Source organism: Citrobacter sp. CK199 (assembly GCF_030333285.1).
GTDB classification, from domain to species: domain Bacteria; phylum Pseudomonadota; class Gammaproteobacteria; order Enterobacterales; family Enterobacteriaceae; genus Citrobacter_B; species Citrobacter_B koseri.
Window position 1 is genome coordinate 288,358 of the sequence record NZ_JAOWGF010000024.1, and the last position, 230,686, is coordinate 519,043.

Annotated in this window: 204 protein-coding genes, 1 pseudogene and 1 riboswitch (1 of these 206 cut by a window edge); of the genes and pseudogenes, 96 read left to right on the plus strand and 109 right to left on the minus strand. The window is 54.4% G+C overall.

Annotation, left to right across the window (positions count from 1 at the left end):
- The 3 genes from ntrB to nasR form a co-directional block, all read right to left on the minus strand.
- On the minus strand, positions 1–129 hold the 5' end (the start) of the coding sequence (gene ntrB / locus OGX75_RS05480; RefSeq protein WP_286451289.1) for a nitrate ABC transporter permease. 753 nt of this gene lie to the left of the window's left edge; 129 of the gene's 882 nt are visible here — the first part of the coding sequence; it begins with the start codon at positions 127–129; its stop codon lies off the left edge, out of view.
- Position 130: 1 nt separating this feature from the next.
- Positions 131–1,390: a CmpA/NrtA family ABC transporter substrate-binding protein gene (locus OGX75_RS05485; RefSeq protein ID WP_286451288.1), complete on the minus strand. Its 1,260-nt coding sequence runs from the start codon at positions 1,388–1,390 to the stop codon at positions 131–133.
- A gap of 240 nt (positions 1,391–1,630) precedes the next feature.
- Positions 1,631–2,827 (minus strand): nitrate regulatory protein NasR, encoded by a 1,197-nt coding sequence (gene nasR / locus OGX75_RS05490; RefSeq protein ID WP_286451287.1) that lies wholly within the window; start codon positions 2,825–2,827, stop codon positions 1,631–1,633.
- A 73-nt stretch (positions 2,828–2,900) separates the two neighbouring features.
- On the opposite strand from nasR, the gene OGX75_RS05495 reads away from it, so the two are divergent.
- The 3 genes from OGX75_RS05495 to OGX75_RS05505 all read left to right on the plus strand — a co-directional run bounded on the left by OGX75_RS05495 (position 2,901) and on the right by OGX75_RS05505 (position 5,655).
- The gene (locus OGX75_RS05495; RefSeq protein ID WP_049010651.1) at positions 2,901–3,254 is read left to right on the plus strand and encodes a DsrE/DsrF/TusD sulfur relay family protein; all 354 of its coding nucleotides are present in this window, start codon (positions 2,901–2,903) and stop codon (positions 3,252–3,254) included.
- Positions 3,255–3,414: 160 nt separating this feature from the next.
- Positions 3,415–5,199 carry a methyl-accepting chemotaxis protein gene (locus OGX75_RS05500; RefSeq protein WP_049010650.1) on the plus strand — a complete coding sequence of 595 codons (1,785 nt, stop codon included), beginning with the start codon at positions 3,415–3,417 and terminating at the stop codon, positions 5,197–5,199.
- A 210-nt stretch (positions 5,200–5,409) separates the two neighbouring features.
- Positions 5,410–5,655: a DUF1883 domain-containing protein gene (locus OGX75_RS05505; protein WP_012132167.1), complete on the plus strand. Its 246-nt coding sequence runs from the start codon at positions 5,410–5,412 to the stop codon at positions 5,653–5,655.
- 30 nt (positions 5,656–5,685) lie between these two features.
- On the opposite strand, the gene OGX75_RS05510 is transcribed toward OGX75_RS05505, so the two are convergent.
- On the minus strand, positions 5,686–6,381 hold the full coding sequence (locus OGX75_RS05510; RefSeq protein ID WP_286451286.1) for a gamma-glutamylcyclotransferase: 696 nt from the start codon (positions 6,379–6,381) through the stop codon (positions 5,686–5,688).
- A gap of 168 nt (positions 6,382–6,549) precedes the next feature.
- Positions 6,550–6,780 carry a putative cation transport regulator ChaB gene (chaB, locus tag OGX75_RS05515; RefSeq protein WP_286450679.1) on the minus strand — a complete coding sequence of 77 codons (231 nt, stop codon included), beginning with the start codon at positions 6,778–6,780 and terminating at the stop codon, positions 6,550–6,552.
- Positions 6,781–7,051: 271 nt separating this feature from the next.
- Here chaB and chaA point away from each other — a divergent pair, with 271 nt between their 5' ends.
- Positions 7,052–8,152, plus strand: coding sequence for a sodium-potassium/proton antiporter ChaA (gene chaA / locus OGX75_RS05520; RefSeq protein ID WP_012132163.1), 1,101 nt, complete (start codon positions 7,052–7,054; stop codon positions 8,150–8,152).
- A 105-nt stretch (positions 8,153–8,257) separates the two neighbouring features.
- Here the strand turns inward: chaA and kdsA are convergent, their stop codons facing one another.
- Genes kdsA through hemA form a run of 6 tightly spaced genes read right to left on the minus strand, consistent with a single transcriptional unit; the run spans position 8,258 to position 13,562 of the window.
- A complete protein-coding gene (gene kdsA / locus OGX75_RS05525; protein WP_012132162.1) occupies positions 8,258–9,112 on the minus strand; it encodes a 3-deoxy-8-phosphooctulonate synthase in 855 nt (284 codons plus the stop codon).
- 35 nt (positions 9,113–9,147) lie between these two features.
- Complete coding sequence (sirB1, locus tag OGX75_RS05530) at positions 9,148–9,957, minus strand: invasion regulator SirB1 (RefSeq protein ID WP_012132161.1); 810 nt, start codon at positions 9,955–9,957, stop codon at positions 9,148–9,150.
- A 3-nt stretch (positions 9,958–9,960) separates the two neighbouring features.
- A complete protein-coding gene (gene sirB2, locus OGX75_RS05535) occupies positions 9,961–10,353 on the minus strand; it encodes an invasion regulator SirB2 (RefSeq protein ID WP_047463430.1) in 393 nt (130 codons plus the stop codon).
- Positions 10,350–11,183 (minus strand): peptide chain release factor N(5)-glutamine methyltransferase, encoded by an 834-nt coding sequence (prmC, locus tag OGX75_RS05540; RefSeq protein WP_286451285.1) that lies wholly within the window; start codon positions 11,181–11,183, stop codon positions 10,350–10,352. Before prmC ends, sirB2 begins: the two co-directional genes overlap by 4 nt.
- Positions 11,183–12,265, minus strand: a complete 1,083-nt coding sequence (gene prfA / locus OGX75_RS05545; protein WP_047463426.1) for a peptide chain release factor 1 — start codon at positions 12,263–12,265, stop codon at positions 11,183–11,185. Before prfA ends, prmC begins: the two co-directional genes overlap by 1 nt.
- 40 nt (positions 12,266–12,305) lie before the next feature.
- Positions 12,306–13,562 (minus strand): glutamyl-tRNA reductase, encoded by a 1,257-nt coding sequence (hemA, locus tag OGX75_RS05550; RefSeq protein ID WP_012132157.1) that lies wholly within the window; start codon positions 13,560–13,562, stop codon positions 12,306–12,308.
- Between the two features lie 262 nt (positions 13,563–13,824).
- Between hemA and lolB the strand changes: the two genes are divergently transcribed.
- From lolB to OGX75_RS05610, 12 genes are all read left to right on the plus strand, one after another.
- On the plus strand, positions 13,825–14,448 hold the full coding sequence (gene lolB / locus OGX75_RS05555) for a lipoprotein insertase outer membrane protein LolB (RefSeq protein WP_047463422.1): 624 nt from the start codon (positions 13,825–13,827) through the stop codon (positions 14,446–14,448).
- A complete protein-coding gene (ispE, locus tag OGX75_RS05560; protein WP_012132155.1) occupies positions 14,445–15,296 on the plus strand; it encodes a 4-(cytidine 5'-diphospho)-2-C-methyl-D-erythritol kinase in 852 nt (283 codons plus the stop codon). The genes lolB and ispE overlap by 4 nt, the downstream gene beginning before the upstream one ends.
- A gap of 150 nt (positions 15,297–15,446) precedes the next feature.
- Positions 15,447–16,394: a ribose-phosphate diphosphokinase gene (gene prs / locus OGX75_RS05565; RefSeq protein ID WP_001518537.1), complete on the plus strand. Its 948-nt coding sequence runs from the start codon at positions 15,447–15,449 to the stop codon at positions 16,392–16,394.
- A gap of 124 nt (positions 16,395–16,518) precedes the next feature.
- Entirely contained in the window at positions 16,519–18,198 is a 1,680-nt protein-coding gene (dauA, locus tag OGX75_RS05570; protein ID WP_115181580.1) for a C4-dicarboxylic acid transporter DauA, read from the plus strand.
- A 113-nt stretch (positions 18,199–18,311) separates the two neighbouring features.
- Complete coding sequence (locus OGX75_RS05575) at positions 18,312–18,872, plus strand: GNAT family N-acetyltransferase (RefSeq protein WP_199972014.1); 561 nt, start codon at positions 18,312–18,314, stop codon at positions 18,870–18,872.
- 200 nt (positions 18,873–19,072) lie between these two features.
- A riboswitch (cobalamin riboswitch) is annotated at positions 19,073–19,298 on the plus strand.
- A gap of 199 nt (positions 19,299–19,497) precedes the next feature.
- Positions 19,498–20,547: an ABC transporter substrate-binding protein gene (locus OGX75_RS05580; protein ID WP_024130290.1), complete on the plus strand. Its 1,050-nt coding sequence runs from the start codon at positions 19,498–19,500 to the stop codon at positions 20,545–20,547.
- A gap of 66 nt (positions 20,548–20,613) precedes the next feature.
- On the plus strand, positions 20,614–21,678 hold the full coding sequence (locus OGX75_RS05585; protein WP_047463417.1) for a FecCD family ABC transporter permease: 1,065 nt from the start codon (positions 20,614–20,616) through the stop codon (positions 21,676–21,678).
- Positions 21,675–22,496, plus strand: a complete 822-nt coding sequence (locus tag OGX75_RS05590; RefSeq protein ID WP_286451284.1) for an ABC transporter ATP-binding protein — start codon at positions 21,675–21,677, stop codon at positions 22,494–22,496. Before OGX75_RS05585 ends, OGX75_RS05590 begins: the two co-directional genes overlap by 4 nt.
- Before the next feature lie 18 nt (positions 22,497–22,514).
- Complete coding sequence (locus OGX75_RS05595) at positions 22,515–22,955, plus strand: pseudoazurin (protein ID WP_286451283.1); 441 nt, start codon at positions 22,515–22,517, stop codon at positions 22,953–22,955.
- A gap of 32 nt (positions 22,956–22,987) precedes the next feature.
- Positions 22,988–23,539: a ubiquinol-cytochrome c reductase iron-sulfur subunit gene (petA, locus tag OGX75_RS05600; RefSeq protein WP_286451282.1), complete on the plus strand. Its 552-nt coding sequence runs from the start codon at positions 22,988–22,990 to the stop codon at positions 23,537–23,539.
- Position 23,540: 1 nt separating this feature from the next.
- The gene (locus OGX75_RS05605) at positions 23,541–24,713 is read left to right on the plus strand and encodes a cytochrome b (protein WP_286451281.1); all 1,173 of its coding nucleotides are present in this window, start codon (positions 23,541–23,543) and stop codon (positions 24,711–24,713) included.
- A 5-nt stretch (positions 24,714–24,718) separates the two neighbouring features.
- Positions 24,719–25,537, plus strand: a complete 819-nt coding sequence (locus OGX75_RS05610; protein ID WP_286451280.1) for a cytochrome c1 — start codon at positions 24,719–24,721, stop codon at positions 25,535–25,537.
- A gap of 51 nt (positions 25,538–25,588) precedes the next feature.
- On the opposite strand, the gene ychH is transcribed toward OGX75_RS05610, so the two are convergent.
- Entirely contained in the window at positions 25,589–25,867 is a 279-nt protein-coding gene (ychH, locus tag OGX75_RS05615; protein ID WP_012132144.1) for a stress-induced protein YchH, read from the minus strand.
- A gap of 275 nt (positions 25,868–26,142) precedes the next feature.
- Here ychH and pth point away from each other — a divergent pair, with 275 nt between their 5' ends.
- Together pth and ychF are read left to right on the plus strand one after the other, a co-directional pair.
- Positions 26,143–26,727: an aminoacyl-tRNA hydrolase gene (gene pth / locus OGX75_RS05620; protein ID WP_012132143.1), complete on the plus strand. Its 585-nt coding sequence runs from the start codon at positions 26,143–26,145 to the stop codon at positions 26,725–26,727.
- Between the two features lie 116 nt (positions 26,728–26,843).
- Entirely contained in the window at positions 26,844–27,935 is a 1,092-nt protein-coding gene (gene ychF, locus OGX75_RS05625; RefSeq protein ID WP_012132142.1) for a redox-regulated ATPase YchF, read from the plus strand.
- A gap of 266 nt (positions 27,936–28,201) precedes the next feature.
- Here ychF and OGX75_RS05630 read toward each other — a convergent pair whose 3' ends face one another.
- From OGX75_RS05630 to ybtP, 5 genes are all read right to left on the minus strand, one after another.
- Positions 28,202–29,182, minus strand: a complete 981-nt coding sequence (locus OGX75_RS05630) for a Shedu immune nuclease family protein (protein WP_286451279.1) — start codon at positions 29,180–29,182, stop codon at positions 28,202–28,204.
- A 334-nt stretch (positions 29,183–29,516) separates the two neighbouring features.
- Complete coding sequence (gene ybtS / locus OGX75_RS05635; protein ID WP_286451278.1) at positions 29,517–30,833, minus strand: yersiniabactin biosynthesis salicylate synthase Irp9/YbtS; 1,317 nt, start codon at positions 30,831–30,833, stop codon at positions 29,517–29,519.
- A 27-nt stretch (positions 30,834–30,860) separates the two neighbouring features.
- Positions 30,861–32,141, minus strand: coding sequence for a yersiniabactin-associated zinc MFS transporter YbtX (gene ybtX, locus OGX75_RS05640; protein ID WP_200075768.1), 1,281 nt, complete (start codon positions 32,139–32,141; stop codon positions 30,861–30,863).
- Positions 32,134–33,936 (minus strand): yersiniabactin ABC transporter ATP-binding/permease protein YbtQ, encoded by a 1,803-nt coding sequence (gene ybtQ, locus OGX75_RS05645; protein ID WP_286451277.1) that lies wholly within the window; start codon positions 33,934–33,936, stop codon positions 32,134–32,136. Before ybtQ ends, ybtX begins: the two co-directional genes overlap by 8 nt.
- Positions 33,923–35,635 (minus strand): yersiniabactin ABC transporter ATP-binding/permease protein YbtP, encoded by a 1,713-nt coding sequence (gene ybtP / locus OGX75_RS05650; RefSeq protein WP_286451345.1) that lies wholly within the window; start codon positions 35,633–35,635, stop codon positions 33,923–33,925. Before ybtP ends, ybtQ begins: the two co-directional genes overlap by 14 nt.
- A 457-nt stretch (positions 35,636–36,092) precedes the next feature.
- Here ybtP and ybtA point away from each other — a divergent pair, with 457 nt between their 5' ends.
- The 9 genes from ybtA to OGX75_RS05695 all read left to right on the plus strand — a co-directional run bounded on the left by ybtA (position 36,093) and on the right by OGX75_RS05695 (position 61,152).
- Entirely contained in the window at positions 36,093–37,052 is a 960-nt protein-coding gene (ybtA, locus tag OGX75_RS05655) for a yersiniabactin transcriptional regulator YbtA (RefSeq protein ID WP_047051938.1), read from the plus strand.
- Between the two features lie 190 nt (positions 37,053–37,242).
- Positions 37,243–43,350, plus strand: a complete 6,108-nt coding sequence (gene irp2 / locus OGX75_RS05660) for a yersiniabactin non-ribosomal peptide synthetase HMWP2 (protein ID WP_286451276.1) — start codon at positions 37,243–37,245, stop codon at positions 43,348–43,350.
- A gap of 87 nt (positions 43,351–43,437) precedes the next feature.
- Positions 43,438–52,929, plus strand: coding sequence for a yersiniabactin polyketide synthase HMWP1 (irp1, locus tag OGX75_RS05665; protein ID WP_286451274.1), 9,492 nt, complete (start codon positions 43,438–43,440; stop codon positions 52,927–52,929).
- Positions 52,926–54,026 carry a yersiniabactin biosynthesis oxidoreductase YbtU gene (gene ybtU / locus OGX75_RS05670; protein WP_286451273.1) on the plus strand — a complete coding sequence of 367 codons (1,101 nt, stop codon included), beginning with the start codon at positions 52,926–52,928 and terminating at the stop codon, positions 54,024–54,026. The genes irp1 and ybtU overlap by 4 nt, the downstream gene beginning before the upstream one ends.
- Positions 54,023–54,826: a yersiniabactin biosynthesis thioesterase YbtT gene (gene ybtT, locus OGX75_RS05675; protein ID WP_104868587.1), complete on the plus strand. Its 804-nt coding sequence runs from the start codon at positions 54,023–54,025 to the stop codon at positions 54,824–54,826. The genes ybtU and ybtT overlap by 4 nt, the downstream gene beginning before the upstream one ends.
- Before the next feature lie 3 nt (positions 54,827–54,829).
- Positions 54,830–56,407 carry a yersiniabactin biosynthesis salycil-AMP ligase YbtE gene (ybtE, locus tag OGX75_RS05680; protein ID WP_115609250.1) on the plus strand — a complete coding sequence of 526 codons (1,578 nt, stop codon included), beginning with the start codon at positions 54,830–54,832 and terminating at the stop codon, positions 56,405–56,407.
- A gap of 130 nt (positions 56,408–56,537) precedes the next feature.
- Positions 56,538–58,559 carry a siderophore yersiniabactin receptor FyuA gene (gene fyuA / locus OGX75_RS05685; RefSeq protein WP_000784549.1) on the plus strand — a complete coding sequence of 674 codons (2,022 nt, stop codon included), beginning with the start codon at positions 56,538–56,540 and terminating at the stop codon, positions 58,557–58,559.
- Between the two features lie 398 nt (positions 58,560–58,957).
- Positions 58,958–60,073 carry a zinc-binding dehydrogenase gene (locus OGX75_RS05690; protein WP_286451272.1) on the plus strand — a complete coding sequence of 372 codons (1,116 nt, stop codon included), beginning with the start codon at positions 58,958–58,960 and terminating at the stop codon, positions 60,071–60,073.
- Positions 60,074–60,138: 65 nt separating this feature from the next.
- Complete coding sequence (locus OGX75_RS05695) at positions 60,139–61,152, plus strand: zinc-dependent alcohol dehydrogenase family protein (protein ID WP_115626752.1); 1,014 nt, start codon at positions 60,139–60,141, stop codon at positions 61,150–61,152.
- A 124-nt stretch (positions 61,153–61,276) separates the two neighbouring features.
- On the opposite strand, the gene OGX75_RS05700 is transcribed toward OGX75_RS05695, so the two are convergent.
- The 4 genes from OGX75_RS05700 to OGX75_RS05715 all read right to left on the minus strand — a co-directional run bounded on the left by OGX75_RS05700 (position 61,277) and on the right by OGX75_RS05715 (position 65,356).
- Positions 61,277–62,653: an NAD-dependent succinate-semialdehyde dehydrogenase gene (locus OGX75_RS05700; RefSeq protein WP_049008987.1), complete on the minus strand. Its 1,377-nt coding sequence runs from the start codon at positions 62,651–62,653 to the stop codon at positions 61,277–61,279.
- A gap of 136 nt (positions 62,654–62,789) precedes the next feature.
- The gene (locus OGX75_RS05705; protein WP_104868583.1) at positions 62,790–63,200 is read right to left on the minus strand and encodes a GFA family protein; all 411 of its coding nucleotides are present in this window, start codon (positions 63,198–63,200) and stop codon (positions 62,790–62,792) included.
- 98 nt (positions 63,201–63,298) lie between these two features.
- Entirely contained in the window at positions 63,299–64,333 is a 1,035-nt protein-coding gene (locus tag OGX75_RS05710) for a LacI family DNA-binding transcriptional regulator (protein ID WP_275375138.1), read from the minus strand.
- A 231-nt stretch (positions 64,334–64,564) separates the two neighbouring features.
- A complete protein-coding gene (locus OGX75_RS05715; RefSeq protein ID WP_110494168.1) occupies positions 64,565–65,356 on the minus strand; it encodes a PhzF family phenazine biosynthesis protein in 792 nt (263 codons plus the stop codon).
- A gap of 248 nt (positions 65,357–65,604) precedes the next feature.
- On the opposite strand from OGX75_RS05715, the gene OGX75_RS05720 reads away from it, so the two are divergent.
- Both OGX75_RS05720 and OGX75_RS05725 read left to right on the plus strand, forming a co-directional pair.
- Complete coding sequence (locus OGX75_RS05720) at positions 65,605–66,558, plus strand: NAD-dependent epimerase/dehydratase family protein (RefSeq protein WP_286451271.1); 954 nt, start codon at positions 65,605–65,607, stop codon at positions 66,556–66,558.
- A 56-nt stretch (positions 66,559–66,614) separates the two neighbouring features.
- Complete coding sequence (locus OGX75_RS05725) at positions 66,615–67,592, plus strand: NAD(P)H-quinone oxidoreductase (RefSeq protein ID WP_286451270.1); 978 nt, start codon at positions 66,615–66,617, stop codon at positions 67,590–67,592.
- A 40-nt stretch (positions 67,593–67,632) separates the two neighbouring features.
- On the opposite strand, the gene OGX75_RS05730 is transcribed toward OGX75_RS05725, so the two are convergent.
- Positions 67,633–68,712 carry a saccharopine dehydrogenase family protein gene (locus OGX75_RS05730; RefSeq protein ID WP_230032076.1) on the minus strand — a complete coding sequence of 360 codons (1,080 nt, stop codon included), beginning with the start codon at positions 68,710–68,712 and terminating at the stop codon, positions 67,633–67,635.
- 326 nt (positions 68,713–69,038) lie between these two features.
- Here OGX75_RS05730 and OGX75_RS05735 point away from each other — a divergent pair, with 326 nt between their 5' ends.
- Positions 69,039–69,956, plus strand: coding sequence for a bestrophin family protein (locus tag OGX75_RS05735; RefSeq protein WP_024130281.1), 918 nt, complete (start codon positions 69,039–69,041; stop codon positions 69,954–69,956).
- 12 nt (positions 69,957–69,968) lie between these two features.
- Here the strand turns inward: OGX75_RS05735 and moaA are convergent, their stop codons facing one another.
- From moaA to OGX75_RS05755, 4 genes are all read right to left on the minus strand, one after another.
- Positions 69,969–70,955, minus strand: coding sequence for a GTP 3',8-cyclase MoaA (gene moaA / locus OGX75_RS05740; protein ID WP_286451268.1), 987 nt, complete (start codon positions 70,953–70,955; stop codon positions 69,969–69,971).
- Between the two features lie 73 nt (positions 70,956–71,028).
- Complete coding sequence (locus OGX75_RS05745) at positions 71,029–71,202, minus strand: DUF2474 domain-containing protein (protein ID WP_072271878.1); 174 nt, start codon at positions 71,200–71,202, stop codon at positions 71,029–71,031.
- The gene (cydB, locus tag OGX75_RS05750; RefSeq protein WP_286451267.1) at positions 71,202–72,212 is read right to left on the minus strand and encodes a cytochrome d ubiquinol oxidase subunit II; all 1,011 of its coding nucleotides are present in this window, start codon (positions 72,210–72,212) and stop codon (positions 71,202–71,204) included. Before cydB ends, OGX75_RS05745 begins: the two co-directional genes overlap by 1 nt.
- Before the next feature lies 1 nt (position 72,213).
- Positions 72,214–73,620: a cytochrome ubiquinol oxidase subunit I gene (locus tag OGX75_RS05755; protein ID WP_047463330.1), complete on the minus strand. Its 1,407-nt coding sequence runs from the start codon at positions 73,618–73,620 to the stop codon at positions 72,214–72,216.
- 561 nt (positions 73,621–74,181) lie between these two features.
- On the opposite strand from OGX75_RS05755, the gene OGX75_RS05760 reads away from it, so the two are divergent.
- Entirely contained in the window at positions 74,182–76,470 is a 2,289-nt protein-coding gene (locus OGX75_RS05760; RefSeq protein ID WP_200030104.1) for an FdhF/YdeP family oxidoreductase, read from the plus strand.
- Between the two features lie 201 nt (positions 76,471–76,671).
- The gene (locus OGX75_RS05765) at positions 76,672–77,574 is read left to right on the plus strand and encodes a LysR family transcriptional regulator (protein ID WP_199976318.1); all 903 of its coding nucleotides are present in this window, start codon (positions 76,672–76,674) and stop codon (positions 77,572–77,574) included.
- A gap of 31 nt (positions 77,575–77,605) precedes the next feature.
- Here the strand turns inward: OGX75_RS05765 and OGX75_RS05770 are convergent, their stop codons facing one another.
- The 6 genes from OGX75_RS05770 to OGX75_RS05795 are packed head-to-tail and all read right to left on the minus strand — an operon-like array spanning position 77,606 to position 83,549.
- Entirely contained in the window at positions 77,606–78,259 is a 654-nt protein-coding gene (locus OGX75_RS05770; protein WP_199975927.1) for a helix-turn-helix transcriptional regulator, read from the minus strand.
- A gap of 23 nt (positions 78,260–78,282) precedes the next feature.
- Positions 78,283–78,801, minus strand: a complete 519-nt coding sequence (locus tag OGX75_RS05775) for a fimbrial protein (protein ID WP_049008900.1) — start codon at positions 78,799–78,801, stop codon at positions 78,283–78,285.
- Between the two features lie 14 nt (positions 78,802–78,815).
- Positions 78,816–79,748 (minus strand): fimbrial protein, encoded by a 933-nt coding sequence (locus OGX75_RS05780; RefSeq protein WP_200090687.1) that lies wholly within the window; start codon positions 79,746–79,748, stop codon positions 78,816–78,818.
- A 29-nt stretch (positions 79,749–79,777) separates the two neighbouring features.
- Positions 79,778–82,264, minus strand: coding sequence for a fimbria/pilus outer membrane usher protein (locus tag OGX75_RS05785; RefSeq protein WP_286451266.1), 2,487 nt, complete (start codon positions 82,262–82,264; stop codon positions 79,778–79,780).
- Positions 82,265–82,289: 25 nt separating this feature from the next.
- Positions 82,290–82,967 (minus strand): fimbrial biogenesis chaperone, encoded by a 678-nt coding sequence (locus tag OGX75_RS05790; RefSeq protein ID WP_047463318.1) that lies wholly within the window; start codon positions 82,965–82,967, stop codon positions 82,290–82,292.
- 51 nt (positions 82,968–83,018) lie between these two features.
- On the minus strand, positions 83,019–83,549 hold the full coding sequence (locus OGX75_RS05795; RefSeq protein WP_024130278.1) for a fimbrial protein: 531 nt from the start codon (positions 83,547–83,549) through the stop codon (positions 83,019–83,021).
- Between the two features lie 377 nt (positions 83,550–83,926).
- On the opposite strand from OGX75_RS05795, the gene OGX75_RS05800 reads away from it, so the two are divergent.
- The 12 genes from OGX75_RS05800 to OGX75_RS05855 all read left to right on the plus strand — a co-directional run bounded on the left by OGX75_RS05800 (position 83,927) and on the right by OGX75_RS05855 (position 97,244).
- A complete protein-coding gene (locus OGX75_RS05800; protein WP_024130277.1) occupies positions 83,927–84,589 on the plus strand; it encodes a winged helix-turn-helix transcriptional regulator in 663 nt (220 codons plus the stop codon).
- A gap of 72 nt (positions 84,590–84,661) precedes the next feature.
- Positions 84,662–85,294, plus strand: coding sequence for a winged helix-turn-helix transcriptional regulator (locus OGX75_RS05805; protein ID WP_012132105.1), 633 nt, complete (start codon positions 84,662–84,664; stop codon positions 85,292–85,294).
- Positions 85,295–85,536: 242 nt separating this feature from the next.
- Positions 85,537–86,607 (plus strand): dihydroxyacetone kinase subunit DhaK, encoded by a 1,071-nt coding sequence (gene dhaK / locus OGX75_RS05810; protein WP_047463312.1) that lies wholly within the window; start codon positions 85,537–85,539, stop codon positions 86,605–86,607.
- Between the two features lie 11 nt (positions 86,608–86,618).
- Positions 86,619–87,251, plus strand: a complete 633-nt coding sequence (gene dhaL, locus OGX75_RS05815; protein ID WP_012132103.1) for a dihydroxyacetone kinase subunit DhaL — start codon at positions 86,619–86,621, stop codon at positions 87,249–87,251.
- Between the two features lie 10 nt (positions 87,252–87,261).
- Positions 87,262–88,695 carry a dihydroxyacetone kinase phosphoryl donor subunit DhaM gene (gene dhaM, locus OGX75_RS05820; RefSeq protein WP_286451265.1) on the plus strand — a complete coding sequence of 478 codons (1,434 nt, stop codon included), beginning with the start codon at positions 87,262–87,264 and terminating at the stop codon, positions 88,693–88,695.
- Between the two features lie 199 nt (positions 88,696–88,894).
- Positions 88,895–90,607, plus strand: coding sequence for an alpha,alpha-trehalase (locus tag OGX75_RS05825; protein WP_115609235.1), 1,713 nt, complete (start codon positions 88,895–88,897; stop codon positions 90,605–90,607).
- Between the two features lie 203 nt (positions 90,608–90,810).
- Positions 90,811–91,833 (plus strand): ABC transporter substrate-binding protein, encoded by a 1,023-nt coding sequence (locus OGX75_RS05830; RefSeq protein WP_286451264.1) that lies wholly within the window; start codon positions 90,811–90,813, stop codon positions 91,831–91,833.
- Between the two features lie 26 nt (positions 91,834–91,859).
- A complete protein-coding gene (locus tag OGX75_RS05835; RefSeq protein ID WP_370906253.1) occupies positions 91,860–92,819 on the plus strand; it encodes a FecCD family ABC transporter permease in 960 nt (319 codons plus the stop codon).
- Complete coding sequence (locus OGX75_RS05840; RefSeq protein ID WP_012132098.1) at positions 92,816–93,574, plus strand: ABC transporter ATP-binding protein; 759 nt, start codon at positions 92,816–92,818, stop codon at positions 93,572–93,574. Before OGX75_RS05835 ends, OGX75_RS05840 begins: the two co-directional genes overlap by 4 nt.
- Before the next feature lie 9 nt (positions 93,575–93,583).
- Positions 93,584–94,396 (plus strand): class I SAM-dependent methyltransferase, encoded by an 813-nt coding sequence (locus OGX75_RS05845; protein WP_012132097.1) that lies wholly within the window; start codon positions 93,584–93,586, stop codon positions 94,394–94,396.
- Complete coding sequence (modD, locus tag OGX75_RS05850) at positions 94,393–95,250, plus strand: ModD protein (RefSeq protein WP_286451263.1); 858 nt, start codon at positions 94,393–94,395, stop codon at positions 95,248–95,250. Before OGX75_RS05845 ends, modD begins: the two co-directional genes overlap by 4 nt.
- A gap of 23 nt (positions 95,251–95,273) precedes the next feature.
- Complete coding sequence (locus OGX75_RS05855; RefSeq protein WP_012132095.1) at positions 95,274–97,244, plus strand: TonB-dependent receptor plug domain-containing protein; 1,971 nt, start codon at positions 95,274–95,276, stop codon at positions 97,242–97,244.
- A 55-nt stretch (positions 97,245–97,299) separates the two neighbouring features.
- Here the strand turns inward: OGX75_RS05855 and OGX75_RS05860 are convergent, their stop codons facing one another.
- Positions 97,300–99,414 carry a TonB-dependent siderophore receptor gene (locus OGX75_RS05860; protein WP_012132094.1) on the minus strand — a complete coding sequence of 705 codons (2,115 nt, stop codon included), beginning with the start codon at positions 99,412–99,414 and terminating at the stop codon, positions 97,300–97,302.
- Between the two features lie 276 nt (positions 99,415–99,690).
- Positions 99,691–99,945: a GlsB/YeaQ/YmgE family stress response membrane protein gene (locus tag OGX75_RS05865; RefSeq protein ID WP_012132092.1), complete on the minus strand. Its 255-nt coding sequence runs from the start codon at positions 99,943–99,945 to the stop codon at positions 99,691–99,693.
- Between the two features lie 203 nt (positions 99,946–100,148).
- Here OGX75_RS05865 and ycgR point away from each other — a divergent pair, with 203 nt between their 5' ends.
- The gene (gene ycgR / locus OGX75_RS05870; protein WP_286451262.1) at positions 100,149–100,883 is read left to right on the plus strand and encodes a flagellar brake protein YcgR; all 735 of its coding nucleotides are present in this window, start codon (positions 100,149–100,151) and stop codon (positions 100,881–100,883) included.
- Positions 100,884–100,895: 12 nt separating this feature from the next.
- On the opposite strand, the gene emtA is transcribed toward ycgR, so the two are convergent.
- Entirely contained in the window at positions 100,896–101,507 is a 612-nt protein-coding gene (gene emtA, locus OGX75_RS05875) for a membrane-bound lytic murein transglycosylase EmtA (protein WP_012132090.1), read from the minus strand.
- A 100-nt stretch (positions 101,508–101,607) separates the two neighbouring features.
- Here emtA and ldcA point away from each other — a divergent pair, with 100 nt between their 5' ends.
- Both ldcA and OGX75_RS05885 read left to right on the plus strand, forming a co-directional pair.
- Positions 101,608–102,522, plus strand: coding sequence for a muramoyltetrapeptide carboxypeptidase (gene ldcA, locus OGX75_RS05880; protein WP_115625609.1), 915 nt, complete (start codon positions 101,608–101,610; stop codon positions 102,520–102,522).
- Positions 102,523–102,618: 96 nt separating this feature from the next.
- Positions 102,619–104,352 carry a potassium/proton antiporter gene (locus OGX75_RS05885; protein WP_047463283.1) on the plus strand — a complete coding sequence of 578 codons (1,734 nt, stop codon included), beginning with the start codon at positions 102,619–102,621 and terminating at the stop codon, positions 104,350–104,352.
- Here OGX75_RS05885 and OGX75_RS21260 read toward each other — a convergent pair.
- The 3 genes and pseudogenes from OGX75_RS21260 to OGX75_RS05895 form a co-directional block, all read right to left on the minus strand.
- A pseudogene (locus tag OGX75_RS21260) lies at positions 104,293–104,430 on the minus strand (hypothetical protein); the annotation flags it as partial. The gene OGX75_RS05885 and the pseudogene OGX75_RS21260 sit on opposite strands and share 60 nt — an antisense overlap.
- A 28-nt stretch (positions 104,431–104,458) precedes the next feature.
- The gene (dadX, locus tag OGX75_RS05890) at positions 104,459–105,529 is read right to left on the minus strand and encodes a catabolic alanine racemase DadX (protein ID WP_012132086.1); all 1,071 of its coding nucleotides are present in this window, start codon (positions 105,527–105,529) and stop codon (positions 104,459–104,461) included.
- 12 nt (positions 105,530–105,541) lie between these two features.
- Positions 105,542–106,840, minus strand: coding sequence for a D-amino acid dehydrogenase (locus tag OGX75_RS05895; protein ID WP_012132085.1), 1,299 nt, complete (start codon positions 106,838–106,840; stop codon positions 105,542–105,544).
- Between the two features lie 322 nt (positions 106,841–107,162).
- Here OGX75_RS05895 and OGX75_RS05900 point away from each other — a divergent pair, with 322 nt between their 5' ends.
- Positions 107,163–108,695 carry a SpoVR family protein gene (locus OGX75_RS05900; RefSeq protein ID WP_024130273.1) on the plus strand — a complete coding sequence of 511 codons (1,533 nt, stop codon included), beginning with the start codon at positions 107,163–107,165 and terminating at the stop codon, positions 108,693–108,695.
- Positions 108,696–108,893: 198 nt separating this feature from the next.
- On the opposite strand, the gene fadR is transcribed toward OGX75_RS05900, so the two are convergent.
- Positions 108,894–109,613 carry a fatty acid metabolism transcriptional regulator FadR gene (gene fadR, locus OGX75_RS05905; RefSeq protein WP_024130272.1) on the minus strand — a complete coding sequence of 240 codons (720 nt, stop codon included), beginning with the start codon at positions 109,611–109,613 and terminating at the stop codon, positions 108,894–108,896.
- Positions 109,614–109,835: 222 nt separating this feature from the next.
- On the opposite strand from fadR, the gene nhaB reads away from it, so the two are divergent.
- From nhaB to OGX75_RS05920, 3 genes are all read left to right on the plus strand, one after another.
- Positions 109,836–111,380: a Na(+)/H(+) antiporter NhaB gene (nhaB, locus tag OGX75_RS05910; protein ID WP_286451261.1), complete on the plus strand. Its 1,545-nt coding sequence runs from the start codon at positions 109,836–109,838 to the stop codon at positions 111,378–111,380.
- A 141-nt stretch (positions 111,381–111,521) separates the two neighbouring features.
- Positions 111,522–112,052, plus strand: coding sequence for a disulfide bond formation protein DsbB (gene dsbB / locus OGX75_RS05915; RefSeq protein ID WP_024130271.1), 531 nt, complete (start codon positions 111,522–111,524; stop codon positions 112,050–112,052).
- 109 nt (positions 112,053–112,161) lie between these two features.
- A complete protein-coding gene (locus tag OGX75_RS05920; RefSeq protein WP_047463267.1) occupies positions 112,162–112,503 on the plus strand; it encodes a TehB family protein in 342 nt (113 codons plus the stop codon).
- A 26-nt stretch (positions 112,504–112,529) separates the two neighbouring features.
- Here OGX75_RS05920 and ycgN read toward each other — a convergent pair whose 3' ends face one another.
- From ycgN to OGX75_RS05935, 3 genes are all read right to left on the minus strand, one after another.
- On the minus strand, positions 112,530–112,976 hold the full coding sequence (ycgN, locus tag OGX75_RS05925) for a cysteine cluster protein YcgN (RefSeq protein WP_047464034.1): 447 nt from the start codon (positions 112,974–112,976) through the stop codon (positions 112,530–112,532).
- A 92-nt stretch (positions 112,977–113,068) separates the two neighbouring features.
- Positions 113,069–113,728, minus strand: a complete 660-nt coding sequence (locus OGX75_RS05930) for a fumarylacetoacetate hydrolase family protein (RefSeq protein ID WP_012132076.1) — start codon at positions 113,726–113,728, stop codon at positions 113,069–113,071.
- Between the two features lie 70 nt (positions 113,729–113,798).
- Positions 113,799–114,092 carry a YcgL domain-containing protein gene (locus OGX75_RS05935; RefSeq protein ID WP_024130270.1) on the minus strand — a complete coding sequence of 98 codons (294 nt, stop codon included), beginning with the start codon at positions 114,090–114,092 and terminating at the stop codon, positions 113,799–113,801.
- Positions 114,093–114,217: 125 nt separating this feature from the next.
- On the opposite strand from OGX75_RS05935, the gene minC reads away from it, so the two are divergent.
- The 3 genes from minC to minE are packed head-to-tail and all read left to right on the plus strand — an operon-like array spanning position 114,218 to position 116,031.
- A complete protein-coding gene (gene minC / locus OGX75_RS05940; protein WP_024130269.1) occupies positions 114,218–114,925 on the plus strand; it encodes a septum site-determining protein MinC in 708 nt (235 codons plus the stop codon).
- Between the two features lie 23 nt (positions 114,926–114,948).
- A complete protein-coding gene (gene minD, locus OGX75_RS05945; RefSeq protein ID WP_047463261.1) occupies positions 114,949–115,761 on the plus strand; it encodes a septum site-determining protein MinD in 813 nt (270 codons plus the stop codon).
- A gap of 3 nt (positions 115,762–115,764) precedes the next feature.
- Positions 115,765–116,031: a cell division topological specificity factor MinE gene (gene minE, locus OGX75_RS05950; RefSeq protein WP_003859937.1), complete on the plus strand. Its 267-nt coding sequence runs from the start codon at positions 115,765–115,767 to the stop codon at positions 116,029–116,031.
- An 88-nt stretch (positions 116,032–116,119) separates the two neighbouring features.
- Here the strand turns inward: minE and OGX75_RS05955 are convergent, their stop codons facing one another.
- Positions 116,120–117,037 carry a LysR substrate-binding domain-containing protein gene (locus OGX75_RS05955; protein WP_286451260.1) on the minus strand — a complete coding sequence of 306 codons (918 nt, stop codon included), beginning with the start codon at positions 117,035–117,037 and terminating at the stop codon, positions 116,120–116,122.
- A 103-nt stretch (positions 117,038–117,140) separates the two neighbouring features.
- Between OGX75_RS05955 and OGX75_RS05960 the strand changes: the two genes are divergently transcribed.
- A complete protein-coding gene (locus OGX75_RS05960; protein ID WP_012132071.1) occupies positions 117,141–118,223 on the plus strand; it encodes a tartrate dehydrogenase in 1,083 nt (360 codons plus the stop codon).
- 33 nt (positions 118,224–118,256) lie between these two features.
- On the opposite strand, the gene rnd is transcribed toward OGX75_RS05960, so the two are convergent.
- The 5 genes from rnd to yoaA form a co-directional block, all read right to left on the minus strand.
- Positions 118,257–119,384, minus strand: coding sequence for a ribonuclease D (rnd, locus tag OGX75_RS05965; protein WP_130028869.1), 1,128 nt, complete (start codon positions 119,382–119,384; stop codon positions 118,257–118,259).
- A 69-nt stretch (positions 119,385–119,453) separates the two neighbouring features.
- Entirely contained in the window at positions 119,454–121,139 is a 1,686-nt protein-coding gene (gene fadD, locus OGX75_RS05970; RefSeq protein WP_024130268.1) for a long-chain-fatty-acid--CoA ligase FadD, read from the minus strand.
- A gap of 204 nt (positions 121,140–121,343) precedes the next feature.
- On the minus strand, positions 121,344–121,925 hold the full coding sequence (locus OGX75_RS05975; RefSeq protein WP_047463245.1) for a Slp family lipoprotein: 582 nt from the start codon (positions 121,923–121,925) through the stop codon (positions 121,344–121,346).
- Positions 121,926–122,024: 99 nt separating this feature from the next.
- A complete protein-coding gene (tsaB, locus tag OGX75_RS05980; RefSeq protein ID WP_286451259.1) occupies positions 122,025–122,720 on the minus strand; it encodes a tRNA (adenosine(37)-N6)-threonylcarbamoyltransferase complex dimerization subunit type 1 TsaB in 696 nt (231 codons plus the stop codon).
- 57 nt (positions 122,721–122,777) lie between these two features.
- Positions 122,778–124,688, minus strand: coding sequence for a DNA repair helicase YoaA (gene yoaA, locus OGX75_RS05985; protein WP_012132066.1), 1,911 nt, complete (start codon positions 124,686–124,688; stop codon positions 122,778–122,780).
- Positions 124,689–124,817: 129 nt separating this feature from the next.
- On the opposite strand from yoaA, the gene OGX75_RS05990 reads away from it, so the two are divergent.
- Positions 124,818–125,162, plus strand: a complete 345-nt coding sequence (locus OGX75_RS05990; RefSeq protein ID WP_012132064.1) for a RidA family protein — start codon at positions 124,818–124,820, stop codon at positions 125,160–125,162.
- A gap of 7 nt (positions 125,163–125,169) precedes the next feature.
- On the opposite strand, the gene OGX75_RS05995 is transcribed toward OGX75_RS05990, so the two are convergent.
- Positions 125,170–125,349, minus strand: coding sequence for a YoaH family protein (locus OGX75_RS05995; protein ID WP_012132063.1), 180 nt, complete (start codon positions 125,347–125,349; stop codon positions 125,170–125,172).
- A gap of 72 nt (positions 125,350–125,421) precedes the next feature.
- Between OGX75_RS05995 and pabB the strand changes: the two genes are divergently transcribed.
- The 4 genes from pabB (at position 125,422) to pdeD (ending at position 130,652) form a co-directional block, all read left to right on the plus strand.
- Complete coding sequence (gene pabB / locus OGX75_RS06000; RefSeq protein ID WP_115614253.1) at positions 125,422–126,783, plus strand: aminodeoxychorismate synthase component 1; 1,362 nt, start codon at positions 125,422–125,424, stop codon at positions 126,781–126,783.
- A 3-nt stretch (positions 126,784–126,786) separates the two neighbouring features.
- Positions 126,787–127,365: a CoA pyrophosphatase gene (locus tag OGX75_RS06005; protein ID WP_286451258.1), complete on the plus strand. Its 579-nt coding sequence runs from the start codon at positions 126,787–126,789 to the stop codon at positions 127,363–127,365.
- A gap of 184 nt (positions 127,366–127,549) precedes the next feature.
- The gene (gene sdaA, locus OGX75_RS06010) at positions 127,550–128,914 is read left to right on the plus strand and encodes an L-serine ammonia-lyase (protein ID WP_024130267.1); all 1,365 of its coding nucleotides are present in this window, start codon (positions 127,550–127,552) and stop codon (positions 128,912–128,914) included.
- Between the two features lie 139 nt (positions 128,915–129,053).
- Positions 129,054–130,652, plus strand: coding sequence for a cyclic di-3',5'-guanosine monophosphate phosphodiesterase PdeD (gene pdeD / locus OGX75_RS06015; RefSeq protein ID WP_110494143.1), 1,599 nt, complete (start codon positions 129,054–129,056; stop codon positions 130,650–130,652).
- Between the two features lie 26 nt (positions 130,653–130,678).
- Here pdeD and yoaE read toward each other — a convergent pair whose 3' ends face one another.
- Both yoaE and OGX75_RS21265 read right to left on the minus strand, forming a co-directional pair.
- Positions 130,679–132,238: a CNNM family cation transport protein YoaE gene (yoaE, locus tag OGX75_RS06020; RefSeq protein WP_047463233.1), complete on the minus strand. Its 1,560-nt coding sequence runs from the start codon at positions 132,236–132,238 to the stop codon at positions 130,679–130,681.
- Complete coding sequence (locus OGX75_RS21265; RefSeq protein WP_502873183.1) at positions 132,226–132,531, minus strand: protein YoaL; 306 nt, start codon at positions 132,529–132,531, stop codon at positions 132,226–132,228. Before OGX75_RS21265 ends, yoaE begins: the two co-directional genes overlap by 13 nt.
- 150 nt (positions 132,532–132,681) lie before the next feature.
- Between OGX75_RS21265 and manX the strand changes: the two genes are divergently transcribed.
- From manX to mntP, 5 genes are all read left to right on the plus strand, one after another.
- Positions 132,682–133,647, plus strand: coding sequence for a PTS mannose transporter subunit IIAB (manX, locus tag OGX75_RS06025; RefSeq protein WP_047463231.1), 966 nt, complete (start codon positions 132,682–132,684; stop codon positions 133,645–133,647).
- A 58-nt stretch (positions 133,648–133,705) separates the two neighbouring features.
- On the plus strand, positions 133,706–134,506 hold the full coding sequence (gene manY, locus OGX75_RS06030) for a PTS mannose transporter subunit IIC (protein ID WP_012132054.1): 801 nt from the start codon (positions 133,706–133,708) through the stop codon (positions 134,504–134,506).
- A gap of 12 nt (positions 134,507–134,518) precedes the next feature.
- Positions 134,519–135,370: a PTS mannose transporter subunit IID gene (manZ, locus tag OGX75_RS06035; protein ID WP_012132053.1), complete on the plus strand. Its 852-nt coding sequence runs from the start codon at positions 134,519–134,521 to the stop codon at positions 135,368–135,370.
- Between the two features lie 55 nt (positions 135,371–135,425).
- Positions 135,426–135,884, plus strand: coding sequence for a DUF986 family protein (locus tag OGX75_RS06040; protein ID WP_112002005.1), 459 nt, complete (start codon positions 135,426–135,428; stop codon positions 135,882–135,884).
- A 421-nt stretch (positions 135,885–136,305) separates the two neighbouring features.
- A complete protein-coding gene (gene mntP, locus OGX75_RS06045; protein WP_012132050.1) occupies positions 136,306–136,872 on the plus strand; it encodes a manganese efflux pump MntP in 567 nt (188 codons plus the stop codon).
- On the opposite strand, the gene rlmA is transcribed toward mntP, so the two are convergent.
- From rlmA to mgrB, 6 genes are all read right to left on the minus strand, one after another.
- Positions 136,869–137,678: a 23S rRNA (guanine(745)-N(1))-methyltransferase gene (rlmA, locus tag OGX75_RS06050; RefSeq protein ID WP_114847800.1), complete on the minus strand. Its 810-nt coding sequence runs from the start codon at positions 137,676–137,678 to the stop codon at positions 136,869–136,871. The genes mntP and rlmA overlap by 4 nt on opposite strands.
- 63 nt (positions 137,679–137,741) lie before the next feature.
- A complete protein-coding gene (gene ftsI2 / locus OGX75_RS06055; RefSeq protein WP_286451257.1) occupies positions 137,742–139,487 on the minus strand; it encodes a peptidoglycan DD-transpeptidase FtsI2/PBP3(PARA) in 1,746 nt (581 codons plus the stop codon).
- 219 nt (positions 139,488–139,706) lie between these two features.
- Positions 139,707–139,916: a transcription antiterminator/RNA stability regulator CspE gene (gene cspE, locus OGX75_RS06060; protein ID WP_001062678.1), complete on the minus strand. Its 210-nt coding sequence runs from the start codon at positions 139,914–139,916 to the stop codon at positions 139,707–139,709.
- 12 nt (positions 139,917–139,928) lie between these two features.
- Positions 139,929–140,072 (minus strand): DUF2627 domain-containing protein, encoded by a 144-nt coding sequence (locus OGX75_RS06065; protein WP_001537930.1) that lies wholly within the window; start codon positions 140,070–140,072, stop codon positions 139,929–139,931.
- A gap of 663 nt (positions 140,073–140,735) precedes the next feature.
- Positions 140,736–141,023 (minus strand): YebO family protein, encoded by a 288-nt coding sequence (locus OGX75_RS06070; RefSeq protein WP_012132046.1) that lies wholly within the window; start codon positions 141,021–141,023, stop codon positions 140,736–140,738.
- A gap of 74 nt (positions 141,024–141,097) precedes the next feature.
- A complete protein-coding gene (gene mgrB, locus OGX75_RS06075) occupies positions 141,098–141,241 on the minus strand; it encodes a PhoP/PhoQ regulatory lipoprotein MgrB (RefSeq protein ID WP_024130265.1) in 144 nt (47 codons plus the stop codon).
- Between the two features lie 158 nt (positions 141,242–141,399).
- Between mgrB and OGX75_RS06080 the strand changes: the two genes are divergently transcribed.
- Positions 141,400–141,639 carry a YobH family protein gene (locus OGX75_RS06080; RefSeq protein ID WP_024130264.1) on the plus strand — a complete coding sequence of 80 codons (240 nt, stop codon included), beginning with the start codon at positions 141,400–141,402 and terminating at the stop codon, positions 141,637–141,639.
- 170 nt (positions 141,640–141,809) lie between these two features.
- Here OGX75_RS06080 and kdgR read toward each other — a convergent pair whose 3' ends face one another.
- A complete protein-coding gene (gene kdgR / locus OGX75_RS06085; RefSeq protein ID WP_012132042.1) occupies positions 141,810–142,601 on the minus strand; it encodes a DNA-binding transcriptional regulator KdgR in 792 nt (263 codons plus the stop codon).
- A gap of 177 nt (positions 142,602–142,778) precedes the next feature.
- Between kdgR and OGX75_RS06090 the strand changes: the two genes are divergently transcribed.
- A complete protein-coding gene (locus OGX75_RS06090; RefSeq protein ID WP_047463223.1) occupies positions 142,779–144,152 on the plus strand; it encodes an MFS transporter in 1,374 nt (457 codons plus the stop codon).
- 50 nt (positions 144,153–144,202) lie between these two features.
- Here OGX75_RS06090 and htpX read toward each other — a convergent pair whose 3' ends face one another.
- From htpX to msrC, 4 genes are all read right to left on the minus strand, one after another.
- Positions 144,203–145,084: a protease HtpX gene (gene htpX, locus OGX75_RS06095; protein ID WP_012132039.1), complete on the minus strand. Its 882-nt coding sequence runs from the start codon at positions 145,082–145,084 to the stop codon at positions 144,203–144,205.
- Between the two features lie 191 nt (positions 145,085–145,275).
- On the minus strand, positions 145,276–147,324 hold the full coding sequence (gene prc / locus OGX75_RS06100) for a carboxy terminal-processing peptidase (protein ID WP_012132038.1): 2,049 nt from the start codon (positions 147,322–147,324) through the stop codon (positions 145,276–145,278).
- Positions 147,325–147,343: 19 nt separating this feature from the next.
- On the minus strand, positions 147,344–148,030 hold the full coding sequence (gene proQ / locus OGX75_RS06105) for an RNA chaperone ProQ (RefSeq protein ID WP_012132037.1): 687 nt from the start codon (positions 148,028–148,030) through the stop codon (positions 147,344–147,346).
- 97 nt (positions 148,031–148,127) lie between these two features.
- Entirely contained in the window at positions 148,128–148,625 is a 498-nt protein-coding gene (gene msrC / locus OGX75_RS06110; RefSeq protein WP_012132036.1) for a free L-methionine (R)-S-oxide reductase MsrC, read from the minus strand.
- Positions 148,626–148,754: 129 nt separating this feature from the next.
- Here msrC and yebS point away from each other — a divergent pair, with 129 nt between their 5' ends.
- The 5 genes from yebS (at position 148,755) to OGX75_RS06135 (ending at position 154,803) form a co-directional block, all read left to right on the plus strand.
- Complete coding sequence (gene yebS / locus OGX75_RS06115) at positions 148,755–150,038, plus strand: membrane integrity lipid transport subunit YebS (protein ID WP_024130263.1); 1,284 nt, start codon at positions 148,755–148,757, stop codon at positions 150,036–150,038.
- Positions 150,007–152,640, plus strand: coding sequence for a PqiB family protein (locus tag OGX75_RS06120; protein WP_101744126.1), 2,634 nt, complete (start codon positions 150,007–150,009; stop codon positions 152,638–152,640). Before yebS ends, OGX75_RS06120 begins: the two co-directional genes overlap by 32 nt.
- A 76-nt stretch (positions 152,641–152,716) precedes the next feature.
- Positions 152,717–154,156: a 16S rRNA (cytosine(1407)-C(5))-methyltransferase RsmF gene (gene rsmF / locus OGX75_RS06125; protein ID WP_012132033.1), complete on the plus strand. Its 1,440-nt coding sequence runs from the start codon at positions 152,717–152,719 to the stop codon at positions 154,154–154,156.
- 116 nt (positions 154,157–154,272) lie between these two features.
- Positions 154,273–154,509 carry a YebV family protein gene (locus tag OGX75_RS06130; RefSeq protein ID WP_024130262.1) on the plus strand — a complete coding sequence of 79 codons (237 nt, stop codon included), beginning with the start codon at positions 154,273–154,275 and terminating at the stop codon, positions 154,507–154,509.
- 102 nt (positions 154,510–154,611) lie between these two features.
- A complete protein-coding gene (locus tag OGX75_RS06135; RefSeq protein ID WP_012132031.1) occupies positions 154,612–154,803 on the plus strand; it encodes a YdfD/YebW family protein in 192 nt (63 codons plus the stop codon).
- Here the strand turns inward: OGX75_RS06135 and pphA are convergent, their stop codons facing one another.
- On the minus strand, positions 154,804–155,466 hold the full coding sequence (pphA, locus tag OGX75_RS06140) for a protein-serine/threonine phosphatase (RefSeq protein WP_024130261.1): 663 nt from the start codon (positions 155,464–155,466) through the stop codon (positions 154,804–154,806). It lies immediately after the preceding gene.
- 246 nt (positions 155,467–155,712) lie between these two features.
- Here pphA and OGX75_RS06145 point away from each other — a divergent pair, with 246 nt between their 5' ends.
- Together OGX75_RS06145 and OGX75_RS06150 are read left to right on the plus strand one after the other, a co-directional pair.
- Positions 155,713–157,800 carry a TonB-dependent receptor gene (locus tag OGX75_RS06145; RefSeq protein ID WP_071259049.1) on the plus strand — a complete coding sequence of 696 codons (2,088 nt, stop codon included), beginning with the start codon at positions 155,713–155,715 and terminating at the stop codon, positions 157,798–157,800.
- Between the two features lie 368 nt (positions 157,801–158,168).
- Positions 158,169–158,360: a YlcI/YnfO family protein gene (locus OGX75_RS06150; protein ID WP_012132027.1), complete on the plus strand. Its 192-nt coding sequence runs from the start codon at positions 158,169–158,171 to the stop codon at positions 158,358–158,360.
- A 666-nt stretch (positions 158,361–159,026) separates the two neighbouring features.
- Here the strand turns inward: OGX75_RS06150 and OGX75_RS06155 are convergent.
- Genes OGX75_RS06155 through yobA form a run of 3 tightly spaced genes read right to left on the minus strand, consistent with a single transcriptional unit; the run spans position 159,027 to position 160,631 of the window.
- Positions 159,027–159,365, minus strand: a complete 339-nt coding sequence (locus OGX75_RS06155; RefSeq protein WP_012132024.1) for a YebY family protein — start codon at positions 159,363–159,365, stop codon at positions 159,027–159,029.
- Between the two features lie 16 nt (positions 159,366–159,381).
- Positions 159,382–160,257, minus strand: coding sequence for a copper homeostasis membrane protein CopD (gene copD / locus OGX75_RS06160; protein WP_286451344.1), 876 nt, complete (start codon positions 160,255–160,257; stop codon positions 159,382–159,384).
- Entirely contained in the window at positions 160,257–160,631 is a 375-nt protein-coding gene (gene yobA / locus OGX75_RS06165) for a CopC domain-containing protein YobA (RefSeq protein WP_153257657.1), read from the minus strand. Before yobA ends, copD begins: the two co-directional genes overlap by 1 nt.
- A 140-nt stretch (positions 160,632–160,771) precedes the next feature.
- Between yobA and OGX75_RS06170 the strand changes: the two genes are divergently transcribed.
- From OGX75_RS06170 to exoX, 3 genes are all read left to right on the plus strand, one after another.
- Positions 160,772–161,002, plus strand: coding sequence for a DNA polymerase III subunit theta (locus tag OGX75_RS06170; protein WP_024130259.1), 231 nt, complete (start codon positions 160,772–160,774; stop codon positions 161,000–161,002).
- Positions 161,003–161,107: 105 nt separating this feature from the next.
- Positions 161,108–161,764 (plus strand): carbon-nitrogen hydrolase family protein, encoded by a 657-nt coding sequence (locus tag OGX75_RS06175; RefSeq protein ID WP_024130258.1) that lies wholly within the window; start codon positions 161,108–161,110, stop codon positions 161,762–161,764.
- A gap of 23 nt (positions 161,765–161,787) precedes the next feature.
- Positions 161,788–162,450 (plus strand): exodeoxyribonuclease X, encoded by a 663-nt coding sequence (exoX, locus tag OGX75_RS06180; protein WP_012132019.1) that lies wholly within the window; start codon positions 161,788–161,790, stop codon positions 162,448–162,450.
- Here exoX and ptrB read toward each other — a convergent pair.
- The 4 genes from ptrB to yebG all read right to left on the minus strand — a co-directional run bounded on the left by ptrB (position 162,432) and on the right by yebG (position 166,116).
- The gene (gene ptrB / locus OGX75_RS06185) at positions 162,432–164,507 is read right to left on the minus strand and encodes an oligopeptidase B (protein ID WP_286451256.1); all 2,076 of its coding nucleotides are present in this window, start codon (positions 164,505–164,507) and stop codon (positions 162,432–162,434) included. The two genes, exoX and ptrB, sit on opposite strands and share 19 nt — an antisense overlap.
- Positions 164,508–164,594: 87 nt before the next feature.
- Positions 164,595–165,254, minus strand: coding sequence for a tellurite resistance TerB family protein (locus OGX75_RS06190; protein ID WP_058669276.1), 660 nt, complete (start codon positions 165,252–165,254; stop codon positions 164,595–164,597).
- A gap of 93 nt (positions 165,255–165,347) precedes the next feature.
- Positions 165,348–165,704, minus strand: a complete 357-nt coding sequence (gene yebF / locus OGX75_RS06195; protein ID WP_047463192.1) for a protein YebF — start codon at positions 165,702–165,704, stop codon at positions 165,348–165,350.
- Positions 165,705–165,825: 121 nt separating this feature from the next.
- A complete protein-coding gene (yebG, locus tag OGX75_RS06200; RefSeq protein WP_058669278.1) occupies positions 165,826–166,116 on the minus strand; it encodes a DNA damage-inducible protein YebG in 291 nt (96 codons plus the stop codon).
- Positions 166,117–166,248: 132 nt separating this feature from the next.
- Here yebG and purT point away from each other — a divergent pair, with 132 nt between their 5' ends.
- Positions 166,249–167,427 (plus strand): formate-dependent phosphoribosylglycinamide formyltransferase, encoded by a 1,179-nt coding sequence (gene purT, locus OGX75_RS06205; protein ID WP_047463189.1) that lies wholly within the window; start codon positions 166,249–166,251, stop codon positions 167,425–167,427.
- 87 nt (positions 167,428–167,514) lie between these two features.
- Here the strand turns inward: purT and kdgA are convergent, their stop codons facing one another.
- From kdgA to zwf, 3 genes are all read right to left on the minus strand, one after another.
- Positions 167,515–168,156 (minus strand): bifunctional 4-hydroxy-2-oxoglutarate aldolase/2-dehydro-3-deoxy-phosphogluconate aldolase, encoded by a 642-nt coding sequence (kdgA, locus tag OGX75_RS06210; protein ID WP_012132013.1) that lies wholly within the window; start codon positions 168,154–168,156, stop codon positions 167,515–167,517.
- A gap of 37 nt (positions 168,157–168,193) precedes the next feature.
- On the minus strand, positions 168,194–170,005 hold the full coding sequence (gene edd, locus OGX75_RS06215) for a phosphogluconate dehydratase (protein WP_049008840.1): 1,812 nt from the start codon (positions 170,003–170,005) through the stop codon (positions 168,194–168,196).
- A gap of 233 nt (positions 170,006–170,238) precedes the next feature.
- Positions 170,239–171,714 carry a glucose-6-phosphate dehydrogenase gene (gene zwf, locus OGX75_RS06220; protein ID WP_012132010.1) on the minus strand — a complete coding sequence of 492 codons (1,476 nt, stop codon included), beginning with the start codon at positions 171,712–171,714 and terminating at the stop codon, positions 170,239–170,241.
- Positions 171,715–172,071: 357 nt separating this feature from the next.
- On the opposite strand from zwf, the gene hexR reads away from it, so the two are divergent.
- Both hexR and pyk read left to right on the plus strand, forming a co-directional pair.
- Entirely contained in the window at positions 172,072–172,941 is an 870-nt protein-coding gene (hexR, locus tag OGX75_RS06225; protein WP_012132008.1) for a DNA-binding transcriptional regulator HexR, read from the plus strand.
- A gap of 123 nt (positions 172,942–173,064) precedes the next feature.
- A complete protein-coding gene (gene pyk, locus OGX75_RS06230) occupies positions 173,065–174,507 on the plus strand; it encodes a pyruvate kinase (RefSeq protein ID WP_012132007.1) in 1,443 nt (480 codons plus the stop codon).
- An 84-nt stretch (positions 174,508–174,591) separates the two neighbouring features.
- Here pyk and lpxM read toward each other — a convergent pair whose 3' ends face one another.
- From lpxM to znuA, 3 genes are all read right to left on the minus strand, one after another.
- Positions 174,592–175,563: a lauroyl-Kdo(2)-lipid IV(A) myristoyltransferase gene (lpxM, locus tag OGX75_RS06235; protein WP_047464025.1), complete on the minus strand. Its 972-nt coding sequence runs from the start codon at positions 175,561–175,563 to the stop codon at positions 174,592–174,594.
- A 119-nt stretch (positions 175,564–175,682) separates the two neighbouring features.
- Positions 175,683–177,002, minus strand: coding sequence for a murein DD-endopeptidase MepM (mepM, locus tag OGX75_RS06240; protein WP_049008838.1), 1,320 nt, complete (start codon positions 177,000–177,002; stop codon positions 175,683–175,685).
- Positions 177,003–177,017: 15 nt separating this feature from the next.
- Entirely contained in the window at positions 177,018–177,962 is a 945-nt protein-coding gene (gene znuA / locus OGX75_RS06245; RefSeq protein WP_060937470.1) for a zinc ABC transporter substrate-binding protein ZnuA, read from the minus strand.
- Positions 177,963–178,040: 78 nt separating this feature from the next.
- Between znuA and znuC the strand changes: the two genes are divergently transcribed.
- Together znuC and znuB are read left to right on the plus strand one after the other, a co-directional pair.
- Complete coding sequence (gene znuC, locus OGX75_RS06250; protein WP_012132002.1) at positions 178,041–178,796, plus strand: zinc ABC transporter ATP-binding protein ZnuC; 756 nt, start codon at positions 178,041–178,043, stop codon at positions 178,794–178,796.
- The gene (gene znuB, locus OGX75_RS06255; RefSeq protein ID WP_012132001.1) at positions 178,793–179,578 is read left to right on the plus strand and encodes a zinc ABC transporter permease subunit ZnuB; all 786 of its coding nucleotides are present in this window, start codon (positions 178,793–178,795) and stop codon (positions 179,576–179,578) included. Before znuC ends, znuB begins: the two co-directional genes overlap by 4 nt.
- Before the next feature lie 93 nt (positions 179,579–179,671).
- Here the strand turns inward: znuB and ruvB are convergent, their stop codons facing one another.
- From ruvB to aspS, 6 genes are all read right to left on the minus strand, one after another.
- Positions 179,672–180,682, minus strand: coding sequence for a Holliday junction branch migration DNA helicase RuvB (gene ruvB / locus OGX75_RS06260; RefSeq protein ID WP_012131998.1), 1,011 nt, complete (start codon positions 180,680–180,682; stop codon positions 179,672–179,674).
- An 8-nt stretch (positions 180,683–180,690) separates the two neighbouring features.
- Positions 180,691–181,302 carry a Holliday junction branch migration protein RuvA gene (gene ruvA / locus OGX75_RS06265; RefSeq protein WP_012131997.1) on the minus strand — a complete coding sequence of 204 codons (612 nt, stop codon included), beginning with the start codon at positions 181,300–181,302 and terminating at the stop codon, positions 180,691–180,693.
- 80 nt (positions 181,303–181,382) lie between these two features.
- Complete coding sequence (gene ruvC / locus OGX75_RS06270) at positions 181,383–181,904, minus strand: crossover junction endodeoxyribonuclease RuvC (RefSeq protein WP_012131995.1); 522 nt, start codon at positions 181,902–181,904, stop codon at positions 181,383–181,385.
- A 37-nt stretch (positions 181,905–181,941) separates the two neighbouring features.
- Positions 181,942–182,682 (minus strand): YebC/PmpR family DNA-binding transcriptional regulator, encoded by a 741-nt coding sequence (locus OGX75_RS06275; RefSeq protein WP_012131994.1) that lies wholly within the window; start codon positions 182,680–182,682, stop codon positions 181,942–181,944.
- Positions 182,683–182,710: 28 nt separating this feature from the next.
- Positions 182,711–183,154: a dihydroneopterin triphosphate diphosphatase gene (gene nudB, locus OGX75_RS06280; RefSeq protein WP_012131993.1), complete on the minus strand. Its 444-nt coding sequence runs from the start codon at positions 183,152–183,154 to the stop codon at positions 182,711–182,713.
- Position 183,155: 1 nt separating this feature from the next.
- Positions 183,156–184,928 carry an aspartate--tRNA ligase gene (aspS, locus tag OGX75_RS06285; protein WP_114847792.1) on the minus strand — a complete coding sequence of 591 codons (1,773 nt, stop codon included), beginning with the start codon at positions 184,926–184,928 and terminating at the stop codon, positions 183,156–183,158.
- A 265-nt stretch (positions 184,929–185,193) separates the two neighbouring features.
- Between aspS and OGX75_RS06290 the strand changes: the two genes are divergently transcribed.
- The 5 genes from OGX75_RS06290 to cmoB are packed head-to-tail and all read left to right on the plus strand — an operon-like array spanning position 185,194 to position 188,771.
- On the plus strand, positions 185,194–185,760 hold the full coding sequence (locus OGX75_RS06290; RefSeq protein WP_114847791.1) for a hydrolase: 567 nt from the start codon (positions 185,194–185,196) through the stop codon (positions 185,758–185,760).
- Positions 185,757–186,575: a DUF72 domain-containing protein gene (locus tag OGX75_RS06295; protein WP_114847790.1), complete on the plus strand. Its 819-nt coding sequence runs from the start codon at positions 185,757–185,759 to the stop codon at positions 186,573–186,575. The genes OGX75_RS06290 and OGX75_RS06295 overlap by 4 nt, the downstream gene beginning before the upstream one ends.
- A 51-nt stretch (positions 186,576–186,626) precedes the next feature.
- Positions 186,627–187,022 carry an MAPEG family protein gene (locus OGX75_RS06300; RefSeq protein WP_012131989.1) on the plus strand — a complete coding sequence of 132 codons (396 nt, stop codon included), beginning with the start codon at positions 186,627–186,629 and terminating at the stop codon, positions 187,020–187,022.
- A 40-nt stretch (positions 187,023–187,062) separates the two neighbouring features.
- Entirely contained in the window at positions 187,063–187,806 is a 744-nt protein-coding gene (gene cmoA / locus OGX75_RS06305; RefSeq protein ID WP_049010371.1) for a carboxy-S-adenosyl-L-methionine synthase CmoA, read from the plus strand.
- Entirely contained in the window at positions 187,803–188,771 is a 969-nt protein-coding gene (cmoB, locus tag OGX75_RS06310) for a tRNA 5-methoxyuridine(34)/uridine 5-oxyacetic acid(34) synthase CmoB (protein WP_049010369.1), read from the plus strand. The genes cmoA and cmoB overlap by 4 nt, the downstream gene beginning before the upstream one ends.
- 165 nt (positions 188,772–188,936) lie before the next feature.
- Here the strand turns inward: cmoB and cutC are convergent, their stop codons facing one another.
- On the minus strand, positions 188,937–189,683 hold the full coding sequence (gene cutC, locus OGX75_RS06315) for a copper homeostasis protein CutC (protein ID WP_012131985.1): 747 nt from the start codon (positions 189,681–189,683) through the stop codon (positions 188,937–188,939).
- 33 nt (positions 189,684–189,716) lie between these two features.
- Entirely contained in the window at positions 189,717–190,286 is a 570-nt protein-coding gene (locus OGX75_RS06320; protein WP_071258724.1) for a VOC family protein, read from the minus strand.
- 238 nt (positions 190,287–190,524) lie between these two features.
- Here OGX75_RS06320 and argS point away from each other — a divergent pair, with 238 nt between their 5' ends.
- Positions 190,525–192,258 (plus strand): arginine--tRNA ligase, encoded by a 1,734-nt coding sequence (gene argS, locus OGX75_RS06325; RefSeq protein ID WP_114847789.1) that lies wholly within the window; start codon positions 190,525–190,527, stop codon positions 192,256–192,258.
- A gap of 285 nt (positions 192,259–192,543) precedes the next feature.
- Positions 192,544–194,385, plus strand: a complete 1,842-nt coding sequence (mrdA2, locus tag OGX75_RS06330) for a peptidoglycan DD-transpeptidase MrdA2 (protein WP_286451255.1) — start codon at positions 192,544–192,546, stop codon at positions 194,383–194,385.
- Between the two features lie 95 nt (positions 194,386–194,480).
- Here mrdA2 and bglB read toward each other — a convergent pair whose 3' ends face one another.
- The 5 genes from bglB to flhB form a co-directional block, all read right to left on the minus strand.
- Positions 194,481–195,620 carry a beta-galactosidase BglB gene (gene bglB, locus OGX75_RS06335; RefSeq protein ID WP_286451254.1) on the minus strand — a complete coding sequence of 380 codons (1,140 nt, stop codon included), beginning with the start codon at positions 195,618–195,620 and terminating at the stop codon, positions 194,481–194,483.
- Positions 195,621–195,624: 4 nt separating this feature from the next.
- Positions 195,625–197,208: an MFS transporter gene (locus OGX75_RS06340; RefSeq protein WP_219936943.1), complete on the minus strand. Its 1,584-nt coding sequence runs from the start codon at positions 197,206–197,208 to the stop codon at positions 195,625–195,627.
- 261 nt (positions 197,209–197,469) lie between these two features.
- A complete protein-coding gene (gene flhE / locus OGX75_RS06345; protein ID WP_012131977.1) occupies positions 197,470–197,862 on the minus strand; it encodes a flagellar protein FlhE in 393 nt (130 codons plus the stop codon).
- Entirely contained in the window at positions 197,862–199,940 is a 2,079-nt protein-coding gene (gene flhA / locus OGX75_RS06350) for a flagellar biosynthesis protein FlhA (protein WP_012131976.1), read from the minus strand. Before flhA ends, flhE begins: the two co-directional genes overlap by 1 nt.
- Positions 199,933–201,084, minus strand: a complete 1,152-nt coding sequence (flhB, locus tag OGX75_RS06355; RefSeq protein ID WP_012131975.1) for a flagellar biosynthesis protein FlhB — start codon at positions 201,082–201,084, stop codon at positions 199,933–199,935. The genes flhA and flhB overlap by 8 nt, the downstream gene beginning before the upstream one ends.
- Positions 201,085–201,594: 510 nt before the next feature.
- Here flhB and OGX75_RS06360 point away from each other — a divergent pair.
- From OGX75_RS06360 to OGX75_RS06375, 4 genes are all read left to right on the plus strand, one after another.
- Positions 201,595–202,170 carry a fimbrial protein gene (locus OGX75_RS06360; RefSeq protein ID WP_012131973.1) on the plus strand — a complete coding sequence of 192 codons (576 nt, stop codon included), beginning with the start codon at positions 201,595–201,597 and terminating at the stop codon, positions 202,168–202,170.
- Between the two features lie 149 nt (positions 202,171–202,319).
- Positions 202,320–203,012 carry a fimbrial biogenesis chaperone gene (locus tag OGX75_RS06365; RefSeq protein WP_012131972.1) on the plus strand — a complete coding sequence of 231 codons (693 nt, stop codon included), beginning with the start codon at positions 202,320–202,322 and terminating at the stop codon, positions 203,010–203,012.
- 8 nt (positions 203,013–203,020) lie between these two features.
- A complete protein-coding gene (locus OGX75_RS06370; RefSeq protein ID WP_233594281.1) occupies positions 203,021–205,564 on the plus strand; it encodes a fimbria/pilus outer membrane usher protein in 2,544 nt (847 codons plus the stop codon).
- Positions 205,554–206,711, plus strand: coding sequence for a fimbrial protein (locus OGX75_RS06375; RefSeq protein WP_071258739.1), 1,158 nt, complete (start codon positions 205,554–205,556; stop codon positions 206,709–206,711). The genes OGX75_RS06370 and OGX75_RS06375 overlap by 11 nt, the downstream gene beginning before the upstream one ends.
- 44 nt (positions 206,712–206,755) lie before the next feature.
- Here OGX75_RS06375 and cheZ read toward each other — a convergent pair whose 3' ends face one another.
- Genes cheZ through tar form a run of 6 tightly spaced genes read right to left on the minus strand, consistent with a single transcriptional unit; the run spans position 206,756 to position 213,051 of the window.
- Complete coding sequence (gene cheZ, locus OGX75_RS06380) at positions 206,756–207,400, minus strand: protein phosphatase CheZ (protein WP_012131968.1); 645 nt, start codon at positions 207,398–207,400, stop codon at positions 206,756–206,758.
- A gap of 10 nt (positions 207,401–207,410) precedes the next feature.
- Complete coding sequence (gene cheY / locus OGX75_RS06385; RefSeq protein WP_012131967.1) at positions 207,411–207,800, minus strand: chemotaxis response regulator CheY; 390 nt, start codon at positions 207,798–207,800, stop codon at positions 207,411–207,413.
- A gap of 16 nt (positions 207,801–207,816) precedes the next feature.
- A complete protein-coding gene (gene cheB / locus OGX75_RS06390) occupies positions 207,817–208,866 on the minus strand; it encodes a protein-glutamate methylesterase/protein glutamine deamidase (RefSeq protein WP_275166006.1) in 1,050 nt (349 codons plus the stop codon).
- Positions 208,863–209,729, minus strand: coding sequence for a protein-glutamate O-methyltransferase CheR (gene cheR / locus OGX75_RS06395; protein WP_047463139.1), 867 nt, complete (start codon positions 209,727–209,729; stop codon positions 208,863–208,865). The genes cheB and cheR overlap by 4 nt, the downstream gene beginning before the upstream one ends.
- Positions 209,730–209,748: 19 nt before the next feature.
- Positions 209,749–211,350 (minus strand): methyl-accepting chemotaxis protein IV, encoded by a 1,602-nt coding sequence (gene tap, locus OGX75_RS06400; protein ID WP_048902383.1) that lies wholly within the window; start codon positions 211,348–211,350, stop codon positions 209,749–209,751.
- A 42-nt stretch (positions 211,351–211,392) separates the two neighbouring features.
- Positions 211,393–213,051 carry a methyl-accepting chemotaxis protein II gene (gene tar / locus OGX75_RS06405; RefSeq protein ID WP_110494121.1) on the minus strand — a complete coding sequence of 553 codons (1,659 nt, stop codon included), beginning with the start codon at positions 213,049–213,051 and terminating at the stop codon, positions 211,393–211,395.
- A 404-nt stretch (positions 213,052–213,455) separates the two neighbouring features.
- On the opposite strand from tar, the gene OGX75_RS06410 reads away from it, so the two are divergent.
- Positions 213,456–214,724, plus strand: a complete 1,269-nt coding sequence (locus tag OGX75_RS06410; RefSeq protein ID WP_047463133.1) for a dicarboxylate/amino acid:cation symporter — start codon at positions 213,456–213,458, stop codon at positions 214,722–214,724.
- 158 nt (positions 214,725–214,882) lie between these two features.
- Here the strand turns inward: OGX75_RS06410 and cheW are convergent, their stop codons facing one another.
- From cheW to flhD, 6 genes are all read right to left on the minus strand, one after another.
- Positions 214,883–215,386 carry a chemotaxis protein CheW gene (gene cheW / locus OGX75_RS06415; RefSeq protein WP_024130249.1) on the minus strand — a complete coding sequence of 168 codons (504 nt, stop codon included), beginning with the start codon at positions 215,384–215,386 and terminating at the stop codon, positions 214,883–214,885.
- Between the two features lie 21 nt (positions 215,387–215,407).
- The gene (gene cheA, locus OGX75_RS06420) at positions 215,408–217,441 is read right to left on the minus strand and encodes a chemotaxis protein CheA (protein ID WP_286451253.1); all 2,034 of its coding nucleotides are present in this window, start codon (positions 217,439–217,441) and stop codon (positions 215,408–215,410) included.
- A gap of 4 nt (positions 217,442–217,445) precedes the next feature.
- Positions 217,446–218,372: a flagellar motor protein MotB gene (motB, locus tag OGX75_RS06425; RefSeq protein WP_012131957.1), complete on the minus strand. Its 927-nt coding sequence runs from the start codon at positions 218,370–218,372 to the stop codon at positions 217,446–217,448.
- Positions 218,369–219,259 carry a flagellar motor stator protein MotA gene (motA, locus tag OGX75_RS06430; protein ID WP_049010960.1) on the minus strand — a complete coding sequence of 297 codons (891 nt, stop codon included), beginning with the start codon at positions 219,257–219,259 and terminating at the stop codon, positions 218,369–218,371. The genes motB and motA overlap by 4 nt, the downstream gene beginning before the upstream one ends.
- 124 nt (positions 219,260–219,383) lie before the next feature.
- The gene (flhC, locus tag OGX75_RS06435; RefSeq protein WP_024130246.1) at positions 219,384–219,962 is read right to left on the minus strand and encodes a flagellar transcriptional regulator FlhC; all 579 of its coding nucleotides are present in this window, start codon (positions 219,960–219,962) and stop codon (positions 219,384–219,386) included.
- 2 nt (positions 219,963–219,964) lie between these two features.
- On the minus strand, positions 219,965–220,315 hold the full coding sequence (gene flhD / locus OGX75_RS06440; protein ID WP_024130245.1) for a flagellar transcriptional regulator FlhD: 351 nt from the start codon (positions 220,313–220,315) through the stop codon (positions 219,965–219,967).
- A gap of 793 nt (positions 220,316–221,108) precedes the next feature.
- Here flhD and uspC point away from each other — a divergent pair.
- Positions 221,109–221,537, plus strand: coding sequence for a universal stress protein UspC (gene uspC, locus OGX75_RS06445; RefSeq protein ID WP_012131952.1), 429 nt, complete (start codon positions 221,109–221,111; stop codon positions 221,535–221,537).
- 6 nt (positions 221,538–221,543) lie between these two features.
- On the opposite strand, the gene otsA is transcribed toward uspC, so the two are convergent.
- From otsA to OGX75_RS06475, 6 genes are all read right to left on the minus strand, one after another.
- On the minus strand, positions 221,544–222,965 hold the full coding sequence (otsA, locus tag OGX75_RS06450) for an alpha,alpha-trehalose-phosphate synthase (RefSeq protein ID WP_114847783.1): 1,422 nt from the start codon (positions 222,963–222,965) through the stop codon (positions 221,544–221,546).
- Entirely contained in the window at positions 222,940–223,743 is an 804-nt protein-coding gene (gene otsB, locus OGX75_RS06455; protein WP_058669454.1) for a trehalose-phosphatase, read from the minus strand. The genes otsA and otsB overlap by 26 nt, the downstream gene beginning before the upstream one ends.
- A gap of 165 nt (positions 223,744–223,908) precedes the next feature.
- Positions 223,909–224,895, minus strand: coding sequence for an arabinose ABC transporter permease AraH (gene araH / locus OGX75_RS06460; RefSeq protein ID WP_024130242.1), 987 nt, complete (start codon positions 224,893–224,895; stop codon positions 223,909–223,911).
- Between the two features lie 15 nt (positions 224,896–224,910).
- Positions 224,911–226,425, minus strand: a complete 1,515-nt coding sequence (araG, locus tag OGX75_RS06465; RefSeq protein WP_286451252.1) for an L-arabinose ABC transporter ATP-binding protein AraG — start codon at positions 226,423–226,425, stop codon at positions 224,911–224,913.
- 114 nt (positions 226,426–226,539) lie between these two features.
- Entirely contained in the window at positions 226,540–227,529 is a 990-nt protein-coding gene (araF, locus tag OGX75_RS06470) for an arabinose ABC transporter substrate-binding protein AraF (protein WP_112001987.1), read from the minus strand.
- A gap of 318 nt (positions 227,530–227,847) precedes the next feature.
- Positions 227,848–228,405, minus strand: a complete 558-nt coding sequence (locus OGX75_RS06475; protein WP_047463114.1) for a DJ-1 family glyoxalase III — start codon at positions 228,403–228,405, stop codon at positions 227,848–227,850.
- Positions 228,406–228,891: 486 nt separating this feature from the next.
- Between OGX75_RS06475 and OGX75_RS06480 the strand changes: the two genes are divergently transcribed.
- The gene (locus OGX75_RS06480) at positions 228,892–229,395 is read left to right on the plus strand and encodes a non-heme ferritin-like protein (RefSeq protein ID WP_012131943.1); all 504 of its coding nucleotides are present in this window, start codon (positions 228,892–228,894) and stop codon (positions 229,393–229,395) included.
- Positions 229,396–229,457: 62 nt separating this feature from the next.
- Here OGX75_RS06480 and yecJ read toward each other — a convergent pair whose 3' ends face one another.
- Positions 229,458–229,709, minus strand: a complete 252-nt coding sequence (yecJ, locus tag OGX75_RS06485; RefSeq protein WP_012131942.1) for a DUF2766 family protein YecJ — start codon at positions 229,707–229,709, stop codon at positions 229,458–229,460.
- A 111-nt stretch (positions 229,710–229,820) separates the two neighbouring features.
- Positions 229,821–230,459: an RpiB/LacA/LacB family sugar-phosphate isomerase gene (locus OGX75_RS06490; RefSeq protein ID WP_012131941.1), complete on the minus strand. Its 639-nt coding sequence runs from the start codon at positions 230,457–230,459 to the stop codon at positions 229,821–229,823.
- Between the last annotated feature and the right edge of the window lie 227 nt (positions 230,460–230,686).

Below are 230,686 nucleotides of genomic sequence, written 5' to 3' on the forward strand. Positions count from 1 at the left end.
CTGCGCCAGCGTTCGCATCAGATGCGACAACGGCGGATTACGCCTGCGCACCGTAACGGGCGGCAGCGTAATCACTTCACCGGCGGCGGGTTCAGGGATGCGTCTTTGCGCGTTTTGTACTGTTTTCATGTCAGGCCCCTTGATGATGGAGAGTGAAACTGTTGGCGTAACGTTCGGGGTCCCGCCCGGTCCATACGGAACCATCCATGAGGGTGCTGGTGCGTAACAGCTGAGAAGGCGGCGTGATGCCGCCTACCGCTGCGGCGGCGTCCCGCCAGATGTCCGTGCGGTTAATCCGGGCGGCGATGGCGTTATAATCCGGCGCGTCCTTGAGCAGCCCCCAGCGACGGAACTGCGTCAGGAACCACATCCCGTCGGAATGCCACGGAAAACTCACTTCCGCATCGTGATAAAAACGAATGGCGTGCGCGTCCTGCCAGCGATGCCCTGCGCCGTTGTCGTACTCGCCCAACATACGTCCGGTCAGGTACTGCTCTTTAGTGTTGAGCCAGGCGCGACGGGCCAGTATTTGTGCGGTTTCGCGTCGGTTTTCCACTGAGGCGTCGATCCAGCGCGCCGCCTCCAGTACCGCGCTGACCAGCGCTCTGGCGGTGTTTGGATGCTGTTCGACCCAGTCACGGCGCGTTCCCAGGATTTTTTCCGGGTGATCGGGCCAGATGGCCTGCGACGTCGTGGCGGTAAAACCAATGCGATCATTAATCGCACGGGCATTCCACGGTTCACCGACGCAAAAACCCACCATGTTGCCAATACGCATGTTCATCACCATTTGCGGCGGCGGCACGACGACCATTCGGACATCAGAGAACGGGTTAATCCCCGCACTGGCCAGCCAGTAATAGAGCCACATCGCATGCGTTCCGGTCGGAAATGTATGCGCAAAGGTGTAAGTGCCGGGCGCTTGTCCGGCGATCATGTTTTTCAATCCGCCAGCGTCGGTAATGCCTTTCTCCTGGAGCGCCGTCGACAGCGTGATTGCCTGCCCGTTCTGATTTAGCGTCATCAGGTTCGCCATCGGCTGCGGCTTACTGGCGATACCAAGCTCAAGACCATAGAGCAGGCCATACAGCACATGCGCCGCGTCCAGTTCGCCGGAAACGAGTTTGTCGCGCACCGCCGCCCAACTGGCCTCTTTGGTCGGCACGAGGGTAATGCCGTATTTCTTATCAAACCCTTTCAACGCGGCGATGATCAGCGGCGCGCTGTCGGTGAGCGGAATAAAGCCGACTCTGACAATTTCAAGTTCGGGTTTGTCCGATCCTGCCGCCCACACGGACTGCATCAAACCGGGCACCAGCAGCGCCCCGCCCATCGCGGCCCCTGCCTGCAATAATCGACGTCGCGTCAATGAAACAGACCTGTCACCCATACATGCTCCCCATTGCAAAAAAAAAGCGCCCGGCAATGCCGAAGCATTGCAGGACGCCTTTATCCCAAACGCGCGCAAACCGTCGTTGGTTTGCCGCTAAACTGTTTTCAGAACTCTTTTACCATTTCAGTCCTGCAATTCAGATGCCAACATCAACATGCCCCTATTCCGCCGCTTTTCAGGCGGTACGCGAACGCGCTTGCACCCGAATCTGGCACGCGATGCCCAGCCGTTGTGCAGCTACCCTTTGGTTGTCACCTGCCAGAGCGATTTCACCGTGAGCAGCGCACGCGCGATGTCCACCATCCGCTGGTTCTTGTCCATCGCCATTTTGCGCAGCGACTGCCAGGCCTGCTCTTCAGACAGATTCTGGTGATGCATCAGCACATATTTGGCCTTATCAATAACCTTTCGCTCCTCCAGCGCATCCTGTAGCGACGCCAGTTGCCCGCTGAGCTGCTCCAGCTCCCGCGCCTGTTGCCGCACAACCAGCAGCAACTGCTTATCCCGGCGCAATGAGAACGTATCGTCGGTGGCATCATCCAGCCAGCTGGCGAGCGGCAACGTTGTCTCATCCTGCGCCAGACGACGCTCCACCGCAGACATTAACTCGGCGATCAGCATCTCCTCGATACTGCGCAGTTGCTCCAGCCGTTGCGTCTGGAGCGTGAACCAGCGTAAAGCGCTTTCGCCCTTATCGGGCGCAGGCTGGCGCGTACAGGCCAGGCGGCGCCACTGTTCGATAGCGGCTTCCGCTTCGCACTGCTGGCGAAATGCGTGAACCACCGTCGGAGACGCCAGCGATATAAAGGTGTCAAAGCAGAGCTGCTGTCCGTCAATGCGATCCACCAGCTCCTGTCGCATCTCGTGGCTGAACGCCCCTTGCGTAAACCCTATCGCCCCCAGCGCCCGCTCCTGCCCCACCAGCTCCTTACCCTGCATAAAGCTGTACAGCGCGACCATCCCTCCGGCGATGTGGGGATGGTCGATGTTGTCGTTAAGCTGCGGCACAATGCTTAGCAGGTGGCGCAGCGTGCGGCTGTACTGATCCATCGCCTGTGGCGCATCGCTATGCCGTCCACTGACCGCTTCGCGCAGCTGCGGCAACTGCTCCAGACACCAGACAGCCCCGGCGATGCGATGACAGAGCGCGCTGTTCGCCATCGGCCTCATCTCCTGCAACAGGGACTGCAACCGGGCGTGTTCTTCGTCCACCAGCGCGCGGCTGGCGCGTATCTCCGGCCCATAAAGTTGCCCTGCGGAACACAACCAGATGTTGGATGCGCCGCGTTCGCACTGTAGCATATGCACCAGATAGCTAATCCGGGACACCAGCTTCCCTGACTGCGCCAGTTGGCGAAGCTGCGTATTCTCAAGCTGGCGCGCATAATGAAACCATTGGGTGGCGCCGGGGCGGCTTTCCATATTCGTCATCATCGTTGCTCTCCCGGGTAACAGGTCTACCCGTACTACAAGCAATATCCATGCCCCCCTGACAACAGGAGTCAAAATGCAAAAGATAGTGATCGTCGCAAACGGTGCGGCATACGGTAGCGAAGCGTTATTTAACAGCCTGCGTCTGGCCATTGCGCTACGTGAACAGGCCGGCGACCTCGATCTGCGTTTATTTTTAATGTCGGATGCCGTCACCGCAGGATTACGCGGACAGAAGCCTGCGGAAGGTTACAATATCCAGCAAATGCTGGAGATCCTGACCGCGCAGAACGTCCCGGTGAAACTGTGTAAAACCTGTACCGACGGGCGGGGAATCACCACATTGCCGCTCATTGACGGCGTGGAAGTCGGTACGCTGGTCGAACTGGCCCAGTGGACGCTGGCGGCGGATAAAGTTCTGACCTTCTGATCCCCGGCGCGGGAATTGCCCCTGGTTTCCGCGCACCTTCATTAGCGCTTAACGCGCGTTTAGCCCTGCTGATACTATTTTCTTATGGACGCGGTTGCAGCCTCAAGATTCGCCGCCCGGTAGCCGATAGGATTTCCAATACCACACTGAAGGAAATACTATGTTCAGCTCAATTCGCGCCCGTATTATTGCGGCGACAACGGGATGTCTGGTTGTCGCCCTCCTCCTTAACACGCTGATTAACCTTCAGGTAACGCGTCTCGATAACCGACAAGCGCAGCAGGATACGCTCACCAGTACCAGCGCCAGCCACAGTCTGGCGATTGCCGACTGGGTTAGCAGCAAAATGAATATGATTTCCTCGTTGCAGCAGGCGGCGCTAACCGACGATCCGGTGCCGGTATTTCGTCAAATGGCGCTGGGCGGCGGCTTTACGAATATCTATGTCGGGTATGCCAGCAAAACAGCAAAATTCTCCGACCCGGCAGGCATACCGCCAGATTTTGATCCGACGTCACGTCCCTGGTATCAACAGGTTGTCAGCGCTGACGCCGCCGTCGTTACGGCCCCCTATGTTGATGCCGGAACCGGCAAGCTGGTGGTAACGTTCGCCGTTCCGGTGAAAGAGAACGGCGAACTGAAAGCGGTGGTCGCCGGTGATGTCGCGATGGATGCCGTCGTGGCGAATGTACACGGTATTCAACCGACGCCCGCCAGCAGCGGTATGTTGCTCGACCAAAACGGAACGCTCATCGCCGCCAACGATCCGGCGCTGACGATGAAACCTTTCGCGCAGGTCGTCAGCGGCGTGGATTTCAATCAGGTAAAAAGCGGACACCCTGTTCAGGCGCTGATCGGCGAGAGCAGTAAAACGCTGCTGGCGACGCCGGTGCAAGGAACCCACTGGTGGCTGGTCGTGGCGTTAGACGAAAAAGAGGCGACCTCCGGCATGCTGGCGCTGCTGAAGGCGTCCACCCTGTCTCTGCTGCTGTTGGTTCTCGCGGGCGGCGCAGTGATGCACCTTCTGGTGGCTCGCCTGATGAAGCGTCTGTCCACGATCCGCGACGCGATGCATGCCATTGCCAACGGGACGAACGATTTGTCTCAACGTTTGCCGGACAGCGGCACGGACGAAGTCGCGCAAATCGCCAGGGCGTTTAACGGTTTTAGCGATAAGCTGTCCGTGGTAATGGTACAGCTACGCGATGCCAGTGCCTCGGTGAAAATGGCCGCGCAGGAGATTGCCGCCGGTAACCGCGACCTTTCAGGCCGTACCGAGCAGGCCGCCTCCAGCCTGCGTGAAACCGCCAGCGCCGTTGAGCAAATCACCGCATCGGTCGCCCAGTCCACGGAATCTGCCGCCGAAGCCAACGATCAGGCGCAAAAAGCCTCACAGGCCGCCACGCGCGGCGGCGACGTGGTCTCGCAGGCAATCACGACAATGCAATCCATTGAAGGGGCATCGGCGAAAATCGGCGATATCACCAGCGTGATCGACGGCATTGCGTTCCAGACCAATATCCTGGCGCTGAATGCTTCGGTCGAAGCCGCCCGGGCGGGAGAGCAAGGCCGCGGGTTTGCCGTTGTCGCGGGTGAAGTGCGCAACCTTGCCAGCCGCAGCGCGCAGGCGGCAAAAGAGATTAAATCGCTGATCGACTCCACAACCACCAGCGTCGCGACAGGTTCACGTTATGTTCATCTGGCCGGAGAAAGTATGCAGGAGATCCTGTCCAGCATCGGCCATGTCTCCGGCATCATGCATGAAATCAGCATCGCCACCAGTGAGCAGATGAAAGGCATTCAGGAAATAAATCACTCCGTGAACCACCTTGATCGCATGGTGCAACAGAACGCTGAACTGGTGGTGCAGTCTGCCGCTGCCGCAGGCGCCTTGCAGAGCCAGGCAGGCGAGCTGGCTGAAACTGCCGGGCATTTCCGAATTTAATCTTATAAGGGCGTGTTTTTGTCGAAAGTTACCACGCCCTTTCAATGATTTTCAGGTATTTTGTCATTTTTGTTTAATGGTTATGCCATTTTTTGATCAAAATCAGCATCCGTGAGCTCACCCTTTGGTGTTATGCAGTGAGTGAAATGTGAACAACATCACGCAGCACTTCCGCAAGGGAGTACGTTGTTTTCAAGAACGGGGTGAAAAATGGCATTAGTGAAAGCAAGTTTGAAATTGTTTGGTGGGGATACGGTGATAGTGCGTTGTTCTGAACGCTGCCACATCCATTTAATGAGCGAGAAAAAACACGTCAAAGACACGCAGACCGATATTTTAAGCGTGCAGAACCGTGATAATGCCTGGCTGACCGTACCGTACACCGGTGTCTGGAACGTGCTGATCGACAGCCACAGCCAGTCACTGGAACACTCCATCAGTTATATCGCAGCCTGATGTTTTTGCCCCTGGATTCAGGGGCAACGCTCAGGCAAATCCGGGGTTGAATCCCCTTTCCGGCTGATTCTCGCCTACCAAGCCTCTGACTTTCGCCACCAGATCGTTCAGGCAATCGTCCCGCATCCCCAGTCTGGCAAGCTCCTGTTCCAGCGAGAACAGATATTGCGCGTTGGTGCCCAACGGCCCACTGGCGGCAGCAATCAGCGGCGCGATAATCTGAGCGCGAGTATCCGACTCATACAGCGGGTGTCGCGGGTCCATAATAAACACCAGCGCATTGACCGTCCGGCCATCATCCAGCGCCAGCTGGCACCAGGTGGGAAGATAGCAGCCGGTAATCATTTCCCGCTTCCACAGTAGCGTCAGCTCCTGCTCCAGCGCGTTCTCCGGCAGTTTATAAGCCACGCCAGTAGTTCGCCCGCCCTCTTTCAGCGCCAGCATCCGTCCGGGCTGACACGCCGTTCCACGCCCTGCCGTCAGACGCAGACAAAACGCCCGGTGCCAGCCGACCAGCGTACCGGTACAGGACTCGTCAAATTCTAACGCCGGATTCCACATCAACGATCCATAACCGAAGATCCACACCGGTCCATCATCGGGCCTACAGGCAAGCGTCGCCGCCAGTGAAGCGGCCCGTTGTTCTGCTGACCAAAGTAGTGATTCTTCAATAGCGCCAAACGCCGTTTTACAATCGGCATTCAGTAAAAAATCACGCGTTAACACCTTACACCTCCGCCACTGCAAACTTCCCTGCAACACTTTTTTGACGCCTTCCGGGCATTTTAACTGCTCATTTTGAAACCACTAACAGGACAATATGCAATTCAATCGCCGCTTGCAAGGCAACAGACGCTCAACGCGCATCATTTGCCTGGCCTGGCACGAAGACGATCAGCGCTTTTTATGCCACTTATCATCGCCCCCTTTTTGGTAATCATTTTTGACGGCAGCCCAGGCAACCTTATGCGCGGTCTCCTCCCGGCTGGCGTCGTCACGTCTGTCCGTTTTATCTTTATATTGTTCCCAGGCGCTATTAAACGCCTCTTTATAGATATCCTGCGCGTGCGCAGGCAGCACATTCTGCACGCTTTCCGGCAAATCGCTTTTCGTTTTATAAGGCATTGCTGACTCCTCTTTTTGCTGTAAACCTTTAGTGTGGTCAACAATGTTTTGTCTCGCCAGTCGGGTGCTATTTTACTTTTTATTTGTCACTAACCCACTGTTATTCATATACTCTCTAAACAAGACGTACTTTTTTATTCACTCTGCGGGGAAAAATAGCCCATGCCGTAAAATTACGTAAAAACACAATGATGAAGCCGCGATTTCTGTTATTTTTTACAATCTTTAATACATTTATAATTAAAAACACCTGCGGAGATGGAGAATCATAATGACACACGCACATGAGGCGGTGAAAACCCGCCACAAGGAGACCTCGCTTATTTTCCCGGTTCTGGCACTGGTGGTGCTGTTCTTATGGGGAAGCAGTCAGTCACTACCAGTGGTCATCGGTATTAATATACTTGCCCTTATTGGTATTTTAAGCAGCGCTTTCAGCGTTGTCCGCCATGCGGATGTATTAGCGCACCGACTCGGCGAACCCTACGGTTCCCTGATCTTAAGTCTTTCTGTCGTTATTCTGGAAGTGAGTTTAATTTCCGCATTGATGGCCACCGGCGACGCCGCGCCAACGCTGATGCGCGACACGCTCTATTCAATCATCATGATTGTAACTGGCGGACTGGTCGGTTTTTCTCTGCTGCTTGGCGGTCGTAAATTCGCCACGCAATATATGAACCTGTTTGGCATTAAACAGTATTTAATTGCCCTGTTTCCGCTGGCGATTATCGTACTGGTCTTCCCTATGGCGCTGCCAGGGGCGAATTTTACTACGGCTCAGGCGCTGTTAGTGGCGCTTATTTCCGCCGCGATGTACGGCGTTTTCCTGCTGATTCAGACAAAAACGCACCAGAGTTTATTCGTTTACGAGCATGAAGATGAAAGTGATGACGATGACCCGCACCACGGCAAACCGTCCGCGCACAGCAACATCTGGCACGCTGTATGGCTGATCGTACATCTGATTGCCGTTATCGCCGTGACGAAAATGAACGCCAATCCTCTGGAGACACTGTTAACCGAACTGAATGCGCCAGTGGCATTTACCGGTTTCCTCGTGGCCTTGCTGATCCTCTCCCCTGAAGGGCTGGGCGCGCTGAAAGCGGTGTTGAATAACCAGGTACAGCGAGCCATGAACCTGTTCTTTGGTTCGGTACTGGCAACCATCTCCCTGACCGTACCGGTGGTGACGCTGATTGCATGGGCCACCGGAAATGACCTGCTCTTCGGTTTGGGCGCCCCGGAGATGGTGGTAATGGTGGCCTCGCTGGTGCTGTGCCACATTTCCTTCTCGACCGGGCGAACCAATGTGTTGAACGGCGCGGCGCATCTGGCTCTGTTTATCGCTTACCTGATGACCATTTTTGCCTGACGGACAAAAAAGCCCGGTAGCGTTTACGCTTACCGGGCTTACGAAACCGCGTTTATTGTAGGCCGGATACGGCGTCAGACGCCATCCGGCACACATCATTCCCGCTTAGTGTTCGGTATCCAGCTCACCGAAGCTTTTCACCAGATCGTCAATCGCTTTAATTTGCTTCAGGAACGGTTCCAGCTTCGCTAACGGCAGCGCGGACGGACCATCACATTTCGCATGCTCCGGGTCCGGGTGCGCTTCAATGAACAGACCGGCCAGGCCTACCGCCATACCGGCGCGCGCCAGTTCGGTAACCTGCGCGCGACGACCGCCAGACGCGGCGCCAAACGGGTCGCGGCACTGCAACGCATGGGTGACGTCGAAAATAACAGGCGAGTTACCGGAAACTTTCTTCATCACGCTAAAGCCCAGCATATCAACAACCAGGTTGTCGTAGCCGAAGTTCGCACCGCGATCGCACAGGATCACTTTATCGTTGCCGCCTTCGTGGAATTTGTCCACGATATTGCCCATCTGACCAGGGCTGACGAACTGCGGTTTTTTCACGTTAATGACCGCGCCGGTTTTTGCCATCGCTTCCACCAGGTCGGTCTGGCGAGCGAGGAATGCCGGAAGCTGAATGACATCCACCACGTCAGCGACAGGCTGCGCCTGACTGGCTTCATGAACGTCGGTGATCACTTTCACACCAAACGTTTGTTTCAGTTCCTGGAAAATCTTCATCCCTTCTTCCAGACCCGGGCCACGGTAAGAGTGAATAGAGGAACGGTTGGCTTTATCAAAAGAGGCTTTGAACACATAAGGAATACCCAGCTTCTGGGTCACGGTTACGTAGTGTTCACAGATACGCATCGCCAGATCGCGTGATTCCAGCACGTTCATACCGCCAAACAGCACGAATGGCAGGTCATTTGCCACGTTGATGTCGCCAATGCTAACCACTTTTTGTTTCATAAGATCGCCTTAACCATGGGTAAAATGTCGATTAATTAATGCAAAACAATTTGCTTGTGCGCAATGGTATTAATCTGCGCACGAATCATTTCGCTGATCGGGTCTTCTGGACACTGTTCAACAAAATAACTTAAATCCGTCAACGCAACATGTTCACACTCCAGTTGCGCATAAATCAGACCCCGGTCGCGGATCTCGTAAGGGTCTTCCGGGTTAAATTGCAGTAACGCTTCGCTGGCGCGCAACGCCAGTTCCATTTGCCGCTCTTCCATCAAGGAAGATTTCAGCGTATCCAGCAATTTGCGAATGACCTCAGCGTTATCCGCCTCATCCAGATCTTCGTTAAACAGTTCAGCGACCGGGCTAATATTGCCCTTCAGCCAGACTTCCAGCGTATGCTCATCGAGCGTTTCGCCGTTAAATGGGTTGATCAGCCACATTTCCCCCTCCAGCGATTCAATACGCAGAATCAACTGGGTCGGGAAAATGACCGGCACCAATGGGAGACCCAGCCGGTGAGCCAGCCACAATAAGATTGCGCCTAACGATACCGCGCTCCCCTGGCGGTTTTTCAGAACCTGATCGAGCCATAATGCATCAGAAAGACGATAGACGCCGTGGGTATCTCTGAACCCCCACTCGCCATAAAAAAGTGCCAGCAATTTTTCCAGTTGCTCATCCTGAGACAGGAGCTGGCTAATTTCTTCATGCGCCAGACTGGCCAGACGTTCCAGTTCGTCATAGACCGCTTGCGTCGGAAAATCCAGGCGGATCGATTCCGATGCCAGGATCATCCCATCGCACAGTGGCGCTTTATTAAATTCGAAATCAGCTAACGACCTCATGACTTACCCCAGTAACGGTATTTTTGTGGTGGCGAGTTTAATGATGATGTACAGCACCACCAGCGCCAGCGGGAAGGCGATAACGCGCGCCTGCTGACTGCGCGCCTGACGATAATCAAGCGCAATAAAACCCAAAACGATGTAGATGATAACGCCAAACAACTTCTCAGTCAGCCATGTCCCCTGTTCGGTGAATGGCAGGATGTGCGTTTTTATGATTAACCCCGCTCCGCTAAGCAGCAAAACGGTATCAATAATCGGCGGGACAACCCGCGTCCAACGTGCGGATGCCAGCGCATGGCGGGTATAGCGCCACCAGAAACGCAGCACGAACAGGCTAACGGAAAGCGTAACGCTGGTCAGATGGACGCCCAGCAGCAGCGTAAATGTATTCATGGCGCGATCCGCCCAAGCGTGATTCGTTCGTTGTCGCCATAATCACGGCAGGTCTCAACCTGAACGTACCCCGCCTGCGTCAACGCGGTTCTGACCGCCGCCCCTTGCTGCCAGCCGTGCTCCAGCAACAGATACCCCCCCGGCGCCAGCGCATGGCGCGCCTGCGCGATAATGTACGTGATATCCGCCATGCCGTTATCGTCTGCGACCAGCGCCGACAGCGGTTCAAAACGCACATCGCCCTGCGCGAGATGGGGATCATGAGCATCAATATACGGAGGGTTGCTGACGATCATGTCAAATTGCTGCCCCGGTAACGCCGCAAACCAGTCGCTTTGCAGTATGCGAACATTGTGAATCGCCAGATGTTGCGCATTACGGCCAGCCAGCGCCACGGCGTCTGGCATACGGTCTACCGCCGTGACCTCGCAGTCCGGTCGCTCTGTCGCCAGCGCCAGCGCAATCGCGCCGGTTCCGGTGCCGAGGTCGAGAATCCGACACGGCGAATCAGGCAGACGCGCCAGCGCCTGCTCGACCAGACATTCGGTGTCCGGGCGCGGAATCAGCGTAGCGGGCGAGACAAACAGCGGCAGTGACCAGAACTCGCGCATGCCAGTCAGGTGTGCAACCGGTTCGCCGCGCTGACGACGCGCCAGCAACTGCGCCAGTTGCTCACACTGCGTGTCGGTCAGTGCCGTTTCGCCAAATGCCAGAATAAAGGTGCGCCCCTTACCGGTAACGTGACCCAGCAAAATCTCGGCATCACGTCGGGGGCTTTCACTCTCCTGTAAGCGGCTTATCGCCTCACGCAACCAGTGCTGGTAATCCATTATTCCTGCTCGGACAACGCCGCCAGTTGGTCGGCCTGATGTTCCTGAACAATCGGCTCAATGAGCATGTCCAGTTTCCCCTCCATCACCTCATCCAGACGGTAGAGGGTCAGGTTAATACGATGATCCGTCACGCGACCCTGCGGGAAGTTATAGGTACGGTTGCGATCGCTGCGGTCGCCGCTACCTAACAGGTTACGCCGGGTTGAGGCTTCAGCCTGCTGACGCTTCGCCGTTTCTGCGGCATGGATGCGCGCCCCAAGCACCGACAGCGCCTTCGCTTTGTTTTTATGCTGTGAACGTTCGTCCTGGCACTCCACCACGATACCGGTCGGCAAGTGCGTAATACGAATTGCGGAGTCGGTGGTGTTAACGTGCTGACCGCCCGCGCCCGAAGAGCGGAAGGTGTCGATACGTAAATCAGCCGGGTTAATATCCGGCAGTTCGGCCTCCGGCAGTTCCGGCATAACGGCGACGGTACAGGCGGACGTGTGGATACGCCCCTGCGATTCGGTCGCCGGGACGCGCTGAACGCGATGGCCGCCGGACTCAAACTTGAGTCGCCCGTAAACGCCATCGCCGCTGATTTTGGCGATGATCTCTTTATAGCCGCCATGCTCGCCTTCACTGGCGCTCATGATCTCTACCCGCCAGCGACGCGCTTCAGCGTAACGGCTGTACATGCGGAACAGATCGCCTGCGAACAGCGCGGCTTCATCGCCGCCCGTTCCGGCGCGCACTTCGAGGAAAGCGTTACGTTCGTCATCGGGATCTTTTGGCAGCAGCAGAACCTGCAACTGTTGCTCCAGTTGTTCACCTTTTTCTTTGGCTTCGCGCAGTTCATCCTGCGCCATCTCGCGCATTTCAGGATCGTCGAGCATCATCTGTGCCGTTTCGATATCATCCTGAACCTGTTGCCAGTCCGTAAAACAGCGAGAAACATCGCTTAATTGCGCATACTCACGCGACAGCGCGCGAAAGCGTTCCTGGTCTGCGATGGTTCCCGCATCACCCAACAGCGCCTGAACTTCTTCATGGCGTTCGTGCAGGGCTTCCAGTTTGGCAACGATAGAAGGCTTCATAGGCGTAAATGCACCCTGTAAAAAATAGATTGGTGTGCTGCTACTCCAGCCCGAGGCTGTCGCGCAGAATATTCAGGCGTTCGTCATCCCCGTCACGGGCGGCCTGTTGAAGAGATTTAGTTGGCGCATGGATCAGGCGGTTGGTCAGTTTCCATGCCAGATCCTGCAAAATGGCTTGCGCGTCGCCGCCCTGTTCAAGGGCTGCCAGCGCTTTAACTGTCAGTTCATCGCGTACATGCTCTGATTGACTACGGTATTCGCGGATGGTCTCGCTGGCGCTTTGCGAGCGCAGCCAGGCCATAAATTCGCTGGCTTCCTGCGCGACAATCGTTTCGGCCTCCACTGCCGCCGCTTTACGCTGCGCCAGGTTATGCGAAATGATGCTTTGCAGGTCATCAACGCTGTACAGATAGGCATTCGCCAGTTTCCCGACTTCCGGCTCCACGTCGCGCGGCACGGCAATGTCCACCAACAGCATCGGCTGGTTACGACGGCTTTTTAACGCGCGCTCCACCATCCCTTTGCCGATAATCGGCAGCGGACTGGCGGTTGAGCTGATAATAATATCGGCTTCCCGCAGACGTTCGTCGATGTCGCTCAACGAAATAACCTCAGCTCCCACTTCATCCGCCAGCACTTGCGCGCGTTCGCGGGTGCGGTTGGCGATGATCATTTTCTGTACTTTATGTTCACGCAGATGGCGCGCGACCAGTTCAATGGTTTCACCCGCCCCGACCAGCAACACCGTCACCGTGGAGAGGGATTCGAAAATCTGACGCGCCAGCGTACAGGCGGCAAAAGCAACGGACACGGCGCTGGCGCCGATGTCTGTTTCGGTGCGTACGCGTTTGGCGACGGAAAACGATTTCTGGAACATGCGTTCCAGCGCGCTGGCATGCAGATGACCTTTTTGCGAATCCGCAAACGCTTTTTTCACCTGACCGAGAATTTGCGGTTCGCCCAGCACCAGCGAGTCCAGCCCGCTGGCGACGCGCATCAGGTGGCTGACGGCGTCGTTGTCCTGGTGCCAGTAGAGGCTATTGCGCAGGTCGTCTTCATTGAGATTATGGTAATCACATAACCAACGAATCAGCGCCTCTTGCAGGTTATCCTGTTCTTCAACGCTGAGGTACAGCTCCGTACGGTTGCACGTCGACAACACCACGCCGCCCTGCACCATCGGCTGCGCAAGCAGGCTGTCCAACGCCTGATCGAGCGTATCTGGCGAAAACGTTACGCGTTCTCGCAGCGATACAGGTGCCGTTTTATGGTTAATACCGAGCGCTAAAAGGGTCATGTGTGCGGGAATAGTACCAGCGTTGATAAGGTTAGACTGGGTGCATCATACAGGATGCTCGTGGTCAATAAAAGAGACAGCCTCCTTTTGGAGTAATAGCTTACTGTTTAAATTAAGATAACGTGAACGTAGACGATGTACCCGGTCAGCGCTAGCATTAAGGGTTATAACTGCAACCAACCGACGGGTTCAGTTTGTCGGCCTGATAAGCATAGCGCCATCAGGCAATTATCGCACCGTATTACAAGGATTCGTCATCACTATGACCCTGCCTGATTTTCGCCTGATCCGCCTGCTCCCGCTGGCTAGCCTGGTCCTCACCGCCTGTACGATCAATGCGCCGAAAGGTCCTGGCAAAAGTCCCGACTCCCCTCAGTGGCGTCAGCATCAGCAGGACGTGCGCAAGTTGAATCAGTATCAGACGCGTGGCGCGTTTGCTTATATCTCCGACGATCAGAAAGTGTATGCCCGCTTCTTCTGGCAGCAAACCGGTCAGGATCGCTACCGTCTGCTGTTGACCAATCCGCTGGGCAGTACCGAACTGGAGCTGAACGCCCAGCCGGGCAATGTGCAACTGGTCGATAATAAAGGGCAGCGTTACACCGCCGACGACGCCGAAGAGATGATCGGCAAGCTGACCGGGATGCCCATTCCGCTTAACAGCTTACGCCAGTGGATTCTCGGTCTGCCGGGCGACGCCACCGATTACACCCTCGACGACCAGTACCGCCTGAGCGAAGTGAACTACCGCCAGGACGGTAAAAACTGGAAAGTGGTATACAGCGGATACGACAGTAAAACGCAGCCCGCCATGCCGGCAAATATGGAACTCTCTGACGGCGGTCAGCGCATCAAACTGAAGATGGATAACTGGATTGTAAAATGATGACCCACTGGCCATCTCCGGCAAAACTGAATCTGTTTTTATACATCACCGGACAGCGTGCGGACGGTTATCACACATTGCAAACGCTGTTCCAGTTTCTTGATTACGGCGACACGATCGGCATTACGCCGCGCGGCGACGGCGAAATTCATCTTTTGACGCCTGTCGAGGGCGTCGAAAATGACGACAATCTGATCGTCCGCGCGGCGCGGTTGCTGATGAAGACAGCGTCCGCCCACGGGCGTTTGCCCGCAGGCAGCGGCGCGGATATCAGCATCGAGAAACGTTTGCCCATGGGCGGCGGTCTGGGTGGCGGCTCGTCCAATGCGGCGACCGTTCTGGTGGCGCTGAATCATCTCTGGCAGTGCGGATTATCGGTCGATGAACTGGCGGAAACAGGCTTAACGCTGGGCGCAGACGTCCCGGTGTTTGTCCGTGGACATGCGGCCTTCGCCGAGGGCGTGGGTGAAATCCTGACGCCGGTAGACCCGCCGGAGAAGTGGTATCTGGTTGCCCACCCTGGAGTAAGCATCCCCACGCCGGTTATTTTCAAGGACCCCGAATTACCGCGCAACACGCCAAAAAGGTCAATAGAAACGTTATTAAAATGTGAATTCGGCAATGATTGCGAGGTTATCGCAAGAAAACGTTTTCGCGAGGTTGATGCGGCGCTTTCCTGGCTGTTAGAATACGCGCCGTCGCGCCTGACTGGTACAGGGGCCTGTGTCTTTGCTGAATTCGATACAGAATCCGCTGCTCGTCAGGTGCTTAAGCAAGCCCCGGAATGGCTCAATGCGTTTGTGGCGAAGGGTGTCAACCTCTCTCCATTGCAAAAAGCCATGCTTTAAGCCGGGCAAGCTGAGTTTCGGTGACAACGTCACCCTGTTCCAGACGTTGCATCGCGCTCTTTAATACACCGCCTGGATAGGATATTGCCTGGCCCGCACAGTTTTCGGCAGATTCTATCCACCAATGGACGCATGCCTGAGGTTCTTCTCGTGCCTGATATGAAGCTTTTTGCTGGTAACGCCACCCCGGAACTAGCACAACGTATTGCCAACCGCCTGTACACTTCTCTCGGCGACGCCGCTGTAGGTCGCTTTAGCGACGGCGAAGTCAGCGTACAAATTAACGAAAATGTACGCGGTGGTGATATTTTCATCATCCAGTCCACTTGTGCCCCTACTAACGACAACCTGATGGAATTGGTTGTTATGGTCGATGCGCTGCGCCGTGCTTCCGCAGGCCGTATCACCGCCGTTATCCCTTACTTTGGCTATGCGCGTCAGGACCGTCGTGTACGTTCCGCTCGTGTACCGATTACCGCAAAAGTCGTCGCTGACTTCCTGTCCAGCGTTGGCGTTGACCGCGTTCTCACCGTTGACCTGCATGCTGAACAGATCCAGGGCTTCTTTGACGTTCCGGTTGATAACGTATTCGGTAGCCCAATTCTGTTAGAAGATATGCTGCAACTGAACCTGGATAACCCGATTGTGGTTTCTCCAGATATCGGTGGCGTTGTGCGTGCCCGCGCTATCGCTAAGCTGCTGAACGATACCGATATGGCGATCATCGACAAACGCCGTCCGCGCGCTAACGTTTCTCAGGTGATGCACATCATCGGTGACGTTGCCGGTCGTGACTGCGTACTGGTTGATGATATGATCGATACCGGTGGTACGCTGTGCAAAGCAGCAGAAGCACTGAAAGAACGTGGTGCCAAACGCGTATTCGCCTACGCGACTCACCCGATTTTCTCAGGCAATGCGGCAAACAACCTGCGCAATTCGGTGATTGATGAAGTCGTTGTCTGTGACACCATTCCACTGACCGACGAAATTAAAGCACTGCCGAACGTGCGCACGTTGACACTGTCGGGTATGCTGGCCGAAGCGATTCGTCGTATCAGCAACGAAGAATCCATTTCAGCTATGTTCGAACATTAATCGAACCCGGCTAAAAAACCCGCTGCGGCGGGTTTTTTTGTCTGTAACTCTTATTTGTATGACCAATGCCTCCTTCACCTGCCATTTAGTTGACAGATGATGCGCTCATGGATGAAACATTATTGTGAACAGAATATTTTCCTCACATGTGATGCCTTTCCGCGCCCTCATCGACGCTTGCTGGAAAGAAAAATATACCGCCTCACGGTTCACCCGTGATGTGATTGCCGGGGTAACCGTCGGGATCATCGCTATCCCGCTGGCGATGGCGCTGGCAATTGGCAGTGGTGTTGCACCGCAGTACGGTCTTTATACGTCCGCTGTGGCGGGGATTGTTATTGCCTTAACCGGCGGGTCGCGCTTCAGCGTCTCCGGCCCGACCGCCGCATTTGTCGTTATTCTCTACCCGGTATCGCAACAATTCGGGCTGGCAGGTCTGCTGGTCGCCACCCTCATGTCCGGGGTGTTCCTGATCCTCTTCGGCCTCGCGCGTTTTGGCCGTCTGATCGAATACATTCCCGTATCGGTCACGTTAGGTTTTACATCAGGGATCGGCATCACCATCGGGACAATGCAGATTAAAGATTTTCTCGGTCTGCAAATGGCCCATGTGCCGGAGCATTACCTACAAAAAGTCGGGGCGCTGGTTATGGCGTTGCCGACCATTAATCCGGGCGATGCCGCTATTGGCGTGGTGACGCTCGGTATGCTGATGTTCTGGCCGCGTCTGGGGATTCGTCTGCCGGGCCATCTTCCGGCGCTGCTGGCGGGCTGCGCCGTTATGGCCGTGGTTAATCTGCTGGGTGGCCATGTGGCGACGATTGGTTCACAGTTCCACTATGTGCTGGCCGATGGTTCGCAGGGCAACGGCATTCCTCAGTTGCTGCCGCAGCTGGTGTTGCCGTGGAATCTCCCGGATTCAGATTTCACGCTAAGCTGGGATTCATTGCGGGCGTTATTGCCAGCCGCTTTCTCGATGGCGATGCTGGGGGCGATTGAATCCCTGCTGTGCGCGGTCGTGCTCGACGGCATGACGGGCACCAAACACAAAGCAAACAGCGAACTGATCGGCCAGGGACTGGGGAATATCGTGGCGCCGTTCTTTGGCGGGATCACCGCGACGGCGGCGATCGCCCGTTCTGCGGCAAACGTGCGCGCAGGCGCGACCTCGCCCATTTCCGCCGTTATCCACGCAATTCTGGTCATCCTCGCCCTCCTCGCGCTGGCTCCCCTGCTGTCATGGCTGCCGCTTTCCGCCATGGCCGCGCTGCTGCTGATGGTTGCGTGGAACATGAGTGAAGCCCATAAGGTGGTCGATTTACTGCGACATGCGCCCAAAGATGACATCATCGTGATGATGATGTGTATGTCGCTGACGGTGCTTTTCGATATGGTGATTGCGATCAGCGTCGGGATTGTCCTGGCTTCCCTGCTGTTTATGCGCCGTATTGCCCGTATGACGCGCCTCGCGGCGGTAAACATCACGGTTCCCGATGATGTGCTGGTATTACGCGTTATCGGGCCGCTCTTTTTCGCCGCCGCGGAAGGGTTATTTACCGACCTCGAATCACGCATTGAGGGTAAACGCATCGTGGTGCTGAAGTGGGACGCCGTTCCGGTGCTGGATGCCGGTGGTCTGGACGCCTTCCAGCGCTTTGTGAAGCGTTTGCCGGAAGGCTGTGAACTGCGTGTCAGTAACGTGGAATTCCAGCCGCTGCGTACCATGGCCCGCGCCGGTATCAAACCCATTCCGGGTCGTCTGGCATTCTTCCCGAACAAAGATGCCGCGCTGGCGGATATCTAATCCCGACTGCCGGTCTGTATCTCAACAGACCGGCAAGTTTTCTTATTGAAAACTGGTTTTCTGCGTCTGGCTTGTTATTATCGTTTTCCTGATATTTGTTAGCGATAACCGATATGAAACCAACCTCTCCGTTTGTTTTTCGTGAAATAACGCGGGACGATATTCCTGCCGTACAGTCCTTTATTATTCGGCATCTTAATCTTTATTTTAATGCCGGAAGAGCATTACCCACTGCGAGTGACGACGTATTCGACCTCCAGGGAAATTATCTTGAGCGGGAAAGAAACCAATTGTTCGGCGTCTGGAATGAACAACAGCAGATAATTGGGACGCTGGCGATATGTCAGTACGATGACAGAATAGAGATGTTGCACGGTCGTTATAATTTACCGGAGACAGCTGAGATTTGTCGCTGCTATGTCGATCAGCATTATCGCAGGCAAGGTATTGGCAGCCAACTGGTCTCGCTGGCTGAACAATTTTGCGAGCAGCAACACTATAAAATATTATATTTGCACACCCATCATTTTTTACCCGGCGGGTATCAATTCTGGCGGCGAAATCTGTTTAACGTCTTCATGGATGTGGGCGACGAGTGGCAGATCGTGCATATGGAAAAACCGTGTAAATATATTGTTACCAGCGACAGCATTGATAACATTCACTGTTTATAATAACGCCTTCTTTCTTATCGCGATTAATTGATCAACGTCAATCAATTCTCATTTGCCTTTCCATTATTACTTGCGGTTGCAATAATCACCACTCCAACAAAAACACAACCGTTTGAATTTAAATTAATTAATATAAAAATCGCCATAAAGTATGATGTTTTTGCTATTTTTTCATACGGTTGACGAGGTTATTGATTGCCGATACAGTCGCCAGTGACAGTATTCATAACACAGCCGTTGTTTTGAAAGGAATATGGTGCGGATTATTTTAATCTCATTCCATAGCTGCCCCCGCAACTGTAGGCGGATACCGAATATCTGTGTGTGGTTATTGTAACCACCGGTCACTGTAAAGATTTGCTTTATGGGAAGGCCGATATTCTGATTACCGCGAGCCAGGAGACCTGCTGTCAGGGTTGTACACATTGAGTGGACGGGATGGTCCATGGGATGATTTATTTGGCATAAATACCATTATGAATTGATGAGCCTATTCCTGCTGAGATTTTGCATTCTCATAATTTCATCATTCAATGTCATCTATCGTCATGTACCTGTCCCGATATATGGAACCAAATAAACCATGACCAGACGTTCAGATTCTGGCATGTACAGGACGATAACAATGTACGCAGACTTTACTTTACCTCATAAAAAATACCTTCTGGCTGTGGCTGGCGCAGCGTTATTATTCACATCAGGATTGACTCATGCAGCAAAAACAGTCTATCCGTTGACGATTAAAAACTGCGGCCGTGATATTACCTTCAATAAAGCCCCGGAACGCGTTGCCACGGTCGGGCAAAACAGCACTGAAATTCTTTATTCCCTGGGACTGGCCGAGCGCGTTGTCGGCACATCGCTGTGGTTCGGCCCCGTCCCGGATGCTTACAAAGCGGCAAATGAAAAAGTGGCCGTGATTGCGCAGAACATCCCCAGCTTTGAAGGCATTATTGCCAAAAAACCGGATTTGGTCGCCAGTCAGTTTGAATGGCAAATTGGGCCTGCCGGAACCGTCGCCTCTTACGAGCAGTTTAGCGAGTTGAACGTGCCGGTATATACCGCGCCTGCGGACTGCGCTAAAGACAACGAAGACGGTGGCGACGGTGTACGTAAAGGCATGTTTGATATTGCTATGGTTTATCAGGAAGTCTCCGATCTGGCGAAAATTTTTGACGTGCAGGACAAAGGCGATGAATTGATCGCCAGTCTGAAGGCCCGTGAAGCTGCCGCCAAAGACAAAATTGCCGGAATGGATAAAAACGTCTCCGCCGTATTCTGGTTTTCCAGCGCCGATCTGCAACTGGACCCCTATGTGGCCGGGAAATTTGGCCCTGCCGCATGGATCGCCCAGACGCTGGGGGTGAAAAATGTGATTGATTCTGCTGAAGAGTGGCCAACCGTTGGCTGGGAAACCATCGCGAAAGCCAGCCCGTCCGTCATTGTTCTCGGTGAAATGAGCCGTCGTCGTTTCCCGGCAGATGACTGGCAGGTCAAACTGGAATATCTCAAGTCCGACCCCGTGACTAAACTCATCCCCGCCGTGAAGGAGAACCATCTGCCGGTGGTGGATGTGCAAACAATGAACGCCGGCATCAGAACGATAGATGGCGTCGAGAAACTCGCAGATGCGTTGGTTGAATACGGTCTGGCACATCCGAAAACGGCTCAATAATCTTTATGTCGCGCTATGTCTTACCGGGCATAGCGCGCCTCTGGTATTCAGAATTGCAGGTAGATGATGAGCGAAACTCGCAGGACGCGTCGCGCTGTCGGCCAGTTAACGATAAGAATCGGGGGACACGCCCTTTGGGTCAGCGTGCTGATGTGCTGCGTTCTATTGGCGGGGATCTCCATTGGCGAGACGTTTATCCCCTGGCAGCATGTTATCCATACGCTTTCTAACCAGTTCTTTGATACGCGCTATGCCGTTGATGCGCTGGATGCGGGCATTATCTGGAACTATCGCCTGACGCGGGCGTTGGTTTCTGCCTGTTGTGGCGCGTGTCTGGCGGTTTCCGGCGTCGTATTGCAGTCATTGCTACGAAACGCGCTGGCAGAGCCTTATCTACTGGGGATCTCTGCCGGCGCCTCGACCGGCGCTGTTCTGATCGCCTTAACAGGGCTTGGCGCTGGGATCGTCAGCATGTCGCTCGGGGCTTTTATTGGGGCGTTAACGGCTTTTCTTTTCGTGGCGTTACTGGCGATCGCCGCCGGGGGGAGACAGGGAAGCGCCACCACGCAAATCATCCTGGCCGGGATCGCCAGTTCACAGCTATTTAATGCCCTCACCTCACTTATCATCACTCGCTCAGCGAATGCGGAACAGGCCCGTGGGATTATGTTCTGGCTGCTGGGCAATCTGAGCGGCGTTCGCTGGCCAGATGTCGTTTTGGCCGTCCCTACCGCGCTGGTCGGTGTGGCGTTATGTTTTTGTTACGCCCGTCATCTGGATGCGTTTTCGTTTGGCGCAGAGTCCGCAGCGTCACTTGGCATCCCGGTAAAACGCACGCGCGGAGTCCTGATTGCCGCCGTTACCGGGATGACGGCAATTATGGTCTCCATTGTCGGGGCGATTGGTTTTGTCGGCCTGGTGATCCCCCATGCCGCCCGCCTGCTGGTGGGTAATCAACACCATCGATTGCTGCCAATCAGCGCCATGATCGGCGCCATTTTTCTCATTATCGCCGACGTAATCTCCAGAACATTACTTCCCGGGCAGGTGTTACCCATCGGGGTGATTACGGCGCTTGTAGGCGCACCTGCGTTTTCCATCATTTTGATCAGAGGAAACCAGACAAAATGACGGTAAATTCTGCTCTCACCGCTCCACGCTATCCTTCTGCAACAGTCCGAAGCCTGGTGCAGGCGCAGCAACTGCACTGGGAAGTAAAAGGCAAAGCCATCGTCAGCGACGTCTCTTTTCACGTCGCGCCCGGTGAGTTTGTCGGCATTATCGGCCCCAATGGCTCAGGCAAAACATCACTGATCTCATTGCTTGCCGGTTTACTGAAACCCTCGTCAGGTAGCGTAACGCTGGAGAATAAAAATATCCGCCATTACTCGCGCCGCCATTTAGCGCAAAAAGTGGCGCTGGTGGAACAACAAGCGGAAACCAGTGAACGTCTCACCGCATTGCAGGCTGTCTCTCTGGGGCGTACCCCGTGGTTGAGTCTGCTCTCGCCCTGGTCTAAACAAGATGACGATATTGTCCAGACCATGCTGGAGAAGGTAGATCTACAGCGCGTACAAAATCGCTGCTGGCATACCTTTTCTGGCGGGGAAAAACAGCGTCTGCATATCGCCCGGGCCCTGGCGCAGCAACCGAAAGTGCTGCTGATGGATGAACCCACGAACCATCTCGACATTCAACATCAGATAGGCCTGCTTAATCTGGTGAAACACCAGAAGCTCACCGTCATTGCGGCTCTGCACGACCTGAACCATGCCGCCATGTTCTGCGACCGCATTCTCGTAATGAAAGCGGGTCAACTGGCGATGCAGGGCAGCCCTGCAACCATTTTTACGCCTGAAAACCTCAGCCAGTGGTTTGGCATTAATGCCATCGTTGAGCAGGCGCCGGATGGATTGAGCTGCTTCATCCGCTACCAACGACCGGAATAAACACCTAAGGGAGAACCCATGAAATTGATTAAGCAAAGCCTGAGCATGTTATGTCTGTTAGCGCTGACCACCACGACTTTCGCTCAGACCCACGAAGTGCTGATGAAAAACAGAGGCGCGGGCGGCCCGATGGTATATGAACCTGATTATCTGGCGATTCAGCCAGGCGACACCGTGAAGTTTATTCGCAAGCATAAGAGCCATAACGCTGCGTCAATCGCAGAGCTTTCGCCAGCAGGCTACCTCGGATTTGTCGGCAAGATTGATGAGGAAATTGAGGTCAAGTACGACAAACCAGGATTTTACGGTATTAAATGCACCCCGCATTACGCGCAAGGGATGGTGATGCTCATTAAAGTGGGTGATGCAACCCTGCCTGACAGCTATCGAACCTTTAAGGCGCCGGGGATCGCGGATAAGCGTTTCCAGGACATTTATACACGCATTGAGAAACAGTAATCCAGATACGCGAAAATGGTGAGGGGCGCACGGTGGCGGATAAAAAACAGAGCAATGAAGACGTTCAGGTACAGCGGCGAGAATGCCTGTGTAAACTCACAAAATTTGTCGGGGCTGCGGGTATCACCGCCGCCGTCTGGCCGCTCATCACCGCACTGGGGCCGGATGATAAAACCGTAGCAGAAAACGAACCGGTCGATGTCTCTCTCGCCGGAGTTGCCGTCGGCCAGACGGTGAAAAGAGTCTGGCAGGGAAAACTTATCCTTATTCATCACCGTACCCCGGAGGAAATTCGCTCAGCGCAGCAGGCGGATGTCCATCATTTTATCGATCCGCAGGCTGACGGCGAACGTATCAAGACAGAGTATCCGCAGTGGCTGGTCATTCAAGGTTACTGCCCCCACGCAGGCTGTGTGCCCAATGCCAAACCCGGTGGACAAGGCTGGGTATGTCCTTGTCATGGCTCGGAGTTTGACACTTCAGGGCGCGTCACGCGGGGGCCCGCTACGGCGAATCTCGCAATCCCCGATTACGCGTTTCATCCCGATGGCCTGACGGTGCGTATTGGCGCGAAGGAAGTCTGAAATGGCGGCAGAACATCTATCCATACCCCGACGAGAGCGAGTGTGGCGTATTCCCTTCCCTCGTACGGTCGCAGGCGTCTGGGTTTTTGCCGTCGGGATCATTCTGCTGGTGATGCTCGGAGTACAAATCCTTTCTGGTCTCGTTCTGGCGATGTTTTATGTACCCACGGAAGGGTTGGCCTTTGATTCAATCATTCATATTATGCGATCCGTGAGACACGGCGAACTGGTGCACAACGCGCATTCTATTGGCGCATCGCTATTTTTCTTCGCCTGTTACCTGCACATCTTCCGCGCCATGTATTACAACGTGTACCGAAAGCCTTATCTCAAAATGTGGATGATAAGCGTGACGTTATACGTGTTACTGATGATCACCGCATTTCTGGGATATAGCCTGATTTGGGGGCAAAAAAGCTACTGGGCCACCACCGTTATTACCGGATTCACTCGTGCGATCCCGTGGGTGGGAGATACGTTGTATTCGTTTTTAGTCGGCGGGTATGCTCCAGGAACACCCACATTAGGCCGGTTTTATGTGCTTCATTTTATTATCCCCTTCGTCATTGTCGGGGGAACGATATGGCATATCCGCACCGTACAGTCCGCATTTGCGCAGGCAATGAAAAAGACATTTACGCAGAGCGAGTCCCGGAAACTGTTTTTCGATTATAAAATCACCGACAGTGATGCCATCAAGCTCACTCTTTTCATGATGCTGTTCGCCTGGTTTTTATTCTTTGCCCCGCACTATCTCAGCAGCGCCGACAATTTTATCCCGGCAGATCCCACCGTAACGCCCGCTGTCGTGGCGCCTGAGTGGTATTTTTTGCCGTTCTTTTCCATTTTGCGCTGCTTCCCAAACGAACTTCTCGGGATAGCCGCCATGTGTGCTTCAGTGCTGATTTTTTATTTTCTCCCCTGGCTCGACACTTCACGCGCCCGCTTTCGCAATTACAGCAAGCTCGTTAAATGTGGTTTTTGGCTCTGGGTTGCTAATGCATTCTTTTTAGGATGGCTGGGTTCAAAAGCGCTGGTCGGTCCCGACCTGCCTGACGGTTTCAGTAATGAAGAGGGCTGGATACGCGCGGCATCGCAACTTTCAACGCTGGTTTACTTCGGATGGTTTGTCATCGTACTGCCCTGCCGACGTTTTCTGGAAAAGCAGGATTAACCGCCATGAAGGGATTAGTAAGATATAGCGTTTTATGGCTGTGCATTCTGAGCACCAGCGCTGTCTGTGCGCAAGAGACGCCACCTCGCCAGGCGTGGAGTTTTAGCGGCATAACGGGCCACTATGATAAAGAACAACTGCGGCGCGGTTTACAGGTCTACGAAGAGAAATGCCGCGCCTGCCACGGGATGGTTCATCTTAATTTTCGCACCCTGACAAAGCCAGGCGGGCCCGAACTCTCGCTCACAGAGGCAAAGCGTCTTGCCAGCGGCTACGTCTTTCCCGACATTCAGGATGATGGTCAACCCGGCGAGCGGGAAGGCAATCTCAATGATACGTTTATCTCGCCCTACCTTAACGATCAGGAAGCAAGGTATCTTAATAATGGCGCCCTTCCCGTCGATTTAACCTATATCGTTCGCGCCAGAACATACGACCGGGGGTTCCCGCAATTTCTGTTCGATGCCTTCTTGCCCTATACCGATCAGGGGGCGGATTACGTCTATGCCTTGTTGACCGGTTATCTGCCTGACGACCCGGAAATGAAGGCAAACCGATACGCTCCCGGCGGCATAATTAACATGCCGAAGCCGTTGTCTGATGGGGAGATCAACTGGTCAGAAAAGGACGATATACCAGAAACCGAAGAGCAGTACGCGCGGGACGTTACGGCTTTTCTGGCATGGGCTGCCGATCCGGCGCTTGAACAGCGAAAGCATCAGGGCCATTACGTAATGAGTTATCTGGTCATTATGCTGGCATTGCTGCTGATTTTGCGCCGATTAAAGAGACGCTCGTCAGAAAAAACGAGTGAGAGTGGTTAAGACAATGACCAGTCAGTCCAACGCTGACTGGTCTTCAACCGACGCGATACCTTAGCTGTGACGGCGATTGTCGTTACGGCGGCAGCGTTTGTCGTAGTGGCGAACCCACCAGTAACGATCGCTCACCTGCTCATGCCCACCTACGCGGGCGCCTGCCAGCCAGAGAATGGCACCAACAAAGATGCTCAGCACCGCACCATGTGCAAAAAATTGTGGCAGGTTAAACTGCGGTAACTGGTTTAAAATAGAATAACCAACACCAACCACCATGACCACTAACCCCAACCCCATGAGCACGTTACCGAGTAACGAAGCGTTTTTGCGTTTCATATGTCACCTCCGGAACTTTTGGGTTGTTTCAGGGAATACCCCTAATCCTTATGTGTAAAGTATAGACAACACTGTGCTTTATGAGTGCGTGGGCGATCACAATTACAACCTGTTATTCAACAAAACTTTACAAATAACCCTCTGAACAGCTTGACTTTCCAATAGTTCAAACAGGCAATTATTCAGCTTCCGGCACAATCCACGCTGTTTTTTGTCAAGCGCGGCCGCAGACAGTAAACTACGCGCCAGTTATGGACACACTCAGGACAAAAAACGTGACGATTAAATTGATTGTCGGCCTGGCGAACCCCGGCGCAGAATACGCGGCGACACGCCATAATGCGGGCGCATGGTACGTCGATTTACTGGCAGAGCGACTACGCGCGCCTCTGCGTGAAGAGCCGAAATTCTTCGGTTACACCTCCAGAGTGACCCTCGAAGGGGAAGATGTTCGCCTGCTGGTGCCGACCACGTTTATGAATCTGAGCGGTAAAGCCGTCGGCGCGATGGCCAGTTTTTACCGCATCATGCCCGATGAGATTCTGGTTGCCCACGACGAACTGGATCTCCCCCCTGGCGTCGCGAAATTTAAGTTAGGCGGCGGACACGGTGGTCATAATGGCCTGAAAGATATCATCAACAAACTGGGTAATAACCCTAACTTTCATCGCTTACGTGTCGGAATTGGTCATCCGGGCGATAAAAATAAAGTTGTCGGTTTTGTTCTGGGTAAACCGCCAGTGTCGGAACAAAAGTTAATTGACGACGCCATTGACGAAGCGGCACGTTGTACTGAAGTCTGGTTCAAAGAAGGGTTAACCAAAGCGACGAACCGATTACATGCCTTTAAAGCACAATAAGCAGTGATGTGCGGCATTTTTGCCGCGCGCTGTGTATAATAGGCAAAGTTGTTTACTTTTCTACAATCTGTTTTCTGCAACAGGTTGATTATCAAGATATTAAGGTGATTTAAATCATGGGATTCAAATGCGGTATCGTTGGTTTGCCCAACGTCGGGAAATCCACCCTGTTCAACGCCCTGACTAAAGCCGGTATTGAAGCGGCAAACTTCCCGTTCTGCACCATCGAGCCAAATACCGGTGTAGTGCCGATGCCCGATCCGCGTCTGGACAAACTGGCTGAGATTGTCAAGCCGCAGCGCATTCTCCCTACCACCATGGAGTTCGTCGACATTGCCGGTCTGGTAAAAGGCGCGTCGAAAGGCGAAGGCCTGGGTAACCAGTTCCTGACAAACATCCGTGAAACCGAAGCGATTGGTCACGTAGTACGCTGCTTTGAAAACGACAACATCATCCACGTTGCGGGGAAAGTAAACCCGGCGGAAGATATTGACGTTATCAACACCGAGCTGGCGCTGTCCGACCTTGATACCTGTGAACGCGCCATTCACCGCGTGCAGAAGAAAGCCAAAGGCGGCGATAAGGACGCGAAAGCTGAGCTGGCCGCGCTGGAAAAATGCCTGCCGCACCTGGAAAACGCCGGCATGCTGCGCTCACTGGATCTGACAGACGAAGATAAAGCGGCGATCCGCTATCTGAGCTTCCTGACGCTGAAGCCGACCATGTACATCGCTAACGTCAACGAAGATGGCTTCGAAAATAACCCGTACCTGGATCAGGTTCGCGCCATTGCCGATGCAGAAGGCTCTGTCGTGGTTCCGGTTTGTGCCGCTATCGAGGCCGACATCGCAGAACTCGACGATGCTGACCGTGACGAGTTTATGGCTGAGCTGGGTATTGAAGAACCGGGTCTCAACCGCGTAATTCGCGCTGGCTACAAGCTGCTGAATCTGCAAACTTATTTTACCGCTGGCGTGAAAGAAGTACGCGCGTGGACGATTCCTGTCGGCGCAACCGCACCGCAGGCTGCGGGTAAAATTCACACCGATTTTGAGAAAGGCTTTATTCGTGCGCAGACCATCGCTTTCGACGACTTCATCACGTACAAAGGTGAACAAGGCGCGAAAGAAGCCGGTAAGATGCGTGCGGAAGGCAAAGACTACATCGTTAAAGACGGCGATGTGATGAACTTCTTGTTCAACGTCTAATAAAATTTGTTGTCTTATGAGGTTTCAATAAACCTCGTAAAGGCCACAAAAAGCCATAAAATCCACGCAATTGCGTGGATTTTTTATTTAAAGCGTATCCGTTGATATCATGGAAGTGCGGTCGGAACTGAGTATAGCGGTGGTTATAATCTGAATAGCCACCCATTTTGTAGACGCCTTAAGTGGTTGTAGTTATAAATTATCCTTTGTATGAGGCTTCTTGTCCGCAATGACAGGTGAAAGTCGGCTAAAAACGATATTACATGTTATTTAATCATATCCAGAATGTCTTGAGCCTTTTGAAATAGCTCGTCATAAGTGACAATCTCAACGTTTGTCATACTATTTCTGAATAGTTCAAATGATTTGTATTGACTATTATTTTTAAGCTCTGACTCAAGTGTACCAATAACAATTAAGCATTTAGGATTGAATGCCGAAAATGAATCACCTCCGTTACCTTCACTTAGCTTGAAGTATTCTTTCATTAATTGGTCTTTATAATTTAACACCTGAACAAACGCCCCAGATAGTTCTTCGCTAATTGAATAGGCATTAGTTCTATATCTTTTCCCCAGTAGTATCGTCTTTGGGGTCTTTATTTCGACCAATACTATATTTCCAGTCAGCCTGCTTGCGTAGATAAAATCGACAAGATTACCACCCGAATTGTTTATCGATTTTCCACCAACATAGCATTTACTGCCTAACTGAAACATACTTTGTGGAAATATCTGTGATAATACAGCAGGACATTTTTGTAGAAGAGTTTGCCAGAATTCCTCGGATGCATTTTCACGATTTACTTTCCAGACACCTATTGCTTCCTCTAAAGAGATTTCGACCTGCTCATCCAGCTTGACCTCTGCTACACACTTAGAGGCAGACACTATTTCTGATATTTTATTTAAATGTTCTTTCCTGGCCTTTCTTAGCCACTCAGCCGAATATATTTCCGGCTGCCTGTCAATAATCGCATGATGATTCGGGCACAACAGAAGATAGTTTTCTGTTTGAAGTAGTTGGTCTGCATTTGTAGAAGGGTTGTGTCTTGGCCCGTGAGAGTGAATGGCTTCAATCGAAGCTATTTCCCCAATAAATGATGAGTCCTGAAGCATGAGGTTTTGATCACAACCTGGAAACGAGCATCGATAGCCGCTCAATATAGCTACCTGCCGCTTCACGCTAGCGGAGAGATGACGTCTTATCTTTCTCTTAAAGGTTACTTTTTCCGCCTCAAATTCCATTAGCACAACCTCAACTTTCGCAGTGTATTTTATTTATCCTGACGCGCATCTTGCAGATGCGTACAGCATATTCGAGTATCTTTACCTGCATCATACGATTTTGTCAGTAGATTTCCACTCACCGTTTTTGAGTGAAGATTCTCCGCAATGAGCATAAATCTGCCCGAAACGGGTATTCATGAACGGAAGCTTTACTCGTCATTGACCCATCTTCGTGAAAGAGACACCTTTCACGAATAACAAAAATCCACGCTCTGGCGTGGATTTTTTTCATAACGCTGCACTTCACATTAATAACCAGCCGCTGACTGCCAGGGCGGGCAATCTCACCCGACTACCCCTGCTCTGCCGCTATTAAATAGGGCGCAATGCTCGCTAATTTCTCCCGGGTTTCTGTCAGTTCTCGTTCCGGCGTAGATTGCGCGATGATTCCCGCCCCCGCCTGTATCCAGCTGCGCTGGCTGTCCTGAAATACGGAACGCAGGACTAGCGCCGCATCAAAGCGCGTATCGTCCAGCAGCAGGATTGCGCCGGAATAAAGCTCTCGCGGCGTCTTCTCAATTTGCATAATCGCGTTCAGGGCAGCGTTTTTAGGGATACCTGAGGCGGTAATCGACGGAAACAGCACGGTAAACGCATCCCAGGCATCCTTGTTTTCCGCAAGCTGACCGCTCACGCCAGACCCCAGATGCTGAACGCTGCCGCGCTGGCGAACCGACATTAAATCTTCAACCACCACGCTGCCCGGCTGGCAAACGGCCTCCAGTTCAGCAATAGCTTCTTTGACAGAAAGGATATGCTCAAGCACCTCTTTACTGTCGTGCAGCAGTTCTGCCTCTTTCGCCTTATTATGCTCCGGGTTTCCCATGCGATCGCGGGTGCCCGCAAGCGGTTCAGTGACCACTTTATTGCCCGTCACTGACATCACCAGTTCCGGGCTAAAACCCAGCGCTTCGCGTCCTTCCTGACGGAACATAAACGAGCGCACAGGCGTGTTTGCCTGTCGCCCGTATAACAGCGTGGCGGGCATATCAATCCGCGATGGCAGGGGAATGGCGCGCGAGACAATCACTTTGACATACTCGCCACGGCGGATCTCCGCAACGGCGCGTGCAACCTGTTGTTTATACGCCTCACCATTGAGGGCGGTATCCACCGCCAGTGGTGCGTTCTGCGTCGTTGTACCGGCCTCTTTTACCCACTCGCACAGACGTCGGCACCCGTCGGCGGAGTCCGCATAAACGGTGACATTTCCCTTTTCAAAAATAAGTTCTTCACGGGGAACGGTTAACGTCAGCAGCGGCCACTCCCCGGCGTCAAAGGTAATCCCCCGCGCATGCGCCGCAAAGTTGAACCCAACCTGTCCATATACCCGACGTCCTTTCACCTGAGGATGCGCCATAAAACGACGCGCGCAGTCGGCAATGGAATCCACCGCCCATTGTTGCTCCCCGGTATCATCAATAAATGTCGCCTGCGTTCCGTCGGCATTAATGTGCAACCGTGCCTGGCACCCTTTGCCTAAATACCAACAGGGCTGACGTTCATAGACATAACACTCTTCTTCTGCGAACTGGCGTAAGACGCCAGAAATCGTCGGTAGCCATTGTTCCTCTGGTAACGCCAGATGTAGAAATTCACTGATTTTCATCCCTTACCTCTCTGTGTTATTCCCGGATCAATCAATTGCGCTTGTCATCAGTTTTCTTGCCGAATGCAGCCGGATATAAGCAACCCACGCCGCCAGCAACGTGAATGCCCCGGCAAACAGGAAGCAGGCCGCATAGCCAAAATGTTGAGCAACAACGCCGCCGATAACGCCTGCCAGAATGGCGATTGCCGCGTCAGTACATTGAAAGAGGGTGAAGTCGACACCGGCCTGCAAAGGCGATGAAAGCGACATCAGCGTGGCGTAAAGACAGACCAGCGCGCAGGCCAGCGAAATGGACTGGACAATGACCAGACACTGGAGAATCGGCAGCAGCAGATGACCCGGCGCCATCATGAGCGTCATCACCACCGCCAGCAGCGCGATCCCCTGGACGCCATAAGCCGTCAACAGCGCTCTGCCGGGTGAGGTGTATTTCATCAGCAATCCGCCGGCCAGCGTTCCTGCTATGCCCGCTGCAATATTGCCGCCGCTGAACAGCGCGCCCAACGCTGACATGCTCAACCCATGATCCAACAACAGCGGTGCCAGAAGAGGCAGCACAAACCGCATGCCTGAATTCAACATCAATACCAGCAGTAAGCCCAGGCGCGCCTGCTTCCTCCTTAGCGCATAACCTAACGCCGGAACATGCGGGATAGTCGCTGTTCGCGTCGGCTCCGTAATGCGCCACAGCGGGAGTGACAGCGCCATAATCAGCACCGCCATCATCAGCATGGCGACAGGCCAGCCGGATGCCGCCGACAGCATCAGAAACACCCCGCCGCCGCACATCATTCCCAGATAGCTGCCGCCGACCTGCACGCTGTTTCCCCAGCCGTAACCCGCGCGGGTCAGTTGATCGACGCAAAAGCCGTCGCTGGCGATATCAATGGTGGAGGCGACCGTGCCTGCCACCATAAACAGAACAAATAACGCGACGATTTGCGTATCGGGAAATCCCCCTTCTCGCCCAAACCAGCCAATCGCTGCGGCAATAGTCAGGATCGCCGCTAGCGCGACCTGACCACGCAGGATTAACATGCGGGAACGGCGTTCCGGGCTACCGGGCGGAAGTCGCCAGCGCTCGATCCACGGCGCCCAAATAAACTTCAGCGCCCAGGGCAGCATAAACAGGGTTGTCGCACCGGCAAGCGCCAGCGAACCGCCAGCAGCGCGCACCAGCGCGGGTAAGGACTGCATAGACAACGCCGATACCAGGCTCTGCGTCACATAGACGCCGGCAATAGCAAAAATCACCCGCCCGGTCGTCAACGTCAGCGGTTTCACATTCGACTGAACATCACTCATGCACCCACTCTCCAGACGCGGAAACCCCGTCGTCGCGCCACACGCGCGCGGCCATTTGCGCCTGCCACAGCGCCTGATAACGTCCATGATGAGAGAGCAATTGCGCATGAGTACCCTGCTCAACCACCTGTCCCTCTTCCATCACCAGAATGTTTCCGGCCCCGGCGATGGTGGATAAACGGTGAGCGATGATAATCACCGTCCGGTTGTGGACCAGGTTATCGATCGCTTTTTGCACCGCCAGCTCGCTTTCAATATCCAGCGCGGCGGTCGGTTCATCGAGAATGACGACCGGCGCGTTTTTCAATAACGCTCTGGCAATGGAAATCCGCTGGCGCTCGCCGCCCGATAGCTGGCCGCCCATCTCCCCCATTGGCGTCAGCCAGCCTTGCGGAAGACGGGAAATAAACTCAAGGCACTGCGCCGCGCGGGCAGCCTCTTCCACCTCCTGTCGCGTCGCCTGTGGGCGCGCGATACGGATATTCGCCAGCAGTGTGTCATCAAACAGCCAGACATCCTGGAAAACAACAGAAATCAGGCTATTGAGCTGTTCCGGCGTCAGGCGGCGAATATCGACGCCGCCAATAGAAATCTGCCCTTGCTGCGGATCGGCATAGCGCATTAACAGTTTAGTGACCGTGGTTTTGCCTACGCCGGAGGCGCCCACCAGCGCGCTCATACTGGCTGCCGGGAACGTCAAAGAAACATGATTAAGCGCGTGGCCGTCGCCTTCTTCGTAGCGATAGCTGACGTTGTCAAAGCGGATATCGTAACGTTCCGGCATCTCGCTTTGCGCTGCGACGGGAAGCGGTGCTATCGCCATAAACTGCTCAATCCGTTGCAGGGCGCTGGCGATCAGTTCCACAACCGAGGTGTAGCTGATAAACATCGCCATCGGTTCTGCGAAGCGCATAATCATCGCGACGGCGGCAATCAGAAAGGCGAGATTCAGAGTGCCCGTCACCACCCAGACGATCCCGGATAACACCACCACCTGTAGGCCCAACTCCACGACGCTGGCGATCAGCATCGTCGCGCCAGCGCCCTGGCGGTGAGTGCGGGTCTGTAAGTTTTCCAGCGCATTGAAATGCGCCAGCAGCGCCCGGCTTTTATCGGCATCGCTGCCGCAGGTGCGCAATACCATCATCCCCTGAGCAAATTCAACGATATCGCCGCTCAGACGCTGGTGCGCTTCCCCCAGCGTCTGCATTTGTCGCCGCATCGCCGGGCGGCGCCAGTAATAAAACGGCACCAGCAGAGGGAAGATCAGCAACATCACCAGCCCCAGCCGCCAGTCTATCCACAATGTCGCCAGCGACGCCGTCAGCGGCGTGACAATGGTGAGCAGCAAAATATTGGCTATCGCAATAACATAATTAAGGTTTTCATCCACGCTGCCCAGCAGCAAGGCGTTCATTTCGCCCGCCCTGCCACGCTGGAGCTTCTCCAGCGGCACGCGGCGTAACTGCTCGCCAAGTCGCAGGCGCAACTCATGGGTGGCCTGCGCCAGATGACCACGGTATTCAAAGCCCAGGCCATACCAGCGTAGCGCCAGCGTCACAATCGCGGCGACGCTGAAGGCCACAGCCCAGTTGAGAAGTTGCGGCGCGTCTCCCCGTAACAGCGCATCAATGATCGGATAAAGACAAGCAAAGGCGATCCCCTGCATGAATGCCGCCAGCAACAGCGCCAGCATACTGCGCCGCAGCATCCTGGCCTGACTGCCAACGCTGGAGATAAGCTGGCGCCAGATGACGCGCCAGGCCAGGTTATCCGCAGGATTATTGTCTTTCATTTTCCACCACCTCTTCCTGTGTTCCACCCGGCACCCAATGCTGCGCCTGCTGATAGTGTTGCCAGAGCCGTTGATACAGGCCGCCCTGCGCCAACAGTTGCGTATGGTTCCCCATTTCCCTGAGCTGTCCGTCGGAAAACAGCAATATCACATCGGCCTGAGTCACCATTGAGAGACGATGCGCGACCATGATGACCGTCCGGCCGCGCATGGCCGCCGCGAGCGCCTTGATAAGCGCCGCTTCGTTTTCCGGGTCAGCAAACGCCGTCGCCTCATCGAGCACCAGGATGGGGCGATCCTGCAAAAGCGCCCTGGCAATAGTAATGCGCTGCCGCTGGCCGCCGGAGAGAAATACCCCGCGTTCCCCGACTCGCGTGTTGTAACCTTCTGGCAACGCGCTAATAAAATCATGGGCCTGCGCCACTCTTGCCGCCGCTATTACCGCCTCCAGCGGCGTATCCGGCGCGCCCAGACGAATGTTATTGGCTATCGTGTCGGCAAAAAGGAAGTTGTCCTGAAACACAAACGAGAGTTGCTTCATCAGGGTGTCCGTCTGCATATCGCGCAGATCCACGCCGCCAATACGGATATGGCCTTTGTCCGGGTCGGCGTAACGCAGCAGCAAGCGCGCCACGGTGCTTTTTCCGGCGCCGCTTGGCCCGACCAGCGCCACAATTTGCCCGGCAGGCACATGAAAGCTCACCTCCTGCAACGCGGCGCCAGTACGCGCTTGCGGATAATGAAAGCTCACCTGCTCAAAGGTAATGCTCGCCTCTTGCGGCTGCTGGTCAGACTGCGGCAGCGATAACTCCGGCATTGCGAGAACCTGATAAATACGCTGAATGCTTAAACGCGTTTGCGCGACCAGGTTATTGAGCATCATCATTGGCATTACGGCTTCGGCCATTCCGCTGCCCAGCAGTAAAACGGCCACCCACGCGATAAAATCGAGACTGCCATAGTGCAACAGACCGTATCCCGACCAGATCAGGACAAACAGGGTCGGGAGAGGATTCAGAATCGAGAAGGAAAAACGCGCTGAAAAACCGGCTTTGCGATACCAGGTTTTGAGCACATCGACCCACTCTTCAAGGGCGCGTTGATAGCGCAAAAAACTGGTGCTGCCGCTATCAAACGTTCTCACCACGGGCATGGCCTGCACGAACTCAATAACCGCCGCACTGACCTGCTCGCGCGCCTTATGATAACGCTGAGCCATATCTTCCGAACGCTGGCGGGCAAGCACGAGAACAACCGAGCCAAACACCAGTACCCCCAGCGTCGCGATTGCCAGCCGCCAGTCCAGCCAGAACAAGATAACGATTGTCGCCAGCGGCATGATGATCGCGCGGGCATAGAGCGGCGTGCTGTCGGCCACAAAAATATGTAACGACTTCACGTCATCCAGCATCACTTTCGCCACTGACCCGCTGCCCATTTGCTGTAACACGCCAGGCGGAAGCTGCAATGCTTTACGGGCTAACCTGCTGCGCAGAATGTTCTCCAGATGAAAAGCCGCGTAATGAGAGGTGTTGAACGCCTGCAAGCGCAGAACAAAAGTTAAGACCACGCAGCCGATCACGCCGCCCAGCGGCCAGGCCGGAATAGCGTCAGGCGTCGCGCGAATGTCACGCAGGCTCCACGCCAGAAAAAGGAGCGCCCCCAGGCTGGTTAATGCCGCCAGCCCCGCCAGCGCCATAGCTAAAATAACCTTCCTGCGAACCGGTGTAATCACCTGCCAGAGAGGAAATCGGGACAGCGATTCAGTATTGGATGATTGAGATGACATGGGAGTAACTGAATTTCCTGATGAATTTTTACGGACGCCAAAAACGACAATTCAGGGTGGCGTTCTGAGAATTAATGTGAATAATAACCATTATCAATAACTCATCTACCCCATTCGGTTCTATTTATACCCTAAATAGTTCGAGTTGCAGGAAGGCGGCAAGCGAGGGAAGCCCCAGGAGCTTACAGAAGTAAGTGACTGGGGTGAGTGACAAATCTGTCTGGAACAGATTTGAACGTCGCTTGCGGCGGCCCGTAAGGGCGAGGCCCAGGGATGGGCCGAGTAACCCGTAGCCAACGCACATGCAACTTGAAATATGACGGGTATATGCCCGCATTGGTCTAAGCCACAGGGAGATAACCAGGTCATGACGGAGTCACCGCAAACGCAATCTGAAATCTCTATTCACCAGTTGGTGGTCGGGAAACCTGCAAACGATGGCAATATTCCTGCTCAGTGTGAACTGCTGCGCTGTTCGTTGCAGGAAGGTATGGATATTTTGCTCTGGAGGGGCCATTTTGCGCGGCCCGAGACGTTGCAGCTACACGACGATCTGGGCAGGATTAACTTCTCGTGCATCCTGGAAGGCACATCGCGCTTTGCGATTCAGGGACTCAGGCGCCGCACCGACTGGGAGCTTGCGCGCAATCGCCATTACATTACCCATACGCCAGACTGCCGTGGCAGCGCCTCCTATTGTGGCCGATTCGAGAGCATTACCCTCTCCTTCAGCCCTGAAACCCTCGCGCTGTGGGTGCCGGATATTAGCGCGGTCATTAAGAATAAGATCGACTCCCACTGCTGTTGCCAGCAGCAGCGTTGTAATGCTGAAACCCACTTAACGGCTCAGGCCTTGCGTCACGCGCTGATGCGCATGCACGGCGGCTTCAGTCATGAACAAAAGCCGTCGACGCTATGGTTGCAGGGGCAAAGTCTGGTCATGCTCAGTCTAGTGCTGGATGAACATCGCGAAGACGCCAGTTGCCTCTCCTGCCACTTCAACCCGATGGAACGCCAGAAACTGCTGCGGGCGAAGGATCTGCTGCTGGCTGATCTGACGCAAGCGCCGGGCGTCGCGGAGCTGGCCAGAGAGTCCGGTCTGAGCGTTCTCAAAATTAAGCGAGGCTTCCGCGTTCTGTTCAACAACAGCGTCTATGGCCTGTTTCAGGCTGAACGAATGCAGGAAGCCAGAAGACGCCTGGCCAACGGCAATACCTCCGTCATGACGGTGGCGGCCGATCTGGGCTATGCCAACGCCAGCCATTTCTCTGCCGCCTTCCAGAAACAGTTTGGCGTAACCCCTTCGACCTTTAAACGCGTGATGTAACCGGGGTCGCGCCCCCCTAAATTTCTCCCTGACAGAGGCCCGGATACCCCATCCGGGCCTCTGTTCTTTCCGCCTGTTACCAACCCGAAACGGGCATAAATAAACCCGTTTCGGGTAGCATCCAATTGTTAATAATTATTATTCTCATATGAGCAATGCTTTTCGGTAAGACGTGCCATCAGGAGGAAGAATGATTTCTGGCGCACCATCTCAGGATTCGCTGTTACCGGACAACCGCCACGCGGCTGATTACCAACAATTACGCGAGCGGCTTATACAGGAACTGAATTTAACGCCGCAGCAGTTACATGAAGAGAGCAATCTGATCCAGGCTGGCCTGGATTCAATAAGATTGATGAGATGGTTACACTGGTTTCGTAAAAATGGCTACCGCCTTACCCTTCGCGAGCTGTATGCCGCCCCCACGCTGGCGGCATGGAACCAGTTAATGCTCAGCCGGTCGCCGGAGAACGCGGAAGAAGAAACGCCGCCCGACGAATCATCCTGGCCGAACATGACCGAAAGTACCCCCTTCCCATTGACGCCGGTACAGCACGCCTACCTGACGGGCCGCATGCCGGGGCAGACGCTTGGCGGCGTGGGTTGCCACCTGTATCAGGAGTTTGAAGGCCATTGTCTGACGGCGTCGCAGCTGGAGCAGGCCATCACGACCTTGCTGCAACGCCACCCAATGCTGCATATCGCCTTTCGCCCCGACGGGCAGCAGGTCTGGCTACCGCAACCTTACTGGAACGGCGTCACCGTTCATGATTTACGCCATAACGACGCTGAAAGCCGCCAGGCCTATCTGGACGCACTGCGCCAGCGCCTGAGCCACCGTCTTTTACGCGTGGAAATCGGCGAAACGTTTGATTTTCAGCTGACGCTATTGCCGGACAATCGCCACCGCCTCCATGTCAATATTGACCTGCTGATTATGGATGCCTCCAGCTTTACGCTTTTCTTCGATGAGCTTAACGCCCTGCTGGCCGGAGAATCGCTGTCGGCTATCGACACCCGCTATGATTTCCGTTCGTATTTGCTGCACCAGCAGAAGATCAATCAACCACTGAGAGACGACGCGCGCGCTTACTGGCTGGCGAAAGCATCGACGCTTCCCCCCGCGCCCGTCTTGCCGCTGGTCTGCGAACCCGCCACGCTACGTGAAGTCCGTAATACCCGACGCCGCATGATTGTCCCGGCAACACGCTGGCACGCCTTTAGCAACCGGGCCGGCGAGTATGGCGTGACGCCAACAATGGCGCTGGCGACCTGCTTTTCTGCCGTGCTGGCTCGCTGGGGCGGCCTGACGCGTCTGCTGCTTAACATCACCTTATTCGACCGCCAGCCGCTGCACCCGGCGGTTGGCGCAATGCTTGCCGACTTCACCAATATTCTTCTGCTGGATACCGCCTGCGATGGCGATACCGTCAGCAACCTGGCGCGTAAAAACCAGCTCACGTTTACGGAGGACTGGGAGCATCGCCACTGGTCCGGCGTCGAGCTACTCCGTGAACTCAAACGCCAGCAGCGCTACCCCCACGGCGCCCCGGTGGTATTTACCAGCAATCTGGGGCGTTCCCTCTACAGCAGCCGCGCAGAATCGCCGTTGGGCGAGCCGGAATGGGGCATCTCGCAAACGCCGCAGGTCTGGATAGATCATCTGGCGTTCGAGCATCACGGCGAGGTCTGGCTGCAATGGGACAGCAACGACGCGCTGTTCCCTCCGGCGTTAGTCGAAACATTGTTCGACGCCTACTGCCAGTTGATTAACCAACTCTGCGATGACGAAAGCGCCTGGCAAAAGCCGTTCGCAGATATGATGCCCGCCAGCCAGCGCGCGATACGCGAACGGGTCAACGCCACCGGCGCCCCCATTCCCGAAGGTTTGCTGCATGAAGGCATTTTCCGTATCGCTCTGCAACAGCCGCAGGCGCTGGCGGTAACGGACATGCGTTATCAGTGGAATTATCATGAGCTGACAGACTATGCCCGCCGTTGCGCAGGCAGGTTAATCGAGTGCGGGGTTCAGCCCGGCGATAATGTGGCTATCACGATGTCGAAAGGCGCAGGACAACTTGTTGCAGTTCTGGCCGTCCTGCTGACCGGGGCGGTTTACGTTCCGGTTTCGCTGGACCAGCCTGCCGCACGGCGCGAGAAAATCTACGCTGACGCTAGCGTCCGGCTGGTGCTCATTTGCCAGCACGACGCCAGCGCCTGGTCAGACGATATTCCCGTCCTTGCCTGGCAGCAGGCCATTGAGGCGGAGCCGATCGTCAACCCGGTGGTACGCGCCCCCACGCAACCGGCCTACATTATCTACACCTCCGGCTCTACCGGCACGCCGAAAGGGGTAGTCATTTCTCACCGGGGAGCGCTCAACACCTGTTGCGATATCAATACCCGCTATCAGGTTGGCCCACATGACAGGGTGCTGGCCCTCTCCGCCCTGCATTTTGATTTATCGGTTTACGACATTTTTGGCGTACTGCGCGCGGGCGGCGCGCTGGTTATGGTGATGGAAAATCAACGGCGCGATCCTCACGCATGGTGTGAGCTGATCCAGCGCCATCAGGTCACGCTCTGGAACAGCGTCCCGGCGCTGTTCGATATGCTGCTGACCTGGTGTGAAGGTTTCGCCGACACCACGCCGGAAAACCTGCGCGCAGTGATGCTTTCCGGCGACTGGATCGGGCTTGACCTCCCCGCCCGTTATCGGGCCTTCCGGCCACAAGGACAATTTATCGCGATGGGCGGTGCCACCGAGGCGTCTATCTGGTCTAACGCCTGCGAAATTCACGACGTCCCTGCCCACTGGCGCTCCATCCCTTACGGTTTTCCGCTAACCAACCAACGCTACCGGGTGGTGGATGAACGGGGCCGGGACTGCCCTGACTGGGTGCCGGGTGAATTATGGATTGGCGGCATTGGGGTCGCGGAAGGCTATTTCAACGATCCCCTGCGCAGCGAGCAGCAATTTTTGACGCTCCCGGACGAGCGCTGGTATCGCACCGGCGATCTCGGCTGCTACTGGCCAGATGGCACAATCGAGTTCCTCGGTCGTCGCGACAAGCAGGTCAAAGTCGGAGGATATCGCATCGAGCTGGGCGAAATCGAAAGCGCGCTCAGCCAGCTGGCGGGGGTGAAACAAGCAACCGTTCTGGCGATCGGCGAAAAAGAAAAAACGCTGGCGGCATACGTGGTTCCTCAGGGCGAGGCTTTTTGCGTTACCGATCATCGGAACCCGGCACTGCCGCAGGCGTGGCACACGCTTGCGGGAACATTGCCCTGTTGCGCTATCTCGCCAGAGATCTCCGCAGAACAGGTAGCCGATTTCCTTCAGCATCGCCTGTTAAAACTGAAGCCGGGTCACACCGCTGGCGCCGATCCTCTCCCCCTGATGAACTCACTCGCTATCCAGCCGCGCTGGCAGGCCGTGGTGGAACGCTGGTTAGCATTTCTGGTGACGCAACGGCGACTGAAGCCCGCTGCTGAAGGTTATCAGGTCTGCGCTGGTGAAGAACGCGAGGATGAGCACCCGCATTTCAGCGGACATGACTTAATCTTATCGCAAATTCTTCGCGGCGCCCGCGACGAACTGTCGTTACTGAACGACGCGCAGTGGTCGCCGGAAAGCCTGGCCTTCAACCATCCGGCCAGCGCCCCGTATATTCAGGAACTGGCGACAATTTGCCAACAGCTTGCACAGCGCTTACAGCGCCCGGTACGCCTGCTTGAGGTGGGAACCCGCACTGGCCGCGCCGCAGAATCGCTGTTAGCACAGCTCAACGCCGGACAGATTGAGTATGTCGGGCTTGAGCAGAGCCAGGAGATGCTGCTGAGCGCCCGGCAGAGGCTCGCCCCCTGGCCTGGCGCCCGTCTGTCCCTCTGGAATGCAGACACGCTGGCGGCGCACGCTCACTCGGCGGACATTATCTGGCTTAATAACGCCCTGCATCGTCTGCTGCCGGAAGATCCCGGGCTCCTTGCGACATTACAACAGCTTGCCGTTCCCGGCGCGCTGCTCTACGTGATGGAGTTTCGCCAGTTAACGCCGTCCGCCTTGCTCAGCACGCTTCTGTTAACCGATGGGCAGCCGGAGGCCTTGCTGCATAACAGTGCCGACTGGGCGGCATTATTTAGCGCAGCCGCCTTCAACTGTCAGCATGGCGATGAGGTCGCGGGGTTACAACGCTTCCTCGTACAATGCCCTGACAGGCAGGTGCGCCGCGATCCCCGTCAACTTCAGGCCGCCCTCGCCGGGCGCCTGCCGGGGTGGATGGTGCCGCAACGGATCGTCTTCCTCGACGCCTTACCGCTGACGGCTAACGGGAAGATTGACTATCAGGCGCTGAAGCGTCGTCATACCCCTGAAGCGGAAAACCCGGCCGAAGCGGATTTACCGCAGGGCGACATTGAAAAACAGGTTGCCGCCCTCTGGCAGCAACTCTTATCGACTGGCAATGTCACCAGAGAAACCGACTTCTTCCAGCAAGGCGGCGATAGCCTGCTGGCGACCCGTCTGACCGGGCAACTTCATCAGGCAGGTTATGAAACGCAATTAAGCAACCTGTTTAATCATCCCCGACTGGCGGATTTTGCCGCCACGCTGCGTAAAACCGACGTCCCGGTCGAACAACCATTCGTCCACTCCCCTGAAGATCGCTACCAGCCCTTTGCGCTTACCGACGTGCAGCAGGCTTACCTGGTGGGGCGTCAGCCAGGCTTTGCCCTGGGCGGCGTCGGCTCACATTTCTTTGTTGAATTTGAAATTGCCGATCTGGATCTCACCCGGCTGGAGACGGTCTGGAACCGATTAATCGCCCGCCACGATATGCTGCGCGCCATCGTGCGTGATGGACAGCAACAGGTGCTCGAACAGACGCCCCCCTGGGTGATACCCGCACACACCCTCCATACGCCTGAAGAGGCGTTGCGGGTACGCGAAAAACTGGCGCATCAGGTACTCAACCCCGAAGTGTGGCCGGTATTCGATCTCCAGGTCGGATACGTGGACGGGATGCCTGCCCGCCTGTGGCTGTGTCTGGATAACCTGTTGCTTGACGGTCTGAGCATGCAGATCCTGCTGGCGGAGCTGGAGCACGGCTACCGCTACCCGCAACAGTTGCTTCCGCCGCTGCCCGTCACCTTCAGGGATTATCTGCAACAGCCCTCGCTACAGTCGCCCAATCCAGATTCTCTGGCATGGTGGCAGGCGCAGCTTGATGATATTCCTCCGGCGCCTGCGTTGCCGCTGCGCTGCTTGCCTCAGGAGGTTGAAACACCGCGCTTCGCCCGCCTGAACGGCGCGCTGGACAGCACGCGCTGGCATCGGCTGAAAAAACGGGCGGCTGACGCCCATCTCACCCCGTCGGCCGTGCTGTTGTCGGTGTGGTCAACGGTTCTCTCTGCATGGAGTGCGCAGCCTGAGTTCACGCTTAACCTTACGCTTTTCGACAGGCGACCGCTGCACCCGCAAATCAACCAGATTCTGGGCGATTTCACCTCGCTGATGCTGCTGAGCTGGCATCCCGGCGAAAGCTGGCTGCACAGCGCGCAGTCACTACAGCAGCGGCTGAGCCAGAACCTCAACCACCGCGATGTGTCAGCCATCCGCGTGATGCGTCAACTGGCGCAACGGCAAAACGTGCCTGCCGTTCCGATGCCCGTCGTCTTTACCAGCGCGCTGGGCTTTGAGCAGGATAACTTCCTCGCCCGGCGTAATCTGCTCAAACCGGTCTGGGGCATCTCCCAGACGCCGCAGGTCTGGCTCGATCACCAGGTTTATGAATCCGAAGGCGAACTGCGCTTTAACTGGGATTTTGTCGCCGCGCTGTTTCCTGCCGGGCAGGTGGAGCGCCAGTTTGAACAGTATTGCGCATTGCTAAACCGAATGGCCGAGGATGAAAGCGGCTGGCAACTGCCGCTCGCCGCGCTGGTGCCTCCCGTTAAACACGCAGGGCAATGCGCAGAACGCTCACCGCGCGTATGCCCTGAGCACTCTCAGCCACACATTGCGGCGGACGAGAGCACCGTCAGCCTGATTTGCGACGCCTTCCGCGAGGTGGTTGGCGAGTCTGTCACACCCGCAGAAAACTTCTTTGAGGCGGGCGCAACGTCGCTGAATCTGGTGCAACTGCACGTTTTGTTACAACGTCACGAATTTTCCACCCTGACGTTGCTTGACCTCTTCACCCACCCTTCTCCTGCCGCCCTGGCCGATTATCTGGCCGGCGTCGCCACGGTGGAGAAAACAAAACGTCCTCGCCCTGTTCGCCGTCGTCAGCGGCGGATATAGCGCGAAGCAAACTGATTTTCCCCGGAACGCCATCGCGAACGCCTGGCGTTCCATTGACTTTGTGAATCTTAGGAAACGGGACCGATTATGGATAACTTGCGCTTCTCTTCTGCGCCGACAGCAGATTCCATTGATGCATCGATCGCTCAACACTACCCGGACTGCGAACCTGTCGCGGTTATCGGCTACGCCTGCCATTTTCCTGAATCGCCGGATGGCGAAACGTTCTGGCAAAACCTGCTGGAAGGTCGTGAATGCAGCCGACGCTTTACGCGCGAAGAGCTTCTGGCCGTCGGTCTGGATGCCGCCATCATTGACGATCCTCATTATGTCAATATCGGTACGGTGTTAGACAACGCCGACTGCTTCGACGCCACCCTGTTTGGCTATTCGCGACAGGAAGCGGAGTCGATGGACCCGCAGCAGCGCCTGTTTTTGCAGGCGGTCTGGCATGCGCTGGAACATGCCGGTTATGCCCCCGGCGCCGTCCCCCATAAGACCGGCGTTTTTGCCTCTTCCCGGATGAGTACCTACCCCGGTCGCGAAGCATTGAACGTGACAGAAGTCGCGCAGGTAAAAGGTCTGCAATCTCTGATGGGCAATGATAAAGACTATATTGCCACCCGCGCCGCGTACAAACTCAACCTGCACGGCCCGGCGTTATCGGTACAGACCGCCTGCTCCAGTTCGCTGGTTGCCGTGCATCTGGCCTGTGAAAGCCTGCGCGCAGGCGAATCCGATATGGCGGTTGCCGGCGGCGTGGCGCTCTCTTTCCCCCAGCAAGCGGGCTACCGCTACCAGCCCGGAATGATTTTCTCTCCTGATGGTCACTGTCGTCCTTTTGACGCCTCGGCTGAGGGCACCTGGGCCGGTAACGGTCTCGGCTGCGTGGTGCTGCGTCGCCTGAGAGACGCGCTGCTGTCAGGCGATCCGATTATCTCGGTGATCCTCTCCAGCGCGGTCAACAACGACGGCAACAGAAAGGTCGGCTATACCGCCCCTTCCGTCGCAGGGCAACAGGCAGTCATCGAAGAGGCGTTAATGCTGGCGGCGATCGACGACAGGCAGGTAGGTTACATTGAAACCCACGGCACCGGCACACCGCTGGGCGACGCGATTGAAATTGAAGCGTTACGCAACGTCTATGCGCCTCGCCCGCAGGATCAGCGCTGTGCGCTCGGCTCCGTGAAAAGTAATATGGGCCATCTGGATACCGCGGCGGGCATTGCCGGACTGCTGAAAACCGTTCTGGCAGTCAGCCGCGGGCAAATTCCACCCTTACTGAATTTTCACACCCCCAACCCAGCGCTGAAACTTGAAGAGAGTCCCTTTACCATACCGGTGTCGGCGCAGGCGTGGCAGGACGAAATGCGCTATGCGGGCGTCTCCTCCTTTGGTATTGGCGGCACCAACTGCCATATGATCGTCGCCTCGCTGCCCGACGCGCTCAACGCGCGCCTCCCCAATACGGATGGCGGCAGAAAAAGTACCGCGCTGCTGCTCAGCGCCGCCAGCGACAGCGCGTTGCGGCGGCTGGCGACGGATTATGCCGGGGCGCTGAGGGAGAATACGGATGCCAGCAATCTGGCCTTCACGGCCCTGCACGCGCGCCGTCTCGATCTTCCCTTCCGCCTGGCGGCGCCATTAAACCGTGAAACCGCTGCGGCGCTCAGCGCCTGGGCCGGTGAGAAATCGGGGGCGCTGGTTTACAGCGGCCACGGCGCCAGCGGCAAGCAGGTGTGGCTGTTTACCGGCCAGGGCTCGCACTGGCGCACTATGGGTCAAACGATGTACCAGCACTCAACGGCGTTTGCCGACACGCTGGATCGCTGTTTTTCCGCCTGTAGCGAAATGCTCACGCCGTCACTGCGCGAAGCGATGTTTAACCCCGATTCGGCGCAGCTGGACAATATGGCCTGGGCGCAGCCAGCGATTGTCGCGTTTGAAATCGCGATGGCGGCGCACTGGCGCGCTGAAGGACTGAAGCCAGACTTCGCCATTGGGCATTCCGTCGGTGAATTTGCCGCTGCCGTCGTCTGCGGACACTATACGATTGAACAGGTCATGCCACTGGTTTGTCGGCGCGGCGCGCTAATGCAGCAGTGCGCAAGCGGCGCGATGGTGGCGGTATTTGCAGACGAAGACACGCTGATGCCGCTGGCTCGCCAGTTTGAGCTGGATCTCGCCGCCAACAACGGTACGCAACATACGGTATTTTCCGGGCCGGAAGCCCGTCTCGCGGTATTTTGCGCCACGCTCTCGCAGCATGATATTAACTATCGTCGCCTGAGCGTAACCGGCGCGGCGCACTCCGCTTTACTGGAGCCGATACTCGATCGGTTCCAGGACGCCTGCGCGGGGCTGCACGCAGAGCCGGGGCAAATACCGATTATTTCCACGCTCACCGCCGACGTCATTGATGAGTCAACGCTCAACCAGGCGGATTACTGGCGCCGACACATGCGCCAGCCGGTGCGTTTTATCCAGAGTATTCAGATAGCGCATCAGCTCGGCGCCCGCGTTTTTCTGGAGATGGGGCCCGATGCCCAGTTGGTTGCTTCCGGGCAGCGCGAATACCGCGATAACGCATACTGGATAGCCAGCGCCCGGCGTAACAAAGAGGCGGGCGATGTCCTCAATCAGGCCCTGCTCCAGCTTTACGCTGCCGGCGTCGCCCTACCGTGGGCCGACCTGCTGGCGGGCGATGGACAACGTATCGCTGCGCCATGTTATCCGTTTGATACTGAGCGTTACTGGAAAGAGCGCGTCTCCCCGGCCTGCGAGCCTGCCGACGCAGCGCTGTCTGCCGGGCTGGAGGTGGCGAGTCGCGCCGCGACAGCGCTCGATCTCCCCCGTCTGGAAGCGCTTAAACAGTGCGCCACGCGACTGCACGCCATCTACGTCGATCAACTGGTACAACGCTGTACCGGCGATGCCATTGAGAACGGCGTGGACGCCATGACCATCATGCGCCGTGGACGTCTGCTGCCCCGCTACCAGCAGCTACTCCAGCGCCTGCTGAATAACTGCGTGGTCGACGGCGATTACCGCTGCACCGACGGGCGATACGCTCGCGCCCGCCCCATTGAACATCAACAGCGGGAATCACTGCTGACGGAACTTGCCGGTTATTGTGAAGGTTTTCAGGCTATTCCCGACACCATCGCCCGTGCCGGCGATCGGTTATATGACATGATGAGCGGCGCGGAAGAACCGGTGGCGATTATCTTCCCGCAAAGCGCCTCCGACGGCGTGGAGGTGTTGTATCAGGAATTCAGCTTTGGCCGCTATTTCAACCAAATCGCCGCCGGGGTATTACGCGGCATTGTCCAGACGCGTCAGCCCCGCCAGCCGTTGCGTATTCTTGAAGTTGGCGGCGGAACCGGCGGCACCACCGCGTGGCTGCTGCCGGAACTCAACGGCGTTCCGGCGCTGGAGTACCACTTCACCGATATCTCGGCGCTGTTCACCCGCCGCGCCCAGCAGAAATTCGCCGACTATGATTTTGTGAAGTATAGCGAGCTGGATCTCGAAAAAGAGGCGCAGTCTCAGGGTTTCCAGGCACAGTCTTACGATCTTATCGTGGCAGCGAACGTGATTCACGCCACCCGCCATATTGGTCGCACGCTCGATAATCTGCGCCCCCTGCTCAAGCCGGGCGGGCGCCTGCTGATGCGCGAAATCACCCAGCCAATGCGTCTGTTTGACTTCGTTTTCGGCCCGCTGGTTCTTCCACTACAGGATCTCGACGCCCGCGAAGGCGAGTTATTCCTCACCACCGCTCAGTGGCAGCAACAGTGCCGCCACGCTGGATTCAGCAAAGTGGCGTGGCTACCGCAGGATGGCAGCCCGACCGCCGGGATGAGCGAACATATCATTCTCGCCACGCTGCCCGGTCAGGCGGTTAGTGCCGTAACATTTACCGCGCCATCAGAACCCGTGTTGGGGCAGGCGCTGACGGATAACGGTGATTATCTCGCCGACTGGTCCGATTGCGCAGGTCAGCCTGAACGGTTTAACGCCCGCTGGCAGGAGGCCTGGCGTCTGCTCTCACAGCGTCATGGCGACGCTCTGCCTGTGGAACCGCCCCCCGTCGCCGCCCCGGAGTGGCTGGGGGAGGTTCGCTTAAGCTGGCAAAACGAAGCCTTTTCCCGCGGTCAGATGCACGTTGAAGCCCGTCATCCTGCTGGCGAGTGGCTGCCGCTATCGCCCGCCGCGCCTCTTCCTGCGCCGCAGACGCATTATCAATGGCGCTGGACGCCCCTCAACGTCGCCAGCGTTGACCATCCGCTTACCTTCAGCTTTAGCACCGGTACGCTTGCGCGCAGCGACGAGCTGGCGCAATACGACATCATTCACGATCCGCACGCCTCTTCGCGACTGATGATTGTTGAGGAGAGCGAGGATACGCTGGCCTTAGCGGAGAAAGTGATAGCGGCGCTCACCGCCAGCGCAGCCGGATTGATTGTGGTCACTCGCCGCGCGTGGCGAGTCGAAGACAATGAGGCACTCTCTGCGTCCCATCACGCGCTATGGGCCTTGCTTCGCGTCGCGGCCAACGAACAGCCGGAACGGTTGATTGCCGCCATCGATCTCGCCGAAAACACTCCGTGGGAAACGCTGCATCAAGGGTTGAGCGCAGTCTCACTATCACAGCGCTGGCTCGCCGCGCGGGGTAACACCCTCTGGCTCCCTTCACTGGCGCCCAATACGGGATGCGCCGCCGAATTACCGGCAAATGTGTTTACCGGCGATAACCGCTGGCATCTGGTGACCGGAGCGTTTGGCGGATTAGGCCGCCTTGCCGTGAACTGGCTCAGAGAAAAAGGGGCGCGACGCATCGCCCTGCTGGCGCCGCGCGTGGATGAGTCATGGCTACGCGATGTGGAGGGCGGGCAGACGCGCGTCTGCCGTTGTGATGTGGGCGATGCCGGGCAACTGGCCACGGTTCTTGACGATCTGGCGGCCAACGGCGGTATTGCCGGAGCGATTCATGCCGCTGGCGTATTGGCTGACGCGCCCTTGCAGGAGCTTGATGACCACCAACTGGCTGCCGTTTTCGCGGTAAAAGCGCAGGCGGCAAACCAGCTGTTGCAAACCCTACGCAACCACGACGGACGCTATCTTATTCTCTACTCTTCCGCTGCCGCCACCCTCGGCGCGCCGGGTCAGAGCGCCCATGCGCTGGCCTGCGGCTATCTGGACGGGCTGGCCCAGCAGTTTTCCACCCTTGATGCGCCGAAAACGCTCTCTGTCGCCTGGGGCGCATGGGGAGAAAGCGGTCGGGCGGCCACGCCGGAAATGCTGGCGACGCTCGCCAGCCGTGGTATGGGCGCGTTAAGCGATGCCGAAGGCTGCTGGCACCTGGAACAGGCGGTGATGCGCGGTGCCCCGTGGCGACTGGCGATGCGCGTTTTTACCGACAAAATGCCCCCATTACAACAGGCTCTGTTTAACATCAGCGCCACAGAAAAAGCCGCAACGCCGATCATTCCTCCTGCTGATGACAACGCCTTTAACGGCAGCCTGAGCGATGAAACGGCGGTGATGGCATGGCTGAAAAAGCGGATTGCGGTTCAGCTAAGGCTGAGCGATCCGGCGTCACTGCATCCAAACCAGGATCTGTTGCAACTCGGCATGGACTCGCTGCTCTTCCTTGAACTCAGTAGCGATATTCAGCACTACCTGGGCGTACGCATCAATGCGGAACGGGCGTGGCAGGATCTGTCTCCTCATGGACTCACGCAGCTTATCTGTTCTAAGCCAGAGGCGGCGCCTTCCACTTCGCAGCCGGAAGTGTTGCAGCACGACGCCGACGAGCGTTATGCGCCCTTCCCTTTGACGCCCATTCAGCACGCCTACTGGCTGGGGCGAACCCACCTCATTGGCTATGGCGGCGTCGCCTGTCACGTCCTGTTTGAGTGGGATAAACGCCACGATGAGTTCGATCTCGCCATACTGGAGAAAGCATGGAACCAGCTCATCGCACGCCACGATATGTTGCGTATGGTGGTTGATGCCGACGGGCAGCAGCGAATCCTGGCGACAACGCCGGAGTATCACATCCAGCGTGACGATCTGCGCGCGCTTTCCCCGGAAGAACAGCGTATAGCGCTGGAAAAACGGCGGCATGAACTGAGCTATCGCGTTTTGCCTGCCGACCAGTGGCCTCTCTTTGAACTGGTGGTCAGCGAAATCGACGATTGCCATTACCGCCTGCACATGAACCTCGACCTTTTGCAGTTCGATGTGCAGAGTTTTAAAGTCATGATGGACGACCTGGCGCAGGTCTGGCGCGGTGAAACGCTGGCGCCGCTCGCTATTACCTTCCGTGATTATGTGATGGCTGAACAGGCGCGCCGACAGACATCGGCATGGCACGATGCCTGGGATTACTGGCAGGAAAAACTGCCGCAACTGCCCTTAGCGCCAGAGCTGCCGGTGGTTGAGACGCCCCCGGAAACGCCACACTTCACCACCTTCAAATCGACGATCGGCAAGACAGAATGGCAGGCCGTGAAACAGCGCTGGCAGCAGCAAGGCGTCACACCGTCTGCCGCGCTGCTCACGCTGTTTGCCGCCACCCTTGAGCGCTGGAGCCGCACCACAACATTTACGCTGAACCTGACGTTCTTCAATCGCCAGCCGATCCATCCGCAAATCAACCAGTTGATTGGTGATTTTACCTCCGTCACGCTGGTTGATTTTAACTTCTCAGCGCCGGTGACGTTGCAAGAGCAGATGCAACAGACCCAACAGCGCCTCTGGCAAAACATGGCGCACAGTGAAATGAACGGTGTTGAGGTGATCCGTGAGCTGGGCCGTCTGCGCGGATCACAACGTCAACCGCTAATGCCGGTGGTGTTTACCAGTATGCTGGGGATGACGCTGGAAGGCATGACTATCGATCAGGCGATGAGCCATCTGTTCGGCGAACCCTGCTATGTGTTCACGCAAACGCCGCAGGTCTGGCTGGATCATCAGGTCATGGAGAGCGACGGCGAGTTGATGTTTAGCTGGTACTGCATGGACAACGTGCTGGAACCCGGCGCTGCCGGGGCGATGTTTAATGACTATTGCGCCATCCTGCAAGCCGTCATCGCCGCCCCTGAAAGCCTGAAGACTCTCGCCAGCGACATCGCCGGGCACATTCCCCGCCGACGCTGGCCGCTGAGCGCGCAGGTGGACTACGACCTGCGGGATATTGAGCAGGCGACGCTCGAATACCCCGGCATCCGGCAGGCCAGAGCGGAAATGACCGAACAGGGCGCGTTGACGCTGGATATCGTAATGGCCGACGATCCGTCGCCATCAGCGGAGACGCCTGATGAGCACGAACTTACCCAACTGGCGCTGCCGTTGCCTGAGCAGGCGCAGCTTGATGAGCTGGAGGCGACCTGGCGCTGGCTGGAGGCGCGTGCGCTACAGGGGATCGCGGCCACGCTAAATCGTCACGGCCTGTTTACCACGCCGGAGATCGCCCATCGCTTTAGCGCAATAGTACAGGCGCTGTCCGCGCAAGCGTCTCACCAGCGTCTGCTGCGCCAGTGGCTACAGTGTCTGACGGAAAGAGCGTGGTTAATCCGCGAAGGTGAAAGCTGGCGCTGCCGTGTTCCGCTCAGCGAGATTCCTGAGCCTCAGGAAGCGTGCCCGCAAAGCCAATGGAGCCAGGCGCTGGCGCAGTATCTGGAAACCTGCATCGCCCGGCACGACGCCCTCTTCTCCGGGCAGTGTTCACCGCTGGAATTGCTGTTCAACGAGCAGCATCGTGTGACCGACGCGCTGTATCGCGACAACCCCGCCAGCGCCTGTCTGAATCGCTATACCGCGCAGATTGCCGCCTTGTGCGGCGCAGAACGGATTCTGGAGGTTGGCGCCGGAACCGCAGCCACTACCGCGCCGGTGCTGAAGGCCACGCGGAACACGCGGAAGTCGTACCACTTCACGGACGTCTCCGCGCAGTTCCTCAATGACGCCAAAGCCCGTTTCCATGATGAATCGCGGGTGTCTTATGCCTTGTTCGACATCAACCAGCCGCTGGATTTCACCGCCCACCCGGAGGCGGGTTACGACCTGATCGTTGCCGTCAATGTGCTCCACGACGCCAGCCATGTCGTCCAGACGTTGCGCAGATTAAAACTGTTGCTGAAAGCCGGCGGACGTTTGCTGATCGTTGAAGCGACGGAGCGAAACAGCGTATTCCAGCTGGCGAGCGTGGGCTTTATTGAGGGATTAAGCGGATACCGCGATTTCCGCCGCCGGGATGAGAAACCGATGCTCACCCGCTCCGCATGGCAGGAGGTTCTCGTTCAGGCCGGGTTTGCAAACGAGCTGGCGTGGCCCGCGCAGGAATCGTCGCCGCTGCGCCAGCATCTGCTGGTGGCGCGTTCGCCTGGCGTAAATCGCCCGGATAAAGAAGCCGTGAGCCGCTATTTACAGCAGCGCTTTGGCACCGGTCTGCCCGTTTTACAGATCCGGCAAAGAGAAGCGTTATTTACGCCGCTGCATGCCCCGTCTGATGCGCTGATTGAGCCAGCCAAACCCACGCCAGTTGCCGGGGGGAATCCGGCGCTGGAAAAACAGGTGGCTGAACTCTGGCAATCGCTGCTGTCTCGCCCCGTGGCAAGGCATCACGACTTTTTCGAACTGGGCGGCGACAGCCTGATGGCGACAAGGATGGTCGCGCAGCTAAACCGGAGAGGGATTGCCAGGGCTAACCTTCAGGATCTGTTCAGCCATTCGACGCTGAGCGACTTCTGCGCCCATCTACAGGCGGCGACGTCAGGAGAGGACAACCCGATACCCCTTTGCCAGGGCGACGGCGACGAAACCCTGTTTGTCTTCCACGCTTCGGACGGCGATATCAGCGCCTGGCTGCCGCTCGCCAGCGCGCTGAACAGGCGCGTTTTCGGCCTGCAAGCAAAATCGCCGCAGCGCTTTGCCACGCTTGACCAGATGATCGATGAGTATGTCGGGTGCATCCGTCGCCAGCAGCCTCACGGCCCTTATGTGCTGGCAGGTTGGTCGTATGGCGCGTTTCTTGCGGCGGGCGCCGCACAGCGCCTGTACACCAAAGGCGAGCAGGTTCGGATGGTGTTAATCGATCCCGTGTGCCGACAGGATTTCTGTTGCGAAAACCGGGCGGCCCTGCTGCGCCTGTTAGCCGAAGGACAAACGCCTCTGGCGCTGCCCGAACATTTCGACCAGCAGACGCCCGACAGCCAGCTTGCCGACTTTATCAGCCTCGCTAAAACGGCCGGTATGGTGTCGCAAAACCTGACGCTGCAAGCGGCAGAAACGTGGCTCGATAACATCGCGCATCTGCTGCGTTTACTGACTGAGCATACGCCGGGCGAAAGCGTTCCGGTCCCCTGTCTCATGGTGTATGCCGCCGGGAGACCCGCGCGCTGGACGCCAGCAGAAACCGAGTGGCAGGGCTGGATAAACAACGCCGACGACGCTGTGATTGAAGCCAGCCACTGGCAAATCATGATGGAAGCCCCCCACGTTCAGGCTTGTGCGCAACACATTACGCGCTGGCTTTGCGCAACCTCAACGCAACCGGAGAACACGTTATGATGCCGTCCGCCTCCCCAAAACAACGCGTACTGATTGTGGGCGCCAAATTTGGCGAAATGTACCTGAATGCCTTTATGCAGCCCCCGGAGGGGCTGGAACTGGTTGGCCTGCTGGCACAGGGAAGCGCCCGCTCAAGAGAGCTGGCCCATGCGTTTGGCATTCCGCTGTATACCTCGCCGGAACAGATAACCAGGATGCCGGATATCGCCTGTATTGTCGTGCGTTCGACCGTCGCCGGAGGAACCGGTACGCAGCTTGCCAGACACTTTCTGGCGCGCGGCGTACACGTCATTCAGGAGCATCCCCTCCACCCGGATGACATCAGTTCCTTACAAACGCTGGCGCAGGAACAGGGTTGCTGCTATTGGGTAAACACGTTTTATCCGCATACGCGCGCGGGACGCGCATGGCTTCGCGATGCGCAGCAGCTGCGTCGCTGCCTGGCTAAGACGCCGCCGGTAGTCCACGCCACCACCAGCCGACAGTTGCTCTACTCCACGCTGGATTTGTTGTTGCTGGCTCTGGGCGTTGATGCCGCCGCCGTGGAGTGCGACGTGGTTGGCAGCTTTAGCGATTTTCACTGCCTGAGACTCTTCTGGCCGGAGGGAGAAGCCTGTCTGCTGCTTCAGCGCTATCTCGATCCTGACGATCCAGATATGCATAGCCTTATCATGCACCGCCTGCTGCTGGGCTGGCCGGAAGGTCATCTTTCGCTGGAGGCGAGCTACGGCCCCGTCATCTGGTCATCCAGCCTGTTTGTCGCAGACCATCAGGAGAACGCCCACAGTCTCTACCGCAGACCGGAGATCCTGCGCGATCCGCCGGGTCTGACGCGCAGCGCGGCGCCCCTGAGCTGGTGCGACTGCTGCGAAACCGTCGGGCCGGAGGGCGTCAGCTGGTTGCTACACCAGTTGCGCAGCCATCTGGCGGGCGAACATCCACCAGCGGCCTGCCAAAGCGTACATCAGATCGCGTTATCACGTTTATGGCAGCAGATTTTACGTAAGACCGGCAATGCGGAGATCAGACGCCTGACGCCGCCGCACCACGACCGGTTAGCCAGTTTCTACAACGATGATGATAAGGAGGCGCTGTGACGCAATCTGCAATGTGCATCCCGCTATGGCCCGCCCGGAACGGCAATACTGCGCATCTGGTCATGTGCCCTTTCGCTGGCGGCAGCAGTAGCGCGTTTCGCCACTGGCGAGACAATCAAATGGCGAACAGCGCGCTTTCTCTGGTGACCTGGCCGGGGCGCGATCGCCTTCGCCATCTGGAACCGCTCAGAAGCATTACACAACTGGCGGCACTGCTGGCGAACGAACTGGAAGCGTCCGTATCGCCTGACACGCCGCTTTTACTCGCCGGGCACAGCATGGGGGCGCAGGTGGCGTTTGAAACCTGCCGACTTCTGGAGCAACGGGGACATGCGCCGCAAGGACTGATTATTTCCGGGTGCCATGCCCCGCATCTGCATTCTGAACGCCAGCTCAGCCATCGCGATGATGCCGACTTTATCGCTGAACTGATAGACATTGGCGGATGTTCTCCTGAACTGCGGGAAAACCAGGAATTAATGTCGCTGTTTCTTCCTCTTCTGCGCGCTGATTTTTACGCCACCGAGAGCTATCACTACGACTCGCCCGACGTCTGTCCGCCGCTGCGCACGCCTGCGCTGTTATTGTGCGGCAGCCACGATCGCGAAGCCTCCTGGCAGCAGGTTGATGCCTGGCGTCAGTGGCTGAGCCACGTTACAGGCCCGGTGGTGATTGACGGCGATCATTTCTATCCCATTCAACAAGCCCGGTCCTTTTTTACGCAGATTGTCCGCCATTTTCCCCACGCATTTTCTGCAATGACCGCGTTGCAAAAACAGCCCAGCACTTCAGAAAGGTGACGCATGAACTCTTCCTTTGAATCTCTGATTGAACAGTATCCCTTACCCATTGCCGAACAGTTGCGCCACTGGGCGGCCCGTTATGCCTCGCGAATTGCCGTCGTTGATGCAAAGGGATCGTTAACCTACAGCGCGCTTGATGCACGGGTCGACGAACTTGCCGCAGGTCTGTCATCACTGGGTTTGCGTTCGGGGGAGCATGTAATTGTGCAGCTTCCCAACGACAACGCGTTTGTTACCCTGCTGTTCGCCTTGTTAAGACTGGGCGTTATCCCCGTGCTGGCGATGCCCTCGCAACGGGCGCTGGATATCGACGCGCTGATTGAGCTGGCGCAACCCGTCGCTTACGTTATTCACGGGGAAAACCACGCAGAGCTGGCCCGACAGATGGCGCACAAACACGCCTGCCTGCGTCATGTTCTGGTCGCAGGAGAGACCGTGAGCGACGATTTTACGCCGCTCTTCTCCCTTCACGGTGAGCGACAGGCGTGGCCGCAGCCTGATGTTTCCGCCACCGCGTTGTTGTTGCTCTCAGGCGGCACAACCGGCACGCCCAAACTCATCCCGCGCCGACATGCCGACTATAGCTATAACTTCAGCGCTTCCGCTGAACTGTGCGGCATCAGCCAACAGAGCGTATATCTCGCCGTCCTCCCGGTGGCGCATAACTTTCCGCTGGCCTGCCCCGGCATTCTGGGTACGCTTGCCTGCGGCGGAAAAGTGGTGCTGACCGACAGCGCCAGCTGTGATGAGGTGATGCCTTTAATCGCGCAGGAAGGGGTGACTCACGTCGCCCTGGTTCCGGCGCTGGCGCAATTATGGGTGCAGGCCAGAGAGTGGGAAGACAGCGACCTCTCGTCGCTGCGCGTCATTCAGGCAGGCGGCGCCCGGCTCGACCCGACGCTTGCTGAGCAGGTTATCGCCACCTTTGACTGTACCCTGCAACAGGTCTTCGGTATGGCGGAAGGCCTGCTCTGTTTTACCCGGCTGGACGATCCGCATACCACCATTCTCCACAGTCAGGGGCGCCCGTTATCCCCTCTGGATGAAATCCGCATCGTTGATCAAGACGAGAACGACGTCGCGCCGGGCGAAACCGGGCAATTGTTAACGCGCGGCCCTTATACCATTTCGGGCTATTACCGCGCCCCTGCTCACAACGCGCAGGCCTTTACCGCGCAAGGGTTTTACCGCACAGGCGACAATGTCAGGCTGGATGAGGCGGGGAACCTGCACGTTGAGGGGCGCATAAAAGAGCAGATCAACCGCGCCGGAGAAAAAATAGCCGCGGCTGAAGTGGAATCGGCACTGATGCGTTTAGCGGAAGTGCAAGATTGCGCGGTGGTCGCCGCGCCGGACACGCTGCTTGGCGAGCGGATTTGCGCGTTTATCATCGCGCAGCAGGTGCCAACTGACTATCAGCAGTTGCGTCAACAACTGACCCGTATGGGGCTCAGCGCGTGGAAAATTCCTGACCAAATCGAGTTTCTGGACCACTGGCCGCTCACCGCCGTCGGCAAGATAGACAAAAAACGCCTGACGGCTCTCGCCGTCGACCGTTATCGCCATTCTGCCCAATAAGCGCAAACCGACCCGAAACAGGTTGAAATAAACCCGTTTCGGGTAGCACCACTATTAGAAATAGTTATCATTTTCAATTCACCATTGTCGGTATTTTTGGCGTTTCGCCGTCTTACAGGGACTCACAACAATGAAAATGACACGGCTTTATCCTCTGGCCTTGGGGGGATTATTGCTCCCCGCCATTGCTAATGCCCAGACTTCACAGCAAGACGAAAGCACGCTGGTGGTTACCGCCAGTAAACAATCTTCCCGCTCGGCATCAGCCAACAATGTCTCGTCTACCGTTGTCAGCGCGCCGGAATTAAGCGACGCCGGCGTTACCGCCAGCGACAAACTCCCCAGAGTCTTGCCTGGGCTCAATATTGAAAATAGCGGCAACATGCTTTTTTCGACGATCTCGCTACGCGGCGTCTCTTCGGCGCAGGACTTCTATAACCCCGCCGTCACCCTGTATGTCGATGGCGTCCCTCAGCTTTCCACCAACACCATCCAGGCGCTTACCGATGTGCAAAGCGTGGAGTTGCTGCGAGGCCCACAGGGAACGTTATATGGCAAAAGCGCTCAGGGCGGGATCATCAACATCGTCACCCAGCAGCCGGACAGCACGCCGCGCGGCTATATTGAAGGCGGCGTCAGTAGCCGCGACAGTTATCGAAGTAAGTTCAACCTGAGCGGCCCCATTCAGGATGGCCTGCTGTACGGCAGCGTCACCCTGTTACGCCAGGTTGATGACGGCGACATGATTAACCCCGCGACGGGAAGCGATGACTTAGGCGGCACCCGCGCCAGCATAGGGAATGTGAAACTGCGTCTCGCCCCAGACGACCAGCCCTGGGAAATGGGCTTTGCCGCCTCACGCGAATGCACCCGCGCCACCCAGGACGCCTATGTGGGATGGAATGATATTAAGGGCCGTAAGCTGTCGATTAGCGATGGTTCACCAGACCCGTACATGCGGCGCTGCACTGACAGCCAGACCCTGAGTGGGAAATACACCACCGATGACTGGGTTTTCAACCTGATCAGCGCCTGGCAGCAGCAGCATTATTCGCGCACCTTCCCTTCCGGTTCGTTAATCGTCAATATGCCTCAGCGCTGGAATCAGGATGTGCAGGAACTGCGCGCCGCAACCCTGGGCGATGCGCGTACCGTTGATATGGTGTTTGGGCTGTACCGGCAGAACACCCGCGAGAAGTTAAATTCAGCCTACGACATGCCGACAATGCCTTATTTAAGCAGTACCGGCTATACCACCGCTGAAACGCTGGCCGCATACAGTGACCTGACCTGGCATTTAACCGATCGTTTTGATATCGGCGGCGGCGTGCGCTTCTCGCATGATAAATCCAGTACACAATATCACGGCAGCATGCTCGGCAACCCGTTTGGCGACCAGGGTAAGAGCAATGACGATCAGGTGCTCGGACAGCTATCGGCAGGCTATATGCTGACCGACGACTGGAGAGTGTATACCCGTGTAGCCCAGGGATATAAACCTTCCGGGTACAACATCGTGCCTACTGCGGGTCTTGATGCCAAACCGTTCGTCGCCGAGAAATCCATCAACTATGAACTTGGCACCCGCTACGAAACCGCTGACGTCACGCTGCAAGCCGCGACGTTTTATACCCACACCAAAGACATGCAGCTTTACTCTGGCCCGGTCGGGATGCAGACATTAAGCAATGCGGGTAAAGCCGACGCCACCGGCGTTGAGCTTGAAGCGAAATGGCGGTTTGCGCCAGGCTGGTCATGGGATATCAATGGCAACGTGATCCGTTCCGAATTCACCAATGACAGTGAGTTGTATCACGGCAACCGGGTGCCGTTCGTACCACGTTATGGCGCGGGAAGCAGCGTGAACGGCGTGATTGATACGCGCTATGGCGCACTGATGCCCCGACTGGCGGTTAATCTGGTCGGGCCGCATTATTTCGATGGCGACAACCAGTTGCGGCAAGGTACCTATGCCACCCTGGACAGCAGCCTGGGCTGGCAGGCGACTGAACGGATGAACATTTCCGTCTATGTCGATAACCTGTTCGACCGTCGTTACCGTACCTATGGCTACATGAACGGCAGCAGCGCCGTCGCGCAGGTCAATATGGGTCGCACCGTCGGTATCAATACGCGAATTGATTTCTTCTGATCCTTTAAATAAACAGGGATGCCGTCACGGCATCCCTGATGCGCTTATCCCACCCAGGTTATCAATTGCCACATCCCCCCTGCCTCTTCGTCTATGATGTACGTTTAAGAGGATGCTATGGGTGTACAGAAATCTTCGCCTGAAAAGGTAGTATTGGAAGGTGTTATCCCTGGAACATCCCGTCTATCGCCCCCTCATTTGCGATGCAAACAACAATTGATCTTTACCCATTCAAGCTAAACCTGATTACTCAGTAAAACCAGGCAATGTCTTTTCCTTGTTTCGAAAACGATTTCCTTAAATGTGCGCTTATGGTGACTAAAAACTACACTTGTACTTAAATTTAAGTGTACACTCTTTACGAAAACGTTTTCGATAAATAACGGCAGGAGATGAGTATGAGCTGGAGTGGACGTGCAATACGCTCGACGATTGATAAAAGCGGTGAACTTGTGCTGTCTCTGGAGCAGGTCGAACTGGCCGAACCGGGCGACGATGAGGTGATCGTCAGGATCGAGGCGACCCCGGTTAACCCCAGCGACAGCGGCATGCTGTTAGGCCCGGCGGATCTATCTGATATTCGGGAATTCGACAGCCGTGTCACGATGACTGTCCCATCAGAACGTCTGGCGGCTATCGCTGGCCGCCTGGGACAACCCATGCCTGTTGGAAACGAAGGCGCGGGTACCGTCGTGGCCGCAGGGAAAAATGCACAAGCCTTTATCGGTAAACGTGTCGGGATGTCCGGTGGTGGTATGTACGCCGATTACCGCAGGACAGATATGCACAATCTGATTGTGCTGCCCGAGGGCGTGGAAGCAGCCGATGGCGCCTCTATTTTTATTAATCCACTCACCGCACTCGGTTTTGTGGAGACGGCACTTCGGGAAGGCCATAAAGCGCTTGTTCATACCGCAGCGGCATCGAATCTTGGTCAGATGCTACAGCGCATCTGTCTGGCCGATGGTATTCCGTTAATCAATATCGTGCGCACCACTGAGCAGGAAAAGATCCTGCGCGAACTGGGTGCGACTTATGTGCTCAACAGCAAAGAGCCTGATTTTGCTGCCCGGTTGACCGATGCGATTGAAGAGACCGGCGCGACCGTTGCTTTTGATGCCATCGGCGGCGGCAAACTGGGTATTGAAATTATAAATGCTATGGAGCGCGCGGCCGCCCGCAAAACCGCAGCCTATAGCCGCTACGGTTCCACTCTCTTTAAGCAGCTGTATATCTATGGCGGGCTGGACAGTGCCCCGACAGTCCTCGATCGTGGCGGGCTCGGCTATGCCTGGAGCATATCGGGATGGCTGCTGTTTAACTATCTCAACACGGTTTCCCCGGCGGTTCTTCAGCGACTGCGCCAGCGGATCGTCGATGAACTGACGACCACCTTCGCCAGCCGCTACACGCGGACCATCGGCCTGGCCGATCTGCTTGATCCTGATGTCTTACGCGCGCTTGAACGCAAAGCGACGGGCGAAAAATTCCTGATTGATCCGCGAGTGGGCTGAATGCCCACCTGTGAAAAAACCACTTTAACCAGAATAAGCCTTCTCATGAGGCATGGAGAATCCGCATGACAAATTTAGTGAAAATTATCCGGTTCCACGAAAAAGGAAGCGCAGATGTTTTACGTATCGATGAGCTCACTCTACCAGAACCAGGTCCGGGTGAAGTTCGCCTGCGGGTAAAAGCCATTGGGCTGAACCGCGCCGAGGTGATGTTCCGCGAAGGGCAATATTTCCTGGAACCTACTCTACCATCAAACATTGGTTATGAAGCCTCCGGGATTGTCGAGGCGGTTGGCTCGGGCGTGGATGCCGGGCTTATCGGGAAAATCCGCTCCACAGTTCCTGCTTTCCCACTTAATCAATACGGCGTGTATGGCGAAGTCGCTATCGTGCCCGCCGAGGCGCTCGCCGCGTATCCTGAGCGCTTATCATTCGAGGAAGGAACAAGTATCTGGATGCAGTACATCACAACCTACGGGGCGCTGGTGCATAACGGCCATGTCACCAAGGGCGATTACGTCGTGCTGACAGCAGCAACCAGCTCCATTGGGATCGCGGCAATTCAGATTGTTAAAGCAGAGGGTGGGATTGTCATCGCGACCACGCGCGGCGCCGACAAACGGGATGAACTGCTTGCTGCCGGGGCGGATCACGTTATCGTGACTAGCGAAGAAGACGTTGCAACCCGAATTATGGAAATCACCCAAGGCGCTGGCGCGCGGATCATTTTTGATAGCGTAGCTGGTTCCGGTCTGGCCGAACTGGCGCGCGCGACGGCCAAAGATGGCCTGATCATGATTTACGGTAACCTTGCGCCGGAACCGACACCGTTCCCGATTTATGAATCCTGGGGTCAGGGAGCGCAGGGTAAACCATTCAAAATGATGGGCTATACCATGTTCTCAATTACCGGCGACCCGGTCGCGCTCAAAAACGCGGAACGCTACATTTTCGAGAAGCTGGAGAGCGGGCAGCTGAAACCGCGCATCGACCGCACCTTCCCGCTTTCCGAAATCGCCAATGCACACCGCTATATGGAAAAAGGTCAGCAAATCGGGAAAATTGTTGTCGTGATTTGAGGTTGAGCCTTCGTAAAAGGAGATTGCGAATCAGCTTATCTGCACTTCGCTGATTTGGGCGCGTTGATTCCCAAATTATTTCCATAGACAAATAAAGCCACCTGTATCTCAGGTGGCTTTATTATTATTCGATTTCCGTTACCCGGATTAATTTTCGGTTCAGGAATTCCCCCATCCCGATTTCCGATAACTCGCGCCCGAAGCCGGAGTTTTTCACACCGCCAAACGGCAGGCCCGGAGAGTCAGCAAAACAGGAGTTGATATAAACCATCCCGGAGTCAATATGCGACGCAATGCGCTGCGCGTTTTTCGTATCAGCATCAAAGACGTAACCGCCCAGGCCGTAAGGCGTCGCGTTTGCCAGACGAATCGCCTCTTCTTCGCTGTCGACAACATAAAAAGAGAGTACCGGTCCAAAGGCTTCCTGAGTATAGAGTGGGTTAGCCTCAGTAATATCCGTAATAATGGTCGGTTCAAGATAGAAACCCGGACGGTCGACTCTGTTGCCACCAAAAACAATGTTTGCCCCTGCCGCTTTCGCCTCTTCAATCTGTTTCAGCAGCCCCTGCAACGCACGTTCGCTTACCAGCGGGCCGAGCAGCGTCGACGCATCCTCAGGATCGCCAACGTTGATTGCCGCAAACTTCTCTTTGAGCGCCTCCAGCATGCGTTCGCCACGCTCGCGGCCAATCACAATGACGCGCTTAATATTGACGCAACCCTGCCCCGAGTTCCAGGTACGCCCCATCACAACCTGCTCTACAGCATGATCCAGCGGCGCGCCCGGCATAATAATCGCCGGATCGCTACCGCCCAGCTCAAGAATGACCTTCTTCAGATTTCTCCCGGCACGTTCGCCAACGGACGTTCCCGCCCGCTCGCTGCCCGTCAGCGCGACCCCGCGCACCCGGAAGTCGTCAATCAGGCTGGCAATCTGATCGATACTGCAAAACAGGTTGGTGTACGCCCCTTCCGGCGCGCCCGCCTCCTCAAACAACCGTGCGAACGCCAGTGCACACTGCGGGACGTTTTCCGCGTGTTTGAGCATAACGACATTACCGGCGATGAGCTGCGGCGCCGCCACGCGCACCAGCTGGTAATAAGGGAAGTTCCAGGGTTCGATCGCCAGGATAACCCCGATAGGTTCGGAGAGTAACGTCGCACCTGGCTCGCCTGGAATGGCCTGTGCCGCGAGCAAACGCTCACCGTTGGTGGCATAGTAGTCGAGAATATCCGCGACTAAATCAATTTCCATATAGCCAAAGCGCGTCACTTTACCCATTTCAAGCGTCGGGTAGGTCACATACTCATCGCGTTTCTCACGCAGGATTTTTGCCGCCTTGCCGACAATCGCAGCACGCTCAGCCACAGACCGTAAACGCCAGTCGTCGCGATAAAGCGTGTCGGCTTTTTCCAGAGCGGAAAAGACCTCAGCATCGGTCTGCAACGGGAAAGTTTTGAGTAATTCACCTGTTGCCGGGTTAATACTTTGAAAGCTCATAAAGGCTCCTGATCATAAATGCATAAGAGAAAATATAGGGGAACGGCGAGCCTGGGCAAACCGCATCATTTTCCCCTGTCCGTTTTATATTTAGCGAAAACGTTTTCGTAAGAAATTAAAAATAAAGTCATCGTGTTCAGGCAACAGGAGCCTGAACGAACCGTACACAACCCGCGATCGGCGCGTGCCATTTAACAGCATACCGGGTATAAATTTCGGCCTGCGGGGAAAACTCTCCAGGGTTATCGAGCGTGCCGGCCTTAACCAGTAACATGCCGGGCATATTTGTCGCTTCGGTTACCACTGGCGAGCCGCATTCCCGGCAGAAGTGGCGGTGTGACGGCAGTCCGCTGTCGCCTGTATCGGTAAAGCATGCCGTTACTCCCTGCTGTTCATAATCACTTTTTTCCACCAGAAGGTTAACCGAGAATGCACTTCCGCTCGCTTTCTGACAATGGGTACAATGACAAACCACCACCGAGCGGGGCGGTGTTTTCATTCTGTAGCGGACGGCACCACACAGGCATCCTCCTTCCACCAACGTCATGTTCTTTCTCCTTTGTTAATTTTATCGAAAACGTTTTCGATAATTAAGTAAACAATACCCTGACCGTGTGTGGCCGTCAAGGCAGGGAAATTGGCAGGTTATACTTTCTGGAAAAATTCACTACCGTGTGAGGAGCGCAGGATCAGCTCGGGCGACCACACCTCCTGTAGTGTTTCGACCGGTTTACCGTTCATGTGCGCCAGAAGCAGCTGGACCATTCGCTGGCCCGCTTCCTGGGTTGGCGCGGAAAAGGTGGTTAACGGCGGATTCAGGTAAGGTCCGAGCGGGTGGTTGTCGCAACCAATAATTGCCACATCGGTACCGGGGCGCTTTCCGGTTTCCACAATGGCCTGCATCGCGCCGCTGGCAATCAAATCGTGGCCGCACATGATCGCCGTTGGCGGATTTTTCATCGCCAGCAGCTTTCTGGCACCCGCTAATCCGCCTGTTTCGGACAGCTCCCCGTCAACAATCAGAGCAGGATCAAAAGATAGATTTGCGGCATCCAGCGCCGCCATGTAGCCTGCCCGCAAGTGGTGGCTGAGCATGAGGTAGTCTGGAGTATTGAGAAGCCCGATGCGGCGGTGCCCCAGGCCGATAAAGCGCGCGGTGCCGTTGCGCCCGGCAACAGTGCGGTCAATATCAACGAACGGGAAAGGATTGCCCGTTTCACTTCGTCCGAGAGTGGCAAATGGCACGCTGCGATCCTGCAAAAACTGGATTCTGGCATCCTCTTTACGCGTTCTGCCAAACATCACCGCATCAACACGCTGTTGTTCAACCAGGCGTCTGAAGCTGTCTATCTCCGATTCAATGCTTCTTCCGGTGACAATAACCAACTGATAAGGCGTTTTTTCCAGTTCCTGGTCGATTCCGGCCATTAGATCGAGAAAAAAAGGTTGTGCAAAGTGGGCCTGAGGATACGAAAGCACAAACCCGATGGTTTCCGACGTTCCGCTGCGCAAACGCCGTCCCGCCGGATCGGGCGAGAAGCCCAGTTCAGACGCGGCGGCAAGCACGCGTTGCTTCGTGGCTTTACTCACATCCTCCCGGCCATTCAGCGCCTTGGATACCGTAGAGACGGACAACCCGAGGTGCTGTGCCAGTTTTACGATATTGATCCTTTGCTTCATCCCATGCCACCAGAATTGATTGATTTATCGAAAACGATTTCGATTAAATATAACAGATTGGCTTTTTTAAAACTATCAGGATGCCCTGTCCCCACATCATTAGTACCGTGCGGACATTAGCAATGTCCCCTCCTGGCACAACACAGTCAGTCTAAAGCGCCGTCAGGTCTGCCATAATCGTACAGCAGACCTTATACCTGAAAGCCCATTCCGAACCGCATTCTGGACGTTCTAGCGCAACAGTATCTTACCCAGCAGATAAGTTGTTGCCTGTCCGCCGATGTGGACTCGATCCCCCACTCGCTGGCAGCGTAAATCTCCGCCACGTTCGGCGCCCTGGTGCGCCAGCATCTGCGTTTTTTTCAGTTTTTCAGCCCAGTATGGAATTAGCATGCTATGTGCTGAACCTGTAACGGGGTCTTCCGCCACGGCTTCTCCCGGGCAAAAGAAACGGCTGACAAAATCGTATTTCTCTTCGCCGGGCGCGGTTATGCAAACCATTTTTCCCAGAGGGAGCATGGCATTAATGTTCGGGCGTAGCGCTTCTACCTGCCGTTGATTATCCAGCACGACCATGTAATCACGCGCCACGCGCACTTCTTTGCATTCTGTGATGCCCAACGTTTCCAGCAATAAGGACGGCGGCACGACGGGCTCGGTTTCCCAGGCTGGAAAATCAAGCGTCAACCACTCGCCGCTGCGTGCTACTGTCAATGGGCCAACAAACCGGGTATCAAAATGGATAGTCGCGCCCGGGTAATCAAGATGTTCAAAGATGACGTGCGCGGCAGCAAGTGTGGCATGCCCACACAGATTTATTTCCCCTTGAGTGGTAAACCAGCGCAACTCGAAGCCGTTTTCATTTGGGACAAAAAAAGCCGTTTCTGACTGGTTATGCTGTTTGGACATTTTCAATAATGTCTCATCAGGCAACCACTCGGTGAGCGGACACACGGCTGCGGCATTGCCGCCAAAAGTAGCCGTGCTAAAGGCATCAACCATGTAAAAATCAATTTGTTGCATAGCGCAAACCTCGAATCATTCTTTGAGCCCCCCCACTCTACCATGCCTCGACAACGCGCAATCTCGTATTTTTCATCGTTTGATGTTCGGCTTCGGCGCCATTCCGTTGCTGGCGGTGTATCCCAATACCAGACGACATTTAAACAACGTCGCAACACCCCATTGACCTTCAAGTGAACTTTAAACTTATACTTTGAAAAGGCCAATGGGCCGGGACACTCGTCTGAAATTGTCGAAGAGGAAGTGAGATGCAAACGATTCTGGGGGCAAGCGGACAGATTGCCCGGGAACTTGCTCGCGAGTTAACGCATTCTTACAGTGCTGAACTGAGGCTTGTAAGCCGTAATCCACAGAAGGTAAATGACAGCGATAGCCTTATGCCCGCTGATTTACTGGATGCCAGTCAGACACTGGAAGCGGTTAAAGGAAGCCGCATTGTCTATTTTGCGGCGGGTCTGCCGCCGGATGCCGACCTCTGGGAACAGCAGTTTCCGGTAATGCTGCAAAACGCGCTGAACGCGTGTCGGACAGTGGGGGCAAGTTTTGTTTATTTTGACAATACTTATATGTACCCACAGGACAGCAGATTGCAGACCGAGGAAACGCCGTTCCTGCCGTCAGGGCGCAAAGGGCGGGTTCGGGCCCTGATGGCAAACAAAGTGCTGGAGGAGATGCGCCGGGGCGACATCCCTGTGCTTATCGGGCGCGCGCCCGAGTTTTATGGGCCGGGAAAAACCCAGAGTTTTACCAATGCCTTAATTTTAGACAGACTTAAAGCAGGGAAAAAACCACGCGTGCCATTACGTGACGACACGTTACGTACGCTCATATGGACCCCCGATGCCAGTCGGGCTTTAGCGCGTCTTGGCAACACCCCTGATGCCTTCGGTCAGACGTGGCACCTGCCCTGTTGCGATGAACGGCTCACCTATGCGCAGTTCGTTTCTCTGGCCTGTAACGTGTTCGGGAAAGAAACGTCATGGTCTGTCCTGAGCAAATTCGCCTTGTTCGCCGCCGGTATCTTTTCCAAAGGCCCACGGGAACTCCGGGAACTCCTGCCCCGCTATCAACATGATAACCTGTTTGATTCATCAAAATTTAAGCGGCGATTCCCGGACTTTCAGATAACAACGTACCGTCAGGGACTGGAAACCCTTTACCGTGAATGGAAAGCGCCACTCACCGTAAAGAAAGACAAATAAACAACCACGCAGGTGGTATCGCTAATCAACCCCTGACATTAAACAGGTAGAATCAGATGAAACTCATTGAGATAACAGAAGCTGGCGGCCCTGAAGTTCTGAAGGTAAGCCAGGGAAAAATGCCGGAATGTGGTGAGAACGATGTCCTGATCTCAGTTAAAGCGGCCGGCGTGAATCGCCCGGATATTATGCAGAGAGAGGGAAAATATCCCATGCCAGAGGGTGTTACGCCGGTTCCAGGGCTGGAAGTCGCGGGTATCGTACACGCAATCGGGAAAAACGTTGCTCACTTTTCAGTTGGCGATCGCGTCTGTGCGCTCACCAATGGCGGGGGATATGCAGAATTTTGCGCCGTTCCGGCAGGTCAGGTATTGCCTGTCCCACAAAATTTAAGTTTTACAGAAGCAGCTGCGCTCCCGGAAACATTCTTTACGGTATGGGCCAATCTTTTTTCGTTGGGAAAAGTGAAAAAAGAGGATGTTGTTTTGATCCACGGTGGCGCAAGCGGCATAGGGACGACCGCGCTGGCGTTGTGTAATGCCATGAATATTAAAGCGTTCAGCACCGTCGGAAGTGACGATAAAATTCCGTTCCTGCAACAATATGGGGAAGTCATTAACTACAAAACCCATGATTTTGAAGAAGAAATCCTCAGCAGAACCGACGGAAAAGGCGTTGATGTTATTCTTGATATTGTCGGCGCCGCTTATTTTAACAAGAACCTTCGCCTTCTTAAAAAGGACGGTCGGCTCGTACTGATTGGATTTATGGGGGGCAGGATGGTTAAGGAATTTGATATCCAGGAACTGATTCTTAAAAGAGCGGTGGTAACCGGTTCAACGATGAGGAGCCGGGACGCCGCTGAAAAGGAAGAAATCGCCCAACAGCTCATACAAAAAGTATGGCCTTTAATCGAAGCCGGAAAGTGTAAACCCGTCATTCACCAGACAGTTAAATTTGAGGATGTCCGTCAGGCACATACATTACTGGATGCCGGAACTCATATCGGTAAAGTTATCCTTACCCTTGAATAAACACAGAGGGCGGGAGCATCCCCTGTCCCGCCCTGAGCAATTATACAATCCTCAGCGGGCCAGCCCCTGGTAACCGGGTTATCAGATTTGCGCCCATTAACGTTGCCGGCGTGTAGGCCCCTCCTGCAACCCGGTTCATCATCAGGTGCTCAACCACCGCTAACGCCCCCATAATGGTCAGGGTATAACCATTCGGTGTACGGATACGGGCGGTTTTTTTGTCGCCACGGGCGTTGATGGCCTCTCCCCACACAAAAGAGGGCGTCTGTTCACGTTTTATTTCTCCGGGGCCTTTCACCGTTCGGGATATATAAGCCTTGAGGAGCTTCTGAACCCACGCCAGTCGCAGCAATGGCCTGATGTAGTTTGCTCTCCGGGCCTGGGAAATCATGCGCGTCGACCCCGGCAAAAAGACCTGAATGTCTGGAATACCTGTCGTGTAATACGCCGTGGACACGTCCCCCCAGGGGATTGTCATTGCGTCCTTCTCGCCATCGCCGAAGTCAATACGGCGAACTTCATAAGCAAGCGGCACGGTAATGATCTTCCCTCCTCGCCGAATTTTTCCGCCCTGCGCCAGCCCCTCGATCGCCGTTTTCGCCGTACCCGGAGAAAAAACAGAGCGTGAATCGAATCCCAGGTTGAGGCGGATCGCATCCGGCAGGGCCTCCTTCAGGGTGGCCGCCACGCAGTCCGTAGGAATAACGTCAAACCCGACGCCGGGGCACAATACAACACCGGCATCCCGGGCACGGGTATTCAGCAGTTGTGCCGCCTCGAACACGTCAATCTCCCCTGTAATATCAAGATAATGGGTTCGGGTTTGCAGGCAGGCCTCCATCAAAGGCGCCGCAGTGGCGGAGAACGGCCCCGCACAATTTAATACCAGAGCACACCCTTCGAGCTGTCTGAGCAGTTCAGCCGGGTTATCAAGGGCGAAGGCGTGAGCCTCAAGCCCGAGATTGCGAGCCAGAGAGTCTATCGTTTCTTGCCTGCGCCCCGCCAGAACTGGCCTGAATCCTCGCCGTACGGCCTCACGGGCAATCATTTCTCCGGTGTAACCGTTCGCGCCATAGATCATCCAGCGCAGAAATTCTGGATGGGAATGTTGCTCATTCATTGCATTAACCCCTTTAATAAATAAATTGCCCGGCTTACGTCACAGCATAACCTTAAAGTTAACTTCAAGGTCAATATCCCCCGTCATACTTCACATTGCATGTACGTTGGTTGCGCCGTAACGGTGACAGTTCAAATCTGAGCCAGGAGGTATAACGTAATGATTAAATTCACCAGCGAATGATAAAGCCAATACCATTACTTTTATTCCGCCTTATTTTTATTCGTCATTGATTGTCAGACGGCAAAATAACGATTAAAATAGTTTCTATCGCATTCACCCTTCGTTGAATCCTTCTCATTACATCTTCAGAGAAATCGTCAGTCATGATTATCAGACCAGAGCAACATTGGTTTTTTCGATTATTTGATTGGCATGGCTCGGTATTGTCAAAAATAACATTTCGGTTATTTTTAAACCTTGTCATGTCAGCTATCGCAATTATCATTTATCAATGGTATGAGCAACTGGGCATCCACTTAACCGTTGCCCCTTTTAGCCTGCTGGGGATCGCAATCGCTATCTTTCTCGGCTTTCGCAACAGCGCCAGCTACAGCCGTTTCGTTGAGGCACGGGGACTGTGGGGAACCTTACTGATTGCCGAGCGTTCCATCATCCGTCAGTTAAAAAATTTGTTGCCGAATGACGTTGAGCTACATAAAAGAATTTCAGGTTATCTGATTGCCCTTTGCTGGAGCCTGAAACATGAATTACGCAAAACCGACGCCGGATATGATATGTACCGAATTCTGCCCCGGCATATTCTTACCCAGGTCATGTTCAGCCCGATGAAAACCAACCGGATATTATTATTGATCGGCGATGAAATGGCAGCATTGCGTGAACAAGGCAAGCTGAGCGATATTACATTCGGCCTCATCGATAATAAAATAGATGAAATCGCCCACGTTATTGGCGGCTGTGAACGAATTGCAAATACCCCGGTACCGTTTGCTTATACATTAATACTCCAGCGAACCGTTTATCTTTTTTGTACCCTTCTTCCTTTTGCGCTGGTTGGCGACCTGCATTACATGACGCCATTCGTGTCCGTTTTTATTTCCTATACCTTTTTATCCTGGGATTCCCTGGCGGAAGAACTTGAAGATCCCTTTGGCACATCGGCTAACGATTTACCGCTCAACGCGATTTGCAACACCATTGAGCGCAATCTGAAAGAGATGACCGGGCAACAACCCCTGCCGGAGCCGCATCAGCCCGATCGCTACTTCAATCTGACCTGAGTCCATTGCCCGCTATCCACCAATGTACGACAGGTTTTGCGTAATGCCGGTGTTCCCCTGATGTAAAAAATGCGTCTGTTTTTTATGCGTCAGCGCATCGGCAATACGCATCTTAAGGGCATCCTGCTGCGTATCGTCTTGCAGCACGTCTCGTAAGTCGACCCCGCCATCACCAAAAAGACATAAATGCAGTTTGCCGATGGAAGAGACGCGCAGCCGGTTGCAACTGGCGCAGAACGTTTTTTCATAGGGCATGATCAGGCCGATTTCGCCTGCAAAGTCCGGGTGGCAAAAGACCTGTGCCGGGCCATCACTGCGCTGGCGAATCTGGCGCACCCAGCCGCGTCGCAGCAGTTCATCACGCAGCACCGCGCCCGAAATATGATGGCGTTGAAACAGCTCGCTGCCCTCACCCGTTTCCATCAGTTCGATAAAGCGCAACTGAATGCGACGAGGCTTAATCCAGGCCAGAAACGTGTTCAGTTGATGATGATTCACATCGCGCATCAGAACCGTATTCACCTTAACCTTTTCAAAACCGGCGGCAAACGCCGCATCAATACCGTTCATCACGTCCTGAAATTTATCCTGCCCGGTGATGGCATAAAACTGGCGAGCGTCCAGACTGTCCACGCTGACGTTGATGGCGGTTAATCCGGCCTCACGCCAGCGTGCGACGTCACGCGCCAGGCGATAGCCATTGGTCGTTATCGCAATCTGGCGAATCGCCGCATTTTCACGCACCGCCGCGATAATATCGATAAAGTCGCGGCGTAAGGAGGGTTCCCCGCCGGTAAGACGGACTTTTTCCGTACCCAGCGCGGAGAACGCGCGGGTGACGCGGCGAACTTCATCCACCGACAAGAATGACTTGTTGCTCACGCCGCCGGGTTTGTACCCGTCTGGCAGACAGTAGGTACAACGAAAGTTGCACACATCGGTAACGGACAGACGTAAATAGGTGAATTTACGCTGCCATGAGTCCATAAGCGGTTGCATAGATAACCTCGGGAGACAACGAACAGGCAAGCCACATCACGCTGATGTGGCCTGAGACAGGAAGTAAGACGTGTTAGTGGGTTTTCATCCCCGCCGCCAGCATCAGCAGCTTAAACCCGGATGCGACGACGGCCAGCGCCATAACGCTTGCCGCCCAGATGATGACCATCCAGCCCACCCTTTTCCACCAGGCGCGTGGGGCGGTATCCGCAGGTTTAGCGTGCTCTGTGTCTGATAGTGAAGCCATTAATGATACCCCTCATCAGGATTAATTTTTCCGCGAAAGACGTAGTAACTCCAGCAGGTGTACATCAGAATCACCGGGATAATCAGTAACCCGCCCACCAGCATAAAGCCCTGGCTTTGCGGCGGTGACGCGGCCTGCCAGATAGAGATCGACGGCGGAATGATATTGGGCCAGATGCTGATGCCCAGCCCGCTGAATCCCAGGAAAATCAGTCCAAGGGTCAGCATAAACGGCCCATAGCTCGCTTTGCGGTTATAGGCGGAACGCACAATTCCCCAGCAGCAAACCAGCACTAACAGCGGGACAGGCGTAAACCAGATGATCTCTGGCAGGCTGAACCAGCGTTGAGCAATCGCCGGATGCGTCAACGGCGTCCACAGGCTGATAATGACGATGATCGCCAGCAGCAGCAGCGTCAGGATAATCGCCTTCTCCGACATGCTTCGGTGCAGCGGGCCTTCCGTTTTCATGATAAGCCAGGTGCAGCCCAGTAACGCATAGGCCACCACCAGCCCCACGCCGCAGAACAGCGGGAAAGGCGCCAGCCAGTCCATCGTCGAGCCGCTGAACGCCCGTCCGGTTACCTGCAAGCCGTTAACCAGCGTTCCCACGGCGACGCCCTGGCTGAAGGTTGCCAGCACAGAACCGCCGATAAAGGCTTTATCCCAAAGCGGACGGTGTTCCGGCGTCGCTTTAAAGCGAAATTCAAACGCCACGCCCCGGAAAATCAGCCCCAGCAGCATGGCGGTTAACGGCACGCTGAGCGCATCGACAATCACCGCATAAGCCAACGGAAACGCGCCATATAACGCCGCGCCGCCCAGCACCATCCAGGTTTCATTGCCATCCCAGACGGGAGCCACGGTATTCATCATCATGTCGCGCTCTTTCTCGTTCTTATTGAACGGAAAAAGAATGCCGATCCCCAGATCAAAGCCGTCCATCACGATGTACATCAACGTTGCGAAAACAATGATGACGAACCAGATTATTGACAGGTCGATGCCCATTTTATTCTCCCCTGCGTGTGTTCATGGGTTCGCTCACCGCCGATAACGGACGCGCTGGCGTACCCCCCTGAGCGATATCATGCGCATGCTCGCGCACTGGCCCCTTTTTGATCAGCCGCACCAGGTAGAGGTAGCCTACTCCAAAGACGGACGAATAGACGAGGATGAACGCCAGCAGGCTGACGGACATGTGCATGTCGCCGTGTGCGGAAACAGCATCACGCGTGCGCTGCAAACCGTAGACCACCCACGGCTGGCGGCCAATCTCGGTGGTAAACCAGCCCGCCAGAATAGCGATTAATCCTGATGGCCCCATGCAGAATACGAACCACAGGAAAGGACGACACTGATACAACCGGCCACGCCAGCGCAGCCACGCGCTCGCCACCCCGGTCAGGATCATCAGCATCCCTAGCCCCGCCATTATCCTGAACGACCAGAAAATGATGGTTGAGTTCGGGCGATCCTCTTTCGGGAACGACTTCAGCGCGGGCACTTGTTTGTCGAGGCTGTGCGTCAGAATCAGGCTTCCCAGATAAGGGATTTCAAGGCTGTACTTCGTTTTTTCCGCATCCATATCCGGTACGCCAAACAGAACCAACGGCGTGGCTTCGCCTGGCGGGTTTTCCCAGTGCCCTTCAATCGCCGCAATTTTCGCCGGCTGATGTTCCAGCGTATTGAGACCGTGCGCATCGCCAATCACCGCCTGAACCGGTGCGACAAACAGCGCCATCCACAACGCCATCGAAAACATCTTTCTGATCGCGGGCGTGTCGTTTCCTTTCAGCAAATGCCAGGCTGCCGACGCGCCGACGAAGAAAGCGCTCGCCAGAAACGCCGCCGTGGACATATGCAATAAACGGTACGGGAACGACGGGTTAAAGACGATGGCCATCCAGTCCACCGGCACGACAACGCCGTTCTCAATCGCGTAACCCTGCGGCGTTTGCATCCAGCTATTGGAAGAGAGGATCCAGAACGTTGAAAACAAGGTTCCCAGCGCAACCATACAGGTCGCGAAGAAATGCAGCCCCGGCCCGACGCGCTTCCAGCCGAACAGCATCACGCCCAGAAAGCCCGCCTCAAGGAAGAATGCCGTCAGAACTTCATACGTCAGCAACGGACCGGTGATACTTCCGGCAAATTGTGAAAAGCCGCTCCAGTTAGTCCCGAACTGGTAAGCCATGACCAGGCCTGAGACCACCCCCATCCCAAAATTGACGGCAAAGATCTTTGACCAAAAATGATAAAGGTCGCGATACGTTTCATTTTTGGTTTTGAGCCATAGCCCTTCAAGGACGGCGAGAAAACTTGCCAGGCCAATTGTTATTGCGGGAAAAAGAATGTGAAAAGATACGGTAAAGGCAAATTGTATCCTCGCAAGGTGAAAAGCATCTATTCCAAACATAATTCCCCCCACGGAGTCGACATTGACTGATTTATTTTGTACAACGCTTTCATTTCCAGCCTTTTTCTTTGATTAATAGCGATTTTCTGAATATTTCAGAGCAGGTGAATCTAATAATTTTCGGCGTGTTTAATTAGTCTCAAACAATTATTCAAAAAGTTCAAATAGGTTAAATTTAATAAGTGATAGATAACATTTATTATGATAATGATAAAATCCTGTTATAATTTCTTTAAATCGACAGCGCAGACGCCGCATAATCCGGGCAAACCCCGCGAATTAACTGGGTTCCACCATCTGTTATATAAAGTTTTACATAACGAATAATAAAAGATGTTGCTGTTATCTCCCGGATAGAGACAACTGTTTGTATTTATTAACCATCACCATTACCCATTTTTTAAATAAGGTTAATGGCTTTTCAAATGGATATTTGTCCGGCTGGCTTTTATTTATATAACGCGCAGCCGCTAAACGTAATTGTTAAATACACTGGAATAACCCTACCTGTTATGTAGCTATTTCAGGATGCCAATGTGACCAGAATAGTCAGGAGTTCATATGAATAAGAAAAGACGTTCAGTTCCCGGAGTCAGACACTATGACGGTCCTGCTGGCGGCTGGGGCGCGTTAAAAGCAACGGCCATTGCCGTTCGTACACAAATGGACGCGCTTGAAGCACCCGTTACCCTGTTACGCACAAATCAGCCAGACGGCTTTGACTGCCCAGGATGCGCATGGCCGGATAAAGAACATAAATCAACGTTTCAGTTTTGCGAAAACGGTGCGAAGGCCGTCACGTGGGAAGCGACAAGCAAGCGCGTCACACCGGCGTTTCTGGCCAAAAATACCGTCAGCGCGCTGCTGAAGAAAACAGATTTCGAACTTGAAGGGTATGGTCGCCTGACTCATCCGCTGGCCTATCACAAAGAAAGCGACACATTTCGCCCTGTCGAATGGGAACAGGCCTTTGCCCGCATCGGCGAAGTGCTTCGCGGTCTCTCCCCTGAACAGGTGGAATTTTACACGTCCGGTCGCGCCTCCAACGAAGCGGCATATCTGTTCCAGCTTTTTGCGCGCGAATACGGCAGCAACAATTTTCCCGACTGTTCCAATATGTGCCACGAAGCCACCAGCGTAGGCCTGCCGCGCTCAATTGGCATCGGTAAAGGAACCGTATCGCTGGATGATTTTGAAAAGACGGAACTGGTGATCGCTATCGGCCATAACCCAGGGACAAACCATCCCCGTATGATGGGGACGCTGCACGAGCTTGCGCGCCGCGACGTGCCGATTATCGTCTTTAACCCGCTGCGAGAAAGAGCGCTGGAACGCTTTGCCGACCCGCAGAGCATCATCGAAATGGCGACCTACAGTTCAACCGACATTGCCTCAACCTATTTCCAGGTCAGGGCTGGCGGTGATGCCGCCGCGCTGAAAGGCATTGCCAAACATGTGTTGCAGCTGGAAGCCGAGCGTGGCGATGTTCTGGATCGCGAGTTTATCGCCGCCCATACGCTGGGCTTTGACGATTTTGCCGCAGATATTGCCGCAACCTCCTGGGAATCCATTGAGCGCGAATCAGGTTTAAACCGTGAGCAACTGGAAAAAGTCGCGGAAGCCTACGCCAGGTCCAACGCCACCATCATCACCTACGGCATGGGCATTACCCAGCATAACAAAGGGACGGCGAACGTGCGTCTGATTGCCGACCTGCTGTTAATGCGCGGCAATATTGGCAAACCCGGCGCAGGTATTTGCCCGCTTCGCGGCCACTCCAACGTTCAGGGGAACCGCACCGTCGGCATTACCGAGAAACCGGCGCCAGAATTCCTCGAACGGTTGAGCGACGTTTTCGGGTTTGTTCCCCCGTCGAAACACGGACACGACGCCGTACAGGCGACGCAGGCCATGATCGACGGGCGCGCCAGGGCGCTGATCTGCCTGGGCGGTAACTTTGCCGTGGCAATGCCCGATCACGAACAGGGGTTCCCGGCTATGAACGGGCTGGACTTGAGCGTCCACATCGGCACCAAACTGAACCGAACGCATCTGCTGGTCGGGAAAGAGACGTTCATCTTCCCCTGCCTCGGACGCACCGAACTGGATATTCAGCGCACCGGCAGACAATCCATCACGGTAGAAGATTCTATGTCGATGGTGCATGCCTCCTCCGGCAAACTGAAACCGGCGTCGCCGTTATTGCGTTCGGAACCAGCCATTATTGCCGGAATGGCGAAAGCCACGCTGACAAACAGCAAAATCGGCTGGATGGAGCTGGTTGCTGATTACGATCTCATCCGCGAACTGATTGAACAAACCATTCCCGGTTTCGACAATTACAACGATCGTATCCGGGTGCCTGGCGGTTTCCGTATGCCGCTGCCGCCGACCGAACGCGTCTGGCCGACATCGACGGGCAAAGCCATGTTCTCCGTATTCCACGGCGTTAACGAGAACGTGACCGGCGAAGGTGAAAATACGCTGCGTCTGATTACCCTGCGAAGTCACGATCAGTACAACACCACCATTTACGCGATGGACGATCGTTATCGCGGCGTATTTGGCCGTCGTGACATTATCTTTATGAACGAAGGCGATATGGAGCAGTTAGGGCTTGAACATGGCGATCGCGTCGATATCCGAACGGCCCTGCCTGACAGCGATCTCTGCCTGGAAGATATCACCGTCGTGGCCTACAGCATTGCGGCAGGTTCTGTCGGCGCCTATTATCCTGAGGCCAATGTTCTGGTTCCGCTCAATTATATTGATAAAGAGAGCGGTACGCCTTCTTATAAATCCGTACCGGTAAATATCACCTTGCGTTCAAAAGAAATTCGCGCGCTGTAAAATTCGCCCCTTATTCATGGCGTTCTGCTGAATAAGGGGATTTATTTTTCAGCCACTGACGCGCAGAAACGGTATTGTTACGCCGCAATTCGGTTACAAAATTTATACATTTATGCAATAATGTGAACCCATGTCGTAGCGCAAACGGCTGCCGGAGCCTCTTCTTTGCCCCCAACAGACCGTCTGCCGAAGAGATGAATGATGGACATAAAACAACTCAAATATTTAATCGCGCTGGATCAGACCCGTCACTTTGGTAAGGCCGCATCGCAGTGTAATATCACGCAACCCACCCTCTCCATGCGCATTCGCAATCTGGAGGAGGAGCTTGGTCTGGTGCTTATCGTTCGCGGGCAACGCTTTGAAGGCTTTACCCCGGAAGGCGAACGTATTCTGGCATGGGCAAAATCCCTGCTGGCCGCGCACGATGGCTTACAGGCCGAGGCCGCGCTCTGCAAAGGACAGGTTGTCGGCGTGCTCCGTCTGGGTATGGTGCCGCTCGCCAGCGTCGATCCTATGCTGTTTATTCGCGAATTAACCCCCAAATACCCGGAACTGCAATTTAGTCTCTATTCCATGACCTCGGAGCAAATTGCCGAAGGCGTAAACAGCAACCAGCTGGAGCTGGGAATATGTTATCTGAATAACATTGATGTCAGTCCGTTTGATGTTATCCCGTTAGCGAAAACCCGGATGGGTCTGCTGCACGACACGCGCCATTTCAAAATAGAAAATGAGAGCCTCTCCTGGAACGATCTCATTAATTTCCCGCTGGGTTTTCTGACCAAAGGTATGCATTACAGAGAGCACATGGATATGAGTTTTAAATCAGCCGGAATCTCGCCTAAGCATATTTTCGAAAGCGATTCGACATTCCAGATTATTCAGGCCGTACAGCGTGGCATATGTTGCGCCATTATGCCGCTCAATAATGGGCTGGAGAATTTAAACAGTAATTTTCATATTACGCCGATCGTCAATTCCAACATTGAAGCCCCTGTCGGCCTGATCATGCGTAAGCAAGCGCCGGTTTCCTCGCTCGCGCTGCGCTGCTTTACGGACGCGCGCGACATCTACGCCGCCCACAACCCACAGCATTCGTAATACCCGCAATCCGCGCCTTTGCGTGGATTGCTTACACAAGCCATCCATCTTCATCATTGCAGGATTCGCACATGCCGTTTCTGTGCCGGTTTTTTTCCTTTACGGCATTTAAAAACAGTAATAATTCACGATCGGTTCTTAAGCGGAATTTCGTCATTAACGCGTTTCGATGCGCCAGCACCGTTTTCTGACCGATCGCCATTTTGTAAGCAATCTGCTTTGACGTCATCCCCGCATAAAGAAAGGCAGCGAGCTGGTTTTGTTGCCCGGTAAGCGTCTTATGCGGGCAATACCCGCAGTGGTGTACGGCATGGGGCGTTTTTGCCTGCTGTAAAGAAAACCAATGCTGCTTAATCACTCTACTGATCTTACTGACGCTTGCATTGAGCGGAATAAACACGATGTTTTCTATACAGGAGGGAATTTCTCCTCGCGCGGGAATATGTTTTTTATCCACCAGGCCAATCATCAGGCGTGGCGCACGAAATCGCATTTCAGCATGACAAATATACTGTTCACCGGGGTGCAGCATCAGAATTAAGATATCGGCACAGGCGGCGTTTGCGTGGTCATAGTCGTTAAAGGTGAGCGTGGTCCGATTCAGGTTTGGTGGAAATATTTCGCACAGTAACGCGCGCAATCCGTATTGATAAAAACGATCCTGACATCTGATGACAATATTCATGTATACGCGGCTCCGGGTAATAATTACTGATAGCTCAATGAAACCGTCACAACCGAATCAATGGTTCCCGGTGAGACCTGCCCTTGTTCACTGTAGAGCCGGGCGCGTAAATTCCAGGTGTAACGCTGTGCGACAATTTCACTGGTCAGAACCTGACCGTCGCCCAGCGGTCGACCGTCCGCCGCCTGCAACTGTATCGCGACAGGGGTAGCGGTTCCCAGATTGCGATACATATCATCGCGATGCATGTCATCAGCGTTGCCGTTAAACTGAATCATCACGCCGGTTGTGCCTTCCGGGCAATGTTCAATGCTGAAATCAAAACTGACCCACGGCGTCGTTGACCCTGCGGTATACATTGATGAAGCCGTTACCGGACTCCCCGCCGTTAAATCAACGGTTTTAGTGATGCTGTCGCTGCTCACCTGACACGGCGCGGCTTTCACATTCCCTTTGATATTTAATGCGATCGGATCGCCCTGACCCCATACCTGACCAGTAAGCAGCATCAGGGCCAGCAGCCAGCGTTTTCTTCCAGGCATACTTTTTCCTTGGGTTATTGGTAGGTAATATTCAACGTGGCGGTGGCATTCGCGCTGCCCGGCTTCACCTGGCTTTTCGTCTGGTAATAACGCGCCACCAGCGGAAATGTCTCCTGCCCGCCTGCGGATTTTTTCAATACGATGCGGTTATTCAGTTGCAGCGGCACATCGTTATAAACTATCTGGACTCCCACGCCGTCTGCCGTTTCGGAGCTACCCTGCCCGGTCAGCGCCAGAACGCTGGTGTCAGCCGGTGCGTCAGGGTTTTGCGTTCCCGCCAGTTCAACATTGATATTCGCCCCCGGATCGCAGTTCAGCCCCAGATTTTGCGTATCGCTGTGCGACAGCACGGCTCCGGGCTGGCCGGTGAACTCGGCGGCATTAATATCACCGAGCTGAAAATTAAGAATCTGGCTGGAAAACGAACATGCAAGCGCCGTCACCTGGGTATCGGCGCCCATTGAAATCTGCATAAAAGAATGATCCGGCGTACCAAACCATCCCTGTGCAACCACTCCCGGCGTCAAATATCCCGATTGGATCGTTGCTGTTTTAATCAGCATCACGTCATAGTTACCGAGGTTATAGATATAGCTGGCGCCATTTGACGGCAGCACAAAATCCCCTGCGGGAATGGATAGCCTGATTCCCACCCCTTTCAGATTGGTGTTGTAAACATGATTTATCGGCGAAGGCGTCGCTGACAGGTAATTGATCGCATAAGCGCCGTTGCAATAGACGGCACCGCCAGGCGCCGTGACCAACAATTTGGCATACCCGGAGACCCTGGCGCGGGCGATTTCTGCCCCTACCGGCGCATCTCGCTGCACGACAATATTCCCCATTGAGACGGTATTAAATAATGTCGTATTCACGGTACAGTCATCGGCAACGCTGAGCCCTGAAAAAAGCATCAGTAAACTGAATAAGAGATAAGTTCGTTTCATTGTCAGATTCTCACGAGAGGTCAGCCCACTTAGCGGCAAAGAGAGCCGGTCACGCTAACGCCGCTGTAGTTCTCTGCTGCGGTTAATGAATAATTTGCCGTGCAGCGCTGCTCGCCGTCACGTCCCCAGACCACATTCAGCGTCCCTTCCGGCGGCATGCCGCTTAAATAAACCTGCCCCTCGTCACCGACAATAAATTGTTGTTCTTGCGCGCCTTTTAACGTCACCATCGCCCCAAACGGCACCGTCGAACCGTGGGGCCTGGTCAACGTCAACAGCACGCGCAGCCCAACATTAGCGACATAGTCCGCCCTCACGACCGCGCCACGGGTCGGCACAACGGTTTTGTTGGTAAGCGCCAGTTCAACATCGTCCGCAACGGATGCCGTATCCAGGCCGATATCGTTTTTGCGATACGGTGAAACATTGGCGGAAACGGTGTAGCCACGAAAATCAGTTCGTACGCCGCTCTGATTTTTAATCCCGACCCCCGATGCGCCAGGCGCGCCAATCAGCACGTTGGTTTCCCCCAAAGGCTGAGAGAACGTTACGCCATCGGCATATGCCAGCACGCCCCCCGCGAGAGCGTAATTCACGCGCTGCGAGTGGCGATCGTAACGATACCCCCCGCTAACATCGGCGTAAGTACCCTTATAATCCGCGCTCAGACTACCGGTATACCCCACATCATCCGTGCCGTAACCTTGCTGAATATTCCAGTTCAGCGCGTTGCCAGCCAGCGCCGTTCCACTCAGCCCTGTGCTATGAGTCGCGCCCTTCCCGCTGCTGGCATTCATGCCATAACTGGCCCAGGTATTGCTCATAAAGCGATCCAGCGGAATGCTGATATTCAGCGCCAGCTGTTGGTCTTTATCATAACGATCGCCGCTGCCGTTTTTACTCAGCGTCCAGGCGACGCTATAGCTCACGCCGTTCCAGGCATTGTGATACCCCACGCTCCACGACTGCATCGGTTTTCCGGTATGCCAGTAGTCCTCCTGTACCGCGCTTAACGCCAACGATCCGCCACCCGCGCCCAGGGACTGGTTGACGTTGGCTTCCATACGGTTACGTCGTTTCGTTATCTGCCCGGAACTACCGCCATACGTATCGAAAGTGTCCTGCATACCGTAGTAACCGCGCGTTGAATATCGGTAACCCGCAATCGAAAAGTTTGTTCCTGTCGCGACGCTATTTTTGCTATAGCGCACACGCCAGGATTGCCCCTGAGTCTTGCTGCCATCAGCGGGTTGCGCCCATGACTGGATTACGTCGGCAGAAAGCGCGCCAATCGTTCCCAGATTTTTACCGACGCCGGACGCTATCGCCCGATAGTTACGGGAAGTCTGGACGCCGCCATAAAGCGTGAAACCGCCCGGCAAACCATAAATCGCGGTTCCCTGGCCGAAATCGGTTTGTTCCACACGACTGTCGCTGGAGCGATAGCGCCCGCCGGTTAACGCATATTTGAACCGGCCTTCACGCTGTAACACCGGTAATGATGCGAACGGGACGGTGAAGTGCTGCTCACTGCCATCCGCCTCTTTAACCGTAACCTCCAGATCGCCGGCGCCTCCCGTGGGGAACATGTCGGTAATGTCAAACGCGCCTGGGGCCACGTAACTTTGGTAGATTTGGTAGCCATTTTGCCGGATGACGATCTGCGCATTGGTGCGGGCAATACCGCGTACCACGGGCGCATATCCCTTCAGCGAATCGGGCAGCATGTCGTCATCTGACGCAAGCTGGCCGCCACGAAACGGTATGCTGTCAAAAACATCCGCAGGAGAGGCGCTGTCTCCCAGCACCAGTTGCGCTTTCAGAGGGACGATATTGCGCTGGACATAGGTATAAATCGAATCCCAGTCCTCATCGCCCTGACCGCTGCGCCGCCAGGTGGTGTAATTGCGCAAACGCCACGGGCCGATATTTATTCCGGGGCGCAAATTAGCGTACTGACTATTACTGTTATCACCGCTCAGACTGTAGTTAAGCATCGCGGCGGTAATGCCTTCATCCCAGAGTTCCGGCGCGACATCCCCCCGCGCTCTGGCAGATAACGCCGCCTGCGGAATACTTAACAACAGCTTTTGCGTCGAAAACTGGAACTCACTTGAAGCCTGTGGAATAGCGGACAAATCGGCGCAATCCCCTTTGCCCTGCACACCCGGATACTGCGCGATGTTAACGCCATAGCGTTGCAACATTTCCCCCGACAGGCAGGGCTCAAGCACATCCTCACCAGAAGGCGTTGGTGTTTTATTAAATGCGATATCCTGCGTGTCCAGAAACTGCCCGTTGAGGATAATATCGACATGGTAAGTGCCCTGTGCCTGCCCCCCCATTTCAAAACCAGAAAGATCGATATTCTCGCTACCGGATGATATATGCTCCAGTAGCGCCGGATTAAAGTAATCCCGACCCAGAACCTCATTCAGCACGCTGAATATTCCCAGGGAGATAAACAATACAAGCCTGGCCGGATACGGATTAATTATATATTTGGCTATCATCATTAACGTAATTCCGACCCGTCGCTACTTAAACAGAACCGCTGTACTCCTCGCTGATTCCACCGTAATCATTAATAATCCTGAATTTCACGCTTCCGCCATTTCCGCCCGAAGGCAGTGCAAAACGGGCGGTACTCCCCGGCGCCACAAATGTTACATTGTCAACTTTCTTACCGGATACGGTAATTTCATTGAAATTAACGTAATAAGGCGTGGGGTTATTTACCTGAATAAACGCCCCGCTCCGGCTCCAGCTTAACTTTCCGAGCTGCGCTTCAGGCGTTGACTTGCTCAGCAACGCAGGCCGATAAATCAGTTTTATTCGTGTTTTAACCGCAATCTGTAACGTATTATCCTTACGTTGGGCCGACGGTATCGATTTAATATTCAGCCAAAACAGGGACTCTTTATCCTCAGGCAGATTTCCCGCCCGAATAATACGCATTACGTTTTGCTGCCCGTTATCAAGCCGGTAAAGCGGCGGTGTAATAATAAAAGGGGCTTTGGCCTTACCGTCATTTTGCGTTTCGATCCACGACTGAATTAAATACGGAATATTATCGGGATTACTGACGCTTAATGACGCTTCTTTTTTACCGCCATCGTAAATAACCCGTGTTCCGCCAATGGAAACGCCAGCATTCACACTGGAAACGCCAGTAACAAACAGCGCCAACGCGGTGGCGCAAACACGTAATACTCTCATGGTAAACCTCTGAGAGGGCCGGTTATCGGCCCCCCAAACAACATATACTCGTCAGTTATAGTTAACGGTGAAGTTCGCTACGGCGTTCACGACGCCCGGCACAACAGGCACGCTGGTGGCGACATAGGCGGCGTAGAAATCCAGTTGGTTGTCAACCATATCTAACAGTGAATAGGAATAGCCATTGATCTGATTAAGGCCTAAAGGCGCTCTGTCTGCCGTCATCAGTCGAATGGCCACCCCGCTTGCCGAACCAGGATCGGCGGACAGCGCTAACAGATCGGTATTACCCGAATGATTAACGCCATCAAATTTCACCCGCGCAGACGTGACGGAAGAGGGGCAGTTAATCAGACGCAAGGTAAATTTAGTCGTTGACGCTTCATCCCCTGCGTTGGTAAACGCTGTTTTATAGACACTTCCCATATCAACGGTCATCGTATTATTGGCGCCAATATCTACGGTACAGGCGGTATCAAGAACCTGACCCACAAATTTGACCGTGCCGTCATACGCTATCGCATGTGATATTGACAAAATGGCCGCAGCGGAAAGCGCCATCGCTATCATATTTTTTTTCATCATCGCTATCCTTAACACCTGTTTATTTATCGCGTTACGACATAATGTCCATACATTTTCTGCTCTGGAAATGGGCTGCCGGGAAACGCTTATTTTGGGCTATCATCGTAAAGACAAGGAGATAAATAACATGCGATTTCCCCTTCAGCATTCCGGGCCGCATCACGTCAGCGGTTTGAATCCTGAATCAAGGCGCGATGTCAATTAAGTTCTCCTTAATTTAAATTTTCATATAAATGCACATATTTGCTCAAGTGATTTTTTGGTGTAATTTTACACCTTGTTCTGGATTCACTTATTTTTAGTCTGTCACCATAATTATTAGCTCAAGCAAGACGTTACGCTATTACAGAGACTATTATATGGGAGGACAGATCATGCCTGAAACCAAAATAGCTATTGAATCAAGTATGTATAAGGCTCTGCCTCTGAAGCCAATTGAACATGTAGAAAAACTGATTGCGCACCTGAAGCCACACGCAAACACACGAGAAACAAAATGCAGACAAATTATTAACAACGAAAATAATAGACCACATCAATGTTATTTATTGCTGAAGGGAACCATCGGGGTTTTCAGAGCACGGGACGGCTTCATGCTTAACTCAGAAGTCGCCCCCTTTATTTTTGGCCTCAGCAATCAACTGGTTGATGCTGAATATTTGCTGATGCGCAGTGAGGAGTGCTCTGAGATCGCCTTTATTCCGCTGGAGAAAGTTAACGACGTTATAGCAAATGAGAATCTTTGGGAAAGTCTGGCGAAGGTGCTTATCTACACCGCCGGTCGGGTGTACGACCACTGTACGCGCATTTCAGCGCCGACATCCTATGATATTATTCGCGCTCAGCTGTATGAATTAATGCGTGAGTCTAATGAATTCAGACAAAATATAACTGCCGCAAATTATATTCAGTCAAGAACATTCCTGTCGCGCAGCAGCGTGATGAAGATACTGGCCGATTTAAAAAAAGGCGGCTACATCGTGACCGATCGTGGTGTTCTGAAGCAAATTCAGCAGAATATTCCCCTGAAATACTAGCTATGCTCAACACGCATTAACGCAGAGCCACTAAAATAGAATGACAACGACAGTGACCGGATAACACCTACCATGCCCCTGGATTCTTCCTTTAATCAACTGAAGCAGCCTTCGCCCTACGCAATTGCGCTGCTCAACGCACTCACGTCAGAACAGGATTTCAAACGGTATCCTCGCGGAAGTCGCTTTGTCTTCGTTCAGGGGGGCGAGCACCAGTGCCTGTTTTTCCGCACGGGCGTTGTAAGCATTGAGAACATCGAAAATAGTCTGTTGCTGGGGATAGCTTCTGCCCCGGTATCCCTGGGGTTCACCAGCGCCCTGTCGGATAAACTGCTGATTCGCGCGCTCGAAGAGTGCGAAGCGGCGACAATTCCCCTCGATGACGTGATGGAAACCATTGAGCGCAAGCACCTGTGGGAGATCATGGCAAAGCATATGATCATCGTCACCAATAAATTGTTTATCCAGAATGAAATGGCGACAGCGCCGACTGCTTACGACCTGCTGTGCTACCAGTTGCAGGCGCTAAGCCAGGAGCCGGAAAGCATCCGCTCTCAGATGGCGGCCTACCAGTATATTCTTGAACGTACCCGCCTTTCGCGCAGCAGCGTGATGAAGATGCTGTCAGCGCTGAAAAAAGGCGGCTATATCGAACTGGAACAGGGCAAATTAATCGCAATTAATCACCTCCCTTCTCGTTTCTAACCCCCCGTTTTTTACGCTTAAAGCGGCGGCATTCGTTGGTCGGGATCGCAATTCTGACGATTACCTCGCCTTTACGTTCCATAATGAAACGTGATTAAGCATAAATGTTCCGTTGATGAAACATGTTATGGCCGAATTTTCTTTTCCGCTCACTGTTGCACAATAAGGTTATCGGCAGTGAGTGGTAGCCGTGTCATGGTACACAACCGATACCCCTACAGCAGAAGATGCGGAGCAAAATAATGAAAAAGCTGATTAACCGTGTAGAAGAGGTACTGAACGAACAACTCGCTGGTCTGGCAAAAGCGTACCCGACGCTGACGCTGCATCAGGACCCGGTCTACGTTACCCGGTCAGATGCGCCAGTGGCAGGAAAAGTGGCGCTGCTTTCCGGCGGCGGCAGCGGGCATGAGCCCATGCACTGCGGCTATATTGGGCCAGGCATGCTCTCCGGCGCCTGCCCGGGCGAAATTTTTACCTCACCGACGCCAGACAAAATGTTTGAGTGCGCCATGCACATTGACGGCGGCGAAGGCGTCTTACTGATCATTAAGAATTACACCGGCGACATCCTGAATTTTGAAACCGCCACGGAGCTGCTGCACGACAGCGGCGTAAAAGTCACCACCGTCGTGGTAGATGATGATGTAGCGGTCAAAGACAGCCTTTATACCGCCGGTCGTCGCGGCGTCGCCAATACGGTATTAATTGAAAAACTGGTAGGCGCGGCCGCAGAACGCGGTGACACGCTGGAAGCCTGCGCGGAGCTTGGCCGTAAGCTGAATAATCAGGGGCATTCAATCGGCATCGCGCTCAATGCCTGTACCGTGCCTGCGGCGGGCAAACCGTCCTTCACATTGCAGGATAACGAAATGGAGTTTGGCGTGGGAATTCACGGCGAACCCGGCATTGACCGTCGCCCCTTCTCTTCTCTCGATCAAACTGTCGATGAAATGTTTGACACGCTGCTGGAAAACGGCGCATACAGCCGCACGCTGCGTCACTGGGATCATCATCAGGGAAGCTGGCAGGAAGATAAGCAGAGCAAACAGCCGTTGCAGCGTGGCGATCGCGTCATTGCGCTGGTCAACAACCTCGGCGCTACGCCGCTGTCTGAACTGTTCGGCGTCTATAACCGGCTTGAAAGCCGCTGTCAGGAAACCGGCATTACCATTGAACGCAACCTGATCGGCTCTTACTGCACCTCCCTGGATATGACCGGCTTTTCCATCACCCTGTTAAAAGTGGACGATGAAACGCTCGCGCTCTGGGACGCGCCGGTTCACACGCCTGCGCTCAACTGGGGCAAATAAGGAGATTATGTATGTCACTCAACAGAACACACATTGTTAACTGGCTCTACCGCTGCGGTGAGATTTTCACCAAAGAGAGTGATTATCTGACGGGTCTGGACAGAGAGATTGGCGACGCCGACCACGGGCTGAATATGCATCGCGGCTTCAGTAAAGTCGTCGAAAAATTACCCGCGATTGCGGATAAAGACATCGGCTTCATCCTGAAGAACACAGGGATGGTGCTGCTCTCCAGCGTCGGCGGCGCCAGTGGCCCGCTGTTCGGCACGTTCTTCATTCGCGCCGCCCAGGTGACACAGGCGCACCAGAGCCTGACGCTCGACGAGCTGTACCAGATGATGCGGGAAGGCGCGGAAGGCGTGACCAGCCGAGGTAAAGCGGAGCCTGGCGATAAAACCATGTGTGACGTCTGGGGGCCAGTTGTGGAGTCGCTGCGCCAGTCATGCGAACAGCACCTGTCGGTACAGGCGGCGCTGGATGCCGCCAGCGCCCAGGCCGAAGCGGCGGCGCAGAGCACCATCACCATGCAGGCCCGCAAAGGGCGCGCCAGCTATCTTGGCGAGCGCAGCATCGGCCATCAGGACCCGGGCGCAACCTCCGTGATGTTCATGATGCAAATGCTGGCGGCAGCGGCAAAAGAGTAAGGATAACGCGATGGTAAACCTGGTCATTGTTTCGCACAGCGCCCTGCTGGGTGAAGGCGTCGGGCAGTTAGCCCGGCAGATGTTAATCGGCGATGGTTGTAAACTCGCGATTGCAGCCGGTATCGACGACCCACAAAATCCGATTGGCACCGATCCGCTCAAGGTGATGGAAGCCATCGAATCCGTGGCTGATGCGGACCATATCCTGGTCATGATGGATATGGGCAGCGCATTATTGAGCGCCGAAACCGCCCTGGATTTGCTCGACCCGGCGATTGCGGCGAAAGTCCGCTTATGCGCGGCGCCGCTGGTAGAAGGCACGCTGGCGGCGACGGTCAGCGCGGCAATGGGCGCCGGTATTGATAAAGTCATCAATGACGCCATGAGCGCGCTGGACGCCAAGCGTGAACAACTAGGTTTACCGTCACCCACTCAAACCGGGGGCGTCGCCACAAAACCAGCATTTCAGGATAACGACGCCCACTCCATTTCTGTTGTGGTGAAAAATCCAAACGGGCTGCATGTTCGTCCGGCATCGCGGCTGGTCTCCACGTTGTCGGGGTTTCGGGCCGACATGCTACTGGAGAAAAATGGCAAATGCGTGACGCCGGACAGCCTGAATCAGATAGCGTTATTACAGGTGCGCTGCAACGATACTCTGCGCCTGATCGCCAAAGGAGAACAGGCCGACGAGGCGCTGGCGGCATTCAAACAGCTGGCGGCGGAAAACTTTGGCGAGTCCGTGGAGGAGACGCCAGCCAGCAGCACGGCGCGTCAGCTCCCCGCGCAGGTCTCCGGCGTGGTGTTCTGCTATTCCCCCGCTGCACCGGACGTCGCGAATCCGACGACCGTCAATTTGCCGGAAGAGCAGCAGCGCCTGCAAACGGCGATTCGTCAGACGCTGGACGATCTCAACGCGCTGACCACGCTGGCGGAAGAGAAATACTCCGCCGATCTGGCGGCGATTTTTTCCGGGCATCACACGCTGCTGGATGACCCCGAGCTGTACGAGATGGCGTGTGAGGTGATGCGTGATAAACCGTGTCGGGCGGAAACGGCGTGGCGCAGCGTGCTGGACGATCTCCGCGATCAGTACCGACAGCTCGACGACGCCTATTTGCAGGCCCGCTATATCGATATCGACGATATTCTCCATCGGACGCTGAGGCACCTGAGCGGAATAAACGCGCGCTTGCCGGTATTCACGCGCCCGACTATCGTGGCGGCAGAAAATATCTTCCCGTCCACCGTGTTGCAGTTCGACCCACAGACGGTTAAAGGGATCTGCCTGAGCGCAGGCAGCAATGAATCACATTCGGCAATCATCGCCCGTGAAATGGGGATCGGCTGGCTTTGTCAGCAAGGGGAAGCGGTATATGCCCTGAGCACCGGCGAGTCGATTACGCTGGATCTCGCGGCACAGCGCATTCTCTTTTCTGACTGACCGCTCTCCCATCGCGCGTCCTCTTCTGAGGGCGCGCTGTCGCATCACCGCGCTCATCCCCACGCTTCAACCGGCGATAACGGGAAATGTTTACCAGTTCCCAAAATAGCGGTTCGATCACGCGCACATGACAATCCTGGACTAAGGTTTTGTCATGGTTCATGCCGCTGACTGCGGCACGCCGTTAAGGAGAATATTGATGATAACACCTGCGCTTCGCCATTCCGGCACGCTCTCTTTCGCCATAAAACTGACCGTTGCAGGCACCCTGCTGACATTTGCGTCGCTCTCGGCGCATGCTGAGGAACAGCCAGCCAGTCCTCCGCAGCCCCCGGATATTCTGCTGGGGCCGCTGTTTAATGACGTGCAGAGCGCCAAACTGTTCCCCGACCAGAAAACGTTCGCCGATGCCGTGCCTAACAGCGATCCGCTGATGATCCTCGCGGATTACCGGATGCAACGAAACCAGTCAGGCTTCGATTTGCGTCACTTTGTTGATGTGAACTTTACGCTGCCCAAAGAAGGGGAAAAATACGTTCCGCCGGAAGGACAGTCGCTGCGTGAACATATTGACGGCCTGTGGCCCGTGTTGACCCGCACAACGGAGAGCGCCGGAAAATGGGATTCGTTATTGCCGCTGCCGGAACCGTATGTGGTGCCTGGCGGACGTTTCCGGGAAGTCTATTATTGGGATAGCTATTTTACCATGCTGGGACTTGCCGAAAGCGATCACTGGGATAAGGTCGCCGATATGGTGGCGAATTTCGGCTATGAACTGGACTCCTGGGGGCATATCCCCAACGGCAACCGTACCTACTATCTGAGCCGCTCGCAGCCGCCTTTCTTCGCATTTATGGTGGAATTGCTGGCGCAGCATGAGGGCGACGACGCCCTGAAAAAATACCTGCCACAGCTGCAAAAAGAGTATGCCTACTGGATGGAGGGCGTGGAGAATCTCCAGCCCGGCGAGCAGAATAAGCGCGTGGTGAAACTGGATGACGGCACCGTCCTGAACCGCTACTGGGATGACCGGGACACGCCGCGACCGGAGTCGTGGATGGAAGATATCACCACCGCGAAGAGCAACCCGAACCGCCCGGCAACCGAGATTTATCGCGACCTGCGATCTGCCGCCGCATCGGGCTGGGATTTCAGCTCGCGCTGGATGGACGACCCGAATCAGCTGAGCACCATTCGCACCACCAGCATCGTCCCTGTCGATCTCAACGCCCTGCTGTATAAACTGGAGAAAATGCTGGCGCGCGCCAGCAAAGCGGCAGGCGATGACGCCAACGCGAACCAGTATGAAGCGCTCGCCAGCGCCCGTCAGAAAGGCATTGAAACGCACCTGTGGAACAATCAGGAAGGCTGGTATGCCGACTACGATCTGAAGAGCAAAAAGGTGCGTAACCAACTGACGGCGGCCACGCTGTTCCCGCTGTATGTCAACGCGGCGGCGAAAGATCGCGCCAGCAAAGTGGCTGCCGCGACCCAGGCGCACCTGTTGCAGCCTGGCGGACTTTCCACCACCTCGGTGAAAAGCGGGCAGCAATGGGACGCCCCCAATGGCTGGGCGCCGTTACAGTGGGTGGCGACCGAGGGGTTGCAGAATTACGGGCAGGACAACGTCGCGATGGATGTCACCTGGCGCTTCCTCACCAACGTTCAGCATACCTACGACCGCGAACAAAAGCTGGTTGAGAAATATGACGTCAGCAGTACGGGAACCGGCGGCGGCGGTGGAGAATACCCTCTTCAGGATGGTTTCGGCTGGACCAACGGCGTGACGTTAAAAATGCTCGACCTGATCTGTCCAAAAGAGAAACCGTGCGACAGCGTACCGGCCACTCGCCCCGCAGCGCCAGGCGCTTCCCAGCCTGCGCCGCAAAAACAGGTTGAAACCACGCCGTAATGTGACCCGACCATCATGCTGACAAAAATCCGCGCGCCGTCGCGGATTTTTCTTCCTGGCAATGCCGCGCGTTCATCTCTGCCCCTCATAGCTCTTAAGGGTTAGACCCCCTTTTCATCGGTGAGAATTTGATACTGAACAAGTTTTTTAACGTTATATATGTAAACATATAGCGATTTTTTAACCATTTCAGGATGAAAACAATGCCGCTCACAAGACGGAGATTCGCTCAGGCAATGGCCTCTGCGCTGCTGTTTCGCCACCTCCCTGGCATTGCGCAGACACCGCTGACGTTTGCTATTGGCCGCCCGCCGGAAGGCAATATTATTCGCCGCGTGGTGAGCGCCGGTGCGCCCGCCGATGTGTTACTGCTGGCCGTCGCGCCGGAAAAGCTGGTGGGTTTCTCCTCTTTTGATTTCTCGCGCCAGGCGGCGATTCCCTTCCCCGAGTCCATTCGGGCGTTGCCCAAACTGGGCAGGCTGGCGGGGCGCGCCAGCACGTTGTCTCTGGAAGGACTGCTGGCCCTGCATCCCGATCTGGTAGTGGATTGCGGCAACGCCGATGAAACCTGGCTTTCGCAGGCGCGCCAGGTCAGCGCTCAGACCCGGATTCCGTGGCTGCTGATTAACGGTGAACTGCGGCAAACGCCGGAACAACTGCAAGCCGCAGGACAAGCGCTGGGAATGGAGGCGCGTACTGCCGCTCAGGCGGCGCTGGCTCAGCGCTTCATTGCGCAAGCGCTCGCGTTTTCCCACACGCCTGCTGCCGGTATTCGTTTTTATGCGGCGCGGGGCGCCCGAGGTCTGGAGACAGGATTACAGGGATCGCTGCATACGGAAGCGGCAGAGTTGCTGGGATTACACAACGTAGCGCGAATCCCCGGACGAAGCGGACTGGCCCAGGTCTCTATGGAAAACTTACTCACCTGGCAGCCCGACATCATTCTGGTACAGGATGCCACCACGGCGCACTACCTGCGTCACGACCCCGTCTGGCAAGGCGTTAAGGCGGTTGCGGACAAGCGCATTCTTTTCCTGAGCGGTCTGCCGTTTGGCTGGCTGGATGCGCCGCCGGGCATTAACCGTTTACTCGGGCTGCGCCGGTTGCATGCCTGGCTGGACCCGAACGTTAATCAACATTTTAAAGACGATATGGTGCGTTATGCGCGCCTGTTCTGGCATACGTCGCTGACTGACGAACAGTATCAACAGTGGGCGATCATCTGATGAGAACGACCACCCTTTCTGTCCTGATGCTGGGGATTGCCCTTCTCTGTATTGCCTTTGCCAGCGTATCGGGCGCTTATCACCTCGATGCCCGGCAGGTGCTGGCGATGATCTTCAGCCATGACACGGTGCCGACACAGGATCAAATCGTGTTCTGGCAGATCCGCCTCCCCCGCATTCTCGCCGCGCTGCTGCTGGGCGCTGCGCTGGCGGGCGCGGGCACGACGTATCAGGGGATGTTTCGCAATCCGCTTGTCTCCCCGGATATTCTCGGCGTTGCCGCCGGAGCGGGTTTAGGCGCATGTACGGCGATTTTGCTGGGCCTGCCGATTTTGTTTATCCAGCTCTACGCGTTCGGCGGCGGTCTGCTGGTGGTTGCTGGCGTCTGGCTGATTACCCGTCGGGTGACACGTCACGACCCCGTATTAACCCTTGTGCTGGTAGGTATCGCGCTCGGCACGCTGTGCGGCGCGGGAATTTCCCTGATAAAAACGCTGGCCGATCCCTATACCCAGTTGCCTTCCATCACCTTCTGGTTACTCGGCGGACTCTCTACCATCACGCTGCATGATCTTTGTTTCTCGGCGCCGCTGATTCTGTTCGGCGCCATCCCTTTGCTGCTACTGCGCTGGCGTATGAATTTACTGACGCTTTCAGATGATGAAGCCCGTTCCCTGGGCATCAACGTTACCCGCCTTCGGCTCGCGCTGATTGTCTGCGCGACGCTCATCACCGCCAGCACGGTGGCGATTGCCGGGATTATCGGCTGGATAGGCTTAGTCGTGCCGCATATCGGCAGGTTGCTCACCGGCAATAACCACCAGCAGTTGCTTCCTGTCTCAATGGGCGCTGGCGCCATTTTACTGCTGCTGACCGACACGCTCGCGCGCGCAATCAGCAGTACGGAGATTCCGCTGGGGATCCTCACCGCATTTATCGGCGCCCCTTTCTTTTTGCTGCTTCTGCTGCGCGGAGGACGCCAATGACACGACTGACGGTTCACCACGCCAACCTGGGATACGCCCGACGCCCGGTTTTGCGCGACGTCTCTTTTACCGTACCGGCGGGAGAAATTTGCTGTTTACTCGGCGCAAACGGCAGCGGCAAGACCACGCTGATGCGCACCATTCTTGGCGTTCTCCCCTTGATCAGCGGCGACATCCTGCTTGATGGCGTGGCGGTGCAGCGTTTTTCTGACCGGGAGCGCGCCAGCGCCATTGCCTGGGTGCCACAGGCGCACGACGGCGCGTTCGCCTTCACCGCTCTGGATATGGTGATGATGGGGCTGACGCCGAAAATGGCGGCATTCGCCGTTCCCGGCGCCAGGGAGCGAGAGATTGCCCACCAGCAGCTCGCCGCGCTTGAAATCGTCCATCTGGCGCACCGACGCTGGAACACCCTGAGCGGCGGAGAGCGTCAACTGGTGCTGATCGCCCGCGCCCTGGCGCAACGCCCTCGCCTGCTACTGCTGGATGAACCCGCCTCCAGCCTCGACTTTGGTCACCAGATCCGCCTGCTCGACACACTGGTGACACTGAAAAAAACGGGGATGGCGCTACTGATGTCAACCCATCATCCGCTCCATGCCAGGGCGATAGCCGACAGCGTCGTGCGCGTGGAGTCCGACGGCCAGGTATCGCAAGGCGCGCCAGAGCGCCAGCTCGCTGCCGACAATCTGGCCGCGCTTTATCGGGTCTCGCCCACACAAATCCACCGCCATCTTTTTGGCGATCAGCAATAAGGGACAGCCATGCTCATTGATGACATTGATTTTGCAGACCTCTACCGCCAGCAGCTGTTGCAGGCGAAACGAACGGAAAAAACGCCCGACCATTGGGATAAACGGGCAGAGAAAATGGCAGAAAACTGCGCGTCGCCGACGGACACCTACCTGCAACAGCTGATGGAGAAAATGGATTTGCAGGGCGTGAACTCGCTGTTTGATATGGGCTGCGGCCCTGGCACCGTCTCGCTGGCGTTGGCGGGCAAAATACCGCATATCTGCGGCGTGGATTACAGCCCCGGAATGCTGCGCGTTGCCGCCCGTCGCGCGACAGAGCAACGGGCAACCCATGTTCACTGGGTGCAACGTGCCTGGGAAGAGGACTGGAGCGATCTCCCGCGCTGCGATATCGCCGTTGCCTCCCGCTCAACGCTCGTTGCGGATATGCGCCAGGCGATGACAAAACTCAACAACCAGGCGCGGCTGCGCGTCTATACCACGCACCTGGTCAGTTCCTCTTTTGTTTCCCCCACTATCCAGCGCGCGTTGGGTCGCGAGGTTATCGAGCTGCCTAACTATATTTATGCCCTCAATGTCCTGTACCAGATGGGGATCTGCGCCCATGTCGATTTTATCCGTGGGCAGAACTGCCAGCAGGACAACAGCACCTGGGAACGCTTTGCTGAAAACGTTCGCTGGAGCATGGGCGACATCAGCGATGAAGAGCGTGAACGTCTGTACCGCTGGTATCAACAGCAGGATGCCAGCGCCCTTGCCCCGGCCAGCCGGGACTGGGCGCTGATCTGGTGGGACAGCATTCCACAAAAGGCGCTGAAATGATCTACTTCTCACACGCACAGACGGACGCATTGCTGCTGGAGGATATTCAGGGAGGCGACCTGACCACGCGCGCTCTGGACATCGGCAATCTGCCAGGCCGCATGACCTTCCGCCATCGCCAGGGCGGCTGCGTGAGCGGCATTGCCGTGGCCAGACAAATGTTGCAGTCGCTGGGGCTGACCGTCCTGGAGCAGATGAACGACGGCGAGCGCGCCGCAGCCGGTCAACGATTGATCAGCGTCAGCGGGAATGCGGCGGCGCTGCACCAGGGCTGGAAGGCCGTACAAAACGTACTGGAGTGGAGCTGCGGCGTTTCACACTATCTCGACAGCATGCTTCACATCCTGCATAGCCGTTACCCCGACGGGCAAATAGCCTGCACGCGTAAAGCCATTCCCGGCACCCGGCTGCTAGCCGCACAGGCGGTGCTCGCCGCAGGTGGAATCATTCACCGCGCCGGGTGCGCGGAGACCGTGCTGCTGTTTGCAAATCACCGACGCTTTCTCGCCCCCGGTAACGACTGGGCCGGGGCCATTTCGCAGTTGCGCCGTCATGCCCCGGAAAAAAAGATCGTCGTCGAAGCAGACACCCCAGAGGAAGCCCTTGAAGCGCTCCGCGCAGGCCCCGACGTTTTGCAACTCGACAAATTTACCCCACATCAGGCGGCGGAGGTGGCCCGGGCGGCGCCTTCACTGGCCCCCCATTGCACGCTGGCGCTGACTGGCGGCATCAACCTCGCCACTCTGGCGAGTTATCTCGACTGTGGTATCAGGCTCTTTATTACATCCGCACCGTACTACGCACCACCGATGGATATCAACGTCATCCTGAACCCGGACGAAAGTGACATATAACATTGATAAATGGAATAAAAACAATGAAATTCACTCAGAGTTGTCTTTACACGGCATTATCGGTAGCTTTTGCGCATAATGCGTTTGCTGGGCAAGAAAGCGACACCATGACCGTCTGGTCGAGCCCCGCCTCTGCGGCGACCACCACGGTGCTTGGTCAACAAACCATGCAGGATCTGGATAAGCAGAATGTGGCGCAGGCATTAAGCGTCATCCCCGGCGTGGCGTTGCAAAAATCAGGCAACCGCAACGAACAGCAGGTCAAAGTTCGCGGTTTTGACAGCCGCCAGGTTCCGATCTTTTTCGACGGCGTGCCGGTTTACATCCCTTACGACGGCAACCTCGACTTAGGGCGCTTCCTCACCTCGGACATTGCCTCCGTTGAGGTGTCCAAAGGCTACTCATCGCTGTTGCAAGGCCCTAATCAGATGGGTGGCGCGATCAACATCACCACCAAAAAACCGACAAAACCTCTCGAAGGGAGCATCGGTTATCGCCAGGGATGGAGCCGGAGCAAAGATAACGCCCACGATATGCACGCCTCGTTTGGCGCCAGTAATGAGCTGGGTTATCTGCAAGTCAGTGGTAGTCAGTTGAAGCAGGATTTCCTGGGTCTGCCGCACGGGGTGGACAACGCCATTGCAGGCAGCAACGGGAAAATGATCAACTCGTCGGCAGATGATAAACGGGGCATTGTTAAGCTGGGCTTCACGCCGCGCGAAAATGACGAGTACACCCTGACCTATATCAACCAGGACGGTGAAAAGGACAACCCGCCATACGCAGGCACCAGCAGCCAGAAGTCGCGCTACTGGCAGTGGCCGCAATACGATAAAGAGAGTTATTACTATCAGGGCACCACGCATCTGGGCGATCGCTTCACGCTGAAAAGCCGGCTTTATCGCGACACCTTTGAAAACACGCTGATGATGTACAACTCCCTTGCCGACCTGAAAAACAAGAAAGGCAGCTATAGCCACTATTCTGATTACAGCGATGGCGCAGGGTTACAACTCGCCGCCGAAATGCGTGAAAACGATCTGCTCTCGTTCGCCGTTAACTGGAAAGATGACGTCCACCGTGAAAAAGGCGCGCCGCATGCGGCATACGATCGCTATGAAGACCGCACCTGGTCGTTAGCCAGCGAATACCAGTGGGCCGCCGCCGATAATGTGGATGTCGTGGCCGGTATTAGCTATGACTGGCGTGACAGTCTGGAAGGGATGAAGCACGAAAAAGACGGCAGCGTAACCCACTACGACGACAACAACCAGTCGGCGTTTAACTGGCAGGTCATGACCAAATACCACTTCGCAAACGAGGACACGCTGGCGCTCTCTTACTCTGACCGGACGCGTTTCCCGACGCTCAAAGAGCGGTATACCACGTCGAAACCGGCGTATAACCAGGTGGCCATCGTCAACCCGCAGTTAAAACCCGAACGCGCCCGCAGCGTGGATCTGACCTGGAACGGTTCGCTGACCCGCGACTGGGGATTCGAGGTCAGCGTGTACTATAACCGCGTAACCGACGCAATCCTGTCGCACAACATTGATGCCGATACGATCCAGAACCGCAATAGCGGCCGGGTGGATTACACCGGTCTGGATGCCGGAATCAAAGGCAATGTGTCTGAAATGCTGGATGTCGGGCTGAGCTACGGGCTGATCCACGCGGACGTCAAGCGTGATGAAATCGGTGAAATCACCGATTTGCCAACGCAGACGCTCACCGCATGGATGACGCTCAAACCGTGGGAACCGCTGAGTGTTACGCTGTCAGAAGAAGCGCGTTCCTCCAGCTACAGCAATTCAGACGGTTCACAGAAAGCGGGCGGATTTGCCATTACCCATATCCGCGCGGATTATGCGGTGGGCTACGGTTTTAGCGTCAACGCGTCCGTGAACAACCTGTTCGATACGAAGTATGCCTACAGCGAAGGGTTTATCGAGGAAGGCCGTAATTTCTGGGCCGGGGTGGAATATAAGTTCTGATTGTTCCACCGAATGAAAACGAACCCGGCCTGCGCAATTGCAGGCCGGGTTACTATCAGAAGCTGTAGCTGGCGCCAACCTGAACGGTGCGGTCGCGACCAATCCAGCAGTTGTTGTCGTCGTAACAGCTAAACGTCTCTTTGTTGGTAATATTCTGCGCGCTGGCCTTCAGCGTCACCCCGCTCAACGATGGGATCGCCTCTCCCAGACGGTAAGAGACGGCCATATCATACTGCGTCGTGCCGCCGAGTTTGCCTTTGTCGTTAGCTGGCGAGATCTCCATCGGCCCGGTATAACGGACGCCCGCGCCAACGTTCAGCCCGCGCAGCGGCGTATTATCAAAGGTGTAATCGCCCCACAGGTTAAACGCGTTTTCCGGCACCTGAGTCGGACGTTTGCCTTCATACGTTTCATCTTCCGTGTTGATCGCATGGGTATAGGCATAGTTGGCGATCAGCGTGACGTTATCCGCCGGACGGCTGACAATCGACAGTTCGGCCCCTTTTGACTCAATCTCGCCGGTCTGACGGTAATCCCAGGTCGGCGTGGCGGAAAGCACATTTTTCTGGCGGATATTAAACACCGATGCGGTAAAGGTGGTCGCGTATTCCGCCAGCAGGTATTTCACCCCGCCCTCAACCTGCTTGCTGGTGGTCGGCTTCACCTCTTTCGAGGTCAGAGTCCCTTGCGGCGAGATCGGCTTAAAGCCTTCGGAATAGCTGATAAATGGAGAGATCCCATTTTCAAACGCATATAACGCACCGAAACGTTTGGTGACGCGATCCTGTGAAATCCAGGTTTTATCGCCGTTTTGCAGATAGTCGGTCGTGGCGGAACGATAGTCATCGTAACGCACGCTCGCCAGCAGGTTCAGGCCGCCAAACGCAATCTGATCCTGAAGATAATAACCATTCTGCTGATAAGAGAGACGGTTATTCTGCGCAGTACTCAGCCCTAAATCGTCGGTATGAATCTGACGATAGTTCGGGTGGCGCATGTCGATCCCCGGCGTGCTGCTGGCATAGCGGTAGAAGTAATGGCTGTCGAGCTTCTGGTAATCGAAGCCTGCCAGCAGATGGTGCTGCCAGTCGCCTGACACTACCGTTTTCGTAACCTGGTTGTCGATGTTAAAACTTTTCAGGTCTTCATCGGTCGTGTAGGCAAACCGGTTCAACTCCCAGACCGGATTCCCCGTATTTCCGGTGGAGTAGACGCTGCGCTGGTGGGTATCCACATCAAAGTAGCGCGCTTTCTGATTGAAGCCCCAGCCGCTGTCAAACTGGTGTTCAAAGCTGTAACCCAGCATCCATTGACGCTGCTTAAAGCCGCTCCACTCATCTCCGGCAAAATCACGGCGCCCCGCATACTCTGAACGCAGATAAGAAATGGGCAGCGGGTTGGAAGGCGACAGCGACGGTGTATTCTGCGCCAGCGCATCAATCGTCAGACGCGTTTTGTTGTCCGGTTGCCAGGTAACGGACGGGGCAACCAGATAGTTTTCATAGCGGGAGGTATGCGGTTGATCATCCCCTTCCGTCGCCTTGCCGAGTAAACGGTAGTTCCAGTCGCTGTCGCTGATTTGCCCGGTTGAATCCAGATACCCCTCTTTCAGATTACGGGTGCCGGTGTTGAAGCCCACTTCCGTTTTCTGTTCCGCCTGCGGTTTTTTACTCTGGATGTTTACCAGTCCACCCGGCGAGCCATTGCCGTACAGCACCGAGGCCGGGCCTTTCAGAATATCCACGCTTTCAATCAGCAGCGGATCAATACGCGCTTTGGTATTCCCGGTCACGTTGTACGGCAGTTGCAGGCCGTTGTAATACTCCTGATCCACCGTAAAACCGCGAATCTTATATTCGCTCATATAGGAGGTATTACCGCGAACTTCCGTTGACACGCCCGGCGCGTAGCGCAGAATTTCATTCACCGAGTTGGCGTGGCGTTGCTCAATCTCCTGCCTGTCGATGGTGTTGATCACCTGCGGCGTTTTGCTTTCCGGCACGGCGGATTTGGTGGCGCTGTTGGTCCAGGCCGGAAGAAGGCTCTCCTGCCCGGCGGCAGTGACCACAATGGTCGACTCTTTTGCCTCTTCAGCATAAGACGGGACAGTCAGGGCTAAGGTGATACATCCAGAGAGCGCGCGTAATGTGAAACGATGAGTTGTTTTCATGAGCAAATTATTATATGTGAAATGGAATGACAATTATTCTCATTTTTATTCACAAATCAAGCCAGCTTTCGCCGTTAATCCGGCCAGGCGTTGCTCAGGAATACAGATTGTTCTGACGTCTGTTGAATCCCCGTAAACGTGCCGGGAAGACGCCTCCCCTGACACGTTCACGACTGATAATGCGCCAGAGCGATAATGGGCATCAAGTGAACGGAAAACACGCCTGGGTAGCGTGTCGCCGATTTACGCACTCATCCCCACATCCGCTCTGTTCATTTAATTGCGCCGCAGAAGGCGAAAAACGCCGAGCACAACAATCGCCCCGACGACGGCCACCAGGAAACTGTGAAGATTGAACCCGCTGATGCTACCGCCGATACCAAACATGGTTGCCAGCCAGCCGCCGACAACCGCACCAACGATACCGAGAATACAGGTCAGTATAAAACCACCGCCATCGCGACCCGGCATAATCAGCTTAGCGATAACACCTGCAATCAGACCAAAAATAATCCAGGCAATAATTCCCATATTCAGGCCCTCTTTCCAGTGAAAGCATGCGCAAGACGTTCTTGCGCCAGTCCCTTAAGTATAGGCAAATCAACCGGCCATGCTTTTCATCCTGCGACGTTATGCGCTGGCGTTGATAAAAATTTCACCCATTTGTCTTAAGTTCCGTCATGCCATGCCGATAACCAAACGATAATCTGTCAGGCATCCAGGAGTCATTACGCGTGAGTCACTACAGTGAGCAGTTCCTGAAGCAAAACCCGTTGGCGGTATTAGGCGTACTCAAAGATTTAAACAAGAGCCAGGTGCCGCTACGCATCTCCTGGGCCGGGGGGCAGTTCATCAGTAAGATTCTGGACGTTAACGCGGAAAAACTGGTGATGGATTTCGGCAGCCAGGACTATGAAAACATCGCCGTTCAGCGCGCCAGACAGATAACCATTACCGCAGAAACGCAGGGCGCGAAAGTGGAGTTCATGCTGGATCAGCTCACCCGTGGCGAATACCAGCAGCTTCCGGCATTTATTACCGCGCTGCCGCCCGAGCTGTGGTTCGTTCAGCGCCGGGAGTATTTCCGTATTTCCGCGCCTTTGCATCCCCCCTACTACTGTCAGGCGAAAATGCCGGACGACAACACGCTACGTTTTCGCTTGTTCGATCTCTCGCTGGGCGGCATGGGTGCTCTGCTGGAAGAGAAAAAACCCGCCGGATTAACCGAAGGCATGCGCTTTTCGCAAATTGAGCTGAACATGGGGCAATGGGGCGTTTTCCACTTTGACGCCCAGCTTATTTCCGTCAGCGAACGCAGAGTGATTGACGGGAAAAATGAGACGATTACCACTCCCCGCCTGAGCTTTCGTTTTCTCAACGTCAGCCCGGCGGTGGAGCGGGAATTACAGCGGATTATTTTCTCTCTTGAACGGGAAGCGCGGGAAAAATCCAATAAGGTGCGTGAATAACCCCCGTGCGGGTTACATCGCATCCAGCGCTTGCTGGAGTTTCCAGATATAACGCGGCGCCTGCGGCGCAGGATGATTTTTGGCAACGTGCTCGAAAAACTCATCCGCGCTCAGATCGTTGATTTTCTCAATCGCTTTTTTGCGATCGGAAGAGAACGTGCGCAGCAGCGCGCCCGCGCCATTGGCATAAGAGACCACCAGCGCGTACTGCATCACCTGCGGATCGTTAATACCGGCCAGCGACCCGTGTTCCAGAATACTCAGGTACGCCGTCCCCATCGAGATATTCCGCTCCGGGTTTTTCAGTTCGCTGGTCGACGGTTCGCCGCTCCAGCCCATATGACGATAAACATCGCGCCCGGACGTCGAGGCCTTCAGTTGCATTAACCCAACCGCCCCGGATTTACTGACCACCGTCGGATTACCGCCCGATTCAATTGCGATGATCGCGGTAATCAGACGCGGGCTGACGCCCCAGGCTTCCCCGGCTTTTTCACTTATCGGCATCCACTGCATTGCCCGTTTAACCGGGACTTCGGCGTTCCAGGGCGGATTCTTGTAATCCTGCTTTGAACTACAGCCCGCCAGCAATACAACCAAAAAAGCAAACCATCTCAATTTCACGTCATCTATCCTTATAGCCGGAATTCGCCGCTGCGAGTGACAACGACATGCTCAATCGGCATGATATACATTTGGTTTTAGATGTCAGCAAGGAATTGCCATGTCCCTGTTTCACTTAATCGCCCCATCGGGTTACTGCATCAATCAGCAAGCGGCTTTACGCGGCGTACAACGGCTGATCGAATCTGGCCACCAGGTGGATAACGCCGCCGTCATTGGCCGCCGTGACCAGCGTTTTGCCGGTTCAGACGCCGAGCGTCTGGCGGATGTTAACGGCCTCGCCCGCCTGACGACGCCCGATACCATTGTGATGCCGGTTCGCGGCGGTTACGGCGCCAGTCGTCTGCTGGAGAGCATTGACTGGCAGGCGCTCATCGCACGGCAACAGGCGAACCCGCTGCTGATCTGCGGCCACAGCGATTTTACGGTGATTCAGTCCGCCCTGCTGGCGCTGGGCAAGGTGATAACGTTTAGCGGCCCCATGCTGGCGGCGAATTTCGGCGCGGAGGAGATGAACACCTTCACCGAGCGCCATTTCTGGCGGGCCTTGTGCAACGCGCAGTTCACGGTGGAGTGGCAAGGTAACGGCCCGACATGTGAAACGGAAGGCACGCTGTGGGGCGGCAATCTGGCCATGCTGGTCTCCCTTATCGGCACCCCGTGGATGCCCGCCATTGAAAATGGCGTACTGGTGCTGGAGGATATTAACGAGCATCCTTTCCGCGTTGAGCGAATGCTTCTGCAACTGTATCACGCGGGGATTCTGACCCGGCAGAACGCGCTGATATTGGGCAGTTTCAGCGGTAGCGCGCCGAATGATTACGATGCCGGTTACGATCTTGACGCGGTTTACGCGTTTCTGCGTTCCCGTCTCTCCATCCCCGTCGTGACCGGTCTGGATTTTGGTCATGAGCAACGCACCGTTACGCTGCCGCTCGGCGCCCACGCGGTGCTAAAAAATGGCGAAAATGGCAGCCAACTCACACTCTCCGGCCATCCTGTCCTCAAATCATAAAAAAAGCCGTCGCCTGGGCTAAGTAAAACGCTGTTTCTGTCGTTATTATGTTAGGGTTTATTATTAGAAACAGCGTAATTCAGGAGTAACATAACGTTGGATGCCGCAGCCATTATTAGTCTTTTCATTTTAGGTTCAGTCCTCGTAACCTGTAGTATCTTATTAAGTTCATTCTCATCTCGTCTTGGCATCCCTATTCTGGTTATCTTTCTCGCGATTGGCATGCTCGCGGGTGTTGATGGCGTTGGCGGTATCCCGTTTGACAATTATCCTTTCGCGTACATGGTGAGTAACCTCGCGCTGGCAATTATTCTGCTGGATGGCGGGATGCGTACCCAGGCCAGCTCCTTTCGCGTCGCCCTGGGCCCGGCGCTCTCGCTCGCGACGGTAGGGGTACTGATTACCTCCGGTCTCACCGGCATGATGGCCGCCTGGCTCTTTCATTTGAATCTCATCGAAGGGTTGCTGATTGGCGCCATTGTCGGTTCAACGGATGCGGCTGCCGTTTTTTCTCTGCTGGGTGGTAAAGGGCTTAACGAACGCGTCGGTTCGACGCTGGAAATCGAATCCGGGAGTAACGACCCGATGGCGGTTTTCCTGACCATCACGCTGATAGAGATGATTCAGAAACATGAGACCGGCCTGAGCTGGCTTTTCGTGCTCGATATCATCCAGCAGTTTGGACTGGGGATCATGCTGGGGTTAGGCGGCGGATATCTGCTTCAGCAAATGATTAACCGGATTGCCTTGCCCACCGGGTTATATCCGCTGCTGGCGCTGAGCGGGGGAATTCTCGTTTTCGCCGTGACCACCGCGCTGGAAGGCAGCGGCATTCTGGCCGTTTACCTGTGTGGATTCCTGCTGGGCAACCGCCCTATCCGCAACCGGTTTGGCATCCTGCAAAACTTTGACGGCCTGGCCTGGCTGGCGCAAATCGCCATGTTCCTCGTGCTGGGACTGCTCGTTACGCCATCCGATCTGCTGCCTATCGCCGTTCCGGCGCTGGTGCTGTCAGTCTGGATGATTCTGGTGGCTCGCCCACTCTCCGTTTTCGCGGGCCTGCTGCCGTTTCGGGGCTTTAATCTGCGTGAGCGGATCTTCATCAGTTGGGTGGGGCTGCGTGGCGCCGTGCCTATCATCCTGGCGGTTTTTCCGATGATGGCCGGGCTGGAGAATGCCCGACTGTTTTTTAATGTCGCATTCTTTGTGGTGCTGATATCGCTGCTGTTCCAGGGAACGTCCCTGACCTGGGCGGCCAAAAAAGCCAAAGTGGTGGTGCCTCCCGTCGGCTGGCCGGTTTCGCGTATCGGGCTGGATATTCACCCGGAAAACCCCTGGGAGCAGTTTGTCTACCAGTTGAGTGAAGATAAGTGGTGCGTCGGCGCCGCACTGCGCGATCTGCATATGCCGCAGGAGACCCGCATCGCCGCCCTGTTTCGCGACAACGTGCTGTTCCACCCGACCGGAAGCACCCGTTTACGCGAAGGCGACGTTCTGTGCGTTATCGGACGTGAGCGCGACCTTCCGGCGCTGGGCAAACTGTTCAGCCAGTCGCCGCCGGTCGCGCTGGATCAGCGTTTTTTCGGCGATTTTATTCTCGAAGCCAATGCGAAATTTGCTGACGTCGCCCTGATTTACGGTCTGGACGAGGGAACGGAATATCGCGATAAACAGCAGACGCTGGGGGAAATCGTACAGCAGTTGCTGGGTGCCGCGCCGGTTGTGGGCGACCAGGTGGAGTTTGCCGGCATGATCTGGACGGTCGCAGAGAAAGAAGACAACGCCGTGCGTAAGGTCGGGGTTCGCGTCGCGGGGGATGAAATGGAATAATGGAGACGCTGCCGGATGGCGGCGTTGACACGCCTTATCCGGCCTACACTCTGCCCTCTGTAGGCCGGATAAGCACAAGCGCCATCCTACGGCGCCACAAAAAAAGTTACGCCGTCACAACCGGAACACGCGGCGCCAGCGCGCACATCAGTTCATACCCCACCGTTCCCGCCGCAGAGGCGACATCATCAATCTTGATCTCTTTCCCCCACAGTTCCACAGACGTACCGATACCCGCCTGCGGGCACGGCGTCAGATCCACTGCCAGCATATCCATCGACACGGTGCCAACCGTTCCGGTACGCACACCGTCCACCAGCACTGGCGTGCCGTTTGGCGCATGACGGGGATAACCATCCGCGTAGCCCGCCGCCACAATCCCGATGCGCTGCTCCTGAGTCGCGGTATAGCGTCCGCCATACCCGACCCGATCGCCCGCTTTCAGCGTCTGTACGCCAATAATCTGGCTACTCAGGGTCATAACCGGTTTCAGCCCGGTATTGGCGATATCCCGCCACTGCCCTGACGGCGATGCGCCATACAGAATAATTCCGGGTCGCACCCAGTCGAAATGGGCTTCAGGATGCCACAGCGTAGCCGCTGAATTCGACAGCGAGCGACGGCATTCAAGCCCTTCCGTCGCATGGGCGATTTTCGTCATCGCCTGGTCGATCCCTTCCGGGTGCTCAGCATCGGCAAAGTGCGACATTAACGTCATTTCGCCCACATTCGGCAGCGCCCGCAGTTGCTGCCAGACGGTCTGTACCCGCTCGGGTAAAAAACCCAGCCGGTTCATGCCGCTATTCACTTTGAGATAAACATCCAGCGGCGCGTTCAGGCGCGCGTTTTGCAACACTTTGAGCTGCCAGTTGCTGTGTATGCAGGTCGTCAGACGGTATGTGTCATATATGGCCAGCTCATCGGCATGGAAGAACCCTTCCAGCATTAAGATCGGCCCTTTCCATCCCCGCTCTCGCAGCGTAATCGCCTCTTCGAGATTGAGCATGGCAAAGCCGTCGGTCGCCCCCAACGCCGTCCAGATACGCTCGATACCATGTCCGTAGGCATTGGCTTTCACCACCGACCAGACGCGTGCGTCCGGGGCGGCCTGGCGCACAATGCCAAGATTTTGTTTCATCGCCTGCAGGTCAAGGCTGGCCAGTATAGGGCGGGTCATCTCGCTTCCTTATTAGTTATGCGCGCCATGAAGATGCCGGGGTCGTGACGGCGTAAAGCCAGGGCTGTACCGCGCTACGCTCAGGTCGTCATAAGGAATAGCAGGTGTACGACCTGAAAGAATATCGCTCAGTAATTGCCCTGAACCGCAGGCCATTGTCCAGCCCAGCGTCCCATGCCCGGTGTTCAGCCACAGGTTTTTGAAGCGCGTCCGTCCGATCACCGGCGTACCATCCGGGGTCATTGGCCGCAGTCCGGTCCAGAACGTGGCTTGTTCCACATGCCCTCCGCGCGGGAAGAGATCGCGTACGACCATCTCCAGCGTTTCACGACGCGGTTGTAATAATTCAGTGTTAAAGCCGACAATTTCCGCCATTCCCCCCACGCGAATGCGCTTATCAAAACGGGTAATGGCAATTTTGTAGGTTTCATCAAGGATAGTCGAAACTGGCGCGCCATCGTCCTGTGCGACCGGAATCGTCAGCGAATAACCTTTAAGCGGATAGACCGGAATATCGACGATCCCTTTGAGCATCGCCGTCGAGTAAGAGCCAAACGCCATCACGTAAGCATCGGCTTTGATGATGTCATCCCCGCACTTCACGCCGTAAATTTGTTCACCTTCGTACAGCAGTTTTTCCACCGGCGTGTTGAAGCGAAACGTCACGCCCGCCTGTTCCGCCATCTGCGCCAGGCGCTGAGTGAACAGCTGGCAATCTCCGGTTTCATCATTGGGCAAACGCAGGCCGCCGGTCAGTTTGTGCGCCACTTCCGCCAGCGCAGGTTCAACCTCCGCCAGACGGCTGGATTCCAGTAGCTGATACGGTACGCCGGCATCTTCCAGAACGGCGATATCGCGGGTGGCGTTCTCATACTGTTGCGCGGTACGGAATAACTGCAATGTTCCGCCCTGACGCCCTTCATACTGAATGCCGGTTGAGGCGCGCAGCGCTTTCAGGCAATCACGGCTGTACTCCGCCAGACGCACCATGCGCCCTTTGTTCTCCATGTAATGGCGGGTGTCGCAGTTACGCAACATTTGCCACATCCACTTCAACTGAAACTGCGTCCCGTCCAGGCGAACAGCCAGCGGCGCATGGCGCTGGAACATCCACTTGATGGCCTTCAGCGGTACACCCGGCGCCGCCCACGGCGCGGCATAGCCCGGAGAAATTTGTCCGGCATTCGCCGCGCTGGTTTCCAGCGCCGGGCCAGGTTCACGATCGATGACGGTGACGTCATGCCCAGCCTGACACAGATACCAGGCGCTGGTTACGCCAACGACGCCACTTCCCAGTATGACAACTCGCATAGCCACTCCGTTAACAGTAAAAGAACAATCTTCTAATTACATCTTGATAACTCAGTTGAAAATATTATTCAACATATGGCTTTTTTATGGTGACGCACCTCACATCTGCCTCTGTTGTCAGGGATCTCTCTGCTTTGGCATCTCCTGCTGTGCGTCATTTTTATCCAGCATAAAATATCGCAGCCATGCCAGTTTCTGGCGTGCCGGCGCTGCGAAATCGCAAAGAAAAATTTTCTTCATCAGCACGTTTTTTAACACGGTGTTCTATGCTTGAAATGAGGTGCTCCAGACAGAGAGTGCCGCCAACAATGAGGGTGCGCGAATGGCTACGATTGATTCCATGAACAAGGACAGCACACGTTTGAGCGATGGACCCGACTGGACGTTTGATCTGCTGGATGTCTATCTGGCGGAGATTGACCGCGTCGCGAAACTCTACAAACTGGATACCTATCCGCACCAAATCGAGGTGATCACCTCTGAGCAGATGATGGATGCCTATTCCAGCGTCGGGATGCCGATCAACTATCCTCACTGGTCGTTTGGCAAAAAATTCATTGAAACCGAGCGCCTGTATAAGCATGGTCAGCAAGGGCTGGCCTATGAAATCGTCATTAACTCCAACCCGTGTATCGCTTATCTGATGGAAGAGAACACCATTACTATGCAGGCGCTGGTGATGGCGCACGCGTGCTATGGGCATAACTCTTTCTTCAAGAATAACTACCTGTTCCGCAGTTGGACCGACGCCAGTTCGATTGTCGATTACCTGATCTTTGCCCGTAATTACATTACCGAATGCGAAGAACGCTATGGCGTGGACGAAGTTGAAAAGCTGCTGGATTCCTGCCATGCGCTGATGAACTATGGCGTCGATCGCTACAAACGCCCGCAAAAAATTTCGTTGCAGGAGGAGAAAGCCCGGCAGAAAAGTCGCGAAGAGTATCTGCAAAGCCAGGTGAATATGCTGTGGCGTACTCTGCCGAAGAAAGAGGAAGAGAAAGCCGTCGCCGAAACGCGGCGTTACCCGTCTGAACCGCAGGAAAACCTGCTCTACTTTATGGAAAAGAACGCGCCGTTGCTGGAGTCATGGCAGCGCGAGATCCTGCGCATCGTGCGCAAGGTCAGCCAGTATTTCTATCCGCAAAAACAGACGCAGGTGATGAACGAAGGCTGGGCGACGTTCTGGCACTACACCATCCTGAATCATCTTTACGATGAAGGTAAAGTGACCGAGCGCTTTATGCTGGAGTTTTTACACAGCCACACCAATGTGGTGTTCCAGCCGCCGTACAACAGCCCGTGGTATAGCGGAATTAACCCTTATGCGCTTGGCTTCGCGATGTTCCAGGACATCAAACGCATTTGCCAGTCGCCAACGGAAGAAGATAAATACTGGTTCCCGGATATCGCCGGTTCAGACTGGCTGGAAACCCTGCATTTCGCGATGCGTGATTTTAAAGACGAGAGCTTTATCAGCCAGTTCCTGTCACCGAAAGTGATGCGTGATTTCCGTTTCTTTACCGTGCTGGACGACGACCGGCACAACTATCTGGAAATTTCAGCCATTCACAATGAGGAAGGTTATCGCGAGATCCGCAATCGGCTTTCGTCGCAGTACAACCTGAGCAATCTGGAGCCGAATATTCAGATCTGGAATGTGGATTTACGCGGCGATCGCTCTTTGACGCTACGCTATATTCCTCACAACCGCGCACCGCTGGACAAGGGACGTAAAGAGGTGCTGAAACATGTGCATCGCCTGTGGGGGTTTGATGTCATGCTGGAGCAGCAGAATGAGGATGGCAGCGTTGAGCTGCTGGAGCGGTGCCCGCCGAGAATGAACAGCCTGTAGTTTAATTGCCGGATGGCGGTGTAAACACCTTATCCGGCCTACAAACAGCACACCACCGTAGGCCGAATAAACAAAACGCCATCCGGCGCAAACAAACAGCACACCGCCGTAGGCCGGATAAGCAAAGCGCCATCCGGCGCGAACAAACAGCACATCACCGTAGGCCGGATAAGCGGAGCGCCATCCGGCGTATAACGATTAGCGGCCCTGAATGGCCAAATCGCCTGGCAAATTCTTCTGCATACGATGCCAAATCTCACCGCTGTCATGACCGTAACGGCGTACCGTTTCGTACACCTGGTCATGCGCGCCCTGCTCGCAAAGCGATGACAGCTTATGGTAGAAACCGAGCGCCAGGCTCCGGGCTTCCGGGTTGGCGAAATAGTGACGACCAATGCGGGTATACAGCCCTTTCATCCCGTTCAGGATCAGACCGTAAATCGGATTACCGGAGGCAAACGCCAGACCGCGGAAAATGTTGTAATCCAGCTCCGCGAACGCATCGGCGTAGTCGGCCACTTCATTCGCCGTCGCCAGTACCTCCTGCGCCTTATCAGGATGCTGACGAAACGCGGTGCGGATAAAAATCGTGGAGATATTGGTTCGCACCGACAGCAGATTATCAATCAGTTGCGGCACGCTTTCATGATCAAGACGCGCGAGCGTTTCAAGAATATTCAGCCCGGACGTTTCCCAGAAATTGTTCACCTTTGTCGGTTTGCCGTGTTGAATCGTCAACCAGCCGTCTCGCGCCAGGCGCTGCAATACTTCGCGTAACGTGGTGCGTGTCACTCCGATAAGTTCGGAGAGTTCACGTTCGGCAGGCAAAATAGTGCCAGGTGGGAAGCGGTTATTCCAGATACTTTCAATGATGTACTCTTCCGCGAAACCCGCCGGGCTCTGCGCCTTAATGACCATAGTGAGATTTCCATTACACAGCAAAACATAGTTACACTCATCATACCAGACGGGTTTCATGGCTGATAGCGGACAGGATGAAGAAAAAGGGGATCAAGGCTTCATTTTCTGGATAACGCCGCGCCATCACGTTAAGGACTTGCCTGCTTTTACCCTGACCGCTAAGCTTTGCGCCTAAACATAAAAACATGATTCTCACATTTACAGGTAAGGGAAACTGCCATGGAGCTCTCCTGGGGTCGCGCATTCTGGCGCAACTTTCTGGGCCAGTCGCCTGACTGGTATAAACTTGCATTAATCGCTTTTTTAATTGCTAATCCACTGATTTTCTTCATCAACCCATTTGTAGCGGGCTGGCTGCTGGTCGCTGAATTTATTTTCACGCTGGCGATGGCGCTGAAGTGCTATCCCCTGCTGCCAGGCGGATTACTGGCGATTGAAGCGGTCATCATTGGGATGACCAGCGCAGCGCATGTGCGTGAAGAGGTTGCCGCCAACCTCGAAGTGCTGCTGCTGCTGATGTTCATGGTCGCAGGCATCTACTTTATGAAGCAGTTGCTGCTGTTCATTTTTACCCGCCTGCTGCTTAACATTCGTTCCAAGATGCTGCTGTCGCTCGCATTTTGTATGGCTGCCGCCTTCCTGTCCGCTTTCCTTGATGCCCTGACCGTTGTCGCGGTGGTCATCAGCGTCGCGGTCGGCTTTTATGGCATTTATCATCGCGTCGCCTCTGCGCGCGGCGAAGAGAACGATCTCCAGGATGACGACCACCTCGACCAGAACAGTAAAGCGGTGCTGGAGCAGTTTCGCGGTTTCTTGCGCAGCCTGATGATGCATGCGGGCGTAGGCACCGCGCTGGGCGGCGTCATGACGATGGTTGGCGAACCGCAGAACCTGATTATCGCTAAAGCGGCGGGCTGGCATTTCGGCGATTTCTTCCTGCGCATGTCGCCGGTGACGGTTCCGGTGCTAATTTGCGGGCTGCTCACCTGCGTGCTGGTCGAGAAACTGCGCTGGTTTGGCTATGGTGAAACGCTGCCGGAAAAAGTGCGTCATATTTTGCAGGAGTTCGACGATCAAAGCCGTCAACGTCGTACACGCCAGGACAAACTCAATCTGTTTGTGCAGGCGATTATCGGCGTCTGGCTGGTGACGGCGCTGGCACTGCATCTGGCGGAAGTGGGCTTAATTGGCCTGTCGGTCATTATTCTGGCCACGTCACTCACCGGCGTCACCGATGAACACGCGATTGGCAAAGCATTTACTGAGTCCTTGCCGTTTACCGCGCTGTTGACGGTTTTCTTCTCCATCGTGGCGGTCATTATCGATCAGCATCTTTTCGCCCCGATCATCCAGTTCGTTTTACAGGCTTCCGAACATGCGCAATTAACGCTGTTCTACCTTTTCAATGGCCTGCTGTCGTCCATTTCCGATAACGTGTTCGTCGGGACGATTTACATCAATGAGGCTAAAGCGGCTATGGAAAGCGGCGCAATCAGCATGAAACAGTACGAACTGCTGGCGGTAGCGATCAACACCGGCACCAATTTGCCGTCCGTGGCGACGCCAAACGGCCAGGCGGCATTTTTATTCCTGCTCACCTCTGCGCTGGCGCCGCTGATTCGTCTCTCTTATGGCCGTATGGTCTGGATGGCGTTGCCATACACGCTGGTGCTCACCCTCGTTGGTTTACTCTGCGTCGAGTTTACCCTCACCCCCATCACGGAGTGGATGACGCAATCTGGCTGGTTAGCTACATTCTCATAACATCAAACCGGGCAAATCACTGCCCGGTTTGACTTTTTGCATGATAATTATCCGATTATACTTTATTTCATTTCCCACTACTGGCGCATAAATTGAATTGGTTTACACTGCGGTGTCTACGCATGTTGCAGGGAAATAATTATGTTGCGATTTTTAAACCAGTGCTCACGGGGTCGGGGCGCGTGGTTACTGATGGCGTTAACTGCCTTTGCGCTCGAAATGGTAGCGCTGTGGTTCCAGCACGTCATGCTGCTCAAACCTTGCGTGCTATGTATTTACGAACGTAGCGCGTTATTCGGTGTGATGGGCGCGGGTCTGGTTGGCGCTGTCGCCCCTAAAACGCCGCTGCGTTATGTGGCGATAGCGATCTGGATTTACAGCGCCTGGCGCGGGTTGCAGTTGGCCTATGAACACACGATGATCCAGCTTCATCCTTCGCCGTTCATGACCTGTGATTTTGCTGCGCGCTTCCCGACGTGGCTGCCGCTGGATAAATGGCTGCCGCAGGTCTTCCTGGCTTCCGGCGACTGCGCCGAGCGTCAGTGGTCGTTTTTAACCCTGGAGATGCCGCAGTGGCTGTTGGGGATTTTTGCGGCGTATCTGGCGATCGCGATCCTGGTGTTGATTGCTCAACCGTTTAAGCCGAAAAGACGCGATCTCTTTAGTCGATAACAGAACGCTCCTTCGGGAGCGTTTTTTTTCGCCTGACGGCGTTGCTTCCGGGCATCTATAAGATGTATATTAAATACATCTTATAGATGCCCCCACAAGGAGACGCCTTATGTCCCATTTACGCATCCCGGCAAACTGGAAAATTAAACGTTCCACTCCCTTCTTCACCAAAGAGAATGTGCCAGCCGCACTGCTCTCCCACCATAACACCGCTGCGGGTGTCTTTGGGCAACTCTGCGTGATGGAAGGCACGGTCACTTACTACGGTTTCGCTAACGAAGATGCCAAAGAACCAGAACTCAAAGTGGTCATTAACGCCGGTCAGTTTGCGACCAGCCCGCCGCAATACTGGCACCGCATCGAATTAAGCGACGATGCGCAATTCAATATCAATTTCTGGGTTGAAGACGACAACCACGGCGATGAAATGTATCAGGCGAAAAAAGCGTAATTAACGCTTGCTGAACAATGGGCGGTTCAGTCCGCCCATGAAGGTTTGTTTAAGATGTGATCCTGCCAGTCCCGCACTTCAGATTCTTTCACCGCAATATGGCGCACAGAAATACGCTCGCCGTGCATCGCCGCTTTCGACCCGGTCAACAACGGATGCCAGCCCGGCAGCCCCTTTCCTTCCGCTAACAAGCGATAGGCGCAGGTCATCGGCAACCATTCAAAGGTTGGCAGATTATCGCGGGTGAGTTTAATGCAGTCTGGCTCGTACTCGAACCGACGTTCATAGTTACGACACTGGCAGGTTTTGATATTCAACTGACGACACGCTACGTTGGTGAAATAGATTTCGTCGGTGTCTTCATCCATCAGTTTGTGCAGGCAACACTGGCCGCATCCATCACACAACGACTCCCACTCGGCATCGGTCATGTCATCCAGGGTTTTACTTTGCCAGAAAGGTATGTCGCTCATCAGGGTATCCGCCATTACTGTAAAGCTGCACCTTATAACCAGTCTGGCACGCTGATGCAAGTTTTGCCGCCCGAAAAGGCGGCAAGCAGAGATTACAGGACGCGCGTCGTCAGCGTTTGACCGTTAAAACTGACTTCCAGCTCGTCGCCGCTTTGCAACGGGCCGACGCCTTCCGGTGTGCCGGTCAGGATCACGTCTCCCGCCTTGAGCGTGAAGAAACGGCTCATGTAGGCGACGAGCGGCACGATGTGGTGGATCATCTCCGCTGTCGAGCCTTGCTGACGGATTTCGCCGTTCACTTTCAACCCGAGCGCGGTATTTTGCGGATCGCCATGAAACTCCGAAACCGGAATAAAACCTGACAGCGGGCAGGAATTATCAAACCCTTTTGCTTTTTCCCAGGGCTGACCGGCTTTTTTCATTTTGCCCTGAATATCCCGCAGCGTCAGATCGAGCGCCACGCCATAACCGGCAATCGCCTTGCGGACATGCTCTTCCGTCGCCTGGCGCAGAGTTGAGCCAATCAATATCGCCAGTTCGACTTCATGGTGAACGGCGCCCATGTCCGTTGGAATCGCCAGCGGCTGGCGCAGATCGCACAGCGCCGTTTCCGGTTTAATAAAAAGAACGGGTTCATCCGGCGTTGCGCTACCCATCTCCTTAATATGCTTTGCGTAGTTACTGCCTACACAAACCACTTTACTTACCGGGTAATCAAGCAGAGCACCTTGCCAGTTGTGATGTTGATACATTATTTTCCCCTAACGTAATCGTGGATTTCAGGAACTGCATCGACAGGGCGTTCGCATTGCCGGATACAGTTTAACTTTTAGCGTCTGGTTTATTTTCGCCCGGCGCAGAAAGATGTTGTTTGAGTAAATCTTCCGGCGGTGGCGGCAGTTGTAAATAATACCCCTGGTCGGTTAACGCTTGTTTTACTTTCTCCAGGTCGGCATTCACTAATTTCTTACGCCCATCCAACGGCAGAATCATTGCCAGCGTTGGCTGCCCGAATCCCTTCATCAGATCTTCAGGAACCCGTGAGAAATCGTCTTTTTTTTCGACGTATAAATAGGTCTGGTCGCGTTTGCTACTTCGATAGATCACACAAAACATACTTTTACTCTGAATTAACGGGATGGTGACTTGCCTCAATATAATACTGACTATAACATGCCTTCTAGTCTTCGGAATATCGCCCCGCATTGGGGATGATAAATAGCAAATTGAGTAAGGCCAGGATGTCAAACACGCCAATCGAGCTTAAAGGCAGTAGCTTCACCTTATCAGTGGTTCATTTGCACGAAGCTGAACCCAAGGTTATTCGTCAGGCGTTGGAAGACAAAATCGCTCAGGCACCTGCTTTTTTAAAACATGCTCCCGTGGTCATTAACGTCAGCGGCCTTGAAAGTCCAGTAAACTGGCCTGCGCTGCAAGAGGTGGTGACGTCTACCGGTCTGCGTATTATCGGCGTTAGCGGCTGCAAAGACGCGGCGCTAAAAGCGGAAATTGACGAGATGGGTCTTCCTTTACTGACTGAAGGTAAAGAGAAAGTCGCTCGTTCCGCCCCGGTTGAAGTCCCGGCACCGAGCGCGCCGCCGCAAAATGTTACCCCCATCACAAAAACGCGATTAATTGACGTACCGGTTCGTTCCGGTCAGCGCATTTATGCTCCACAATGTGATCTAATTGTTACAAGTCACGTCAGCGCTGGCGCAGAGTTAATCGCAGACGGTAATATCCACGTTTATGGCATGATGCGGGGCCGTGCGCTGGCAGGTGCCAGCGGCGATCGGGAAGCGCAAATTTTTTGTACCCATCTGACGGCAGAACTGGTGTCTATCGCAGGTGTTTATTGGCTGAGTGATAAAATCCCGGCAGAATTTTATGGCAAAGCGGCGCGTCTGCGGTTAGCAGATAACGCTTTGGCAGTTCAACCGTTGAATTGATCCCTTTTTAACAAGGAATTTCTATGGCACGCATTATTGTAGTTACTTCGGGTAAAGGGGGCGTTGGCAAGACCACCTCCAGCGCGGCCATCGCTACTGGTTTGGCCCAGAAGGGAAAGAAAACTGTCGTTATCGATTTCGATATCGGTCTGCGTAACCTCGACCTGATCATGGGATGTGAGCGTCGTGTCGTTTACGATTTCGTGAACGTGATTCAGGGCGATGCAACGCTAAACCAGGCGTTAATCAAAGATAAGCGCACTGAGAATCTCTTTATTCTTCCGGCATCGCAAACCCGCGATAAAGACGCGCTGACCCGTGAGGGCGTAGCAAAAGTTCTCGATGACCTGAAGACAATGGATTTCGACTTTATCGTCTGCGACTCTCCGGCGGGCATTGAAACCGGCGCGCTGATGGCGCTCTATTTTGCCGATGAAGCGATTATCACCACGAACCCGGAAGTCTCCTCAGTACGTGACTCTGACCGTATTCTGGGCATTCTGGCGTCAAAATCTCGTCGTGCTGAAAACGGCGAAGACCCGATTAAAGAGCATCTGCTGCTGACGCGTTACAACCCAGGCCGCGTTAACAGAGGCGATATGCTCAGTATGGAAGACGTGCTGGAAATCCTGCGCATCAAACTCGTGGGGGTTATCCCGGAAGATCAGTCAGTCCTGCGCGCATCCAACCAGGGAGAGCCGGTTATTCTCGACATCACTGCTGATGCGGGTAAAGCCTATGCAGATACCGTAGAACGTCTGTTGGGAGAAGAACGTCCTTTCCGCTTCATTGAAGAAGAGAAGAAAGGTTTCCTCAAACGCCTGTTCGGAGGATAAGTTATGGCATTACTGGATTTTTTTCTCTCGCGGAAAAAGAGTACAGCCAACATCGCTAAAGAGCGACTGCAAATCATTGTTGCGGAGCGCCGTCGCAGCGACGCCGAGCCGCATTATTTACCGCAGTTGAGAAAAGATATTCTCGAAGTCATCTGCAAGTATGTGCAAATTGATCCAGAAATGGTCACCGTACAGCTTGAGCAAAAAGACGGCGATATTTCAATTCTCGAGCTTAACGTGACATTACCGGAAGCCGAAGAGTCCAGATAATCTCTTTTCGGATAACGCAACGCGATAAAAAGGCAGAGTATTCTGCCTTTTATTTGCTGCTGTGCCATAAACAGTAACGCGGCGGTGCTTATTCCAGGCTGAACTTCGGGTAGCGCTCCTGAAAATAGCGGCGCAGAAATTCAACCGTAATGCGAATTTTTGCCGACGAGGAAAGACGGGAAGCAGAGACCGCCCAGATATTGGCAGGCTGATAATATTCCGGCAGAATCTGCACCAGATGGCCGCTGGCAATGTTATCGCAGACATCCCACCACGACCGCAACGCAATGCCCTGCCCGTCCAGACACCATTGATGCACAATCTCACCGTGGTTGGAGGACAGTGACCCTGTCACTTTAATCGAATATTCCCGTTCTTTTGTGCGTAACTGCCAGACGCCAAAGGGATGGTCACGCTCTTTAATCACCAGACACGGAAAGGCTGCCAGATCGCTGAGCTGCTTCGGCGTGCCGTGCTGCGCCAGAAACGCCGGTGATGCGCATAAAATACGGTAATTGGTTCCAAGCTTATGCGCGATTAAATTAGAGGCAATCTCATCACCAATACGAATATCAAGATCGACCCCTTCATTCACCAGATCCACCAGCCGGTCCTCAACGTCAAACCGCAACTCCAGCTGTGGATACTGCTTCGCCAGCGCCGACAGCGCGGGCGCAACAATCCGCCGACCGAAGCCAAAACTGCTGATAATACGCAGCATACCTTGTGGGACTTGCCGCACATCAGACAGCTCATCCATCATCTGATCCACATCCTGCAAAATGCGCTGCGCCCATTCGTAAATACGCTCGCCCTCTTCCGTGATCGTCACCCGCCGGGTCGTTCGGTGGAGCAGCACCACGTTCAGCGTCTGCTCCAGCAACGCCACCCGTTTGCTGATAAACGCCGGCGAAACGCCCAGTTCCTCCGCAACCGCGCTAAAACCCGCACGCCGGGCAACCCGCATAAAGACGCGTAAATCATTCAGGAGAGGCAGATTATTCATGATCTGTGTTTTATGTTTCACCAGTTGGAAGGATTAACTCTCAATCAGTCAATTATAGGATAAGGGGTAAGTCAATTTTGACTGCTGATAAGTGAGAGCTGGTATGAAGAAAACCTGTCGTATTGCCGCTATTCCCGGAGACGGTATTGGTAAAGAAGTCCTGCCTGAAGGTATTCGCGTATTGCAGACTGCCGCTGAACGCTGGGATCTCTCGCTCAGCTTTGAGCCGATTGAGTGGGCCAGCTGCGAATATTATGCACATCACGGTACGATGATGCCTGACGACTGGCATGCGCAGCTAAAATCGTTTGATGCGATCTATTTCGGCGCCGTCGGCTGGCCGGATACCGTCCCGGACCATGTTTCATTGTGGGGATCGCTGCTGAAATTCCGCCGCGAATTTGACCAGTACGTTAACCTGCGTCCGGTACGTCTGTTTCCCGGCGTTCCCTGCCCGCTGGCCGGAAAAAAAGCGGGAGATATTGATTTCTACGTCGTGCGCGAGAACACCGAAGGGGAATACTCCTCGCTGGGCGGGCGCGTTAATGCCGGAACCGAGCACGAAGTGGTGATTCAGGAGTCGGTATTTACCCGGCGCGGAGTGGATCGCATTCTGCGCTACGCCTTTGAGCTGGCGCAAAGCCGACCGCGCAAAACGCTGACGTCCGCCACCAAATCCAACGGCCTGGCCATCAGTATGCCTTTCTGGGATGAACGCGTTGAAGCAATGGCGCAACACTACCCGGAGATTCGTTGGGATAAGCAGCATATCGACATTCTGTGCGCCCGCTTTGTCATGCAGCCGGAGCGCTTTGACGTGGTTGTCGCCTCAAATCTGTTTGGCGATATTCTGTCCGATCTTGGCCCGGCCTGTACCGGCACCATCGGCATTGCGCCTTCCGCAAACCTGAACCCGGAACGCACATTCCCGTCGCTGTTTGAACCGGTACACGGCTCTGCGCCGGATATATACGGCAAGAATATCGCCAACCCTGTTGCCACCATCTGGGCGGGCGCCATGATGCTGGATTTCCTCGGCAATGGCGATACGCGCTACCGGGAGGCACATGACGGTATTCTCGCGGCCATTGAGCAAGTTATCGCTAACGGCCCGAAAACACCGGATCTGAAAGGCGCCGCCTCCACCCGGCAGATGGCGGAGGCGATCTGTCAGGCGCTGCGCTAATGACGGAGCGGCCGGATAGCGGCCATCATCGTATTACAGCGGATATTCCTGCAACAGATTCCGCAGTTTTTCCGCCATCAGTTCCGCACGCCAGCCGGAGATGAGTTCCGGCTGCGTGGCCTGCGGTTTTAACTTCCAGTGCCAGTTAAGCAACTGGTTGATTTGCCGACGCGACGCCAGCAATTCCGCACTGACATTGTGCGTCGCGCTAACGTCCGCCACCAGCGCTTTGATGGCTTTAAACGCCTTGCGATAACCTGGCATATCCATCAGGTTCAGCAAGGGTTCCGGCAGCGTCTCTTCCGGCAGCGCCTGCGCCTTCTCCACTAACGCGATCAGCGTCTTACCGTGAAAACGAATTTCGCTGCCAGAAAGCCCCAGGCTGTCCAGTTCGCCCAGACTCCCCGGCATATAGCGCGCCACCGCCCACAGGTGCTCTTCGCGCACCACAAAGTTGACCGCCAGATCGCGCTCACGCGCCTTGCGCAGCCGCCAGTCGGCCAACAGTTGCAGGCAGGCCAGTTGACGGGTACGCAACTGCCACGCATTGGTGATGTCACGCCAGGCATCTTCCGGCGCCAGAATTTCCTGACGACGCTGCTGCATCAGACGGCACTCATCCAGCGCCGCAGGCAGCCAGCCGGATGCTTCGGTTTCGACCATCAGTTTTTTGGTGATCGGTAACAAATACCAGACGTCCGCCGCCGCATACTCGCACTGGCGTTCGGTTAACGGTCTTGCCAGCCAGTCGGTACGGGACTCGCTTTTATCCAGCGCGACGCCCGTAAACTCCTCGACCATCGCGGCAAAACCCCAGGACAAGGGGCGGCCGCAAAATGCGGCAAGGATCTGCGTGTCGATCAGCGGTTGCGGCAGCTCCCCGAAGGTATTGAGAAAAACCTCCAGATCTTCGCTGCCCGCATGCAAAAATTTGGTTATCGCGGTATCACGCAACACGGCGCGCAGAGGCGACCAGTCGGTAATGCCGTGAGGATCAATCAGGGCGACATGCTCGCCATCAAACAGCTGGATAAGCCCAAGTTGCGGGTAATAGGTACGCGTACGGACAAACTCCGTATCAAGGGCAATCGCCGGAAATGCCCGAACCGCTTCACATAACGTCGCCAGCGCGTCGTCCGTAGTGATCATTTGGTAATTCAAATCATATTCTCTTTAGTTTGCGCCAAAAAAAACGCCGGCTTAACCGGCGTCTGGCGACTTGCTTAAAGCTCAGGCTTTATTGTCTACTTTGCCACGCGCTTCGTCACGTAATTCTCGTCGTAAAATTTTTCCGACGTTCGATTTAGGCAGTTCGTCGCGAAACTCCACCAGCTTCGGCACTTTATACCCCGTCAACTGGCGACGACAGAAGGTAATCAATGCCTCGTCGGTCAACGCCGGGTCTTTCTTCACGACAAAGATTTTCACGCTTTCACCGCTGCTGCCCGAAGGCACGCCGACTGCCGCCACTTCCTGAACGCCAGGATGCTGCATCACCACGTCTTCAATTTCATTAGGATAGACGTTAAAGCCGGAAACCAGAATCATATCTTTTTTGCGATCGACGATGCGCAAGAACCCTTCGTCATCAATCACCGCGATATCCCCCGTGTAAAGCCAGCCGTCTTTGACGATTTCATCCGTCGCGTCCGGGCGCTGCCAGTATCCCAGCATCACCTGCGGCCCCTTCACGCACAGCTCGCCAGGCTCGCCTGTCGGCACCTCGTTGCCCTCGTCATCCACCAGTTTTACATCGGTAGAGGGAACGGGCAGCCCGATACTGCCGCTGTGATAATCGATATCATGCGGGTTCACGCTGACCAACGGCGCGCACTCGGTCAGACCGTAGCCTTCAAGCAAATATTGTCCGGTCAGTTTCACCCAACGTTCTGCAACCGCATGCTGTACCGGCATACCGCCGCCAGCAGAAAGGTGCAGCGTAGAGAAGTCCAGTTGCTGGAATTCTTTGTTGTTCAGCAAGGCGTTAAACAGGGTGTTAACGCCGGTCATCGCGGTAAACGGATATTTCGCCAGCTCTTTCACCATGCCCGGAATGTCGCGCGGGTTAGTGATGAGCAGGTTTTGCCCGCCCAGTTCAATAAACAGCAGGCAGTTCATGGTCAACGCAAAAATGTGATACAGCGGCAACGCCGTCACCACCAGCTCTTTCCCCTCATGCAGCAACGGCCCGTAGGTGCCTTTTACCTGCTCCAGGTTTGCCAGCATGTTGCGGTGCGTCAGCATCGCGCCTTTCGCTACGCCGGTTGTACCGCCCGTGTATTGCAGGAACGCCAGATCGTCGGTGACCAGCTCAGGCTTCACGTACTGCATCCGATAACCTGCGTGTAGCGCGCGGCGAAAAGAGATCGCATCCGGCAGGTGATATTTCGGCACCAGACGCTTAATGTATTTCACGACAAAGTTAACCAGCGTACCTTTCGCGGTAGAAAGCTGGTCGCCCATGCGCGTCAGAATTACGTGCTGTACGGACGTTTTATCGACCACTTTTTCCAGCGTGTGGGCAAAGTTAGAGACGATCACGATAGCCGCCGCTCCGCTGTCATTGAGCTGATGCTCAAGCTCACGCGGCGTATACAGCGGGTTGACATTCACGACGATCATCCCGGCGCGCAAAATACCAAACAGCGCGACCGGGTATTGCAGCAGATTCGGCATCATTAGCGCGACGCGGTCGCCTTTTTTGAGGCCCAGTCCTTCCTGCAAATAAGCCGCGAATGCCCGGCTGCGCTCTTCCAGTTTGCGGAAGGTCATCACCTCCCCCATATTGACGAACGCAGGCTGGTCGGCGTAACGCACGACGGCATGTTCAAATAATTCAACCAGGGATTGATAACGGTCAGGATTGATCTCCGCCGGGACATCAGCGGGATATCGGTTAAGCCAAACCTTCTTCAAAGCATCACCTCTAAAATGAGTGTTCGTCGTCATCGCAACCCCAGTTAATAAACAAGTCGTTAACATAATATTAACTCAGCGTACCAGTTTATTAATCACTCAACGAAAAGGTTGCGAAGCGCGTCACTATTTATTTTTCTTATGTCCGTATTAATGCAGAAACAGCGGACCAGCCGCTGTTTCTTTTACTGATAAAACAAGGGGTTATTCAGTTACGATCGTTTGAACCTGTGCGGGGCCTGGGTTATACCATCCCCAACCGCCATAGCCGTACGGCCAGCCTCGTCCACCGTAGAACCAGGGATCGATCGGCTGCGGCGGCATGACGATCTGCTGAGTAAGGTGCCAGCGTTTATAGCCCGTTGCCTGCATCAGCATAAACTTATACGGCGTACTGCCGACCTTACCGTCCACCGTGCCGGTAATCGGCCCAACGACCGTCACCAGTTGCCCACGGAAGTCTACCGGGTCAAGGAAGCCGTTCACGTCGGCATAAATCCGCCCTCGCGAAGCCTCACCGAGGATCGGACGCGCGCCGTTATCAAGCGGCACGCTGGCGATTTCCAGCCGCGTTTTTCCCTGCTGGTTTTGCACATCCACCACTTTACCGCCAAAACGCGCTTCCTGGCCGACGTACAGCTGCGGCGCATTCATAACCCGCACCAGATCCTGCTGCGGCGTGGGACTGGAACCTTTGATGGCATCCGGGACGGTAACGCAGCCACTCAGCGTTAACGCGACCACTCCCGCCAGAATTCCTTTCATTACCTGTTGTTGAACCGCCATAGTGCGACTCCTTTTTTCTCAGCACATATTCTCGTCATACTTCAAACTGCCTGTGTGTAACAGCTACGTTCAAATTATTCAGGGTGATAATACTGAGATTCATTCTTTGCCCGGAAGTTTCTTCCACGCGACGTTGTTACGTAAATAAACCGGTTCGGCCTGTTCAACCGCGACGGTTTTCCCCGCTGCCAGCATCTGACTGGCGAGAGGCAGCATATCCTCCGCTGCCGGAAGCAGAACGTCGCCATCGCGCAAAGCCAGACCGCTGTCTTTACCCAGATCAGGCCATGCAGGCCAGCCTGTGCCAACAGTAACCCACTCCCCGGAAAGCTGCTTCAACCGTTCGCTAACCAGCCCGGGATTTAACACGGCCTCGGTCTCTTCCCCGTGCCAGACGCCATTTTCATCACGCTGGTATTCCGCCCAGTAGACTTCGCCCATACGTGCGTCAATCGCCGCCAGCACGCGCGTTGCGCCGCTTTTACGCCAGGCGCCCTGCGCCATTGTCGCCAGCGTTGAAACGCCAGTCATCGGCAGGTTCGCGCCCAGCGCCAGCCCCTGCGCAATGCCAATGCCAATACGCACGCCGGTAAAACTGCCGGGGCCGCGACCAAACGCCAGCGCGTCGATATCGGTAAGCGTAATGCTGTTGGCGGCCAGGATATCCTGCACCATCGGCAAAATACGTTGGGTATGTTCTCGTGGGCAAAGCTCAAAATGAGCGTTGATATTACCGTCATTCCACAGGGCAACGGAACACGCTTCTGTGGCGGTATCGATAGCCAGAATTCGCATGGGTCTTCGTGCTTAAATCAATAAAATGGCGCGCATCTTACCATACTCCGTAACAAATTACTCGGCCGTTGGTATGGCGAGAAATCTGACGGCGCGGGCGATGTCCCGGGTGCGCGGCGTGGGCGGCAGGCTCGCCAGGAAGGTGGCGCCATACGGTCGCATCACCAGCCGGTTATCACAAATCACCAACACCCCACGATCGTCGGAATCGCGAATCAGACGCCCCACCCCTTGTTTCAGCGTGATGACCGCGTCGGGTAGCTGCACTTCATCAAACGGATCGCCGCCGCGCAGACGACAATCCTCCATCCGCGCTTTCAGCAAGGGATCGTCAGGAGAGGTAAAAGGTAATTTATCGATAATCACCAGCGACAGCGTATCGCCGCGCACATCCACCCCTTCCCAGAAGCTGCTGGTTGCGACCAGTAGCGCATTACCGGCGCTGACGAACTGTTGCAGCAGTTGACCTTTGCTGGTTTCGCCCTGCAACAGGACGGGCAGCGTCATGGTGGCGCGGAACTGTTCCGCCAGATCGCGCATCATGGCATGCGACGTACACAGCATAAAGCAGCGGCCATTGTTGGCTTCGATGATCGGTCTTAACATTGCCGCCAGCTGTCGGGCAGAGCCCGGCTGGTTAGTTTGCGGCAGGTTACGCGGCACGCACAACAGCGCCTGGCGGGTATAGTCGAACGGACTGGGCAACAGCATCGATTCGGCCTGTTCAATGCCCAGCCGCGCCGTAAAGTGATGGAGATCGTCGTTCACCGACAGCGTGGCAGAGGTAAAAATCCAGCTGCCGGGTTTCTGCGCCATCACCTCTTTGAATTTATCCGCGACCGTAAGCGGAGTGAGCGCCAGCGTGAAATGGCGCGACGTGCATTCGTACCAGTAGCTGTACCCTGGCTGGTTGATCTCTTTTAAGCGTTTCAGCCGCGCACGATACAAGGTCGCACGCTCGAAAGCGGCATCCAGCAATGCGGAACGCCCCAGAGACAGTTTTGCCACGTCGTAGCAAAGCTCAAGCGTATCGTCGAGCAGCAATAGCGCGCGCTGTACCCGTGGGTCGGCCAGCAGCTCACGTAAATTTCCGCGATAGCCCGGCTCGCCCAGTTGCAGGCGAAAATCCTGCGCGCTCTGCGCCAGTCGGTCAGCGCATTTCTGCAACTGCTGAGTATCTTTCAATTCCGTGCGGTAGGCGATGGTAAAATCTTTCGCCAGGTCGAGAAGCTGTCGGCTGGAGAGCGACTGGCCGAAATACTGGCTGGCGATATCAGGAAGCTGGTGGGCCTCATCGAAGATCATCACCTCCGCCTCCGGGATCAGTTCGCCAAACCCACTCTCTTTGACCACCATATCCGCGAGGAAAAGATGGTGGTTGACGATAACCACATCGGCGTCCATCGCCTTTTTACGCGCTTTAACCACAAAACAGTCTTTATACAGCGGGCAGTCGCTGCCCAGACAGTTGTCATTGGTGCTGGTGACCAGTGGCCACGCCTGCGAGTCTTCCGCTACGCTGACGCAGGTACTGATGTCGCCGTCTTCGGTCTGATTCGACCACGAACGCAGCAAAATCACATCGCTTAAAATTTGTACCGGCAAATCGCCGCCCGCCAGCGCTTGCTGTTCGAGACGTTCCAGACAAAGATAGTTAGAGCGTCCTTTCAACAGTGCCAGTTTACCGGTGAATTTGAGGGCGTTTGAGACGGTGGGAAGATCGCGACTGTAGAGCTGATCCTGCAACGCTTTCGATCCCGTCGAGATGATCACTTTTTTTCCGGCGCGTAACGCCGGCGCGAGGTAGGCATAGGTTTTGCCTGTCCCCGTCCCGGCTTCGACAACAAGCGGTTGTGATTTTTCAATAGCATGCGTGACGGCAACGGCCATCTGCCGCTGTGGTTCGCGCGGTTTAAATCCCGGTATCGCTTTAGCCAACTGACCGTCTGCTGCAAAATCGTCCGTCACACTACCCCCTGTTGATTTGAACAGGGATTATGTCAGGACGCCGTCGCTTACGCCAGTTGAAGAGGTGACGGCAACGCAACATTATGGCAGTCTTGCCGCGTCGAACGGAAAGTTAACGAGGAATGATTTATGACTATCATACGTATTGATGCCGAAGATCGTTGGTCTGATGTAGTAATCCATAACAACACGCTTTATTACACCGGTGTGCCGGAAAACCTCGACGCCGATGCGTTTGAACAGACCGCCAACACGCTGGCGCAAATTGACGCGGCGCTGGAAAAACAGGGCACCCGGAAGTCACGTATTCTTGATGCCACTATTTTCCTGGCCGATAAAAGCGATTTTGCCGCCATGAACAAAGCCTGGGACGCGTGGGTCGTTGCCGGTCACGCGCCGGTACGCTGCACGGTGCAAGCCGGGCTGATGAACCCGAAATACAGAGTTGAGATCAAGATTATCGCCGCAGTGTAACGCGACGTTATTCGTCCTCATCCTCAAAACGCGCCACGATCCGCTCGCCGGTATGGGTGGCGCGCAGTTCATCCGCCACCTGCGCGATTGCCTGTCCGCTGCTCATTCCTTGCGACATCAGTTCCTGAATGCGCTCTACCGCTTTTTGTTGCTGCTCGTGGCTGAGTGAAGGTAAACCTGCAAACATTGTTAACTCCTGCTAAATTGTCTGCGCTAATTATTTCATGCTACCCGGCACATAGCCAGTAGACCAGGACCGATGAAGACATTATCACCCGCTGTTATTATTTTACCGTGGCGCCCGGACGCCGCCGAGTACTATTTTGCCCCGCTGAGCCATCAGCCCTGGGCCATGCTGCTGCATTCCGGCCATGCTGAACATCCGCATAATCGTTTTGATATTCTGGTGGCCGACCCCGTGGCAACGCTGTCGACACACGGCGAAGAGACCCGCGTGCGCGATAAGCATGGCACGACCACGACCGCCGACGATCCCATGACCGTGTTGCAGGCGGCGCTGGCGTCTGCGGGCATCCAGCCGCCATATGACCCCAATCTGCCGTTTCAGGGCGGCGCGCTGGGGCTGTTAGGTTACGACCTTGGCCGCCGTTTTGAATCCCTGCCCACGCTCGCACAGCGCGATATCACCCTGCCGGATATGGCGATCGGCATTTACGACTGGGCCTTAGTCGTCGATCATCGCAGACAGACCGTCTCTCTGCTGAGCCATACCGATGTTCACGCTCGCCTTGAATGGCTGGCGCGCCAGCAGGCGCCGGTGCGAAAGCCCTTCGCGTTAACCTCCGCATGGCAATCAAACATGACTCGCGCGCAGTACGGTGAAAAATTCCGCCAGGTGCAGAGCTGGCTGCACAGCGGCGACTGTTATCAGGTTAACCTCGCCCAGCGTTTTCAGGCTGACTATCAGGGAGATGAATGGCTGGCCTTCGTGCGGCTTAATCACGCTAACCGCGCCCCGTTCAGCGCGTTTTTGCGCCTGGAGGACGGTGCGATTCTGAGCCTTTCTCCCGAGCGCTTTATTCAGTCCGAAGAGGGGCACATTCAGACTCGCCCAATCAAAGGCACCCTTCCCCGGCTGGACGACCCGCAGGCGGATCGCCAGCAGGCGCTAACGCTCGCGATGTCGGCAAAAGACCGCGCAGAAAACCTGATGATTGTCGATTTGATGCGTAACGACGTCGGCCGCGTTGCCGTTCCGGGGTCGGTCAAGGTTCCCGAGTTGTTTGTGGTTGAACCCTTCCCGGCGGTACATCATCTTGTCAGTACCATTACCGCCCGTTTGCCCGATAATTTACATGCCACCGATCTGCTGCGCGCCGCTTTTCCTGGCGGTTCGATTACCGGCGCGCCAAAAGTCCGGGCGATGGAGATCATTGACGCGCTGGAGCCGCACAGGCGCAACGCCTGGTGCGGCAGCATCGGCTACCTGAGTTTTTGCGGCAACATGGATACCAGCATCACGATCCGCACGCTTACCGCTGTAGACGGGCATCTCTATTGCTCTGCGGGCGGCGGCATCGTAGCGGACAGCCAGGAGGACGCGGAATATCAGGAGACGTTTGATAAAGTGAATCGAATTTTGCAGCAACTGGAGAACTGAGTCGTGAAAAACAGCAGCCTGACCCTTGATGATTTTTTATCACGCTTTCAACTTTTGCGCCCGCAGGTGAATGGTGAGACGTTAAACCGTCGTCAGGCTGCCGTGCTGATCCCGGTGGTTCGCCGCGCCCGGCCGGGTCTATTGCTGACTCAGCGTTCAGCGCGCCTGCGCAAACACGCCGGTCAGGTCGCGTTCCCCGGCGGCGCCGTTGACAGCAGCGATGCGTCGCTGATTGCCGCTGCGCTGCGTGAAGCGCAGGAAGAGGTGGCGATCCCGCCGGAATCCGTCGAAGTGATTGGCGTGCTGCCGCCCGTAGACAGCGTCACGGGTTTTCAGGTTACGCCGGTGGTCGGCATTATTCCCCCGAATCTGCATTATCACGCCAGCGAAGATGAGGTGGCCTCTGTCTTTGAGATGCCGCTTTCAGAAGCTCTGCGTCTGGGGCGTTATCATCCTCTGGATATTTATCGACGCGGCGATTCACATCGCGTATGGCTTTCGTGGTATGAGCATTATTTCGTCTGGGGAATGACCGCCGGAATAATTCGTGAGCTGGCGCTGCAAATTGGCGTGAGACCCTGACTATACTTATCTTTACACGCGCAGAACACAACTTGAGATTCCCGTCCCAACATTAGTAAATACGTGGTTATCCATTAGTTTAATTCATGTGAATAGTTAAGCCGATCGCCGCGTTCCCTCTTACACTATGCGCAGTTATTACATCGTAACCGGGAAGCCCGGTCACCCTGTCAGGAGTATTATCGTGATTAGTCTATTCGACATGTTTAAGGTGGGGATTGGTCCCTCATCCTCCCATACTGTAGGGCCTATGAAGGCGGGTAAACAGTTCGTCGATGACCTGGTCGAAAAAGGATTACTGGATAGCGTTACCCGTGTCGCCGTCGACGTGTATGGTTCACTGTCGCTCACGGGTAAAGGTCACCACACCGATATCGCCATTATTATGGGTCTGGCGGGTAACGAACCTGCCACCGTGGATATTGACAGCATCCCTGGTTTTATTCGCGACGTTGAAGCGCGCGGTCGCCTGTTACTGGCGCAGGGCCAGCACGAAGTGGATTTTCCCCAGGATAACGGGATGCGTTTTCACAATGGCAACCTGCCATTGCATGAAAATGGAATGCAGATCCACGCGTACAATGGCGAAACCGTCATTTATAGCAAAACGTATTATTCCATCGGCGGCGGCTTTATTGTCGATGAAGAGCATTTTGGTCAGGACGCCGCCAATGAGGTCAGCGTCCCTTATCCGTTTAAATCGGCGACCGAAATGCTGGAATATTGCAACAGCACCGGTCTGTCGCTCTCCGGGATGGTGATGCAGAACGAACTGGCGCTGCACAGCAAAAAGGAAATCGAAGAGTATTTCGCCAACGTCTGGCAGACCATGCAGGCGTGTATCGATCGCGGGATGAATACCGAAGGGGTTCTGCCGGGGCCGCTGCGCGTTCCACGTCGTGCTTCCGCACTGCGTCGCATGCTGGTTTCCAGCGACAAACTGTCCAGCGATCCGATGAACGTCATTGACTGGGTCAACATGTTTGCGCTGGCGGTGAACGAAGAAAACGCCGCGGGCGGGCGTGTCGTTACGGCGCCGACCAACGGCGCTTGCGGGATCGTGCCTGCGGTGCTGGCTTACTATGACCACTTCATTGAACCCGTCAGCCCGGATATCTACACCCGTTACTTCCTGGCCGCTGGCGCTATCGGCGCGCTGTACAAAATGAACGCCTCGATTTCCGGCGCCGAAGTCGGCTGCCAGGGAGAAGTCGGCGTCGCCTGCTCAATGGCGGCGGCAGGACTGGCGGAGCTGCTTGGGGCCAGCCCGGAGCAGGTGTGCGTCGCCGCGGAAATCGGCATGGAGCACAACCTGGGGCTGACCTGTGACCCGGTTGCCGGTCAGGTTCAGGTGCCGTGTATCGAGCGTAACGCGATTGCTTCGGTAAAAGCGATCAACGCGGCGCGTATGGCAATGCGCCGTACCAGCGCACCGCGCGTCTCGCTGGATAAAGTCATTGAGACCATGTACGAAACCGGCAAGGACATGAACGCGAAGTACCGCGAAACATCACGCGGCGGACTGGCGATTAAAGTCCAGTGTGATTAACAAAACATAGCCTGCCACTTCGCCCATCTCCCACTGATGGGCGAATTTTTCTCATCAATCTCGTCTGCGGTAAATTTCCCCACTACACTTGCTGTGTTGCAATTGGCTTTTGTGACCAACGGCTTATCAGGCGGCCCGCATGCAAACAGCACAACGGATCATTAAAAATTATCGCCGCAATCGTTTCATCGTCTGCACGGTCTGTGCGCTGATCACGCTTATCCTCACATTGAGTATCCGATTTATTTCGGAGCGAAATATAAATCAGCATCGCACCGAAACGTTCGCCGCTCACGCCGTAGAGACGCTGGATGAAGTGCTCCGCCCTCTACAGGCCGGGCGCGATCTCCTGCTGCCCCTGGTAGGACAACCCTGCCCGGCCGCGCATTTTCCCCTGCGTAAGCAGGTCGCCAGACTGCAAACCGTGCGTTCCATTGGTCTGGTTCAGAACGGTATTCTCTACTGCTCCAGTATCTTTGGCTCACGCGACGTGCCGATTCACCAGCTACAACCCGATCTGCCCGCGCCGAACAACCTGTTGCTGCTGTCTACCGATCAGTCCCTGCTCAAAGACAGCCCGATTCTGATTCAGTGGTATCCGTCATCACCTGATGGCAAAAACGGGCTCTTTGAGATCGTCAATATTGATCTTCTGGCGATGATGCTGCTTGAACCGCAACAGCCGCAGATCGCCAGCGCAAGCCTGACGGTCGGCAACCGCCACTTGCTCTATGGTCAGGGGGTGGTGGAGGCGCTACCCGCCCTGAACGGTGAAAAACGTTATCAGCGCGCGTCCCAGCACTTCCCCTTCACCATCAGCGTGACGGGGCCCGGCGCTGGCGAGCTGGCACTACGCCACCTGCCGACGCAGTTGCCGCTGGCGGTGATGCTGAGTTTACTGGTGGGATACCTTGCCTGGCTGGCAACGGCCAGCAGAATGAGTTTTTCATGGGAGATCAATCTCGCCCTTGCCGCCCGTGAATTTGAACTGTTTTGCCAGCCGCTGTTAAATGCCCGTACGCAGCAATGCGTGGGGGTTGAGATCCTGCTGCGCTGGAATAACCCGCGACAAGGATGGATTTCTCCCGATGTTTTTATCCCTATCGCTGAAGAACACAACCTGATCGCCCCCCTTACCCGCTATGTCATTGCGGAAACCATTCGGCAGCGGCATTTCTTCCCGATGAACAGCCAGTTCCATATCGGCATCAACGTTGCGGCCAGCCATTTTCGTCATGGCATGCTATTAAAAGATCTCAATCATTACTGGTTCAGCGCCCATCCTGTTCAGCAACTTGTGCTTGAGCTGACGGAACGGGACGCCTTACTGGACGTCGATTATCGGCTGATGCGTGAACTCCACCGCAAAGGGGTGAAGCTCGCCATTGATGACTTTGGCACCGGCAACAGCTCGCTGTCATGGCTGGAGAAATTGCGCCCGGACGTGCTGAAGATCGACAAATCATTTACCGCGGCGATCGGTACTGATGCGGTGAACTCCACGGTGACCGATATCATCATCGCGCTGGGGCAAAGACTGAATATTGAACTGGTAGCGGAAGGCGTTGAAACGCGAGAGCAGGCGCAATATTTGCGGGGACACGGCGTTCAGGCGTTGCAGGGATTTCTGTTCGCAAGACCTATGCCGCTTCACGATTTTCCTCAGTGGCTGGCGGGTAGCGCACCGCCGCCCGCCCGGCATAACGGACACATGACGCCCGTTATGCCGTTTCGTTAGATCCCGGTTTTACCGGGGAACGGCGCTTATTCGTCTTCGTGGTGAGCAGGTTGTTCTTTAACAATACGAACCAAATCAACACGGTAGTCGTTCGCTTCGACAATCGTGATATGAAGCGGCGCAACGTCGATAACATCGCCCACCTGCGGGATATGACCGTTTACGGCGATAACCAATCCTGCGACGGTGGCGATGTCTTCCTCGTCGTTCACCAGGTTATCGACATCCAGCGCCTGTTGCAGGGCATGCAGATCCGTCCCCCCCTTCACCAGCCAGCCGCCCGCTTCGGTAATGATCTCAGGCGTTTCGTCGGCATCCGGGAACTCACCGGCAATCGCTTCCAGCACGTCCAGCGGCGTAACCAGCCCCTGCACGACGCCAAACTCGTTGGTGACGATGACGAAGCTGCCGCGAGCGCGACGCAGGACGCCCAGCAGATTAATCGGATCCAGCGTTTCCGGGACGACAATCGCTGGTGATTCCGAAGCAATCGCGGCCACATCCACGCCCTCTTCCAGCGCCACCAGCAGTTCTTTCGCGCGAACAATACCGATGATCTCATCCAGTTCGCCGCGACACACCGGGAACAGGCTGTGCGGAGAAGAGAGTAACTGTTCGCGGATTTCATCCACGCTCAGGTCAGCATCCACCCAGCTGATTTCACCGCGAGGCGTCATGATGCCGCGCAGCGAACGGGACGCCAGGGTCAGCACGCCGTTGATCATATAACGCTCTTCTTCAGCAAACGCGCCTTCAGGTACAGGCACCGTCGCCGGGCTGTCAGACTCGTGCTGCGCGCTCGCCTGACGTTTACCACCCATCAGTCGCAGGATGGCGTCTGCGGTGCGTGCACGCAGCGGTAACGTTGACTGATGGCGAATAAAGTTACGACGCGCAATCTGGTTGAACAATTCGATGACGATTGAGAAACCGATAGCAGCGTACAGATACCCTTTCGGAATATGGAAGCCAAAACCTTCCGCCACCAGGCTCAGACCGATCATCAACAGGAAGCTCAGACAGAGCACTACAACCGTCGGATGCTGGTTGACGAAACGGGTAAGCGGCTTAGACGCCAGCAGCATCACCGCCATCGCAATCACCACGGCAGCCATCATCACTGGCAGATGGTTAACCATACCCACGGCGGTAATTACCGCGTCAAGGGAGAAGACGGCATCAAGGATAACGATCTGCGTTACCACGACCCAGAAACTCGCATAGCCTTTGCCGTGCCCCGAGTCATGCTCGCGGTTCTCCAGGCGCTCATGCAGCTCCGTCGTGGCCTTAAACAGGAGGAAGAGACCCCCGATGAGCATGATCAGATCGCGCCCTGAGAAGGTGAGATCCCAGACGGTAAAGAGTGGTTTCGTTAAGGTCACCATCCACGAAATGATGGACAGCAGGACCAGGCGCATCACCAGCGCCAGCGACAAACCGATAAGACGCGCCTTATCACGCTGCTTTGGCGGCAGCTTGTCAGCCAGAATCGCGATAAAGACCAGGTTATCAATACCCAGAACAATTTCGAGGATAACAAGCGTGAGCAAACCCGCCCAGATTGAGGGGTCCATTAAGAATTCCATGACAAGCTCCTGCTTAAGGAATAGCGAACAGGCGAGAAAGCAATATGCGAATTAAGGTTGCGGCCAAAAGAGCCAGACAGACAGGCCTGATACGGCCTCAAAGTGAAATGACGTCGGTGACGATCCATACGGCGGGCTACTGCCCTATACTCCTTACTAATTAAACGGAAGCTAAACATAACAGAGACAATGTCTTTTTGGCAAAGATTTACCTTCCTTTGCAATGAGATGTCACAGGGATATTTTACACTACGAAATTTCTCTGATGTGAAAGCTAAATTGCGGATCTTCATCACATAAAATATTTTTTTCGCTATCTAAAATAATTCCCGGAAATAACTGTTTTTTCATTATAACCCTTATCTGAATCGATTCGAGTGCGGACGGCGATTCAAAATACATCTGTCACGTTGATGTGTTAACGATAATAAAGGAGGTAGCAAGTGACCATTGCTATTGTTATAGGCACACATGGTTGGGCTGCAGAGCAGTTACTTAAAACAGCAGAAATGCTGTTAGGCGAGCAGGAAAACGTCGGCTGGATCGATTTCGTTCCAGGCGAAAATGCCGAAACGCTGATTGAAAAGTACAACGCTCAGTTGGCAAAACTCGATACCAGCAAAGGCGTGCTGTTTCTCGTTGATACATGGGGAGGCAGTCCATTTAATGCTGCCAGCCGTATTGTCGTCGACAAAGAGCACTATGAAGTCATTGCTGGCGTCAATATTCCGATGCTGGTGGAAACGTTCATGGCCCGCGATGACAATCCGAGCTTTGACGAATTAGTCGCTCTGGCGGTAGAAACCGGTCGTGAAGGCGTGAAAGCGCTGAAAGCGAAACCGGTTGAAAAAGCCGCTCCGGCGCCGGTTGCTGCGCCAAAAGCGGCGGCGCCCGCTAAACCAATGGGACCCAACGATTACATGGTAATCGGTCTCGCCCGTATCGATGACCGTTTGATTCACGGCCAGGTCGCCACCCGCTGGACCAAAGAGACCAACGTCACCCGCATCATCGTCGTGAGTGATGAAGTTGCGGCGGACACCGTACGTAAAACGCTGTTAACACAGGTGGCACCTCCGGGCGTAACGGCGCATGTGGTAGACGTTGCCAAGATGATTCGTGTCTATAACAACCCGAAATACGCAGGCGAACGTGTGATGCTGCTGTTCACCAACCCTACCGATGTGGAACGTATCGTTGAAGGCGGCGTGAAAGTGACTTCCGTAAACATTGGCGGTATGGCTTTCCGTCAGGGTAAAACGCAGGTTAATAACGCCGTTTCCGTCGACGAGACCGATATCGACGCCTTTAAAAAGCTCAACGAACGCGGTATCGAGCTTGAGGTTCGTAAAGTTTCCACCGATCAGAAACTGAAAATGATGGATTTGATTGCCAAAGTGGCGAAATAACCACCCGGCATTTAATTAGCATTCACACTTAAGTCTGTATAGCAATAGGAGAAGTACAATGGAGATTACCACTCTTCAGATTGTGCTGGTGTTCATCGTCGCATGTATCGCGGGTATGGAGTCGGTACTTGATGAATTTCAGTTCCACCGTCCATTGGTGGCCTGTACGCTAATCGGTGCCGTTCTTGGGGACATGAAAACCGGTATTATCATCGGTGGTACCCTGGAAATGATCGCGCTTGGCTGGATGAACATCGGTGCTGCCGTTGCGCCTGATGCCGCGCTGGCTTCCATTATTTCAACCGTACTGGTTATCGCCGGTCATCAAGGCATTGGCGCAGGTATCGCGCTGGCGATTCCACTGGCGGCCGCAGGTCAGGTGCTGACCATCATCGTACGTACCATCACCGTGGCATTCCAGCACGCGGCGGATAAAGCGGCCGATAGCGGCAACCTGACGGCGCTGTCCTGGATCCACGTATCCTCCCTGTTCCTACAGGCAATGCGTATCGCGATTCCGGCGGTTATCGTGGCGATTTCTGTCGGCACCAGTGAAGTTCAGGGCATGCTGAATGCGATCCCGGAAGTCGTGACCAGCGGTCTGAACATCGCCGGCGGCATGATCGTGGTTGTCGGTTACGCAATGGTCATCAACATGATGCGCGCGGGCTATCTGATGCCGTTCTTCTACCTCGGCTTCGTCACTGCGGCATTCACTAACTTCAACCTGGTTGCTCTGGGCGTAATTGGCGCGGTAATGGCCATCCTCTACATCCAGCTGAGCCCGAAATATAACCGCGTAGCCGGTGCGCCAGCTCAGGCTGCTGGTAACAACGATCTCGATAACGAACTGGACTAACAGGTGAACGAAATGGTTGATATGACTAAAACTACCACTGAGAAAAAACTCACTCCGAGTGATATTCGTGGCGTGTTCATCCGTTCTAACCTGTTCCAGGGGTCATGGAACTTCGAACGTATGCAGGCGCTGGGCTTCTGCTTCTCCATGGTGCCGGCGATCAAACGCCTGTACCCGGAAAACAACGACGCGCGTAAACAGGCGATCAGACGTCACCTGGAGTTCTTCAACACCCATCCTTACGTTGCCGCTCCGGTACTGGGCGTTACGCTGGCGATGGAAGAACAGCGCGCCAACGGCGCGGAGATCGACGATGGTGCCATCAACGGTATCAAAGTTGGTCTGATGGGGCCGCTGGCAGGCGTGGGCGACCCTATCTTCTGGGGTACGGTTCGTCCGGTATTCGCCGCGCTGGGCGCGGGTATCGCGATGAGCGGCAGCCTGCTGGGGCCGTTGCTGTTCTTTATTCTGTTTAACCTGGTGCGTCTGGCGACCCGTTACTACGGTGTGGCTTACGGCTACCGTAAAGGCGTCGATATCGTTAAGGATATGGGCGGCGGCTTCCTGCAAAAACTGACTGAGGGGGCGTCAATCCTCGGCCTGTTTGTCATGGGAGCGCTGGTTAACAAGTGGACGCACGTCAATATTCCGCTGGTGGTATCACGCATCACTGACCAGACGGGTAAAGAAAACGTCACCACCGTGCAGACCATTCTCGATCAGTTGATGCCGGGTCTGGTTCCGCTGCTGCTGACCTTCGCCTGTATGTGGCTGTTGCGTAAGAAAGTGAACCCGCTGTGGATCATCGTTGGCTTCTTCGTCATCGGTATCGCCGGTTACGCTTGCGGCCTGCTGGGTCTGTAATTCTGTTGTACACTACCGGGGCCCTTTGGCCCCGGTTTTTTTATCTGGAGGATTAATGACTGTCACGGACCTGGTGCTGGTTCTTTTTATTGTCGCGTTACTGGCTTACGCCATTTACGATCAGTTCATCATGCCCCGCCGTAACGGCCCCACTCTGCTTGCAGTGCCTCTGCTGCGTCGTGGTCGTGTTGATAGCGTTATCTTCGTCGGCCTGGTCGCCATTCTTATCTACAACAACGTTACCAGTCACGGCGCGCAAATTACCACATGGTTATTATGTGCACTGGCGCTGATGGGGTTTTATATTTTTTGGGTTCGCGCCCCCAGGATCATCTTCAAACAGAAAGGTTTTTTCTTCGCCAATGTCTGGATAGAATATAACCGTATTAAAGAGATGAATTTATCGGAAGATGGCGTACTGGTGATGCAATTAGAACAACGGCGCCTGCTTATTCGCGTACAAAATATCGACGATCTGGAAAGAATATATAAGCTTCTTGTTTCATCTCAATGAGTTACAGATATAGCCTGAACTATGTTTTAAGTATATTCGCGAATAAAAAAACATAGCTAAGGCTATATTCATCCCGCCTGATTTGTTATTTATTTTAACGTTTTATTGATAATTAAATCTAAATGAAAATCGTTTTCAATTAGAAGTCAAATAATATTTCGCCATTGTTGTTTTATATTCTCAAAATATGTTAATGTTGCGCCGTCATTTGGGGAGTAGCCGATTTCCAGACTCAGGAAATGTACGTGTCAACATACTCGTTGAAAAACGTGGCGCGTACGGACTGATATCACTCTATTTTCAGTCAGGCGAGACCATATGCACATCAACTGCTATGCATAGCTTATGAACGCCATGTTCAGGTATGCATGTTCGCTGGGGGCAGTGATGTGTTTTATGGAACCCCGGTCAGGACGCTGTTATGAATATCACCGCAACTGTTCTTCTCGCTTTCGGCATGTCAATGGATGCTTTCGCGGCATCGATTGGTAAAGGCGCCACGCTACACAAACCTAAATTCTCCGAAGCCCTGCGCACCGGCCTTATTTTCGGCGCGGTTGAAACGCTCACCCCGCTGATCGGCTGGGGGCTGGGTATGCTGGCCAGTAAATTCGTACTGGAATGGAATCACTGGGTTGCGTTCATCCTGCTGGTGTTTCTGGGGATTCGTATGATTATCGAAGGCGTTCGTGGCGGTAATGACGAAGATGACGAGCCGTTACGCCGCCACAGTTTTTGGCTGCTGGTCACTACCGCTATCGCCACCAGCCTGGATGCAATGGCCGTTGGCGTCGGTCTGGCGTTCTTGCAGGTGAACATTATTGCGACCGCGCTGGCTATCGGCTGTGCCACGTTAATCATGTCCACGCTGGGCATTATGGTGGGGCGCTTTATCGGCCCGCTGCTCGGCAAACGGGCGGAAATTCTTGGCGGGGCTGTACTTATCGGTATCGGCGCCCAGATCCTCTGGACACACTTCCACGGTTAACGCTCACGTTGCCAGATGTGAAGGCTGAAATCCGTCTGGCAATCAAACTGCTGGCAAGCCGCCAGCCGCTCCCATACGTCAGGTTTTGCACGCCAGGCGAAAGGCGTCATCTGGAGCAAAGCAACGGCCTCATTACCGCGCAACCGCATCTCATACCCTAACGCCATGCTTTGCTGCAACGTAAACCCTTCAAGCTGCTCAGTATGCGGGGCATGTAAGCGCACTTCATCATAGATCAGCCCTTTTAGCGCCATCAGATGGCGCGGCCCCGGCGTAACGGTAATTACCCAACCACCCGGTTTTACCACTCGCGCTAACTCTTCAGCCTTACAGGGGGCATAAATCCTGACAATCGCATCCATAGAGGCGTCGGCGAAAGGCAGACGATGGCTTGACGCCACACAAAACGTCACCTGCGGATAACGTTTCGCCGCCGCTTTAATGGCGACTTTCGCGACATCCAGACCAAATGTGGTGCCTGACGTCAGCGTTTCGGCGAAGGCATGCGTGTAATACCCTTCACCGCAGCCGATATCCAGAATCGACGTTGCATTCTCGTCCAGCCGTTCGGCAAGTATCCTGACGATGGCATCGCGTAACGGCTGATAATGCCCGGCATCAAGGAATGCCCGGCGCGCCTGCATCATTTCGGCGCTGTCGCCCGGATCCCGTGACCGTTTATGCTGCACGGGCAACAGGTTGACGTATCCCTCTTTCGCCACATCAAACTGATGCCGTTGTGGGCAGATAAAACTGTTTTTCACCTGCGCAAGTGGCTGATGACAAAGGGGACAAGAAAACGACATGACAACTCCGGCCGGTAATTTTAGGGCGCAAGTGTAACGCGAATTGCGCCCCGGGAAAATAACTTACAGCGAGGGGGACGACAGGCGGTTGCCGTGCATCACTAACAGGTGGTCGGAGTCGGCGGGCATACCGTCCGGTTTAACGTTTTCCAGGCGCAGAACATCGCCCATAATCTGGCTGAACACCGGCGCCGACACCGCGCCGCCATAGTAAGATCCGTTTTGCGGATTGTTAATCACAACCACCAGCGCAAACTGCGGATCGCTGGCCGGAGCCACGCCCGCCGTATAGGCCACGTATTTATCGACATACTTACCGTCATCGCCGATTTTCTTCGCCGTACCGGTTTTTACCGCCACGCGATAATCTCTGACTGCGGCTTTGGTTCCTCCCCCGCCGGGGAGCGCGACGCTCTCCATCATATGCTCAACCTGATGCACCAGTTCGGCGGGCATCACACGCGTCCCCACAACGGGCGGATCAATACGCGTAATGGAAAGCGGCCGGTAGATACCAAAACTGCCGATGGTGGCATATACGTGCGCCAGCTGGAGCGGCGTCACCATCAGACCATACCCGAAGGCAAACGTCGCCCGATCCAGATCGCTCCAGTAACGACGCTGCGGCAGTAAGCCGCTGCTCTCCCCGGTGAGTCCCAGTCCCGTAGACTGCCCAAAGCCAAAGCCTTTATACGTATCCAGCAGTCGTTGAACCGGCATAGCGAGCGAGAGACGCGACACGCCGGTATCACTCGATTTTTGCAGGATTCCGGTCAAACTCAGCTCCGGGTAATACCCCACGTCACGAATCCGGTGGCCGTCAAGATTGAACGGATGCGTATCAATCACGCTGTCGGGCTGGACAATGCCCTGCTGAAGCGCCGTCATGATCACCAGCGGCTTGACCGTGGAACCCGGTTCAAAGGTATCGCTGATGGCACGATTGCGAAAATCATCCAGCACGGCGCCTTCCCGGTTATTCGGATTAAAGTCCGGGAAGCTCGCCATCGACAGAATTTCCCCCGTCGCGATGTTGACCAGTACCGCCGCGCCGGACTCCGCTTTGTTCCAGGTGACGGCGTTATCCAGCGCATCCTCCGTCACTGTCTGTAGGCGTTCATCAATACTGAGCTGAAGCTCATGCGCCGGCACAGGATTTGTTTCGGTTATGTTCTCGATGACATGACCAAACTTATCTTTGCGAACAAGGCGGGAACCGGGTTTCCCCGTCAGTTGGGCATTAAAACTTTTCTCAATCCCCTCAATCCCCTGCCCGTCAATGTTGGTAAAGCCAATCAGGTTAGCCGCCACATGCCCTGCCGGATAAAAACGCCGGGACTCTTCACGCAGGTTAATGCCAGGAAGATTGAGCTTATCGATCCATTCGGCCTGCTGCGGCGAAATCTGGCGCGCCAGATAGATAAACCGCCCGGCAGGATTGCTGTTTACCCGCTCAGCCAGCGTAGCCAGTGAAAGATGCAGCGTCTGCGCCAGCGCCTGCCAGCGTTGGTTATACCCCACGCCGCCTTTACTGACGATCGTCTTCGGGTCGGCCCAGACCGCATTGACCGGCACGCTAATGGCTAACGGACGCCCTTCTCTGTCGGTAATCATGCCGCGTGGCGACGCCGTGGTGACCTCACGTAACGAACGCCTGTCCTCTTGTTTAACCAGATTTGTCGGCGTGATGATCTGTAACCACGCCACGCGTCCCAGCAATAACCCCATGCTCAGCAAAATCGCCACGCACAGCAGAGCAAAACGGATGGGAGCAAAATTACGCACGGCGCCGTCGCTTTTCTTTTTCACCTGGTCTCCAGCAAGGTCGTTTTTCAGGTGATTGATTTAACGGGAATTGACGAGGGAAAGCGGGAAAAACAATGCTACGAACATCGCGGCTTTGCAACAAAGCGCTAACAGAAGTGTATTCAGAAATATTTTGAAGGAACCTGAATTAAAAAGCCCCGCACTGGCGAGGCTTTATATCTGAGGTTGATGCGCCTTGGCGCTTCAAATCAGTGGTGTCGATCAGATAGCTGTTACGTTAACAGCAGCCGGACCTTTCTGGCCGTCCTGAATTTCGAACTCAACGTTCTGGCCTTCAGCCAGGGTTTTGAAGCCGTTACCCTGGATAGCGGAGAAGTGTACGAACACATCTTTGCTGCCATCAGCCGGAGTAATGAAGCCAAAACCTTTAGACTCGTTGAACCACTTAACTTGACCTTTAATCTTTGCCATTTGCAAAATTCCTTAGAGTGTTTTCTTCGCCCGCAGGCATAACATAGATAAAACTGAGACATTACTGCTTGAGGCACTAATATAAGGTTCGGCAGAGAAGCGGTATTCAACGTCAACGTGTTTACTCAGGACTTCTTTACTGAAAATGCCACACATAAACAGAACTGTACCTCGTTTAACCCAAAACGTGTTATCACATACAACGTTAATTATGGCAAGCCATTTTTAAACGTGTCTCGATCAGTCGCACAAATCCAGAGAGATATCAAAGATCAACTGCACAGTTATGCGGCACAGTTCCCGACGATATATTCTCGCTTCTCCAGGCGCCTTTCGACAGGCTTACGCCCGTACAGCGGCTTTTCTACCATAGCTCAATAACTTCGGTTGTTCCAGGTCATGCGTTGATCTTATCGATACGGTAAACAGATATCACTTTTTATGCTTTGTAATGCATAAATTGTCACAACGCAAAAAAACCAATATTGTTTAAAAATGCGAAGTATTCGACCATTTTTCATCCGTTTCACTGATAGCCAATACGTGCTTTGGTTGTGCACCAAAATAATGAAAGAATGATGACAATGCACAAAAAAAGTGAGAGAAACGTTTCGCTATTAATAAAAACGATCGCTATCACAAAAGCGACATAATCACATTATTAGCGTATGGATAAATATATTTAAGGAGAGATTAAGTTAAAGCATTAAATGATCAATGAAATAACAGACCTGGTATACACAGGGTTACATTAATGAAAACAGGATGGGCCTGCCTGAAGGAATGGCTGGCAGACGCGCATCCTGTCTCTGCTTGTCGTTACCGTTCAGCGACCAGACGGATGATATCGTCATCCTCTTCCTGAGGTTTCGCTTCAGACTCGGCCTCAGCGACTTTTTCAGGCTCGTTAGCTTCGCACAGACGGCGTAGCAAGGCATTTTGCCGCTTTTGCTGATCCAGCAGCGCTTCAAGCAGCTCAATCTGCTCATTTGTTCTTGAACTTGCCCGGTTCACAAAAAACCACAGGACCAGCCCGACAATCAGAACCACCACCGATACAATCAAAGACGTAAAAGTCAGTACGCCAGAATTCAGAACTTCGTTCATGTTACCACCTCAATGTAGACGCCGTATTTTACCACTGCTACACGGGAAGGTAATCAACTGTTGTAAAAATGCTATCACCAGGGGATAAATTTATTGATGGCACAAATTCCGTTGAAAAATTGTACATCCTGATCGCACATTATGTTGAACACCTGCGCCCACAGCAGCAGACATACCAACGCAACAATAATCAGGATTACCCACCGAAACTTTTTCACTCCGCTCTCCGCATCCACATCTTATGCCATCAAATTACCACGCGTTATCTAAACCGGAACTAACTGGAGCGACATTATATACTTTTAGGAATGATACACTTGTTTCAGTGGGCGTTCAGGCTACCCTTATTCTAACCAAAAAAAGAAAAGAGGTAGTAATGCGTTTGATCATTCGCGCGATTGTTTTGATTGCTCTGGTATGGATTGGTTTATTGCTCAGTGGCTATGGGGTTCTGATTGGCAGCAAGGAGAACGCCGCCGGTCTGGGTCTGCAATGTCAATATCTGACCGCTCGCGGCACCAGTACAGCGCAATATGTCCATACTGACAGCGGCATCATTGGTCTGTCAGACTGTCCTGTATTCAGAAAAAGCGCCGTGGTGGTCGATAACGGCTAATCTGGCATCACATTCATTCATCTGCATAAATATCAGGCATAACGTGGTTATGCCTTTTTAATGCGTTTTTTAGCAGGAGAAACCTCTCTCCCGCCCCTTTTCAGGGCAATAAAAAAGCCAGCAGGTATCTTCTACCGGCTGGCTTCTGAACGCCTCAGGGCACGCTCACCTCAGAATGGATAGTCGTTGTAACCCATCTGCTCAGAGATTTTACGCGCTGCCGTGTGCAGCATAGCGACATACTCATGCAGACGTTCTTCGGAGAAACGCAGCGTCGGGAACGAAATGCTCAGACCGGCGATCACCACGCCAAAACGGTCGAACACCGGCACGCCAATACAGCGCAGACCTTCTTCCTGCTCTTCGTTATCTTCGCCGTACCCCTGCTCGCGCACCTGATCCAGCATCGGCAGTAACGCCTCGGTGCTGGTAATCGTGCGCGCGGTGCTACGTTTGTACTCCACGCCATCCAGTATCTGTTTGACTTCATCACGGTCGCGCCATGCCAGCAGCACTTTACCGATTGCGGTGCTGTACAGCGGGTTACGGCGGCCAATGCGGGAATACATGCGCAAATTGTACATGGAGTCGATTTTATGAATGTAGACAATGCTGTCTTCATCCAGCGCACCGAGGTGAATTGTCTCTTTGGTCAGGCGGGAAATTTCACGCATCTGAATATCAGCGCTACGGATCAGATCAACGTTTTGCAGCGCACGGGCGCCCAGCTCAAACAATTTCAGGGTCAGCGAATATTTTTCAGATTCACCTTCCTGCGCGACATAACCCAGCGTTTTCATCGTTTGTAAAAAGCGATAAACGGTGCTTTTTGACATCATGACACGTTGCGACAGCTCGGTGATCCCTATTTCGCGCTCTTCACCCAGCGCTTGCAGAATGCCAAAAACCTTCAGCACAGAAGAAACAGAATCAGGTTGTTTATCCAGATCTGCGATAGCCATTTATCACCTCATTGCGAGTGTTTTATAAAAATCAGAACCGGTTTTTATTATAATTTCACGTCATGGCGGTCGCAATCCATCTTTGCTTACTTAGTTACAAATCTGCGACATAACCCCGCGATATCAATGCTAAAATCATTACTCTGATCATAATCCCCCGAAAGACATTGACTCTCTATGGACAAAATCCAGGCCGATGGCCTGCCATTACCCCAGCGTTACGGCGCCATTTTAACCATCATTATTGGTATCTCGATGGCCGTGCTGGATGGCGCAATCGCGAATGTCGCGCTCCCTACCATTGCAACCGATCTCCAGGCGTCCGCCGCCCGGTCGATCTGGGTTGTTAACGCCTACCAAATCGCGATCGTGGTTTCTCTCTTATCGCTCTCATTTCTGGGAGACATGTTCGGCTATCGACGCATCTATAAATACGGTCTGGTCATTTTCCTGTTTTCGTCGCTGTTCTGCGCGCTGTCGGACTCCCTGGAAATGCTGACGCTTGCGCGCGTCGCGCAGGGGTTTGGCGGCGCCGCGCTGATGAGCGTGAACACGGCGCTGATCCGGCTTATCTATCCGCAACGCCACCTTGGGCGCGGAATGGGCATCAACTCCTTCATTGTCGCGGTGTCTTCGGCTGCGGGGCCGACCATTGCGGCAGCAATCCTGTCGATAGCGTCATGGAAATGGCTGTTCCTGATTAACGTTCCGTTAGGCATTATCGCATTACTGCTGGCTATGCGTTTCTTACCCCCAAACAGCGCTCGCAGCGCCAAACCACGATTCGACTTGCCCAGCGCAGTGATGAACGCCTTAACCTTCGGCTTGCTGATCACCGCTCTCAGCGGATTTGCACAGGGGCAACCTTTAACGCTGATTGGCGCAGAACTGGCGGTTATGCTTGTCGTCGGTTTCTTCTTCATTCGCCGCCAGCTCTCACTCCCGGTGCCTTTGTTACCGATTGACTTACTGCGTATTCCGCTCTTTTCTCTGTCGATCTGCACCAGTATTTGCTCTTTCTGCGCGCAGATGCTGGCGATGGTTTCCCTTCCCTTCTATCTGCAAACGGTATTGGGGCGTAGCGAAGTCGAGACCGGGTTATTGCTGACGCCCTGGCCGCTGGCGACAATGGTGATGGCGCCGCTGGCAGGCTATTTAATTGAACGGGTTCATGCCGGGCTGCTGGGCGCGTCAGGACTGATAATTATGGCCACAGGACTTTTTGCGCTGATGCTGCTGCCAGCCTCGCCGTCAGATATCAGTATCATCTGGCCGATGATCCTTTGCGGAGCCGGTTTTGGCTTATTCCAGTCGCCCAATAACCACACGATTATCACCTCTGCGCCACGCGATCGCAGCGGAGGGGCCAGCGGAATGCTGGGCACGGCGCGTCTTCTGGGCCAGAGTACCGGCGCGGCGCTGGTTGCGCTCATGTTGAATCAGTTTGCGGACAACGGTACGCATATTTCCCTGATGACGGCGGGCATCCTGGCGACCGTAGCCGCCATTATCAGCGGTTTGCGCATCACTCAACCCCGTTCCGTAGCGTAAAAAAAAGCGCATCATCTGATGCGCTTTTTTAGAATGCCAGGCATACCGCCTTACTTCAGGTACTCGCCGCTACGCAGCGCTTCAATACGCTTATCCAGCGGCGGGTGAGTCATGAACAACTCGCTCAGTGACTTCGACTTGCCGTTGATGCAGAACGCCATCATGCTGTTGGCTTCCTGCGGCTCATAGCTGGTTTTCAGGCGCTGCAACGCGGCAATCATCTTTTCACGGCCGACAAGCTTCGCAGAACCGGCGTCCGCATGGAATTCACGGTGACGTGAGAACCACATGGTGATAATGCTTGCCAGTATTCCGAACACCAGTTCAAGAACCATCGCCACCGCGAAATAGATCATTGGGTTGCCGTTGCTGCTTTCACCCTCATCACGGTTTCCACCGAGGAAGCCCGCGGCGATCTGCGCGATAATACGCGAGATGAAGATCACAAAGGTGTTCACAACCCCCTGAATCAGCGTCATGGTGACCATATCGCCATTAGCGATGTGGCTGATCTCATGCGCGATAACGGCTTCGGCTTCATCCGGGCTCATGTTTTGCAGCAAGCCGGTGCTCACCGCAACCAGCGATGCATCACGGCGCGCGCCAGTCGCAAACGCGTTGATATCCGGCGCATGATAGATAGCCACCTGCGGCATAGCGATTCCGGCCTGACGCGCCTGCGTCGCCACCGTGTTCATCAGCCAGCGTTCTCTTTCATTACGCGGTTGCTCAATGACTTCCCCACCCACGGACTTTAACGCCATCCATTTGGACATCAGCAGCGAAATGAAGGAACCACCAAAACCAAACAGCAGCGCCATAATCAGCAAGCCTTGTACGCTGCTTGACTGTATCCCTGTCAGGCTCAGCACCAGCCCGAAAACGACCATCACGGCCAGGTTCGTCAGCAGGAAGAGCGCGATTCGCATCATAATTTTCTTTTAACCTCAACTTAACAAAACGCACTATGCGATACCCACATCGTATGGGTCTTGTGGCTATTTTCAAGCATCTGCGGGCGGTAAGTCACCAGAAAGACACAACTTTACATTTTGTTGCATAAGACTGACGGCTTAATGCGCTTGTTAAAAAAACAGGCACAATTTCTTGTGCCTGCTTGACGCTATTTGCTGGTTGCGGGTTGCTCCGCGGGCTTCTCTTTCTCAAGATGCGCCAGATCCAGCGCTATCCGTACCGTTTCATCCAGATACGGATCCGGCTCTTTATAATCCTTCGGCAGATCGTCCAGTTTCTTCAGAAGCGGCTTGCCTTCACGTTTAAACCGATCGTTGATACGCGCCAGACGCAGGGCATCGTCTTCGTTATTCTCTTTTTCGCGCTGGGCGAAATTGAGAGAAGCGATATTACGCTTATCTTTCATCGCGTTAAAACGGGCAATGTCCTTCAGGATGTACTGGAACTCAGGATCGTTCGCAATGCGCGCGTTATGCTCTTTCAGCAGTTCCGGGCCAAACGGCGTTAAATCATCTGACTTCACGTACGTTGCCGCATCAATGCTGTCCCACGGCAAGGCGTTGTCTTCAAACTTCTCGCCGGTTTCCGTCTCTTCATTCCCCGTCGGCATGACGATATCCGGCGTGACGCCTTTACGCTGCGTGCTGCCGCCGTTAACACGGTAGAATTTCTGAATGGTGTACTGCACGGAGCCCAGCGCAGGCCATTCAGGACGCAGCATCTGATCATAAATACGGTTCAGGGAGCGGTACTGCTGTACGGTGCCTTTACCGAAAGTCGGTTCACCGACAATCAATGCGCGCCCGTAATCCTGCATCGCTGCGGCAAAAATCTCCGACGCGGATGCGCTGAAGCGATCGACCAGTACCACCAGCGGGCCTTTGTAATACACCACGCCATCGGTATCGGCGTCTTCACGCACTTTACCGTTGTTGTCACGAACCTGAACAACCGGGCCAGACGGGATAAACAGACCGGACAGCGAAACCGCTTCGGTCAGCGCGCCGCCGCCGTTGGTGCGCAGATCGATAACAATGCTGCTCACGTTCTGTTTTTCCAGTTTCTGTAGCTGGACTTTGACGTCATCCGTCAGCCCCACATAGAACCCCGGGATATCCAGCACGCCAACTTTCTCTTTACCGACCGTTTTCACCGTCATTTTAACAGCGCGGTCTTCAAGACGAATGCGTTCGCGCGTCAGCGTAATGGTTCGCGTTTTCGTGCCCTTACCGGCAGGCAGAATTTCAAGACGAACTTTGCTGCCTTTTGGCCCTTTGATCAGCGCCACCACATCATCAAGACGCCAGCCGATCACATCAACCATTCCTTTCCCCGTCTGGCCTACGCCTACAATGCGATCGCCTACGCTTATCGCCTTGCTTTTCGCCGCCGGGCCGCCGGCAACCATCGAGTTGATGACCGTGTAGTCATCGTCCATTTGCAGAACCGCGCCGATACCTTCCAGAGACAGGCTCATTTCAGTATTGAACTGTTCGGTATTTCGCGGAGAAAGGTAGTTGGTATGCGGGTCGATTTCGCGCGCAAATGCGGTCATCGCCAGTGAGAACACGTCTTCACTGTTGGTTTGCGCCAGACGGCGAATCGCAGATTTGTAACGACGCGTCAGCGTTTCGCGAATTTCTTTATCGTTCTTGCCCGTCAGCTTCAGGCTAAGTTCGTCGAATTTCACCTTGCCATCCCACAACGCGTTCAGCTCAGCCTCATTTTTCGGCCAGGGCGCTTTGCTGCGGTCAAGGTTAAACGTGTCGTTACCGGTGAAATCCATCGGGCGTTCCAGCACGCTTAACGCGTACTGATAACGTTCGAAACGGCGTTTTTGCGCCAGGTTATAGAGGTCATAGAAGACATCCAGTTTACCTGTACGCAGCTCATCGCCGAGGACAGTTTTGCTTTTCGCAAACTGTTCCACATCACTCGCCAGCAGCACATTGTGGCTGTAGTCGAGCAGATTAAGATAGCGATCGAAAATCTTTGCCGAAAACGCCTGATCCAGGTTGAACTGACGATAGTGGGAACGTGTAAAGCGCGAAGTCACGCGCTCACTCACGGTCGCATGCTGCGTTTCTTCCTTCAGAACGGGAATTTGATCGGCGCGCGTAATGTCATCGACGGCGAAGGACTGGCCTGCTATTGCAAGCAAGCCAGCTAACGCGGTAAGCCTAAAAAAAGTGTTCATGCCAGGCCTGGCCTCCGTTTCAGAACACCAGGTGTTCTGCGCGTACAATCAAAGACATACCCGAATTCAGCTGCACACGGACGCCATCTTTGGTGACTTCTAATACGGTGGCATCCATCGCATTGTTGCCTGCTTTCACCTTCAGTGACTGCCCTACCGTCAGCGCTGAAATATCAGACACCGGGGTATGCTGTTCTTCGCGTGGTGCGCGTGGTGCTTTAGCCGCCGGTTTTTCAGCGCGAGGAGTACGCGGAGTCGTCTCTTTACGACGTGGCGCAGGACGCGGTTTACGCTCACGGCGCGGAGCGTCTTCTTTTTCGCCTGCCGCAGCGGCAGCTTCGCGTTTTTTCGCCTGCTGTTCCGCACGTTGCGCCTGGACGCGTGCTTTCGCTTCTTCAAGCTGCTTACGCGCATGTTCAACGTGCTGCTCATCCAGCTCACCGCAAGGGTTGCCGTCGAGATCGACACGCGTTGCGCCCGGCTTAACGCCGTACAGGTAACGCCAGCTTGAAGTATAAAGACGTAAAGCGGAACGAAGTTGTGTCTTGCTGAGGTTCATTTCGCCCTCAACACGCTCTACCAGATCCTGAAAAATGCCAATTTTCAGCGGGCGCGCTTCGCCTTCCGCACTAAAACACTGTGGAAAACGTTCGGCCAGAAACGCGATAACTTCTTTACTGCTATTCAACTTAGGTTGATTTTCCATGAAATTTCCTGATTACAACGGACGTAGCCAACAAGCCGCAGGCATGAACAGGCGTCATTATAATGACGCCATCAGTAATTGCTACGTTATCCGTTGATTATCCTGCAACGGTCGCAAAGAATTTTTTGTAATCCGTCGTTGCAAGCACGGTTTCAAGCCGCGCGACAAGCTCACGCAGGCCTTGCTCATCCTCTTCGGTAAAGCGGCCAAATACCGTGCTATCAATGTCCAGCACGCCGATTATCTGATTGTCTACCGTCAGAGGCAGCACAATTTCAGCATTGCTGGCGCTATCGCAGGCGATGTGTCCGTCAAACGCATGAACGTCCTCAATGCGCTGCACCTGGTTCTGCGCGACCGCCGTACCACAGACGCCGCGTCCAACCGGGATCCGCACACAGGCGAGTTTCCCCTGGAACGGCCCCAGCACCAGCGTGTCGTTTTCCAGCAGATAGAACCCCGCCCAGTTGACGCCCGAAAGGCGCTCAAACAGCAGCGCGCTGGTATTTGCCAGGGTAGCGAGAAAACTGGTTTCACCTGCCATTACTGCCTGAAAGTCGCGGTTAAGATCCGCGTATAGCTCTGTTTTGCTCATTATATAGTCACTTAGTTGTCTTACTCTAAAACTACAGCCTATTAAAATAAGCATTAAATGCGTTAATGCTCAAGATCATTCCCGTCATGAGTTAAGATTACATTAATCTAACACTTTGATTCACGATACATGGCCCTGAACACCCCGCGACTCACGCCAACAAAGAGAATAACGGTCTGGTCTATCAGTGAAGCGTTGCCCCGCGCCCATTATCAGCGCTGCCCCCAATGCGACATGCTGTTTAGCCTGCCGAAAATGCAATCGCACCAGAGCGCATATTGCCCGCGTTGCCAGGCCAAAATTCGCGATGGACGCGACTGGTCACTGACGCGTCTGGCGGCGCTGGCCGTTACGATGCTGCTGCTGATGCCCTTTGCCTGGGGCGAGCCGCTATTGCGTATCTGGCTGTTAGGGGTGCGTATTGACGCCAATGTGATGCAGGGCATCTGGCAGATGACCAGGCAAGGCGATCCGCTTACGGCCGCCATGGTGCTCTTCTGCGTGGCGGGCGCGCCGTTAATTCTGGTCACCGCCATCGCTTATCTATGGTTCGGTAATATTCTCGGCATGAATCTGCGTCCGGTATTGCTGATGCTGGAGAGGCTCAAAGAGTGGGTGATGCTCGACATTTATCTGGTCGGTATCGGGGTCGCCTCGATCAAAGTGCAGGATTACGCCTTCCTGCAACCCGGCCTGGGGCTTTACGCCTTTGTGGCGCTGGTGATCCTCAGTATTCTGACGCTGTCGCATCTCAATGTGGAGCAACTCTGGGAGCGCTTTTACCCACAACGCCCCGCCCGACGCCCGGACGAAAAACTTCGCGTCTGTCTCGGATGCCACTTCACCGGTTATCCTGACTCACGGGGACGTTGCCCCCGTTGCCATATCCCGCTACGCCTGCGCAGAAATCAGAGCATACAGAAATGCTGGGCGGCGCTGCTGGCCTCTGTCGTCCTGCTGCTGCCCGCAAACCTGATGCCGATATCCATTATTTACGTGAATGGCGGGCGTCAGGAGGACACGATTTTATCGGGCATTATGTCGCTGGCGAACAGCAATATCGCCGTGGCGGCCGTGGTCTTTATCGCCAGTATTCTGGTGCCATTTACCAAAGTTATTGTGATGTTTACACTGCTGCTCAGCATCCATTTCAAATGTGAGCAAGGGCTGCGTACGCGCATCCTGCTGCTGCGGATGGTGACCTGGATCGGCCGTTGGTCCATGCTGGATCTCTTTGTTATTTCGTTAACGATGTCGCTGATTAATCGCGATCAGATACTCGCTTTTACTATGGGACCGGCTGCGTTTTATTTCGGCGCAGCGGTAATATTGACTATTCTTGCAGTGGAATGGCTGGATAGCCGCTTACTTTGGGATGCACATGAGTCAGGAAACGCCTGCTTCGCCGACTGAAGCGCAGATAAAAACAAAACGTCGTATTTCCCCTTTTTGGCTGCTGCCGTTTATCGCGTTGATGATCGCAGGCTGGCTGATTTGGGGAAGTTATGAAGATCGCGGCAACACCGTGACGATCGACTTTATGTCGGCGGATGGCATTGTTCCGGGGCGGACGCCTGTGCGCTATCAGGGCGTTGAAGTGGGTACGGTGCAGGACATCAGCCTGAGTAAAGACCTGCGCAAGATAGAAGTGCGCGTCAGTATTAAGTCAAACATGAAAGATGCCTTGCGCGAGGAGACCCAGTTCTGGCTGGTGACGCCAAAAGCGTCGCTGGCGGGCGTTTCGGGTCTGGACGCGCTGGTCGGCGGGAACTATATCGGCATGATGCCCGGCAAAGGGGCCGAGAAAGATCACTTTGTCGCGCTTGATACCCAGCCGAAATACCGTCTGGACAACGGCGACCTGATGATCCATCTTCACGCGCCTGACCTCGGCTCTCTTAACAGCGGGTCGCTGGTCTATTTCCGCAAAATTCCGGTGGGTCGGGTATATGACTATGCCATCAATCCCAACAAACAGGGCGTCACCATTGACGTACTGATTGAGCGTCGCTTCACCAGCCTGGTGAAAAAAGGCAGCCGTTTCTGGAATGTCTCCGGCGTCAATGCGGATGTCAGCCTTAGCGGCGCGAAGGTGAAGCTGGAGAGCCTGGCGGCGCTGGTAAATGGCGCAATCGCGTTTGACTCGCCCGACGATTCGCAGCCTGCAACCGCAGATGACGCATTTGGCCTCTACGAAGATTTAGCCCATAGCCAGCGCGGCGTCATCGTCAAACTTGAACTTCCCGGCGGCGACGGCCTGAAAGCCGACTCCACGCCGCTGATGTATCAGGGGCTTGAAGTGGGCGAGCTCACCAAATTAACGCTCAACCCCGGCGGGAAAGTCACGGGCGAAATGACGGTTGACCCCAGCGTGGTAACACTCCTGCGTGATAAGACGCGTATTGAGCTGCGCAGTCCAAAGCTGTCGCTGAGCGATGCCAGTATCAGTTCGCTTTTGACCGGCAAAACGTTTGAACTGGTGCCAGGCGAAGGCGAACCGCGCAGTGAATTCGTCGTGGTGCCTGGCGAAGAAGCCCTGCTCCATGAACCAAATGCGCTGACGTTAACCCTGACCGCCCCGGAAAGCTACGGTATTGACGCCGGTCAACCGCTGGTTCTGCATGGCGTGCAGGTGGGCCAGGTCATTGAACGTAAGTTATCCAGTAAAGGCGTTGCGTTCACGGTGGCTATCGATCCGCAACATCGCGCCCTGATTCAGGGTGACAGCAAATTTGTGGTCAACAGTCGCGTGGATATCAAAGTCGGTCTCGACGGCGTGGAGTTTCTCGGCGCCAGCGCCAGCGAGTGGGTGAGCGGCGGCATTCGTATTTTGCCCGGCACAAAAGGCGAAATGAAATCCACCTACCCGCTGTACGCCAATCTGGAAAAGGCCGTGGAAAACAGCCTCAGCGACCTCCCCACGACCACGGTGAGCCTCACTGCTGAAACGCTCCCGGATGTACAAACGGGGTCAGTGGTGCTGTACCGTAAGTTTGAGGTAGGTGAAGTGATCACCGTGCGCCCACGCGCTAACGCCTTTGATATCGATCTGCATATCAAACCGGAATACCGCAACCTGTTAACCAGCAACAGCGTATTCTGGGCGGAAGGCGGGGCGAAGGTACAGCTTAACGGCAGCGGCCTGACCGTGCAGGCCTCTCCCCTGTCGCGTGCGCTGAAAGGCGCTATCAGTTTCGATAACCTGAGCGGCGCAAGCGCCAGCCAGCGTAAAGGCGACAAACGAATACTCTACGCCTCGGAAACCGCCGCCCGCGCGGTGGGTGGGCAAATCACCCTACACGCCTTTGACGCCGGTAAACTCGCGGCGGGTATGCCGATTCGTTATCTCGGCATCGACATCGGCCAGATCCAGACGCTGGAGCTGATTACCGCGCGCAATGAGGTTCAGGCGAAAGCGGTGCTCTACCCGGAGTATGTCCAGACCTTTGCCCGAAGCGGTACGCGTTTCTCGGTGATCACGCCGCAAATCTCCGCCGCGGGCGTGGAGCATCTCGATACGATTTTGCAGCCCTACATTAACGTGGAGCCCGGACGCGGCAATCCGCGTCGTGATTTCGAATTGCAGGAAGCAACCATTTCCGACTCGCGCTATCTCGATGGTCTGAGCATCGTCGTGGAAGCTCCTGAGGCAGGTTCGCTGAACATCGGCACGCCAGTGCTGTTCAGAGGTATCGAAGTGGGCACGGTAACGGGCATGACGTTGGGTTCGCTGTCTGACCGCGTGATGATTGCCATGCGCATCAGCCAGCGTTATCAGCATCTGGTGCGTAATAACTCCGTCTTCTGGCTGGCCTCCGGCTACAGTCTGGACTTTGGCCTGACCGGCGGCGTGGTGAAAACCGGCACCTTCAATCAATTCATTCGCGGTGGCATCGCGTTTGCAACCCCGCCAGGGACGCCGCTGGCGCCGAAAGCACAGGCGGGTAAACACTTCCTGCTGCTGGAAAGCGAACCGAAAGAGTGGCGCGAATGGGGCACCGCCCTGCCACGTTAACTCCCCCGCTCCGGCGTGCTCGCGCCGGAGCATTTATGCTACACTGCGCGCCTGTTTTATTGCCGGTGGTACCCAAGTGGCTCAACACGCTGTTTATTTCCCTGATGCCTTTCTGACGCAAATGCGCGAAGCAATGCCTTCGACACTCTCTTTTGACGATTTCCTCGCCGCCTGCCAGCGCCCGTTACGTCGCAGCATTCGCGTGAATACGCTAAAAATTTCTGTGACCGACTTTCTTGCCCTGACGGCACCCTATGGCTGGTCGCTGACGCCTGTTCCCTGGTGCGAGGAAGGTTTCTGGATAGAACGCGATGATGAAGAATCGTTGCCGCTGGGCAGCACCGCCGAACATCTGAGCGGCCTGTTTTATATTCAGGAAGCCAGCTCAATGTTACCGGTCGCCGCGCTGTTTGCTGAAGGGAATACGCCGGAACGCATTATGGATGTTGCTGCCGCGCCGGGTTCGAAAACCACCCAGATCGCCGCGCGGATGAATAATCAGGGCGCCATTCTGGCGAATGAATTCTCCGCCAGCCGGGTCAAAGTGCTGCACGCCAACATCAGCCGCTGTGGGATCAGTAATGTTGCCCTGACCCATTTTGATGGCCGCGTCTTCGGCGCCGCGCTCCCGGAGACATTCGACGCTATCTTACTGGACGCGCCCTGTTCAGGTGAAGGCGTGGTGCGCAAAGATCCCGACGCGCTTAAAAACTGGTCTGTCGAAAGCAACCTGGATATTGCCGCCACACAGCGGGAACTTATCGACAGCGCATTTCACGCGCTGCGCCCTGGCGGTACGCTGGTCTACTCCACCTGCACGCTAAATCGCGAGGAGAATGAGTCCGTCTGTTTGTGGCTGAAAGAGACCTACCCGGAAGCGGTTGAATTTTTGCCTTTAGGCGATCTGTTCCCGGGGGCGGAGCGCGCGCTGACGGCAGAGGGCTTCTTACACGTTTTCCCGCAGATTTACGACTGCGAAGGTTTCTTTGTCGCCCGTTTGCGTAAAACCGCAGCCATTCCCCCGCTTCCCGCGCCTGGCTATAAGGTCGGCAAGTTTCCGTTCGCGCCGATGAAGGGGCGTGAGGCGACGCAAATCACTCAGGCGGCTAACGCCAGTGGACTTCAGTGGGGAGAAAACCTGCACCTCTGGCAGCGAGATAAAGAGGTGTGGTTATTCCCGGCAGAGATTGAAGCGCTGATCGGAAAAGTCCGCTTTTCCCGCCTGGGTATAAAACTGGCGGAAAGCCATAATAAAGGTTATCGCTGGCAGCATGAAGCGGTGATCGCCCTCGCCGATCCACATCATGCCAACGCATTCGAGCTGTCTCATCAGGAGGCGGAAGAGTGGTATCGGGGGCGGGATGTCTACCCGCAAACCGCGCCGTCTGCCGATGATGTGCTGGTCACATTCCAGCATCAGCCCATTGGGCTGGCGAAACGGATTGGTTCCCGGTTGAAGAACAGTTATCCACGTGAACTGGTTCGCGATGGCAAACTCTTTACTGGTAACGACTGAAAGCGGTCAAAAATAGCGCACTTTTTTACTGGCGCTTTTGCTGAAGTTGGCTACGCTGAAATTTGGGCGATCAAACTGGTCGTACCACAATCAGCGAACTAACGGAGAGCACGATGATGAAAACCAGTGTGCGCATTGGCGCTTTTGAAATCGACGATGCCGAGTTACATGGCGAATCGCCGGGGGACCGAACGTTAAGCATTCCCTGTAAATCCGACCCAGATTTATGTATGCAACTGGATGCCTGGGATGATGAAACCAGCATTCCCGCCATTTTAAACGGAGAGCACTCTGTTCTATTCCGCACCCGTTACGATCGTAAGTCCGATGCCTGGGTCATGCGTCTTGCCTGACTCAAAAAGAACCCGTCGCCAGACGGGTTATTTATTCCGCCCTTTCCCCCTTGCGACAACCTCTCCTACACTATCGATACGGCAGGACTATTTGAGGATGGAATGTTCGCACTGGTACTTTTTGTTTGCTACCTGGACGGCGGCTGTGAGGACATTGTGGTGGATATCTACAATACTGAGCAGCAGTGCCTGTATTCGATGGACGACCAGCGGATTCGTCACGGCGGCTGTTTTCCGGTCGAAGACTTTATTGACGGCTTCTGGCTACCCGCTCGCCAGTACAGTGATTTTTAATTACTGAAGTTGAACCAACGTTAGTTCCCCGCCAAATACCGCGCCGGTATCAATATAGTGCAAATTATCGATATCAACGCGATGACGCAGCGGCGTATGACCAAACCAGAAGTGATCGGCCCCGGCAATGCCGTTTACCTGACCCGCATGCCGCTCGCTCAACCGGGAACGACGCCATAGCACCTGGTGTAAATCCACCTCTTTTTGCCAGGCATAGACCTGATGCGGATAATCAGCATGCGCCACAACATGCATGCCGTTCTGGCAGTGCAATTCCAGAATCCAGGGTAAATGCTGACAGTCGTCGAGCGCCTTTCTCGCCAGGCGCTGCTGGTTTGCCGACAATGCGGCATACCAGTCGCCGCCGTTCATAAACCATAACGACAACTGCGAGGCGGCCAGCGCGTCTAACGCCATCTGCTCGTGATTCCCTCTGACGGCGACCACCCACCGTTTGTGCAGAAGTTCCAGACACCGCAAGCTGTCAGGCCCACGGTCGATCACATCCCCCACCGACACCAGCAGATCCTGCCACGGATCAAACCGACACTGTCGTAGTTTCTCCATCAACTGCGAAAAACAGCCGTGGAGGTCGCCGACAATCCAGACATGCCGCCACTGACTCCCCTCAATTTTCTGATAGACGTTTTCCGGCTGTTTCATTGGTTCACCATCAGTAAAAATGAACCTGACATACTTAACCATAGCAGGAAATCTTCAGTCGCAGGCCGCCTCTCCTGAGACCATTAATTATTTTTATAGCAATAATTTAACCTGCAATAATTCTTGTTGATTTCAATAAAATCATATAAATGCCAACTTATGTAAAAGTGTAATGATAATTATTTTTATTATCATTTTCATGCATTATCTTATTGACTTTGCTTTTTTAACAAAGGAAGTTCGATAATGCGTATTAAACCTCTCGCTTCACTTGTCTTATCTTGTCTGGGCGCCACAAGTTTTAATGTTTTTGCCGAAGATGTCATGGTCGTCACCGCATCGGGATACGAGAAAAAAATCACCAATGCGGCAGCCAGTGTTTCTGTTATTTCACAACAAGAATTACAGACCAATAAATATAATGATCTTGGCGATGCTCTCAGGGCCGTTGAGGGAGTGGACGTTGAAAGCAGTACCGGAAAAACAGGGGGGCTTGAAATAAGTATTCGTGGGATGCCTGCCAGTTATACCCTTATTCTTATTGACGGTATTCGTCAGAATGGAACATCGGATGTAACACCGAATGGCTTTTCTGCAATGAATACCAGTTTTATGCCCCCACTTTCAGCCATTGAACGTATAGAGGTTATACGCGGGCCCATGTCTACGCTTTATGGGTCAGACGCCATTGGCGGCGTGGTGAATATTATTACCAAAAAAAGCACCGATAAGTGGAGCACGGCCATTAATACGGGAGTGAACCTACAGGAAAGTAATAAATGGGGAAACAGCACAACCGCAAATTTCTGGTCAAGCGGTCCCCTGGTGCCTGGCTCGCTGGATATGCAGGTTCGTGGAAGCACAACCCAGCGACAAGGCTCCAGTATTACATCACTGAGCGACACCGCAGAAACACGCGTTCCTTATCCCACTGAGTCGCAAAACTACAACATCGGCGCGAGATTTGACTGGAAAGCCAGCGCAAACAATACGCTATGGATGGATCTCGACACATCCCGACAGCGTTATGATAACAGCGACGGTCAGCTTGGTAGCCTCACGGGCGGATATGATAAAACGCTCCGCTATGAGCGCAATAAAGTGACGTTAGGACATGACACCGCCTTAACATTTGGTACATGGAAATCGTCTCTTAACTGGAATGAGACAGAAAACAAAGGACGGCAGCTGGTTTCCTCCGCTCTGACACCCGATCAAGCCTGGAGAGCGGGTGACGATCGTGAACTGAAAAATACCAATGTTATTCTCAACTCGGTGCTTCTCACGCCGCTGGGAGAATCACATTTACTGACGGTGGGTGGCGAATACTGGGACGCACGAATGAAAGATGGCGTCGTTCTGGCCAGTTCAGGTGAAAAGTTCCATCAAAAAAGCTGGGCGACTTACCTTGAAGATGAGTGGCATATCCTGGATTCTCTGGCGTTTACCGTGGGGAGTCGCTATGAACATAACGACGTATTCGGCGGTCATTTCAGTCCTCGTGGCTATCTGGTCTGGGATATGACAGATGAATGGACGCTCAAAGGGGGAATCACAACCGGTTATAAAGCGCCTTCTCTTAGCCAGTTACATAACGGCATCAGCGGTGTTTCTGGTCAGGGAACAATCAATACCGTCGGTAATCCAGATTTAAAACCTGAAGAAAGCACCAGTTATGAAACCGGACTTTATTACGATAATAGCAATGGGTTCAATGCCAATATAACCGGATTCTACACTGAATATCGCAATAAAATTGTTTCTTATTCGATTGATGACAATACCAGTAGCTATACCAATAGCGGAAAAGCGCGTACCGATGGTGTCGAATTTGCAACATCGTTCCCTCTCTGGTTGGATAATTTGAGTCTGTCGCTCAACTATACCTATACTCAGAGCAAACAGAAAGATGGAGATAATAAAGGCGCACCGCTCAGCTATACACCAAAACATATGGCAAATGCCCGCGTTAACTGGCAGGCGACAGATGATTTAAATGCCTGGCTTAGCGCCCGCTATCGCGGTAAAGCGCCCCGCTTTACTCAAACCTATGACAATCTCAGTGCGGTACAGCAGAAAGTGTATGATGACAAAGGCGCAAATCTAAAAGCATGGACAGTGCTGGATATGGGGTTATCTTATAAACTGACTAAAGATTTAACTCTGAATACCGCCGTCAATAACGTGCTGGATAAAGACTTTAGCGACGTCAAATTATATCAATCTGGCCGTTCCAGCACCTATGCTGGCGATTATTTCCAGACAGCGCAGTCAACGACCGGATACGTTATTCCTGGTCGCAACTACTGGATGTCTTTAAACTATCAGTTCTAATAATACAGCAAGCGTCCATACACTCCGTATGCGGCGCTTGCTTATCTTTTGTGAGTATAAACAGCCAAAAAACACACGGATATTAATTAATAAATATCTACCCTCACAATATGAATTACCCAATAAAATCAATCTGATTATCGTTATCGCACATCTTGAAAAGATTCAAGACATTAAAAAATAGAGAATAGTCACTGAACAACCCCACTCTTCAATGTGGTATCGCTAAGGTATTCTTTGTTGCGACGCAATTCACAACCAGGAAACCTCGCCGTCATCACCGTTGATTTCATTGATGTAAATCAATTCTCTTCATGCGTAGTTACGCGAAAGTAACAGTGATGTGAATTAGTTGCGAGAAGCACCTTATGTCGATAAAGAACTTTACAGGCAAAACAGTGATAAAAAACATCCGTTTTTCATACAGTTTGCTGAAACAAATAGAGCAAGTGATGGCGAAGGAAAAAACCAGCAATTTTTCTGCATGGGTAAAAGAAGCATGTCGTGAAAAAGCCCTGAATTCCAGTACGCCCAAAGACGTAAATAGAAACAAAAATTAACTCTTTATAGCTACGACCAAAATGAAAAGATGCTTATTTATTAGTAAATACACCTTTATCCTGATATCTATTGGGAATGTTATCTATTTCATTTTGAATTATCACGCGTTAGACGCGGTGTTGATCATACTGTTTTATGTCGCTCTGATTTTTACCCCCGTCATCCTCATCCTGCGAGCCTTCTGTGCGCAGCATGAGTAACTCATCGAGCATGATTCATAAACGTTCATCCATGTAAACCTGGCTTCACACGGCACTCTGACGCACAAAAATTAACATACCAATCAAAAAACCCTGGACGCACTCGGTACAGAGTATGTTATGGTTTGGACAGGATATGGAAAATTCGAGTAACTTTCGTGTGGTTTCGGGTTAGTATCTGAAAACACACTTCAAAACAAACAGATAAAAAGAGACCGAATACGATTCCTGTATTCGGTCCAGGGAAATGGCTCTTGGGAGAGAGCCGTGCGCTAAAAGTTGGCATTAATGCAGGCTAAGTCGCCTTGCCCTTTAAGAATAGATGACGACGCCAGGTTTTCCAGTCCACGACGAAAGTGGCCGGTAAAAAACGACCGTTGTCAGCCGCAACAACGAAAAAACCGCAAGTTCCTCTGCATGAGGCTTGCGGTTTTTTATTGGAAATCAGAAAGATACTTCTGGTAATTAGCAGAGCTTTTCCGCACGTTCAATAAACGGCGCCAGGCTCATTTTTTCACCCGGTTTTGCCGGATCGTCAATCTGAATGACGGTGATAGCCTGCGCGTTGGTTTTGCCGCTTGCAACTTGCTGCTCTGCAACATCGTTCAGCGGGTATTGCACCAGCGTGCTCGGGTTGATGACATACAGGGCATGGCCCGGTCGGCAGGTCAGCATCACCTCTTCGCGGTTAAACGCCCACTTGTCTTTACCCACTTCAAAGCGGCTCACGGTGATAACCTGAGGCGCCGCCAGCGCAGCGCCTGAACTTGCCAACAAGAGCAGAGAGAGAATCATTTTTTTCATGAGTTTTGCCAGTCCATCAGAAGGGTTCCAGGGTTGCGAACAGGCTGACAATCGCCAGCACAACGGCTCCAATTCCCCATTCAATCTGAGTCATCCAGATAAACCAGAGATTCGCGCGGCGATTTTCCTGCCGCATACGTGGTACGAGAACATACCGGTTCGTTAGCGCAATTGCCACCATTAGCAGGACAAGGACACATTTTAACAAAAGAAGCTGCCCGTACGCGGTATGCCAGGGGGCGGAAAACCCCGTAATAAAAAGCACATTTGCGATGCCGGTACACAATACGCCCGCGACAAACAGATGACCATAGCGGGAGAAACGCATCATTGTTTCGATGGCCTGTTGTCGCCAGCGACCTTTCGCCATGCGCATACAGTAGATAACCGGCAGCAGACCGCCAAACCAGGCCGCAGCGCACACCAGATGAGTCGCATGGTTAATCTGCTGTACCGCGCCCACCACGCCATCATTCAGCGTGGCGTGGCCAACGCCTGCCAGCAACATAAACTGGGCAATCATCAGGATGAGCAGCAGACGCGGTAAATTTCTCGGCACAACCAGCGTCATGACCAACGTGACAAGCGCGAGAATAATCTGCCACAGCCATACGCCGCCAAATTGGGTCTGTAAAACCGCGCCCCATATCGAAACCGAGATTACGTCCTGCCAGCCCGCCCCCATTAGTCCACCCTGGATCGCCAGCATCAGCGTCGCGCTGACAAAGCTCCACACGGCAGCGTGCTGTTGCAGGCGCAGAAAGCGGCGCGTCATCAGGCGACGAACAGAAACCGGCGCCAGCCACGCGCCATATAACGCGCAGCCAAACACCAGCATCATGGCGCTAAAATGGATAAAGCGAAGCGCTACCCAGGTAAACGTCAGCATGATTACTTCACGCTAAAGGTGTATTGCCCTTTTGTCTTATGACCGTCAACCGACACCACATGCCAGTTAACCGTATAGGTTCCGGGATTAAGCGTCTGATCCAGAGGAATAATGAGCTGTTTCGCATCCTGCTCATTGCGCTTCGCAGGCCGCGTTTTGATGCTTTCCTGCTTTGGCCCGGTCAGCGTCGCCCCGCTGAAGCCAGGCTCAATGCCTTCGGAGAAATTCAGCGTCAATGCCTGCGGCGCGGCAGTCACCTCAGCGTCAGCCGCCGGGTATTGATGCGTCAGATGCGCATGTGCCCAGGCCGCAGGCACCGCCAGCGTTGAGGCGAGGAAAAGGAGAGCATAGCGCAAAGAAGGTGCAGTAGAAGCCATATCAATTATTCCTTTTTGTTATGTCTGATTTACAGAGAATAACCTTCTATAATGGTCGAGTCGAGAATCATCATTTCCGGCTTGCCATTGAGGCGCACTCTTAGTAACTTTTGCGCGCCATTGATGATAAGGAGAAGCGTATGCAAACGAACCTGGCTCAACTTGAACAAGCTGACATGGATAAGATAAACGTTGACCTGGCCGCAGCCGGTGTGGCGTTTAAAGAGCGTTACAATATGCCCGTCGTGGCAGAAGTCGTTGAGCGTGAACAGCCAGAACACCTGCGCGAATGGTTTCGTGAACGTCTGATTGCCCACCGTCTGGCGTCGGTTTCCCTGTCACGCTTACCTTACGAACCGAAAGTTAAATAAACTTATATAGCGTTACACTTCCTTACACATGAGTTGCTACAGTATAAGTACATTCTTAAACTAAGATTTAAGGATGATTGTAGACACTATGAAAAGGAAATCATTATGTCACACTGGAAAATCGCGGCGGCGCAGTATGAACCACCTCGCGCCACGCTGGCAGAACATGTCGCGCACCATCTGCAATTTGTTGAGATTGCTGCCAGCCAGCAATGCGAACTCCTGGTATTCCCTTCCCTGTCGTTAACCGGATGCAACGATACGGCGCAGGCGCTCCCTGTCCCGCCCGATGAGTCCTTATTACAGCCGCTTGCTTATGCGGCATCCGCGTACCGCATGACGATTATTGCCGGGCTGCCGGTTGAGCATAACGGCCAGTTAGTCAGAGGCATTGCCATTTTCGCCCCCTGGGTGACATCGCCGCTGATCTTTCATCAAAGCCACGGCGCCTGCGTGGCCCGCCACCGGAAAACGATAAGCGTGATGGATGAGCAGCCGGAAGGCATTGATATCGATCCCGCCTTTTCGTTATTCACCACCAGCCAGTGCGTCAGCGAACATGATTTATTTACCTCCACCTCCCGGTTGCAACGTTTTTCGCATCGCTTCGCCATTGCCGTGTTGATGGCAAACGCCGGAGGCAGCAGCGCGCTATGGGATGAAAGCGGCCAGCTCATTGTCCGCGCGGACAGCGGTTCTCTGCTGTTAACAGGTCAGCATACGACACGGGGTTGGCAAGGCGATATCATTCCATTACGCTAGGTGTTTTCGGTCGGGAGCACCCCATGTTGCGAGTTATAGATACGGAAACCTGCGGACTACAGGGCGGGATTGTTGAGATTGCCTCTGTCGATGTGGTGGCGGGGAGAATTGTCAATCCAATGAGCCATCTGGTTCGTCCTGACCGCCCCATCAGCCCGCAGGCGATGGCGATTCACCGTATCAGTGAATCGATGGTTGCCGATAAACCCTGGATCGAAGATATCATTCCGCTCTATCACGGAAGCGAATGGTATGTCGCGCATAACGCCAGTTTCGACCGGCGTGTGCTGCCAGAGATGCCGGGAGAGTGGATTTGTACCATGAAGCTGTCCCGCCGGTTATGGCCGGGGATCAAATACAGCAACATGGCGCTCTACAAATCCCGTAAGCTAAGCGTGCAAACACCGCCCGGCCTTCATCATCACCGCGCATTGTATGACTGCTATATCACGGCGGCATTGCTGATCGATATTATGAACACGTCAGGCTGGACAGCGGAACAAATGGTCGACATTACCGGACGCCCGGCCCTGTTAACGACATTTACGTTTGGCAAATATCGCGGCAAAGCCGTTTCTGAAGTCGCCGAGCGCGATCCGGGCTATCTGCGCTGGTTGTTTAATAACCTTGACAACATGAGCCCGGAGCTGCGTTTAACGCTTAAACACTATCTGAGCGACGCCTGAGCGCCTGCCTGCCCTGGCAACGTGCCCTGAGCGAGGCCAATCAGAAAAGCGAATTCCAGCGCCACTCCCTCATACGCTTTAAAACGCCCGGACTTCCCGCCATGCCCGGAATCCATATCCGTACACAGCAACAGCAGGTGGTCATCCGTTTTCAGTTCGCGCAGTTTAGCGACCCATTTGGCGGGTTCCCAGTATTGCACCTGCGAATCATGTAACCCGGTGGTAACCAGAAGATGCGGATAGTCCTGCGCGGTAACGTTGTCGTACGGACTGTAGCTTTTCATATACGCGTAGTATTCCGCATCCTGCGGATTTCCCCACTCTTCGAACTCTCCCGTGGTTAAAGGGATAGATTCATCAAGCATTGTCGTCAGGACGTCAACAAACGGCACCTGCGCGATGACGCCATGAAAAAGTTCAGGACGTTCGTTAATCGCGACGCCCATCAACATGCCGCCCGCGCTGCCGCCCATGCCATAGCAAAATGAAGGCGAGCCGTAGCCCAGTTTCAGCAACGCGTCGCAGGCATCAAGATAGTCATTAAACGTATTTTTCTTTTTCAGAAACTTACCGTCTTCATACCACTGATGACCTAACTCACCGCCGCCGCGAACATGCACGATGGCGTAAACAAATCCGCGATCCAGCAAACTTAACCGACTGCTGCTGAAATCAGCATCCATGCTGGCGCCATAGGAACCGTAGCCGTAGACAAGCAACGGATTCTGCCCCTTACGGAAGTGTTTTCGATGGTAAACCAGCGAAACCGGAACCTCTACGCCATCCCTGGCGACAATCCACAGGTGCTCACTCTGATAATTCGCAGCGTCAAATCCCGGCACATCCGTTTGTTTGAGCACGCGCCGCTCGCCGGTATCCATGTCCAGCTCAAACAAGGTGTCAGGCGTCGTCATCGATGAATAACCATAACGCAAGCGGGACGTTTCCGGTTCAGGGTTATAGGCAAGCCAGGTGACGTAGGCCGGATCGTCGAACGCAATCCCCGTTACTTCACGCGTTTTACGGTTAATCTGCCGCAGGCTGGTCAAACCACGCTGGCGTTCTTCCACCACCAGCCAGTCGGTAAAAAGGGTAAAACCCTCCAGCATGATGCTCTCGCGCGGCGCAATCAGCTCTTCCCAGGCATTTTCATCACGTACCCGGCTGCGATACAGACCAAAGTTTTTTCCGTGGCGATTGGAACGCAGATAAAACTTATGCTGGTAATGATCGAGACTGTATTCATGATCTTTACGCCGTGGTAAAAACGAGAAGGGTTCCGCATCGGCCAGTTCAGCATCCAGCAACAACACTTCACTGGTGGTCGCACTGGCGAGATGGATCACCACATAATGCTGAGAGGTGGTTTTGTGCAAACTGACGTAAAAAGCGTCGTCCTTTTCTTCATAGACCAGTTGATCCTGCGTGGCCGGCGTGCCCACGGTATGACGCCATACCTGGTAAGGCAGCAATGTGGTGCCGTGTTTACGCACGTAGTAAAGCGTCAGCGAATCATTCGCCCAGACAAACTCTGGCGCCACATTATCCAGCAGTTCCGGGTACCAGTTACCGCTTTCAAGATTACGAAAACGCAGCCCATACTGACGACGGGAAAGATAATCTTCCGCCAGCGCCATGATGGTGTTGTCCGGCGTAATGGCCATTCCACCGAGGGTATAAAACTCGCTGTGGGCCGCTCGCTGATTCGCATCCAGCAATAAATCCCACGCATCCGACTCTTCACTTCGCACCGGCTGGCGTTGGTAAATAGCATATTCACACCCTGGCTCATAAATCTGCCGGTAGCGATAACCATTTTTAACGTAAGGTGCGGAAACATCTCTGGGCGGAATGCGATCGATAATCTCTTTCAGCACGCGATCCTGTAACGCCTGCTGTGACGCCATGACCTGATGTCCATAGGCGTTTTCCTGATGCAGATAGTCAAGGACATCAGGCTGCGAGCGGGAGTCGTCTCGCAGCCAATAATAGTTATCGACACGGGTGTCGCCATGCAACGTCATGGTGTGCGGAATACGGGTGGCTTTTGGTAGCATGTCTTTGTTCTTTTGTCTTTAAACACCCTATAAGGGTGGCAAAAGTCACGCACGATGCAAGCGAAACATGCTATGCAGGGGATTACGTTAGCCTGGCAGAGCCTGTTTTTGCTGTTGCAGATCCTGCTCGATGCCATCCCGCACATCCTGAGGAATTTTCAGCGCATCGCCCAACGCATTCAGATAACTGCGCTCCATAAAATGGTCGATATCAATGGCGGCACAGCTCAGGAAGTAAATTTCCAGCGCCTCTTCCTCATTACGGATGCCTTGCGCCAGACGCTGCGGATCGAGCGGCTGTTCAATCGCCTGTTCGATAAGCACACGTCCCTGCTCCTCCACCCCGGCTTCACGCAACTGGCGTTCGATGGCTGCACGCTCCTGGCTATCGATATGCCCGTCGCTTTTCGCCGCAAACACCAGGGCGAGGATCAACCGCTCGGTTCGTTGGTCCAGCGGCGTACTCTGCGCGCCGAATTGCGGCTCATCCTGATGCGCAGCACGTACCCTCTCTTTGTATTTGTTCCATAAGACAGTGCCTGCCACCGCGCCGCCGCCAACCAACAGGGCGCTGGTGCCATATTTAGTCAGTAACTTACGGGAAGATTTATTGGCGACCAGTAAACCGGCCAGACCGCCTAACGCGCCGGGAACCAGCAGTTTACTCAACCCTTGTTCGCCTGAAGAAGATGCAGAGGCTCCGTTTTGCCCGAGAAGAGATTGTAATTGGTTTAGCCAGTTAGCCATTTTGCCCCTCAAATACAAACGATGAATCGTCAAAGCGTACTTGAGGGGGTGTCAGGAAGTGTCTAATTCAGCAAAAGATGCGCAAATTTGCCATTAGCGGGGCTGGTATTCCGCGGTTCCGGCTTTGCAATCAACCTTTACCAGATAATGAAGATCGGCACTTTTCCCGCGAACAGTCAGAGGAACCGTCCAGTTACCCTCTTTGCCGGTAATATCCTGAGTGTTGACCCACACCACCGGATTCGCCTGTCCGACCTTTTTTTGGTCATCAGCCCAACGTACGATACGGTTTTGCTGATAATCGCGCTTCACGCTGGCGGCGATCCCATCAGCGTTCAGCCCTTCACAGGTCGGGAATTTCACCGATTTGCTGGCCGTATCGGCAGCGAAGACCGATACGCTGGCGGACAACAACAGCAGGCTCAACAGCGCTCCTCTTTTTTTATTCATACTTTTTCTCCTTATATCTCCTTCGTCTTTCAGGCTGCATGTTTGCAACGCGAAATCCACGGGCATAGCACAATGATTCAGGAAAAAGCATGGTACAAAACGTCAGGAGCGCAAGTCAGACTCAGGCCGCTTGCGTGTCATCCTCCGCCGTCGCATCGCTTTTAACCACCTGCGGCGACGGCAATTTGCCGGTTTTCAGGATCGTGCTCAATACGTCTTTTTGTTCAGCCAGCCACAGAGAAAGCGCTTCGCGCTGTTCGTCTTCCATCGCTACCGGAGACTGCTCAAGCCATGTGTCGAGCAGGTCTGCCGTATCAAGCATTTTGTCATACGCATCGGCGTCCTTTTTGCTGGTAAACGACATTTTTTCCTCACCTTCCCGAATGACCACGTATTTAACTTCAACCGCCATTTTTGCAGCCTCTCAATTACCTGTAATTATGTACAGTATATTACTTTTCAGTAATGAAATCAACCTGGCAATAAAGACAGACGCAAACGTTTTCGTATATACTGCGCCCAGTTAAATCAGGGGATATATTTTATGACGTTATTAGGCACCGCGCTGCGTCCGGCGGCTACGCGCGTAATGTTATTGGGTTCAGGCGAACTGGGAAAAGAAGTGGCGATCGAATGCCAACGCCTGGGTGTGGAAGTTATCGCGGTGGATCGTTACCCGGATGCGCCAGCGATGCACGTCGCCCACCGCTCACACGTCATCAATATGCTGGATGGCGAAGCGCTGCGCCGCGTGGTTGAACGCGAAAAGCCGCATTTCATTGTGCCGGAAATTGAAGCTATCGCGACGGACATGCTGGTAGAGCTGGAGCAGGAAGGACTGAATGTGGTGCCTTGCGCCCGGGCGACGCAACTGACGATGAACCGTGAAGGCATCCGTCGTCTGGCGGCAGAAGAGCTGGCGTTGCCGACCTCTTCTTTCCGTTTTGCCGACAGCGAAGAACGCTTTCGCGAGGCGGTGGCAGAGATCGGTTTTCCCTGCATTGTGAAGCCAGTGATGAGTTCTTCCGGTAAAGGACAGAGTTTCATCCGCAGCGCCGACCAACTGTCGCAGGCATGGGAATATGCCCAACAGGGCGGCCGCGCTGGCGCAGGGCGCGTGATTGTCGAAGGCGTGGTTAAATTCGATTTTGAAATCACTCTGCTGACCGTCAGCGCCATAGATGGCGTCCATTTTTGCGCCCCTGTCGGCCATCGTCAGGAAGACGGCGATTATCGTGAATCCTGGCAACCGCAGCAGATGAGCGATCTGGCGCTGGCGCGCGCGCAGGAGATCGCCCGCAAGGTTGTTCTGGCGTTAGGCGGCTATGGGTTATTTGGCGTCGAGCTTTTTGTCTGCGGCGATGAGGTAGTCTTCAGCGAAGTCTCCCCGCGACCGCATGATACCGGCATGGTGACGTTGATTTCGCAAGATCTGTCAGAGTTTGCCCTGCACGTTCGCGCTTTCCTCGGCCTGCCCGTGGGCGAAATTCGTCAGTATGGCCCTGCCGCGTCCGCCGTTATTTTACCGACGCTCACCAGCCAGAATGTAACGTTTGATAATGTACAAGCGGCCGTCGGAGCGGGTTTACAGGTGCGGTTCTTCGGCAAGCCGGACATCGACGGAACTCGTCGGTTAGGCGTCGCGCTGGCGACAGCGGAACGCGTCGAAGAGGCCGTTGAGCGTGCAAAACACGCGGCGGCGCAGGTGAAAGTCGCGGGGTAAAAAAATGCCGGATGGCGCTGCGCTTATCCGGCCTACAACCCTATAAAACGTAGGCCCGGTAAGCGTCGGCGCCACCGGGCATTTGGCTTACTGTTTCGCGCCTTCTACCGCTTCGCGAGCCAGTTTCGTGATGCGATCGTAGTCCCCCGCTTCCAGCGCGTCAGCCGGAACCAGCCAGGAACCCCCGATACACAGAACGCTTTTCAGCGCCAGGTAGTCACGGTAGTTCGCCGGAGAGATACCGCCAGTCGGGCAGAAGCGTACCTGAGAGAACGGACCTGCGATCGCCTGCAACGCTTTGGTGCCGCCGTTAGCTTCCGCCGGGAAGAATTTGAACTCTTTCAGGCCGTAGTCCATACCCAGCATCAGTTCGGAAACAGTGCTGATACCTGGAATCAGCGGAATGGTGCCTTCGGTCGCCGCTTTCAGCAGAGGCTCCGTCAGGCCCGGGCTGATAGCAAACTGCGCGCCCGCTTCCGTCACTTCCGCCAGCTGTTGCGCGTTCAGAACCGTACCCGCACCAATGATCGCTTCCGGCACTTCTTTCGCGATAGCACGGATGGCATCCATCGCACACGCGGTACGTAAAGTCACTTCCAGAACGCGCACACCGCCTGCAACCAGCGCTTTTGCCATCGGCACCGCGTGTTCCAGTTTGTTCACCACGATCACCGGTACAACCGGGCCTGTGGTCAGGATTGCTTCTGCACTTGTTTTCCAGTTTTTCATCAGAGTTTTCTCTCGCCTGAGTACAAAATTTGTCGTCTTAAAACGTCATACAGGTTGCGCCCTGCTCGGCGCCGGACAGTTTTTCACGCAACGCGCTGAACATCTCACGGCCTGTACCGATGCGCGATGCGCTCAGGTCAGGAATGTGAGGCTGGCGAGCGGCAAGTTCCGCATCATCAACCAGCAGCGTCAGTTCGCCTGTCTGTCCATTCACACGAATAATGTCGCCATCGCGTACTTTCGCCAGCAGCCCGCCATCATAGGCTTCCGGGGTTACATGGATTGCTGAAGGCACTTTACCTGAAGCACCGGAAAGCCGTCCATCGGTAACTAACGCAATTTTGAAACAACGGTCCAATAATACACCAAGTGGCGGCATGAGTTTATGTAATTCTGGCATTCCGTTCGCTTTTGGTCCCTGATGGCGCACAACCACCACGCAATCGCGGTCAAGCAGACCCGCTTCAAAAGCCGGTAAAACATCATGCTGACTTTCAAAAACAACCGCTGGCGCTTCAATAATTTGATTTTCAACCGGCACCGCAGACGTTTTCATGACCGCGCGGCCAAGGTTGCCGCTCAGCACTTTCGTTCCGCCGTGGTGGGAGAACGGCTTATCAAAGGTGGCAATCACATTGCTGTCCAGGGATTTCGCCACCCCTTCGCGCCAGTCCAGTTCGCCGTTGTTCAGCCACGGTTCGAAGGTATAGCGAGACAGACCAAAACCCGCCACGGTATTCACATCTTCATGCAGCAGTCCCGCATTCAGCAGTTCACGCATCAGTGCCGGTACGCCGCCTGCCGCCTGGAAGTGGTTAATATCTGCCGGGCCATTCGGATACAGACGCGCCATCAACGGTACGATTTCCGACAGATCGGAGAAGTCATCCCAGTTAATCAGGATGCCTGCCGCCCGCGCCATCGCGACGAGGTGCATGGTGTGGTTAGTTGAACCGCCGGTTGCCAGCAGCGCCACAATGCCGTTCACGACCACTTTTTCATCAATCATCTTACCGATCGGCATCCATTCGTTGCCGTTACCGGTCAGGCGCGTCACCTGGCGCGCGGCGGCAGCGGTCAGCGCTTCACGCAACGGCGCGTCCGGGTGAACAAAGGATGAGCCGGGCAACTGCATCCCCATGAACTCCACCACCATCTGGTTGGTGTTGGCGGTGCCGTAAAACGTACAGGTGCCTGGCGCGTGGTAAGAGGCCGCCTCAGATTCCAGCAGCGCCATGCGATCGACCTTCCCTTCCGCATATAACTGGCGGATACGCACTTTTTCTTTATTAGGCAGACCGCTTGCCATCGGGCCGGAAGGCACGAAAACAGACGGCAGGTGGCCAAATGACAGCGCCGCCATCGCCAGACCGGGGACGATTTTGTCACACACGCCAAGGAACAGCGCGCCATCAAACATATTGTGAGACAGCCCCACCGCCGCCGACATTGCGATCACTTCGCGGCTCAGCAGAGAAAGCTCCATACCGTCCTGCCCCTGCGTCACGCCATCACACATCGCAGGAACGCCGCCGGCGACCTGGCCTACCGCATTCGCAGAATGCAGCGCTTTGCGGATGATCTCGGGATAGTGCTCATACGGCTGATGAGCGGAAAGCATGTCGTTGTAAGAGGTGATGATCCCGATATTGTTACGCAACATGCTCTTCAGTGACGCTTTGTCGTCAGGCTGGCAGGCGGCAAAGCCGTGCGCCAGGTTACCGCATGCCAGCTGCGAGCGATGAACAGTGGATGTTCTCGCTTGTTCAATACGGGCGAGGTAGGCAGAACGTGTCTCACGCGAGCGTTCGACAATGCGTTTTGTTACGCGTAACAAATCTGGATTCATAGAGGCTCCTGAAATTTATTTGTCTGTGCCGCCGATTAACAAAGGGTTTCAGTAAGGTTAAATATTGCTGAATCGCTTGTTATATGGCGCACTGGGGCAAAATCACTTCCGGCAGTGTAATAAAAAAAGCCCCGCGGGTGAATCCACGCGAGGCTTAAAAGTGCAAAAATTGTTCTACAATCTGTGTTAGATCATGTTACCGGTAAAATAACACCTATGGGCTAGATGGAATTTTACTCAAACTCATTCCAGGAACGGCCATCACGGGTGATCATCGCCACCGAAGCGACCGGCCCCCAGGTCCCCGCCTGATACGGTTTTGGCGCATCATTATCCATTTCCCAGGCTTCAGTGATGGAGTCCACCCACTTCCAGGCCTCTTCAACTTCATCACGACGCACGAACAGCGCCTGAATACCGCGCATGGTTTCCAGCAACAGACGCTCGTAAGCATCCGCCAGATGCGTTTGATTGAAGGTTTCGGAGTAGCTCAGATCCAGCTTGGTGATCTGCAAATTGTGTTTGTGATCCAGACCCGGCACTTTGTTAAGCACCTGGATGTCCACACCTTCATCAGGTTGCAGACGGATGGTCAGCTTGTTCTGCGGCAGATCCTGCCAGGACTCTTTGAACAGGTTCAACTCAGGCGTCTTGAAGTAGACGACAACCTCAGAGCATTTGGTCGGCAGACGTTTACCGGTGCGCAGGTAGAACGGTACGCCCGCCCAGCGCCAGTTGTCGATGTCCACGCGAATCGCCACAAAGGTCTCGGTGTTGCTGCTCTTGTTCGCTCCCTCTTCTTCGAGGTAGCCCGGCACTTTTTTGCCCTGAGCAAAACCGGTGGTGTATTGCCCGCGAACCGTTTTCTCGCGCACGTTCGAGCGATCGATGCGGCGCAGCGACTTCAGCACTTTCACTTTCTCATCGCGAATGCTGTCGGCCGTCAGATCGGACGGCGGCGACATCGCAATCATGCACAGAATTTGCAGCAGGTGGTTCTGGATCATGTCGCGCATCTGGCCCGCCTGGTCGAAGTAGCCCCAGCGACCTTCAATGCCCACCTCTTCCGCAACGGTAATTTCCACATGATCAATCGTGCGGTTGTCCCAGTTATTCACGAACAGCGAGTTGGCAAAACGCAGCGCCAGCAGGTTAAGAACGGTCTCTTTGCCCAGATAGTGGTCGATACGGTAAACCTGACACTCTTCAAAGTACTCGCCTACCTGATCGTTGATTTCACGCGAGGTCGCCAGCGAGGTACCCAGCGGTTTTTCCATTACCACGCGAGCCGGTTTAGCGTTCAGCTTCGCTTCACCCAGACCTTTACAGATGGCGCCAAAGGTGCTCGGCGGCATCGCAAAATAGTTAATGGTGGTGCGCGATTTTTGATCCAGCATGGCTCCCAGGCGACCGAACGCCTCAGTGTCGTTAACGTCCAGATTGCAAAAATCCAGACGGCCGCTCAGGGTATCCCACAAGCCTTCATCAATCTTTTCTTTCATGAAGGTTTCGAGCGCTTCGCGAACCACTTTGGTATAGGCATCTTTGTCCCAGTCCGCGCGACCCACCCCGATAATACGGGTATCCGGGTTAATCTGACCGGCTTTCTCCAGTTGATACAGGGAAGGCAGCAATTTTCGGCGCGCCAGGTCGCCTTTCGCGCCGAAAATGACCAGGTCACATGCCTGGGCTGTTTGCGTTACCGCCATGTCATTCTCCTCAGTTAAATATCCCGGTGCTTTTGCCAGGGTATAGTTGTAATTTTATTACAATGCACTGTACTGCTTTTACGTGAATCCCGAAACTGTAAACGCTTATCCACCCGTGCGATTCGGGCGATCTTCGGTTTTCCCGCGGTTAATAGCCGTAAAACAGATAAAAAAATTGTCGTTTTCGTACATGTGACAGACAGCTAAAATCAGACACCGATCATGTAATGAAAAAAAACAACAACTATTCTATCCATTTTGCCCCCTTCCCGGATGCTCAGGGGTAATATCTAACAAAATCGCATCTCGATTTCTCACATCATTGAAATCGTTATTAACTGTGAGCTTTTCTACATCATGAATATGCTAGAAAAAATCCAGTCTCAACTGGAACATTTGAGCAAGTCAGAACGTAAAGTAGCCGATGTTATCGTTGCCTCCCCCGACCGCGCGATTCATTCAAGTATTGCTACGCTGGCCCAGGAAGCGAACGTCAGTGAGCCTACCGTGAACCGTTTTTGCCGCAGCATGGATACGCGCGGCTTCCCTGATTTTAAACTGCATCTGGCACAAAGTCTGGCGAATGGTACCCCTTATGTTAATCGCAATGTGGATGAAGATGACAGCGTTGAGTCCTATACGGGGAAAATCTTCGAGTCTGCGATGGCCAGTCTGGACCACGTTCGCCAGTCGCTGGATAAATCTGCGATAAACCGTGCCGTCGATTTGCTCACCCAGGCGAAGAAAATCGCCTTTTTTGGTCTGGGTTCCTCTGCGGCCGTGGCGCACGACGCCATGAACAAGTTTTTTCGCTTCAACGTGCCGGTGATCTACTCCGACGACATTGTCCTGCAACGTATGAGTTGTATGAATTGTAGCGATGATGACGTGGTCGTGCTTATTTCCCACACCGGCCGAACCAAAAGTCTGGTGGAACTGGCGCAGCTGGCGCGCGAAAACGATGCGATGGTGATTGCGCTAACCTCTGCCGGAACGCCGCTGGCACGAGAAGCAACGCTGGCAATTACCCTTGATGTGCCGGAAGATACTGACATTTATATGCCCATGATCTCTCGACTTGCTCAACTGACCGTGATAGATGTGCTGGCAACAGGATTTACTTTGCGTCGTGGGGCAAAATTCAGAGATAACTTGAAGCGTGTCAAGGAAGCGCTCAAGGAATCGCGTTTTGATAAAGAATTACTCATCAAGAGTAATGACAGCTAAAAGCAATAACAATGTTCTATCCTTTTCGTCATTCGGATACGTTCATTTTTAACCGTTAAGGTCTCAGAACGACCGGATCAATGTTCACGCAACACCAAGTTGTTTCAGTCAACGGAGTATTACATGTCCAGAAGGCTTCGCAGAACCAAAATCGTTACCACGTTAGGCCCGGCAACTGACCGCGATAACAACCTTGAAAAGATTATCGCTGCTGGCGCGAACGTCGTACGTATGAACTTCTCTCACGGCACGCCGGAAGATCACAAAGTGCGCGCGGATAAAGTTCGTGAGATTGCCGCCAAACTGGGGCGTCATGTGGCGATTCTGGGTGACCTCCAGGGGCCAAAAATTCGTGTATCCACCTTTAAAGAAGGCAAAGTTTTCCTCAATATCGGCGATAAATTCCTTCTTGATGCCAACCTGGGCAAAGGCGAAGGCGACAAAGATAAAGTCGGTATTGATTATAAAGGCCTGCCTGCTGACGTCGTGCCTGGCGACATCCTGCTGCTTGATGATGGTCGCGTACAGCTAAAAGTGCTGGAAGTTCAGGGCATGAAAGTCTTCACCGAAGTGACCGTCGGCGGCCCGCTCTCTAACAATAAAGGGATCAACAAGCTGGGCGGCGGTCTCTCCGCCGAAGCGCTGACCGAGAAAGATAAAGCGGATATCGTTACCGCAGCGCAGATCGGTGTGGATTATCTGGCTGTCTCCTTCCCGCGCTGCGGCGAAGATCTGAATTATGCACGTCGCCTGGCGCGCGATGCAGGTTGCGACGCCAAAATCGTCGCGAAAGTAGAACGCGCGGAAGCCGTCTGCGACCAGAACGCAATGGACGACATTATTCTTGCATCAGACGTGGTGATGGTTGCGCGTGGCGACCTCGGCGTTGAGATTGGCGATCCTGAACTGGTCGGGATTCAAAAAGCGCTGATTCGCCGCGCTCGTCAGTTGAATCGTGCGGTGATTACCGCCACGCAGATGATGGAATCGATGATCACCAACCCAATGCCGACCCGCGCGGAAGTGATGGACGTGGCGAACGCCGTGCTGGACGGCACCGACGCCGTCATGCTGTCGGCAGAAACGGCGGCAGGACAATACCCGGCAGAAACCGTTGCGGCAATGGCGCGCGTTTGCCTGGGCGCAGAAAAGATCCCGAGCATCAATGTCTCTAAACACCGTCTGGATGTCCAGTTCGACAACGTTGAAGAAGCGATCGCAATGTCCGCCATGTATGCAGCGAACCACCTGAAAGGGGTAACGGCGATTATCTCCATGACCGAATCCGGTCGTACGGCGCTGATGACTTCGCGTATCAGTTCCGGCCTGCCGATTTTCGCCATGTCCCGCCATGAACGCACGCTGAACCTGACCTCTCTTTACCGTGGCGTTACGCCGGTTCACTTTGACAGCGCGGCGGACGGCGTTGTTGCGGCAAGCGAAGCAGTTAACCTGCTGCGCGATAAAGGCTATCTGGTTTCGGGCGATCTGGTTATCGTGACCCAGGGCGACGTGATGAGCACCATCGGCTCCACCAATACCACGCGTATCCTGACCGTCGAGTAATCGTTGGTGATGAGCCTGATGGCGCTTCGCTTATCAGGCTTACAGGCCGGGTAACAAAAAAGCCTCTCTGACGAGAGGCTTTTTTTATTTGATGGGATACCACTCTTTGCGCTTATACGGCTGAATTTCACCCGGTTTGCGGGTTTTGAGCAGTTTCAGAATCCAGGTATATTGCTCAGGATGCGGTCTGACAAAAATCTCCACCTCTTCATTCATCCGTCTGGCGATAGTGTGGTCATCCGCAGTCAGAAGATCGTCCATCGGCGGTCGCACCAGAATGGTCAGACGGTGCGTTTTACCATCATAAACCGGGAAAAGCGGCACCACGCGAGCACGACACACCTTCATTAACCGGCCAATGGCTGGCAGCGTCGCTTTGTAGGTTGCGAAGAAATCAACGAACTCACTGTGTTCCGGGCCATGATCCTGATCCGGCAGATAGTATCCCCAGTAGCCCTGACGGACAGACTGGATAAACGGCTTGATGCCATCATTGCGCGCATGCAGACGACCACCAAAACGACGACGGACCGTGTTCCAGACATAGTCAAATACCGGGTTGCCCTGGTTATGGAACATCGCCGCCATTTTCTGCCCCTGGGACGCCATCAGCATCGCGGGAATATCCACGCCCCACCCGTGCGGCACCAGAAAGATCACCTTTTCATTATTCCGCCGCAGCTCATCAATGATCTCCAGCCCCTGCCAGTCGATGCGCTTTTGCAGTTTTTCAGGCCCACGAATCGCCAGTTCGGCCATCATGGTCATCGCCTGTGGCGCGGTCGCAAACATTCTGTCGACGATAGCTTCACGCTCTGCTTCGCTGTACTCAGGAAAACACAGAGATAAGTTGATCAGCGCGCGACGCCGGGCGCTTTTCCCCAGACGTCCGGCAAAACGTCCCAGCTTCGCCAGTAAAGGATCGCGAAACGACGCGGGCGTTAATGCAATACCCGCCATTGCAGCCACGCCCAGCCAGGCACCCCAATAGCGTGGATGACGAAAAGATTTCTCAAACTCAGGGATGTACTCAACGTTATTTTTTTTCGTTTCCATGCTTTTCCAGTGTTTGATGCCACGAAAAGTAAATCTGTTGATAGTGTAGCGGCGCGCTGTGCGCCACACAAAATAAAAAAGCCGGTACGCATCGCGTACCGGCTCCATAAGCGTATTTATTAATCGAAGCGCAACTGCGGCAGGACTTCTTTAACCTGCGCCAGATAAGCACGGCGGTCAGAACCTGTCAGCCCTTCGGTACGCGGCAGTTTTGCCGTCAGCGGGTTAACAGCCTGCTGGTTAATCCAGACTTCATAGTGCAGATGCGGCCCGGTAGAGCGCCCGGTATTGCCTGACAGCGCGATACGATCGCCACGTTTCACTTTCTGCCCAGGTTTCACCAGCAGCTTACGCAGGTGCATATAACGCGTGGTGTAAGTACGGCCGTGACGGATAGCGACATAATAACCTGCCGCGCCGCTGCGTTTCGCTACCACGACCTCGCCGTCACCAACCGACAGCACGGGCGTACCTTGCGGCATCGCAAAATCGACGCCTTTATGCGGCGCAACGCGACCGGTCACCGGGTTCAGACGACGCGGATTAAAGTTTGACGAAATGCGGAACTGCTTCGCCGTCGGGAAGCGCAGGAATCCTTTCGCAAGCCCTGTGCCGTTTCGGTCATAGAACTTACCGTCTTCCGCGCGAATCGCGTAATAATCTTTTCCATCTGAACGCAGACGCACGCCCAGAAGCTGGCTCTGTTCACGCTTGCCATCCAGCATTTCACGCGACATCAACACAGAGAATTCATCGCCTTTTTTCAGCTTACGGAAGTCCATCTGCCACTGCATCGCTTTAATGACGGCGCTGACTTCTGCGCTGGTCAAACCGGCGTCTTTCGCACTGGCGACAAAGCTTCCGCCAACCGCGCCTTTCATCAGGCTATTGACCCAGTCGCCCTGCTGCATTTCGCTGCTCATTTTGAAACCCGTTCCGCTACGATCGTAGGTACGCGTTTCGCGGCGTGAGACTTCCCAGGTCAGGCGTTGCAAATCGCCGTCCGGCGTCAACGTCCAGGAGATCTGCTGGCCGATTTTCAGATTACGGAGTTCCTTATCCGCAGCGGCCAGTCGGCTGATATCGCCCATATCAATGCCATACTGATTCAAAATGCTGCTCAGCGTATCGCCGGTGGAGACAACATATTCATGCACGCCCACTTCGCCAGACGTTTTGTCGTCCAGCTCATCCTGTGGGATCGCTTCATCTTCCTGCGCCGCCTGATCAATCGGTTCGCTGGCTTCAGGCAGCAGCGAACGAATTTCACTCTTTTCCAGTTCGATGGTTTTGACGATGGGCGCAGAATCAGGGTGGTAAACGTAAGGCCGCCATACCGCGACGGCCAGTGTCAGAACAGTAAGCGACCCCAGCATAACGCGGTGGGGTCGGGGCAGATTATTAAATGCCAGGGCGACAGAGCGGGCTATCTGTTGCACGTATTCACTTCCTCATTAATCTCCTTTCAGGCAGCTCGCATACTGGTTGGCTAATTGATTCAGAAACGCTGAATAGCTTGTTTTACCCAGTTTAATGTTCGTTCCGAGGGGATCCAACGTTCCCATTCGAACGGATGTCCCTCTCGCAACGGCTTCAACGACCGCTGGCCTGAACTGTGGCTCAGCAAAAACGCAGGTTGCTTTTTGCTCAACCAACTGTGTTCTTATTTCATGTAAACGCTGCGCACCAGGTTGAATCTCAGGGTTCACGGTAAAGTGACCAAGCGGAGTTAGCCCATAATGTTTTTCGTAGTAGCCGTAGGCGTCATGAAAAACGAAGTACCCTTTCCCCTTGAGCGGTGCGAGCTCGTTACCTACCTGCTTATCGGTTGCGGCTAATTGTGCCTCAAAATCCTTCAGGTTGGCGTCAAGTTTGGCTCGACTTTGCGGCATAAGTTCCACTAATTTTTCATGGATTGCAACCGCTGAAGCCCGCGCTATCTCTGGGGAAAGCCAAAGATGCATGTTGTAATCACCATGATGGTGATGTGCGTCACCTTTTTCACCGTGCGCATGCCCGTGATCGTCATCGTCATCGTCGTCATCAGCGCCTTTCATGAGTAGCGGTTTCACGTCGGCGAGCTGCGCAATCGTTACCTGTTTTCCGTCAGGAATGTTCTTTACTGACTTTTCCATGAACGCTTCCATCTCAGGGCCGATCCAGACAACTAAGTCCGCGCCCTGTAAGCGTTTTACGTCAGACGGACGCAGTGAATAATCATGCTCAGACGCCCCATCCGGCAATAAAACCTGGGTGTCCGTGACGCCATCGGCAATGGCGGAAGCGATGAAACCTAAGGGCTTGAGAGAGGCGACAACGGCGGCATTTGCGGCCTGTGTTGCACCACCCCATAGCGCAGCGGATAATGCTGCGAAAAGAAGCGTATTTTTATGTAACATAATGCGACTAATCATCGTAATGAATGTGAGAAATGTGATATTATAACATTCTATGACTTCTGCAAGCCTAAAATTGACATGACGACTTTGGTTTCACTGGAAAATGTTTCGGTCTCTTTCGGTCAACGCCGCGTCCTTTCTGACGTGTCGCTTGAACTCAGACCAGGAAAAATTTTGACGCTTCTCGGCCCAAACGGTGCCGGGAAGTCTACGCTGGTACGCGTAGTATTAGGGCTGGTAGCGCCTGATGAAGGGCTGATCAAGCGCAACGGTCAGTTGCGTATTGGCTACGTCCCGCAAAAACTGTATCTCGACACCACGCTGCCGCTGACGGTAAGCCGCTTTTTACGCTTACGCCCCGGTACGCAAAAAACCGACATTCTTCCTGCCCTGAAACGCGTTCAGGCCGGGCACCTCATTGACGCCCCCATGCAAAAGCTGTCCGGCGGTGAAACCCAGCGTGTTTTGTTAGCCCGCGCGCTGCTGAATCAACCACAGCTGCTGGTGCTGGATGAGCCGACTCAGGGCGTGGATGTCAATGGTCAGGTCGCCCTGTACGATCTCATTGACCAGCTGCGGCGCGAGCTGGATTGCGCGGTGCTGATGGTCTCGCACGACCTGCACCTGGTGATGGCGAAAACGGATGAGGTGCTGTGTCTGAATCACCACATCTGTTGCTCCGGCACCCCTGAAATCGTTTCCATGCATCCTGAATTCATCTCTATGTTCGGGCCGCGCGGCGCAGAACAGTTGGGGATTTACCGTCATCATCATAATCATCGCCACGATTTACAAGGTCGTATCGTACTGCGCCGGGGAAATGGACACTCATGATTGAACTGTTATTGCCTGGCTGGTTAGCCGGGATCATGCTGGCCTGCGCCGCTGGCCCGCTGGGCTCGTTCGTGGTCTGGCGTCGGATGTCCTATTTTGGCGATACGCTGGCGCACGCCTCGCTGCTGGGGGTCGCTTTTGGGTTGCTGCTGGACATCAACCCGTTCTATGCGGTGATCGCCGTTACGCTGATGCTGGCAGCCGGTCTGGTGTGGCTGGAGAAACGCCCTCATCTCGCTATCGACACGCTTCTCGGCATTATGGCGCACAGTGCCCTGTCGTTAGGTCTTGTGGTCGTCAGCCTGATGTCCAACATTCGCGTGGACTTGATGGCTTATCTGTTTGGCGACCTGCTGGCCGTGACGCCGGAAGACCTGATTTTCATCGCCATCGGCGTGGTTATCGTGCTGGCGATCCTCTTCTGGCAGTGGCGTAATCTGCTGTCGATGACCATTAGCCCGGATCTGGCTTTTGTCGATGGCGTGAAGTTACAGCGCGTTAAGCTCCTGCTGATGCTGGTCACCGCATTGACTATCGGCGTGGCGATGAAGTTCGTTGGCGCGTTGATCATCACCTCATTGCTGATTATTCCTGCCGCCACGGCGCGTCGCTTTGCCCGCACCCCGGAGCAGATGGCGGGTGTCGCAGTAGGAATGGGTATGATAGCGGTTACAGGCGGTCTGACGTTTTCTGCGTTTTACGACACGCCGGCAGGCCCGTCAGTGGTGCTGTGTGCCGCGCTGCTGTTTATCTTCAGCATGATGAAAAAGCAGGCGAGCTAAGCGTGTGTTTCCCGGTGGCGCTCCGCTTACCGGGCCCACGTTCACAGGCAGGCCGGATAAGGCGCAGCCGCCATCCGGCCTAACTCACATAAGTTAAGGCATTTCCGGCGGCGTTATTCCAAAATGATTCCACGCCCGCACTGTCGCCATTCGCCCGCGCGGGGTTCGTTGCAAAAAGCCCTGCTGAATCAAATACGGTTCCAGTACGTCCTCAATCGTTTCACGCTCTTCACCAATGGCTGCGGCCAGGTTATCGAGACCGACGGGGCCGCCAAAGAATTTATCAATTACGGCCAGCAGCAGCTTGCGGTCCATATAGTCAAACCCTTCCGCATCGACATTCAGCATATCCAGCGCCTGAGCGGCGATATCCGCAGAGATGGCGCCGTTATGTTTCACTTCGGCAAAATCACGTACGCGACGCAACAGGCGGTTGGCGATACGCGGCGTACCGCGAGCGCGGCGGGCAACCTCCAGCGCACCTTCATCGCTCATTTCCAGCCCCATAAACCGCGCGCTGCGCCCGACGATGTGTTGCAGGTCAGGCACCTGATAAAACTCCAGACGCTGAACAATACCGAAACGGTCACGCAGCGGCGACGTCAATGACCCGGCTCGCGTGGTGGCGCCAATCAGCGTAAAAGGCGGCAGATCGATTTTTATCGAACGCGCAGCAGGCCCTTCGCCAATCATGATGTCCAGCTGATAATCTTCCATCGCCGGATACAACACCTCTTCCACCACCGGTGATAAACGGTGGATCTCATCGATAAACAGCACATCATGAGGTTCAAGGTTGGTCAGCATCGCCGCCAGATCGCCCGCCTTTTCCAGCACCGGGCCAGACGTGGTGCGCAGGTTCACGCCCATTTCATTGGCGACAATGTTAGCCAGCGTCGTTTTCCCCAGCCCCGGCGGGCCAAAGATCAGCAGGTGATCGAGCGCGTCGCCGCGCAGCTTTGCCGCCTGGATAAAGATCTCCATTTGCGAACGCACCTGAGGCTGACCAATGTACTCTTCCAGCAACTTCGGGCGAATGGCGCGATCGGCAACCTCTTCCACCTGGGTTCCACCTGCTGAAATCAGGCGATCTGCTTCTATCATCCTTTACCTCATAACGCGGCGCGGAGTGCTTCGCGAATCAATGTTTCACTGCTGGCGTCAGGGCGGGCAATTTTGCTCACCATGCGGCTGGCTTCCTGTGGTTTATAGCCCAGCGCCACCAGCGCAGCAACCGCTTCTTGCTCCGCATCATCCGTTGCCGGACTTGCCGGAGAGGTCAGCACCAGGTCGGCGGCCGGCGTAAAGAGGTCACCGTGCAGGCCCTTGAAGCGATCTTTCATTTCAACGATCAGGCGTTCTGCGGTTTTCTTACCAATACCCGGCAGTTTCACCAACGCGGCGGGTTCCTCGCGCTCAACGGCATTAACAAACTGCTGAGCCGACATCCCGGAGAGGATCGCCAGCGCGAGTTTCGGCCCGACGCCGTTCGTTTTGATCAGTTCTTTAAACAGGGTTCGCTCCTGTTTATTGTTAAACCCGTACAGCAATTGCGCATCTTCACGCACCACAAAATGGGTGAATACGGTCGCTTCTTTTCCAGATTCCGGGAGCTCATAAAAACAGGTCATCGGCATATGGACTTCATAGCCTACGCCGCCCACCTCAAGTAATACCAGCGGGGGTTGTTTTTCCAGAATAATGCCTCTGAGTCTGCCTATCACATTGCGCTCCTGCGTTGGGGCCGAAAAAGTAAAGTGGTATCATAAAAAAAGGCTGGATAGATATCCAGCCTCATTTGTCATTATCGTAGCCGCCCACGCGCCAGATTGAGCCGCGAGTCACTCATTTGCATCGCGTTCTGGCTAACGTGGCAGTGGGTGATGGCGATAGCCAGCGCATCCGCCGCATCCGCCTGGGGATTTGCCGGGAGTTTCAGCAACGTGCGCACCATGTGCTGTACCTGGCTTTTCTCGGCGCTGCCGATCCCGACAACGGTTTGCTTCACCTGACGGGCGGCATACTCAAACACCGGAAGATCCTGGTTTACCGCCGCGACAATCGCCACGCCGCGCGCCTGACCCAGCTTAAGCGCGGAGTCCGCGTTCTTCGCCATAAACACCTGTTCAATCGCGAAATAGTCCGGCTGGAACTGGGTGATGATTTCCGTCACGCCCGCATAAATCAGCTTCAGACGAGACGGTAAATCATCCACTTTCGTGCGGATACATCCGCTGCCCAGGTAAGTCAGTTGCCTGCCCACCTGACGAATCACGCCATAACCCGTGACGCGTGAACCCGGGTCGATACCGAGAATAATAGACATCACGCGCCTCCGATTAGAACGGAATTAAACCACGTCATTATAACGTAGCCGCAACCTCATCAGAGATCTCACCGTTATGGTAAACTTCCTGCACGTCGTCGCAGTCTTCCAGCATATCGATCAGACGCATCAGTTTCGGCGCGGTTTCCGCATCCATATCCGCTTTGGTGGACGGGATCATGGACACTTCAGCGTTGTCCGCTTTCAGACCCGCAGCTTCCAGCGCGTCGCGCACTTTGCCCATCTCTTCCCATGCGGTGTAGACGTCAATCGCACCGTCATCAAAGGTCACAACGTCTTCCGCACCGGCTTCCAGCGCGGCTTCCATGATGGTGTCTTCGTCGCCCTGTTCGAAGGAGATCACCCCTTTTTTGCTGAACAGGTAAGCCACGGAACCGTCAGTACCCAGGTTGCCGCCGCATTTGCTGAAAGCGTGACGCACTTCCGCAACGGTACGGTTACGGTTGTCAGACAGGCACTCAACCATCACAGCCGTGCCGCCAGGACCGTAACCTTCATAGATGATGGTTTCCATGTTCGCATCATCATCGCCGCCGACGCCGCGCGCAATCGCACGATTCAGCGTATCGCGGGTCATGTTGTTCGACAGCGCTTTATCGACTGCCGCACGCAGACGCGGGTTAGCGTCCGGGTCGCCGCCGCCCAGTTTGGCCGCCGTCACCAGCTCACGAATGATTTTGGTGAAAATTTTACCGCGTTTAGCATCTTGCGCTGCTTTACGGTGTCTGGTGTTGGCCCATTTACTATGACCTGCCATAAATAATATCTCCAAAAAGCGCGCCTTCTCAGGCGACGTTAATTACAAACTCTTCAATCGCCTGCCGGTTACTCCACGACTTGGTTAACTGCGCGGCTTCGTCCGCATTAACCCAACGATAGGTCAGATGTTCGGTGAACACGATCTCTCGTTCAGAGGGAAGAGCCAGGCAAAACCAGGATTCAGTATTACGCTCAATTCCCGGCGCGTAGCGATGACGTAAATGTGAAAAAATCTCAAATTCCACCGTGCGCTGACAGTCAATTAAGGTCAGTTGCTCTGCTGCAACATCTATTGTGACCTCTTCCTTTACTTCGCGCATAGCGGCTTGCGACGCGGTTTCGCCCTCTTCCAGACTGCCGGTAACCGACTGCCAGAAATCAGGATCGTCGCGTCGCTGTAACATCAGCACTCTCCCGGTGTCCTTTGCATAAATCACGACTAACACCGAGACAGGCTGTTTGTATGCCATATCAGTTATTCTCGGCCTTCTTAACGACATCAATACCCAGCTCAGCCAGCGCTGCCGGGTTCGCGAAACTTGGCGCTTCGGTCATCAGACAGGCAGCGGCAGTCGTTTTCGGGAAGGCGATAACGTCACGGATATTGTCGGTGCCGGTCAGCAGCATAGTCAGACGGTCCAGACCAAACGCCAGACCCGCATGCGGCGGCGTACCGTATTTCAGCGCATCCAGCAGGAAGCCGAATTTCTCGCGCTGTTCCTGTTCATTAATACCCAGAATACCAAACACGGTCTGCTGCATGTCGCCACTGTGGATACGCACGGAACCACCACCGACTTCATAACCGTTGATCACCATATCGTAGGCGTTAGCAACCGCGTTTTCCGGCGCAGCTTTCAGCTCGGCGGCGGTCAGGTCTTTCGGTGAGGTGAACGGATGGTGCATCGCCGTCAGGCCGCCTTCGCCGTCATCTTCAAACATCGGGAAGTCGATAACCCACAGCGGCGCCCATTTGGCTTCGTCGGTCAGGTTCAGATCTTTACCCACTTTCAGACGCAGCGCGCCCAGCGCATCGGCAACCACTTTTTTGTTGTCGGCGCCGAAGAAAATCATATCGCCGTCTTGCGCAGCGGTACGATCCAGAATCGCTTCCACGATTTCCGCATTCAGGAACTTCGCCACCGGGCTGTTGATGCCTTCCAGACCTTTCGCGCGTTCGGTGACTTTAATATAAGCCAGCCCTTTCGCGCCGTAGATCTTAATGAAATTGCCGTAGTCGTCGATCTGCTTACGGCTTAAGCTTGCGCCACCCGGCACGCGCAGGGCCGCTACGCGACCTTTCGGATCGTTAGCCGGGCCGGCAAAGACGGCGAATTCTACAGATTTCAGCAGGTCGGCAACGTCCACCAGCTCCATCGGGTTACGCAGGTCCGGTTTATCGGAACCGTAACGGCGCTCGGCTTCGGCGAAGGTCATGATCGGGAAGTCGCCCAGATCCACGCCTTTCACTTCCTGCCACAGATGGCGTACCAGCGCTTCCATCACTTCACGCACCTGCGGCGCGGTCATGAAGGAGGTCTCGACGTCGATCTGGGTAAATTCAGGCTGACGGTCAGCACGTAAATCTTCATCACGGAAGCATTTTACGATCTGATAGTAACGGTCAAAACCGGACATCATCAGCAGCTGTTTGAACAACTGCGGAGACTGCGGCAGCGCGTAGAATTTACCTTTATGGACGCGCGAAGGCACCAGGTAGTCACGCGCGCCTTCCGGCGTCGCTTTGGTCAACATCGGGGTTTCGATGTCGAGGAAGCCGTGGTCGTCCATAAAACGACGCACCAGGCTGGTGATTTTGGCACGGGTTTTCAGGCGTTGAGCCATTTCCGGGCGACGCAGATCCAGATAACGGTATTTCAGACGCGCTTCTTCGGTATTGACGTGATTAGAGTCAAGCGGCAGAGAATCTGCACGGTTGATGATCGTCAAATCGGACGCCAGCACTTCGATTTCGCCCGTCGCCATGTCGGCGTTGACGTTTTTCTCGTCACGCGCACGCACGGTGCCGGTCACCTGGATACAGAACTCATTACGCAGTTCAGAAGCCAGCTTTAACGCATCCGCACGATCCGGATCAAAGAAGACCTGTACGATACCTTCGCGGTCGCGCATATCGATAAAGATCAGGCTACCAAGATCACGACGACGGTTGACCCAACCACACAGAGTCACCTGCTGCCCCACGTGGGACAGATGTAGCTGTCCGCAATATTCTGTACGCATGAGATATCCCTTAACTTAGCCGCTGGCGGATTGTTGCCTGCTTTACAGGCGACGTTGTCGCAGCTTTAGCTGAATGTCACAACTGAATGAAAAAAGGCGGCTATTATACTGGAAATTCTGCCGCACGATAAGTCCGATACTGACTGTACGCGTGTTTGCTACGCGGTTATTGCGTATTCTCACAAAAATTAACAATATTTGTCGTCACTTTCCTTCGGGAACGCGCTTAAGGTGTAGCGGAATCATCTATTTTACAGGAGTCATCATGCTGGAACTGAACGCCGCAACCACTGCCCTGGTCGTTATTGATTTACAGGAAGGGATCTTACCTTTCGCTGGCGGCCCCCATGCGGCAAGCGATGTTGTCGCCCGCGCAGCGAAACTGGCCGCAAAATTTAGGGCAAACGGCTCGCCGGTGGTGATGGTTCGCGTCGGCTGGTCCGACGATTATGCCGACGCGTTAAAGCAACCCGTCGATGCCCGGACGCCAGCCAACGCGCTGCCGGAAAACTGGTGGCGTTATCCGGCGGCGCTCGGTAAAGGCGACAGTGACCTGGAAGTCACCAAGCGTCAATGGGGCGCGTTCTATGGCACCGATCTTGAGTTACAATTACGCCGCCGGGGAGTCGACACCATCGTGCTGTGCGGCATCTCCACCAATATCGGCGTAGAATCCACCGCGCGTAACGCCTGGGAGCTGGGTTTTGGTCTGGTGATCGCCGAAGATGCCTGTAGCGCCGCCAGCACGGAACAGCATCAAAGCAGCATGACACATATTTTTCCGCGTATCGCCAGAGTGCGCAGCGTGGAGGAGATCCTTAACGCGTTATGATCTACATCGGATTACCGCAATGGTCGCATCCTAAATGGGTGCGTCTGGGTATCACCAGTCTTGAAGAGTATGCCCGCCACTTTAACTGTGTGGAGGGCAACACCACCCTGTATGCGCTGCCGAAAGCAGAAATTGTCGAACGCTGGCATGCGCAAACAACGGATGATTTTCGCTTCTGCTTTAAGTTCCCCGCAACGATTTCGCATCAGGCCGCGCTGCGTAACTGCGACGATCTTGTGCAGGAATTTTTTACCCGCATGTCGCCGCTGGAGGCAAGAATTGGTCAGTACTGGCTGCAACTTCCCGCGACGTTTTCACCGCGCGACCTCCCTGCGCTCTGGCGCTTTCTTGACGCGTTGCCAAAGGCATTCACCTATGGCGTCGAAGTGCGCCATCCCGTGTTTTTCGCCAAAGGCGAGGAAGAACAACAGCTCAATCGCGGCCTGGTTGAACGCGGGGTGAATCGGGTGATCCTCGACAGCCGCCCGGTACACGCCGCGCATCCTCATAACCAGGCCATTCGCGAAGCGCAACGCAAAAAACCTAAAGTGCCGGTCCATGCCATCGTGACTGCGAAGCATCCGTTGATCAGGTTCATCGGCAGCGACAATATGGTGCAAAATCAGACATTTTTTGCCGACTGGCTGGCGAAACTCCCGCGGTGGGAAACGACCTCTACGCCGTATCTTTTTCTACACACGCCAGATATCGCGCAGGCTCCCGAGTTAGTGAATACATTATGGGAAGATTTACGCGCAGCCTTGCCCGGCATTGGAACCGCACCGTCTATTCCACAGCAATCTTCTCTTTTCTGAAATTGCCACCTATCATAGACAGTGCCATCAGGCATTTTAAAGGGAGTTTGTATGGTAAGCGCGCTATATACCGTATTAGGTGCGTTGTTGTTGATGAAGTTCTCTTTTGATGTTGTCCGACTACGGATGCTGTATCGCGTTGCCTACGGTGACGGCGGTTTTAGCGAACTGCAAAGCGCCATCCGCATTCACGGTAATGCGGTGGAATATATTCCTATCGCTGTCGCGCTGCTGCTGTTTATGGAAATGAACGGCGCCGAAACATGGATGGTGCATATCTGCGGGATTATTTTAATCGCTGGTCGGCTGATGCATTATTACGGTTTCCACCACCGTCTGTTTCGCTGGCGGCGTTCCGGGATGAGTGCGACCTGGTGCGCCTTGTTGCTGATGGTGCTGGCGAATCTTTGGTATATGCCCTGGGAGTTGGTTTTCTCCTTGCATTAGCGCACAATACGCCACTTTATTTTTCCCGGATTTTTACGTTATGTCTCACCGCGACACGCTTTTTTCTGCGCCTATCGCCAGTCTGGGCGACTGGACCTTTGATGAACGGGTAGCTGAAGTCTTCCCGGATATGATCCAGCGCTCTGTTCCCGGCTATTCCAATATCATCTCCATGATTGGCATGCTGGCCGAACGCTTCGTACAACCCAATACGCAGGTCTACGATTTAGGCTGTTCACTGGGCGCTGCGACGCTCTCGGTGCGTCGTAATATTCATCATGCCAACTGTAAAATCATCGCCGTCGACAACTCCCCGGCGATGATTGAACGCTGCCGCCGTCATATCGACGCTTACAAAGCCCCGACCCCGGTTGAGATTGTGGAAGGCGATATTCGCGACATCAGCATCGAGAACGCCTCAATGGTGGTGCTGAATTTTACCCTGCAATTCCTTGAGCCGCTTGAGCGCCAGGCCTTGCTGGATAAGATTTATCAGGGTCTGAATCCGGGCGGCGCGCTGGTGCTGTCGGAAAAGTTCAGCTTTGAAGACACAACGGTTGGCGAATTGCTGTTCAATATGCACCATGACTTTAAACGCGCCAACGGCTACAGCGAACTGGAGATCAGCCAGAAGCGCAGTATGCTGGAAAACGTCATGCTGACCGACTCGGTTGAAACCCACAAAGCGCGTCTGCATCAGGCTGGTTTCGAGCATAGCGAACTGTGGTTCCAGTGCTTCAACTTTGGTTCGCTGGTGGCGCTGAAGTCCGGGGTGCCCGCATGATCGAGTTCGGTAACTTTTATCAGCTGATTGCCAAAAGCCCGCTTTCTCACTGGCTGGAAACCCTGCCTGCGCAAATCGCGACCTGGCAGCGCGATCAGCATGGTCTGTTTAAGCAGTGGTCGAACGCGGTGGAGTTCCTGCCGGAATTAACGCCGTACCGTCTGGATTTATTGCACAGCGTCACTGCCGAAAGCGAAACGCCGTTGAGCGAAGGCCAGCTTAAGCGTATCGACACCCTGCTGCGAAACCTGATGCCGTGGCGTAAAGGCCCGTTCTCTCTGTATGGCATCAATATTGATACCGAATGGCGTTCCGACTGGAAATGGGATCGCGTTTTGCCGCACCTGTCCGATCTGACCGGCCGCACCATTCTGGATGTCGGCTGCGGCAGCGGATATCACATGTGGCGCATGATTGGCGCGGGCGCGCATCTTGCCGTGGGAATCGACCCGACGCAGTTGTTCCTGTGTCAGTTTGAAGCGGTACGAAAATTGTTGGGCAACGACCAGCGCGCGCATCTGTTGCCGCTGGGCATCGAGCAGCTTCCGGCGCTGAATGCGTTTGATACCGTCTTTTCAATGGGCGTGCTTTACCACCGTCGTTCTCCGCTGGAACATCTCTGGCAACTGAAAGATCAACTGGTGAAAGACGGCGAACTGGTGCTGGAAACCCTGGTGGTGGAAGGCGATGAAAACACCGTGCTGGTGCCAGGCGACCGCTATGCGCAGATGCGCAACGTCTACTTTATCCCTTCCGCGCTGGCGCTGAAAAACTGGCTGGAGAAATGTGGTTTTGTCGATGTGCGGATTGCCGATGTCTGCGTGACCTCCACCGAGGAGCAGCGTCGCACCGGATGGATGGTCACCGAGTCGCTGGCTGATTTCCTCGATCCGAATGACCACAGTAAAACCGTCGAAGGTTACCCTGCCCCGCTGCGCGCGGTGCTGATTGCACGCAAGCCGTAATTGATTGCCCGGTGGCACTACGCTTACCGGGCCTACAAATCCCGTAGGCCTGATAAGGCACAGCCGCCATCAGGCATAAAAAGCGCAAAAAAAGGCCCCTGTTGAAATGGCAGGGGCCTGGTACGAGCAAGCATCATATTGGGCGACATGATGCAACGGTAAAAATCAATTGGCCTGATGGCGCACAATGACTCCTTTCATTTCAGCAACCGCCGCCCCGTCTACCGCATAGCGCGAATACTCGTCCGCTTGTGCGTCAGTTGACATGGACAATCCATGATTGCGATAACGCATTGGTGAGGCTTGCCACGCTCCTGCGGAGCTGTGCACTTCCTGCACCCCGGCATCAAGGAAACGTTGCAGATTCTCTGAACGTACCCCTGCTCCGGCCATAATGATTGGAGCATCGCCCTGCGCAATAAGTTCCATAATTATTGGCAAACCGTGCACCGCATCTGATTTTTGCCCTGAAGTGAGCACTCTGGCGACACCCAAATCCGCGAGATTCTTCAGTGCATTGAATGGATTAGCGCACATATCAAACGCGCGATGAAAAGTGACGGCCAGCGGCCCGGCGGCGGCCATTATTTTCTCCATTCGCGCGAGATCCACATTGCCATCGACATCCAGCACGCCAGTAACCAGACCTGGAAATCCCAGTTCTCTGACGGTACGCACATCCTCAAGCATTGCGGCAAATTCACCATCGGTATAACAGAAGTCGCCGCCGCGAGGACGAATAATGGGATGCACCGCAATCGCAACATGCTGGCGAACCGTGCGCAGCACGCCCAACGACGGCGTCAGTCCCCCCTCTTTTGGCGCCGCGCACAATTCAATGCGATCCGCGCCATTTTGCTGCGCGGTGAGCGCACATTCCATGCTGTAACAACAGATCTCCAGTAACGCCATGTTCACTCCTTTTTAGCGTTTTCGCGCGTCACGTCAGTCGGCTGACTGTTCGCTTGCCACAATGGCCTCAATTGACCAGGGATGAAATTTAATGGTCACCTTGCCGTCGGTCACGGCCAGCGTCGGATTCGGCAGACGCTCGCGCGCCCCTTTCGGCGAACTGGTTTTCACGACAATGCCCGGCTGGCTCAGCCCCTCGTCGGACAACAGCGCCAGCGCCCGCGCGTTCAGGCTCTCCGGCTCGCCAGGGAGGACAATTTCGATATGTTCCCAGCCTTCATGCGGGTAGCGTTTTTCACCCGGCCACGGCAATTCAACAATCGAAAACCGCCAGTGTTCGACGCAAACAGGCTCATGTAATTTGAACAGGCAGATCGGCCTGCCGTTGATGATATTTTCCGACAGCAGCGCGCCGCACTGTTCAAATCCGCGACGCCAGCGCTCAGCGGTCGCATTCTGGTGGCAGCGCAAAGAAATGTGATCGGCTTCAAGCGGTGCGAAATCCAGACCGAGGCGAGTGGAAAGTTCTCTGAACGCCAGAGTGAATCGCGGTAAATCTGCGGAAATATCATGCAGTTCGTCAATAGTCTGCCAGTTCGCCATAATCAAAACTCTTATCGGTGTACAAAGTCGCTAATTTACTCTGTTGTGCATCGCCAACCAACCGCTGATTTCTTTGAATATAAAATGAATGCTTATGCATAATTTTATTGCGCATATTTCCAGCGATACGGCGCGCGCGCAATGCTGACGCCAACGGGCATTTGCAGTATACTCCCGCCCTAAATTCTTAAACTGGCGCGGACTCAGTTAATCCGCGTCTTACACGTAAGGTATTCCGGTGAATATTCAGGCTCTTCTCTCAGAAAAAGTTAGTCAGGCCATGATTGCAGCAGGCGCGCCTGCAAATTGCGAACCGCAGGTTCGTCAGTCAGCAAAAGTACAGTTCGGCGACTATCAGGCCAACGGCATGATGGCAGTTGCTAAAAAACTGGGTATGGCGCCGCGACAACTTGCAGAGCAGGTGCTGACTCATCTGGATCTCAGCGGCATCGCCAGCAAGGTTGAAATCGCAGGTCCTGGCTTTATCAATATTTTCCTCGACCCGGCATTTCTTGCAGAACATGTTCAACAGGCGCTGGCTTCTGAGCGTCTGGGCGTGGCTAAGCCTGCGAAACAGACCGTGGTTATCGACTACTCCGCGCCTAACGTCGCGAAAGAGATGCATGTCGGCCACCTGCGCTCCACCATCATCGGCGATGCCGCCGTGCGCACGCTGGAGTTCCTCGGCCATCACGTTATCCGCGCTAACCACGTCGGCGACTGGGGAACACAGTTCGGTATGCTTATCGCCTGGCTGGAAAAACAGCAGCAGGAAAACGCAGGTGAAATGGCGCTGGCCGACCTCGAAGGTTTCTACCGTGATGCGAAAAAACATTACGATGAAGACGAAGCGTTCGCCGAGCGCGCACGTAACTACGTGGTGAAACTACAGGGCGGCGACCCGTACTTCCTCGACATGTGGCGCAAGCTGGTTGACATCACCATGACGCAGAACCAGATCACCTACAACCGACTGAACGTTACGTTAACCCGTGACGATGTGATGGGTGAAAGCCTGTATAACCCGATGCTGCCTGGCATCGTCGCCGACCTGAAAGCTCAGGGGCTGGCGGTTGAAAGCGAAGGCGCAACCGTTGTTTTCCTTGATGAATATAAAAACAAGGAAGGCGAACCGATGGGCGTGATCATTCAGAAGAAAGATGGCGGCTATCTCTACACCACCACCGACATCGCCTGCGCGAAATACCGCTATGAAACGCTGCATGCGGATCGCGTGCTGTACTACATCGACTCCCGCCAGCATCAGCACCTGATGCAGGCATGGACCATCGTACGCAAAGCCGGTTACGTGCCGGATTCCGTGCCGCTGGAACACCATATGTTCGGCATGATGCTCGGTAAAGACGGCAAGCCGTTCAAAACCCGCGCGGGCGGTACGGTGAAGCTGGCCGATCTGCTGGATGAAGCGCTGGAACGCGCACGCCGTCTGGTGGCCGAGAAGAACCCGGATATGCCTGCCGACGAGTTGGAAAAACTGGCTAACGCGGTTGGTATCGGCGCGGTGAAATATGCGGATCTCTCCAAAAACCGCACTACTGACTACATCTTCGACTGGGACAACATGCTGGCGTTCGAAGGCAACACCGCGCCATATATGCAGTATGCCTATACCCGCGTGCTGTCCGTGTTCCGTAAAGCGGAGATTGACGAGAGCGCCCTGTCCAGCGCGCCGGTCGTTATCCGTGAAGATCGCGAAGCCCAGCTGGCTGCGCGCCTGTTGCAGTTCGAAGAAACGCTGACCGTGGTCGCGCGTGAAGGTACGCCGCATGTGATGTGCGCCTACCTGTATGACGTTGCCGGTTTGTTCTCTGGCTTCTACGAGCACTGCCCGATCCTCAGCGCGGAAAACGAAGAGGTTCGTAACAGCCGTCTGAAACTGGCGCAACTGACCGCGAAAACGCTGAAACTGGGTCTGGATACGCTGGGTATTGAGACCGTAGAACGGATGTAATCACATCGGGTGATGTGAAAACCCGCGCTATGTCGCGGGTTTTTTATTTTCCCGAATAACCGCCCTCGTAGGCCTGATAAGCGAAGCGCCATCAGGCGGTAAGGCGCACCTTGCCGGATGGCGGCGTAAACGCCTTATCCAGCCTACGAGAAACGGCTACGTTAACTGTAATTTGTAACGACTCACAAGGAATGACACATTTCCGTAGAGAGATGGAACATCTTTTGTCTGTCATGCCAGTGACGCCTCCGTATTATTAGGCGGCGAATTTATCGGGTGTGGACAATGACGTTTAAAGATTTTGCTGCGGAAGAAAAACTCTTTCTGAGACGCGTGATAGTGGCCTTTGGCCTGGTGGTTGTCTGCTTTGGCGTCCTGATTGTCAATCTCTACGATTTACAAATCCGTCAGCATCAGTATTACACAACCCGTTCAAACGAAAATGACATCAAAATGCTGCCCGTCGCCCCGACGCGCGGCATCATCTACGATCGCAACGGTATTCCGCTGGTGCGTAATATCACCTGGTATGATATTTCCGTCACCCCATACAAAATTGCCGACATGGACGCGCTGTTACGTCAGCTTACCCCTCTCGTGGATCTCACGCCTGATGATATTGCGGCCTTTCACCATGCGTTGAAATCAGGCAGCCGCTATCGCCCGGTGGTATTGAAAAACGCGCTGTCGGACGTCGAAATTGCCCGCTTTTCCGTTAACCAGTTCCATTTCAACGGCGTGACGATCAACAGTTATGAAGACCGTCAGTACCCCTACGGCGCGGAGCTGGCGCATGTGCTCGGTTACGTGTCGAAGATTAACGACAGCGACCTGAAAGCGCTGGATGAAAAAGGTCTGGCTGAGAACTATGCCGCCGCTCACAACATCGGTAAGCAGGGCATTGAACGCTATTACGAAAATGATCTACACGGCAAAACGGGCTACCGGGAGGTCGAAGTGGATAACCACGGACGCATCGTGCGCCTGTTAAAAAATGTCCCGCCCGTTGCCGGCAAAGACATCCACCTGACGCTGGATTTACATCTACAGGAATATATAGAAAGCCTGCTTGCCGGTCAGCGCGCGGCAGTGCTGGTCGAAGATCCCCACGACGGTTCAGTACTGGCGATGGTCTCCACGCCCAGCTATGACCCAAACCCGTTTGTGAAGGGCATCAGCCATCAGGATTACGGCAGGTTACTGCATGATAAAGATCTGCCGTTGATTAACCGCGTCACCCAGGGGCTGTACCCGCCCGCCTCCACGGTGAAACCTTATATCGCGATGTCTGCGCTGTTAAACGGCGTTATCACGCCGCAAACCACCTTCTTCGGTGCGCCGACCTGGACGCTCCCCGGCACGCAACGCCATTACCGCGACTGGAAAAAAACCGGCCACGGTATGCTGGATGTCACCAAAGCGATTGAAGAATCCGCCGACACCTTTTTCTATCAGGTTGCCTGGATGATGGGGATCGATCGCATTAACACCATGCTCGGTCAATTTGGTTACGGCAAACCCACCGGTATCGATCTGGATGAAGAATATAACGGCCTGCTGCCCAGCCGCGAGTGGAAAGAGAGAGTACATAAAAAAGCCTGGTATCAGGGGGATACGATTTCAGTCGGTATCGGCCAGGGGTACTGGATTGCCACGCCGATCCAGATGGTGAAAGCGATGGTAGCGCTGATCAACAACGGGAAAGTGATCGCCCCTCACCTGCTTCAGAGTGAAGTGTCCGGCAAGACCGTCATGCCCTGGCAGGCACCTCAGACGGAAACGCAGATTGCCGATGCCGCCTCGCCTTATTGGGGGCTGGTGCGACAGGCGATGTTTGGTATGGCGAATGCGCCGAACGGCACCGGTTATAAATTCTTCCACACCGCACCCTACGGTATTGCAGCCAAAAGCGGCACTTCGCAAGTGTTCAGTCTGAAAGAAAACCAGACCTATAATGCGAAAATGATCCCCATCCGTCTGCGCGACCATGTGTTTTACACCGCTTTCGCGCCGTATAAAAATCCGAAGGTCGCGGTGGCGTTGATTCTGGAAAACGGCGGCAGCGACGGCGTGACCGCCGCGCCGGTGATGCGGCAAATCATGGATCACTTTTTTGCGCCGCAATAACAGCACATGCCGGATGGCGGCGTAAACGCCTTATCCGGCCTACAAACTGCGTCGAACCGTAGGCCCGATAAGCGCAGCGCCATCGGGCGTCCCTCTCAAAAATACTTACGCAAATACTCTGTCAGACACAGTATCGCCATCGCCTGCCCGTACGGCATCGATGTCAGCGGAATGTCGCGATAGAAATCCAGATCGTGCCCCATTCCCGTGCCAAAGGACGTTTGCAGCAGCTCGCCTTCCGGCGAAATGTGTTTCACGATACCGCGAATCGCGTTTTCAGCCGTCTGCGCATATTCCGCCCCAACATAGCGTTTACGCACCGCTTTCAGAATGCCGTAGGCGAACCCCGCCGTTGCCGAGGCCTCCAGATAGGAATCAGGATCGTCCAGCAGGGTATGCCATAGCCCACTCTCATCCTGACAATTTGCCAGCGCGACGATCTGCGCGTTCAGAACCTGAATCAGATAGCGGCGAACCGCGTTCTTCTCCGGCAAATCGACCAGTTCCAGGAAATCTGGAATCACGATGGTAAGCCAACTGTTACCCCGCGCCCAGCGAGCCCTGGCAAAGTTATGATGACCATCATAGCTCCAGCCGTGAAACCACAGACCGGTCTCTTTATCCATCAGGTTCTGTACGTGCAGCAGGAACTGATAAATCGCCTCTTCCACATACTCCGGGCGGTTGAGCAGTTTGCCAATCTTCGCCAGCGGCATCACCGTCATCATCAGCGTGTCATCCCACATCTGCTGATGGTTTTCTTCCGCCAGCGTCATGTGCTGCATACCGCCATGATCGGTGCGCGGCATCTCATTCATCGCCCACTCCGCCCAGGACTCAAGCCAGGGCAGATACGCCGGATTACGCGTCTCTTCATAGCGATACGCCAGCGTCAAAAACGGCGCCATCGTGTTAACGTTTTTGGTGGTCGCGCCTTCGGCGAAACGCTCGGCAAACCAGTTATCGATAATGTCGCGCATTTTCTCATCACCGGTCTGTTGATAATACTGATGCATACCGTACAGACCGACGCCATGCGTCCACTCCCATCCTGCCCAGCCTTTGGTATCAATCACCCGGCCATCGTCCAGGCGCAGCAGAAATTGTCCGCTCTCATCCCTGATATTGACCAGATTGTTCGTCACCGTCTGAATCAAGGCTTGCAGCGCTTCCCGGGAGATAAATCGCTCCGGCTGACGTAATAATGGGCTGTGTTTGACGGGCCAAACTTTCATATCCTTAACCTCTGTTCAATGTCGAATTCAGCGCAGCGCCCTGTTGAAGCGAAGGCGCCGCAGGTTTATTACGGTTCAGATAACCAATATTGTTGTTACCCCACAGTGATTCATACGGCATACCGGAGAGCATCTCGACGGTCGCACGCGCCTGCGGCGTGATGGCTTCCGGCATCACCCGGCCCGACTCACGCATTTTGGCGGTCTCTTCACGCAGGGTGCCGTGCGTTTGCAAATTCAGTTTGAAACGCAAAGAAACCAGAAAACCAAAGGCCAGCACGGACAGCGTGCCGCAGCTCAGAATCAGCAGAATGGTATGACTGACCGCTTCAGGCTGTATGCTCTGCCCTGAGACAAAACCAGACATCTGCATCACAATCCCGACCAGCATGACGGCCCCGGCCTGAGAGGCTTTACGGGTCAGCGTCATGATGCCCGCGAAGATCCCTTCCCGCCGTTGACCGGTAATCACCTCATCAACATCGGCAATATAGGTGTAGGTATTCCACGGCACATAGTTGATCCCGCCGCGACCAAGCCCCGCCAGCGCTGAGATCAGCAGCAGCAGCGAATAAACATCGCTTAAGCCCACATAATAAAGAACGGCATAAGAGAGAGAACTCAGACCAAAGAGCACCACGACCATCCGGTATGACGGCGCAGGCCCGAAGCGAATGCACAGCGGGATCATGGCAATCACCGCAATGAACTGGAAGATAGCCATCGTACCGAGCAGATTCGACGCCAGTGAGGCTTCCTGCATCAGGACAAAAACAACATACCAGGTAAAGACGGCGTTAAAGACGTCCTGTGCGATATATCCCCCAAGATACATCCCCAGATGCTGGCGGAAAATCTTGATGCGCAGCGTCGAGCTCAGCTCAACAAACAAACGGCTCATACTCTGGCTGAACGTCAGGCTTTTCTTCTCTTCTTCCGCGCGCAGCGCCGCCTCCGTCCACTCTTCGCGCGGGCGCTCCCAGGTAAAGAACCACACAAAAGTCAGCATCAGCGCGCACAGCACCGAGAACACCAGGCTGGCATAGAAAAAAGAAATGGGGTTGTCTTTACCAAAGGCAGTCAGCAGGATACCCGGCAGGAACGAGGCCAGAATCGCAGACATCTGCGCCATTGAGATACGCGCCCCGGAGAACCGGGTCTTCTGTTTGAAGTCATCGGTCATTTCCGGCACCAGCGTCTCGTAAGGGACAAGAATCATGGTGTAGACAATGTCGAACAGCAGATAAGTCAGCAGGTAGTACCAGAATCCCATATCGCCAACCCACATGAGCGAGTAGCTAAAGACGCATGGAATACCAAGCAGAATAAAGAATTTACGACGGCCAAAGCGTCTGCCGAACCAGGTCGAACCGAAGTTATCGGTCAGAAAGCCCATCAGCGGGCTGACGACCGCATCCAGAACCCTCGCGGCAGCGAAAATGAATGTCGCCTCAATCGGCGTAAGGCCACAGAAGGTCGTATAGAAATAGAGTAACCATGCGGCGGTTAATGCAGTGGTTCCTGCGCCCAGAAAATCGCCCGAACCATAGGCTAAATAATTCGCCAATCCAATTTTACGTGTTTTCATGCCGTTAACCCTGCAAATTGTTGGGAGACCCCCGGCATATTGGCTTCGCCAAAGGGAGTTTTTACACGGCCACAGTAAAAGCTAACGGGAAGTGAAACCTTTTCATTTTTGCCACGCCATCAGACGAGATGGCAAAAATACAAAGAGTCTGGCAACGCGCGTCACCGATTTATAAAACAGCGTTTCTATTGAATCAAAAGATGGGGTCAAAATTGTGAGGCAGCCAGCACGTTGTCTGCTGGCTGCTGTTGGCGCGGGGAGTTAACGATAGTTTACAATCACCTGATTACGCTGCACTTTTAATGCGGGAATCAGTCGCCCGCCGCCCGGCACCTCCCACACGAAGCGCAACGGTTCAGCGGCAGGCACATTCGCGAACCCGTGGGTGGTTCCGCTCTGTCCGTCCAGCTCCACGCAACGGGACTGTGAACACAAACGCGCCCGAAGCCCCGCCGGCGTCGGGCCATTCAGTTCATAGCGCCAGGCGACCAGCGTCATTAAACCGGACACCGGCTGGCCTGACGACAATGGAGCAGACGACGCCGACACCCCACGATGGTTCAGGGTAATGCCGATACTGCTGGCCTGCCACGCCCCTTCTCCGGCGGCCTGTACCGCCAGCGGAAATAACAATAAACCGAGTAATTTACGCATTATTTCCCTCCAATTGTCGCCGTCATACGGATGTTGCGATTATCAGAAAGCTCCATGTTCGACAACACCACCAGTTGCGGCAAACTCCGGCGTAAAAAGCGCGACAGCAGCGGGCGTAGCGCGTGGTTCACCAGCAGAACCGGCGGCGCGCCCAGCATTTCCTGACGGGACAGCGCCTCCTGGGTTTGCGCCAGCAAGCGATCGGCCAGCCCCGGTTCAAGGCCGCCACCGCCCTGTAACGCCTGCAACAGCAGGCGCTCCAGCGGAGTATCCAGCCCAATCACCTGCACTTCGTCATTGCCCGGGAACCACTGCTGCGTAATCGCCCTGCCCAGCGCCACACGCACCACGGCGGTTAATTCATGCGGATCGCTCTGCAACGGCGCATGTTCCGCCAGCGTTTCCAGAATCGTGCGCATATCACGGATCGGCACTTTTTCATCCAGCAGGTTCTGCAACACTTTATGCAGGGTCGTGAGCGTTACAACGCCAGGCACCAAATCTTCCGTCAGCTTTGGCATCTCTTGTGATACGCGATCCAGCAGTTGCTGCGCTTCCTGGCGACCAAACAACTCTGCGGCAAACTGACCAATCAAGTGGTTAAGATGCGTCGCCACGACGGTGCTGGCTTCCACCACGGTGAAGCCCTGAATCTGCGCCTGCTCTTTCAGCGCGCTTTCGATCCAGATGGCGTCCAGGCCAAAAGCGGGATCGACAGTCTGTTCGCCCGGCAGCGTTCCCGCCGCCGTGCCAGGGTTAATCGCCAGCCAGCGCCCCGGATAGGCGTCGCCGCTGCCAATTTCTACCCCTTTCATCAGAATGCGATAGCGCGCTGGCTGTAAGTCCATATTGTCGCGAATGTGTACCACCGGCGGCAGGAAGCCCATATCCTGGGCAAACTTTTTACGAATACTGCGGATTCGCCCGAGCAGTTCGCCGTCCTGCTGGAAATCCACCATCGGGATCAGGCGGTAGCCCACCTCCATGCCCAGCGAATCTTCAAGCTGTACATCGTTCCAGGTGGCTTCAACCACCGAATTATTTTCCGGCATCTTGACGGCCTGCGGCTCTGCCGGTGGTTTTTGTTCACGCCCGCGCAGCCACCAGGCAAGGCCCAATAGCGCCGCCGTAAACATCAGGAACACCAGGTTTGGCATCCCCGGCACCAGGCCAAGCAGGCCGAGAACCGATGCGCTGAGCAGCATCACGCTCGGGTTGCTGAACAGTTGCCCCACCATCTGTTCGCCCACATCCTGGTCGGTGCTTACGCGGGTGACGATAACGCCCGCCGCCGTAGAGATCACCAGCGCCGGGATTTGCGCCACCAGGCCGTCGCCGATCGTCAGCAGGGTGTAACTTTCCGCCGCGTGCCCCATGTCCATCCCGTGTTGCAGAACCCCCACCAGCAGGCCGCCCACGATGTTAATGACCATGATTAAGATACCGGCGATGGCATCCCCGCGCACAAACTTACTCGCACCGTCCATTGACCCGTAGAAATCCGCTTCCTGCGTCACTTCAGCACGACGTTTTTTCGCTTCATCTTCGCCAATCAGACCAGCGTTCAGGTCAGCGTCGATCGCCATCTGTTTACCGGGCATCCCGTCCAGCACGAAACGCGCGCCCACTTCCGCGATACGCCCGGCGCCCTTGGTGATAACCATAAAGTTGATGATGACGAGAATGACGAACACCACGATACCGATCGCAAAGTTGCCGCCGACCAGGAAGTGACCAAACGCCTCGACCACCTTCCCCGCCGCCGCTGCGCCGGTATGCCCTTCCATCAGGATAATACGGGTTGACGCCACGTTCAGCGCCAGGCGCAACAGCGTGGTGAAAAGCAATATTGTCGGGAATGCGGCAAATTCCAGCGTGCGCTGGGTGAACATCGCCACCAACAGCACCATGATCGACAGCGCGATATTAAAGGTGAACAGCAGGTCGAGGATGAAGGCGGGCAGCGGCAGCACCATCATCGACAAAATCAGCAGGATGAGGATCGGCCCGGCAAGAATTTGCCATTGCGTGGATTTCAGGTTGCTGGGCAGGCGCAGCATCGCGACCAGATTAGCCATCAGTATTCTTCTCGTTCATAAAATCCAGTGCTTCAGGCACAGGAAGATTTTCAGGTTGTGGAGGACGTTGTCCACCGGCAAGACGCCAGCGTTTGAGCTGCCATACCCATGCCAGCACTTCTGCCACTGCGGCATAGAGCTGGCCGGGGATTTGCTGACCAATTTCAGCATGCCGATACAAGGCGCGCGCCAGCGGGGGCGCTTCTAAGGTCGGCACCCGATGTTCCGCGCCGATTTCGCGAATGCGCAGCGCCACCAGTCCCGCGCCTTTGGCGACCACTTTTGGCGCACTCATTTTGTTTTCGTCGTACTGCAACGCAACCGAGTAATGCGTCGGGTTAGTCACGATGACATCCGCTTTGGGCACATCTTCCATCATGCGCCGCTGCGCAGCCGCACGCTGCATCTGGCGAATTTTCCCTTTGATGTGCGGATCGCCTTCACTCTCTTTAAATTCATCGCGAATATCTTTACGCGACATCCGCAGTTTCTTCAGGTGGCTGAAGATCTGGAAGACGACGTCAAACGCCACCATCGGAATCACGCCCAGTACAACCAGAAGCGCGCACAGCCCGACTAAATCAAGCGCGTTGCCCATCGCCGTAACCGGAGATTCCGCCATCAGGCGCATCATCTCCGGCCAGTGATGCCAGAGATAAAATCCCGCCACGCTTCCCACCAGCGTCGATTTCAGGATTGCTTTCAGCAGTTCCGCGCCGGTCTGGGCGGAGAACATGCGTTTAATCCCCGATAGCGGATTCAGTTTTGAAAATTTGGGTTGCAGTGATTTACCGCTGAAAATCAGGCCGCCGAGCATGACCGGCGAGATCAGCGCGACCAGCACAACGCCGGTGATGAGCGGCAGCAACGCAATCATCGCCTCTTTAATCAGCAAAATAATCTGCCCGAGGATCAAATTGGGGTCGTTCACCATGCTGTGATCGAAACGCAGCCCAGCCGACAACATCCCCGCCAGGCGACGCGCCAGCGACTCACCGCCGATCCAGATAATGCAAACGCCCACCAGCAAAATCAGCAGTGAGGTCAACTCCTTCGATCGGGGGACTTGCCCTTCCTCCCGCGCTTTTTCAAGTCGGTGGGGTGTGGGGGCTTCTGTTTTGTCGTCGTCGCTCTCTTCTGCCACTGCATACGCCTGCTGCCATTACGTTGCATCGATCATGCCAGAACACGCCGCAGTCAATAGGCGGAATAGCCCCCATAACGCCCTCTTTTTGTCTTGTTTGTCAGCAAGCGGATTTTCTCTGCCGGTCAGGCGTCTTATTTTCGGAATAAGGGAAGTGGGATCACATTTCATTGACATAAAATACAATGAGCATTTATATAAACCTGTATTACGGAGGTTAATTTCGCCTTCTGTCATCAAGATTAAAGAAGTCTTTAAAATATATTACCTGGTTTTCATTTCTTCAATTTATCTTTTCACCAGAGAAAAAATACTTTATTACAATATTTATGCACAGAAAGCAGGCGACACTGACGGTATAATAGCCTTCATTGATTCACAGAATATATTTTAAATTCACACATATAGATATAATTTAATATTGACCCCGTTTTCTATTTGCAATAAATTCACCCCATCTGAAACTGAACAATTTCATATCATGGATATCACCGTTAAGGAACTACAGTTATGAACGCAAGAGGACATATTATATCAGGCGCACTGCTGGCACTGGCGTCAACGGGAACCTTCGCCGCCGAACTGAATGCCGGTACGATTCACTTCACAGGACAAATTATCGAACCCAGTTGTGAGATTCAGGGCGATGATGGAACGAACAGCACCGTGCCATTAGGTACTTACCCCACCTCGCTTTTTTCCACTCCAGGAACTGAATCAACGCTTGCCCCCTTTTCCATTGTATTAGTGGATTGCCCACTTAAAAGCGATGGTCTGCCCGCCGTTCAGTTAACGTTTAACGGGACAACCGCCCTGACAGGTTCTTCGACATTACTGGATGTCAGTAAAATCACTACCGCCGGAGATACAGCGGCAACAGGGGTCGGTATTGCCGTTAGCCCGGAAAATAAAGACACGCAACTCATTACAATGGATGGAGGAGAAGGACAGGTGTTTATCGAATTACCCACTCTGACGGGCGACTCTGTTCAGGCGAATTTCAATGCCCGTTATAAATCATTCGCGCAAACCGTCACTGCGGGCCCGGCCGATGCGGACATGACCGTAAATATACTTTATCGTTAATAACCTGACTTTACTCATTGATAAAATCCATAGCATCTTCTGGCATTAACAGATTTATTTCAGGAAGGCGAATCTGATAATAGTCCGAAAATGGACCCGGACTATTATCTCCCCCGCTTTTATATGTCCACTTAATATAAGTTAAGGTTATGCGTACTGTATCTCAGGTTTTATTATGCCTCCCTGTAATATTAACATCATTTAGCCATGCCGCTGGAATTCAGGTTGGCCGCACGCGCATTATTTATGACGCAGGGAAAAAAGAGGTCGCCCTTCCGCTGGTCAATAAAGAGAAGGAACTGCCGTGGCTGATCCAGTCATGGTCCGATACCGGCGACGGTAAAACGCGTGGGCCTTTTATTGTCACGCCGCCACTGTTCCGTCTTGACCCGCAGAAAGAACAAAGCCTGCGTATTGCCTGGAATGGAACCGCGCTTCCCACAGACCGGGAATCCCTGTTCTACATGAATGTGCGCACAATTCCCGGTACAGCCAAAGAAGACGATGATAAAAACGTGTTGCGTCTGATTTACAAAACGCGTCTGAAATTGTTCTGGCGTCCGAAGGGCTTGCAAGGTACGCCCACCGAGACCTGCAAGAACCTGCATTTTGTTCGTCGCGGCGAAATGTTAACGGTGGTCAATGAAGGCGCGTTTCACAGCATCTTTGACAGTCTGCTGCTCGGCAACACCAGACTTGAGAAAGCCGATATGGTCACTCCCAGGTCCAGCGTGCAAATCCCGGTGCCGAAAAGCGCCTCGGGAAACACCGTTAGCTGGCGTTGCATTACGGATTACGGCAACGCCTCTGACAAATATACTGTCACTCTGGCTCGGGATTAAACCACCTTATGGCTTTTGGCCCACCTCTTTTACGTCAGCGTCTCACCCCACTGGTGCGTTGCCTTGGCGGTATGTTGCTGGTCTCTTCCTGTGTCGCGAACGCGCGCGAGTATCGCTTTTCGCCTTCTGCGCTGGAGGGGAATATGCTGACGCAGCAGGATATCGATCTTTCCTTATTTTCTAAATCCAGTGCGCAATTGCCCGGCGTCTACGCTTCCCGGGTCATGATTAACGATGTGCGCCTGGATGATGCGGATATCACCTACCTCGGCACGCCTGGCGGCGAACTGACGCCGCAGCTCACGCCGGATATGCTAAGAAAATGGGGCGTGGCGGTCGATAAATATCCTGAATTAGCCGCACTCAATGCGGCGAAGCCACTGCCTGAACCGTTGAGCGCGTATATCCCACAGGCGCTGGCAACGCTCGATTTCTCCGTTATGACGCTGCGCCTTAGCATCCCGCAGGCCGCCATTGCCGGCACGGGTAAAGGCTATATTGATCCGTCACGCTGGGATGACGGCGTCCCCGTCGCCTTTGTCGACTACGCCTTTTCCGGTTCACAAAACCAGGACGACACGCAAAACAACACCACTAACCAGTACCTGAATATGCGCAGCGGCACCAATATCGGCGGCTGGCGGCTGCGCAATTACGCCACCTGGAGCGACACTGACGGCAGCCATCACTGGGAAACCATCAACACCTATTTGCAGCACGATATTGACGCCCTGAAAGCGCAGTTTACCGGGGGAGAAAGCAACACCCGGGGCGACGTTTTTGACAGTCTGCAATACCGTGGCGTCAATATCGCCTCTGATGAAGAGATGCTGCCTTACAGCCAGCGCGGCTACGCGCCGGTGATTCGCGGCATCGCCAGCTCCAACGCCGAAGTGTCGGTACGTCAGAACGGTTATCTCATCTATCAGCAAAACGTCGCGCCCGGCGCATTTGAAATTAACGACCTTTATTCCACGACCAACAGCGGCGATCTGGAAGTCACGGTAAAAGAGGCCGATGGCACAGAGCGCCACTTTACCCAGCCTTATTCCAGCGTCGCCGTGATGCAGCGTCCTGGGCATATGAAATATGAAGTTACCGCGGGTCGCTATCGCGCAGACAGCGGGAGCGAACAAAATGAACCGGACTTCGTGCAGGGTAGCCTCATTTATGGCCTGAACAATAGCGTCACGCTGTTCGGCGGCGTGACCGCCGCGCAGGATTATCAGGCGATGAACAGCGGAGCTGGCCTCTCCCTTGGCATCGTCGGGTCGCTTTCCGCCGATGTGACGCTGGCGAAAACCCGGCTTGATGATGACACTCAGCACACCGGCCAGTCTTATCGCCTGCTCTACTCCGGGAAAATTGACACCACGGAGACAAACTTTACGCTGGCCAGCTACCGCTACTCTACCCGTGGTTATTACAGTTTCGCCGACGCGAATCAAAAGTACGACGATCATGAAGATGATCTGCTGTTTCGCTTTAACAAACGCAACCGGATTCAGGCCAGCATAAGCCAGAACGTGTCCGGCGCCAGCCTTTACCTGAACGGTTATCAGCAGGATTACTGGGGCACCGCCTACAAAGAGCGCAGTATTTCGGCGGGCCTGAATACCACGATTAAAAATATCAGCATCCACCTTGCTTATACCTACAGCAAAAGCAACGGCGAAGAGAGCGACCAGATGATCGCCTTCGGCTTCAGCGTGCCGTTAAGTCAGTGGCTACCGGGGGCCTGGAGCAGCTATAACATCAGCAATAACAAGCATGGCTACACCCAGCAAAATATCGGGTTAAACGGTACGCTGCTGGACGATGAACGCCTGAATTACGCCTTCCAGCAGAGCCATTCCAACCATGACGGCGCAGACACCAGCAGCGTATACGGTAGCTATCGCTCACAATATGCCAACCTCAATGCGGGTTACTACACCTCCTCTGACGATACGCAGCGCTTGAGTTACGGCGTCAGCGGTGCGATTGTCGCCCATCCACACGGTGTCACGCTGGCTCAGCCTTTAGGCAGTCAGTTTGCTATCGTCAACGCCAACGGCGCATCGGGCGTACGCTTCCAAAACCAGCGCGGCATTCAGACTGACTGGCAAGGCAACGCCATCATCCCGTCATTAAGCCCCTATCAGGAAAACCGGATTCGCGTCGACACCAGCAGCCTACCGGAGGACGTTGATACCAGTGAAACCGCCGTGACGGTGATTCCTTCGCGCAATGCCGCCGTTTCCGCCGCTTTTGATGCGCATGTCGGTTATCGCACGCTCATAAAATTAACTCGCCCGAATGGCATGACGGTGCCTTTTGGCGCGATGGCGACGGTCGACGCCCTCGCCATCAGCGGCATCGTGGATGATACGGGTACGCTTTACCTGGCCGGGGTCGCCGACGACGTTCAGTTAAGCGTCAAATGGGGAAATTCACAGGATCAACAATGCACAGCCCACATCACGCTGGATCGCGAACACCACGCGGTCAGCCCGACCGGCATCCATTACCTCAGCGCGACTTGTCAGCAGGAACCGCAAAATGTTAAGTAAAATGGGAAAATACGCACGTCTTTCATTGTCCGCAGCAGGTCTTTGCCTGATGGCGTCCGCAACAGCCCAGGCCGCAACCATTCTGCGTGACTGCTTTACCGCGCCACAGTATTACAGCGTCACGTTCAGCAACGAAATCAACGCAAACGACAACACGGCCAACAATATTGTTAAATTTGATGAGCATATTGTCGGGAACGGCGTTGAAATGGCGGCAAACTGCACATGCCCTGGCAATCTGTTTGAATCAACGGCAATAATGGAATTGACGCTGGCCGGAAGCCCGCTTAATGCCGGTATCGCCGGGTACGGTTATCTGACTGAAAACATAGATATTGATGTTGCAGGTTATAGCGATGCCGTTAATTCTCTGGACGGTACCGGCCTGATTCAGATCAGCATTAACCAGTATCCGACGCCGGTGTCGTCGATGGGGAAAGTGATCGAGTCAATGAAACCCACCGAAGGTTCCGCCAGCGTCTGTAGCGACAGCACCCATCCTGGCGCGCCCGCCCCCGCGAAGCGAACGTTCAGATGGAATGTTATCGCCGCCACGTTTTATATCAAAAAGCCCATTCTCGGTATCGAAGTCATTCCCCCAACGATACTCGTGCAAAACTACGCCTGTCTCTATTTTGACTCAGGAAGCTGCGACGCTGGCAGCGCACAGCACGTATCAAATATCTGGCTGAGTGGCTCACTCTCTGCCCCGCTGAGCTGTACGATTAATGCCGGAAGCACCATTGAGGTTGATCTGGGGAAAATTGTGAGTAAACAGTTTGTCACCAGGGGTCAGCCTCCCGAAGGCTACGCCCTGAAAAACGTTGATATCTCTTACCACTGCGACGGCAACGCCGTGGGAAATACCGACAGAATCAAGCTAACGCTCAGCGCCGACCAGGGGGTTGTAGACAGCAGCGATCCCCTGATAGCCAAAATGCTCGGCAGAGACGACCTGGGAGTGAGAATCTTTAGTGAGGACAACCAAAATGTTGCGCTGGACGGCACCTTTGAATTTCCGGTGACGATGGATGAGCAAGGTAACGGCGCGGTACACATCAAAGCCGCACCGGTGAGCACGACCAGCGCAACGCCAGCGCCCGGCGAATTTGAGGGCAATGTGACGGTAAAAATGGATCTGCGCTAAACGTTCCTCAGGTTGTCGGCACAACCTGAGGATACCTTACCGCATCAGAACCCGAGGCTATCCAGCAGGTCATCCACCTGATCCTGGCTGGCGACAACGCCGGCTTTGGTGGTGTCGACCTGTGGGCCATTGAGCAGGCTTTCATTCTCGCGTTTCGGACGTGAATTTTGCTCAGGGATGTTTTCCAGCAATACCATCAGCAGCTGGCGCTCAATCTCCTGGATCACATCCATCATGCGCTTGATAACCTGACCGGTGAGATCCTGGAAATCCTGCGCCATCATGATGTCCAGCAGTTGCGCATTGGTGAAGCTGGTATGCCCCGGCACATCACCGAGGAATTTACGCGTATCCGTAACCAGTTCGCGGGCGTCGGCGAGTTCAATCGGGTTTTCGAACCACTCATCCCAGCGTTTGGTCAGCGCTTTGGCGCCCTTCTCCATTTCATCCTGGTGTGGCTGAGAGGCTTCAACGCTGTTCAGCGCACGTTCCGCCGCCTGCGCCGTCATCTGTACAACATAGTCCAGACGATCGCGCGCGTCAGGAATCGCTTCCGCCGCTTCTGCTATCGCCTGATCCAGCCCCAGTTCGCGCAGGCTGTCACGCAGCATTCGGGTCAGACTGCCGATGCGCGCAATGATGTCCCCTGCTGAATGCTCATCAACAGGTTTAATTTGTGGTTGCATCATACTCAGACCCTCACATGCCCAGTTTCTCAAAGATTTTGTTGAGTTTCTCTTCCAGCGTCGCCGCAGTGAACGGTTTCACCACATAGCCGCTGGCGCCCGCCTGCGCAGCCGCGATAATGTTCTCTTTCTTCGCTTCTGCGGTCACCATCAGCACCGGCAATGACGCCATTGCGCCATCAGCGCGAATCGTTTTCAGCAGTTCCAGACCGTCCATGTTGGGCATGTTCCAGTCAGAAATTACGAAGTCAAAGCCGCTTGCCTGCAATTTGTTCAGTGCGTCAACGCCATCTTCGGCCTCTTCGACGTTATTGAAACCCAGCTCTTTTAGCAGGTTGCGCACGATGCGACGCATGGTGGAAAAGTCATCCACAACCAGAAATCTGAGCTCTTTGTCCGCCATAAAAAAATACTCCTCGTTAAATACGTATTGCCTGTCCGGCACTGATTTTCGCCAGCATCTGCTGGCTTACCTGGCTAAGATCGACCACTTCGCTCACGCCACCCATATTGATGGCCTCGCGCGGCATGCCGAACACCACACAACTTGCTTCATTTTGCGCGATAGTCCAGGCGCCAGCCTGGTGCATCGCTAACATTCCGGCCGCGCCATCGTTACCCATGCCGGTAAGGATGACCCCTACCGCATTGCGCCCCGCATGTTTTGCGACCGAATGAAACAACACATCCACTGACGGGCGATGGCGGTTAACCGGCGGCCCGTCATGAATTTTGATTTGATAGTTCGCCCCGCTGCGCGTCAGCTCCATATGCTTGTCGCCGGGGGCGATGTAGGCATGGCCTGGCAGCACGCGTTCGCCGTCTTCCGCCTCTTTCACGCTAATCTGGCAGAGCTTATTTAACCGCTCGGCAAACGAACGGGTAAAACCGGGCGGCATATGCTGGGTGATGATCACCGCCGGACTGGAAAGCGGCAGCGGTTGCAGCACATGACGTATGGCCTCGGTTCCCCCCGTCGAGGCGCCAATCGCGATCAGTTTTTCAGAACTGAGCAGCGGCCCCGCTTTTAGCGTCACAGGCGCAGCCATCGGCTTATGCGCCGTCAGGCGAGCGCGTGACGCGGTGCGGACTTTCTCTGCGATCATCTCGCTGTACGCCAGCATCCCCTCGCGAATGCCCAACTGAGGCTTGGTGACAAAATCAATCGCCCCCAGTTCCAGCGCGCGCAGCGTCACCTCTGAACCTTTCCCGGTCAGAGAGGAGACCATAACCACCGGCATCGGACGCAGGCGCATCAGTTTCTCAAGAAAATCGAGACCGTCCATGCGCGGCATTTCCACATCCAGCGTCAGCACATCGGGGTTATATTTTTTGATTAAATCCCTGGCAACCAGCGGATCGGGCGCCGTCGCCACCATTTCCATATCGCTATGGCTGTTAATAATTTCGGTCATGATTTGGCGCATCAGCGCTGAATCGTCAACCGACAACACCCTGATTTTACTCATGCTTTGTCCTTACTTAGCGCATACACCGTCTGTCCGCGCAGGCTAAAGTCGCGCACGAGGTTGCTAAAGTTTTCTGAGTGACCCGCAAACAGCAGTCCGTCAGGCTTAAGGAGTGGAACAAAACGACGCAGAATGTCCTGCTGCGTTGTTTTATCAAAATAGATCATGACGTTACGGCAAAATATCGCGTCGAATGGCCCAGGAACGTTGTACTGTTTATCCAGCAGGTTGAGGGTGGAAAACTCAACGTAATTAGCCAGTTCCTGTCGCACGCGCACCAGCCCTTCATGCGGGCCTGTACCGCGCATGAAATAACGCTGCAACTGTTGTGGCGACAGCGTTTTCAACTCGTCCTGACGGTAAATCCCGCTTCTCGCCTTTTCCAGTACTTCGGTGTCGATATCGCTGGCGAAAACTTTCCAGCGCCCCGGCGCCATCCCTAAGGCATCCGCCAGCGTAATGGCGATGCTGTAGGGTTCCTCTCCGGTAGAGGCCGCCGCGCTCCACACACGGTATTCCCCGTTGCGGCGACGCGCGTGATCCGCCAGTACCGGGAAGTGATGCGCTTCACGGAAGAAGGCCGTCAGGTTAGTGGTCAATGAGTTAATAAAAGCCTGCCACTCAGCGCTGTTCTGGTTGGCTTCCAGCATGCTGAGATAACGGCCGAAATCATCCAGCCCCAGCGTTCTCAGGCGACGAACCAGGCGGTTGTAAACCATATCCCGCTTGTGGTCCGCCAGCACGATTCCCGCGCGCTGGTAGATTAATTGACATATCCGACGAAAATGCGCGTCAGACAGCGCGAGGCGCTGTGTCATCTGTAACAATAATGACGTTTGCCCGGTGGGCAGCGATGATGTCATAGCGCCTTCTCAATCACATTCAGGATACAACGGGTACCGCTTGCGGCGGCGCCGACTCTTGTTGTGTTACGACTTGCTCTTCAAGCTTAAATACCGCGACACGGGCAGAGAGATGGTCTGCCTGGTTCGCTAACTGATCGGTGGCGGCGGCAGCTTCTTCGACAAGCGCGGCGTTTTGTTGCGTCACCTGATCCATCTGGCTGACGGCTTGCGCCACCTGCTCAATTCCTCTGCGCTGTTCATCGGAGGCCGAGGCGATTTCGCCCATGATGTCGTTCACCTGGGTTACCGAGCTGACGATCTCCGTCATGGTATTCGCGGCGGTGTCCACCAGTTGCGATCCCTGATGCACACGGTTTACGGACTCCTCAATCAACCCTTTAATCTCTTTGGCCGCCTGTGCGCTGCGGCTCGCCAGGTTACGCACTTCGCCTGCGACAACGGCAAAACCGCGCCCCTGCTCACCGGCCCGCGCCGCTTCGACCGCCGCATTCAGCGCCAGAATATTGGTCTGAAACGCAATGCTGTCGATAACGCCGATGATGTCGCCAATTTTCTGCGAACTGGCGGCAATATCCTGCATTGTGCTGGCCATACGCGAAGCCTGGTCGCCGCCTTTTTTCGCGGTATCCGCCGCGCTTTTCGCCAGACCGGAGGCCTGACGGGCGTTATCGGCGTTCTGCCCGACCGTTGCCGTTAGCTGCTCCATACTGGCTGCGGTTTGCGCCAGCGACGCCGCCTGCTGTTCGGTACGCGACGACAGATCGTTATTGCCCATCGCGATTTCCGAAATGCCGGTATGCATCGCTAAACTGCCCTGCCGCACGTCGCTGACCGTTTCGCGCAGCGCCTGCTGCATGGCCTTCAGGCTGGCGAAAATAGCGGAAATCTCGTTGCGCCCATATACGGCAATCGGCCGCGCCAGGTTTCCGTCCGCAATGCTGTCAAAATGGCTGCCGATAATCGCCAACGGCTGAACAATCATTTTGCGTGACCAGAACAGCGCCCCGGTGGTTAATAACGCTGCGACGACCACCATCGTGATAAAAATAATCGCCGAGCGGTGATAATTGTCTTTCCCCTGTTCGCTGGCCGTCTCCAGAACACGGTTGATATCCTGCTGCCAGGTAGTGACGTTGGCGTCAAAGGCGTCCTGCGATGCCTGTACCGGCGCGGTCAGAAAATCCGACAGCTGGTTGCTTTCAAGCCAGGTGGCCTGATGTTCCAGATCGCTATACCACTGCGTATAACTCTTTTCCGTGGCGGCCTGTAACGCTTTCCCCTCTTCCGTACTCGCCTCTGTCGCCATAAAACCTTTAAACACAACGCCGGACTGCGCCAGGCTTTCCCGGGCAGTGGTCATCAGCTGTTTGATATCCTCGGGCGGATAGCTCAGTGCGGTTAACGTCCCGGCTTTATTCAGCGCGGTACTGGCCTGTAATAAAACGGCGCGTGTTTGCGCCAATGCTGCGCGTTGCTGATTACTCTGCTCGACCTGGTTCAGACTCTGAAAACCATCGCGAAATGCCCAAAAGGACAAGCCATTACTGCCAATCTGCAAAACACCACAGAGGATCAAGATTAAAAACAGCGTGGTCGAGATTCGAATACGATTAAACATCAACGCTCCCATTAGGCGGCAAAGGCCACGATTAAAAGACGATCAAAATGTTTCCCAGTGAGTATCTTGTTCAGTTGCAAGCTGGCGCGGTTGCGCTGTACGCGACGCCGCTGCGGTTGTATTCAGGTCTGTTTTTACGGTTAATGGACGAGATGCCAGACGAAACGCGGATACCGCCATCGTTAAACGGCTGGCCTGCTCTTCCAGCGCGGCCGCTGCGGCCGCCGACTCCTGCACCAGCGAGGCGTTCTGCTGCGTGACGCGATCCATCTCAGAGACGGCCAGCGCCACCTGATCGATCCCACGGCTTTGCTCATCGGAAGCCGACGCGATTTCACCCATGATGTCCGTCACGCGGGTCACGGCATTAACAATGTCTCTCATCGTTTCACCGGCGCTTTCCACCAGCACGGAGCCGGTATCCACCCGCGAAACGGAATCTTCAATGAGCGCTTTGATCTCTTTCGCCGCCTGCGCGCTGCGGCTTGCCAGGTTACGCACTTCCCCTGCCACCACCGCAAACCCGCGCCCTTGCTCCCCGGCGCGCGCGGCTTCAACCGCAGCGTTCAGCGCCAGAATATTGGTCTGGAATGCAATGCCGTCGATAACGCTGATGATGTCGGCGATTTTCTTCGAGCTGTCGGCAATTTCATGCATGGTGTTGACCACGCCATCCACCACTTTCCCACCGTGTTGCGCAGTGTCGGAGGCGCTTTGTGCCAGGTGCGACGCCTGACGGGCGTTGTCGGCGTTCTGTTTCACCGTCGCGGTGAGCTGTTCCATGCTGGCAGCCGTCTCTTCCAGCGCCGACGCCTGCTGCTCGGTGCGGGAGGAAAGATCGGTGTTGCCCGTAGCGATTTCGCTGGTGCCGGAATAGATGGCGTCAGACCCTTCACGTACCTGAGTCACCGTCTCAATCAGCGAACGCTGCATATGATCAACGGTTCCCGCCAGTTCACCGATCTCATTGCGCCCGGAGACGGTCAGCGTATTGGTCAGGTTGCCGCTGGCGATGTCACGAATATGGGCAATCACTCGCGCCAGCGGATTCAGCAAGGTATGACGAATGCCGTACCACACCACAACCAGAATCAGCACCAGGACAACGGCCAGAATACCCAATTGCCACTGGGCAAAATGGTAGTCACGCGCGCTCTCATCAAACGCCTTGCTGTACAGTTTTTCGCTCACGCCAGCGTATTTGCCCAGCGCTTCGCCAAGTGCGTTCTGCATCCCCTGGGTTGGCTGCGCGAAGTAGGCATCCATGTTGCCGTTTTCGAGGAACTGAACCAGTTCCGCCAGCGCCGCATGGTATTGCTGGTATTTTTCATCCACATTGCCGCTGGCTTCCGCCATCTCCGGCAGCGGATTGATATTTTTGAAGTTGGCATAATGCGTTGCCGCCTGCTCCAGCGTGCTTTTGGCGTTTTTTAGCAGGTCGTTTTTCGCGCTGCTCTGCTGATTAGAGGCATCCATCATCATGCGGGCCGAAGAACGGCTCAGGTTAATACGCGTTTGCAGCATGAGATCCCATGTCGAGGTCAGTTCGCTCTGCTGCTGGCGTAAATCATTTGAAATAACAAAACTCTGCTGGTTCTGCTGTAATGACGAAAACAACAGACCACCGGAAACAAGCTGTAGCAGTGCGAAAACCCCCAGCACCATCATCAGCATTGTGACAACGCGGATACGGTTAAACATAAGGCACCTTCCTGAAAACGAGTTATCAACGTTATCGGCACCAGAGAAGAGAACTTTACATTTGCGAAAAGGAAATAGAAGCAGGAAGCGCCGATCGGCGGATCGCGGCTGGCGGTTTTGGGGCGGCAACCAGACATTGACAGAAAAACATCATTATTATCATTATATTAACATTCATCACCTTCCTGGACAGTTTGCATTTTGCCGACAAAAACGATGCTTATGTGACTCCGATCACATAAGCACAGCCGTCAGAACACAACAAAATGAATAAATAATAAAAAATAGTTGTATCCCCCTGCGCTTTAATTCAATTTATATGATGAATATTTCAGTGCGACTCAATAAATAAAACAAAAGCGTTACTGACAACAACATGTTAAATCCAGCCAGAGGGCTTTTCAGTGGCAAGTGCAAACAAACTCACGTTATTTATCGTGATCTTCATGCTGGCAGGCATCCTGTCAGGCGCGGTGATTCACTCTTACGCGTCACAGGAGGCGATCGCCGCCTGGTCCGATAACATCACGCTCCTCACCGATATTTTCTTACGGCTCATTAAAATGGTGATTGCCCCGCTGGTCTTCAGCACGCTGACCGTGGGCATCATGCGTCTGGGCGAAACCGCCACTATCGGCCGCGTTGGCGGTAAAGCGATGGTCTGGTTTATCAGTTCTTCCGTGTTGTCCATTCTGGTGGGGCTGTTTATCGTGACGATTGAGCATCCGGGCAGCGGTCTGAATCTGGCAATTCCGGCAGAATCGGTCGACACCGGGCTTGCGGTGGGCGGCATGAGCTTAAAAGGATTCCTGTCGCACACCATTCCGACCAGCATTGCCGGAGCGATGGCCAATAACGAAATTTTGCAGATCGTCGTGTTTTCCATGTTCTTCGGTATTGGCGGCGCGTCGCTTGGCGAGAAATTCAACGCGCCGCTGGTCGCCGCCCTGGATGTGGTTTCACATATTATGCTGAAGGTGACTGGCTACGTGATGTACGTTGCGCCGTTGGCCATTTTTGCCGCGATCTCCTCGGTGATCGCCACCCAGGGGCTGGGGATTCTGCTTAACTACGCATCGTTTATCGGCGGCTACTATGTGGCGATTCTGCTGACCTGCCTGGTGCTGTTGGCCGTGGGCTATATGGTGCTGAAAAAAGAGGTGTTCCGGTTAGTCAGCATGTTGAAAGATCCGGTGCTGGTCGCCTTTACTACCAGCAGCTCTGAAGCCGCTTACCCAAAAACGCTGGAACAACTGACGAAGTTTGGCTGCTCACGCAACATCGTGTCGTTTGTGCTGCCTATTGGTTACTCTTTTAACCTCGTCGGCTCAATGGTGTACTGCTCTTTCGCGTCGATGTTTATCGCGCAGGCTTATAATATTCATCTCTCTTTTGCGGAAATTACGGTGCTGATGCTGACGCTGATGCTGGCGTCAAAAGGAATTGCAGGCGTGCCGCGTTCTGCGCTGGTGGTGCTGGCCGCCACGATTCCGAGCTTTAATATTCCGGTGGCGGGCATTTTGTTGCTGATGGGGATTGACCATTTTCTTGATATGGGACGCTCCGCCATTAACGTGTTAGGAAACGGGATTGCCACCGCAATGCTGGCGCAGAATGAAGGTTTGCTGGAAGAGGACGCGGAAGAACGCGTTCCTCAGCAGTTAGTGGGGTAATTTATTTGCCGGATGGCGGTGTAAACACCTTATCCGGCCTACATACGGCGATGAGTCATGTGTAGGCCGGATAAGCAAAGCGCCATCCGGCACAAACAGAGAGCGCCTCACCCGTAGGCCGGATAAGCGAAGCGCCATCCGGCACGGGCAGTCAACGGTTATGCAACGTGGGAAGCGGCGATATCAAGCAGCGCCATCTCATCGCTGTTCAGCAGTTTCTCAATGTTCACCAGGATCAACATACGTTCGCCAAGCGCGCCCAGACCGGTCAGATATTCCGTAGACAGGGTAACGGCAAACTCCGGCGCCGGGCGAATTTGCTCCGCCGTCAGCGACAGCACGTCAGACACGCCGTCCACCACAATCCCTACCACGCGTTGTCCCAGATTCAACACGATGACCACCGTGTTATCGTTATACTCAACGTCGCCCTGGCAAAACTTCACGCGCAGATCGACAATCGGCACAATCACACCGCGCAGGTTCGTCACCCCTTTAATAAAAGAAGGCGTGTTGGCGATGCGCGTGACCTGATCGTAGCCACGGATCTCCTGCACTTTCAGGATGTCGATACCGTACTCTTCATCTCCCAGTGTAAATACCAGGAATTCCTGACCTGACGGCTCGCCGGCCAGTTTGGTTACATTACTCATACCGGTCATATAATTACCTTTCTCACTCAATCAGGCGGCTGTGATCGCCATACGTTGTTCACGGTTTAAACCCTGCAATGCGGAGACATCAACGATCAGCGCCACGCTGCCGTCGCCCAGAATCGTCGCCGCAGAAATGCCAGGCACCTTGCGATAGTTGCTTTCCAGGTTTTTCACTACCACCTGGTGCTGTCCAATAAGCTGATCAACCAGCAGTGCGTAACGGCGACCGCCGCTTTGCAGGATCACCACAATGCCCTGCGTGGCTTCAGTTTTGGCGCCAACGACATCAAAGACTTTCCACAGTTCCACCAGCGGCAGATACTCGCCGCGCACTTCCAGTACGCGCTCGCCTCCGGCCAGCGGGTGCAGATCGTCTTCACGCGGTTGCAGCGATTCCATTACCGCATTCAGCGGCAGAATGAACACTTCGCCCGCCACGCGGACGGACATCCCGTCCAGAATAGCCAGCGTCAGCGGCAGCAGAATGCGAATGGTGGTGCCCGTCCCCTGCTTCGACTGGATTTCAACGTGGCCGCCCATCTCCTGGATGTTACGTTTCACCACGTCCATGCCCACGCCGCGACCGGAAACATCCGTCACCTGCTCGGCGGTGGAGAAGCCCGGCGCAAAAATCAACATGCCCACTTCTTCATCGGTCATGTTTTCGTTGACTGCCATCCCCTGAGAGACAGCTTTCGCCAGAATGCGCTCGCGGTTCAGCCCCGCGCCGTCATCGGTCACTTCAATGCAGATATTGCCGCCCTGGTGTTCAGCGGAGAGGATCAGATTACCGATAGCATTCTTCCCGGCTTCAAGGCGTGTTTCCGGCATCTCGATACCGTGATCGAGGCTATTGCGCACCAGGTGGGTTAATGGGTCGATAATGCGTTCAATCAGACTTTTATCCAGTTCCGTCGAGCTGCCGACGAGGGTCAGTTCAACCTGTTTGCCCAGTTTCCCCGCCAGGTCGCGCACCAGACGCGGGAAGCGGCTGAAGACGTACTCCATCGGCATCATACGAATCGACATCACCGACTCTTGCAGATCGCGGGCGTTACGTTGTAACTGACCCATGCTGGTGATGAGATCGCCATGATTAACCGGGTCCAGTTCATTAGAACGCTGGGCCAGCATTGACTGAGTAATCACCAGTTCGCCGACCAGGTTGATCAACTGGTCTACTTTCTCAACCGCCACGCGAATACTGGTTGACTCTCGCTCACGGGCCGGCTTTTCACGCTCGGCGCGCCCGGACTGCGGTTCGCTGGCGGCGGCTTTGGCAACAGGTACCACTGCGGTCGGTTGCGGCGTAGTTGCCACGGCAACAGGCTCTTCGACCTGCGCGACCGGGGCTGAGTAGACCGTCTCAAAGGCTATCTGATCGGCTTCAATCACAAAGCAGAGCACCGCAATGATGTCATCTTCCGCAATCGTGCCGTCGAGGGTCGCGGACAGCGAATCCGCGCCTTTCACCACATCCGTTAAGGTGGCCAGGTTGCCCAACTCTTCTTCAAGCAGATCGACTTCATTGGCTTTCAGGCGCGAAAGAACCACGCGCAGTTTGCTCTCTTCCGCGCTGTTTTCCTGTGCGACTGCCTCTTCCTGTATCGCCGTACCGTCGACGACGCTCAGTTTGGCAGCGTTAACCACCGCCGGAGCGGTTTCCCCTTTCGCCTCGAGCGCTAACTGACGTAACGCGTTGCAGATATATTCGAAGCTTGCGGCATCCGGCTCTTCCGAGCTTTTATAGGCGTCGAGCTGTTCCTGCATAATATCTTTCGTTTCCAAAAACAGGTTGATAATGTCGGTATTGAGCTGCATCTCACCGCGCCGGGCTTCATCCAGCAGGTTTTCCATCAAGTGGGTTGTTTCCTGCAAAACGGTAAAGCCGAAAGTACCTGCGCCGCCTTTAATGGAGTGCGCCGCACGAAAAATGGCATTCAGTTGCTCAGAGTCCGGGGCTTCAGGCGCCAAATCAAGCAGGTGCTGCTCCATGTCAGCCAACAGCTCGTCAGCTTCATCAAAAAATGTCTGATAAAAATCGCTAATATCCATGCTCACGCTATCACCTCGGATTGGCTGGTGGCGATGTGGGAACGCTTACCGGCGGGAGTGCCGCTGGCTGTTGTAAGACACTTACCGGCTCATTCTGGCTTTCAGCGTTTTCATGCAAAATGGCCTCTTCTGCCTGCTTGTTCAACACCAGCAGACTTATACGGCGGTTGATGGCGTCATCAGGACCGCGATCGCTCAGACGCATCGTGGCGGCCATGCCTACCACCCGTAATACTTTTCCATCATCCAGACCGCCAACCACCAGCTCGCGACGCGAAGCATTGGCGCGGTCGGCCGACAATTCCCAGTTGCTGTATCCCCGTTCGCCGCTGGCGTACGGGAAATCATCCGTATGACCGGAAAGGCTGATGCGGTTAGGAATACCGTTCAACACCGGCGCAATACCACGCAGAATGTCACGCATGTAAGGTTCAACCTCCGCGCTGCCCGTCTTAAACATCGGGCGATTCTGGCTGTCGATAATCTGAATGCGCAGCCCTTCCTGAACCAGGTCAATCTTCAGGTGCGGCCGCAATGCGCGCAGTTTGGGATCGGACTCAATCAGCTGATCCAGGTCGCCGCGCAATTTGCTCAGACGGCTCTGCTCCATACGCTTTTTCAGTTCATCAATATTGGGTTGCTTGTTCACTTCACCCTGCTGCTGGGTGTAGTCCTCGCCGCCGCCGGGGATCGGACTTTCACTGTTCGCGATGCGATGTCCGCCCGTTATCGCTGTTGCCAGCGGCGTACGGAAATATTCGGCAATTTGAATCAATTCTTTAGGACTGGAGATAGAAATCAGCCACATGACGAGGAAAAAAGCCATCATCGCCGTCATAAAGTCGGCGTAAGCAATTTTCCAGGAGCCATGCGCCCCGCCGTGACCCTTATGTTTCCGCCGTTTTACGACGATAATTGGATGGGGCTGATTCTTCATGCTTCCTCGGTCGTCGTCTGCTGCTGGTTCGGGTTTCTCACTGCGCGTACGTGCTCTTCCAGTTCAATGAACGAAGGTCGTTCGCTGGAATACAATGTTTTACGACCAAATTCGACGGCGATCGGCGGCGCATAACCGTTCAGGTTAGAAAGCAGTGTGATTTTTACGCACTGCATCATTTTGGTGGTTTCAGCGCTCTTTTGACGCAGCACGCTGGCGAGTGGCGAGATAAACCCATAGGCCAATAAAATCCCGAGGAATGTCCCCACCATCGCATGGGCGATCAGCGCCCCCAGTTCAGCCGCCGGACGATCGGCGGAAGCCAGCGCATGGACAACCCCCATGACCGCCGCAACGATACCAAATGCCGGTAATGAATCGCCCATCAGCGCCAGGCTGTTGGCAGGAACTTCCGCCTCGCTTTCGTGGGTTTCAATTTCCTCATCCATCAGCGCCTCAATTTCAAAGGTATTCATGTTGCCGCTGATGATCAGGCGCAGATAATCGACGATAAAATCAAGCATGATCGCGTCGGCCAGAATACGCGGATAGCTGGCAAAAATTTCACTCTCTTTCGGGTTTTCAATGTCACGTTCCAGCGAGAACATCCCCTGCTGGCGCGATTTGGCCATCAGGCGATAGAGCAACGCCAGCAAATCCATGTACATCGCTTTTGTGTATTTCGAACGACGAAACAGTAACGGGATCGCCTTTAACGTCCCTTTGATCGCTTTGCCGTTGTTACCGACAATGAATGCCCCGATCCCCGCACCACCGATGATGACGAATTCAGCCGGTTGATAGAGTGCTCCAAGGTGTCCGCCGGTCATCATGTAACCACCGAAAACTGTACCGAGAACTACCAGGTAACCTAATAAGATAAGCACGACATCATCCTTCCGCTGTTGACTAAAACAGGATGTACAGTCGGGCGAATAACACGTCGGCAAGGCAAAAAAAAGCAGCGGTAATTACTTACCGCTGCTGGAGTGTTTGTCCACACCGTATCGGTTAAACAGCCTGTTCGATCTGTTCATCCAGCAGTTGTGGAATAATATCGGCAGCATTTTGGGAAAGTTTACGTCTTTTTACTGCGCGGGACGGCGGCTGGCACAAACTACAGGCAAAACTTCCCGCAGGCTGATGCGCATGGGTAATAAAATTCCCGCCACAGCAATTACAGGTCGATAATTCAAGCAACCCGCTTTCCACGAAACGCACCAGCGTCCATGCGCGTGTTAACGCCAACAATGGCCCGTCTTCCGCCTGCGGGCACTGTTCCAGATACAGACGGTACGCTTTAATGACCGCATCCACGCCGCTGCACAGACCGGTTTTGAGTAAGAACTGCCAGGCGTTGCAAAACATGGAGGCATGAATGTTTTGCTCCCATGTCATAAACCAGTCCGTTGAAAAAGGAAGCATACCTTTTGGCGGAGGACTGCCGCGTAACTCTTTGTATAATTTGATGAGGCGACCACGACTTAACTGCGTTTCGCTTTCCAGCATTTGCAAACGGGCGCCCAAAGAGATCAATTCCATCGCTAACTGGATATCGCGAGCTTCCTGAACAATGCTTTTTTCACTCATCATCAAGCCCTTTTCTTACGCGCCGCATCATCGGCCTGATTCACATCGTGTAACAGGCGTGTTGAAAGCATGATACCGGTATGAATTTGCTGAAGATCGTCAACGCGAGAATCCTGGGTCAGCTGGGTAACTGTCTGGTGGTTGTCAAAACGGAAATGACATACCAGCTGGTTTGTTTCGGCCAGTTTAACCATTTGTGGAAGAGTCAGAGTACCCAACGTGTTCGCCATCTCTTCACTGATACCAAGGCGGAACATCGCGGATGCTTTGTCCTGAACGATCAGACGCTGTGCAAGGAGTAAATATGACAGATTGATGTCATAAATGTGTTTCAGCAACTCGGATGTATGCATTGTTCCCATCCAGAATAACCAACTTTATTTTTATGCGGTGTAACCGCACCCCGTGATGTCGCCGGGAATCCCCGGTAAAAAAAGCAAAAAGGTCAAATGCATAGCCACGCCCAGGCACCGATGCATACAGTAAAACCCCCCTTAATGGGGTGTCAGGTTTTTACACGTTTACATGATTTATTACAAAATGCCTAAGATTTTTCCTAATTCGACGCAACTCTACTCGTCAGCACGAACACATACAACGGAGCCGGGCTGCGAATTTGAGAAATATGTGATCTAGATCACATAAATCATCCAAATACTTAACATAAATCCATCAGTTGAACTTTTATTTTGATTATTTTTTAGCCTTTCGTTCAGTTTTTCTATTCCAGATACACGAATATGTGCGTAAATAATCACTCATGCGGTATGTTTAGTACCGTTAAAATAACATCTGAAAATATCCCCCTTTCTGAATATTCCTGTCGGGGACGTAAAATAATTTAATCGTTTCTAAACAACCACTTAAATATTAAGCAGGGTTAACCAATAGACGGTATCTATGATGCATAACAAGTTAATTTTTGTTACATCGTAATTAACATTTTGTTTTCATAATTGGTCGATTTAAGTTAAAGCGCGTAATAACGTTTACAATATGCGTTATGCCACTATTCCATTTATAAGAATAATTAATGAATTATTATGATAACCTTCACACTATCGTCACAGGAAAACATTGCAGAATTCGACTAAACAGAGTAAAGCTGAAGAAGAAACCTCATATTCTTGCAATAAGGAGCGAGTTATGAGCTATACGCATATTCTTGTCGCCGTCGCCGTTACCCCCGAAAGTCAGCAGCTGTTAGCGAAAGCTGTCTCCATTGCTCGTCCCGTCAATGCCCGCATTAGCCTGATTACCCTCGCCTCTGATCCCGAGCTGTATAATCAATTCGCCGCCCCCATGCTGGAAGATTTGCGGGAGGTGATGCATGAAGAGACGCAGGATTTTCTCGACAAACTGAGTGCGAAGGCAGACTACCCGATTGAACAAACGTTCATTACTTACGGGGAGTTAAGCGCGCATATTCTGGATGTGTGTCGTAAGCAGCAGGTGGATTTGGTCATTTGCGGCAATCATAATCACAGCTTCTTTTCGCGAGCGTCCTGCTCAGCGAAAAGTGTCGTTAGCGCCAGTGAAGTTGATGTATTGCTGGTTCCGCTTGCCGGTGATTAGCGGGCGTCAGGCAAGCTTTGGGAAGGTGGCGACCTTATTGCGATGCAGCGTTTCAGCGCTACGTGGCGCGACATCCTTTAGGTCGCGAATAAACCGTTGCTGCCAGTGATTAATATCATTTTTAATAATCGTCTCAAGCATTTCCGCGTGGCGTGAAATGCGTTCGGCAAGCGGCATGGTCAACGCGCGGTGGAGCGCTACGGCCACATCATCCCGATCATAAGGGTTAACAATGAGCGCGGACGTCAACTCATTCGCCGCACCGGCAAACTGTGACAAAACGAGAACGCCGGGATTTGCCGGGTCCTGCGCGGCGACAAACTCTTTCGCGACCAGATTCATACCATCCCGCAGCGGGGTCACTAACCCGACATCCGAGTAGCGGAACACCTTCATCAGCAGCTTGCGATCAAAGTGCTGGTTAAGATAGTAGAGCGGCGTCCAGCCAAGCTGTCCATATTTACCGTTGATACGCCCTGCTTCCGTCTCCAGTTGGTGGCGGATATCCTGATAAGCCTGCACTTCACCACGCGAGGTCGGCGCTATTTGCGTATAGCGAATTTTCCCGTGGTGCTGGGGGTATTTCTCCAGCAGCGCTTCATACGCCTGGAAACGCTCCGGTAATCCTTTGGAGTAATCCAGACGCTCGACGGAAAAAATGTTTTGCACATTTTTCAGCTCCGCTTTTAGCTGCGCCAGTTTCGGCGGTAACGGCCCGGAAGCCTGTTGTGCGATCTCGTCAGGTTCAATGCCAATAGGATAGACCTCAGTGCGGAAGGATTTCCCCCATGCCGAATGGCTCTTACTGCCGCGCGTGGTTACTCTGGTCTGGCTTGACAGACTGTCCAGAAACGCCAGGCGGTCGTTTTCCGTCTGGAATCCCAGTAAGTCAAAATCACACAGTTGTTCCAGCAGCGTATCGTGCGGCGGCAAGGCATTGAAAATTTCCGGCGTCGGGAAAGGGATATGCAAGAAAAAGCCGATGCGATTATTCACGCCCCGCTTGCGCAATTCACTGGCAAACGGCAATAAATGATAGTCATGAACCCAGATAATATCGTCATCTTTCAGTAAGGGCAGCAGCTTATCCGCCAGCAGCGCATTCACCCGTGAATACCCTTCCCACGCGGGGCGCTGGAACTGCACCAGATCGAGTCGATAATGGAAGGCAGGCCATAAGACCGCATTCGAAAACTGGCAATAATATTCCTCGTAGTCCTGCTCGCTCAGATTAAAAGACGCCCAGGTCATATTGCCTCGTGTGACCTTTTTTAACGGCTTATCCTCGTTGCCCGTCTCGCCACTCCAGCCGAACCACAATCCGCCCGCCGCTTTCAACGCGCCCAGTACGCCAACTGCCAGGCCACCCGCGCCGCCTTTATTATCCGGGGGAGCAATTCGATTAGATACTACGACTAAACGACTCATAGCCATCTCTCCTGTCATTCATTAATTTTTTTTCTTGTTGTGGATTGTTAATTTCTTCCAGCCAGCGCCAGACCTCAGGAACGCCTGCCAGACGTCCTGTTGCCCGGGTCGCCCCGGCACCCACTTTGACTGAAATCCCTCCCAAATTATTGACGACGTCAAAGCCCGCCTCATCCGTCAAGTCATCGCCCACAAAGACAGGGATACGCCCTGCAAATGGCGCTTCTTGCATAAACGCGGCAATGGCCTCCCCTTTGTTCGCGCCTTTCGGTTTAATCTCCACCACGCATTTACCCGGCTGAAGCGCAAGCTGTGGCCATTTCTGCGTAATGTGCTGCGCCAGCGCCAGCAACGTCGCCTCATGCTGCGGCGCCTGCCGGTAATGCAGCGCAAAGGCCATGCCTTTCGCTTCCAGTTCCGCCCCTGGAAGATTTCCCAGCGCGGCGTGCAGCTGCGCGCTGACATCGCGTGCTATCGCCTGCGGAAGGCGCACGATATGGGTATTACCATTGATGTCACGGCGTTCCGCCCCATGCACCCCGGCAAGGGGAAAGCAAAAGGGGGCTGAGAGCGCATCAAGCTCAGCCATTGAGCGCCCTGAAATCAATGCCAGCGCCCCTGCGTTATGCGTCGAGAGGCGGTGTAACAGCTGGAGAATATTGTGCGGCACCACCACCTGATCCGGGTGTGGTTTAATCTCCGCCAGCGTCCCATCAAGATCGAAAAAATAAGCATAGTTTGCGGACAGTTCGGGGGATACGGTTAACGGTTCTGCCACCCTGTTCTCCTCCTTAATCATCGTTTTTGAGGCGCGCGGATCGGCCCCATTAGCCATGTAAGTATAGACAGTGTGACGCTGCTCGCCATTTAGAAAGACAATAGCCAGCCGGGGTAGCGGCTGGCTATCGGGAGGAGCTAAACTGAATAGTTACGGTTTATTTCATTAAACGGTGCGCTTCGCCTTTTGTTTGTAACGGTCGAAGATTACCGCTGCCAGCAGGATTAAGCCGCGCACGACGTACTGTGCAAAGGGGGAAATGTTCAGCAGGTTCATGGCGTTTTCCACCGTCCCCAGGATCAACACCCCCGCGACCACATATGAGATTTTTCCGATGCCGCCCTTGAGGGAGACACCGCCTAATACGCAGGCTGAAATCACAATCAGTTCATAACCAATGGAGGTCATTGGCTGGCCGCTGGTCATGCGCGATGCCAGGATAATCCCCGCCGCCGCCGACACCAGCCCGGAGAGAACGAAGATAATGATCTTCGTGCGTACTACCGGCACCCCGGCCAGACGCGCCGCTTCTTCATTCCCGCCAATCGCCAGCGTATTGCGGCCAAACGTGGTTTTATTCAGCAATAAACCAAAGATAACCAGGCACCCTACCGTTAACCAGATCGGCGCAGGTAGCCCAAACCAGTTGGCGTACCCGAGGGTGAAGAAGCGCTCATCTTCAATCCCTACCGCTTTACCGTCAGAGATGATATAGGCCAGACCACGAACAATCTGCATCGTGGCGAGCGTGGTAATCAGGGCGTTGATCTTTAAACGCGCGATAACAAAACCGTTCACCAGTCCACAGAGTATGCCCAGCAGCAGCCCGGCCGCCACGCCAATCCACAGGCTTTCGGTCATATTGATGACCACGGCGGTGGTGACGCCGGCACAGGCAATCACCGAGGCGACGGAGAGGTCAAAATCGCCGGACGCCAGACAAAACAGCATCCCACACGCCACCATACCCGACATCGAAATCGCCAGCCCCAGCCCCTTCATGTTGATGAACGTGGCAAAGTTAGGCACAAAGATCGCACACGCCAGGAACAGGACGGCGAACACCACCAGCATGCCGTATTGATCCCAGATACGCCCGAAGCTAAACGGCGACTTAGGTGCGCCAGAACCGGATGTAGTTACAGAAGACATCTTACTCTCCTTTACTCAGGCGACAGCCTGGCTGACTTTAGGCATAGCAAGGCTCAGGGCCTGCCGTTCATCCGCCTGTTCGTGAAGTAATTCACCGGCGATCTCACCTTCACGCATCACCACAATACGGTCGGCAACACCAAGAACTTCCGGCAGATCGCTGGAGGCAAACAGCACGGCCACACCGCGCGCCGCCAGCGCGTAAATAACGTTGTAGATCTCGTGTTTTGCGCCAACATCGATACCGCGCGTCGGCTCATCAAGCAAAATGACCTTCATCTCTTCCGATAACCAGCGTCCCAGAATCGCCTTCTGTTGATTCCCCCCGGAGAGATTCATAATGAGTTGCTCAGCACCTGGCGTTTTTATATTGAGGGAGCGAATATGGTGTTCGGCATTGCTCTCTTCCCAACCGTTATTGATCAGGCACCCGCCCAGCACATGCTTACGTCGGGCGCTGATGTTGATATTGTCGCGAACCGAATGCACAGGAATGATCCCCTCCGCTTTGCGATCTTCCGGGCACAGCATCATGCCCGCCGCAATCGCGTGCGCCGGTTTGCGGATATCAATGGGCTGCTCATCAATGAACACCTGCCCTCCGGTGATGCGCGTTCCGCCGAACAGCCCTTTCATTAATTCACTGCGCCCGGCGCCAACCAGACCAAACAGGCCGACAATTTCGCCGCTGCGTACGGATAAGCTGACAGGCACGCGAACGCCCGGCGCTTTCAACTCTTGCAGCCGCAGCCGCTCTGCGCCACAGGCGCGAGGCTGCCAGCCGTAGATATCGCCGAGATCGCGCCCAACCATCGCCTGAACCAGCGCGTCATGGTTAACCTGCTGCATATCGGTAAATGTTTTAACGTAGCGGCCATCTTTAAACACGGTAATGGCATCGCTCAGTGCAAAGATCTCTTCCATACGGTGCGACACATACAGAATGACGCGCCCTTCTTTGCGCAGTTCGCGAATTACCCGGAACAGGTTCTCGATCTCCCTGGCGGAGAGCGAGCTGGTCGGTTCATCGAAAGCGATAATTTTGGCGTTACGCGCTAACGCTTTCGCAATCTCCACCATTTGCCACTGGCCAATCGAGAGGTATTTCAGCGGGGTATCCGGGGAGATATCCATCCCCAGATGTTGTAACTGAAGACCGGCTTCGTAGTTGAGCAGCGTCCGGTTAACAATCCCCCCTTTATGCGGGAGCTGGCCGAGATAGATATTCTCCGCAACGGTCATTTCCGGCACGAGGTGCAGTTCCTGGTAAATAATGGCGACACCGGCATTCAGTGCAGCCGTGGTGTCGGCAAAGGTCATCTCTTGCCCACGGATCGCCAGCGATCCCGTGGTTGGCGCATAGTTGCCGCTGAGAATTTTTAAGAGTGTGGACTTCCCGGCGCCATTTTCGCCCATCAGCGCATGCACCTGACCGGCATAACAGTCAAAACTGATATCCGTCAGCGCCTTAACGCCAGGGAACGTTTTCCCGATGCCGCGAAATGAGAGATATGGGGTGGGCTGTTGCATAACGTCTCCGTGAGTCAGGATTTTGCCGGATGACGGCGTTGCCTTATCCGGCCTACTGAATACGCAATTCGCAGGCCGGATAAGCCGTTTTCGCGTCACCATCCGGCATTTGTGTTACTTGCCGCCTAAACCTTTTTTCGCCAGTTCTTCTTTGAAGTTGTCACGGGTGATCAGCACCACGTCGGTCACTTCAGTGAATTTTGGCGGTTCCGCATCTTTGGTTACCCAGTTGTAGAGCATTTCACTGGATTTATAGCCGTGTACGTCCGGGCTGGGCAGCAACGAGCCGTAGAATCCTGTCGCCTGCGCTTTTGACAGTTCGCTGATCGCATCCACACCGTTAATGCCGATGCCGATAACGTCCGCCGCCTTAAAGCCCTGACCTTCGGTGGCGCGCACGCCGCCCAGCACGGTGTTGTCATTCATGCCGACAATCAGCCAGTGTTTCACTTCAGGGTGTTGAACCAGCATAGAGTTAGCGGCATCGAATGCGCCGGGAATATCATTGGATTTCGTTGGAACCTGATAGATCTGTTTTTCCGGAAAGCCCGCAGCTTTCAGCGCGTCCATCGAGCCGGATGTGCGGCGACGCGCGGTATCCAGTTCATTAGCGGTAATCGCCATCACCGCCGTTTCCTTTACATCCCAGCCGCGGTTTTGCATCTCCTTATACAGCTCCTGCCCCTGGCGCTCGCCAATTTTCGTGGCCGCCATCATCACCAGCGGTACGGTGTCCATTGGCTTACCTTTCGCGTTGACGAACTGATCGTCCACAGCGATCACCTTCATGTCATACCCACGCGCTTTTGCAACGATCGCTGAACCCAGTTTCGGGTCCGGGGTACAAATAACAAAGCCTTTTGCCCCACTCGCCGCCAGGCTGTCGATGGCGTTCAGGGTTTTCTCACCGTCCGGCACCGCAATTTTAATGACCTCAAAACCCAGATCTTTCCCGGCTTTATCGGCAAATTTCCATTCTGTCTGGAACCAGGGTTCCTCCGGTTGTTTCACCAGAAAACCGAGCTTCATGGTTTCCGCGATAGCGGATTGTGACATAACGGCAGCCAGACCGATGGCTGCCAGCGCTTTAGTAAATTTGTGCATGGTTAACTCCAGCTTTAGCGTTCTTTTATGTAGGGTAAAATCGAACGATTCTTTGTAATTTAGCCGTAAAACAAGGTATTACCTTAAAATCCAAGGATTGATACCCGTGCTGGTGTTAGTTGTAGCGGGAAATTGATTCTCCATAGGAGAGCGGCATCACACCGCAGAATTACAGTAATTGCGTACATAAATTCAGCGGAAAATGACATAAAAAAAGAAGGTTTTGTCAGACAAATAAAAAAGGGGTAGCAGATTAGTCCATAACATCAGCCAGCAAATCCTTGTCCCCGAATGCAAGCGCATCCGGGGAAATATGCTTTACCAGGCATAGTAAATATGATCGGCATGATCGCGAACAGAAGCGTCATCCCCTGACAGACGAGCAGCCAGCGTCAGCGCAAAATCAAAAATATGCCCTAACCCTTTGCCGCTCAAGAGATTGCCATCTTCCACGACCGGCGCATCAACATATTCACCGTCAGTCACATTTTCCCATAGGTCGCCAGAGCAGACGTAACGGCGTCCTTTCAGCAGACCATTGCCCCCCAGCACACGCGCTGCGGCGGAGCAGACCGGACAGATCAGTTTACCCGCAGCGTCATGGCGGGAAACGAAGTCGATCACCTGCGCGCTGGCGGCCAGATTAGCGCTCCCCTGCGGGCCGCCGGGCAAGACGATGGCGTCATACAACGTGTCCAGACGCCCGGCGAGGGTGTTGTCCGCAACCATTGGAATATCGTGATAACTCACTACCGCGCGAGATTCCGCGCAGGCCAGCGTTTCAACATCAATATTCAGGCGACGCAGAATATCAATAGTGACCACGGCTTCTGCTTCTTCGAATCCTGGCGCCAGCAGGACAGCGACCTTTTTCATTTACGACTCCTCGCTTTACTCGTGTTAATCACACCGAAATGACGAATTGTTCATTCGGTTATATTTAAAAAATGGGCAAAAATGATCTGGCGCAAAAAACGTTGTCGATAATTTCGGCCAGAACTGTTTCGCCCGCTAATTATTCGATCCTAACACGCCGGTGTATTTTCTTTTGTGATATGAAACATCATTTCAAAAATAAATATCAATTTAAAATCACGTAAAATCAATCATGTATATCAACATCCGTTATATTCTTACATTCTCCGTCAGCGATATACCTTCAGCAAACTGTAAAAAAATATAAACATTTGGATTTAAGGATTTTCTTATAGCCGTACTGGCGCTATGCTTATTTTCGATCGGCAACGGAATCAGCTTTTTGATCACATAAAGGACCGGCAGAACGGATTTATTCTGCTAACAGTATTCATTGCGCATACATGAGTAACGCGCATCACCCTTTCTGGAAATAAGGATATTGATATGGCGACAGCTGGAATGGTTCATAAGCTCAACACCCAAATGAACCTTGAGTTTTACGCATCTAACCTCTACCTCCACCTGAGCGACTGGTGTTTTGACCACAGTCTGACCGGCACGGCGACCTTTCTTCGTACCCAGGCGCAGGGAAACGTGACCCAGATGATGCGCATGTTCAATTTTATGAAGAACGCAGGCGCCAACCCCATCGTGAGAGCCATTGATGTTCCCGGCGAAGAGTTAACCTGTCTTGAAGAGTTATTTCAAAAAACGCTGGATGAGTATCAGCAACGCGCCAGTACGCTCTCACGCTTAACCGACGAAGCCAAAGCAATGAATGACGCGCCAACGCTCAACTTTCTCCACGACCTGGAAAAAGATCAGCAGCAGGATGGCGTTCTGTTACAGACGATTCTCGATGAAGTTCGCAGCGCAAAACGCGCGGGATTGTGTATGGTGCAAACGGACAAACACTTACTCAACGTCGTCAACTATCAACACCACTAACCGCTATATTGCCACGACGTTACGCCTCCCGTGCCGGGAGGCTGTTACGCAGTCGCTTTACTTTAGTGCGCTTCGTCCTGCGGCGTGAATTTCAGCTCAATCAACGCAATCGCCTTTTGAATGGCCCGCATAGTAACCGGGTCCGCTGCGGCAGGGTGGCTGGTAAAATCGATGTTTTTCAACTGGCTGGACATCTTCTCCCGAACTTCAACCGGGGCAATAACGTCAATAACATCCAGAATCTGTTTGATAACTAACTGGCAGGCAACAACGTCAGAGACCAGTTCCTGATCGGCGTTCAGTGGTTGGGACATAGTAAGCTCCTTATAGAAAGGCCGCCATAGTACCCATTCAGGAGAAGAAACGGTAGCAAAGCAAACGCGGTAAGCCGGATAAACGCCGCGTTATCCGGCTTACATGACACATTAACCGAGAATGTCGCGAACGAACGCTTCGATCTCTTTATCCTGGCAATTGTCAAAGAAACACTGCTGGAAACGTGGGCCGGAGACCGCCGTTTTCACCAGTTCAGGATCGATGGCGCGCAGCGTATCCAGATAGTTTTCTTTCACCACCGCCGCTTTCACCTGGTTCAGAATGCCCGCGTTACGTACCTGCGGTTCTTTACGTTCTGGTGGATACCCTTCCCCGTTACGGCCGGTGAATGCTTTTTCAAAGATGAAACGCACATTCAACTCCGCACCCCAGCCAAAGCCTTTTGCGAATGGCAGAGAAAGCGCATTACCGTTGTTAATCTGCGCAAACAGGAACGCATCCGCCGGGTCGATGCAGTAGCCGCACACCACGCCCGGATGAATGTTCAGCGACATCAGCGCGCCCTGCCCGGTGCCACAACCCGTCACAACAAAATCCACCGCTTTGGCGTTAAGCAGAATGCTGGCCATAATACCAAGGTGGATATAAGTCAGATGATGGTCGTTTTCATCGCTCATCCCGACGTTGAAAACAGGGAATCCCTTTTCATCCGCTACCGCTTTAAGCTCGCGATGAATGGTGGCATTTTTACCTGCCTGGCTGTTTTCCATCATCAGTGCAATTTTCATTCTGTCTTCTCCTGAATGCGTCGCGGGAAATCCCGCCGTGAGTCGTTGACGTATACGTCACATTACTATCTCGCAAACATACTTTCAAATTTAGTGAAAAATGGTTTTAAAAAATTAAGATGTGCTCACACTTTTCCCGTATCGCACAAAGAGCCGGTGTCGTTGGGATTAATCATGGGCAATTCTTAAGCTATTCAGGCCATTGAATGTCTACTGTTCAAGATAGG

Coding starts and splice junctions, on each gene's coding strand:
- OGX75_RS05485 (WP_286451288.1), bottom strand. CDS start 1,390: ATGGGTGACAGGTCTGTTTCATTGACGCGACGTCGATTATTGCAGGCA.
- nasR (WP_286451287.1), bottom strand. CDS start 2,827: ATGATGACGAATATGGAAAGCCGCCCCGGCGCCACCCAATGGTTTCAT.
- OGX75_RS05495 (WP_049010651.1), top strand. CDS start 2,901: ATGCAAAAGATAGTGATCGTCGCAAACGGTGCGGCATACGGTAGCGAA.
- OGX75_RS05500 (WP_049010650.1), top strand. CDS start 3,415: ATGTTCAGCTCAATTCGCGCCCGTATTATTGCGGCGACAACGGGATGT.
- OGX75_RS05505 (WP_012132167.1), top strand. CDS start 5,410: ATGGCATTAGTGAAAGCAAGTTTGAAATTGTTTGGTGGGGATACGGTG.
- chaB (WP_286450679.1), bottom strand. CDS start 6,780: ATGCCTTATAAAACGAAAAGCGATTTGCCGGAAAGCGTGCAGAATGTG.
- chaA (WP_012132163.1), top strand. CDS start 7,052: ATGACACACGCACATGAGGCGGTGAAAACCCGCCACAAGGAGACCTCG.
- kdsA (WP_012132162.1), bottom strand. CDS start 9,112: ATGAAACAAAAAGTGGTTAGCATTGGCGACATCAACGTGGCAAATGAC.
- sirB1 (WP_012132161.1), bottom strand. CDS start 9,957: ATGAGGTCGTTAGCTGATTTCGAATTTAATAAAGCGCCACTGTGCGAT.
- sirB2 (WP_047463430.1), bottom strand. CDS start 10,353: ATGAATACATTTACGCTGCTGCTGGGCGTCCATCTGACCAGCGTTACG.
- prmC (WP_286451285.1), bottom strand. CDS start 11,183: ATGGATTACCAGCACTGGTTGCGTGAGGCGATAAGCCGCTTACAGGAG.
- prfA (WP_047463426.1), bottom strand. CDS start 12,265: ATGAAGCCTTCTATCGTTGCCAAACTGGAAGCCCTGCACGAACGCCAT.
- hemA (WP_012132157.1), bottom strand. CDS start 13,562: ATGACCCTTTTAGCGCTCGGTATTAACCATAAAACGGCACCTGTATCG.
- lolB (WP_047463422.1), top strand. CDS start 13,825: ATGACCCTGCCTGATTTTCGCCTGATCCGCCTGCTCCCGCTGGCTAGC.
- ispE (WP_012132155.1), top strand. CDS start 14,445: ATGATGACCCACTGGCCATCTCCGGCAAAACTGAATCTGTTTTTATAC.
- OGX75_RS05575 (WP_199972014.1), top strand. CDS start 18,312: ATGAAACCAACCTCTCCGTTTGTTTTTCGTGAAATAACGCGGGACGAT.
- OGX75_RS05580 (WP_024130290.1), top strand. CDS start 19,498: ATGTACGCAGACTTTACTTTACCTCATAAAAAATACCTTCTGGCTGTG.
- OGX75_RS05585 (WP_047463417.1), top strand. CDS start 20,614: ATGAGCGAAACTCGCAGGACGCGTCGCGCTGTCGGCCAGTTAACGATA.
- OGX75_RS05590 (WP_286451284.1), top strand. CDS start 21,675: ATGACGGTAAATTCTGCTCTCACCGCTCCACGCTATCCTTCTGCAACA.
- OGX75_RS05595 (WP_286451283.1), top strand. CDS start 22,515: ATGAAATTGATTAAGCAAAGCCTGAGCATGTTATGTCTGTTAGCGCTG.
- OGX75_RS05605 (WP_286451281.1), top strand. CDS start 23,541: ATGGCGGCAGAACATCTATCCATACCCCGACGAGAGCGAGTGTGGCGT.
- OGX75_RS05610 (WP_286451280.1), top strand. CDS start 24,719: ATGAAGGGATTAGTAAGATATAGCGTTTTATGGCTGTGCATTCTGAGC.
- ychH (WP_012132144.1), bottom strand. CDS start 25,867: ATGAAACGCAAAAACGCTTCGTTACTCGGTAACGTGCTCATGGGGTTG.
- ychF (WP_012132142.1), top strand. CDS start 26,844: ATGGGATTCAAATGCGGTATCGTTGGTTTGCCCAACGTCGGGAAATCC.
- OGX75_RS05630 (WP_286451279.1), bottom strand. CDS start 29,182: ATGGAATTTGAGGCGGAAAAAGTAACCTTTAAGAGAAAGATAAGACGT.
- ybtS (WP_286451278.1), bottom strand. CDS start 30,833: ATGAAAATCAGTGAATTTCTACATCTGGCGTTACCAGAGGAACAATGG.
- ybtX (WP_200075768.1), bottom strand. CDS start 32,141: ATGAGTGATGTTCAGTCGAATGTGAAACCGCTGACGTTGACGACCGGG.
- ybtQ (WP_286451277.1), bottom strand. CDS start 33,936: ATGAAAGACAATAATCCTGCGGATAACCTGGCCTGGCGCGTCATCTGG.
- ybtP (WP_286451345.1), bottom strand. CDS start 35,635: ATGGCGCTGGCGGGGCTGGCGGCATTAACCAGCCTGGGGGCGCTCCTT.
- ybtA (WP_047051938.1), top strand. CDS start 36,093: ATGACGGAGTCACCGCAAACGCAATCTGAAATCTCTATTCACCAGTTG.
- irp2 (WP_286451276.1), top strand. CDS start 37,243: ATGATTTCTGGCGCACCATCTCAGGATTCGCTGTTACCGGACAACCGC.
- irp1 (WP_286451274.1), top strand. CDS start 43,438: ATGGATAACTTGCGCTTCTCTTCTGCGCCGACAGCAGATTCCATTGAT.
- ybtU (WP_286451273.1), top strand. CDS start 52,926: ATGATGCCGTCCGCCTCCCCAAAACAACGCGTACTGATTGTGGGCGCC.
- ybtE (WP_115609250.1), top strand. CDS start 54,830: ATGAACTCTTCCTTTGAATCTCTGATTGAACAGTATCCCTTACCCATT.
- fyuA (WP_000784549.1), top strand. CDS start 56,538: ATGAAAATGACACGGCTTTATCCTCTGGCCTTGGGGGGATTATTGCTC.
- OGX75_RS05690 (WP_286451272.1), top strand. CDS start 58,958: ATGAGCTGGAGTGGACGTGCAATACGCTCGACGATTGATAAAAGCGGT.
- OGX75_RS05695 (WP_115626752.1), top strand. CDS start 60,139: ATGACAAATTTAGTGAAAATTATCCGGTTCCACGAAAAAGGAAGCGCA.
- OGX75_RS05700 (WP_049008987.1), bottom strand. CDS start 62,653: ATGAGCTTTCAAAGTATTAACCCGGCAACAGGTGAATTACTCAAAACT.
- OGX75_RS05705 (WP_104868583.1), bottom strand. CDS start 63,200: ATGACGTTGGTGGAAGGAGGATGCCTGTGTGGTGCCGTCCGCTACAGA.
- OGX75_RS05710 (WP_275375138.1), bottom strand. CDS start 64,333: ATGAAGCAAAGGATCAATATCGTAAAACTGGCACAGCACCTCGGGTTG.
- OGX75_RS05715 (WP_110494168.1), bottom strand. CDS start 65,356: ATGCAACAAATTGATTTTTACATGGTTGATGCCTTTAGCACGGCTACT.
- OGX75_RS05720 (WP_286451271.1), top strand. CDS start 65,605: ATGCAAACGATTCTGGGGGCAAGCGGACAGATTGCCCGGGAACTTGCT.
- OGX75_RS05725 (WP_286451270.1), top strand. CDS start 66,615: ATGAAACTCATTGAGATAACAGAAGCTGGCGGCCCTGAAGTTCTGAAG.
- OGX75_RS05730 (WP_230032076.1), bottom strand. CDS start 68,712: ATGAATGAGCAACATTCCCATCCAGAATTTCTGCGCTGGATGATCTAT.
- OGX75_RS05735 (WP_024130281.1), top strand. CDS start 69,039: ATGATTATCAGACCAGAGCAACATTGGTTTTTTCGATTATTTGATTGG.
- moaA (WP_286451268.1), bottom strand. CDS start 70,955: ATGCAACCGCTTATGGACTCATGGCAGCGTAAATTCACCTATTTACGT.
- OGX75_RS05745 (WP_072271878.1), bottom strand. CDS start 71,202: ATGGCTTCACTATCAGACACAGAGCACGCTAAACCTGCGGATACCGCC.
- cydB (WP_286451267.1), bottom strand. CDS start 72,212: ATGGGCATCGACCTGTCAATAATCTGGTTCGTCATCATTGTTTTCGCA.
- OGX75_RS05755 (WP_047463330.1), bottom strand. CDS start 73,620: ATGTTTGGAATAGATGCTTTTCACCTTGCGAGGATACAATTTGCCTTT.
- OGX75_RS05760 (WP_200030104.1), top strand. CDS start 74,182: ATGAATAAGAAAAGACGTTCAGTTCCCGGAGTCAGACACTATGACGGT.
- OGX75_RS05765 (WP_199976318.1), top strand. CDS start 76,672: ATGGACATAAAACAACTCAAATATTTAATCGCGCTGGATCAGACCCGT.
- OGX75_RS05770 (WP_199975927.1), bottom strand. CDS start 78,259: ATGAATATTGTCATCAGATGTCAGGATCGTTTTTATCAATACGGATTG.
- OGX75_RS05775 (WP_049008900.1), bottom strand. CDS start 78,801: ATGCCTGGAAGAAAACGCTGGCTGCTGGCCCTGATGCTGCTTACTGGT.
- OGX75_RS05780 (WP_200090687.1), bottom strand. CDS start 79,748: ATGAAACGAACTTATCTCTTATTCAGTTTACTGATGCTTTTTTCAGGG.
- OGX75_RS05785 (WP_286451266.1), bottom strand. CDS start 82,264: ATGATGATAGCCAAATATATAATTAATCCGTATCCGGCCAGGCTTGTA.
- OGX75_RS05790 (WP_047463318.1), bottom strand. CDS start 82,967: ATGAGAGTATTACGTGTTTGCGCCACCGCGTTGGCGCTGTTTGTTACT.
- OGX75_RS05795 (WP_024130278.1), bottom strand. CDS start 83,549: ATGAAAAAAAATATGATAGCGATGGCGCTTTCCGCTGCGGCCATTTTG.
- OGX75_RS05800 (WP_024130277.1), top strand. CDS start 83,927: ATGCCTGAAACCAAAATAGCTATTGAATCAAGTATGTATAAGGCTCTG.
- OGX75_RS05805 (WP_012132105.1), top strand. CDS start 84,662: ATGCCCCTGGATTCTTCCTTTAATCAACTGAAGCAGCCTTCGCCCTAC.
- dhaK (WP_047463312.1), top strand. CDS start 85,537: ATGAAAAAGCTGATTAACCGTGTAGAAGAGGTACTGAACGAACAACTC.
- dhaL (WP_012132103.1), top strand. CDS start 86,619: ATGTCACTCAACAGAACACACATTGTTAACTGGCTCTACCGCTGCGGT.
- dhaM (WP_286451265.1), top strand. CDS start 87,262: ATGGTAAACCTGGTCATTGTTTCGCACAGCGCCCTGCTGGGTGAAGGC.
- OGX75_RS05825 (WP_115609235.1), top strand. CDS start 88,895: ATGATAACACCTGCGCTTCGCCATTCCGGCACGCTCTCTTTCGCCATA.
- OGX75_RS05830 (WP_286451264.1), top strand. CDS start 90,811: ATGCCGCTCACAAGACGGAGATTCGCTCAGGCAATGGCCTCTGCGCTG.
- OGX75_RS05835 (WP_370906253.1), top strand. CDS start 91,860: ATGCTGGGGATTGCCCTTCTCTGTATTGCCTTTGCCAGCGTATCGGGC.
- OGX75_RS05840 (WP_012132098.1), top strand. CDS start 92,816: ATGACACGACTGACGGTTCACCACGCCAACCTGGGATACGCCCGACGC.
- OGX75_RS05845 (WP_012132097.1), top strand. CDS start 93,584: ATGCTCATTGATGACATTGATTTTGCAGACCTCTACCGCCAGCAGCTG.
- modD (WP_286451263.1), top strand. CDS start 94,393: ATGATCTACTTCTCACACGCACAGACGGACGCATTGCTGCTGGAGGAT.
- OGX75_RS05855 (WP_012132095.1), top strand. CDS start 95,274: ATGAAATTCACTCAGAGTTGTCTTTACACGGCATTATCGGTAGCTTTT.
- OGX75_RS05860 (WP_012132094.1), bottom strand. CDS start 99,414: ATGAAAACAACTCATCGTTTCACATTACGCGCGCTCTCTGGATGTATC.
- OGX75_RS05865 (WP_012132092.1), bottom strand. CDS start 99,945: ATGGGAATTATTGCCTGGATTATTTTTGGTCTGATTGCAGGTGTTATC.
- ldcA (WP_115625609.1), top strand. CDS start 101,608: ATGTCCCTGTTTCACTTAATCGCCCCATCGGGTTACTGCATCAATCAG.
- dadX (WP_012132086.1), bottom strand. CDS start 105,529: ATGACCCGCCCTATACTGGCCAGCCTTGACCTGCAGGCGATGAAACAA.
- OGX75_RS05895 (WP_012132085.1), bottom strand. CDS start 106,840: ATGCGAGTTGTCATACTGGGAAGTGGCGTCGTTGGCGTAACCAGCGCC.
- OGX75_RS05900 (WP_024130273.1), top strand. CDS start 107,163: ATGGCTACGATTGATTCCATGAACAAGGACAGCACACGTTTGAGCGAT.
- fadR (WP_024130272.1), bottom strand. CDS start 109,613: ATGGTCATTAAGGCGCAGAGCCCGGCGGGTTTCGCGGAAGAGTACATC.
- nhaB (WP_286451261.1), top strand. CDS start 109,836: ATGGAGCTCTCCTGGGGTCGCGCATTCTGGCGCAACTTTCTGGGCCAG.
- dsbB (WP_024130271.1), top strand. CDS start 111,522: ATGTTGCGATTTTTAAACCAGTGCTCACGGGGTCGGGGCGCGTGGTTA.
- OGX75_RS05920 (WP_047463267.1), top strand. CDS start 112,162: ATGTCCCATTTACGCATCCCGGCAAACTGGAAAATTAAACGTTCCACT.
- ycgN (WP_047464034.1), bottom strand. CDS start 112,976: ATGAGCGACATACCTTTCTGGCAAAGTAAAACCCTGGATGACATGACC.
- OGX75_RS05930 (WP_012132076.1), bottom strand. CDS start 113,728: ATGTATCAACATCACAACTGGCAAGGTGCTCTGCTTGATTACCCGGTA.
- OGX75_RS05935 (WP_024130270.1), bottom strand. CDS start 114,092: ATGTTTTGTGTGATCTATCGAAGTAGCAAACGCGACCAGACCTATTTA.
- minC (WP_024130269.1), top strand. CDS start 114,218: ATGTCAAACACGCCAATCGAGCTTAAAGGCAGTAGCTTCACCTTATCA.
- minD (WP_047463261.1), top strand. CDS start 114,949: ATGGCACGCATTATTGTAGTTACTTCGGGTAAAGGGGGCGTTGGCAAG.
- minE (WP_003859937.1), top strand. CDS start 115,765: ATGGCATTACTGGATTTTTTTCTCTCGCGGAAAAAGAGTACAGCCAAC.
- OGX75_RS05955 (WP_286451260.1), bottom strand. CDS start 117,037: ATGAATAATCTGCCTCTCCTGAATGATTTACGCGTCTTTATGCGGGTT.
- OGX75_RS05960 (WP_012132071.1), top strand. CDS start 117,141: ATGAAGAAAACCTGTCGTATTGCCGCTATTCCCGGAGACGGTATTGGT.
- OGX75_RS05975 (WP_047463245.1), bottom strand. CDS start 121,925: ATGGCGGTTCAACAACAGGTAATGAAAGGAATTCTGGCGGGAGTGGTC.
- tsaB (WP_286451259.1), bottom strand. CDS start 122,720: ATGCGAATTCTGGCTATCGATACCGCCACAGAAGCGTGTTCCGTTGCC.
- OGX75_RS05990 (WP_012132064.1), top strand. CDS start 124,818: ATGACTATCATACGTATTGATGCCGAAGATCGTTGGTCTGATGTAGTA.
- OGX75_RS05995 (WP_012132063.1), bottom strand. CDS start 125,349: ATGTTTGCAGGTTTACCTTCACTCAGCCACGAGCAGCAACAAAAAGCG.
- pabB (WP_115614253.1), top strand. CDS start 125,422: ATGAAGACATTATCACCCGCTGTTATTATTTTACCGTGGCGCCCGGAC.
- pdeD (WP_110494143.1), top strand. CDS start 129,054: ATGCAAACAGCACAACGGATCATTAAAAATTATCGCCGCAATCGTTTC.
- yoaE (WP_047463233.1), bottom strand. CDS start 132,238: ATGGAATTCTTAATGGACCCCTCAATCTGGGCGGGTTTGCTCACGCTT.
- OGX75_RS21265 (WP_502873183.1), bottom strand. CDS start 132,531: ATGAAGATCCGCAATTTAGCTTTCACATCAGAGAAATTTCGTAGTGTA.
- manY (WP_012132054.1), top strand. CDS start 133,706: ATGGAGATTACCACTCTTCAGATTGTGCTGGTGTTCATCGTCGCATGT.
- manZ (WP_012132053.1), top strand. CDS start 134,519: ATGGTTGATATGACTAAAACTACCACTGAGAAAAAACTCACTCCGAGT.
- OGX75_RS06040 (WP_112002005.1), top strand. CDS start 135,426: ATGACTGTCACGGACCTGGTGCTGGTTCTTTTTATTGTCGCGTTACTG.
- mntP (WP_012132050.1), top strand. CDS start 136,306: ATGAATATCACCGCAACTGTTCTTCTCGCTTTCGGCATGTCAATGGAT.
- rlmA (WP_114847800.1), bottom strand. CDS start 137,678: ATGTCGTTTTCTTGTCCCCTTTGTCATCAGCCACTTGCGCAGGTGAAA.
- cspE (WP_001062678.1), bottom strand. CDS start 139,916: ATGGCAAAGATTAAAGGTCAAGTTAAGTGGTTCAACGAGTCTAAAGGT.
- OGX75_RS06065 (WP_001537930.1), bottom strand. CDS start 140,072: ATGTGTGGCATTTTCAGTAAAGAAGTCCTGAGTAAACACGTTGACGTT.
- OGX75_RS06070 (WP_012132046.1), bottom strand. CDS start 141,023: ATGAACGAAGTTCTGAATTCTGGCGTACTGACTTTTACGTCTTTGATT.
- OGX75_RS06080 (WP_024130264.1), top strand. CDS start 141,400: ATGCGTTTGATCATTCGCGCGATTGTTTTGATTGCTCTGGTATGGATT.
- kdgR (WP_012132042.1), bottom strand. CDS start 142,601: ATGGCTATCGCAGATCTGGATAAACAACCTGATTCTGTTTCTTCTGTG.
- OGX75_RS06090 (WP_047463223.1), top strand. CDS start 142,779: ATGGACAAAATCCAGGCCGATGGCCTGCCATTACCCCAGCGTTACGGC.
- htpX (WP_012132039.1), bottom strand. CDS start 145,084: ATGATGCGAATCGCGCTCTTCCTGCTGACGAACCTGGCCGTGATGGTC.
- prc (WP_012132038.1), bottom strand. CDS start 147,324: ATGAACACTTTTTTTAGGCTTACCGCGTTAGCTGGCTTGCTTGCAATA.
- proQ (WP_012132037.1), bottom strand. CDS start 148,030: ATGGAAAATCAACCTAAGTTGAATAGCAGTAAAGAAGTTATCGCGTTT.
- msrC (WP_012132036.1), bottom strand. CDS start 148,625: ATGAGCAAAACAGAGCTATACGCGGATCTTAACCGCGACTTTCAGGCA.
- yebS (WP_024130263.1), top strand. CDS start 148,755: ATGGCCCTGAACACCCCGCGACTCACGCCAACAAAGAGAATAACGGTC.
- OGX75_RS06120 (WP_101744126.1), top strand. CDS start 150,007: ATGAGTCAGGAAACGCCTGCTTCGCCGACTGAAGCGCAGATAAAAACA.
- OGX75_RS06130 (WP_024130262.1), top strand. CDS start 154,273: ATGAAAACCAGTGTGCGCATTGGCGCTTTTGAAATCGACGATGCCGAG.
- OGX75_RS06135 (WP_012132031.1), top strand. CDS start 154,612: ATGTTCGCACTGGTACTTTTTGTTTGCTACCTGGACGGCGGCTGTGAG.
- pphA (WP_024130261.1), bottom strand. CDS start 155,466: ATGAAACAGCCGGAAAACGTCTATCAGAAAATTGAGGGGAGTCAGTGG.
- OGX75_RS06145 (WP_071259049.1), top strand. CDS start 155,713: ATGCGTATTAAACCTCTCGCTTCACTTGTCTTATCTTGTCTGGGCGCC.
- OGX75_RS06150 (WP_012132027.1), top strand. CDS start 158,169: ATGTCGATAAAGAACTTTACAGGCAAAACAGTGATAAAAAACATCCGT.
- OGX75_RS06155 (WP_012132024.1), bottom strand. CDS start 159,365: ATGAAAAAAATGATTCTCTCTCTGCTCTTGTTGGCAAGTTCAGGCGCT.
- yobA (WP_153257657.1), bottom strand. CDS start 160,631: ATGGCTTCTACTGCACCTTCTTTGCGCTATGCTCTCCTTTTCCTCGCC.
- OGX75_RS06170 (WP_024130259.1), top strand. CDS start 160,772: ATGCAAACGAACCTGGCTCAACTTGAACAAGCTGACATGGATAAGATA.
- OGX75_RS06175 (WP_024130258.1), top strand. CDS start 161,108: ATGTCACACTGGAAAATCGCGGCGGCGCAGTATGAACCACCTCGCGCC.
- exoX (WP_012132019.1), top strand. CDS start 161,788: ATGTTGCGAGTTATAGATACGGAAACCTGCGGACTACAGGGCGGGATT.
- ptrB (WP_286451256.1), bottom strand. CDS start 164,507: ATGCTACCAAAAGCCACCCGTATTCCGCACACCATGACGTTGCATGGC.
- OGX75_RS06190 (WP_058669276.1), bottom strand. CDS start 165,254: ATGGCTAACTGGCTAAACCAATTACAATCTCTTCTCGGGCAAAACGGA.
- yebF (WP_047463192.1), bottom strand. CDS start 165,704: ATGAATAAAAAAAGAGGAGCGCTGTTGAGCCTGCTGTTGTTGTCCGCC.
- yebG (WP_058669278.1), bottom strand. CDS start 166,116: ATGGCGGTTGAAGTTAAATACGTGGTCATTCGGGAAGGTGAGGAAAAA.
- purT (WP_047463189.1), top strand. CDS start 166,249: ATGACGTTATTAGGCACCGCGCTGCGTCCGGCGGCTACGCGCGTAATG.
- kdgA (WP_012132013.1), bottom strand. CDS start 168,156: ATGAAAAACTGGAAAACAAGTGCAGAAGCAATCCTGACCACAGGCCCG.
- edd (WP_049008840.1), bottom strand. CDS start 170,005: ATGAATCCAGATTTGTTACGCGTAACAAAACGCATTGTCGAACGCTCG.
- zwf (WP_012132010.1), bottom strand. CDS start 171,714: ATGGCGGTAACGCAAACAGCCCAGGCATGTGACCTGGTCATTTTCGGC.
- hexR (WP_012132008.1), top strand. CDS start 172,072: ATGAATATGCTAGAAAAAATCCAGTCTCAACTGGAACATTTGAGCAAG.
- pyk (WP_012132007.1), top strand. CDS start 173,065: ATGTCCAGAAGGCTTCGCAGAACCAAAATCGTTACCACGTTAGGCCCG.
- lpxM (WP_047464025.1), bottom strand. CDS start 175,563: ATGGAAACGAAAAAAAATAACGTTGAGTACATCCCTGAGTTTGAGAAA.
- znuA (WP_060937470.1), bottom strand. CDS start 177,962: ATGTTACATAAAAATACGCTTCTTTTCGCAGCATTATCCGCTGCGCTA.
- znuC (WP_012132002.1), top strand. CDS start 178,041: ATGACGACTTTGGTTTCACTGGAAAATGTTTCGGTCTCTTTCGGTCAA.
- znuB (WP_012132001.1), top strand. CDS start 178,793: ATGATTGAACTGTTATTGCCTGGCTGGTTAGCCGGGATCATGCTGGCC.
- ruvB (WP_012131998.1), bottom strand. CDS start 180,682: ATGATAGAAGCAGATCGCCTGATTTCAGCAGGTGGAACCCAGGTGGAA.
- ruvC (WP_012131995.1), bottom strand. CDS start 181,904: ATGTCTATTATTCTCGGTATCGACCCGGGTTCACGCGTCACGGGTTAT.
- OGX75_RS06275 (WP_012131994.1), bottom strand. CDS start 182,682: ATGGCAGGTCATAGTAAATGGGCCAACACCAGACACCGTAAAGCAGCG.
- nudB (WP_012131993.1), bottom strand. CDS start 183,154: ATGGCATACAAACAGCCTGTCTCGGTGTTAGTCGTGATTTATGCAAAG.
- aspS (WP_114847792.1), bottom strand. CDS start 184,928: ATGCGTACAGAATATTGCGGACAGCTACATCTGTCCCACGTGGGGCAG.
- OGX75_RS06290 (WP_114847791.1), top strand. CDS start 185,194: ATGCTGGAACTGAACGCCGCAACCACTGCCCTGGTCGTTATTGATTTA.
- OGX75_RS06295 (WP_114847790.1), top strand. CDS start 185,757: ATGATCTACATCGGATTACCGCAATGGTCGCATCCTAAATGGGTGCGT.
- OGX75_RS06300 (WP_012131989.1), top strand. CDS start 186,627: ATGGTAAGCGCGCTATATACCGTATTAGGTGCGTTGTTGTTGATGAAG.
- cmoA (WP_049010371.1), top strand. CDS start 187,063: ATGTCTCACCGCGACACGCTTTTTTCTGCGCCTATCGCCAGTCTGGGC.
- cmoB (WP_049010369.1), top strand. CDS start 187,803: ATGATCGAGTTCGGTAACTTTTATCAGCTGATTGCCAAAAGCCCGCTT.
- cutC (WP_012131985.1), bottom strand. CDS start 189,683: ATGGCGTTACTGGAGATCTGTTGTTACAGCATGGAATGTGCGCTCACC.
- OGX75_RS06320 (WP_071258724.1), bottom strand. CDS start 190,286: ATGGCGAACTGGCAGACTATTGACGAACTGCATGATATTTCCGCAGAT.
- mrdA2 (WP_286451255.1), top strand. CDS start 192,544: ATGACGTTTAAAGATTTTGCTGCGGAAGAAAAACTCTTTCTGAGACGC.
- bglB (WP_286451254.1), bottom strand. CDS start 195,620: ATGAAAGTTTGGCCCGTCAAACACAGCCCATTATTACGTCAGCCGGAG.
- OGX75_RS06340 (WP_219936943.1), bottom strand. CDS start 197,208: ATGAAAACACGTAAAATTGGATTGGCGAATTATTTAGCCTATGGTTCG.
- flhE (WP_012131977.1), bottom strand. CDS start 197,862: ATGCGTAAATTACTCGGTTTATTGTTATTTCCGCTGGCGGTACAGGCC.
- flhA (WP_012131976.1), bottom strand. CDS start 199,940: ATGGCTAATCTGGTCGCGATGCTGCGCCTGCCCAGCAACCTGAAATCC.
- OGX75_RS06360 (WP_012131973.1), top strand. CDS start 201,595: ATGAACGCAAGAGGACATATTATATCAGGCGCACTGCTGGCACTGGCG.
- OGX75_RS06365 (WP_012131972.1), top strand. CDS start 202,320: ATGCGTACTGTATCTCAGGTTTTATTATGCCTCCCTGTAATATTAACA.
- OGX75_RS06370 (WP_233594281.1), top strand. CDS start 203,021: ATGGCTTTTGGCCCACCTCTTTTACGTCAGCGTCTCACCCCACTGGTG.
- OGX75_RS06375 (WP_071258739.1), top strand. CDS start 205,554: ATGTTAAGTAAAATGGGAAAATACGCACGTCTTTCATTGTCCGCAGCA.
- cheZ (WP_012131968.1), bottom strand. CDS start 207,400: ATGATGCAACCACAAATTAAACCTGTTGATGAGCATTCAGCAGGGGAC.
- cheY (WP_012131967.1), bottom strand. CDS start 207,800: ATGGCGGACAAAGAGCTCAGATTTCTGGTTGTGGATGACTTTTCCACC.
- cheB (WP_275166006.1), bottom strand. CDS start 208,866: ATGAGTAAAATCAGGGTGTTGTCGGTTGACGATTCAGCGCTGATGCGC.
- cheR (WP_047463139.1), bottom strand. CDS start 209,729: ATGACATCATCGCTGCCCACCGGGCAAACGTCATTATTGTTACAGATG.
- tap (WP_048902383.1), bottom strand. CDS start 211,350: ATGTTTAATCGTATTCGAATCTCGACCACGCTGTTTTTAATCTTGATC.
- tar (WP_110494121.1), bottom strand. CDS start 213,051: ATGTTTAACCGTATCCGCGTTGTCACAATGCTGATGATGGTGCTGGGG.
- cheW (WP_024130249.1), bottom strand. CDS start 215,386: ATGACCGGTATGAGTAATGTAACCAAACTGGCCGGCGAGCCGTCAGGT.
- motB (WP_012131957.1), bottom strand. CDS start 218,372: ATGAAGAATCAGCCCCATCCAATTATCGTCGTAAAACGGCGGAAACAT.
- flhC (WP_024130246.1), bottom strand. CDS start 219,962: ATGAGTGAAAAAAGCATTGTTCAGGAAGCTCGCGATATCCAGTTAGCG.
- flhD (WP_024130245.1), bottom strand. CDS start 220,315: ATGCATACATCCGAGTTGCTGAAACACATTTATGACATCAATCTGTCA.
- uspC (WP_012131952.1), top strand. CDS start 221,109: ATGAGCTATACGCATATTCTTGTCGCCGTCGCCGTTACCCCCGAAAGT.
- otsA (WP_114847783.1), bottom strand. CDS start 222,965: ATGAGTCGTTTAGTCGTAGTATCTAATCGAATTGCTCCCCCGGATAAT.
- araH (WP_024130242.1), bottom strand. CDS start 224,895: ATGTCTTCTGTAACTACATCCGGTTCTGGCGCACCTAAGTCGCCGTTT.
- araG (WP_286451252.1), bottom strand. CDS start 226,425: ATGCAACAGCCCACCCCATATCTCTCATTTCGCGGCATCGGGAAAACG.
- araF (WP_112001987.1), bottom strand. CDS start 227,529: ATGCACAAATTTACTAAAGCGCTGGCAGCCATCGGTCTGGCTGCCGTT.
- OGX75_RS06475 (WP_047463114.1), bottom strand. CDS start 228,405: ATGAAAAAGGTCGCTGTCCTGCTGGCGCCAGGATTCGAAGAAGCAGAA.
- OGX75_RS06480 (WP_012131943.1), top strand. CDS start 228,892: ATGGCGACAGCTGGAATGGTTCATAAGCTCAACACCCAAATGAACCTT.
- yecJ (WP_012131942.1), bottom strand. CDS start 229,709: ATGTCCCAACCACTGAACGCCGATCAGGAACTGGTCTCTGACGTTGTT.
- OGX75_RS06490 (WP_012131941.1), bottom strand. CDS start 230,459: ATGAAAATTGCACTGATGATGGAAAACAGCCAGGCAGGTAAAAATGCC.